The organism is Bacillus aerius (assembly GCF_029894105.1).
GTDB classification, from domain to species: domain Bacteria; phylum Bacillota; class Bacilli; order Bacillales; family Bacillaceae; genus Bacillus; species Bacillus altitudinis.
In genome coordinates this window covers 974,625-1,205,310 of record NZ_JARYHO010000001.1, presented here as the reverse complement: position 1 = coordinate 1,205,310, position 230,686 = coordinate 974,625, and the positions used below count along the sequence as shown (strand labels likewise).

Below are 230,686 nucleotides of genomic sequence, written 5' to 3'. Positions count from 1 at the left end.
AATTAAATAGAATACAGTTCCAAAAAACATACCGTTTAACAAGCTGATAACCAACATCTTACTTATTAAGACTACATAATAAGACGCCGCTGTCCCTGGAAACACAGCCATATTGAAAAGACTAATCATAAACGTTAAAGCAAAAAATATTGTGGAGACCCTTTGAAACATTTTTGATTTGAACATAGCCATTTTCATCACTCCTATGTATGATTTAAAAGAAATTTTCTCCTTATGTGTACAATATATTTCATGATCAATACGACATTCATTACACATTTCATGATGCAAATGGATCTATATCATAGCTGTTCCAAAAATGCCAATATGAGTATTCAATCAGCTCCATAGATAAAAAAAGCCCTTCACAGGGGATTTTTTAATTTAAGCAGAAAAACCAACCCTTGCCGTATAACCTCTCCTAGCTTCATCATGACTTGTTGTCACTTCAGATGTAAAATAACCAACAACACTTATGACACTGATCATCACGAACACTACCGATAAAGTTCTAAATTTCATATAGACAGTCCCTCTGCTTTACTTGAACTTGAAAATAAAGAATTTTTTCACAAAACAGCATCACCTTGTCTTTATCTACCATTTTATGATAACATTTTGCGGCATCTTTTGCTAAGTCTTCAAGGTCAGGATACATGGATTTCCTCTCTAACCATTCTGAAATTTTTTCTAGTTGTTCAAAATTAGGGTCTAAAATTCGATTGAAATGCTCGTACCCCTGCTCTTGAAATGCTCGGATCGAGTCATTAAAGTGAACAATATTATCAAGCATCGATTTGATTTCTTCTTTATACGCCTCGACATCAAGTACATTAAATCTTTGAATATGATAATACCATTCATTGATAAGCCGACATGAGATGAAAGTACTTTCTCCATCAGCCCTTTTCCCTATAATGACATATTTTATGAATTTTTTCGACACCAAAAACAAACTGCAAAAAACCCCTTGCAAAGGGGCTAAACCATAAAAAGTAGTGTCTATTATCTTTATTCATACACAAGAACCCAGTATTCCGCCCCTGGTTCTCCTTCTTCTACCACTGCCTTCCATCCTCTTTTTTGATAGAACGACAAAGCCTTGTGATTTTCAGAAACACATTTGAGGGTGACCGGTGTTCCCAGTACTTCTACAGCATGTTTAAGTAAAAGATCTCCAGCCCCTTGACCAGCTCCATCTGGATGGACAAACAAAAGATGAATAAAACGATCTGGTACGTAAAGTGAGATGAAACCAAGGATTTTATTGTTTTTCTCGACTAAAAAGATTTGTTCCTCTTTCGTATCCTGATCAAAATCATGCTGGTGTATTTCTTCCGTATGGAGCCAGTGAAAACTTTGCCGGCGGGATTCGAAATAAATGTCTCTTAATTGAGGATAGTCGATCGTGTTTGCTTCGCGAATAAGGATGAAAATCCCTCCAGTTTCAAGCATCTTTTATAATAATTCGCTGGTGCCAGCTGAATAGCAAATTATGAGCTGGATACCTCTTCACGTTTTTTTCCTAACTTCATAGATAACTGAACACCAATCATCAGCATCACGATGGCGAGCATTGCGAAAATAGCAGCTTGAAAATGTCCGCTGATATCGAAAATCAAACCGATTAAAAATGGACCAAATCCTCCCATGATGTACCCGCCCATCTGTGACATCGCTGACCATGTACCGGCTTCTTCTGGCGTACGCGTTTCAATAATAGGCAACATAAGCGCCAAAGGAAATAATCCACCTGCTCCAATCCCTAGAAAAATAACAGCTGGCAGGATCGGCATTGGCAATAGAAGGAATATGAGGCCAATCAGCTCTGACAAACTGCATAAGATCAGAAATAATTTCGGCTTTCCTAGACGATTGACGATGTTTGGAACGAGTAATGCCACCGGAATCTGAATGAGTGTAAATATCGTAAGCAGCATGGCGGCATACTGCGGACTATTCCCAAAATCAAGCGCAATGGGTGAAATCCACGCTGTTAACGAATAGAACATGCTTGACATAAAGCCAAAGAACAAAGTAAATTGAATGGCTTTTTTGTTTCGTAGTGGTAATCTCAGCGGCACGTCTGCATGATCCGCTTGTTGGTTTTTACGAGCTAGACCGAGCCATAAAATCAGTGCAATCACGCCTAAAACCGCCCAGCAGGCTAACGCAAATGGAAGGTTATGCTCACTGCGAAGGTAAATCGGAATGGTCAAGCCCGAAGCAAGTGCAGCTCCAACTGTCATCGATATAGAGTACACACTGACAATCCCAGGACTTTTCGGGAAATACTTTTTAATAAAACTAGACAACAATGGTCCGGCAAAACTAATTCCAACTCCTCCTGCAAAAGCAGTCATGAGAAGGATGGTAACCGTTTGACTTGTACCACGCAGTCCAGTCGCAATTGTGATAAGAAAAATCGAGAAAAAAAGAGTTCTCTCTAATCCAAACCGGCGGCTTAGTTTCGTTGCTACAGGGGCAAACACTCCCATGCACAAGACCGGCAAAGTGGTTAAAAGACTTGCCGTGAGTGCACTAACGCCAAGGTCTGATTGAATCATGCTCATCATAGAAGCTACGGATGTAATGATTGGGCGCAAGTTTAATGCAGCTAAAAATAAAGCGGCTAAATAAAATACTTTTTTCATCAATACTCTTCTTCCTCTCTCATCTTGTTGAGGTTACTATGAGTATAAATCCGCTTCATTCATTGATCAATACAATAATTCGTATTATGATGATAGGAAAATACTATCATTTATGAAAGGAAGGCATATGGATACTCGTCACATTACCTATTTTATGGCTGTATTCGATCATTTGCATTTCACAAAGGCTGCAGAGCAGCTAGGTATATCACAGCCTACATTAAGCCAACAGATTCAACTGCTTGAGGCTGAAGTTGGGATGCCGCTTTTTGACCGAATCGGTAAAAAAGTAGTTGCAACTGAAGCTGGTACGCTTCTTTATCAATATGGCATGAAAATGCTTCAGGCTGAACGAGATGCCAAAAATGCTATGAAAGAACTGTTATCTGAACAGCGGGGCACTGTTCGGCTTGCCGTCCTCCCCTCTGATCTTGACTTTCAGCTTGTTCCGCTTTTTGTAGAATTTAAAACGCTGTATCCAGAGATCAACCTAAAGGCTTTTTCGACCATCTTTGTTCGTGACGAGGTGCTCTCACATAAAGTCGATATCGGAATTGGGCTGCGCGGGCCTGCGGATAAACGCCTGATTCAAATTCCACTTGGCGATGAGCCCTACGAATTGTTTGTTCATTCAGACAGTGAACTGGCAAAAAGGCGTGAAGTGACGCTAAAAGAGCTGACAAAACATGCACTGGTCATGTATCCAAAAGGCTATCTAGGAAGAGATTTGGTCGATGACGTATGTAAAGAACACGGTTTTGAATTGGACACGGTCATGGATGTTGGGTCTGCCACTTCATTATTGCAGCTGGTTGAAGCCGGTATCGGCGCCACCATCCAGCCAAGAGGGCTGTTAAAGCAACATTCAGCATGGCCTAATATTGTCTCTATCCCTATTTCTGCTCCTGCTCCTGTTCGGCATCTTGAATTAACGTATTATGCCGATCGATTTGTGACCAAAGCGCAAAAACAGCTATCTGAATGGCTAATAGACTTTTTTAAATCAAGAACAAACTAAAAAGTGAGGGTAACACATGAAGAATGCAAACAGCATATTTACAAGAACAAACCGGGTTGTGATTCGTCAGTTTGATCAGCAGGATATTGAAGCATTTTATCAATACCGATCAAATCCCTCTATTGCCACATTTCAATCCTGGGAAAACTACACGCACGAAGACGCTGAATCATTTGTACAACACCAAATGACGCAACAACCTAATCAACCAGGGACGTGGTTTCAATATGCGATTGCCTTATCTGAATCCAATCAGCTGATAGGAGATTGCGCCATTCATACACTCGGCAGCGAGCCTAGAATCGTTGAAATAGGATTTACACTCGCGCCTGAATTTCAAGGAAAGGGCTATATTCATGAAGCCTTGAATTCAATGATCGAATATATTTTCACTACACTGAACAAGCATAAAATCATTGCCTTTACAGATGTACGAAACGAAAAATCTATTCGAGTGCTGGAACGTTTAGACATGAGACGCGAAGGACATTTGCTACAAAATTATATGTCAAAAGGACATTGGGTCGATGAGTATCAATATGCGATTCTTCAATCCGAGTGGGCCGCGAAGCGTCATTAATCATTTATTTCCTATTCAAAATCCCTAAATAGGCGCTCCACGGTCCTACATCGGTTCGATATCGTTCCGCCATGACCCGAACAATTTGGGAGATATGGGTGAAATCATGGACAACCCACGCAGAAAGTAATTCGCTCACTTGCACGACGCCGAATTCTGGATGGACGCCCTTTTTCTCTAGATCAAGACTTGAATGTGTCATACGCTGAATGTATGCCACATTCTCCATCCGCACATGATGAAACTCCGCTAGTGCTTGTTCTATCTGTCTTTCAGTTTGATTCAAATGGGCGTAGCGGTCAAATGCAGGAAATGGGGTATTCTCTCCATCAGCAAGAATGACATTTAATCGGGGAATCCAGTTGAATTTCTCTGCTTCAATCAAGTGTTCAATGACTTCAACAGGATTCCACGTTCCCTCCCCTTCACGACTGTGAAGCCAATCCTTCGATAAACCTGACAAAAGACTTTCTAATGTACGAGGAGTTCGACTCAACATATCTAAAGCTTCATTCAAATTGAAATTCATATGGCTGCTCCTTTATCAATTTTTCTTGATTCTAATGTTTTTTAATTAGATTGCAACTCATACCTCAAAACAGATAAAGAAGAAAATAAAAGGTGCTTTTGATCAACCTTCTATATACAAATAGAACTTTTCTATAACACTCACCATCCTTTCTTTTTTTATAATAGAAAAAAATGAAATGTGGTGATAGTGATGTCTACAACGATTGGGATTATGGGCGGTATGGGCCCTTTAGCGACGATTGATCTGATGAAAAAAATCATCTCTCATACACCAGCTATTAAAGATCAAGATCATCTCCATGTAATTGCTGATAATTATCCGCAAATCCCTGATAGAACCAATGCCATATTTGGGAAAGGCGAAGATCCTACAGAATATATGATTGCATCAGCTAAAAGATTAGAACGCGCAGGAGCGGACTTTATTCTGATTGCATGCAATACCGCTCACTTCTTTTTAGAAAACGTACAACAATCCACTCATATCCCTATCATGAATATGCCATTAGAAACCGCAAAGCACCTGAACAAACATCACTATACGTCTGTGGGCTTACTATGTACTGATGGCACATTAAAAACCCAGCTCTATCAAAAGGCTTGTGCCCATCACAAGATTGATGTCATGACTCCTAGTGAAAATCTTCAGAAAAACGTGATGAATGGGATTTATGCCGTGAAAGCAGGGAAATTGAGTAAAGGCGAAAGTGAACTGGCGTTAGCTGCAGAAATTTTAATCAATCAAGGAGCAGAAGCCATCATTGCCGGCTGTACAGAAATTCCTTTAGTTCTAAGGTCAACCAAAGCTGTGAAAGTGATTGATCCTACTGTCATTTTGGCGAAAGAAGCTGTAAAATTAGTGTATGAGCTTGAAAAGCTAAACATTTAAAGAACGTCATATAAGGGGATAACATGAATATTGAGAATATAGAAGCGTTTATTTATGTATGCCAGCTAGGCAGTATCAATAAAGCTGCAGAAGCACTGTATTTAACCCAGCCTTCTGTTTCGGCACGTATTCAATCGTTAGAAAAAGAATTAGATCTGAAATTATTTGATAGACAGAGAAATAAATTATCTCTGACGGAAAAAGGTGAACAGTTTTACCCTCATGCCAAAAAGATTCTCCATTCTTATCAAGAAGCAAAGCATAGTCTCAAACAAACGATGATCCCTTATGAATTGACGATTGGATGCGCATCCTCTATTTCCAATAATCTATTGCCTAACATATTGCCCACCCTAAAAGAAAAATACGAAAACCTGAAATTGAAAATTGTAACAGGACATTCAAAGGATGTTGTCCAAAAAGTGATTAACAACCAAGTAGACTTTGGCATTGTCAGGACTGAAACACATCCTCAAATTGAATCAATCCCGATTTTCAGCGATCCAATCGGGCTGTTCGTCCCAACTCATCACCCGCTCGCCAGCCATGGCAACATCAATATGAAAGAACTAGAAGAACAACCTTTTATTTTCTTTGACTATGGGTCATTTGATTGGTTGATGCTCCACCGATTATTTCAAAAAAACAACATCACACCGAACATTTCCATTGAGGTTGATCATATGGAAACTGCAAAAAATTTGGTACTGCAAGGAATGGGACTATCGTTTCTTCCTCATCATTGTGTTAGAAATGAAGTAAAACAAGGAACATTAAAACAAATTTCAATCGATCCATCTATCGATTTCAACATCAATATCGAGTTCATTTATAAAAAAGGAAAATCCAAATCCGTTTTCATTGATCAACTCAAACAGTTTTTTCATGAATTAGATTAAAAAAAGCCCTTTTTGGGGGCTTTTTTGGATTCGTTCTGATTGATCAGCTTTCGTTTGCCAACATGTATGCGGCAGATTCATGCATATCTTTCAATCCTGATCTCTGTGCGTACTCGGCCACAGTGATCGCACTTGTCGTCAGAAGTTCTATTATATGTTCATCCATTCCTGACCAAGTTCTCCCGCCTGCTTTTTCATACGCATGGATAAGTTTCGTTAATCCTTCTTTCCCAAACAGAAGTTGATGCGACAAAAAGTCGGCAGATACATCACCAATCCCCACTTCAGACCAATCAATCACACCGGTAACACATTGATTTTCATCAATCAGAATGTGGCCAGGATGTAAATCTCCATGCTTCACTCCCACAAAAGGCGGCCATAAAGAATCTTTAGCTAGCCATTCTTGCCAACGCTCCCATAAACCGCTGTTAATGGTGTATTGCGATTTGACACGTTCCATTCGCTGTTTCATTGATCCTCTTAATTCATGTGCACTGATCATCTCCACCACACCGATCGTTTTAAAAGGCTGTTGATCTAAGGAATGTACATTCGCTAAAACTCTTCCTAATGATTCATAATAAGCTTGCGGTACATTCGTTTGGTCAAAACTCCACACATAAGATTGCTGTTCCACATCAATACTAGCTGCCGGTACCCCCTCTAATTGTTTATAAGCAATCAGATTTTCTGTAAAGATAGACCACTTAGGAACCTGAAAGTGAACCTGATTACTAATGTAATCTAATGTCTTTTTTTCTTGTAAGGTATGTTTCATTGATTCAGGTCTGCGAGGCATTCTTAATATCCATTGATCACCATGTAAATCTTCGACGTGAGCGACACGGAAATCCACACCTGATTCATTTATTTTGATGGTATTCTCTAAAATCTCTAATCCGTGATGTTTGACTAACTGCTTTAATTCCAGTCTGTTCATATCCATTCCTCCAATTGCTCATTTAGTCATGATCAATAGGCACCAAGAATATCATCACAAAACCCACAAACAGGCTACTTTATGTGGTCAGAGTAAACAAAGCTAGACATATGCCTTTCTTTGCATCATAAAAAACATACAAAAAAAAGACAGATCGATTAGCTGCCTCTTTTCTAGTGAAATTGCATACTTTCCCGCTGAAGATCATTAAAAATGTGCAGACTACCCCGTTTACTCCGTTTGATGAAAACAGAGCCTTTGAACATATGAAATTACTGATTGTTCAAAGTTTTCTGGCGTAATCTTCCTGAATGCATCATCTTTAACCATCCTCCTCTTTATCATATAAATTTACTATACTTTATTTAAATATGACTTTCAATAAGATGACAAAAAGATGGATTTAAAATCATCAAACATCCTTTAAATTACATAAAATGAAATAATTTTATTTTTCTGTGTTATGATGGTTATTGATTCTTCTGTCTAATATAATTTATTAAACTCAAAAACCCGATGTACTATGAATTTTGAGTGTATGAGGGACAATGAGAACAAATCAAATGTAGCTAAGTCATTTTTAAAAGGAGAATGGATATGACTCATTTAGAATTCGCATTCGGCTTGCTTCCAGTAAGTATTTTGATCGCTTCATTAATCGTCACATTGTTTGTACAAAAGGTTTATTTCATGCCAGTTGTGAGCTTTATCATTTTGCTCATTCTGACATTTACACTTTTTAATGTCTCTTTCTTTGGCTGGGCTGTTGTTTACACTTTAGGCTCATTCATTGCTTCATATATAGCATTATTCATTATGAAAATTTTAAATAAAAAGAAATCATAAACTACATTCGAAAAGCCCTGGAAAGGGCTTTTCATCTTTCACTATCGTTCTTTCACTGGATGAATGTCCCCTCCCAAAAAGGCGATATTAGGATCTCCACTATTTTCTAGAAATTCTGCAATTTCTTGCAGCTCTTGATTGATACAGTCATTCCTTGGCATATCTGGGTTTAACAGAAGGTTGGAGTGAATAGCAGTAGCTGTTTCATACAAGACATGTTGATCTTTTATCTGTTTGATGCACTGTTTCATGCGCATGAAGAACCATGCGATCTCTTCAATGTCTTCCATCGGATAATGCGCTATTTTGAAGAGATTCTGCTGACAAAGGTCTCCTCTCTCAAAAATGTGTTCAAGCTCTTCTTTACTGATATATAAATCCGAAGCTTCCTCCCCAATCTCTATTACTTCAACCATAGCGTCGTCAGCTGTATATAACCGCTCAACAAATTCATCGAAACTATCTGCCAGCTTAAAATCTACTTCCAGCTCTAAATCGAAATAGTGAATAGGAGGATGTTCTTTCGTTTCTCGGTAATCCATTGCGATCCATGTATCTTCTTCTCCGCTGATGAAAATAAGTCCCTCGGGCAGCTCCAATTCATCACTTAACTGAGCGCTATTCATAATTCCATCATCTTTGGCGATTCCTCTTAGATGGTCGAATTGAACATGATCCTCTGCCCATGAATTCGGCCGTTCGGTTGGAAAAGCATTACGAACTGTAAAACCACCATTCCATTCTAAAATGAGTTTTTTGTATGTATCAGGTAAAGTGACACCAAGCGTTCCCTCTGCTTCACGAATTTGTTCCTCATCTATCTTTTCTAACGTAAAAGGACTCTCTTCTTCTTTCTCCCAGAATGATTTCAAAGTGGATGCCTCCTCGTATCTATCTGAGATAAGTATAACATTGGCCAACTGTTCATTTGCTCATTCTACTTCATAAAAAAACAGACTCTTAAAGTCTGTTTTAATCTTGTCTATGCGTTTTCAGAAGTTGTATTTCGATCAATCATAGTCGTGTTTCGATATGGTTTTTGTTCCTCCATTGTTGTATTCCGAATTGATTTCGTTTCAATGATTTTTAAAGTTTCTGCTGTTGAAACACTTAACAATACAATGGATACAATGATTAGTAATTTTTTAATAATCATACAGACACTCTCCTTTTTGAATATCATTTTGAGCCTTAAGAGCCTTTCTGTAATATTCGGCAGCTTTTTCAAAGTCCCCTTTTTTTTCATAAAATAACCCGACACTTTGAGCAAATGCTTCCACATAGACATGTAGTTTCTTTTCTTCAAAAATATCAAACACTTCTTTCAAAGCTTGTTCATTAGTATCCATATAAATAGCTTTTAATGCTTTAAATAACAAGACACTTAGCGAATCATTTACCTTTAAGGAATATATAAGTCCATCTTCAACGAGCAGATCCGCTTCATCAGTTTGATTAGACTTGTACAGCGACCAACACAAACTAAATAGAGTGATTGGCTTTATGTCACTTTTTTCCGAAGAAATAACATCTAACACTTCTTTATAATGCTTTATTGCCTCTGTATACTTTGATTGCCTATCATATGTATTGCCAATATTTAATAATGTTTTTGCTACTAAACGTTGATCGTTTGCGCCCACAGCAATTGAATAAGCAGTCTTTAAATGTTGCAACGACTTTTCATATCTCATGAAATCATCATAATTTCCTGCAATGACAATTAGACTTTGAATTTGGCGAACTTTATACTGCTCATGTTCTTTATAAATATCTAGCGCCTTTATGATGTGATGCATAGACACATGCGTTTGCTTCATAATATAGTAGGCCTCAGCCACCTTGAAGTGAAACTCCGCTTGCTCAATATCATCGACAACCAGTGCAAGCTGCCTTTCAGCGATCTTGTAATATTGAATAGCCTGTACATATTCTTTCTTACTAAATTCATGCATTCCTCTAAAAAAAGCATTGTAATATTGCAACATACCCGAAAGTTGATGATTAGAATTCTCAATTTTATCAACCAAATCAGAAACAGAAGGCGATCGTTTTTCTGATGGTTTGATATAATCAAGCATAAGCTGGTGACGAAAGCACATCAATTGATAATAAATGAGTAAATCCTGATCTTCTTCCATCCGTTCAATTTCATGTTCTACCTCAGCTTTCAAAATCTCTGCATCTGGTACACTGAATTGCCGAATCATTTTATACCATTCATTGATTTTCACACCTACATGTGAAGAAAGAACTTTCTCCATCCCTTCCCCCCCTTCCACTGAACTCCCTTATATGACATTTATTATCACATACAAGAATTTACAAAGCACCGAAAAGAAACCGCAAAAAGAACAAATATAGCCTTAGTAAACCTTTGGAACATTTTCATTCTCATCACAAAACAAAAAGGCAGACTCATTTCAGTCTGCCTTCATCTTCTAGATTTTCATGAGAACACCTTTTGTCTTCAGATAATTGGCATTGAATCATTTAACCACTCTTCACAATGTTCAATAAGCCTCCTCATATATTCCACATATTGACCGACATGATAGCCATCACAAACAGCATGATGGACTTGAATGGCGACTGGCAAGATGATTTTTCTTTCTTCCACCTTAAATTTGCCTAACGTAAATATCGGCAGTAAATAAGCTTCATCTGTAGATACATTAAGGTTAAAAGAAGTAAAATCAATCCACGGCAGACTTGAAATATTGAACATGTTTTCTGGCATATGAGGTTTCGGAAATAGGCTGCTGCTTTTGCTGTAAGTGTCCATGTCCGCTACACAGCTTTTATAAAACCGACCAAAGTTTTCGTCATAAGGCGTCCAAATACTTGAAAATGTCTTTGTTTCTTTATTTAAAATCGTATAACTAGGATGGAGAATCTCCCAGTAACCAAGTGCATCGTTCACTTGATCCATCCGAAATTCCGGTATTTTTTGCACAGCTCTTGCTAACAAATAAATTTGCACAGGATATACTTTTAGCCTTTTTTCTTTTAATATTGCATACAATTTCGTGATGTCTAGATCGATCACCAGACTATATGTGCATCGGGTTACCGTCATATAATGATGAAAGTGCTCTTTTCTCGGATAATTTTCATCTATTTGTTTAAACATTTTTTATCTCCTCCTGAATGTAATTGCTTGTATTCAGGAGGAAGCTTTATCTGTTTTTACCACCACAATCATCCTTTCAACCGGTAGGTTATGTTTCTGTCTACCACTACTCTAAGTTATAACGTTTTCATTTTCATTCAATGGCTACCATAAGCAAAGCCTTCAGCAATTCTTCTTAAGTGATCTTGACTAACGTGAACTTTTCTAGTGCTCTATATCTTTCTCAGCTTACAAAGAAGATATAAAAACCCAGTAATTATTAACGATATACTGTATTCACTTCTATCTTTTCTGTAGAAGCTATTTATCCTCCTCTTCTTCTTTAATATTCCCCTCTGGTATTTCTTCGTTTTTAAGAACAAAAAAGATATTCCTTTTTTATATTCTGCGAATGATTTAAATTCTTTGTTAGTCATGTCTTTTCGTAATTAATATGTATATTGTATCATTCTATCCTATAACAAATAACCTATTCACTTCATTTATTTACAAATGATAACATTATTTAGAGAAGGAAGAATATTTCTAACAACTAAAACAATTATTGAATTATTAATTACGTTGAAAGATTAATCTATAAAATATTCCAAAGTAGGAGCTTATTATGGAAAAATCAAGTACTTCCAAAGGGTTAATATTATCAATGGTTGCAGGAATTTCTGTTTTTATATTCTCACCTTTTGCAGAAGCAAATGCATCTAAAGCTTTTGAGAAAGAACAGTTCTATTCTTATTCATTTGTAAAATCTTCTTTTGATCAAGCAAAAGAGCCTACAATAGATGAGATAACACAGTATTGGAGTTTAAATGACGTAGAAACAGAAAAGTTCAAAAAAGCAATTAAAGGAGCTCAATCAAAAACAAATTTAGAAGCTATTACACACGGTAAATTCACATGGGCTATAAAAGCAATAAAAGAAGCTTATGACCAATTACCTACAAAACTGAAAGTAATGATAGGCGGTGTTACAGGGTTAGAAACAATTCTAATAACTATTGAGCATTATACAGGCACTCTTGAACATGGTATTTATTTAGGTACTCTTAAAGTTACTAGAAGTGAAAATGCAGCATGGTGGTTTGCTAAAACCATCATGTTGTTCGTTTTTTAAAATGAACTAAAACACAATGCTGAAACAATAAGGAGGTGCTTGGTTAATGACACAGGAAAATAAAGCATCCAAAAGTTTGTTAATTACTTTACCCATCGCTATTATAGCTGTTGTCTTGATTTTAGGGAAAATTGATACACCTGTAACAAATATTTTATTTTATGTAGTAGCTTTCGGTGTAATGGGTTTAACTGTTTCAAGCTTAGTAAAAGACTACAAAAAAAAGAAAGATTGATTCTGTGCAGAGAGCCACTTTATGTAGCTCCCTGTTTAAGAAAAACAGGTCAACGAACCACCACCTATAAAAAATTTTATTGTTAAATGGTGCACCTGTAAAAGTAGTGAGTGAAAGACTAGGATACAAAAGTATAAAAGTAACGCTTCAAACATATGCTCATGTACTACCTTCAACAAGCCAACAGATAGCTGATATATTTTCAGTGTGGTTTTTATTTTGGTAATGTTACCTTTTTCTTTTTGGTTTTAAAAATACAAAAGCCACTCTCGATTAACTCGAGAGTGGCTCTGTATCAACGACTTTTCATATGCTTCCGACTGGGCTCGAACCAGCGACCTCTCCCCTGTCAAGGTGAATGACCTCATCCGAAGCAAACAGACCTTCCCTGAAAAAGACTGATTTAATAAGGTTCTATGATGTGCGTTTCTGAATAATACTGAAAGGGTTCGTCCCCAATCCGTCCCCATAAAAAAACAGACCATGCAGGGTCTGTTTTAATTTTGCCTATACGTTTTGAGAAGTTGTGTTTCGATCGATCATAGTAGTGTTTCGATCGATTTTTTGTATCGATGTCGTGTTTCGATCAGTTGCAATACTGTTCATTCCTGCAGCTACAACCACCGTAAGAGCAATCATCATAAAACCCTTCTTAAAACTCATACAAACAATCCCCTCTCTGAATTTTGAGTTGTGTTTCTAATACCTTTTGATAAGCAGCTGTTGCTTCTTCAAATTGACCTTGTTTCCCATACTCATCTGCATACACTATATAGCATGCCTCAGCGTAAGCGAAAAGCTGTTTCTGTTCTAGATACTGAAACACTTCGGCCAGCTGCTCCTCATTTATATTATTAACATAAACCGCTTCTAAGAAGTTAAATAGATTTTCATAAAGCTTATTAGGGGCTTCCTTAAGTATATTAGTTCCTTGTTTTAAAGATGCTTCTCCTTCTTTAAGTCTTCCTGCTTTAAATTGCGTACAGCTAATCGCAAAATACAATTTTGTAAGAAGCTCAGAATCATCATCTGCCTTTAGAATAGCCTTCTCAAAATAATTGATTGCTTCATCCCATTGACCGTCTCTATCAAACGTATGGCCAATATTCAAAAATGCTTTAGTTAGGATTTTTTGATCTCCAATTTCCTCTGCTATTTTAATTGCATTCTTTAGATGAGGAATTGATTTATCATGTCGAGCCAAATCATCATAATTTCCTGCTATGACAAATAAACATTGAATTTTTCTTACTTTATACAGATCATATTGATCGTAGATTTCCAGAGCTTTTAAAATATGATGCATCGAAACGTGGGTTTGTTTCATAATATAGTAAGCTTCAGCCACCTTGAAATGAAATTCAGCTTGTTCAATTTCATCTATAACTAGCGTAAGTTGTTTCTCTGCCATTTTATAGTATTGGATGGCCTGTACATATTCTTTTATACTGAACTCGTACATCCCACGAAAAAAAGCGTTGTAATACTGCAGCATGCCGGACAATTTATGATTGGAGTTTTCTATTTTATCAACTAAGTCTGCAATGGATAAAGAGCGTTGATCAGAGGGTTTAATATAATCAAGCATAAGCTGATGACGAAAGCACATCAATTGATAGTAAATCAGTAAATCCTGGTCTTCTTCCATTCGTTCAATTTCTTGTTCTACCTCAGCTTTCAAAATCTCTGCATCTGGAACACTAAATTGACGAATCATTTTATACCATTCATTTATTTTCACACCAACATGTGAAGAAAGAACCTTCTCCATCCCCTTACTCCCCTTCCACAAGATTGCCTTATATTACATTTATTATGACATACAGAAATTTACAAGACACCGAAAAGAAACCGCAAAAAGAACCATTGTACATCAATAAACCTTTGGCACATGTCTTTATCATCACAAAACAAAAAGGCAGACTCATTTCAGTATGCCTTCATCTTCTAGATTTCCATGAGAATACCTTTTGTCTTCAGGTAATTTGCATTGAATCTAGCCTTTTTTCTTTTAATATTGCATACAATTTTGTGATGTCTAGATCGATCACCAGACTATATGAGCATCGGGTTACCGTCATATAATGATGAAAGTGCTCTTTTCTCGGATAATTTTCATCTATTTGTTTAAACATTTTTTATCTCCTCCTGAATGTAATTGCTTGTATTCAGGAGGAAGCTTTATCTGTTTTTACCACCACAATCATCCTTTCAAAAGATATATCATGTTTCTGTCTATTCAAAGACTACCATGAGCTTTGCTTACGTTAAAGCCTGCAACAACTCTTCGTAAGTCATCTTGCCCAACGTGAATTTTTCTAGTGCTATATATGTATTCTCCGCTGAGGTATTCATTCTATTATGACAGTCTTTCACTAGCTCATGTTCATTTGGTAATGGTTCATGTATATGTTCTGTTTTTCGAAATGCTTCATAGTATCTTATCCCAAATATTCTCTGGGACATCGCATTGATGTGAATTCCGTCCGGATTAGGTATAAGGCCTTTCGCAGTAACATAATAACAATTTTCATGATGATTTGCATATTTTTGTAGTACCTCATTGATCAGTTGATATTCCACACATCCTGAGCCAAATGCTGTCTTTCCTAAGAAATCGCCCAAACCACCTATCACAAGCGGAATGTTAGGTACAGATAATTCAGTTCTTAGCTCATGAAATAATCTTCGTATTTTTTCATCGTATTCTTTGTATTTCCCATCTTGGCTGTCACTTTCTCCTTGATGCCATAATATCCCGGCCAATTCGCTATCTTCCTTTGCAAATGTAGCTTCATTTATTGCATGACGAAATAATGCCCCATCTCGTGACCACTCATCAATGGAACTGCCACCTTCGGCACATGGAATAAGACCAATCTTCTCTCTCTCATGCTCTTTACACCAAGCCTCCGCAAAAGAAGCCGCTAGTCCTACGCCAGCTACCGGTCTATCAAAATGGATGGGCTCAGTCATCATTTGCCATCTACCATTTCGCAACATCATGATTCTTTCATTATAAATTGGTGGCACTTCATGCTTAAAGCCTCGACCCGCCATATTAGATTGTCCAATTAGTAAAAATGACTTCATATTTTTCTCCCCCTCTCTTTATTTTTCATATTTTTGTTGAAAGAACAGTAAACAGCAATTACTTAGGGTAAGATCCTGATGCATCTATCAATCAGGTGGATCGGCTATGATCAATCCACTTAAACCATTTTAACAAGAAGAAATCTCTTGTCCATGTTGTCATATGGGCTTACGTTAAACTTGTGAAAAAAACATATTCATGTATAATACAATTGATGTATCATACATGAATTTTAGGAGGGTGACCTTTTTGAAAAGAGAAGATGCCTTAAAACTAAGATCAGATATTAAGAAAATGATTATAATAACTGGGGTTTTTGAATCTCAAAATTTGCCCAATGGACCATTTGAAAAACCTCTACCAACCTCTCAAATGATGGCGTTAGAGGAAATAGAGATGGAAAAATTAACTGTTTGGCAACTATCCAATAAACTTAGATTAGAGACTTCAACTGTAAGTAGATTGGTAGATAAGTTAGTAAAAAAGGGACTTGTTTATCGTGAAGTAAATGAAAAAAACAGAAGAGAACTTTTTCTGCACCTCACAGAAAAAGGCCACATTACTGTTAATCGCTTAAGAGAACAATCCCTTGCATTTTATCAACGTATCCTCAATAATTTATCAGAATCAGAACAAAAAATAGTTGTGGATGGTTTTAAATTATTTATTGATTCTATTTCTAAGTCTTTTGATTAGATTGAGGTAAATCATACCCTTTGGAGGATAAAATGAGTTTGGATTTTGAACGTCCTATTATTGAACTAAAAGAAAAATTTGATGAATTAAAGAAAATGATAGAAGAACATAATGTAGATTTATCATCAGAAATCCATGTATTAGAAAAACGTTTAAATAAAATGCAAGATGAAATTTATTTTAATCTTACACCTTTTCAACGAGTTCAAATTGCAAGGCTATGTAACCGGCCCACGACATTGGATTATATACCATTATTGTTTACAAACTTTTTCGAACTTCATGGTGATCGATTATATGGTGATGATCAAGCAATGATAGGTGGTATTGCAAAATTTAAAGGCATGCCCGTTACGGTTATTGGTCATCAAAGAGGGAGAAGTACAAAGGAAAATATAGAAAGAAATTTTGGAATGGCACATCCAGAAGGATATAGAAAAGCGCTAAGACTGATGAAACAAGCTGATAAATTTAATCGCCCTATTATTACATTTATTGATACAATTGGCGCCTATCCAGGCAAAGGGTCTGAAGAACGTGGAATTTCTGAAGCGATAGCTCGAAATCTATTGGAAATGGCTACACTTAAAGTGCCAATTGTTTGTATTGTAATTGGAGAGGCATCAAGTGGTGGAGCTCTTGGTATTAGTGTCGGTAACCATATCCATATGTTAGAGTATTCATGGTACTCGGTCATTTCGCCAGAAGGAGCAGCATCTATCCTATGGAAGGACGCTAAGTATGCTCCAGAAGCTGCTGAACATATGAAAATTTCAGCAATAGATTTAAAACATTTAGGAATTATTGATGAAATCATTCCTGAAATTAGAGGTGGAGCACAAAATGATATAAAATCACAAGCAAAATTGATTGAATCTGCAATTAAATCATCTCTTAAAAAATTGATACGATTATCCTCGGAAGAGCTTATACAACAGCGATATGAAAAGTATAGACAAATAGAGAATTATAAATGAAAATACTTAAAACCGTATTACATTTCTGAGGATTCTTACTAAAAAGTTCTAAATATTTTGTAAGTAACCTCTTAAACTTGATATGCTGATACTATTAAAAGTGTGTGATCGGTATGGAAAAGGGATTTTTTGATTCTAAAAATACTGAGAAACAATCTGGTGGATAAAATTCGTCCCCAATTCGCCCCCAATCAAAAGAAACAGAACAAACATTTGTTACCGACAATCAAAAAACCCTTGCTAGGCAAGGGTTTCAACGATGATTCCGACTGGGCTCAAACCAGCGACCTCTATCCTGTCAAGGTAGATATATGGCATACTGTGAGTATCACCAATATCCTCTGGTGTTCCTTAGTATTTTTTAAAAACCGAAAAAAATGTTACCTTTTTATACACCTGTTTTAAACTTTATCACCATTAATATATTTCACTAACATAGCTGCTGCGTACATAAAGAATGCAGCGATTAAACCATTCACCATACTTCCAAAAACTACAATCAAAATCTGTCCTGCGTAATCTGTCCATGTCTTATCTGGAAATACAGCAATGTTCCATATACTTATGAGCATATAGAATCCAGTCGCAATGATAAAAGTCCAAACAATTAATTTTGATTTGAGCATTTATTGACAATCCCCCATAATCCATTTTCTTCTATGATAACATGAGTTAATAATTAATCTTCAATCAATTCATCGTGATCCATATTCTTAGCTTCATCTAACTCACGTTCTAATCGCTTCTTATCTTGTTATCCTTTCAAAACGTATATGAGCAATATACAGAGTTGGTTTCTTCATAAGTCGAAAAGCTTTCTACTTTCAAATATCCTTCAAAGCCCAAAGCAGCTTTAACTATATTTTTACTCTTAAACAACATATCTCTTTGAATATCATTATCTTTCATGTTTGAAATATCGTCTATAAACATTGTGTGTAATTCAAATCTATTATTCTCATATTCAAATCTAAGAACCTTCACTTTTAATCCTCCTAATTAATTTTCCTTAATTATACAGGGGATTTAGATTGAATGGAAAGAATATCATAGTTTTAAACGACTGAACGCAAATATGCGTTTTGACATAAGCTGATGTCATTTTAAATGACGGTAGGTATTTATGAGATCCCCACTGTAGGTTAAAACTACTCCCTTTGTAATACTGCACTACTGTGTCAAGTGTCCCGAACAGTTTCTCAACCCTCAAGTTTGAGTTTTGATACTTGTGGCTTGTCCTGCATCGTCAGAAACGATACACCCATCCTTCGTACAGCACTTAATGGCAGCTTTCGCCTTTCAGATACATGTGCAAATAGTGAAGCACAGTGGTATCCTATCCTCATTTATCGCAGCGGCTGAGTCACTACCCTTTTAAGTTTAAAGTGTTAGCACATTCCACGACAGTCTTATCCTTAAAAATGGCATCACTAAAGACAACACCTTGATCTAGGAGTATAGACTAATTCTATTTAGTTAGGTGAGGTAAACTTTACTTGCCTTGTAAAATGCACGACCTATTGAATATAAACTAAATTAAGTTAGAATGGGCTGGTATCACGGGCGTGTACCAACCCATCAGATTAGATAGTGCGCCAACACTTTTCTAATCAGCTAGAAATGACGATCATGAGCAGTAGGAATAGCCCTAATGTGCTCATGATTGTTACAAATAGTAACTCATCTATTAACCTTACATCTAAAAAGAAATTGAATACAATATTATTGAATTCATTGATGATGTAAAGAATGAATTCAAATAAATAAAAAATTAGATAGACAAGTAGCCACTTACATTGATGTGTAGATGGTTTTTTCATGCGTAAATATGCCCTTTTCAAGATGTAAGAAATTAGTAACATATTGAATTAAACAAAGACAAACAGCATGTGATTTAAAATTCATTTATTCTAATTTATGTAAAATTAATTCCTTTCTGTGATATCCTCACTATTGAAAAATGATTAGAAAGGAAGTATTCCAATGAAAAAGTTTTTTGTTAAGATGTTGCTAGTTCTCATATCAGCAGCAGTTTTCATTCCCACAACAGCTACATATGCAGCAGAAAAGATCGAACAGAAAGAAAATTTGGCAGTAACTTTCAATCCTACTGAGCTACAAAAACAACTTGCTTTAAGAGATGTACCATTAGAAAAACAAGAAGCCTTGCTTCAAGCATTTAAAGCTATTGAGAATGCTAACAATGATCCACTTGCTACTACAAATGGCCCTAAAGGTGCGGCTATTAAGGCAGCAATAAAAGTAATTATAGGCTTAGTGAATAACGACTGGGCAAAATGGGTTTTACAGCAACGTTTTGGAAAAGAAGCTGTAAATGGTACTGTCAAAAATGCAAACAAGATCATTAAAGAATTAGAAAAAATTATTGATACTCCAAAAAATGCAGCAAGTAGGGCTCGAAAAGTTGTTTCTGCAGAGCTTAAAAAACATATAGACTCAGGTGTAGCTGATACAATCGGACTTGTTGTTGAATACATTGTTCTCACTGCTGATTTACTCATACTTTAGATAAAAGGATGGTACATATATATGTCACAAAATCAATTCATTCAGTTTCAAAAATCAAATGATTTAGACGATGAAGACGTTCAATTCCTCATTACTCTCTCAGGAGCATTTTGCACCTGTGAAGAAGAAAACAAAAAGGCATATGATATAACAAGGACAGCGTTCATTAGACACTTTGGTGAAGAATTAAACCTTTCAGATATTGAAGGAAATACTAGAGAAGAATATGAAGAGATTATCAATCAATTTCTAAGCAAGAAGGATAAAAAAATCAATGTGGACGAGCTTTTACAATCTTTTTATGATGCAGATATGATGGATGGATTAAAAAAGAAATTCAATTAATGGCCTTGGTTTGAAGGTCTTTTTTATTGCCATCAATTACATATAGGCACCTCTCTTTAGAAATACTTGTGCTCGTTTACGTGGGTTGTCCGGCTTTGTTTTGTGTGTTAGTTCTTCACGTAGAACCGAGTTCATGATGGTGCTTACTTCCTCATCTGACTTAAATTCTGCCAGCTCTTCAATCCACATGACACCGATTGGAAAGTCAGCGTCTTTGATTGATTTGAGCTTGTCAGGATCGTCAGCACCAGCAAAGTAAATCTTGTTCCCTCTTGGCTTGTATATGATTTCTAACCTAGAAGGAACAAACTTGAATAGATGAGAGACACCCAGCGTTACCGTTGCTTGCTTTATCTGTGCAAAAACTGATTTAACAAGCGTATTCTGTACTTTTCTCAAGACCAGAGCGGAAACAGGGTATTCAATGATGTCTGTTACTACCCCAACACCCACACTAAACGATTTACCAGAAGCACGGCCGCCCTTCATAACATAATGAAGATGTTCTTTTGCTCTTCTATATCTCCAAAACTCATGAAATGCCGGTGCCAGCACTTCCGATATTTTAATCATGGTCATCGATATCACCTATATCATCAACAATACGAACGCCAACATTTCCCACCATATCAACTTTATCTGTCCACATAGAATGACGCTTCCCTAACAGCTCAGCTGCTTTTACTCGATCCTTTAGATAAGGGTCTTTATCTTCTAATTGCTGTGCGCCTTCGCCTAAGCCAACAGGTATTTGCTCTGTTTTCTCTCCACGCATGACAGCAGTTAGAAACTCAAGAATCTCGTCCTGTGAAGCTATCCTTTCAGCATCCTTTTCATCCAACCGCTCTTTTATATAGGATTTAATGTCAGGTTTAGTCAGGTTCTCTTGACCGATTGATTTAGCGGTCTTAGAGCTGTACCCTGCTTTCCTAGCGGCTTCTGTAGCATTTCCTAGTTCGATGTAGTAGTCAGCAAAGCGGTTCTGTTTTTCTGTCAGTTTCATCGCATATCACCTTACCCCCTTTAATTTATTCACTCTAAACTGCCGCCGCACTCTACCTTTAAGCCGATGCTTGGTGTAAAGAATTATCGGAAGCAGTTTACAGGGAACAAAAAACACCCCGAAGGGTGCTTAAATTAGTTTGTAAAGTTCTTTAATTGATTTAGCATAGTTGAATTCATGAGCTTCATTACAATCTTTTGAATCAAATTCAATCTTTTCACCGTTTTCAAAAGTAAAAGTCAAATTAGCTTCTCTTCTTCCACTAAAAGTAAGATTTTTTTTAACAATCCTACTCTTATAGAAATCCAAAGCGAATCGTTCCTCTTTTTGTTTGGCAATGAGTAAACCCGATTCTAAGAAGAAATAATGTTCGGCACTATTGATATCGAAGGGGTTTTTAGAATAAATAAATTTAATTTCATCTTCCTCGATAAACTCATAAACTCCTTTAGCCATAATCTCATAATAGTCATAATTTGTGTCTGTTATGAAATTTTGAAAATGATTTTTAAAAATCTCAACATATTCCATTTTTTCACCTCCCACCTTTATATCGGCAGAAAGTAAGTATATGGAACTATTCGCGAAATTTGTCGAACGAAAGCCCCTTCATAAATAGGTGGAAGCGTAAGACAAAAAAAAGCACCTTAAAGGTGCTTCAGCGTGTAGACAAAGTCTACACGCTCAGGCTGTCGAGAAAATCTCGACAGCTTTATTTTTTCCCTTAAATTTTCCACTACCCCATTTTATAATAGAGAAAAGCATACTAAAGGAAGGTGTTTTTCTCATGTTCCACACTAGAAATTCTTCTCAGCACGAAGCCGAATTTGTATTACTAGATCAACTGGTCGAAGAGGATCACCTGCTTCGTAAAATTGATCAGTACATTGATTTTTCATTTATCGTAGATAAAGTAAGACCGTATTATAGCGAGAATAAAGGTCGTCCTTCTCTTGATCCACTTATTTTGTTCAAAATGATGTTTATCGGATACCTGTACGGTATCCGTTCTGAAAGACAACTTGAAAAAGAAATTTACTATAACATGGCGTATAGATGGTTTTTAGGTTTGAACATCAATGACCCCGTTCCTCATCACTCGACCATTAGCTGGAATCGTCGTACTCGATTCAAAGATACAACGATTTTTCAAGACATTTTCGACGAGATTGTGCTTCAAGCTATCAATCATGATATGGTAGGAGGCCGCGTTCTTTTTACTGATTCAACTTATCTTAAAGCCAATGCCAATAAACATAAATATATGAGAAAAACGATTGAACAAGATACCCAGAACTATATAAATGATTTAGAAGAAGCGATCCAAGAAGATCGGGTGGCACACGGAAAAAAGCCCTTAAAGGTAAAAGAGGAGGTGAAAACGGAAAAAGACATTCGTCAAAGTACGACTGATCCTGAAAGTGGCTATCTTTATCGTGAAAACAAACCGGAAGGCTTTTTCTACCTAGACCACCGTACAACGGATATGAAGTACAATATCATCACGGATGCCCACATCACGCCCGGTAATGTCCATGATTCTGTTCCGTATCTTGATCGGTTGGATCACCAAATCGCACGATTTGGTTTTCAAGTAGAAGCTGTTGCCCTTGATTCTGGTTATTTGACGACCCCAATCTGTAAAGGTTTATCTGATCGCCGTATTTTTGGTGTCATCGCACATAGACGTTTTCATCCAACAAGAGGACTATTCGAGAAGTGGAAATTCAAGTATGACTCTGAACACGATCAATACATATGCCCGAATGGTGAAAAGCTTTTATATACCACGACTGATCGAAAAGGTTATAGGTTCTACAAATCAGATCCTAAAAAATGCACATCGTGTCCTTTCCTTGAAAACTGCACAAGATCTAAAAATCATCAAAAAGTCATCTCAAGACATGTGTGGGAGGAACATAAAGAAAAGATCAGGCAAAATCGTCTGTCTGCCGCTGGAAAAGAGCTATATAAAAAAAGAAAAGAAAAAATAGAGCGAAGCTTTGCAGATTCAAAACAACTGCATGGGCTTCGCTACTGCCGGTTGAGGGGAAAACAAAATGTGAGTGAGCAAGTTCTTCTCACAGCTGCCTGTCAGAACATGAAGAAGATTGCCACACATCTAGCGAAGCTAGGTTAGGTGTGTGGGAGGCCTTTTTCATTCAATCTCATCCATCATCATTACGATGAAAATAAAAAAGATTGTAGAAAAACATGAGTTTCTCTACAATCTGAGCGTGTAGACAAAGTCTACACGCTTTTTTGTATAATAAGGGCAATAACACATTTCTGTGGGGGATGAACATGTTATCGAAACGTGAAGAAGAAAGAAGAAATCAATTAGAAGTCGTGGCCTTAGATGAATTAGTGCCTGAAGATCATCTTGTACGAAAAATTGATCAAGCGATCGATTTTGATTTTGTTTATGATCTTGTCAAAGATCATTATAGTTCTGATAACGGTAGACCAAGTGTGGATCCCGTTGTTCTTATTAAAATGGTTTTGATCCAATATCTATTTGGCATTCGTTCTATGCGTCAAACCATTAAAGAAATTGAAACCAATGTTGCTTATCGTTGGTTTATTGGGTATGGGTTTTCAGAGAAAATTCCGCACTTTTCTACCTTCGGTAAGAACTACGTGAGACGCTTTCATGATACAGATTTATTCGAACAAATTTTTTATCGAATCTTAAGAGAAGCGATGAAAAAAGGTCTCGTTGATCCATCTATCGCTTTCATTGACTCAACTCATGTAAAAGCGAACGCCAATAAGAAAAAACTTGAAAAGAAAATTGTTCGAGTAGAAACGAGAAGTTATCAAAATCAGCTTCATGAGGAGATCAATGTTGATCGTGAGGAACATGGAAAAAAGCCGTTACCCCTACAGAATAAAGAAGAGAAAAAAGAAATCAAGGTCAGTACAACTGACCCAGAGAGTGGCTACTATGTAAAGGATGAACGTGAAAAGTTATTTGCTTATTCATTTCATACGGCTTGTGATTCAAAAGGATTTATTTTAGGAACACTGGTCACTGGTGGAAATGTTCATGATAGTCGTATGTTAGATTCACTCGTATCAAAGGTGACAAAGAAAGTCGGAAAACCCAATGTAGTCGCAGTGGATGCTGGATATAAAACACCTTATATCGCCAAGTTTTTAATGGATCAAGAGATAAGACCTGTCATGCCTTACACTCGCCCGAAAACAAAAGCTGGTTACTTGAAAAAGAATGAATACGTATATGACGCACATGTTGATTGTTACATTTGCTCAAACGGGCAAATTCTTTCTTATCGTACAACGACTAGAGAGGGATATAAGCAATATGCGTCCGATTCAGAGGTATGTAAATCCTGCTCGTTTCTAGATAACTGTACACAAAGTCAAAATCACACCAAACAGATTCACCGACATATTTGGCAGGACTACCTAGACGAAGCAGACCATCTGAGACTCACTGAAATGAATAAGAACATCTATGCAAAACGGAAAGAAACGATTGAACGCGTTTTTGCGGATGCAAAAGAAAAGCATGGAATGCGATGGACGAAACTTCGAGGATTGAAAAAAGTTTCGATGCAGGCGATGCTTACTTTCGCTGCCATGAATCTTAAGAAATTAGCAAACTGGACATGGAAAGAGCCATGTCCAGCGTAAAGCGACTGATCAATTTTATCAAAATAAGTGAAAACCCCACTTTTACTTGAAGTAAAGGTGGGGTTTGTCTACGCTCTGAAGCACCTTAAAGGTGCTTTTCAGGTATTATTTTTTAGATTCGGATTGCTCCTGTAAAACTTTAAATGCTTCAGATAACAATTCACCATAATTATGTACTTCATTAGATTTTGTCTTCGGAGTTGGGAATGCTATTACTGACATATAAATTCTCCCCTCTAAATTTCATTTCCAATCGTATTAACTTTACTAAGGTTCAGTTTAGCCAACTTCTCACTAATTTCCTGTTTTTCCTTCGTAAGCTCATTGGAATGTATTCTCTCTGCCCACATTTTATACAGACTAACTGTATTACTAAAGTTATGTTCTATATCCTTTCTGAGGTAGCAATAAACATCGTAATTATGATCTATAAATTCGCAAAAGATATGAGAAAGTGGATTAAATGCCAATTCTTCATCAGCTAGACCACTCATCATAGCTGCACTAAAAAACTCTAACTGATTAGCAAGATTACCTACACCTGCATCAAACTTACATTCCAAACTTACAGCATCTAAGATTTCCGAAGCCAAAAATTCTTTTTTATGGTTTATTTTAGTAAGTTTTATAGGTTTGCCTTTCAGTGTTGAAGAATACTTGTTTTCTAACGGTATAAAAGAGGTTGCAAACCAGTTAAGATACTCTATACTTTTTTCAATTGAGGCTCGCTTATTTTTAATTCTCATATCTTTCTTCATTAGATTTAATTGTTTAATTGCAATAAAAATCCCAGCTGCTAACCCAATACTAGCAATATAATAAAGCATTGTAATGACTTCTTTTACGATTGGATATACATTCATACTATGCTCCTTTCTAAGAAAATTCAAGCAAATTGAATCAACTTTTTTTAGTATAATATACTAAATATCGACAGTAAATAACATATTTTAATAATAGGTATACAAAAATAATGAAGATAAATAAAAAAGCACCCCGCAGGATGCTAAAATTTCAACTTTCTTTCGAGGCCTTTAAAACTCCAAGAATAGCAATAGCTTTATCATAGCCATCTTCTTTTAAGTCTTTAGCGTCTTCTTTTAACCTGTCAATTAAATATATGCTTTCGAGGTTTTGTTCAGCATAAATCACACTTTTAGCGGCCCAAGTTTCTAAATCTACACCTTTAAGAAACATTATCCCAGTTCTTTCATGTTTAACCGCTGCGCCTATGACCTTTTCGCCTTCTTCAATCAATTGATCAAGATTCATTACATTCACCTCCCACCTTTATATATCGGCAGAAAGTAAGTATATGGAACTATTCGCAGAATTTGTCGAACGAAATCACTTTTCATCCTTTTCTTTTCTTGCCTTTACTTGCTCAAATGTTTTTAACATGTAACCTGTAACAATTCTATTCTTTCTGTCTTGATTTAATAGTATTAGTACAATTAGAACCGATATAGTCACCAACAAAAATCCTAATATTTTAATTACATTAACATTAAATACAGCCGTAAGATATGCAACGAATAAAGGAATCACTGCCATTAAGTTTCTTCTAACAGGATCTAAACTGTTATCCAAATGATAAAATCTAGCAATTGCAAAATCTATGGAATCCATATCTAGGCTACGAAGTAAAGACAAGTTCTTCTGATAATGCTCCTTCGTATTACCATGTATGAATATCTTTTTAAAATAAGAAACTAAATCTTTCTCTGGATATGTGTAAATCACATCTTCTAATTCCTTTAATTGTTCGTTCTTTTGTTCGTTCTTTTGTTTATTATTAGTTGTGTTTTTCTTCTTTTTACTCAATTTCCTTCACTCCTCAATATTATTATCGGATAAGATTGATAAAGTTGAGTCTACGAAATTTGTCGAACGAATCCCAAGCTCGCAAGAGCAAGTGAAAATATATTAATTTGTATTGACGCGGGAAATTATGCCTCCCAGTCCTGCCTTCCATTTTACACTACGGATTTTTCGTCTTTCAACAAGTGCACAAAGTGGCAATATTGGCATAATTGGTCGATGATATTATCTTTCATCTGACGGACCTTTTCACGAGACAGTCCCAAGTGAAGTCCAATGGCTCGATAACTCATACCTTCCATCATGCAATCATATACAACTCTGTTCTTTTCTCCTTCGATTTTGCTTGCTGCTGCCTCTATTGCATATACACGTTCTTCAAACTTACAAAGTCTCTTAAACAATCTTTCTTCCCTCATATCCATGTCACGTAATTCAGCTTGGCTCTTTCCTTTGCTCCCTTTCGGTAAGGTTGCCTCGATGCCATATTGAGCAACACCCCAGCTTCGCATAGTAATGTCAGTGCCATATAAAACACGCTGGAGCCGCTGAACCTCTTTCGCCATCCAGTGATAATTGTGAATGAGTCCTTCGATCTCCTTTTAATTCATGGTGCCACTCCTTTCTAAGAAATAAAAAACGGGCACCAACCAGCACCCTTAAAAGGTGTTGATCAGTGTCCGCAGGCTCTCCGTCTTGGACTTATTAAAAATGGAATGTACAATATTCAAGTGCTTTTGGACAATACACTTCAATTGGTTTAGTTATTTTAATTCCACTAAATGGTTTCCATAATAATCTATATTCTTGCTGATACTCATATTTTGATTCTTTAATAGTAGCTGGATTTTCATACCTGAAGTTATTCTGAGTATAAATTTTTTCTCTATTTACAACATATTCGCATTGCTCGGCAGATACAAAACCAATCTTTCTTTTCTTTAATTTTTTATTCAACTCTTCTATAAATTTCGGGAAATTTCTGATCACCATTACGGCCCCGCCAAACTCTTTTCTAATTTCTTCTCTATACTCTAATGCAACGCAATAATTATAAAAGTTGTTATCAAAATTTTGTGTTAAAAAAGTACCACCCGTTATCTGAAGTTTTTCGTTTGGATCTCCTTTAGTAAAAAAATTATTCATGTAATGATCTAAATCACTTTCATTTCCATCACCTAATATGTGGTTATTAATTTCAACACTGATATTAAGCTTACCTTCATCGTCATCACCAATGGCATTCCCATATTTATCAGTTGAATAATTACCAAGAAAATTAATAAAAATTTTCTTATCATCTTGAATTTTTTTTAAATACTTAGGCTCCATAAATTTATAAACCATATTGGGGACTAAAATTTGTTGTTTCATATATTTCTCCCTTTTTTACTTAATATTACATTAAATTCTTTATTTCAACATCTTTTTCACTTCAAAAGCTGGCGTATAGATGTAGCCCTTAACACCTGTCCAATTGGTGTTTTTGTATATCGTCATTTTGATACGGTGTGTGCCAACTGTATGGTTGACGATGTAAAACTCTTTTGCAGGCGTGGCGGTCTTAAACGATCCAACGAGACTAAACCGTTGATCTTTCCATTTGCCGCTCACCTTCTTTTGTAACGTGAAGCGGTAGTATACTGTCTCATTTCCCGTTTTACGTGCCGTGACATCAATACTTTTGGCTCTCGGCGTGTATGAATTGGCATCCGTCGACACGCTGACTGTATGCCCTCCAATTGTTTTATATTCGCTTGTTACTGCCGCAACAGACGGCGCATAAAGCACCGCCGCAATAATAATAGTTAGTGTGATTAGTAGTTTTTTCATTTCACAACTCCCAATATTTATTCCCATATAAGTTAAATAAATTTTCATATGGTTTATTTTTGAATATATAGTATTATTAAACTTCCAAGACTATTATCCCAAATGAAAAGGAGCATCAATCATGCAAATCAGAAAAGTAATTGCAAGTTCAGTTCTATCACTCGCTTTGCTATTTTCTTCATCTGCTTTTTTTACTGCACAAGCAGACGCTGCTACTCCTAACGAAACATGGAAGCATTGTACTTCTGAAATATTCGGTCCATACTCTTCAAGAAATGCAATACCAGCAATTTATAACGACGGCACCTATAATTGGTATCTAAAAGGTGCGCAAACTTACTCAGGTATTTGGTATGGCGCATATGAGCGTTGCTGGTACTCGACATTGACGTGAATATTACTTTTAAAAGAGGGAAAAATCCCTCTTTTTTATTTATAGCAAGCTGCCATCAATGATCAGCACCATTTCTTCTTCACTTGTTAAATGCTCAAGCACTTCTTTGACCGGGATCACATTGTTGTCCTCTCCATTTACTCAGCTGTATATGATTGTTGCATATGCTTCTGTAACTTCGGTTATTTCTTCTGATAATCCGCCATCATCATCAGCGACAACATCAGTATAGATTGTCATAGCATTTTCATCGTTTTTCGCTTTGATCAGTGCGTAATACGGCTCGTTTACCTCATAAAACTTCATTTCCTCGTCTTTACTATTAACCTGTTCTTCCAGCAACTGAATGGCCGTTTCAAGGTATGTCGCAAAATCAATTGCTTCTTCCTGCGCATGTCGCAACCATCCTTTTAAGTCGTGGGATGAGGTTTCAACCTCAACCCCGTACTTTTGCAGGCCTTTTTCCTGCTGGCGATGTAGTTTTTCAATCACTTTTGTAATGATCAGGTTGTTTTTCGTTCATTGTGTTTCCTCCAATAGATCAGAATTTTGATAGATGTTCCCGATGACTTCGATCCCTTTAAAACTTGCATCAATTCTCGAATACCCTTGATCTTCTCCTGTTTCAAACACAAATGACGCAAGAGAATTTTCATATCTAACTGTTGCTATTATCTCTTGTCCATTGTAGGCTGAGATGATTTTTACGAAATCCCCCTCATAAATCTCAACGCCGTTACAATCCTTCAATCCTGTGAACTGCATCACTTTATAACGTGCTAACCCGAGTATGTCGTTAAAACTGTCAAATTCATCTGGAACCATATAAATACCTGATTGGACATTGTAGAACATTCGTTGTATCCTTCCTGAGAACCCTATGAAAGGACTAAAACCACCAAAAATCGAAAAAAAGAGATGGGATTTTTTGATTCAGAAGAAGCTGCTTTGTGCATTTCTAAACTATATGAATTAGAGCCTATTTGGTGGAGAATGTATTTTTTAACAACGTTAATTGCCGGTACAAGAAGAGGTGAGGGTCTGGCTTTAGAATGGAAAGACGTTGATTGGGATAAAGGAGGATTGAATATAAGCCGCAGTTTGTCCAAGACTAAAAATGGAGAAGCATATATAAAAGCCACTAAAAACAAAAAAAGTCGTTTCGTTTCAATGCCTGAATGGTATATGGAAGATTTACAGAAATATTATTTGTGGTGGAGGAAAGAAAAGATGAAAGTTGGTGAAGAATGGGAAGGCGGTACATTTGAATTTTTATTCCACAACGGCAGCGGAAAACCATTTTACTATACAACTCCAACCGCTCGATGGGATAAGTTTAGAAAAAAAGCTGAGATAAAAGAAATAAGACTTCATGATCTAAGGCATACAATGGTTACTCTTCTTATTGAAGCTGGTGCTCAAATGAAAGCCATCCAAAAAAGAAGTGGTCATGAAAGCCTTAAAGTTCTTTCTGACACATATAGTCATGTAACAGAAAAAGTTGATAAAGATACAGCTGATAAATTCGATGTGTTTAAAACAGCTCGTAGCGAAACCGCAAATTAATTTAAATATTAATAGACCATTTGATCAATTTCATAACTTTTTTTGAAAGAATGGCCCCACAAGTCGAAATCTTTGTTTTATGTGGAAAGATAAAAACAAAAAAACCCTTGCTAGGCAAGGGTTTCAACGATGATTCCGACTGGGCTCGAACCAGCGACCTCTACCCTGTCAAGGTAGCGCTCTCCCAGCTGAGCTACGGAATCGGGTTATGTATCAGTTCTGGGCTTTCTGTTACTGACAGTCTCTATTATATAACCATCATGATCAGTCGTCAATGGTTTTGTTCAAAAAAGGCAAAAAGCCGGTATCTGCACCGGCTTTTCACTAACTTTTATGATTGGTTCACAAGGACGGGCTTTAGTTGATCTAGTGCTTGTTTGAAGTCCCTTTTGAGGTCTTCTCCGTTTTCTACGCCCACACTTAATCGAAGTAAACCATCCGTGATGCCTCTTTTTTCTCTTTCTTCTTTTGGCATAGCGGCATGGGACATTTTGGCCGGATAGGAAAGAATGGATTCGACTGCTCCGAGGCTGACGGCGAATACAGGTAATGTGACGCCATCGACCAATTCTTTGACAGCCGCTTGGTTTTCTAGTTCAAATGAAAGAACAGCACCTGCACCGCTCGCCTGTTTCCGCTGAATGTCTGCCCCTGGGTGATCATCTAATCCTGGGTAATATACTTTTTTGACCGCAGGATGTTCTTTGAGGAATGAAGCTAGTTCTAATGCGGTTTGACTGGCTTTTTCTAATCTGACTTGAAGGGTCTTTAATCCCCTAAGCACAAGCCAGCAATCCTGTACGCCAAGTACCGCGCCGAAGGAGTTTTGCAGCGAATAAAGTTCATCTCCTAGCTTCTCATCTTTCACCACGGCTAAGCCTGACAGTACATCACTGTGGCCGCTTAAAAATTTCGTTGCGCTGTGCAGCACAACATCAACACCAAGGTCCAGCGGACGTTGAAGCGCAGGTGTTAAAAACGTATTATCTAAGAAAGTCAGACAGTCATGTTCTTTCGCAATCTGTACGACACCTTCAATATCCGTAATACCGAGTGTAGGGTTTGACGGTGTTTCCATGTAAATGACTTTTGTATTTGATTGAATGCCTTGTTTCACTTCATTCAAATTGGTCATGTCCACAAAGGTATGCTCAATCCCAAATCTTGAAAGCACTTGGGTGATCATTCGGAAAGTCCCGCCGTACACATCTCTTGTGACAAGGACATGATCTCCTTTTGATAATAGAAGAAAAGCAGTTGAAATGGCTGCCATACCTGACGCAAAGGCAAGCCCTCTCGTTCCTCCTTCTAGCGCTGCAATGGTATCCTCCAATGCCTGACGTGTAGGGGTGCCTGATCTGGAGTAGTCATATTGACCAAAGTCATCGAAGCTACTTTGGTGAAACGTCGATGCATGTTGAATCGGTACACTGACTGCACCTGTTGAGCGGTCTGTTTTAAACGCATTATGAACGAGTTGTGTTTCGAGTGTCCAATCATGTGTGGTCATTTCGTGTGTACCTCCTCTTTCACATTTGATAGTGCCTGTTTCAGGTCTGCTTTTAGATCCTCCACATGCTCAATCCCGACTGAGAAACGGAGCAATTTGTTACAAACACCGTTTGCGATGCGAATCTCTTCTGGGATGTCCATATGGGTTTGCGTTGCAGGATACGTAATGAAGCTTTCGACTCCGCCAAGGCTTTCAGCAAAACAAATCGTTTTCAGCTGCTTCAAAAATGGATTGACCCAGTCCTCTTTGGCTACTCGGAATGACAGCATGCCTCCCTTTCCTGGGTAAAGGACATCTTGAATTTCAGGCTGCTGCTTTAGAAAATCAGCTAATTCCTTCGCATTTGCTTCGTGCTGACGCATTCTCAGCGCCAATGTTTTCATTCCTCTCATTAAAAGCCATGAGTCAAATGGAGATAAAACCGCCCCAATGGCGTTTTGATGCTGGAACATGTCTTCCGATAGCTTCTCTCCTTTTGTGACGACAAGTCCGGCAAGAACATCGTTATGTCCGCCTAAATATTTGGTGGCACTATGAATGACAATGTCCGCTCCAAGTGTAATCGGTTTTTGCAAGACGGGCGTATAAAAGGTGTTATCCACAATGACCAATGCACCGTGTTCTTTTGCGATTTTCGCAACCTTTTGAATATCCGCTTCCTGCATGAGTGGGTTTGTTGGCGTTTCAATAAAGACGGCTTTTGTATTTGGCGTCATTTTAGAGCGTAAACAGTCTTCATCTGAAAAATCATCATAAACAAAGCGCAGTCCGTACTTTTTCCATTCGTTTTCAAATAGACGGTATGTACCGCCATATAAATCTGATGAAACAATGAGTTCATCCCCGCTCTCAAACAGCGCCATGATCGTTTGGATGGCAGCCATTCCCGAACTGAAGGCAAAACCGGCCGTTCCTTCTTCGAGTGAAGCAATCGCATCTTCTACAAGCTGCCTTGTTGGGTTTTTCGTCCGAATATAATCAAATCCTGTTGATTCCCCAATGCCTCTATGTCTGTAAGCTGTTGAAAGATAAACGGGAGGACTGACAGTACCAGTCACCTCTTCGCTATGGTTTCCAATTTGCGCTAACTTCGTTTCCACATGTTCTGTCATTTGACACCATCCTAAGTAAAAATCTAATTTCAAAACAGAAAAACCCCTTCTTCATAAGAAGAAGGGGTTTAATCGCTTCCTCTTATCTTCCAAGCAAAAAAGCTGCTTGCTGGATTTAGCACCTTGGTACATCACATGAAGTGATGCATACCGGTTGCTGAGGTTTCAAAGGGCCAGTCCCTCCACCTCTCACGATAAGAATGTGTTGTCTGTCTGTTCTAATTCTTAATACTGTAACGCATTAAACCTCATTTTTCAAGGGGAAATGTAACGATTAATTAAAATTTTCTGTATTTTGTAGCAGATTGGATGTCAGCCAATTTGATTGCATGTTAGCATATAGGAACAACGCTGTTTTTCGTGTTACAATGAATGGAAACGTTTCACTTATGATGAATTTGGTTAGCTGGAGGAATGGATTATGGTGAAGAAAACAGGCATCATTCAAGAAGAAACCTTACAGTCAAAAGAACTTGGGGCAGATATGACCATTTTGATTTATTTGCCAGTCAATTACTCCCCCCTTTATACATATCATGTCATCATTGCACAAGATGGTCATGATTATTTCCGTCTAGGTAAAATAGGCAGACAAGCGGAAGAATTAATGCAAAACAAAGAAATGGAACGCTCGATTATCATTGGTGTCCCATATGAAAATGTTACTGAAAGACGAAATACGTATCATCCAGACGGACCAAAGTTCGAGGCGTATAAACGCTTTTTGGCAAATGAACTAGTTCCGTATATTGATGAACACTATCCAACGTATCAAGTTGGATCAGGTCGTACATTTATTGGTGATTCATTAGGTGCTACGATCTCACTTATGACAGCCATTGATTATCCTTCGTTATTTGGCGGACTGATTTTGCAGTCTCCTTACGTGGATGAGTCGGTTCTGCAAGCAGTCAAACAGTCATCATCCCTTGCTCATTATGCCATTATCCATCAAATCGGGTTAGAAGAAACAGCTGTGAAAACGACAGATGGGCAAGTGCTAGACTTTATTCAGCCGAACGAAGAATTAAAGGTCCTTTTGGAGAAGTCCGGTGCGGATTATTTATTTGAGACATTCGAAGGCGATCATAAATGGACGTTTTGGCAGCCGCTCATTTCACCTTCGTTAAAAAGAATGCTCCCATATTCGTTAATCAACTGAATTTTGTTATAATAAAAAATAATAAATACTTTCTTAATCAGGAGGGAACATGATGAAATACGGAGTTGTTTTATTTCCATCAAAAAAATTGCAAGACATTGCGAACTCTTATCGGAAACGTTATGATCCGAACTATGCACTCATACCACCTCATTTAACATTAAGAACACCTTTTGAATTAACGGATCTAGAAGCAGCTGAGGTCGTCTCCACCTTGCGAGAGTACGCAAAAAATGCTTCTCCTATTACGTTACGTATTAAAAAATTCAGTTCATTCGCTCCTGTAAACAACGTGATTTATATGAAAGTAGAACCGAACGAAGAATTAATGACTCTCAATGAGAAGTTGTACACTGATCCGCTTGCTGGTACACCTGAATATGCATTTGTTCCGCATGTGACAGTGGCTCAAAAGTTATCAGACGATGAGCATTCAGACGTTCTAGGCACATTGAAGCTGAGAAAAATTGACCACGAGGAAACGGTTGACCGCTTCCACCTTTTATATCAATTAGAGAACGGTTCTTGGACCGTTTATGAAACATTTATCTTAGGAGAAGAGGGTTAAAGACATTTGAATACAGTCATCGTAAAAGAACAAACACAACGAGAAGATGCTTATTATGTTCGAAAAGAAGTTTTCGTAAAAGAACAAGAAGTCCCGTTAGAGATCGAAATTGATGAACTTGAGGACGAAGCCATTCATTTTGTCATTTATAATGATGACAACAAACCACAAGCTGCTGCTAGACTGCGCATAATTGAAGGTCATAAGGCAAAGCTTGAACGAATTTGTGTATTAAAAGAGGCGCGCTCTTTCGGTCTTGGCCACCAGCTTTTAGAAGCACTTGAGTCTGAAGCGATGGCAAACGGAGCGAAAGAAGCTGTCATGCATGCACAAAGTCCAAGCTCTTCCTTTCTACGAAAAGAAAGGCTACAAAGCCATTTCAGAACCGTTTGAAGAAGCAGGGATTACACATGTCAAAATGACAAAAACACTCTCCGTTTAACGAAAATAAAAAACCAGGGCATCATGGATGCTCTGGCTTTTTATTGATTCCATCTCGTTCGCTCAGGAAGAAAGCGCAGTCATTTAGACGTAAGTATTGATATGAACGCCCTTACCTTCTTCCATAAACATATCTCGTACAAAACGTTCCCGCTTTTTTTGCTGTACTTTCGTTTCCGCTTCTGTCACTAAGTCCTCTTTTTTCTCCAGCTCTCTGTATACCTTGTCATGAAAGGTGCGGGTGACCTTCGTCACTTTCGCATAGTCTTCTTTATCCTGAGGAGCAGGACGATTGATATATTGAAAATACAGATCCGGCTGAATCGGGGCTATATATCCCATCAAGAACGCCTCCTTTGCTTCTCTTCTACTCTACTATTCCCTAATTATGACTGTTTGAAACACGCCTCATTTGATATGATTAGATGTGTTTCTTTTTAAGATTGATTGACTATTGGAGGACTAGCTTTGAAATGCGCACGACGACATGATCGAACGATCTCATTACATACATATTCGAGAGAACACTATCAATTCCTCCATGATGAGGGGAAAAAAGGGCATTTATCTTGCCCATATTGCGGACAATCCGTCTTTTTTAGATTAAATATACATGAAGCACCTGCCTTTATCCATAAGCAAATATCTCAGCAAGAGATTTGCGAAAAAAGAGAACAACAAGAGGAAAAGAAACCGGCTGAACGAGAGGAACATGCATCCTACAAAGAACTTGGCGGCTTTCGCTTTCCAACCGGCAAACAGATCATCTCACAAACAGAAGAACCGGATGACTGGCAGGAACCAAGATCCATTCAATTTGGCGAAACCTTTCATTTAGAAAAGAATGAAGAAGTGCATACCATTGACCTCTTTCCACACATCACCTTTAGCGCACCGCAGCTTCAAGCTGTCACACACAAAGACGGTCCGATGCTTGTGCTGGCTGGCGCCGGCAGCGGGAAAACAAGGGTACTGACAGCAAGAGCTGCTTATCTGATGTCGCACCATCAAATCCCTGCTCACCATATCCTGCTCGTGACCTTCACCACAAAAGCAAGCAGTGAAATGAAAGAAAGACTGCGTATGCAGTATCAGCTTCATCCATCACAGGCGAGCCAAGTTGTGACAGGCACATTCCACAGTCTATTTTATAAAATGCTGCTTCACGATGATCGGGGCAAATGGAATGGACAGCATTTGATTAAATTCGACTGGCAAAAAGAGCAGTATATTCGCAAAGCGATCATGCATGAAGGACTTGATGAAAAAGACTATCCAACCGATCAAGTGCTGCAATCAATCGGCTATTGGAAAAATGCTTTTTTACCAGACGAACTTCCTGAGCTGAAAGATGAAAAGGAAAAGCAAATGTGGACAATCTATCAGTCATACGAACAGCAAAAGCGTGAAAATCAGCAATTTGACTTTGATGACATGGCGATTGCCTGCTTACACATGCTGACTAAGCAGCCTGAATTGCTCAAACAATATCAAGAACGATTCAAGTATATTTTAGTAGATGAATTTCAAGATATTAATCCCGTACAATATCAATTAATCCAGCTTTTAGCTGGAGAATCCGAGCAGCTATTTTGTGTAGGCGATGATGATCAAGCCATCTATGCATTTAGAGGAAGCAATCCTGCTTTTATTCTTGACTTCAAACAGGATTATCCTTCGGCCGAGATCGTCCATTTACATGCAAATTACCGCTCTCATCATACGATTGTCGCAAGTGCAGACGCCATTATTAAGAAGAACCAGCATCGTTACGAGAAAACGTTAAAAGCCGTTCGCGTGGAGAAAATTCCGCCGACTCTTTTTTATCCATATGACGAGGAAGAGGAAGCGACCATGATCGTAGCAGATATTCAGGAGAAAATTAAAAACGGTGCAAAACCGAATGACTTTTGCGTGCTGTTTAGAACGAATACAGGAGGCCGTGCGATTTATGAACGTCTTCATCAATCGGCGATTCCGTATCAAACCGATGCTGGCGTAAAAGCCTTTTATAGCAGAAGAATTGTTCGGGTGCTGCTCGCTTTTCTTTCGCTAAGTCAGGATGCAGATGATGTCGCCGCAATGAAGCAGCTGCTGCCCGTTTTCTTTTTAAAGCAGCAAACACTGAATACCCTGAAGGCGCTGACCATTACGGAAGATTGTTCTATGGTAGAGGCACTTGGAAAGCTAACAGACATTCAGCCGTTTCAGCGCAAAAAACTGCAATCGATCGTTCCCCTGTTTCGAACGTTAAAATCGTTAAAGCCATCTGAAGCTGTAGCGTTTATTGAACAAAGGATGGGACTTGGTGATTTTTTAAAAAAACGCGTGAATGATACGAATGTGCTTGAAAAAGGAACAGATGATGTACGAGATGTGAAAACAGCGGCGAAACGTTTTGAAACAATTGAAGCCTTCCTCGCTCATGCCGAACATATGAAATCTGCTGAAAAGGAAAAATCAGATGAACCAGGCGTTCAGCTCATGACGATCCACCGTGCGAAGGGACTAGAATTCCAAACAGTGTACATCACGAGCGTGGTTGATGGGGCGCTCCCTCATGACTTTGCACTTGATGAGCTGAGAAGCGGTGATGAAGAAGCCATTGAAGAGGAGCGGCGCTTATTATACGTTGCCATGACGAGAGCAGAACAATCCCTTTATCTATCCGTTCCATCATATAGAAGAGGAAAAACTGCTCACCGCTCCCGCTTTTTGTACCCTCTTTTAAAGAAAAATCGTGAATTATTCACACAAAAACAACAGGCCCCCCTTTAAATGGAGAGCCTGTTGTTTATTTTTTGTTGTTCATCATTTTAGCGATTGTATTAAAATCAAGCTTTTCTTTTCCACTTGTAATCGATTGAACGATTTTGTCTTCCATTTCTTTAGGTACACGTTTGTTTGCAAGCTGCGCCACTTTTTTAATGACACCTCGAACGGTATTCTCATCTTTAAAGTTCGCGTTTTGCAAAGAACCTGCAAGCTTAAAGACATCATTCATATTTACACCTGTTTTATTTTCCACACTTTTAAAGAACTTATTATCCATTCCTTTGCCTCCTCTTTGTGGAGTAATCACCTTACTATATGAAAATAGGCGAGATATGTGCCTATCCTGCTGCCTTGTTAGCAAAGAGAAAGGAAAGCAAAAGGCTTCCCTATTGCTTCCCTCACCTTCTTACTGTTTAGTTAAAGAAAGAAGCACCAACGATGATTAGAAGGATGAAAAGCACGACGACAAGAACAAAAGTTGAACCATAACCGCCGCCGTAGCCGCCACCATAACCTCCGCAATAACCGCCACCGTAACCGTAACAACTCATATTTAAGCACCTCCTCTTCTCCCTTACAAAATATGAAAAATACATGAAATGGTTTGGACGATCACATAAAAAAGTGCGGAATTTTTATTTCTGCTGTTTAAAGACGTAATCTGCCTCTCCATGACGGATCATGAATGCTTCTGTTTCTTTCGCAAAAGTATCCATTTTCTCGCCAAATACTTTTAAGTGCTCTTCAAGATCCTTCGCTTTTTTCGCTAGATCCATTTCAGCTTTTTCGTGCGCTTGCTCTTTCCCATCATGGGGTTTAGTGAACAAGGAACCGATTAATTGTTCGAATGCATCCATTCTGGTCACCCCTTCTCTCTTACATATGCATCACCCAAAAAAAGGGCAACAAAAAAACCGGATAAATCCGGCTTTTGTTTTTCCCTATTGAGGTTTCTTTTTCTTCCCGCAGCCGCAGCCCGTCTTCTTGATTTTCTTCGTATATACAGATTGTTGATTTGACTGCGCTGGATACCCTTGAAGCATATGTGACGGTGTTTCAGTTGGTTTCATCGCAACCCTTCCTTTCCTATTCCATGTTAGTATATGCATTTTCTTTAAGCGTGTCTGATCAGAATGCCTGTTTATTTCACAAGCTTCGACACGACTGCTTCAATCAAGCCTGCTGCTGCGGCAATCGCTAATAGTAAATTAAGCCACATGCTGATGACAGGAAAAAATATGTATATCAGTAGTAAAGCAGCAGTGCACCACATACCCGTACACCAATAACAGCTTAACAGCTCTCCTATCCAAGATCGCAGTCCCTTCCCCTTAATGACGATATAGGTCTCGACTTCACCTTGTTCGTTTACCTCTTCTTGCTCTTCATGAAATAGACGGCGAAAGGGGGCTGTAATCGTATCAAACACGATCAATCTCGTCAGCCTAAAGGATGCGAGGGCAAATATAGCAAATGACAAAGCGCCGCTCATGGAACCTCCACCTCCTTCATTCTTCTTTTTCCGTCCTTTCTTTATATATGCAAAAAGAAAGACCACCATGATGAATCGGGTGCAAATAAAATTGGGTTGTACTTTTTCATGCTTTCCGATTCCACCTTGAGCCTCTGCTGCATTAAATAATGTATAGATAAGAAAGGAGTGAAAGTATTGTCTATTGAAGAAAGTGCTGATTTATTATACACACAACTGTTGAACGAATTAATCAGCAATTATGATGATTTCATCGAGATCAAGGATTCCGAAAATGTCACGATTCATAAAACAGATGTAACAGCCGCACTCTCCCTTCAAGCGACCGTAACGACAATCATTACTCTTTTAATTCAAATTCTTGTACCAGATGATGAATTGGCTGCAGACATCACAGAACAGCTTTTAGCTGCACAACAAGTGACAGTTCAAAAGAAAACAGTGATTCAAATCATCAATTGTTATAACGTCACGATTACATTATCTGATGCATCCATTATGAACTCCGTACAAATTCTCACTCAAACACTGAATGTACTTTTAGTTGAAGCCGGCATTCTTTGACCCTTTCTTTTTCTAACATCACGTATGAAAGAGGTGAAATAATCGTGGCTGAAGAGAACGAAAAAAAGGAGTTTCAAATCAACACTGATGTTGATCCATTAACAAGCCTTCTTGTGAGTGATATTTTAAACAAAAATAATGTCACAGATGATCAGAAAGCAAACCTTTCAGAAGATCAAAGAAAGATGATTTTGAAGCTGGTTCAGGATTTACAAAAGAAAGCAGATGATTTCGTACAGCAGCAGCAAGAGAAAAAGCGTCAGGCAGAGGCAGCAAAACATGCAGAAGAGGTCGAGCCTGAACCACAAGTGCGCCCTAAACGAAATTCACTTCGAGAACGTATCCAGCAACGTCGTCAAGCGCAGCAAAATAACGATTAAATAAAAATGGGTTGCCTGCTAGGATAAATGCCCGAGACAAAACCAATCATTCCAGCATTTAATAAAGTAAACGGAAGGAGGAAAAGAAATGGATTCTAAACCATACTCTTGGGTCGCTCTAGATCGCAACTGTACACACCACGGCGATTACCATCATAACTACGAAAGAAAAGCAGTTTGTGACGGCCACTATTATGATGATGAAGATGTTTTACAAGACTTTGATCAAGTGAGTGTGACAAAGCAGACATCTGAGGAAGTCATTATCGTTAGAGATTCTTGTGACATTAACGTCTCTTCTGTTGATGCACAGGTTGCAGCATCTATCCAAGCAGCTGTTCAAACAGCGATCATCACCATTACAAACATCTCAATCGCTGATGGTGACCTAGCTGACCGCGTCACGCAAGATCTATTGCAAGCAGCTAGCCACAAACAAACAAATCGCCAGAAACTTGTCATCGAAAACTCTAGAAACGTTACAGTCTCTACAATCGATGCAGACATCTCTATTGCCATCCAAACGCTTACACAGACACTTGTTGCGACGATCGTTGCAATTGGTATCCTCTAATGTACAAAAGCAGAGCGAAAAGCTCTGCTTTTCCTTTTTCTAAAAATACAACAAAGATAAATAGTCATTTACCCACACCAACTAGAGGGCGCATACATATGTTGTTAAGGACTAAAGTCAAATACCTTGTTAAAGGAGCTGAAATCCATGAGCTGCGGAAAACACCATGGCCGACATGATGAAAACTGTGTATGCGATGCGGTTGATAAGATTTTAGCAGAGCAGGAAGCTGTAGAAGATAAATGTCCTACGAGCTGCTACAGTAATTTATTAAGCCCGACAGTTTCTGGAAAAGATACGATTCCGTTTTTACTTTTTGATAAAAAGGGCGGATTGTTCTCTACTTTCGGAAACATTGGAGGATTTGTTGACGATTGCCAATGCTTCGAATCCATTTTCTTCCGGGTTGAAAAATTGCATGACTGCTGTGCCACATTATCTGTATTAAGACCTGTTGATGTACACGGACATACGCTAAGCGTTTGTCACCCTTGCGATCCTGACTTCTTTGGTTTAGAAAAAGCGGACTTTTGTATCGAAGTTGATTTGAACTGTTTCTGCGCGATCCAATGTTTAAATCCAGAACTTGTCGACAGAGTCATGCCAACAAAAGATAAAAAGCATCATCACCACGGCTAAACCAATCGCCCGCTCATCTAACTTGTCATAAGTCAAAGCATCCCCTTCCTCACGAATGACAACCAATCATGCGGAGCAGTCAGCAAAAGGCGGCCGCTTCCGCATTGATTGACATTAGATGCATCAACCGGCGAGACACGTAATAAAGCTTATAGATGATGATGACAGTGCTCAAACACTCAAACAAATTTCCTTGTATAGGAGGGTTGAATATGAGCCGCAAACATTCATGGAACTGTGTAGCAGAGGCTGTTGAAAACATAAACGACTTACAAAATGCCGTCGAAGAGGATTGCCCAACCAGCTGTTACAGCAATCTCCTTTCTCCATCACATTCATTAGGTGACACTGTCCCGTTTGTTCTATTTACCTCAAAATCAAAACCATTCGTCGCATTCGGAAACGTCGGAGAAGTAGATGCTGGCCCTTGCTTCAGCACTGCATTTTTCAGAGTCGAACACATCTCTGATCACTGCGCAACACTCAGCTTGCTTATTGCATTTGACAAAGATCGTCATATTTTAGATTTTACAGATAAAGATTCCGTATGTGATGTGTTCCGTTTAGAAAAATCAAAATATTGCATTGAAGTAGACCTTGACTGCTTCTGCGCAATCGAGTGCTTAAATCCAAGACTCATCAACCGTAGCTGCTAACAAAAAAAGTCCCGTTATGGGACTTTTTTTATGTTCATTAAAAACCAAGTGGATGAATAGAAGAAATATCACCAATCGCTAATTCCACTGGGTTACCACCGCCTGCCGTGCGGATGACGACCATATTGTCTTTTCTCTCCATGATGATTCCTCTGTATGTTTTTCCATCGGCTTCAATGAGGCAAAGCGCTCTCGGCATATTATGCGGCAGACTTGTAAGAAAATCGACTTTCTCCTCGATATTCATTTGGCTTAACGGCTTCTTCACTCGTTTTCTTCTTGGTTCTTCTTTTGTTTCATGTAATACGCCTTCTGGCTGTTTTTCTTGTTCTTGTACTGGCTCTCGATTTTGTGAATTATCTTTTTCTTGATTGATCTCCCGCTCTTGCTGTAGCGCAGGCGGCTCTTCTTTTTTCTGCTTTACTTCCTGTGATACAGGTTCTTGCACGCTCTCTTCGATTGCATGCTCTTTGTCGCTTTTTTTGGTTTCTGAAGGTTTTTCTGACTTCTTGCGCTTTCTCACAATATTTTGCATGGCCGGCGCTGATTCATCATAGCTCGGCTGAACAATATACATAAGCGGCTTTTGATTCTCATCACCTTTATTTGACATACTAATCCCTCCCGAATGATTCATTCCTTATATATATGAGAGGACACCCCAAATCAGAAGAAAAATAAAAAACAGCATACCAGTGATTGGTATGCTGCAAATCAATTATTCGTTTAGCGGGCAATGATATGGAAGCCAGAATCAACATGAAGATTCTCACCTGTCATGCCGCGGGATAAATCACTGAATAAGAATAGTGCTGTATCGCCAACTTCTTCAGGAGTCGTTGTACGGCGAAGCGGTGCACGCTCTTCAATATCCTTCAAGATTGTATTAAAGCCGCTGATTCCTTTTGCAGATAACGTACGAATTGGACCAGCAGAAATGCTGTTCACACGGATGCCTTCCGCTCCAAGGTCAGCTGCTAAGTATTTCACACTTGCTTCAAGGGCTGCTTTTGCTACACCCATGACATTGTAGTTAGAGACAACGCGCTCTCCGCCTAGGTAAGTAAGTGTGACAATGCTTCCGCCTTCTGTCATGAGCGGACGTGCTGCTTTTGCTACAGCTGTTAGTGAATAGGCACTAATGTTGTGCGCTAAAAGGAAACCTTCACGGTTCGTGTTCAAATATTCACCAACAAGCTCTTCTTTGTTTGCAAATGCAATCGCATGTGCAACACCATGGATGACTTGTACTTTTTCTTTAATCGTTGCAAAACATTTTTCGATTTCTTCATCACTTGTCACATCACAAGGAAGAATAATGGAATCATCACGCTCTAGCGTGCTTGCTAGTTCTTTTACTGATTCTGCCAGACGATCTCCAACATAAGTAAAAATCAAACGAGCTCCTGCTTCGTGAAGTGAACGAGCGATCCCCCAAGCAATGCTTCGTTTATTGGCAACACCCATCACCACAATATTACGGCCTTCTAAAGAAAAGTTCATATGTATTAAAGCCTCCTATTTTTTCAAGACATAGTATTAGTACCTGATCATAATCTTATCACATATCATGAGATATTGACAATTTCCGTTGAAAGAAAGTTTTTATTTCAGAAAAAAGACCGTCCTCACAAGTGAAGACAGTCTTCTTTTTATGCTTTGACTCTGTTTTGCTGATAAGCAAAGTGGTTAGTCGGTCCGTGCCCAGCGCCAATATTCAGAGGAAATTTGATCGCCTCATGGACAAAGGTTTCTGCCGTTTCAAAGGCTTCCTTCATGGAACGACCTTTTGCTATTTCTGCCGTTAATGCCGCTGCAAATGTACAGCCTGTTCCGTGTGTATGTGGTGTATCAATATGTTCATTCGTGAGTTCAAAAAAGCTTTTTCCATCGTACAAAAGGTCTGTAATGAGGCCGCCTGAAGGACTATGACCTCCTTTAATCACAACATAGGACGTGCCAAGCTCATAAAGTCGTTCTGCTGCTCTATGACGATCGTCTTTTGTCTGAATGCGCATGCCTGTCAGCACTTCTGCCTCAGGGAGATTCGGTGTGACTGCATAACTGACAGGTAGTAACTGTGTTTTCATAGCAGAGACCGCATCTTCATTTAATAAAGAAGCGCCTCCTTTGGCAATCATGACTGGATCGACAATTAGTTTCAAGTCATATTGCTTCGTCTTTTCAGCAACGACACTGATCATGTCGGCACTCCACAGCATCCCTGTTTTAGCGGCATCTGGCAACAAGTCTTCTGCTACTGCATCAATTTGACTTTCGAGCGCCTCGATAGACAGTGGATAAATACCGTGAACACCAAGTGTGTTTTGCGCTGTAATGGCCGTAATGGCGGACATTCCGTACACACCAAGCTCCTGAAAGGTTTTCAAGTCTGCTTGAATACCTGCTCCACCACCAGAATCAGTACCTGCGATGGTTAATGCTTTTTTAATCGTCATGTCATCTCACCCTCTCATTAGCCAATCCATTGATGATAAATCGTTCTCGCTTTCGCAATATCATTTGTCCCATGGACAAGCGCTCTGCCATCTTTGAATAAAACAAGCTTGTACTCATCCTTCTGACACGAAAGCAAATAAGGATTTTCCAGCACATCCATTCCTGCTTTCTTTAGCTGACGGGCTACTTCATGCAGCGCCGGGGGTGCCCCTAGTGCACTGCGAATTTGTACGGTATTTCGTCCACATAATACATCTGCTTTTGCTCTTTGATCATATGAGAGAAATGGGTATGTCTTAAGACCGCAGCTTGGACATTGTTTCTTTTTTAAAGACGTAACGGATCGAATATCAGATCGCTCGTTTGTCCATAAATCAAACGATCTTAATACCGGCGTGATGTGGTGTCCTGTTAAAAGCTTCAGTGCATCCGCCACTTGATAGGCCGCAACCTGCTGCACAACTGGACTAATAATGCCTGCTGTATCACATGTCATGCCTTGTGCAGGTAAATGCTCAAGCAGGCAGTGTAAACATGGTGTTTCACCAGGAATCACTGTGAATTGAATACCGTAGCTTGCTACACAGGCTCCGTAAAGGAACGGAATTTGATGTTTGACGGCCGCATCGTTCGCAATCATTCTCACCTCAAAATTATCCGCTGCATCCACGATGATGGATGCCCCGCTGACGTACTCATCATTATTTTGAGCGGTCACGTCAATGACGATTCCTCTCACATGAACGTCACTGTTCACCTGCTTGAGCCTTTTCTCAGCAGCCACAGCCTTTGGCAGCCGATCAAGAACATCTTGTTCTGTGTATAGCTGCTGACGCTGCAGGTTGCTCCATTCAATATAATCTCTATCCAAAATGGTGACAGATCCTACGCCGGCACGGACGAGCATTTCAGCACTCGCTGTTCCAAGTGCCCCAGCCCCAATAATGACGGCCTTTGAGGCATGTAGCCGTTTTTGTCCTTCTGTTCCAATCGGCCTAAAAAGCTCTTGGCGTGAATAACGTGTGCTCAAAATGCTGGCATTCCTTCCTGCGGACTGCTGGCTGTTCCATAGTTTTTGAGTGGAATACGGCCTGCCTCGAAACCGAGTCTTCCAGATTCAATCGCCAGCTTCATCGCTTTAGCCATTTTCACAGGGTCCTTTGCGCCAGACACGGCTGTATTCAGTAATACAGCATCAGCGCCCAATTCCATCGCATAAGCAGCATCCTTCGGAGAACCTACACCCGCATCAATAATAACTGGCACCTTTGCCTGTTCGATAATAAACGATAGATTCAGAGGGTTGAGCAATCCTTGACCTGATCCAATTGGAGAAGCACCTGGCATAATGGCATGAACACCAAGTTCTTCTAATTTCCTTGCCAGCACCACATCATCTGATGTATATGGCAGCACGATAAAACCTTCTTCTAATAGCATTTCAGATGCTTTTAACGTTTCGACTGGATCTGGCAGAAGAGACCTTGAGCAGCCAATGACTTCTACTTTGATCATGTCACACAGTCCAGAAGCCTTCGCTAAGCGAGCAATACGAACTGCCTCTTCTGCTGTACTTGCACCAGCTGTATTCGGAAGCAGCGTATATTTAGATAAATCCAGCTGTTCCAAAAAATTAGGCTGAGTTGCTTCGAAAATGTTCATTCTTCGCACAGCAAAGGTCAAAATTTCAGCTTCTGATACGTTGACCGCCTCTTTTTGAACTTCAAATGATGGATACTTTCCTGTCCCTAGTAATAGTCTTGATGTAAATGTTTTTCCGCCAATGCGCAGCATGTTGTCATCCTCCTCCTACAAAGTGAACGATTTCAATCGTGTCATTTGGTTGAATTTTTACCTGTTGAAAGGCTTCTTTATCTATAATTTCTTGGTTCTTTTCAACGATCACCACTCGGTTTTCAAGTTGATACGCTGATAGCAGATCAAAAATCGTGCCATTTTCCTTATCGAAATCAACCATTCTTCCATTCAATTGAATTTTCATACGAACAATGCCTCCTTTCGCCCAATACGAAACGCATGAAGCCATTCCTTGTGAACAGACTCGCCCGCTATTAAGCCGCGAATGATTTCCCCCGTAATTGGCGCAAGTAAAATGCCATTTCGGTAATGTCCCGTTGCAAAAAGAATACGCTCGTCTTCTGGATGTTTTCCGATATAGGGGTGCCGGTCGCTTGTCGCTGGCCGTAGACCTGCCCAGCATTGATCAATCGGCATCTCTCGAATAGAAGGCATGAGCTGAGATGCTTTGTGAATAACTGCTTCAATACCGCCAAGTGTCGGAACGGCCTGCCAGTCATTCGGTATCATCGTTGCACCAATCACTAGCTTACCGCTATCCCTTTGAACGATATAACAATGATCATGATAGATGGTGTGTGCAAGCGCTGGACCGTTATTCCAAACAGACACGCATTCTCCTTTTACAGGATAGAGAGAGTGTGATAACCCCAGTTCTTCTAAAAAACGGCCTGACCATACACCACTTGCTACAGTCAGATGATCACATGTGAAGATGCCTTTAGCTGTACTGACTGTCAAAGTTTCTTTTCCCCTCTTCACATCGATAACGGGGGTAAACTCCTTCACATCCGCTCCGTGCCGAACAGCCGCCTGCCAAAAAGCCCTGCACACCGCATATGGCTCGACATGGACATCATCTGCTATCAATCCTGCTCCTACGATGTCATCTGCAATTTGAGGCATACGTTCTTTTACGCCGCTTGCTTCAAGCCATTCAAATGTGGGCAAATGCTGCATCCGGCAAAGCGCTCGTTTTTCTTGTTCTGTAAAAGCCACCTTCATAATCCCGCCCACTGATGTCTGAATATCAATGCCCGATTCATGCTGAAGGTCGACCGTTAATTTTTCATATAAAGCCTGACTTTGTCTGCCTACTTGAAAGAAAATATCCTCATCACCTTCTCCTTCAGCATGTGCACCCAGCATGCCAGCAGCCGCACTCGTCGTTTGCTTCCCGATCTCATTTGCCTCAAATAAGACAATCTGCTTTCCTGCTTTTGCAAGGTGATAAGCGATCGACATCCCTATGATTCCACCACCAATGATTGCAACATCATAATGCTTGTTCATAAGGATTCTCCTTTCGCTTTTTAGAAAATGTTTGCGCCATTTTGCGCGGCTGAGGATGAGCAAAAATTCCCGACATGACGGCTATTCCCTTTAAATCAACATGCATCAATTCTGGCAGTCGTTCTGGTGTGATTCCACCAATGACAACGACTGGAATGGACAGCTCAGAAGTCATTTCCTCCACAACCTTTATGCCTCTCGCCTGAAGTCCGGGTTTGCATGCGGTATCATACACATGCCCAAACATGACATACTCTGCCCCGTTCTTCTCTGCTGCTTTGGCTTCTTCTATCGAATGAACCGATACCCCCGCATGGAGATGAGGAAATTTTTGTCTTAATTCCTTTGGCGAAAAGCTGTGTCCTGGAAGATGAACCTGGTGAATATTGGTCAGCAGCGCAACGTCAACTCGGTCATTTATAATCAGCTTTTCTTTCGGAACACCTTCTGCTAGGAGTTGTTTCACGAGGTGAACCAGCTCACCTGCTGCCTTCGATCGTTCACGAATATGAATAAAGTCTACTTCAGACGCAATGTCTTTTATTTGCTTGATGAGCTCCCTGACAGGAAGCGTATCATTTGTCACTGCATGGAGTTCCATTTGCACCAACCCCATCTAAGCATGCTGTCTGCCACATTTCTTTTTCATACGCCATCTCCCAGAAATGGTATTCGTAATAGCTCGAAATCACGAAATTTTCTTTCATATTAGCCCGCACATGTTCTGGCGCTTTTTCTGCAAGTTCATCAAAACGGTTCACCTGTTCAAAAACAAGCTCTTTAAACCAATCCCCGCCATATGTCAAAATCCATTCTTGATAAATCGGATGGTCAGGCGTTGTTTGTTTCAGTTTTTCTCCTACCTCATAATAAAGCCAGTAGCACGGCAATAATGCGGCTAAAATTTCTTCAAAACGACCGCTTTTCACAGATCGGTACATATGCGAGGTATATGCATAAGCAGTTGGAGAAGGTTTAAAGTTTGCCAGCGCTTCATCAGAGATCTGGAGCAGTTCTGTGAACTTTCTATGCAGTGATAGCTCTGCTTCATACGTACCCTGCGCATGATATGCCATTCTGCCTGTCGTATGTAAGTCCTCACTAATAGCGGCTCCATACGATTGTACTTTTGCAAAATGAGTTAAATAGTACGAATCCTGCATCACATAATAAGTGAAACGATCGAGTGAAAGTGTGCCATCACCAATCCCTTTCACAAAAGGGTGTGTAAAGCTCCCATTCCACCATCTAGCTGCTGCTTCTTTACATTCGTTCGAAAATGTCATGTTCCTCTCCTCCTGTTTTTCCATATAAAAAAACCACTTTCCGCGTGGAAAGTGGTTTGGAATTTGTAAAAAGCATAGTCAAACACCGCACCACTTCCCTACGCAGGTATGAACCTGTTCAGGTAATGAGGGTCTAAAAGTCTACACTTTTATCTCAGCCCTTTTAAAGGACTCCCCTAGTGGATCAAACATATATTGTTGTACCTCTATCTTAATCAGGATTTGTTCATCGGTCAAGGGTTCATTGCAACTCTAATTGGGCTCTAAGTCCTGCCACATACTCCCGGGAGCCAGACACAAGCACGCGGTCACCGCTTCTAAGCGTCGTATCCCCATGCGGTACTAAGCTGTCAATTCCTCTAAAAATACGGACAAACACCAAATCGCCGGTAAAAGGAAATTCCCTCAGCATGACATTATGATACCGATGATTGTTCATTTGAATTTGATACAAAGAAGAATCCTCATTTGTTAACAAGCGAATCGCATCAGGTGCTTCAATCAATGCCCTCAGCACCGTTTTAGATGATAAGAAGTTAGAAAAGGTATCGATCCCTGCTTCCTTTAAAGTCAGCTCGGCTTCCGCTTTGTTAACACTTGCAATGACTTGTTTAGACCCTTCTTCTTTTGCAAATAAAGCAATTTCCTTATTTTTCGTTTCACTGCCTGTAGCCACAACGAGTACATCCTCTTGACCGATGCCAGCCTGCCTGAGCGTATCATCGTCATATTGTTCAATCGCTTCAACTTCAAAGATGGAGTCAGCAAGCAAGGCTTCTTTATTTTCCTGAAAGACGTGTAAAATACGGATGTCATATTCATCCTGATGCAAATCAAGCGTCACAGGTAACGTCAGCTGATTCGCTCCAATAAACGTCACACGCTTTTTATGATTGGTTTCACGTTCTTGTTTAAATAACGCCTTAAACCAAACAGGCGTTAAAACACTCGTGAGCACAGCGACTAGAATAAGGGCTCCTGACATTTTATGATCAATGACACCAAGCCGCTCACCAATCGTTGCAGCAGCAATAACTAGGGATAACGTCGAGGTTAATAAAAAACCAGAACCGATGACTTTTTTCATGTCATACCATTTTTTTAAATAAAGAATCGGAACGAGTTTACTAAGCAATAATGCGATAAACAGTAGCGGAATCATGATCATGATGGTTGGATCTTTAAAGAGTGACCATATATTCAGGTCCACACCGACCATCACAAAAAAGATCGGAATTAAAAATCCATAGCCAAACGAGTCCAGCTGCTGTACGAGCTCTTTATTAGGCGAAAGAAGAGACACAAGCACACCTGCTAAAAAAGCCCCAAGAATATTTTCAGCACCGAGTGATTCAGATAAGGCAACTAAGACTATAATGAGAGTAAAGATGGCTCTTGTCCCAATTTGCACCGTTCCTTTTGACATGGACTGAAAAATGGACTTTGTCTTAAATACCCGGCCAAATAAATAAAGAAGAATACCTGCCGCAAATAATAATAAGAGCAACCACATGTTCCCTGTTCCATCGCCATAAATGGAGGAAAACACAGCAAGTAAAATCATTGTCACCAAATCAGCAATGACGGCTACAAGCAAAATGATTTGACCAATATTCGTCTGCATCAACTTTTCCTCTTTTAAGGTAGGAACTACCACACCCAATGAGATGGTGGAAATAATAAGCGTCATTAAAAAGGCATTTTGAATAAATCCTGCAAGGACAAACGCATAAGACAGGATAAAGGACATACAAAATACGCCAACAAAAATAATGGTCGCTGTTTTAAATGTATTCGGTTCTTTTAAACCATTTGGCAGTTCTCGCGCTTTCTTCTTTGATTCAAAAGAAGAAAAATCTATTTCAAGTCCACTTAAAAACATAAGAAAAATAAAACCTAGCATGGATAACGTATCTAGCCATGCGTCGTGTTCAACAACTAGTTGAAGACCGCTTTTTCCAATGATGAGCCCCATGATGATTTCAGCGACAACGACCGGGATGGTCAGCTTAAATCGGTGCAATAAAATGGGGGTGAAAAAGGCTACAATAATAACGACAACGAGTGATGAAACAGATGTATGCTCCATTGGCTAAAGCCTCCTAACATTCATGTTTAATTTTTAAGTTTTACGTTAAAGCATTGATTCTAACAATTGCCCAAATGAAATGAAAGCCATTCGTTATATTTTCTAAAATTCAAACTTCTTTATATCCGATAAATGGATGAAAAAATCAGGAGGAACCTTTATGAAATTCGATATCATCGGCGATATCCACGGCTGCTACGAAGAGCTGCTTACCCTCATACACAAACTAGGATACGAACTCAAACATGGACTACCTGTCCACCCTGATAAGAGAACACTGGCCCTTGTTGGTGATTTAACAGACCGCGGCCCTCGATCAGTTGCCGTCATGCAATTTGTCATACACGCCTATTCTAAGGGCGCAATCCGCTATGTGCCTGGCAACCATTGTTTTAAGCTGTATCGCTATTTGAAAGGAAATCCCGTAAAATTACTGCATGGCATTGAAACAACGGTGAACGAAATCAAAAACCTGCCGCATGATGAACAAACCATTTTATCACGTGAATTTAAACATTTATTTGAAAAGGCACCGCTTTATGATGTACTGATTCCGAATGAACTGATCATTGCACACGCAGCGATGAAGGAAAAGGATATTGGCAAAAAACCGAACAAACAGATGAGGTCTTATCTATTATTTGGAGCAGTCACCGGAGAAACATGGCCAGACGGTCGACCTGTCAGGAAGGACTGGGCAAAGGAATATCACGGAAAACCATGGATTGTGTACGGGCATACACCCGTAAAAGAACCAAGATTCATCGGTAGAACGGTTAACATTGATACAGGCTGCGTCTTTGGCCACAAGCTCTCTGCCCTTAGATATCCAGAGCTTGAGACAGTATCTGTTCCTTCATCTATGCCATATGACGATTCAAGATTTCAGCATTTCACGCAATAAAAAACCCGGTCCACCATGACAGGTGTCCGGGTTTACTTGTTTACTGAAGCAATAATGTCATATCATCCGGTAAAGGAGCCGAAAAGGTCATGGACTCCCCTGTTATCGGATGCGGAAAAACAAGGGTTTCACTATGAAGTGCCTGCCTGCCTATTCTCTCGCTTGTTCCACCATATAGTGTATCTCCAACAAGCGGATGACCAAGGAATTGCATGTGAACACGAATTTGATGAGTTCTTCCCGTTTCAAGGGTAAGGGACACATCAGACATATCTAAATGAGTATGTACCGCCCGCACCGTATAATGTGTTACGGCTTCCTGACCAGATTCATCCACCATTCGTTCAATAATGCTGTCCCCTTTTCGAGCAATTTTTGCTTTAATTGTTCCTTCCTTTTGCGTGATCATGCCATGTGTAATGGCTCTATACGTTCGCTTGACTTCCCCTTTTTTCTGCGCCTTTGATAAAAGGCTGTGTGCAAAGCGATGTTTAGCGACTAACATGACACCAGAAGTATCACGATCAAGACGGTTCACCAAGTGGACAGTCAGCCGAACGGACTGCTCAGCATAATGGTGAAGCACCCCATTTGCAATACTATACTCAGGGTGCTCTCGAGAAGGAATCGATGGGATATACGGCTTTTTATTCAGCACAAGCACGTGCTCGTCCTCAAATAAAATATCAAGCGGAATGGCCGCAGGTTTTAGCCCTTCACTCACTTTTTCCTCGGGAAATAAAATGGTGAGCCTGTCTCCCTCGCGCAGCTCATATCTCACGGTCACATGCTCTCCATTAATCAGAAGGTCACCGCCATCAAATTTAATATCTGTCAGCATTCGTTTTGAAATGCCAAGATCGATTAAGTAGTCCTTCAGCAGCCTGCCTTCTTCTTTGGCTGATATGGTTTTGTTTATCTTAAAGTATTCCAGCGAGAACAACCTCTTTCTTATTCTCCTTTGCCGATAAAGGAATCTTGCACCCTTTTCCAAAACGGAAATGGTCTAAATCGGGCAAACCGGACATTCTCGTCTGCCACTCGGCATTGAATGGATTTCACATCTTTATGCAGCAGCGACAAATGATCTATCGTCACCTGAAAATCCACATCATTAATCGGTTTGATCACACACGTATGGTGGTCGGGCAAAATGAGCGGCGAACCGACCGTTCTAAACACTCTGTTGTTGATTGAAGCCATTTCTGCCAGCTGGATCGCCCTAATGGATGGGTGAATAATAGCCCCGCCAAGTGCCTTATTATAGGCTGTACTGCCAGATGGTGTAGACAAACAAAGGCCGTCTCCTCTGAATGTTTCAAAAAGCTGACCCCTAATCTCAACATCTGCCACAAGTGTACCTTCCATACTTTTAATCGTACATTCATTCATTGCTAAATATTTTTCTTCCCTGCCCCCATCGTTGTACCTGACGATGACTTCAAGAATCGGATATTCCACAATATGATAAGGCGTTTTGGCAATGGCTAACACAAGCTTTTCAATTTCACTCGGGACCCAGTCCGCATAAAAACCAAGATGGCCTGTATGTACGCCGACAAAAGCGGTTTCGTTCAGACGGTTGCTATACCGGTGAAAAGCGTATAAAAGGGTTCCGTCTCCGCCAACTGTAATGACGAGATCGGGTTCCTCTTCATTTAATTCCATTCCAAAATCCAATAAGTAGGTCTGTATTTTATTTTTAAGTGTGTCAGATACAGAATTCCCTTTCGAAGAAACTGCAAATTTCATGAATTCTTCTCCTTTTCCACCTTGCTGCGACGAGAAAGCAGCATCATATTTGATCAAGCTTAGGCTCAGCTATCGTTTTTCTTTTTCCGGGAAAATGCCACTTGCGCTTCTTGAATTTCCCCTCTGATTTCAGACATCTCATCATCAAGAAGAGATGCTGCCTCAGAAGCTCTTTGAAGGCGCTGCTTGACCTTCTCCGGGATATTCCCGCTATATTTATAATTCAGAGAATGCTCGATGGTCGCCCAAAAGTTCATGGCTAATGTACGGATTTGGATTTCGACGAGGAGCTGCTTCTCTCCATTGATCGTTTGCAGCGGATATAACACAACAAGGTGGTACGAGCGGTATCCGCTTTCTTTATGTTCTGCAATATAGTCGCGTTTATCTACAACCACGAAATCTTTTCGTGACTGGAGCATTTTCTTGACGACTTGTATATCTTCTACAAATTGGCACATAATGCGAAGCCCTGCAATATCCTGCATCGTTTCAATCTCATGCATCGGGATGTTTTTGCGCTTTGCCTTTTCCAATATGCTGGCAACGGGTTTCACTCGGCCAGTGACAAATTCTACTGGTGAATGGTCATCCTCAAATTCATACAGTTTTCGGATGCCTTTTAGTTTCACTTTTAATTCTTCGACTGCTTGCTTATATGGTGCGAGGAATTGATCCCATTGTTTTTTGTCCATGAAACTTCCCCCAATTCCAAATACCTAATTATTTCAGAGGAATGTGCTCTTCACTTTCTCTTCCATATCTCCGTAATTGGCATTGTCTTTAATATTGTCGATTAAATAGTTTAATTCCTGATGAAGTTGAATGAGTTCTAGCGTTTGCTCTTCCGCCGCCAAATAGACAGGGATTTCACGATTCATTGCTTCTTTTAATGGAGCCCATGTATGTTCTCCTAAAATAAGATACGTAAAAGACTCCTCAGTCTCAAGTATGTAAACGAACGCAAAGTGATCAGAATCAACAAGCATTTGTCCTGATGCTTTTGCTTTTTGAATTTGCTCATCTGACTGGACCGTCAAGATCAGCCTGTCTTCTTTTAAAGTTGCTTCTGTGATTTCAATTCTGTTTTGCATCATGATCTCCTTTACAACAAAGTACAGCTTTATTTTATCATATCAAGTTCAATATTGATAAACCGAACTTTTTGAGAAAATTTGATTTCTCCATTTCGTTGTTCATTTTGCCTCATTTAGCATCTATATACGTCTCTTTTTAAGGAATAAATAAGAAAAAAAGAAGCTTTTCATGTACAATAATCATATTTCCTCTAAATGAAAGGTTGATGTCAAAATGGCACAGGAAATTGAGATAGAACTAAAACAATTATTAATGAAAGAAGAATTTGAACAGATAAAAGAATATTTTCAATTAAAGGACGAGGACTTCCACACTCAAACCAACTATTATTTTGATACACCTCAATTTGATATAAAATCCAAATTCGCTGCATTACGAATGAGAGAAAAAGGCGGGCAGTGGGTTCTTACATTAAAGGAACCTCATGAGATCGGGCTTTTAGAAACTCACCAAACGATCGATCCTCCAGCGAGTCTTGAACATTTCCAACTGCCAGAAGGTGAAGTGGCAGACAGATTAGTACACCTTCACATTCAAAAGGATCAAATCGTGTATTTTGGTTCACTGGAAACGTCAAGAGCAGAAAAAATGATCAAAGAAGGCTTAATTGTTTTGGATCACAGCCGATATTTAACAGTAGAGGACTATGAACTTGAATTTGAAGTGAGCGATTTAGACATTGGACAAGCCGCTTTTACAGCATTGCTTCAGCAATTTCAGATCCCACCAAGACACACGAAAAACAAAGTCGTACGTTTTTATGAAGAAAAAATGAAAACAAAAGAATAGATGAATTCCTTGAAGGAGGAACATGATGAACGTCAATCAACTTCAATCCTTTATGCAGCTTCAAGCACTCAAAACGTTACAATCTGATAATGGACAAACACAACTCACAGCTGGACAAGAATCAAGCGCTGAGACTTCATTCCAGTCGCTGTTGCAAGATTTTTTAGGCGGATCAGAATTATCTCGTCTCCCGCTTTCCATTTCTGCTTTCATGGGATCGGACCCATCAACGTCTCCGAACACGCAATATGCACGCATGAATCCATATTTATCTGCGATAGCTGGCAGTGAACAGCTTCAATCTCAGTCTCTTTATGTAAATGACAGCCAATTGAATACCGCAAATGGTATTGGAAACGTCTTAAATAACAGCTACACACCGCCGCTTCAAAAAGCTGTTTCAGGCTCTTCATCAAAAGAGATTAATCAGATCGTCTCACAAATGGCTCAAAAGCACGGAGTTCCAGAAAAGCTGATCCACGCAGTGATCAAGCAAGAATCCGGTTATCGCACGAATGCTGTCAGCCATGCTGGTGCACTTGGACTGATGCAGCTTATGCCGTCTACTGCTAAATCACTTGGCGTGAACAATGCCTTTGATGCAGCCCAAAACATTGAAGGCGGAACGAAGTATTTAAAACAAATGCTGCAAAAATATAATGGAAATGTCTCACTTGCCTTAGCCGCTTATAACGCAGGCTCAGGGAATGTAGATAAGTACGGAGGCATTCCTCCATTTAAAGAAACACAAAATTATGTAAAGAAAATCACAGCTCAATATTTCGCCTAAACCGAAGAGAATAACCTCTTCGGTTTTTTGTATGTCGCTTTTCACCCTTTTTTGACTGAATGTGTTATGATATGGTCAATTGAACACGGACCCTGTCTCCCTCACTATTCCCAAAGGACCAAAGCGGTTTGTTTGTGGAATTGAGTAGAGGTTGTTAAAATAAGTATACAAGAATAGAAACAACAAAATAGAACAAACTGAATATCACTTTTGAAATACATGAAATTCGCAATAGGGTGAGCCATCCTATTAGCTACGAGTTAAAGGAGTAGTCAACATGGTACAATCGTTTAACGCACCTTACGAAGCGGTTGGAGAGGAACTTCTATCGCAACTTGTTGATACTTTTTATGAAAATGTAAAGTGTCATCCTTTGCTTCATCCTATTTTCCCGGATGACTTAAAAGAAACAGCAAGAAAACAAAAACAGTTCTTAACTCAATATTTAGGCGGACCGCCGCTTTATACTGAGGAGCATGGTCACCCAATGCTACGGGCGAGACATCTCCCTTTTCCGATTACTGAGGAGCGAGCGGACGCATGGCTTGAATGCATGGAGGATGCAATGGATCAAGTAGGACTAACCGGCGATATTCGTGACTTTTTATTTGAGCGACTGTCTTTGACGGCTCGTCACATGGTCAACCAAATACCTGAAAAGGACGGACGATCTTGAGCTGCAATCCGCATGAGCAATATTTCTCACATTGTCACGGACATCCTCAAAAGCCGATTGAAATCTATGTATTCATTGATCCTCTCAGCCCGGACTGCTGGTTATTAGAGCCATCAATTAAAAAGTTGAAAATGAAATATGGCCGTTTCTTCACTTTACGAACGGTTACAAGTTCTAGTATTAATGCTTTGAACCGGAAACGAAAAAAACATTTACTAACCGAAGCGTGGGGGAAATTTGCCACGAAAACTCAGACCAAAAAAGAACAAATGCTGTCTGAACAAATTGTGACATCACCTTATCTCGCCTCTCTTGCATTAAAAGCAGCTGAACTTCAGGGCAGAAAATGCGGAATGAAATTTTTACGACTCATTCAAGAATCGCTTTTTTGCCATCAGCAGGACGTCACCAGTGAACAAGTATTGCTAGAAAATGCAAAAACGGCTGGACTGGACATTGAAGAGTTCCAGCGAGATATCCATTCTCAAAGTGCTGTCAAAGCACTCCAATGTGATATGAAAATCGCAGCTGAAATGGATGTGTCTGAGCTTCCCACTTTCGCCTTTTTTAATACGATAAATGGCGAAGAAGGATTAAAGATTTCAGGTGCATATTCTTATGATATTTACGAGGAAATTCTCTTTGAAATGATTGGCGAAAAACCAACACCTTCAGAACGACCGCCAATTGAATGGTTTATCGCTTACTTTCAATTTGCATCAGCAAAAGAAATTGCCGTTGTATATGACCTGACCCTTGAAGAAGTTGAACGCGAGATGAAAAAGCTCGCATTTGCTAAAAAGGTAGAACGTGTACAAGTACATCAAGAAATGTTTTGGCGTTATACAGAAGGAGACAATCATTCAGATCTTGATGTCTACCGCTGTGAGAATGAACATGGGTGCTGACCCATGTTTTTTTCTTCACATCCAAAAGAACACTTGTTCTATTGATAAGTACGAAGAAACCGCGCCGGGATAAGCGCGGTTTCACTATGTCTTAACGACAACAAAGGGGATGGGAGAAATTTTTCACGGTCAAACAAAGGGGTAATGTTTGTATGTGATTAATTTCACATCTGTAGTATATCAAATTTTGTCGACTTATGACAACCGATATACTATATGTTCATATTTTTGTCACAAAACATAAGAGGACTGTCACTTTCATATAGTGAAAGTAACAAAAAAATGGGGGGATCTGCATGCGCAGCACAACCATTGGACTTGTTGCCATTGGCTTATGTTTCTGTTTAAATATATTAGGCTTAATGAAGATGCTGCCTCTTTACCTGACGTCTCCACTCCTATTCGCTTCCATTCTCTTTACACTCTATCGAATGAATCACCGAAAAACCTTCAAAGGATTTAAAACGTAATCATTGAATGTACAAACCTCGTTCATATAGACGAGGTCTAGCGTGTAGGCAAACCCTCGCATTCGGTGTCAGTCCTGCAAAGGATTTCTATCACGCTAAAAAGAAGTCAAAGGGCTAAAATCAAGTTCATTTTAGCCCTTTGTCAACAATCTGGTCTTTTTTATTTCAAGAAAAAACTCCTGCCAAAAGGTGAGTTTGCACTCACACATCTGACAGAAGTCTTCTCGTTACTCACCAGTCTTTGAGATGAGCTCTTCCATTTCCTTTAATTTTTCTTCAAACAATTGACATGCTGCCTCAATTGGCTCTTTCGATGCCATATCTACACCAGCTTTTTTCAGCACGTTGATTGGATAGTCAGAGCTTCCTGCTTTAAGGAAGTCTGTATAGCGCTCCACCGCAGGTTTCCCTTCTTCTAAAATTTGTTTACTTAATGCCTGAGCCGCACTATAGCCTGTCGCATATTGATACACATAATAGTTGTAATAGAAATGCGGAATTCGCGTCCATTCTAATCCGATTTCCTTATCCACAACCATACCGTCGCCAAAATACTTCTTATTCAGGTCGTAATACAGGTTCGTCATAAACTCTGGCGTTAATGCCTCCCCTTCTTGCGCTTTCACATGAATCAGGTGCTCGAACTCTGCAAACATCGTTTGTCTGAATACCGTCCCTCTAAATCCTTCTAACAAGTGATTGAGCACATACAAGCGCTGCTTTTTGTCCTCTAAATGATTGAGTAAGTATTCACCTAGTAATGCTTCATTTGTTGTAGAAGCTACTTCCGCTACAAAAATGCTGTAGTTTCCGTACGGATATGGCTGATGCTTTCTTGTATAGTAGCTATGAACAGAGTGACCAAATTCATGAGCCAGTGTAAATAAATTATCAATATTATTTTGCCAGTTCATTAAGATATAAGGATTCGTACCATAGCTTCCAGAAGAATACGCGCCGCTTCGTTTCCCTTTATTCTCATAAACGTCTACCCAGCGATTTTCGAGTCCCTCTTTTAATACCGAAACATATTCTTCTCCTAATGGCGCTAACCCTTTCAGCATATAATCCTTTGCTTCATCATATGTCAGCTTCATGCCAGCATCTTTTACTAATGGTGTATACAAGTCATAATTGTGCACTTCATCAAGCTTTAATACCTTTTTACGCAATTCAATGTAGCGGTGTAATAACGGTAAATATTGATGAACTGTATTAATTAGATTGTCATACACTTCTTCAGGAATACTGTTGCGTGATAACGCTGCTTCTCTTGCAGATTTGTAATGACGTACTTTCGCATAAAAATTATCCTTTTTAATCGAGCCGCTGAGTGTAGACGCCAAAGTATTCTTATATTGATCATACGTTTTATAAACGGCTTTAAAAGCATTCTTTCTCACTTCACGATCATCACTGTTTAAAAAGGTAATGAAGTTGCCATGAGTAATTTTCTTTTCTTCTCCATTTTCATCCTTAACAGAAGGGAACGAAATATCTGCATTATTAAACATACTAAACGTAGTGGATGATGTTGATAAAGGTTCAGAGGCTTCAGCTAATAAAGCTTCTTGCTCCTCACTTAAAATATGCGGACGCTCTTTGTTAATTTCTTCGAGAGCGTGAGAATAAAGTTTTAATTCTTCTTTTTCCAAAATAAATTGCTGCAGCTTATCTTCTTGAATAGATAAAATTTCCGGAACAATATAGGCAGATGTACTAGACAGCTGTGTAAATAAATTGGATGCTTTATCATTTAAAGCCTGAAATGATGAATTTGTTGTATCTTCATCGTATTTCATGTGCGCATATGTATAAAGCTTGCCAAGTTTTTCAGAAAGTTGATCCTGAAATGTTAGGGCTTCATACAAGACATCAGCAGAATGGGCCAGCTTGCCTTTAAATTGGGCGAGCTTCGGAATTTCTTTTTTTACAGCTTCGAATTCCTTATTCCAAGAATCGACACTTTCAAAAATATCTTCAAGGCGCCATTTGTTTTCTTCTTTTACTTCGCTTCTGTCTGGTAAATGATTGTTGTTATTTTGTGAAGTCATATGAATCCCCCTTGCATGAGTTGTGTTGAACCAACCTTTCGGAAAGTGAAAGAAATTGGTGTTGTATTTATCTTCTTTGTTTTGAACTATATTTGTCAAATCATATGCAGAAATAAATACCAAACAAACTAAAAAAATGAGAAAAAAGCGTTTCTTTCTATTCAATAGCAGCACCACCTTTTTCTTATCATGATCAAAGTGGGCATGAAACATGCTAATGAAATAAGAAAGCATCTCGTTTTATCGCTTCATCTGCTGTTCGTATAGGTTTTTGATTCGACGTTACTTGATAATTACCCTCTTTCGTCATGTATAAAAACCCTAGATTCACAAGCGCCCGTACATATGAAATGATCACCCCTTTGATTTCTTCTATTGTGACATTGGTATATCGGAGCTTCACTTCTTTATTCTGGACACATCGCTTAATTTCTTTTAAAAGTAGATGAATGGTCACTTGTTCTTTTCCCTTTCTAACCATCCAATCATAAAGACATCCTTGCCACACATAAACAGGGCTTGAAAAGATATATGCTTCTGTCAGGGGGATAAATAATTCTGTCGGTAGAAATGGCCATGCTGTTTGATGATGCTCATAAAAAATGGTTCTTAAACGCTTGCTTTCATTTGCTAAAATGCGGGGTGGCCGCTCCCTAAATTGCCGAATACACTTGAGCCACTCTTTATACAATTGATGATTGCTCGAGGAAACAGATAAGAGTGCTGGTAGTTGGCGATAAGCTGAAGGCGGTCTAACGGTCATTGAGGCACATATTTTCGTTGGCTGAAACACGAGAAGTTGATCCAGGTGGATGAATCTATTTTGGATCGGACAATAAAAAATGAGTCTCCTATTCTTTGACTGCCTTAAAATTCCCCAATGAATGGAGGAGAATGAAAAGAGTTGGCCAGCCATTCGTTTTAAACGATTCGCCCCTATGATCCATATAGGATAGAGCCCCGCAGCATGGAGACCTTCCGTTCGTTTATGTAGCTCTTTCCACGAAATATTTGCACATTGAAATTCGATGGCATAGCTTTTATTTTCTATAGCAACGGTCACATCAGGGCGCTGCTGAATGTTTGAAACATATTTCTCTAGTAACGGCTCATATCCAAGCTGCGTGAGCCAATCCTTAAGAGCCATTTTCCCTGCCTGATGATAAGCTGTTTCACCGGTGGACGCTAATGGACATGCCGAGAGCTGTTTATGTGCAAAATGATGGACACGATGCTCACCTAGCTTTAATAGAACCTCCTGCCTACATTCAGGACAGTAAAATTTGCACGTAGCTCTTACATGCTCTAGCCGCCTTTTAGTCAGATGTTGTGTGATGCGAACCAGCTTGCCATTCTCCATGATCGCTGCATTCATATATTTCGCCCCTTGCTCTTTGATGACCGTATTATAGCTTTTTCTCTCACAAGAAAGCGAATATGGAAAATGAACTTTTACCGTGTCAAAACACGATTTCAACCTGCTTTCCCTTAGTAAAATCAAAAATCCCCCTTTTAGAAAAGGGGGAAATACAATTTTTATAAAAGTGGTGATAATAATCTTGCTGTTGATTCAAACAGCCTCACCCGCAAAGGTCTCTTCGCAAATTCTTCTGGAACAATTTCATGTGACTGCTCTAAATCACCTAAGAAGTCGTTGACCAGCTTCTCTGTGCTTTTTGTTTTATAGAGGAAAGCATTCACTTCAAAGTTCAGATGAAAACTTCTCATATCCATATTTGCTGTACCAATTGATGCTAGCTCACTATCCACAATGATAAACTTGCTATGCATAAAGCCTTGATCATATTCGTATACCTTCGCACCTGCTTCTAAAAGTTCGGGGAAGTATGAACGGGACGCATGAAATACGATGCGTTTATCTGGATTTTTCGGCGCAATGATTCGCACATCGACTCCGCTCAACGCAGCAATTTTCAGTGCGGACAAAATATCATCATCAGGTACAAAATAAGGTGAAGCAATCCAAATTGATTTTTTGGCGGAGATAATCATGGAGAAAAAAAGATTTTTAATGACTTCCCACTGTTTATCAGGACCACCCGCAATCATTTGTACGCCTTCTGCTCGACTCTCCATATGGCTGAAATCTTTAAAATAATCCACACCCGAGCATCTTTCATTGGTCATGTAATACCAATCCTGCATAAAAATCTGCTGCAAATCACGAACGGCCTCACCTTTAATCATCAGGTGTGTATCACGCCAAAATCCATATTGTCTGCTTCTACCCATATATTCGTCCCCAATGTTAAGTCCGCCGACAAATCCTACTTCTCCATCAATCACCACAATTTTCCGGTGATTTCGGAAATTGATTTTATTATTTAATAAGGGCAGTCTCACTGGTAAAAACGGAACGATCTGCACGCCAGCCTTTTCTAAGTCAGCAATATATTGACGGGAGAGTTTTAGGCTGCCTACATCATCATATAAAAAGCGGACAATCACACCATTTTTTGCTTTCTCGATTAAAATGTCCTTTAATTCTTGTCCCAGATCATCATGACGGAGAATATAATATTCTAGATGAATGTGATGTGTTGCTTTTTTGATCTCTTCAAAAATATGAGAGAACGTTTCTTCTCCATTGGTCAGAACTTTAGAGGATGTGCGATACGTAATAGGGGTATGTCCAAGTCTGTGGGCCAGCTTAAATAAGAGCTGCTGATGGTCACCCATATGAGTCATTTTTTCAATTGCTTCTCTGTGGATACGTTCATCTTCCTGGACAAGTTGTTCATCCAGTACCGCTTTCTTTTCAAAAAGTCTGCGCTTTTTAATATTGCGTCCAAAGAAAATATAAAACAAAAACCCGAAAAGCGGAAAGCTCCCAAGCAGAACAAGCCACGTAATCGTTTGAGAGGGGTTTCTGTTTTCTAAGAAAATGACAAACCCGATGAAGATAATCGATAAAGTGAATAGAACACTGACGGAACTTAATACACTTACCGCTAGATCACCGGCAAAAATTTGGATAATCAAATAAGCACCTATCGTAATGATAAGAAAAAATAGAACTTTGACTACATTTCTCATTTCATTTTCTCCTTGCCGATCACTTTATTTACTTTTTCATTCAGATAAAAAAGTCGATTCCTCTATAGAAATCGACTTTTGGTTGTTACGAGAAGTGCTGTTGAATCGTTTCAAGCGCATTCTCTTTGACAATCAGCTGACCGTATTCTTGCAGTCTGTAGATGCTGACCACTGATTCATGAGCATATTCAAGCAGAATACTAAGCTTATTCTCCACCTGCTCATCTGACAAATCCTCGTGGAAGTCAACATATAGATAATAACGGTTTTCAAACGAATATAAACTTGTCGTAAAATCCTGCATATTTAATTGAGAAAGTGCAATCAAATCTTCAAAGTCATCCATTTTCAATACGAACTGAAGTTGAAGTTTTTTGTCCTTCTCATTATGATCTTCTTGATCTTGCTCTTCTTTATGAAAATCATCAAGCAGAGCATCTAAACTTTCTTCATCTGTTTGATCTTTTTTATCTTCTGGAATCGGCAATTCGAGCTTTTGTCCATCTTTAGAAAGTTGGGCTTTTGTCACGACAATTTCAAGACCTTTATCAAGTGCCTGTACTTGAATCCAAAGTGGTCCCTCTACTGCAAATTCTTCTTCTTCGTGCACTTCGTCCATCACTTCCCAGAACAGCTCTTCACTGCGCTCACGATTATACCAAATCTCTTCACGGTCAAAACCGCGATCTTCAATATCACCGTAGGAAATATAAAATTTGACTGTATGTTCATTTATTCTTTCGATTTCCATTTTGCCAACCTTCCCTTCTATATAAGATGTTGAAGGGACATACAAGCTCCCAATTAATAGTACTTTACTACACTTTACCCGTTCCGTCTACATGTTAACCATTTAAAGAAATGAGGTATTGCTGTGTACTGTCTATTTTATGATAAAACATGAATAAAAGAAATAAAAACGCATTTTTTGCAGAGAAAACTTGCAGAAACATATATTTGAATTGTCCTCATATATTGGTTGTACGAGCTATTTTAGTGAAATGAGGTGAACTGGATGGAAACAGAGTGGATCGTATCCTTACTAATGATTATTGGCATAGACCTCATATTAGGTGGAGATAATGCATTAATCATTGCGATGGCCAGTCGAAGCTTATCAAATGAAAAACGAAACAAAGCCATATGGATCGGCACACTTTTGGCAGTGCTGATGAGAATCACCATGACTGGTGCTGCCGTTTATTTATTGACCATCCCCTATTTGCAATTTATCGGCGGTCTCTTTCTCCTTTATATAGGATACAATTTGTTAATTGAACAAAAGAAAGAATCCATTCGGATTAAAAGCAGCGGCTCCCTTTGGCGTGCTGTTCAGACCATCGTGATTGCAGATCTTTTTATGTCACTTGATAATGTGATTGCTGTTGCAGGGGCAGCTAAAGGGAACATGGTGCTCACTGCCTTTGGCTTAATGATTTCAGTTCCGATTATTATTTGGGGGAGTAAGCTGATTCATGCAGCACTAACCAAGTTTCCGATTCTTTTATACGGAGGGAGTGCCCTTTTAGCTTTTACTGGCGGAGAAATGATTGTCCGTGATGTAAAACTGAATGAATTTATGGCGCAGCATACAACACTTGAATTGTTGCTTCCTTTTTTAACCGTCGCAACCGTTATTTTAGCCAGTCTCTTTTACGAACAAACGGCTGAAAATAAATAAAAAAAGCTGCCAAATGATCGGCAGCTTTTCGTGTTGTCTATTAGTTAGCAAGTCGCTGAGCTTCTCGAAGTTGGAATGTACGAACCGTTCTAGGAAGGAAACGTCTAATTTCATCTTCGTTGTACCCAACTTGCAGTCTTTTTTCATCCAAAATAATTGGACGTCTTAGAAGACCAGGGTGCTCATTGATTAGTTTATACAATTGTTGAAGCGGCATTGTCTCAACATTTACATTTAGTTTTTGGAATACTTTAGAACGTGTTGAGATAATTTCATCTGTACCATCTTCCGTCATACGAAGAATCTCTTTGATTTCATCGATTGAAAGAGGCTCAGAAAAGATATTTCTCTCTTGGTATGGAATATTGTGCTCTTCTAACCACGCTCTTGCTTTTCTACATGATGTACAGCTTGGTGATGTGTATAATGTTACCATAAATCTTCACTCCTCAATTTGTAGAATGAATATTGATCTGTATTCTTAAATTAAAATTGTTCTAAATAAGTAATCTTTATAGTGATTATACTATAAAAAAGTAAGTGTGAACAGATTTTCTTGCAATTTTTGTGACAAAAACTAGACAATTTCATTCTTTTTGTGCTGATGTTTGAAGTCTGAACATTCTCATTTAGTCGAGATGATCGAAAATATTTTTTTGTTTTCTATTTTCAATGAGTTTCAGCACATCATCAACATCCTCATACGATTGTCCATACCATTCTTCGTCTTTATACGTATGGATTCTTTCGTACGTCTTTCTCATGGCCTCCATCATTTCTTCCTCATTATCTGTACGAGGCGACCAATAAAGAATTTCCATGCGGTTCACTTCATTCGTTGCAAGTGACCTGCGTTTATAACCAATTGATTCAGCATGCTTGAAGTGCTCTCTCTGATAAAACTTTAGGCGTTTTGCAGTATCTGCATCATCTTCATCTACAGGCTCGACCTCAAGCAAGATCGGTTTTCTTTTTTCCTTCAGCTTATGAATGAGCTTTGAGCCGAGGCCTTCACCTCTTGCATCCTTGGAAACAAATAAATAATCAATAAAGATGAAAGAATCAAATTCAGCGTACATCATCACATGATGAGGCCCTTCTTCTTTATGATAAATATCACTTCTTTCCTTTAATAAAGCTTCCATATGCTCTTTTGACTTCATTTCTTCTATCGGGAAGTATTCACTGAGCTTTTCATACCAATTCATGGATCCGCTCCTTATGATGTAGTTAAGAACCACTTCCTTATCTATTCCCGATTTCCTGCTATTTAAACGCCTGTACTAGTAAGACGCAGCAATGCCATTGGTGGTTTCACTTTTTTTCAAGAGAAAGCAAAAAAGTTTTATATCGAACGATTCATGAGCATTTGAAAGCAAGCAAACAAAAGAAGTGTCATGGCGATCTGAAACATGATGAAATAAAGGTACTTCATACGCCGGACTTCTTCCTTCTGTTCATTCGTGCGCCGATACACAGCAAATTCAACCGAAAACGAAATGATGCAAATGAGCACCATAAACGAAAGAAACCATTGTCCTCCGTTTGGTTTCTCCAAAAAAGACGTTGAAAAAAGCATGAATACGATCATAAAATGAAACCATGAATAGCGAAAAGCCTTCCATTTAGACATCTTATTTCCTCCTAGGCTCTCTCTTTAAAAATCACCATAATTTTCATTAAATATAGAGGTTTGTTAAAGTTTTTTGTTGATATTTAAGAACAACAAAAGCCTTATTTATTTAATTCTTTGGTCAGAATGTCGATGGCTTCTTTAACTTCTTCAACATTTTTTTTGGTATTCATTTCATTTCTAGCATGAAGTAATACTGGTCGGACTGATTCAACTGAACGTCCGAAGTTATACATCCATTCATATCTCGGAACCATCCAAGTATGAAAATGATGGGTTGTATCTTCGTTGTAAAAATAGTACACATGCTCAATCCCTAAAGCGGTTCTTTGTGCTTTTCTTATCCTTGCTAAAACGTCTATGTAATCTAATCTTTCGGACTGGGTTAAATCATCTAAACACTTGATGTGTCTTTTTGAAGCTAAAATGATTAATCCTCTAATTGGATAAGCAACATCTTGATGGGCGTGAAAGTGCTCTGTTTCAATAACCACGCCACCTTCTGGTTTAACTAATCCATTCGTTAATGCACAACTAAGACACTTCACTTCAACCGTTTCTCCATTTGATAAGGTGATTTTTTTCAATTCTCTTCCCCCAACGAAATAGTCTACAACTCAAAATCCACAACTTAAGCGTATCATATTTTCCCTTATTTTGAATTAAACTCCTTATTAATAGTGCTTCTATAATTGTGAGTTTATTTCGTTGATGAGTGGCACTTTCTAAGATGTGAAACCAAATAAAAAGAAGCACTGACTAGCAGTGCTTCTTCTCTGTTCTTATTGTTTTGCTTTGATCTCTTTGAATTCTTCCTCAGTACAGCTGACAAAGTGACCCGGCTTAACTTCACGAAATTCCGTATTTGTTCCTTTATGAACAGATGGATTGTATTTAATCCGTTTGCGGTTACGCTCATAATCAGGATCTGGAAGCGGAATCGCAGATAGTAATGATTTTGTATATGGATGAAGCGGGTTTTCATATAATTCATTCGCTGGTGCCAGCTCAACCAATTTCCCAAAATACATCACGCCGATACGATCGCTGATATATTTCACCATGGAAAGGTCATGGGCAATGAATAAATACGTTAAGCCCTTTTCTTCTTGCAGTTCTTTCATTAAGTTGACGACCTGCGCTTGGATCGACACATCTAGTGCAGAGATTGGCTCATCGGCAATGATGAAATCCGGCTCAACAGCTAACGCACGAGCAATCCCAATACGCTGCCTTTGACCGCCTGAGAATTCATGCGGGTATCTATTCGCATGCTCTTTATTCAAGCCAACAGTTTCAAGCAATTGATACACACGGTCTTTACGTGCTTGCTTTGTTTTCGCAAGACCATGAATGTCAATCCCTTCTGCAATGATATCAAGCACTGTCATTCTAGGGTTAAGTGAAGCATATGGGTCTTGGAAAATCATCTGCATTTGACGGTTAAATTCAAGCATTTTTTGTCTTGATTTCTTTCCGTGTACGCTTTCTCCTTTATAGAGAACTTCACCATCTGTCGCATCATAAAGTCTTATGATTGAACGGCCAGTTGTCGACTTTCCACATCCAGATTCACCTACAAGTCCAAGTGTTTCACCTTTATAAATATCAAATGAGACACCATCAACTGCTTTTACAGTCCCTCTTGCTGTATGGAAATGCTGCTTTAAATTTTTAATTTCTAACAGTTTTTCTGCCATGCTATTCACCCTCTTTTACTAATACAGGTTTTTCGTAGCTACCTTCTAGTTCACGCATTCTCGCCTTTACGGAAGCAGGCGGTTCAACTTTAGGGGCATTCGGATGAAGTAGCCATGATTTCACATAATGCGTATCTGATACTTTGAACATTGGTGGTTCTTGTTCAAAGTCAATTTTCATTGCATAATCGCTCCGGAGTGCAAATGCATCTCCTTTCGGCGGGTTTGTTAAATCTGGTGGTGTTCCTGGAATCGCCGTTAGTTTCCCTTCAGCTCCTCCATCAGTGTCTAGGCTTGGCATAGATGCTAAAAGTCCCCATGTATATGGATGTTTCGGATTGTAGAAAATTTCATCAACAGTCCCTGTCTCCACAATCTGTCCAGCATACATAACGGCTACACGATCAGCAACATTGGCCACAACACCTAAATCATGGGTAATAAAGATAATAGATGTTTCGACTTTTTGCTGAATTTCTTTCATTAATTCTAAGATTTGTGCCTGAATGGTTACATCAAGTGCAGTCGTTGGCTCATCAGCAATCAATAGCTTTGGATCGGCTGCAAGTGCCATCGCGATGACAACCCTTTGTCTCATCCCGCCACTAAATTCATGCGGATATTGTTTGATTCTTTTTTCAGGCATTGGAATCCCAACAAGCTCTAAAAGTTCAATGGCTCTTTTTTCAGCCGCTTCTTTTGAGATTTGTTCATGCTTGAAAAGTACTTCTGTAATTTGTTTCCCGACCTTCATGGTTGGGTTCAAAGAAGTCATCGGATCTTGGAAGATCATCGAAATGTCTTTTCCTCGAATGGTTTGCATTTGTTTTTCCGTTTTCTTGACAATATCCTGCCCATCAAATAAAATCTCTCCGCGCTTGAAATAACCTGGCGGCATCGGGATTAATCTCATGATGGCCTGGGATGTTACACTTTTACCAGAACCAGATTCACCTACAATAGCAAGTGTCTCGCCTTTATTTAAGTGGAAGTTCACACCACGAATGGCTTGAACCTCTCCACCATATGTTTTAAATGAGATTGCAAGATCTTTCACCTCTAGAATACGTTCACGTTCCATCCTAATCACTCCTTATTTACGCAACTTCGGATCTAAAGCGTCTCTTAGTCCGTCTCCAACCACGTTAAAACCAAACATTGTAATACAGATAAATGCGGCTGGGAACCATAATCTCCATGGATAATACGTCATGGCCGGAATTCCATCAGAAGCCATTGTTCCCCAGCTAGCTAATGGAGCCGGTACACCAAGCCCTAGATAGCTTAAGAATGCTTCTGTGAAAATAGCAGAAGGAATCGTTAATGTCATTGTGACAAGAATGGGTCCCATTGAGTTTGGAATCAAGTGTTTAAATAAAAGTCTAGATGTTTTTGCACCTAATGTTTGTGCTGCAAGAACGTATTCTTGGCTCTTTAATTGTAAAACTTGTCCCCTAACGATACGTGCCATGTTAATCCAGCCTACGACTGTCATAGCAAGGATAATCGTTAATAATCCTTTTGGCAGAACCACCATCATTAAAATAACCATTAATAGTGTTGGAATTGCCCATAAAACGTCTGCGATACGCATCATGACTTCATCTGTACGGCCGCCTTTGAATGCAGCAATACTTCCCCAGATGATCCCGATGATCACGTCAAGAACTGCTGCAGCAAGACCGATGAAGATCGAAATTCTTGCCCCTACCCATGTACGAACAAACATGTCTCGGCCAAGATCATCTGTACCAAACCAATGCTCTTTTGATGGCGGTTGATCTGCATTAAGCAAATCTGTCGTTGAATAATCATATTTCGAGAACACTGGAACGAAAATGGCCAGAATCACAATAATGAAAATGATTGCAAGTCCAACCATTGCAAGTTTATTTGCACGGAAGCGAAGCATGGCATCCTTCCATAAAGATAGACTAGGTTTAGAAATTTTTTCAGATTCTGCTGCGTCAGCTGTCGCAGGCACAAATAAATCTTTTCTCATCTCTTCCATGTGTTAGACCCCTTTCTTCGCCTTCGTCAGTTTAATTCTAGGATCAATAATACCGTAGAGGACGTCAACAACTAGAATACTGACTAATAGAATAATACTGTAGAAGACTGTGACACCCATGATGACGGTGTAATCACGGTTTGTAATGCTTGTAACAAAGTGAGAGCCAAGACCAGGAATACCAAAAATCTTCTCCACGACAAAACTACCTGTCAACACTGAAGCTGCCATTGGTCCCATGTATGTGATAACAGGTAACAATGCGTTTCGAATGGCGTGTTTGATCGTCACAGCTGATTTTGTTAATCCTTTTGCTCTAGCCGTTCTAATGTAGTCACTATTTAATACTTCAAGCATACTTGACCGTGCAAGTCTAGCGATAAATGCCATTGGCATGAAGGAAAGTGCAATAGAAGGTAGTACGGTGCTTGCCCAAGACTCCCATCCTGCAACTGGGAAGATCGCTAAAAAGCTTGCCTCAGATGCAAATACATATTGTAATAGCGCCGCTAAGATGAAACTTGGAACTGAGATTCCAAAGATCGTTAAAATGGCAATCGTATAGTCTTGCCACTTGTTATGATAGAGCGCTGCAAGGACCCCAAACAATACACCAAATGCTAATGCGAGGAGAATTGCCTCAATTCCGAGGGTAAAGGAAACGGGGAATCCAGAACTGATTAAATCATTAACAGTTTGTCCTTTATATTTAAATGAGGGACCAAAATCTAATTTTGCAACTGAACCTAGGTAGCTCACGTATTGAACAAATAAGGGTTTGTCCAACCCGTAGTGCTCGTTTAGGTTTGCTTCAATTTCAGCAGGAAGTTTCTTCTCTCCAGAGAATGGACCACCAGGTGCTGCCTGCATGAGAAAGAAAGTTGCAGTTACAATAACAAACAGTGTGATTAAAATATATATTAATCGCTTACCGATATATTTAAGCAACGGAATTGCACCTCCATGATTTTACAACAATTTCTCTAATCAGCAAGAAAGGTATATGGAGAGACATCCTCCATATACCTTAAGATCCTTGCCGTAGATCTCTTACACTATAACTCTTACTTTTCGAAATGTGCCCATTTGTATTGAACATCACCAAGTCCAGATACAACCACACCTTTAAGTTTTGGATCTTGTACCCAAAGTTGAGTGTAGAAGTAAATAGGCGCTACAGGCATATCGTCGATGATGATTTTTTCTGCTTTTTTCAGCATTTCTTCACGCTTTGTTTTGTCTGTTTCTTTTGCAGAATCATTCAATAATTGTTTGTACTCTTTGCTTTCCCATCCAGTGTTATTGTTTCCACCGTCTTTATCTTTGTAAAGCTCAAGGAAGTTCACTGGATCGTTGAAGTCACCTAACCAGCCCATACGTCCGATTTGGTAGTCTCCACTGTGGATTTTATCGATGTATACGTTCCACTCAGAGTTATCAAGTTCAACGTTCACACCTAAATCTTTTTTCCACATTTCTTGAATTGCTTGTGCAATCTTTTGGTGGCCTTCATCTGTGTTGTAAGACAATTTCAATGTTGGAAGATCAGAAACTGACTTATAACCTAATTCTTTCGCACCTTTTTCAAGAAGTTCTTTAGCAGTCGCTACATCATGATCTTTGAAGTAACCAGTTTTGTTATCCGTGAATCCTTCCATTGTTGGAGGAACGATTGCCATCGCTGGAACTTGTTCACCTTGCGTAATTTTGTCAACGATTGCTTGACGGTTGATTGAGTAAGCAAGGGCTTTACGGATGTTCGCATTGTTTAAAGGTTTTACTTTTGTATTGAATTTGTAGTTATAGATACCAGCGATCGTTTGAATTTCAAGACCGCCTTCTTTTTTCAACGTTTTTAAAGACTCAGTTGGAAGGCTTCCAGTTGGAGAACCAGCCCAGTCAAGTTCGCCTTTTTTGAACATGCTAAGTTCAGTGTTTGTATCTTTGATCATAGACATGTTAATCTTTTTCAATTTCACAGTGTCTTTATCCCAGTATTCATTGTTCTTTTCAAGTGTGATAGAACCGCCGTGTTTCCATTTAGAAAGAACGAATGGTCCATTAGATACGTAGTTTTCACCAGCATTTGTGTACCAGTTTTTATTCTTTTCAGCCACTTTTTTGTTGACTGGCATATACGTATAGAATGCAGTTAGTTCAGTAAAGAACGGTGTTGGGTTCTCTAGCTCAACTACAAGCGTTTTGTCGTCTTTTGCTTTAATGCCAACATCAGAAACTTTTGCTTCCCCTTTGTTAGCAGCTTCAGCACCTTTAATATAATAAAGCTGGTAAGCATATTGAGATTCATTTTTAGGATCTAATGCCCATTTCCAAGCATATTCGAAGTCTTGTGCTGTGACAGGGTCACCATTAGACCATTTTGCATCACGAAGTGTGAATGTGTAAGTTTTACCATCATCACTTGTTTTGATATCAGAAGCCATTGCGTTTTCTGGCTTACCTTCAGCGTTAATTCTTGTTAATCCCTCAAAAGTCTGACGGATGACACTTCCTGAAGTTGAATCATTTGCCAATCCCGGATGTAGAGAAAAAGGCTCAGTGGAGATATTCACATTTAATGTTGTTTTAGCCTCTCCAGAACTGCTCGTGCTGTCGCCTGATTTGTTTCCGCTGAAACCACAAGCGCTTAATACAAGTGTGAAAATAAGCATTAAAGTAACAACAGACCAACGCTTTTTCAACTGTATTCCCCCTTATAATATGTTTTTAGTTCAAAGGTCTCGATAGAAGATGAGATTCAGATTTAAGAAATAGCGTAAAAAAGTCCCTGAATAGCTTACTTTCTATTTCTTTTGTTTTTTCTGAATTTTCACTATGTAAAGAGCCTAGCACAAACGTGTGAACAAATTCATTATAATGAATAGAATAATTTATTGCAATATCAATTTCACATATTTTTAAAAAACGTAAATGGGGATAAAGATTGATTTTTATAAACTAAAGTCTCAATCACTTCAACAAATTAAAGCGTAAATTGATTAAAATAATTTGACAAATTCAGCAGGAATAATGTTTTATACATATAATTAATCATCCTTTTTTAAAAAATTCTGACAGATAGTTACTATTTTATCTAAAATTTTAAGTGTCAAACGACATGATGAGAAGGTCACAAATAGGCTTCGTGACTTTTTCATGGTCATCCTTTATAATAGATAGACATACTGTTGCGATGAAAAAGAAGAGTACATATATTCACCATTTACAGAGAGTCTGCGGTCGGTGCAAGCAGATAATGGCATGTATGGAATGGGCTTTGGAGCAGCTAACCGAACACTTGACAGAGTCAGTAGGCTTAGACGGAGCAGTCTCCGATATCAACGTCTTGAGTGATTTCGTATTGAAATAACAAGGGTGGTACCACGGTTCATTCGTCCCTTTTCTGTTGAAAAGTGATGGGTGGGCCTTTTTATATTGAAGAAAAGAGGTTTTAGTATGACAAAAAAGACGATTTTCTCAGGCATACAGCCTAGCGGTTCTGTGACATTGGGGAACTACATTGGAGCGATGAAGCAATTTGTCGATCTTCAGCATGATTACAACGGCTACTTTTGTGTGGTCGATCAGCATGCCATTACGGTCAGTCAGGATCGTTTAGCCCTTCGACAAAATATTAGAAGCTTAGCCGCTCTTTATTTGGCAGTGGGACTTGATCCAGAGAAGGCAACATTGTTTATCCAATCAGAGGTACCTGCCCACGCCCAGGCAGGATGGATGCTGCAATGTGTCGCTTATATTGGGGAATTAGAAAGAATGACTCAATTTAAGGACAAATCTGCTGGTAAGGAAGCAGTCGTTTCAGGACTATTAACGTATCCGCCATTAATGGCTGGCGATATTTTATTATACGGTACAGACTTAGTTCCTGTAGGAGAAGATCAAAAGCAGCATCTTGAATTAACGAGAACACTTGCTGAACGCTTTAACCGAAAGTATAACGACATCTTTACTGTACCTGAAGTCAAAATTCCAAAAGAAGGCGCTCGGATTATGTCTTTAACAGACCCAACGAAAAAGATGAGCAAATCTGATCCGAACCAAAAATCTTTCATTACCTTATTAGATGAGCCAAAACAGCTTGAAAAGAAAATCAAAAGTGCTGTGACTGATTCAGAAGGCATCGTCAAATATGACAAAGAAAACAAACCTGGAATTGCCAACTTGCTGACGATTTATTCTGTATTAGGGAACGTATCGATTGCAGAGCTTGAACAAAAATACGAAGGCAAAGGTTATGGTGAATTTAAGGGAGATCTTGCGAACGTGGTCGTGGATGCTTTAAGACCGATTCAAGATCGCTATTATGAACTCATTGAGTCAGATGAGCTTGATCGCATTTTAGATGAGGGTGCTGAAAAGGCAAACCGTGCGGCAAACAAAATGCTGAAAAAAATGGAGAATGCAATGGGTCTTGGCCGGAAACGAAAATAAAACAAGCTTGCAGCATATTCAGCTGCAAGCTTTTTCTAATTCACTTTTGATTCGTTTTCCATTTCCCAAAGTTTTTCAAAAAATGGCTGTCCTTTAATCATTTTTTCACAAAAGGCTAAATGGTTTTCTGACCATCCATCAATGGTTTCGTTATAAAGCATGTTCCAAATTTCCTCGAAAGACATTCGTTTGATCTGGTTGTACATGCGCGGATTCCATTCTGTATACCAATAGGCAATTTCTGCTCGGTTTTGAAGCCCCTTTAGTTGATCTAGCGCCATAAACATCAGCTGCTTCAGCTGTCTTTCTTTTCTCGTTAATCCGCTGATATGCTGCGGTGGTAATGATAGGATGTGATATTCTTTCGTCGATTCAAGGCTGTCCGTCGTGAATTCATACTCCTCTGCCTTCACATCTTTCACCATTTCATACACCAATTGCTCCTGTCTTGGAATCAATCGGCTCTTTCTCACAGGGATGGAATAACCAATCGTATCCACAGCGATGATTCTAATCCCGTCCGTGACCACAAAGCAATACTCTAATTTACGGCGTTCATGATTTTTTCGAATATATGATTTCTCAAATACAGATTCTAGCAGCGTCTTTGGCAGCTCTGATAGATCATTCTCTATGTAATCAAACAAAGGACTCTGCACCTTGAGTAAAGGTACTTGATCTAACAGCTCCACGCTGTCCTCCTTGCGCCACTCATGAAAATGGCACACATTATAGCCATTCTCTTCCCCTTCAAACCAATTCACCCATACGTCATGAAGAAATAACATAACCAATCCCTCACTTTTTAAAAACTGTTGTCCACAGTATGGGCAAGGGATAGAGATATTATTCCAACTTTATTAAAACTTCTCCCTGACGGAAGGACGGCTTTATTTCCTGGGAAAAGGAGAACGTCTCGCAGAGTCCTTTCACGATTTTCTATAAGAAGAACCTTATTTTAGCTTTTTAGGATCAAGGGCATCTCTCAGTCCATCACCTAAGAAGTTAAAGCATAAAACGGTAAGTAGAATCAGTAAACCTGGGAACAGTGGATACCACCATGCTTGCACCATTATGGAGAAATTTTGTGCATCTTGAAGCATGTTTCCCCAGCTCGCCGTTGGAGGCTGGATGCCGAACCCTAGATAGCTAAGTGTCGACTCAGCTAAAATCACAGAACCAACTTTCAATGTAGCAGACACAATGATAGGGCCGATACAGTTCGGTAAAATATGCGAAAAGATGATGACATGGTTTTTCGTTCCGATCGTTCTTGCTGCGAGTACGAATTCTCTGGTGCGAAGTGACAAGAATTCACTGCGGATCAGCCTGGCAGTTGTTGTCCAGCCAGTCAGCGCAAAGATTAAAATCAATTTATCAATACCCGGTTTAAAAATTGTCACTAGCGTGATCAAGAGAAAAATATCTGGAATAGACAATACGACATCCACCATTCTCATGAGCACAGAATCAACAAAGCCTTTAAAGTATCCCGCTACCGCCCCAATGACGGTACCAATGGTGATGGCTCCGACTACTGAGACAAAGCCAACTAATAGAGACACCCTCGCTCCGTATAGCACCCTTGAAAAAATATCTCGACCAAACTTGTCGGTTCCCATAAAATGCTCTGCACTTGGAGGCTGTAGCCGTTTCAATAAGTCTTGCTGTTCCGGTGCGTAAGGTGCGATCACCGGAGCGAAAATAGCGGAAAAGATAATGACCAATAAAATAGCGGAGCCGGCAACCGCCAATTTATTTTTGAAAAATTTCTCGCAAAATAAACGAAGCATCGTCTCTGGTTTTGGCGGAAGGCCTTCTTTTAATTTGAGATCAACTGGAGGTGTTCCCATATTAGGTTGTGCCAATTGTGCTTCAGCTCCCTTCTAATATTCAATACGCGGATCAACGATCGCATAGAGAATATCCGCTATTAAGTTTCCAACGACCACGAGCACAGCAGAGATAACAGTCATCGCCATAATGACGGGATAATCTCTTGAAAAAGCAGAATCGATAAACAGTTTCCCAAGCCCTGGCCATGTGAAGATTTGTTCCACCACGACTGCGCCGCCAATAAAGGATGGAATCATGAGTCCAAAGATCGTAATAACAGGCATCAGACCGTTTCTCAATCCATGTTTGAAGATGACTTTGTTCTCTCTAAAACCTTTCGCTCGCGCCGTGCGAATGTAATCCTGCCGCATCACATCGAGCATACTTGACCTTGTATAACGTGTAAGGCCGGCCATATCAGCCGTTGCTAAAACAAAGGCCGGTAAAATAATATGATGAAGCCGGTCAAATAGATTAAAATCTGCATTTAAGGTAGAGACACCCCCGGTTGGAAACCATCCTAAATTCACCGATAACACCATAATCAGGATCAAACCAAACCAGAAATTCGGAATAGCCAGTCCGATAAATGATGTAACCGTAATACCATAGTCAAGTTTTGTATACGGACGTTTTGCTGAAAGAACACCAAATGGGATGGCAATGATCAGGGCAACTAATGTAGAAAAGATCATGAGGATGAGGGTATTTGGCAGCCGGGCAAAAATCAAATCCGACACGGGCGTTCCTTTTTTTACAATGGATGTGCCAAAGTCACCTTGAAGCATATTACCGAGCCATTTCATATATTGTACATATTCAGGATCGTTCAAGCCGTACTTATCAATAAAGGCTTCCCGGTCTGCGGCACTAATGGTCGGGTCCATCATGAGTGACATCGGATCGCCTGGTGCTGCTTTCATAATCACAAAGGACAAAATCGTAATACCAAACAAAATCGGGATAGAAAGAAGTGTCCTTCTAATGATATATGTAACCATGTGCACAACTCCTTTTTCATCGAATGGCCATACTATGATGAAAAAAGGGGAGATCCCTCCCCTTCTTCACTAGCAGACTACTGTTCAATCCACCATTTTTCAATTTTGTAATATTCATCTTTCGGGTGGTAAGAGTAGCCTTGTAGATTAGATGGCATCGCGCGATGTGAGTTGGCATAATAAAGGAACGTATACGGCTGATCTTCTGCAATCAGCTCATAAATTTTTTCATACGCCTTTGAATACTCTTTTCGATCACTCAAGTTTTTGGCATCAACTAGCAGTTTATCGACTTCTTCATTTTTATACCAAATGTTATTTAAGCCTTTTTCAGACTGACTCGAATGGAAAATGCTGTATTGGTCAGGGAATGTCGCTAAGCTCCAGCCGAGTAATAACGCATCATAATCCCATTTTGGCGGGGTTGTTTGCTCGATTAATGCACTAAATTCTACAATTTGCGGTTTTGCTTCAATGCCAATTTCTTTGAGCTGCTGCTGGACAACGACAGCAATATCTTCACGGACTTTGTTTCCTTGGTTCGTCTTCAAGACGAAGGAGAACTTCTTACCGTCCTTATCAAGATAACCATCTCCATCTGTATCCTCCCAGCCTTCTTCTTTCAGCATCTTTTTCGCTTTTTCTTGATCAAATTCAAATACTGGGACATTTTCATTTTTAGGGTAGTTCCATGACAGCGGGCTTTCTGGGATGTTGGCTACTTTCCCGTCTCCATTTAACACTTGATCGACAATCGTTTGACGATCAATGGCATGGGTAAGAGCTTGACGGACTTTTTTACTTTTGAACAGTTCGTTTTTCTGATTCCAGCCAATATATGAATAATTTAGCCCTAGATCAGATTCAATTTTGATGTTACTAACTTTTTCAGCTGTTTGCAGTTCTGCTCCAGGCACTGCAAAGAAATCAATATCACCTGCGGATAGCTGAGCCATGGCTGCATTTTGATCAGGAATCGTTTTAATGGTGACTGTATCAAGGTATGGCCGTCCATCCCAATAGTCATCAAATGCTTCGAGTTTGACATAGTCTCCTTCTTTCCACTCGGCAAATTTAAATGGGCCAGAGCCGATTGGATTTTTTCGGTTAAATTCATTTTCGCCAAGATCCTTTATAGGGACATCACCTAAAATATGCTTTGGTAAAATGCCATAGCTTCCTAGCGTGACATTATAAAAATATGGATCTTTTTTATTCAGCTTAAATTCGACCGAATAGTCCCCTGTTTTTTTGACAGACTCTAATACTTCAAAGCCTGATCCACGCTCACCATTGTAATCCTTATTGATCGGAATGCTGTATGTAAACACAACATCATCAGCAGTCAGTTCTTCTCCATCATGAAACTTCACGCCTTTTCTAATGGTCACATCAAACTGTTTGCCGTCATCGGATTCTTTAATATCTTCTGCCAACGCCAGCTGTGGGTTTAACTTTCCATCTGTTTGCAGTAAAAAGCTATAGATTCTTTCTTCAATATCAGAACTTGCCACGTCTGTTGAGTAAAGTGAGTTAAATAATGTAGGCTCTGCAATCGAACCAATGACAAGATCGCCGCCTTGTACAGGTTTACCTGTGGATTTCTTTTCACTGTCTCCAGACGTTTTATTTCCACCAGAACAAGCAGCAAGGATCAATGTAAAGATCAGCAGCAAACTGACCAAAATGGACTTTCTCTTTCTATCTTTCATAGACAATTCCCCCTATCTTTTTTAAAAAATGATGACAGAAGCCCGTTTTATCCCCCCTCTCAAAGATGAGATCATACAAGCGTGATCAAGCGTCGTAGAGGTGGCAGGCCACAAAGTGGTTCGTTTTTAATTCTTGAAATTGTGGTACTTTTTCTTTACAGACTTCTTTCGCATGCGGGCATCTTGTATGAAACACACAGCCTTTTGGCGGATTTGCAGGGCTTGGTAAATCCCCTTGCAGCATAATCCGTTCCCTTTTCACCTGACCTTTTTTACGGGTGACTGGAACGGAAGATAAAAGCGCCTGTGTATACGGATGAAGCGGATCATCGTACAGGCTATGTTTATCCGCCAGTTCCATCATTTTCCCAAGATACATGACGCCCACTCGATCACTAATGTGGCGGACCACACTGAGATCGTGAGAGATAAAGAGATAGGTGAGGTCAAACTCTTCTTGAAGCTCTTCCATCAAATTGATGACCTGCGCCTGAATGGAGACGTCAAGCGCTGAAACAGGCTCATCTGCTATGATCATTTCAGGATTCATAGCAAGTGCACGAGCGATACCGATCCGCTGCCTTTGTCCGCCGGAGAATTCGTGCGGGTATCGATTCGCAAAACTTGGGTGAAGGCCGACTTTGGATAAAAGCTGTTCTACTTTTTCATTTCTTTCTTTTAAGGAATATAAGTGATGTGTTTTGTAGGGTTCTTTGATGATACTTCGAAGTGTTTTTCTAGGGTTGAGTGATGCAAAGGGATCTTGAAAAACCATTTGGATGTTTTTCCTTGTTGATTGTCTTAGTTTTGATTCAGATACATGAGAGATATCTTGCCCTTTAAATAGAATTTGTCCTTCTGTTGGTTCATATAAACGAATCATCGTCCGTCCTAATGTGGATTTACCGCATCCAGACTCTCCAACGATGCCTAACGTTTCGCCTTTATAAATGTTTAAGTCGATGCCGTCAACCGCTTTGACTGCTCCTACTTTCTTTTGCAGCACCCCAGCTTTAATCGGAAAGTGTTTTCGTATATTTTTTAATTCCAGGATGGTTTCTTTCTCAGATCGATCTGTCATGTATGGTTGATTTTCAGCAAGTGTCATGTTTGGCTTGCCTCCTCATATAAGAAACACCTGACGCTTCTACCATTTTCAAAGGTTGTCAGTTTGGGCAATTCACCTATGCAGCGTTCCATTACTTTCGGGCATCTAGGCGCAAAACGGCATCCTGCCGGAAGCTGATCTGGCGCAGGGACATTTCCTTTTATCGCCGTTAATGGCTGAATGTCTCCGTCAATGACCGGAATGGATTCAAGCAGTCCTTCTGTGTATGGGTGAAGCGGCTGATCAAACAACTCTTCAACGGTTCCATTTTCAACAACCTGTCCGCAGTACATGACAATGACGCGGTCTGCTACTTCCGACACAACACCTAAATCATGCGTAATGAGAAGTATAGATGTACCAAAGGTCGAACATAAATCTTTCATTAAGGTCAGCACCTGGGCTTGTATGGTCACATCGAGAGCAGTAGTCGGCTCATCCGCAATGAGGAGCTTCGGATCACAGCTTAGCGCAATGGCGATCATGACTCGTTGACGCATACCGCCGGATAAACGGTGCGGGTAATCTTTGATGATTTGTTCTGGCCTGGAAAAGCCTACAAGCTTTAGCAAATCAATCGCTTTTTTGGTCGCTTCTTTTTTTGAAAGTTTTTTGTGGTAAATGAGGATTTCTGTAATTTGTTCCCCGATGGTTAAGACGGGATTAAGTGAGGTCATGGGTTCCTGAAAGATCATGGATACATCATTACCGCGAATATTGCACAATTCCTTTTCACTATATGTAACAAGGTCTTTTCCATCAAGCTTAATGGAACCATCCATAACCTTCCCACCAGTCCCATTAATCAGACCCATGATGGATAAAGACGTAATACTTTTACCAGACCCAGACTCACCGACTAATGCGACTGTTTCCCCTTTTTTGATACTAAAATCAACGCCATCAACAGCAGGTATTGGTTCCTTTTTTCGAAAAAAATAGGTTTTTAAGTTTTGCACTTCAAGCAGTGTGCTCATGCATTCGCCCCTTTCTCCATAGATTAAATGAACCGGATCAAAAAATTCTGTCTTTTTAGAATAAAAAGAATTATCAAAATTTATATTTGTATATTATTACATCACCATGACGAAATCAAGAATTATTTAGTAAAATTGTAATATGTCACTTTTTTTGTGAATGTTTGTATTTATGATTCTATCGCCTTTAAAAACGTTTCCGCTGGCTCCGCAATCATAGACTCCTCGCTGATTCGGTGCTCATCGAAATACTTTTTCACGATATAAAATCCAGTGGCATAGCCAAGCATTTTGGGGTAGTTCCCCTTTCCATAAAGGAGATTCTGTATCAGCCTTTCGTCGTCCTGCACTTTCTGATAAAGGTGACTGGATACCCATTTCTTGTACATGCGCTGCAGTTGCGATTCGTCATATAAAGTCGTCCACTTTGCTGTATAGCTTTCTCCATATCTATGATACACAGCATATTCAGCGAGCCCCTCCATCATGATTGTATCAAGGAATGTAAAATCTTTTTCTTCTTTCGTGAGAAAATGCAACCTGCATACATGGTGATATTCATGCGTCAGCAACGTACCGATTCGCTCCTTCGGTGTATGCGGGGATAAAAAAAGAAAGATTTTGTCATCAAATGCCATGCCTGATTGAAAGTAAAATTGTTCTCTGATCTCTTTGCTGCTCTCATTAACAGGCAAAATAAAGACGGGGACATCAGGACCTCCCCACTTTTTTTGCAGCGCTTTGTATTCTTTCATCACAAGCTTGAAATACCCTTTTTCTTTGAGCTTGTCGATCATTTCCTGGCAGGCGTTCCATGATCGCACCATTCCGTGATGTTGTAAATGGGCGAGAATAGATGATCCTTCTTTTTTCTCCGCTCCTTTAAAATAAGGGACAAAACGTGCCGCCAGCTCCTGAAATGATGATGATTGTTGGATGAGATATTGTGTATTGATCAGACCCATACCGCTGAACACCTCCATTTTCATCATATGCAAAAAGGCGGCGATCTGTTTATAGATCGCCGCCTTCTTAAGACATATTACGCTTCGTATTTTTTGAAGATAATTGTCGCATTGTGCCCGCCAAAACCAAGTGAGTTGCTCAACGCAACTTGTACTTCTTTTGAACGTGCTTCATTTGCTACATAATCAAGATCACATTCTTCATCTGGTGTTTCAAGGTTAATCGTTGGCGGAATGACACTGTCTTTAATCGCCAGAACAGAGAAAATCGCTTCTACTCCGCCTGCTGCGCCAAGTAAATGACCTGTCATTGATTTTGTCGAACTGATCGCAAGCTGATTCGCATGCTCTCCGAACACTTCTTTAATCGCCATTGTTTCAAACTTATCATTATACGGTGTGCTTGTTCCGTGGGCATTGATATAATCAATTTCTTCCACTGTTAAACCTGCATCACGAATTGCTTCTTTCATTGCACGTACACCGCCTTCTCCGTTTGGAGCAGGTGCTGTGATATGGTATGCATCTCCAGTTGAACCGTAGCCAACGATTTCTGCATAAATGGTCGCACCACGTTTTAACGCATGCTCTAATTCTTCAAGAACAACAATTCCCGCTCCCTCACCCATCACAAATCCGTCACGGTTTTTATCAAATGGACGACTTGCTGTATCTGGATCAGGATTTGTCGAAAGGGCTTTGTTTGCACAGAAACCAGCAAACGACATTTTCGTTAATGGTGCTTCTGTTCCACCTGTAATCATCGCATCTGCATCTCCGCGCTGAATGACTTTAAAGGCATCACCAATGGAGTTTGTTCCTGTCGCACATGCTGTCACTGTACAAGAGTTAACCCCTTTTGCGCCAAGTGCAATCGAAATTTGACCTGTCGCCATATCTGGAATCATCATTGGAACGAAGAACGGGCTTACGCGTCTTGCTCCTTTATTTGAATACACTTCGAATTGCTCTTCGAATGTTTCAAGTCCGCCAATACCAGATCCAACCCATACCCCAACACGAGGTGCGTTTTCATCTGTAATTTCAAGGCGTGAATCTTCTAAAGCCTTTTGAGCAGCAACGACTGCATATTGTGTGAAGCGTGCCATCTTTCTCGCTTCTTTTTTCTCCATGTAATCTTCGATGTTAAAATCTTTTAGTTCTGCTGCTACTTTTGCTGTATATTCACTTGAATCAACACGTGTGATCGGGCCAACACCTGATACACCTGCTACAGCATTTTTCCATGTTGTCTCTACATCGTTGCCAAGAGGTGTCAAAGCACCTAATCCTGTAACAACTACTCGTTTCTTATCCATTAATTTGTGCACCCCACTCTTTTATCGGCCCCATCGCATAGCGATTGCGCCCCACGTTAATCCGCCACCAAAACCAACCATTACAATCACATCACCGTCATGAATTTTTCCGGCTTCGATTTCTTCACATAGTGAAATTGGAATGGATGCTGCTGATGTGTTTCCATATTTATGGACTGTTTTCGACATTTTTTCAACTGGCAGCTCTAAGCGTTCGCGTGCCGCTTCCATAATGCGAATGTTTGCTTGATGCGGAATCAAGAAGTCTACGTCTTCTTTTGATAGTCCAGCTTTTTCAATCACGTTAACACTTGACTCGCCCATTTGTCTCACAGCAAATTTAAATACTTCTCTTCCATTCATGATTGTATGATCTTTTTCATCTAAGTACAAGTGCTTCCCGCCTCTTCCATCGGCTCCAAGCTCAAATGATAGAATTCCCTTGCCTTCGCTGACTGTTCCTAGTACAGCAGCACCTGCTCCATCTCCAAACAAAACAGCTGTGTTGCGGTCATCCCAGTCGGTAATGCGAGAAAGCTTTTCTACACCAACGACAAGCACGTGTTTATAAGTGCCAGATTCGATAAATTGTTTTCCAGTAACAAGCCCATACATAAAGCCAGCGCAGGCAGCGCTAATATCCATTGCACATGCTTTATGTGCACCGAGCTGCTCTTGAATCATACAAGCGACTGTCGGAAATGCTTGATCTGGCGTAACTGTCGCTACAAGAATCATATCAATATCTTCTGCAGCCACATCTGCGTCAGCTAATGCTTTTTTTGCAGCAGCAAGTGCCATATGAGATGTATTGACATCATCAGATGCAATTCTTCTTTCTTCTATACCTGTTCTAGTACGAATCCACTCGTCAGAAGTTTCAACCATTTTTTCTAAATCACGATTTGTTAATACTTTTTCAGGTATATAGCGGCCAAGGCCAATAATTCCAGCATTCATTGAATAAGACTCCTTTTACTCATACGAGCATGTGATATTGTGATCTTATATTAGTATCTGGTACTAATTTTACCTTATTTTTTTCTCCTTGGCAATACAAACGTCTAACCTTTCCTCTCACTTTTTTCATAGATTAATGATATACCAATAGTAGAAAGGAACATGTGATATGGCGCAAAAGGATATTTTCTCAGCAATGATGTTTGGTCAGCCGCTTGAAAAGGAGAAAAGCAAGACAGAAAAAAAGGAGGAGCGTGCAGAGACTTCTTCAAGTGATGACTCCATTGACTACATGCATGTCATGAATCAAATTGGAAACATTATGAACTCCATCGATGAGCTGAAGCCTGTGTTTAAAGATGTCGGCCCTATGATTAGTGCCTTCAAGAAAAAATTATCATAAAAAAAAAGCCACTATTCTGTGGCTTTTTCTGATGCTGCATCTGCTTTTCCAAGCTCATATGCCTCTTGCATGACAGATGTAAACAATGAGAGAAGCGGCTGAAGTGCTTGTGGATCAAGCTGAATCCCTGCTTTATCTAATTCTTCTTTTGCTTGTGGAAAATACTTCATCGCAATTTGTAAAAACTCCATCGATTTTTCGTGTTGCATGTTCAACGTCCTCACTTTTCATTTGGCAATTTGCCTGTTTTTTTGTAATTCGCAATATCCTTCTCAATGTCTTTCACAAAAGCGCGGTCTATGGTTGAGCTAAATTTCCCCATTTCGATCACTCCTTCTTTAAAGTCAAAGGAGTACTCACCTTGTTCGTTTAGCTTGCCTTCATTAAACTTCTTCGCAATGATACTGTACGCTTTATCGACATGCTGTACAGTGCTAGTTAACACCGTATGGCTTCCAAGGTTGGATTGATCAGTGACATATCCGATCGCAGATAAATTGTCGGTTTTGATTTGTTCAATGACAGGGATATTATAACCATCACCTGCTGGATACACAACATCTACACCTTGTTTTTTCAATTTTTGATAGAGGTTCACCGCTTTGTCAGCATCATCCCAGTTTTCGACAAATTCCGCTAGGACTTGCACATGTTCGTCCTGATATTTTGCACCTTTGATAAAACCGTCTACTTCACTTTGCCAATCATATGTAGCCAGAATACCAATCTTTTTTGTTTTGGACATATGTGCTGCTGTCATGCCTCCGAAAAAGCCCATTGCTTCTCCTTTAAACGTGACGTTTGTGACATTATCAGCTTGAGGCTTGCCTCCATTGACCGTGATAAATTGTGTTTTCGGATAATCTTCACTGATCAAGTTGAAAATTTCGCTGTATTCATTGCCATGGCCAATAATTAAATTGACTCCTTTTTTATGAAATTCTTCAATGGCATCAACGATTTTCTCCTTGTCGACCATCCCTTCCTTATAATAAACATCTACACCAAATGTTGATTGGATATTTAATAAGCCTTTATAACCTTTCGTTCCCCAAACTTGATCATTAATCGTATCGGGGACGAGTAAACCCACCTTCTCAATATGTCCTTTTAACGGCGCCTGCGAGCAGGCAGATAGCATAAGAAGAAGGAACGAAAAGATCATGACAAGCCGCTGGTACTTCATGCCATGTTCAACTCCCTTTGCAACACGCAGGCATGAACCTGTATGTTAAATATAGGTTTATTTTATACTGAAAAAAGATAAGATGGAAGATCATTCTTGCTTTTTGTCGAAAAATGTTGAGTTTTGTCTTTTCCATTCTGCTATGATTTCTTCTGCTTGTTTGTCACCTGTTTGTCTTTCTACCTTCAATTGATGGATCATTTCCTGCCTTTGATCAGTCCGTGCCCACTTTAAAAGCTCCTTTGCGACATCTTCTACAAAAAATGCGTGATCGTCCTTTATTCGTCTCTCTTCATGGAGTGTCCACGGACCAAACATGCGTGGAAGGATAACAGCCGAAACGCTTTGTTCATGCGAATGGCTTTCGGGTTCTTCGTAAAACAAGCGGTATATGCCATGCTTCGCTTCGAGGTCTGTCTCTCTGTTCATTGAATCATCTGATTGAAAAAAGATCAGGTCATATGCCTCTTTCCTATCTTGACGATCAATGACACGGACAAGGTCATTACGGCCGAGCCACATCATCCGCTCTTCTAATAACATTTTTTGCTCCTCTGACTGCTCCTTAGGATATGTGATATCCACTTGTATGCCCTCTTTCATCATATATTCACAAAGTGTCAGTCCAAAAAATTCATCTGCACCTATGATCAGTCCTGTTTCCATGTTCATGTCCCCTTTTTTAGCATATCGAATAAAAAGAAGAGCCCTTTCCATGAAGGGCTGTTATCATCCTATTCATTACAATTCTCTTTCATGCGATTTATAAAACTTGTGAATGGACTGAAAGATTCTTCTTGGATGATCAAACATATGCAAGGTAAGGTCCATCTGACAATGGTCTGGATTCATCATATGTTGATCAATAAAAGGCTTTGCATGTAGTTCATAGGCATACGGTGCGCCGTTTAGTCTCTGCCATATATGAATCGGTACATGAGCTGAATGAACGGGGCAAGAAGGAAGTGGATACGTTTCTGCTTCCTTTGCAGAGCACCCATAGCTCTGTGCGAGTTCTTTCATGAACTGTTTGTAGAAGAATTTGTGTTCCTTTTCTCTTTCTCTTTGTGCTTGCAGGTGTAAACATGGATTCATCACGGCTATAGACCTTAGCACTTCTGGCATTTCTTCGGCAAGACTCATGGCGACAAGTGCGCCCATTCCCTCTGCCAGCACATGAATTTCCCGGTTTAATATTTCTTGTTTTAATGTGTGATGAACAAGCTGTTTCGCACTAAAAACAGCATCTTCACATCCCCAGTGATTCCCATGAAGATGACTATTAAACAATGTATATCCTTCATCCTTTAAAGCAGTTAATAGCTGGTTTCTTCCGTAATGCTGAAGCCAGAATGATGTATTTTCCTGCACAAAGTGATTTCGGTCACCGAGGATTAGAATGCCAAAGCCATTTGGTTTTTGAGGAAGGTGAATGACGTTCCACTGGGAACCAAGCTGGAAAAAACGTTCGCTTACACCCATATGGCCAGCCTCCTTTCAGTGATTCTGCTTTCTATGATATGAACAACAACTCTTGTAGGAATAAGGAAATCCCCTAAGACAGAAGAATTCTTTTTATTTTTATAGTAGAAGGTCTCAAAATGGTCACATAAAGGCGGAAAACAGTCTTTTCTCTGAACTCGTATCTATGGTATGATAGTCAATAGATTGTTACATAAAGGACGGTGGAATAATGCATTACATTATCACCCTCATTTGGACTTTTCTGCTGACACATATGGCTGGTTACATCGTTTCATCTATGAATGGAGCTGCTTATGATTTTACGTTAACTTCCATTCTTGCCATAGTGTTTACGGTTATTTTATTCATCTTTGCTGAAGTAAGTCCAATGAAAGAAACAGAAAGTTCAACAGAACATTCTTAATATTGCTGGAAAAGAGCTAATGATTTGAGGTTAGCTCTTTTTCTTTTTTTCAGAATGATGACCAGAAGTTGAGAGCGCACACTAAAACCCCCTGCCGTCAATTACAGGGGGTTTTTAAGTTACACCTCAACCGTTTCGGACTTCTGTTTGTCTGCTGACAAATGGCTTTTCGCTAGCCCTGTGAACAGGAAGATCGCGATGCCTGATAAAATCTCAAGCACACCACCCCCCGCAATGACAGGTCCTGCTCCAAAGCGTTCTGCCAGGACGCCCGATATGACGGCTGCAAGCGGGAGAAAGACATTTGATGACGCATTGATCACGGCATATACTTGCGGCTGATCTTCTTGGTCAACAGACGTTTGAATAATGACCATCTCTGGGACATTGATCGCACTGACGGCTGCACCAAAAATAAAGGAAGCTAGAAGAACGACTGGAAGCCATGTACTCATTCCAGTGATAAAGAATGCAGCACCTTCAATCATGCCTGCGACAATAAAGAACAAGCCGAATCTTTTGATTTTCACCTTCGCCAGTGCAAAGCCCATCATAAACGCACCGACTGCAGCGACACCTCTTAAAATGGAATACACCATTGAATCACTTTGCAGCGCTTCTGCTACATATACAGCGGATAATGCCTGCCACGGAGCTGCGGCGACATTCATTAAAATACAATAAAGGGTCAGTGCAAATAAAATATGATGATTTTTAACGACTAGAAAGCCTCTTTTTAAGTTATACAGATATGTATTCTTTGCTTGTTTAATGTCTGCTGCTTTTTCTGCATCTGACTTTTGGAGTTTAACGCCAATAATGAACAAGCCCGATATGATAAATAAAGCAGTGGTGATTAGGAGCGTATCTGCAGGGCCAATTAATTTGACCAAAAGACCAGCGACCATCACCGCAGCAAGTGCGACAATTTCAAAAGATGATTGCAGGATCGCATTTGCTTTTTGAATGAGATGCTTTGGAACAATCTGCGGCAGGATGGCCACAGAAGCCGGGTTATATGCTGCACCTGTTGCCGATTGAATAACCATTAATGAGATCAATAACCATAGAGGCAATATGTGCGAAAAATGCAGTAGTGGAATAATGAGTACAATGGTTGCTCGAATGACATCTGAAGCAAACATCCATTTAGATAAATGATGTCTTTTCATAAGAGGTCCTAGTATTGGGGCCAACAATGATGAAGGAAGAACTGTCACTGCTAGAAGAAGTCCGGTACCGAGCGCTCCATCCCCTCTTAAAATCAATAACCAAAGAACGGATGTAAAAGCAAAACTTTCTCCTGTATTTTTTATGAGTCTTGATATGAACAATGAGGTGAAGCGTTTATTCCAAACACTTTCACTGAGATTCATCTTTTCCATCACACAAATCCTTTCAACCTTATACTATTCTTACATATTTTACCTTAATCTTTCTTTTTTTCATACTATTTATTTGAAAATTGGAACTTAATTGTTTTTTATTATAAAGAAAAAAGAGGCATGACACATGCCTCTAAAGACTTATTCATATGGACTCTTAGTCAATTGCTTACGGCTTTCTTTGGTAAGTCCAAACGCGGTTATGGTTCGAGTTATCCGGAAAGACGTCTCCTGCTTTAAGCTTTATCTTTAAAGGATCTTTCACCATACTACCGGTCTCACCGATTTCGATATAAACACCATTATTAGGTGCCTTATTACCAGATTTAAACTGATGCTGTTGACCCATTTCCATCCTCCTTTCTCGATTGATGTTATTATGTCCCGTCCATTGCCTCTCCAATCCAATATGTAAAAAGTCCCTGCTCAGTCGAGACAGGGACACTTGTGATTTATTTAGGTTGTTGATACATGAGTTCTTTGATTAACGCTTTTTGCACATGCAGACGATTTTCTGCTTGCTGGAATACTTTAGAGTGTGGTCCATCAATGATATCAGCCGTCACTTCTTCTCCGCGGTGTGCCGGCAGACAATGAAGGAAGATATAATCTGCTGTTGCATGTTGCATGAGTTCCTCATTGACTTGATATTCTTTAAATTCTGCTAGACGTTTCTCTGTTTCAGCTTCCTGTCCCATGCTTGTAAATACGTCTGAATAAATGACATCTGCATCCTGAACAGCAGCTACTGGATCTGTTGTGACGATGACTTCTGCGCCTGATTGTTTTGCAAACGCCCGGGCAGTGTCTGTCACCCCTTGAAGAGGTTCATAGCCTTTTGGTGATGCAACGGCAATGTCACAGCCTAACTGCGCGCAGCCGACCATTAAGGAATGAGCCACATTATTCCCATCACCGATGTACGCCACTTTCACACCTTTTAGTGTGCCTTTTGCTTCTTTAATCGTCAGTAAATCAGCCAGTGCCTGACATGGATGAGAGTAGTCCGTTAGTCCGTTGATCACTGGAATAGAGGCGTATTTTGCAAGTTCTTCTACCTTCTCATGTTCAAAGGTTCGAATCATAATGCCATCTACATACCCAGACAGCACCTGCGCTGTATCACCAATCGTTTCTCCTCTGCCAATTTGCAGATCATTTGAGCTGAGGAAGAGCGCATGTCCGCCTAGCTGCGTCATGCCCGCTTCAAACGAGACACGGGTTCTAGTTGAAGATTTTTCAAAGATCATCGCTAATGTTTTTCCTTTGAATAAATCTTGATATGGATGTTGTTTCATTTCTTCTGCTTTTTCAATTAAGTACGCAATGTCATTGATCGAAAAGTCTTTTAACGATAAAAAGTCTTTTCCATATAATGCCGGTTGCACGTCGACTTGGCTCATGCCGTCACTTCCTTTTTATATAATTCGTGGAGAGATACTGGTGATACATCTCCATCTTTTCCTTGCAGGAACGCTTGCGCCGTTTCATATTCGGTTAGAACTTGAACACCATGTGTGAGTGCTTTTACACGCTGTTCTTTTGCCTCTTCATCATCACCTAAATGAATGTGAAGCGATTTATCGTCTTGTTGCAGCCACGATTCAAAGCTGCCAGTCCAGACGTCAAAGCCTGCTCGTTTTGCTTCATCTACGAATAATTCACTGCCTTGTATAAAGAGGCTTCCTTTCTGTTTCCAGATCGGTGCAAACACTTTTTTCAAGGCGCTTTCGACGTTCTTTCCTACACACATTCCTTCACCCGTCGCCTTCATTTCAGGTGTGAGCTTTAAATCGATATCTTGAATGGCATGTGAGGAGAAGACTGGGAATTTAACAGCTGTGCCCCCCTTATTCTTCGTTGCCGGTTTCAATTCTTCAAGCGTTGCACCAGCTAACAGCTGAGTCGCCATTGGAATCATGTCAACACCCATGACTTTACTTACAACTGGAACAGTCCGGCTTGCCCGAGGATTCACCTCTAATACGAGCGCCTGATTCCCTTTTATCACAAATTGAATATTCATAATGCCTTTAAAAGCTAATTTCTTTGCGATTTGTTCAGAAGCGTTATACACCTGTTGTTTGATGTCTTCACTAATAGAGACACTTGGTAAGATGGCAAAGCTGTCACCTGAGTGTACGCCCGCTTTTTCAATATGCTCAACAATTGTTGGAATGAATGTCGTTTGTCCGTCTGAAATGAGATCCACTTCCACTTCTTTTCCAGTGACATACTCATCAATTAAGATCGGATAAGGTAAATGATCTGGCTGATCAAGTAGTTCTGCCAATTGAGCTTCTGTATGAACAACGATCATGCCCATTCCACCAATGACATATGATGGACGAATAAGAACAGGGTACCCGATGCTTGCAGCATGCTCCAGTGCTTCTTCTTTTGAATGTGCTGTATCTCCTTTTGCATGAGGAAGATTCAGTTCATCAAGAAGCTGATAGAATAAATCGCGATCTTCTAATGCATCTAGTGTGTCAAAGGACGTGCCTAACAAGGTAACGCCGGCTTTTTCTAAACCTTCCGCCACATTGATTGCTGTCTGCCCGCCAAATTGAACGATGACAAAATCAATTTGCTCCGCTTCAACTACGTTTAAAATATGTTCTAACGTGATCGGCTCAAAGTATAAACGATCTGCAATCTCATAATCGGTACTAACCGTTTCTGGATTATTGTTCATCATGATGGTTTCAAATCCAAGCTTTTGTAAAGTAAGAACGCCATGAACGGCACTATAATCAAACTCGACCCCTTGCCCAATTCGAATCGGACCAGAGCCAATGATGAGTGCACGCTGCTTTGTTTTCTCTTGATGCTCTCCATCACTTTTGCCAAAGTACGTAGAATAGAAGTAATTCGTTTTTGCATCGAATTCAGCCGCACATGTATCGACAATTTTAAATGAAGCGGCAATGCCATACTCTTGACGAAGCTGTCTGATATCTTGTTCACTGCGATCCGTCAGAGAAGCGATTGTTTCATCAAGGAAACCTTTTTCTTTCACCTTTCTTAAGGTGTCTTTGGATAGCGTCCCCTGATGATTCTTCAATTCTTGTTCGAGTGTGATCATATTCTTGAAGACATGTAAGAAAAACAGATCAATCTTCGTCGTTTCATGAATCGTTTCAACGGTTTCTTGTCTGGAAAGAAGCTCCATGACAGCGAAGAAACGGCGATCGTCCGGTGTTTTGATTAATTCAAACAACTGTTCAGTCGAATGTTCTTTCAGTTCAGGCAAGTGGAAGCCCTTTGTTTTGATTTCAAGTGATGCGACGGCTTTTTGAATGGCAGATTCTAAATTACGGTCAATCGCCATGACTTCACCAGTCGCCTTCATTTTTGTGCCTAATTTCCGGTCTGCCTGTTTAAATTTATCGAACGGCCAACGCGGGAATTTCACCACGACATAATCGAGTGCCGGCTCAAAGCTAGCATACGTTGTTCCTGTAAGCGGATTTTTCAATTCATCTAGTGTATAACCGACCGCAAGTTTTGCCGCCATTTTGGCAATCGGATAGCCTGTTGCTTTCGATGCAAGAGCAGAAGACCGGCTGACCCGAGGGTTGACCTCAATGACAAAATATTCTTTGCTAAGTGGATCAAGAGCGAACTGGATATTACAGCCCCCAACGACATCAAGCGCTGAAATAATTTTTAAGCTTGCTGAGCGGAGCATTTGATAATCCTGATCCGTTAATGTCTGTGACGGTGCAACGACAATCGAGTCGCCTGTATGCACACCAACTGGATCGATATTTTCCATGTTACATACAGTGATACACGTATTTTGACGATCTCTCATGACCTCATACTCGACTTCTTTAAAGCCAGCAATGCTTTTTTCAACTAAGCACTGATGAATCGGACTCGCTAGAAGAGCACCTTCAATCAGCGGTTTAAAAGCCTCTTCAGTTAAAGCGATGCCTCCCCCTTTACCACCAAGTGTATAGGCTGGTCGAAGAATGACAGGAAAGCCCACTTCTTTTGCAAATTGAAGGGCGTCTTTCGCATTATCCACAATTTCACTTTCTGGTACAGGTTCATTCAAATGCTTCATGAGAGCACGGAATTTCTCACGATCTTCACCGTTTTCAATTGTTTCAACTGACGTTCCGAGCAGTTTTACCCCATGCTTTTTCAGCACACCGGCTTTTTCCAACTCGACAGCAAGGTTTAAAGCCGTCTGTCCTCCAAGATTGGCTAAAAGACCATCTGGTTTCTCTTTTTCAATGATTCTTGTCACTGAATCAACTGAAAGCGGTTCAAAATAAATTTCATCAGCAAATGACTCGTCTGTCATAATGGTTGCTGGGTTGTTATTCACTAAGATGACGTTGTAGCCTTCTTCTTTTAAGGCCATACAACCTTGTGTTCCTGAGTAATCAAATTCTGCTGCCTGACCAATGATGATTGGACCAGACCCGATGACTAGAATGGTTTGTATGCTTTGATCTTTAGGCATGTGCGACTTCTCTCCTTGCTTGTTTCACTTTCTCAATAAAATCATCGAATACCCATTCACTTTCTGCAGGGCCTGGATGTGCTTCTGGATGAAATTGAACGGACATAATCAGCTTCTCTTTATGAATGAATCCTTCAACAGATCCGTCATTCACGTGGAGGAATTTGACGTCCACTTCTTTGTCATTCATGCTTTTTTCATTGACCACATAGCTATGATTTTGGCTTGTCATAAAGACACGTTTTGATTCTGTATCTTGTACAGGATGATTCGCCCCGCGGTGGCCAAAAGGAAGCTTATACGTATCCCCGCCAAGCGCAAGAGCAATTAATTGATGACCTAAGCAAATGCCTAGTGTCGGGAAGGTCATCATGATGTCATGAATGGTTTTTAAATATGGCTTCATTGTTTTTGGATCTCCAGGTCCATTTGACAAAAGGATCGCATCTGGCTTGATATCAAATACCTTTTCCATTTGTTTGTACGGAATCACTGTGACTTTACAGCCGCGCGCTTCGAGTGAATCCGCAATTGATTTTTTAAAGCCAAAATCAATGAGTGCTACATGATCCTCGCCGCTGCCTTGTGTGTATACTTCATCTTCTGTGACCTGCTCAACCACATTGTCTTGCTTCATTGCAGGTGGCGTTTCATTTTCGTCTAAACTAAGCACTGCATTCATCGTTCCATTTGCTCGAATGTTCTGCACGACAGCGCGAGTATCTGTATGTGTAAGAAGCGGAATGTTCCACTTCTGTAAATAATCTTTTAAGCTTACGGCTGCAAGGTGATGAGAAAAATGGTCAGCTGCCTCATAGACAACGACCGCTTTCACTTGTGGTTTTTTGCTCTCAAAGTCTTCATGATTGATGCCGTAATTTCCGATGAGCGGATATGTGAAGACAATGATTTGTCCTTTATAAGAAGGATCTGTGAGCACCTCCTGATAACCTGTCATCCCTGTAAAAAAGACCACTTCACCTGTCATGCCAGCTTCTCCTGTCAGATCTCCTTCAAAAGAGGCTCCATCTTCTAAATTTAAATAACCTTTCATGCTTGTGTCACCCCATATTGAATAATTAATAATATAAATGCATGTTTATGCGTTCTGGTGTAAAAAAATTTAGACCGTTACTGCTTCATTTGCTAACACTTGAATGATTGCTTCAATGGCTTGATCCAATTCAACTTTTTTGACATTCAGCGGAGGTAATAAACGAATGACATTCGGACCAGCTGGAAGCACCAGCAAACCTTGCTCTCGAAGGGCTGTGATGTAATCACCTACTGGCTGATGACACTCAATTCCTGCCATTAATCCTTTGCCACGTACTTCTTTCACGATGTTCAGCTGCTTGACTTCTTGCAGTCTCTTTAAAAGGTACGCACCCTTTTCTTTCACTTCTGAAAGAAAGTCTTCTTTGAATATTACATCAAGGGTTGCGTTCACAGCTGACATAGCGAGCATATTGCCACCAAATGTTGTGCCATGAGAGCCTGGAGAAAATGCATCCCCTAAAGCTTTTTTCCCTATCACTGCACCGACTGGAAATCCATTTCCTAAACCTTTTGCGGCTGAAATAATATCAGGATCAAGTCCCGATTGCTCATAGGCAAATGCTGTCCCTGTTCGCCCAATACCTGTTTGGATTTCATCTACAATCAGCAGTGCTTGATGTTTTTTGCAAAACGTTTGAACGGCTTCTAGAAATTCAGCTGTAGCTGGATTCACTCCACCTTCACCTTGCACCACTTCCAGCATGACCGCTGCGACATCATCGATTTCACACGCTGTGATCGCTTCAGGGTCATTAAACGGTACATAATGAAAGCCTTCCAGCATCGGTCCAAAACCAGTTTTGATTTTATCTTGACCTGTGGCAGCCATACCAGCATACGTGCGCCCATGGAAAGAGTGCAAAAACGTCACAATATTTGTTTTACCTGTTGCTTTTCGGGCCAATTTAATAGCCCCTTCATTCGCTTCAGCCCCGCTGTTGCAGAAAAATACGAGATCTCCTGAACTGTTGGCTGCCAGCTTTTCCGCTGCTTTTTCTTGCAGTCCATTTTCAAATAGATTTGATACGTGCCAGACCTCGTCAAGCTGCTTCTTGATGGCTTGATTGACCTTTGGATGATTGTGACCTAAATTCGTGACCGCAATGCCTTGTATAAAGTCTAAATATTTTTTCCCAGTTGTATCAACTGCCCAAGAACCTTCTGCCTCTTTAATTTCAACATTCCACCGTCCGTACGTTTGAAAGAGATGACTCACAGGACCGCCTCCTTTTGTTTTACAATTCGAGTTCCTTTAAAGGTATCTCCTGTAAAAATACTGCCTTTTCCATTCACAATCATGACTTCATCCACATCTCCTGATAAAGCACTTAGCGCAGATTGCACTTTTGGAATCATTCCCCCGGAAATAATACCTTCATCGATGAGCTTGAGAGCTTCTTGTTCGGTGACAACGTCTAACAGCTCACCATTTTTTAAAATTCCTTCCACATCTGTGACAAACATGAGCTTATCAGCTTTCATAGCTCCTGCGACTGCTGATGCTGCAAGATCAGCATTTACATTTAACGTTTGGCATTCTTCGGTCATAGATAGCGGCGCAATGACGGGAATGAATTGTTTCTCCATTAGTGCTTCTGCCATCTCTGGATTGACTTCTTTGATTTCGCCAACGTACCCATATACATCTTGATCGAGAAAATCGGCGACAAGCATCTGTCCATCTTTACCAGATACACCGACAGATGATATATCATGCTTTGCCAACTCTGAAACAAAGTATTTATTCACCGTTCCTGAAAGGACCATTTCGGCTACCTCTAACACCGGCTTTGTTGTTTTGCGCTGTCCATCTACAAATTCCGTTTTCACTTCTAATTTTTGCAGCATGCTCGTGATTTCAGGACCCCCGCCATGTACGATAGCCAGTTTAAATCCAGCAGCTTGAAGTGAGCGGACATTTTCATAAAAGGTATCGGAAAGTTCTCGAATGACACTGCCTCCACACTTGAACACGATCGTTTTATCCATGTCTATCTCCTTCATTATGTGCGATAGCTCGCGTTAATTTTCACATAATCATAGGTAAGGTCACAGCCCCATGCTGCCGCTTCACCATTTCCTTCATTCATTTGAATGAAAATCGTAATCTCATCCTGCTCTAGATACGCTTTTGCTTCCTCTTCTGAGAAAGACTGAGGTTCATTATGTTTAAACAGACATTGCCCGCCTAAGTAAACTTCCACCTCTTCTGGCGTGACAGAAGCTGCGCTATGACCGATTGCTCCGACAATCCGTCCCCAGTTGGCGTCCGTACCGTATACGGCTGTTTTCACAAGACTTGAACCTACGATTTTTTTTGCAATAATACCCGCTTCTAAGTTGTTTTTTGCACCAACAACTTTCGCTTCGATTAATTTGGTTGCACCTTCTCCGTCTCTTGCAATCTCTTTTGCTAGATCTTCACAGGCTAGTTTTAATCCTTCTTTAAACAATGGCCATTCTGGATGTTCTTCATTCAGTGCCTGGTTTTCTGCCATTCCATTTGCCATCACAAGCACCATATCGTTAGTTGATGTTTCTCCATCGACGGTAATTTGATTAAACGTCACATCTGTAATGTCACGAAGAGCATTTTGCAAAGCTTCTTGTTCGACATTTGCATCGGTTGTGACAAACCCGAGCATTGTTGCCATGTTCGGATGAATCATACCAGAGCCTTTTGCTGCACCAGAAATGAGAATCTCTTTCCCGTCTATCGTCAAGGAGTATGTCGTATTTTTAATGACTGTATCTGTTGTTAAAATCGCTTCTTCAAAGTGGCCATTTCCTGCTTTTGCTTCTTTTAGCTGAGCGATGCCTGTTTTGATTTTATCCATATCCAGACACTCTCCAATGACACCAGTAGAAGATACAGCAATGTAATCAGGCTCTGTGCCTAACATGTCTGCACAGGCTGCCTGCATGTCGTATGCATCTTTTAATCCCTGCTCACCTGTACATGCGTTGGCGATGGCACTATTGACAATGACACCTTTTAGTTTGCCCGTCTTTTTTAAGCTTTTTTGTGTGACTTGAAGAGGCGCAGCTTGAAAGTGACTTTGAGTGTATACCGCTGCACTCGCTGCTGGTACTTCACTGATGATCAAGCCAAGGTCTTTTTTTGAATAGCGTAATCCTATATGAATCCCCTTTGCTTCAAAACCTTTTGGTGATGATACGTCCCCGTCAATTTTGACAATACTTTTTTCATTCAATTCGATCATGTTTGTTGTCTCCCCTGTTCTTATGGATAGAGAGGTGTCATTGTGAGGCCCGCCTCTTCATGTAAGCCTTTGATGATGTTGAAGTTTTGAACCGCTTGGCCGGCTGCACCTTTCATGAGATTATCTATGACAGATACAATCGTCAGTCTACCTGTTCGCTCATCTAAATGAAAACCAATGTCACAGAAGTTACTGCCGTATACTTCTTTTGTTTGCGGATATATCCCGTGATCTCTCACTCTTACAAAATAGGAATCTTCATAAAAATCCTTCATCCGTTTCATTAATTCTTCTTTTGTGACATCTGATTTCAATTGTGTATACATCGTCGCCATAATCCCTCTTGTCATCGGGACAAGGTGTGTTGAAAATGTGATGTTCGCCGTTTGCGGGTTCCATTCTCTAAGTACTTGTTCTATTTCAGGTGTGTGCTGATGTTCATTCACCTTATAAATTTTAAAGTTATCGTTCAGCTCTGAAAAATGTGTGCCAAGTGAGGCTGATCGTCCTGCACCGGACACCCCGGTTTTTGCATCTATTATGATCATAGATTCATCGATTAAATTCTGTTTCATCAGCGGTGCTAAACCTAGAAGAACTGCAGTAGGAAAGCAGCCGGGGTTTGCAATGACTTCCGCTTGCTTAATGGTTTCACGATTCAATTCAGATAATCCGTATACAGCTTGTTGAACCGATGCTTCATCCGCTGCCCTTCGTTTATACCACGCTTCATAAACAGTTCCATCTTGAATGCGCAAGTCACCTGATAAATCAATAATTGGCACCCCTTGATTCATGAGCTTCGGTGTGAGTTCACTTGAAACGCCTGCTGGTGTCGCTAAAAACACAGCATCTGTTTCTTGCACAATGGCAGCCGGATCAATGGCTTTTAATGTTTGGTCAGTAATCGTTGTCAGATGCGGATAAGATTGACTGTATAATTGCCCATCACCACTTGATGAATACAATATACATTCCTCCACATGTGGATGCTGCTTAAAGATACGAACTAATTCCGCACCACCGTACCCTGTAGCACCTATAATACCTATTTTCAACGTCAATACACCCTCTTGATCTTTGTGAAATTATTTAACATTATAACATGTATAAAAATTAATTCAATTGTATATTTAATATTTGTTTTCATTTTTTTTCATAAAAAAATCCACATATCTTCGTGAGACATGCGGATTTTATCTATTGTTCTTCATATTGAGGACCAGAAGCGCACTGCATAAATATAATAGGGAACTTGCATAAAAAATCAAATGAATGGTGAAGAAATCAGCAAAAAGGACGCCAAGCATAATGGCGATGGATGAAAAAAGCGCTGTCCAAAAATGATAGTGCCCAACTTCTTTCATTCGCTTTTTCTCATTTGTGAGTTCGGTGACGAGTAGTTTCTCTCCGTGCTTCTGAACACCACCTAGCACACCTAAGGCAAGCTGAATCATATAAACTTGCTCTACTTCTGTGATATGTGGAAAAAGTAGAAGAAGAAACGCCATACCAAACGAATGAATGATTAAAAAGAGACGCCTGTCGGTCGTTTCAGGAAGTTTTCCTAATAATAAATGAATGAACGCACCGCTCAAACCAAACAGACCATAAGCAAGACCAAATTGAGAATAGCTCGACCCAACATTTTTAATAAAAAGAATATAAAAAGGGAAAATGAGACTACTGGCGAAAAACAGTAGACTTTGTGAATAAACGAACCATTTCATTGCTTTAGCATTCATTGTGTATTGTACCTTTCATAAAAGTAGTTGATAAATCTGCCATCTGGATCTGCTTGCTTTTTCTTTTGAAAGAATAGATCGGTTTTTGGATACGCTTGTTTCATTTGTGCTTTCGTTTGATACGGCATGTATGGTAAGTAATAGCTTCCATGGTGCCGCAAGGTGATATCTGTCATTTGCCGGATGACCCGCTCTGCTTCTGCCTTCTCTTCTTTCTCAAAACCATAATTCACTAACAAAACAAGTGCAAACATATCTTCTTTCGCATATGAGAGATCCGCTTTTTCATTTTTTTGTACGTAGCGGATCGTGATGTTCATTAAATTCAATTCTTCCTGTTGTAAAAAGCTTCTCATGTCATCGATATACGCACGAAAACGATCAACTGGAACAAAGTATTCTTGAAGCACATCGGTATCTGACTCATTTTCATATTCTAAAAAAGCAGAATCAGACCGCATCACGTTATTTCTTGTGATCAGCTGGTCATTTTGACTTTGAAAATACTTTTTTTGCAAGTTCCATAGCAAATCTTTCCCCATATCAAATCTTCTCGAAAGGCCGAGCATAAATTTTAAAGGGATGACGAGCTGATCTTCTTTGAGCTCGCGGTATGGATCGATCTGTTGATCAGAAATAAGCGAATAATTCGTCACATACATCTCTTTCAAAAAATTTGTTTTCGCTGTAGAGATTCTTGCGAGATGCATGCGCACTTCTTTATTGTTCTTTACATGCTTTTGAAAATAATCAGTGTATTCATCGAAGTGTAGAGAGGTTGTCTCCATTTTATATAATTCATCCTTTGTTAAGGACAGCTCAACATCTAAAATGACACCGAATAAGCCGTATCCTCCAATCACGGCAGTAAATAAATCATCGCTAGGCTTTACTGTGATGATCTCTCCATCTGCTTTTAACAGTGTGAAAGAGCGCACAGTGTCAATGAGTGAGCCGTAGCGAATGTCACGTCCATGTGCATTTGCACTTAACGAGCCACCAATCGTAAAGATGTTTTGAGATTGCATCACCTTTACTGCAAGACCATATGGGTTCACATATTTTTGAATATCATCCCATGTGGCGCCGCTCTGGACCCGAATGGTCTTCTTTTTTTCATTAAATGACACGATTCGGCGAAATTTCGTCATGTCTAGTACAATGCCATTTTCATAATACGTGTGGCCGCCCATACTATGCTGCTTTCCGGCGATTGAAATGGGCAGATTCTTCTCTTTTACTTCTTCTAATACTTCTTTTAAAGATTCTATTTCTTTTCCTTGCACGACTTTTTTTATTTTGACCGGCATAAGGTGACTTACATCTGTAAACGCATCAAGTCCTTGTCTTTTGTGTACTTGACCTTCACGTATAGAGACTGATGCAAAAAAGGCAGCGCCATATCCCATCAAAAGAACGATCCATATCCACTTTCGTTTCATTATAGGTACTCCGTTCTATAAAATTACATCCATTATATCAAGCCATACTCCTCCTCTACCTTAATTTTTCATAAAAAAACCTGGTACGAGTTCAACTCATACCAGGCATTTTTCGTATTTACTTATTGAATACCAAGCGCAATTTTAGCGTATCTTGACATTTTGTCACGTGTCCAAGGTGGATTCCATACGATGTGAACTTCTGTTTCTTTCACTTCAGGCAAGTCACTTAATGCTTTTTTCACTTCATCGACGATAACTGGTGCTAGGGGACACCCCATTGATGTTAAAGTCATTGTGATATCCGCTTTTCCATTCTCATCAAGATCGACATCATAGACAAGTCCAAGGTTGACGATGTCTACGTTTAACTCAGGGTCAATCACCTGTTCTAGGGCGCCTAAAATATTTTCTTTCAATGCTTCATCCATGATATCCACTCCTTTTTCAACTAGTATAACGTACTTTTCCTTTTGGCTAAACGTTTGTGCTTTTCAGGTGTGTCACAAACCAGTCAATGGTTTCAAACATCGCTTGTCTTGAGACCTTATGGCCAGCCTGTCCATCTGTGATAAAACGAATCAGGTGCGGATCTTCTTTATATTGGGTTTCTGCTAACTCGTCATAAAGAGCTTTTGCATGTCTGTAAGGGACAACTGGATCGTTTTCTGCATGCCAGAATAACAGCGGTCTTTTGTTTAATCGATCTGTTTGCAGCGTTAAATCATAAGGGCGCAGCGCGTCTAATTGCTGATGAACCTCTTCATCTGTAATCTCTTTCATCAACCCTTTGTGCCGCATGTCCATAATTTGTGCTTGTAGGAATGTCGTATATTTCGGACTGCCCATCAAGCTGACTGCCGCTTTAATCCAATCATGTTTTGCGAGTGCACCAAAGGTCGTGATGCCTCCCATGGAAGTACCTGCAACACCTATTAGATCGGCTTCAATCAATTGTTTTTCTTGAAAATATGTTTTTAAGATATCGATTTCACGGATTTCGTTCAGGACGATTTCCCAAAACTTTGATGCCAGTTCCTCTAAGCTGAGGTTTTCTGATCTTACACCATGATAAGCACAGTCAGGCAAAATGACTCTCATGCCTTTTTCCGCCAAATGAAAGGCGAAGTGTAAGTTGTGCTCGCGTGCACTTGTAAATCCATGAATAAAAAATACAAGCGGCATCGGTTTATCTTTATTTTCAGCTTTTACGATATGTAAAAATGGAATATCGTGCGTCTTTTGCTCATCAATGGTGATCACAGCCTATGAATCCTCCTTTATCATTCCCGTCTTTGTTTATTTTAACATGTAGACAACGAAGATGTGATAAAGATACACTATAGGTGGAGGCACCCGCACCAGCTGCCTCCTATTACTTACAGATCAAAGGAGATTTTATGGAGACTAAACCTTATCTAATCGCACTTGACCTGGATGGCACGTTATTAAAAGACGATAAAACGATTTCTGCACACACACTTGATGTCATTCAAAAAGTGAAAGACAGCGGGCATCATGTCTGTATTTCAACTGGCCGGCCATTTCGTTCCAGCTCTCCTTATTATCAGCAATTGCAGCTCGATTCACCGATTGTGAACTTTAATGGAGCGTTTGTCCATCATCCTCTTGATGAAAAATGGGGCAGATTTCACACATCACTTGATCTTCAAGTCGTGAAACAGCTTGTGGATATTAGTGAGGAATATAAAGTACACAATGTGTTAGCTGAAGTGCTAGACGATTTGTATTTCCATTATCATGATGAAAAGCTCATTGATATATTTAATATGAATGCAAACAAAGTGACCGTCGGAGACCTTCGGAACAATCTTGGAGAGAATGTCACAAGCGTCTTAATTCACGCAAAAGAAGAAGACGTCGGAGCGATTCGGAGCTATTTGACAGATGTTCATGCAGAAGTGATTGACCACAGACGCTGGGCTGCTCCGTGGCATGTCATTGAAATCATTAAAACAGGTATGAATAAAGCCGTTGGACTGCAAAAGATCAGTGATTATTACGGTGTACCTCAGGAGCGGATTGTGGCATTCGGAGATGAAGACAATGATTTAGAGATGCTTGAATTTGCTGGATGCGGGGTTGCAATGGGCAACGGGATTGATGCAGTGAAACGCGTCTCTAATGAAGTGACAGATACGAATGAACAAGATGGGATTGCAAAATTCCTAACGAATTACTTCTCGCTTTAATTTTTCCATTCATACATAGCAGGTCGAAGCGGGCATACTACCGTTAGACAGGTTGTCCTGTCAGCTTGTGTAAAGGGGCGGATTCCGAATGGGTAAAAGAAGCAAATCGAAACGCTTTATACAACAAGGTAAAGATTCAGTCAGTCTGCATGACGCACGTTTTCCGTATCGTTCCACACTTGAAGAAGCTGCGGAGGACAGGGGAAATATGAAGACTGATGCTTCTGGAGGTTCATTGTGAGAAACGAACTTTTTGATCAAGCCAAATCATTTACTGAAGAAGCCCTTACTTCTTCATTTCCATCTGGTTTAGAGCGTCAACAAGCAGTTCAGCGAGCTAAAAACGCCGTATCATCTGCATTTGCTAATTCGACAGATGCAGAAAGAAACCAGCTGCATACGTTCCAAGACCTGCTTGATGATCTTTAACGAAAAAAGCTGTCCGCTTTGTGGACAGCTTTTCTTATGCTTATTTCACTTGGAACGTTTTCTTCTCAGTGATTTGCTTTAGCCCTTCTGCTTTTCCTTTAAATGTGACGACCGCTTCATACGTTCCCGGCTCCACACCGTTTGACCACGTATCTTGGAAGTCATATGTTTCATCTGCTTTCAGCACAAAGGATTGGATGGCTTGTGTGAACATACGGTCTTTCGAGTAACGGTATTTTTCATTTCCGTCTTCATCGTACACACTCAATTCGAATTTTTGGCTTGTGTTAAACGTGAATTCAATATCTCGATCTGATTCATTTTTTAGTGACATATGAAATTGAACCGAAGAACCTTTTTGGACGGGGTCTACTGTGAGTACAACGGTTTTTTCTCCCATTTGACCGGATACCTCCTTGTCTGGTTCATCCTTTTTTTGTTGTCCACAAGCTGTTAAAACCAATAGAACGAGAAAAAGCACTAACCCTTTTTTCATCTTCTACCCACCTTTTAATCTCGTCTGAAAAATCCAAGAATATTGGTTGTTTGAACAATATTTGTAAAGGCTTTTGGATCGACTTCCTTTATAATTTGTTCAAGTTCATACAGCTCATACCTTGTAATGACAATGACCATCATTTCTTTTTGTTCATTGGTAAATGCCCCTTTTGCCGGAACAGTCGTAATCCCTCTGACCATTTTTCCATAAATGGCTTCTTTGATTTCATCTGCTTTCTTTGTCACAATCATGGCAGTCAGCTTTTCATGTCTCGTATGGATAGCATCAATTACCCTAGTCGTCACATATAATGTGACAAGGGTATATAAAGCTTTCTCCCAACCTTGTAACAATCCTGCTGTAAAAATGATAATTCCGTTTAAAATGAAGAAATACGTGCCCACTGGTTTGTCTTTCCATTTCGCTAAAATCATCGCAATAATGTCAAGGCCGCCTGTAGATGCCCCATATTTCAGTGTAATCCCAATGCCAAGTGCAGAAATGACTCCGCCAAATACAGCATTTAATAAAATATCTTCAGAAACACTTGTCTCTGGTAAAATGCCGAGGAAAATCGTTGTCAGTGCCACACTAATAATGCTATACAAAGTAAAGGAACGACCAACCTTCATCCAGCCTAAAATGCCGACCGGAATGTTTAAAATAAATAATAGGATCCCTGTTGATAAATAAAACGGTGCATATTGATCGATTAAACTAGATAATAGCTGGGCAACCCCTGTAAAACCACTTGCATATACGTCAGCAGGGATTAAAAATAAATTCAGCCCAATCGCATTGAGTAAGGCACCAATGACGACGACGATGAATTTTTTTGCTTCTCCAATGAACATGTTGTCATTCCTCCACTTACCATTCTCTCTATGGTTTTCCCTAAAATTTAGAATTTGAACACGAAAAAATGATTTTCTATGATATAGTTAGGCTAAAAAGATGTAAAATATGGTTGATTTTTTTAGAAAGAAGGGATTTTGATGACTGTTCATATCATAGCAGACAGTGCTGCTGATCTGCCTCTTTCTTATTATGATGAACAAAACATGACACTCATTCCGCTTCGTGTATTACTCGGCGAGCAGGAATTTGAGGATTTGATCACCATTGAACCAAAACAAGTATTTGATGCGATGAGACAAGGCGCAAGTCCAAAAACATCACAAGCTTCACCGAACCGGATCAAAGAAGCCTTTGTTTCTGCGGCCCAAACCCATACATCGGCTATTTATGTTGCCTTTTCATCAGAGCTTTCAGGTACATACCAAACCGCTGTGATGATGGCAAACGAAGTGAAGGAAGAATACCCTGATTTCGATTTACGAATCATTGATTCTAAATGTGCTTCACTTGGTTATGGACTAGCTGTCAAACACGCTCAATCACTTGCCATTGACGGAAATACAATACAAGAAATTGAAACGTCTGTAAAGCATTTTTGTGAATCTTTACAACATATTTTTACTGTAGACGATTTATCGTATTTAGCAAGAGGCGGAAGAATCAGTAAAGCGTCCGCATTTGTTGGCGGATTGTTAAGTATTAAACCCATTTTACACGTTAAGGATGGAAAACTGATACCCCTTGAAAAAATTCGTGGCCGTAAAAAATTGTTGAAACGCATTATCGAGCTGATGAAAGAACGCGGATCTGACTGGTCTAGTCAAACTGTTGGCATTAGTCATGGAGATGACCCTGCACTTGCAGAAGAAATGAGACAATTAATCGAAGCCGAATTTCATCCAAAAGAAATCGACATCCAGGTCATCGGCGCGGCTGTTGGGTCCCACTCAGGCCCTAGCACACTTGCCATCTTCTTTACAGGCAGCCCATCATAAAAAGCACCCTTCCCTGAAACATCACGGGAAGGGTGCTTTTCTTATGATAGCTTAAATCGGTGAACGGTTTCGTTTAACCTTGCTGTCATACTCATCAGTTCTTCTACTTGTTTGTTCATTTGATGGAAAGATTGCAGCTGTTCGTTTGCCGAGGCAGAAATTTCTTCGCTGCCCGCTGCCGTTTCTTCTACAACGGCACTAATATTTTCAATCGAGTGCAGCACTTGTCCGCCAAGCTCTGTTGATTGAATAATTTGGTCATTTAAGACCGCCATTTCTTGCTTAATATGTTGTGCTTTTGTTTCTATATCTTCAAAGGAGTGTGAGGTTTTGTCCATTGCATCTTGCTGCTGAAGTGATAGCTTGACCCCTTCTTGTACAGTTTGGCTAATGGATTGAATGCCTTTTTCAATATGACTCACCATGTCAAAAATTTGTCTTGTTGCACGAGACGATTCATCTGCCAGCTTACGAATTTCGTCCGCTACGACGGCAAACCCTTTGCCAGCTTCTCCTGCTCTTGCCGCTTCAATCGCCGCATTGAGTGAGAGGAGGTTTGTCTGGTCCGCAATATCAGAAACCGTTTTGGCCATTGCGGAGATTCCGCTTGCGTATTGAGTGAATTCTCCTGCTGACTCTTCAATTTGTCTCGTCGCACGTGTATTTTTTTCAATGGCTGCTTTTGTTTCTGTTAACGTGTGCTTTCCGCTTTCCACCGCTTCAATGGCATCCTCTGTACTACGGATGACTGTATGTGATCTTTCGGAATTCTTACGGCCATGTGAATCCATTTTCTCAATCAAACTAACGCCATGCTGAAGGTCTTCTGAAATCGCTTGTGAACCATTCGCCATTTCGTCTGTCGATACAGACACTTGATTGGCCGATTCCATAAGCTTTTTGTTTTCATCATCTAGCTGAATCGAGAATGATTCCACTTGGCTTGAGACATGGCTGATTTCTTGAATCAAGCTAACCAGCTGATCCGTCATTTGATTGAACGACTCATTTAAGCCACCGATTTCATCTTTCCGCTTGATGTTCATCCGCTCCACAGCGAGGTTTCCTTCGGCAATCTGTTTTGCCCGGTAAGAAAGGGATTTGATTGGTGTCACAATGGATCTCGTTAAACCAATATTTAAAAAGACGGCGATAACAATCAGCGTGAGGGCTGCGGCAGATGCGCTTGTGATGATCCTTTGCACATTGTCTGCCGCCTCCTCTAAATGATATTCATACGCTTCTTGTGCTCTTTTATTCATCGTATGCACGTCGTTTAAAACACCGTCAATTCTGGCAGCCACTCGTCTGGCATCAGAGGCATTTTTTTCACCAATGGCATTGTTTGCTTCTTGCGTCCATGTGTCAAACTTTGAATTTAACCGTGTTAGGGCTTCTTTGTTCATATTTCCTGCGTTTTTGTTTAACGTTTGCAGCTGTTTTTTCGCTGTCGATATATCGCTTTGAACGACCTCTAGCTGTTCATCTGAAAGGGTCATGGAATAATTGGTCATGGCTTGTTCGACACTTTCAAAGCTGGCCTTCGTTTTTTGTACGTTTAGTAAGGTTTGAACTTCTGTTTCGCTTGATGACTGAATCTTTGTCATGCTCACAATAATAAAGGCAATTACGCCAACCGCTAAAAGAAGTGAAATGAGTGAGTTGAGCAAAATTTTGATGCGTAAGCTCATGATGCTGCCCCCTCTTCTTTCAGAAGTGTCTGCTTCAGTCCATTTAATTTTTTGGTCAATTTCTCAGCATCTTTGAGCACCCGGATTCTTGCCATATCGATTCCGTCATTACTTAAGTCATAGACGATATGCCCGCTTTTGATTTTGCTGCTTTTAACGAGCTGTTCGCTGAATTGATAGACGACTTCATCTACTTTTTTGACCATAGACGAAATAACGGCTTTTTCAGCTGTATAATACTGATCGCTGTCCACGCCAATTGCATATTTGCCTTGCGTTTGCGCTTCTTTTAATACACCAACACCCGTATAACCGGCTGCAGCATATAAAACATCTGCTTTCTTTTTGATCATGTCTTTCGCTATTTTACTGCCTTTACCTGCATCACTAAATGTGCCAGCATACGTGGATACGACCTTGATTTTCGGATTCACAGATTTTGCGCCTTTTTGATAGCCTTGTTCAAATCGGTGGATCACCTCTGCATCGACTCCGCCCACAAAACCAATGACATCACTTTTTGTTGTCATGGCAGCAAGTGCTCCCGCTAGATAGCTGCCCTGCTCTTCTTTAAAAGTCACTGATGTGACATTTTTCAGTTCAGACACAGCATCAATGAGTAAAAATTGCTTTTTCGGATATTTTTTCGCTACCTTTTCTAAGTCTTCTTGCATACTGAAACCTACACCGATGATCAGGTCATTTCCATCTTTCACAAGCTCGGTCAGCCCTTTTTCATATGTATCGGTTTCTGCAATTTCTCTATAATCGAATTCAATGCCAAGCTCATCACGTGCTTTTTCTAATCCTTTAAATGATGAATCGTTAAATGATTGATCACCAAGACCATCATCCGTCAGCATGACACCAATATGCTTCGCATTTGATATCGGTGGTCCTCCCTGCTGATTGCTGCATGAGGCGAGTACCATGATCATCGCTGCCATCAGAAGTAATGAAATCTTCACTTTCATCCAAAAACACACTCCTTTTATCATCCTTACCCCTTATTTATCGGATTTGAGAGGCATTGTTTCAATGATAAAGTGAAGGATTTTCAGCTTTTTTCATGACTTTTTTCACTGAAAAAAACCATTATTTAAGATAAAAATAAAAAAAGCGAGCAAATGCTCACTTTTTCTCGTATGTCCATCCTTCTTTTTGGTAAACAAGATCATTTTTCATCAGATGACCTAATGCTCGTTTGAAGGCTGCTTTGCTCATTTGAAATCTTTCCCGGATATCTTCTGGATCACTTTTATCCCCGTAAGGCATTGCACCGTTTCTCGTTCTCATATAAGTTAAAATTTCTTCTGCATCGACAGATAATGCATCCTGTTTTCTAGGCAGCAGAGAAACGTTCACGGTTCCGTCCTCTTTCACTGCAATGACGCGTCCTGTCACGGTCGATCCTAATCTAGGCTCTTCCTTTCGTTCCGTGCGGTGGATAAACCCACGCACGCCTGTATCTGTCAGCATAAAAGAACCTGTCGCAATTAAGCGATAAATCGTTCCCGTAATTTCTTTGTTCATTAACGTTTCTGGCGCCTCAGTAAATAATTCACTGATCACATCTTCAGTGGCTGGTTTTGCGAACATTCTCCCGTAACTTGTCACTTTGAGCATACAGTATAGTTTGTCGCCTTTTTTCGGCCACGCTTCCTCAAAAGGCGGGAGGTGTTCAGTTGCAACAAGTGCATCCTTTGACAAACCTATATCGACAAAAGCACCCATATCTTCTACAACGTCTACGACTTCTACCCAGTCGTATGTATGTGCATTGATTTTAGGAATTTTCATCGTCGCTGCCAGTCTTTCCTCATGATCTACATATAAGTAGACCTCTACTTCATCACGATCTCCAATATCCTCTGTCATCTCACTGCGATGTAGAAGAACAGAATCTTCGCCATCTGTTAAAAAGTAGCCGTATTCCATCTCGTTATCTATTTGCAAGGTCAGTTGCTCACCTGGTCTCATGTTCTCTTCCTTCCTATCTGCCCTTAAAAGAGCGTTCGTTCATCTTTTGATTCACTTTATTCTACTATACTTCTGTCATCATGAACATCTCTAGTTCTGTTAGCTAAAGTGGACAAACTGTACTTGAATTATACCGCATGCATCTGAACTCTCCTCGATAAAGTTTCTTCTTCCCCTATGGGCATGATAAAATAGACGCAATATCTATAGTTGGAGGTCATATGTGATGGCAAAAGAAAGTTCATTTGATATTGTATCGAAGGTGGAGCTGCCAGAAGTGCAAAACGCCATTCAAGCAGCACTGAAAGAAATTAAAAACCGTTATGATTTTAAAGGAAGTAAAAGTGATATTTCACTAGAAAAAGAAGAACTCGTTCTCATTTCTGATGATGACTTCAAGCTGGAGCAGCTAAAGGATGTCCTTGTGACAAAACTGATTAAACGAAACGTACCGACTAAAAACATTGACTACGGAAAAACAGAACATGCCCTAGGTGGAACCGTTCGCCAGCGTGCAAAGCTGATTAGCGGGATTGATAAGGACAATGCCAAAAAGATCAATGCCTTGATTAAACAATCTGGTTTAAAAGTAAAGTCGCAATTTCAAGATGACCAAGTGCGTGTGACAGGAAAAAATAAAGATGATTTACAAGAAGTGATGGCGCTCATGCGCAAGGCAGATTTACCGATTGACGTCCAATTTATAAATTTTCGATAAATTTCAAATTTTCCATTGATTATTTCCGATTTTTTCGATACAGTTGATGGAAGTTCAATTCATTGACATGTTCATATCGCTTTCTTATCAAGAGAGGCAGAGGGACTGGCCCTGTGAAGCCTCAGCAACCGGTGTAGTAGAAATCTATTTTCTATGACCAAGGTGCTAAATCCAGCAAGCAACTGCTTGGAAGATAAGGAGAAGAATTTCAATACAGCCAAAAAGTCTTCTTCTTATCAGAAGGCTTTTTTTGTTACATAGAAATAAGGAGGAAACCAATGGGCCTATTACAAGACTTACAAAATCGCGTACTGATTGCTGATGGAGCAATGGGAACACTTTTATACTCTTATGGCATTGACCGCTGCTTTGAAGAATTAAATTTATCAAAAGAAGATGAAGTCAAAAGAGTGCACGAGGCATATGTGCAAGCTGGAGCGGACATTATTCAAACGAACACATACGGCGCGAATTATATTAAACTATCCCGCTATGGCTTAGAGGAAGAAACAAAACGCATTAACACAAAAGCTGTACAAATTGCCAAAGCAGCCGCTGGCTCAGCTTATGTCCTTGGAACGATCGGCGGCATTCGAACATTTAACAAAAATGCCTACTCTTTAGACGAGATTAAACGGAGCTTTAGAGAACAGCTCTATATCCTTTTAAATGAAGAACCTGATGGATTACTGCTTGAAACATATTACGATATTGAAGAAGCAAAAGCCGTTCTTGAGATTGCTCGCAAAGAAACTGCGCTTCCGATTGTCATGAACGTCTCCATGCATGAGCAAGGTGTATTACAGGACGGTACACCGCTAAAAGACGGTTTATCTGAATTATCCTCACTTGGCGCTGATGTCGTCGGCATTAACTGCCGATTAGGCCCTTATCATATGATTCAGGCACTTGAAGGCGTTCCACTTTTGCAAAATTCGCATTTATCTGTCTATCCAAACAGCAGTCTCCCCTCCCTTGAAGAAGGCAGACTCGTCTATGATACAGATAATGATTATTTCCGAAAAAGTGCACTTGAGTTTAGAAATCAAGGCGCACGAATCATTGGAGGCTGCTGCGGAACAACCCCTCAGCATATTAGCGCCATGGCTGAGGCGGTCAAAGATTTAGCACCTATCACCGAAAAAGAAGTGAAAGTATTAAAAGAAGAAATCATTTCCATCCAAGATCAACGAACAGAACCAGGTCTTGACGAGCTTGCTGTGAAAAAACGTTCGATTATCGTCGAGCTGGACCCGCCGAAGAAGCTGAACTTTGAAAAATTCCTCGTCGCAGCGAACGAATTAAAAAGTGCGGGCATTGATGCCCTCACACTGGCCGATAACTCTCTAGCTACCCCGCGTATTAGCAATGTGGCATGCGGCGCTTTATTAAAACAGCAGCTTGATATGCGTTCACTTGTCCATATCACATGTCGTGATCGCAATTTGATTGGACTCCAATCCCACTTAATGGGGCTGGACACGCTTGGACTAACCGATATTTTAGCCATCACAGGCGATCCGTCTAAAATTGGAGACTTCCCAGGTGCGACATCTGTGTATGATTTAACCTCCTTTGATTTGATCCGTCTGATCAAACAATTTAACGAGGGACTATCTTTCTCCGGGAAGCCGCTCGGGAAAAAGACTAATTTTTCTGTGGCTGGTGCGTTTAATCCAAATGTCCGTCATATTGATAAAGCGGTCAAACGCCTTGAGAAGAAAATTGAATACGGTGCCGATTATTTTATTTCACAACCTGTTTACTCTGAGGAACAGCTTGTGAAGATTCATGAAGAAAGCCGACATTTGGATAAACCGATTTACATCGGTATTATGCCGCTAACAAGCAGCCGAAATGCTGAGTTTATTCATCATGAAATTCCCGGCATTAAATTGTCTGACTCGATTCGTGAGATTATGGCCAAGGCAGGCGAAGATAAAGAAAAGCAGCGGACAGAAGGGTTAGCGATTGCCCGCTCTTTATTAGATACAGCCTGCGAATTGTTTAATGGTATCTATTTAATTACCCCTTTCCTTCGATCAGATTTAACAGCAGAACTGACAACTTACATCCATCAGAAAGAAAAGGAGCCAAACATCCATGCCAACTATCACTGAACAGCTCAAAAAACGCATCCTCGTCCTTGACGGTGCAATGGGCACAATGATTCAAAACGCCGATCTCACAGCAGAGGATTTCGGCGGAGAAGAGTATGAGGGCTGTAACGAATATTTGAACGTCACAGCCCCTCATATTATCTCCACGATTCACCGGCAATATCTTGAAGCAAGTGCAGATTTAATCGAAACAAATACATTCGGCGCGACGAAGCTCGTTCTCGATGAATATGGACTTGGCCATCTCGCCTATGAATTGAACGTAAAAGCAGCTCAGTTGGCAAAGCGTGAAGCAGACCGTTTGTCGACACCAGACTGGCCCCGCTTTGTTGTAGGCGCAATGGGGCCCACTACAAAAACATTATCCGTAACAGGCGGCACAACGTTTGAAGAGCTCGTTGCAAATTATGAAGAACAAGCCCGCGCCCTGATTGATGGGAAATGTGATGCTCTTCTTTTAGAAACAAGTCAAGACATGCTGAATGTCAAAGCTGGATTTAAAGGCATTCAAGAAGCCTTTCACGCAACCGGTATTGAGCTACCACTGATGGTGTCAGGGACGATTGAACCAATGGGCACCACCCTTGCCGGTCAAGATATTGAAGCCTTTTATATATCACTTGAGCATATGAAACCAATCAGCGTCGGTTTAAACTGTGCAACTGGTCCAGAATTTATGACAGACCATATCCGTACACTCTCCTCCATCTCAAAGTCGGCTGTCAGCTGCTATCCAAACGCTGGTCTCCCTGATGAAGAAGGGCAATATCACGAATCCCCTGCTTCGCTTGCTAAAAAAATTGCCGCTTTTGCAAAAGAAGGCTGGTTAAATATCGTCGGTGGCTGCTGCGGTACAACGCCTGCACATATTCAGGCATTGTCAGATGAAGTACGTTCGCTTCAGCCCCGCAGCATGTCGCATGAGTCATCACCGCATACCGTATCAGGCATCGAGCCCCTCATTTATGAAGAAGCGATGCGCCCCCTCTTTGTTGGTGAGCGCACAAATGTCATTGGTTCACGCAAATTCAAACGGCTCATCGCAGAACAAAAGTTTGAAGAGGCAGCAGAAATTGCTCGTGCTCAAGTGAAAAATGGCGCTCACGTCATTGATGTGTGTCTAGCAGACCCTGATCGTGATGAGATAGCAGACATGGAAGGCTTTTTAAAAGAAGCCATGAAAAAAGTGAAAGCTCCTTTTGTCATTGATTCAACCGATAAACATGTCATCGAAAAAGCACTCATGTATTCTCAAGGAAAAGCCATTATTAATTCTATTAATTTAGAGGATGGAGAAGAGCGCTTTGAAGAGATTCTTCCGCTTGTCAAGCTATATGGCGGCGCACTTGTTGTTGGAACAATCGATGAGACAGGGATGGCCGTCACAGCAGATCGAAAACTTGAGATTGCCGTAAGATCCCATGACCTGCTCACGAAAAAATATGGAATCCCTGCGAGTGATATCATTTTTGACCCTCTTGTCTTTCCAGTAGGTACTGGAGACGAACAGTATATTGGTGCTGCTGAAGAGACGATTAAAGGCATTGAGCGAATCAAAGCAGCACTGCCTGAATGTCTCACCATTTTAGGCATTAGTAACGTGTCTTTCGGACTCCCGCCAGTTGGCAGAGAAATATTGAATGCCGTTTATTTGTATCACTGCGTAAAAGCAGGGCTTGATTATGCGATCGTGAATACTGAAAAGCTTGAACGCTTCGCTTCAATTCCAAAGGAAGAAATCAAGCTGGCTGAAACTTTACTTTATGAAACAAATGATCAAACCCTTGCTGAGTTCACCCAATTTTATCGCGGGAAAAAGAAAACAGAGAAGAAACCAAAGATCTCCTTATCACTTGATGAAAGGCTGGCACTCTATGTCGTCGAAGGGACGAAAGAAGGCCTGATTGATGATTTGGCCCTTGCTTTGGAGAAATTTGAATCACCTCTTCATGTCATCAATGGACCATTAATGCAGGGAATGTCAGAGGTTGGGCGCCTTTTTAATCAAAACGAATTGATTGTAGCTGAAGTCCTCCAATCCGCTGAGGTCATGAAAGCATCTGTTTCATACCTTGAGCAATTTATGGAGAAAAAGGACGCAAGCGGCAAAGGGAAGATTCTCCTCGCCACCGTCAAAGGCGATGTCCATGATATAGGGAAAAACCTGGTCGACATCATTTTGAGCAATAATGGCTTTCACGTCGTCGATCTCGGAATCAAAGTAACCCCACAAACATTGATTGAAGCGGTGCAAAAAGAAAAGCCAGATATGATTGGATTATCAGGTTTACTTGTCAAATCAGCACAGCAAATGGTCTTGACCGCTCAAGATTTACAAAAAGCAAACATTTCTGTTCCCATTTTGGTGGGCGGCGCGGCGCTTTCACGGAAGTTTACGAAGATGAAAATTTCGCCTCAATATGATGGCCCCGTCCTTTACGCCAAAGATGCAATGGACGGACTGTCTTTAGCGAATGAATTAAGAGCGAACCCTCTTCAATTTCAAACAAAACCTTTAGAGGATCAAGAAACACTCCATAAGGAAAAAGAAACAACGCAGCCAAAAGCCGTGATTGAATTACTAGAAAAACGCGCGACACTTCCTGAGGCAGCCATTTTCACGCCAGAAAATACGAAACGCCATTATGTACGGGATATTGATTTGCACCACATTATGCCCTATGTCAATGAGCAGATGCTGATCGGCCATCACCTCGGTTTAAAAGGAAAGGTCAAAAAGCTCTTGGCTGAACAGCATCCAAAAGCATTAGAATTAAAACAGCTGATCACAGATCTTCTTCAAGAAGGCAGAGAGAAAAACTGGTTTGCACCTGCATTCGTCTATCAATTCTTCCCTGCCAATTCAAATGGGAATGACCTGCATATCTATGATCCAGAAGCGCCTGACCGCGTCATTGAGACATTCCAATTTCCAAGACAGGAAAAACTTCCGTACCGGTCTATTTCTGATTATGTGCGGAAAAGCGGAGAGAACGAGAAAGATTATATCGCCTTATTTGCAGTGACGGCTGGTGCCCGCATACGAGAGGTTGCGCAGCAATTTAAACAAGAGGGTGACTATTTGAAAATGCATGCGGTCCAAGCTTTAGCACTTGAGCTTGCAGAAGGATTGGCTGAACGAACGCACCAAGTAATTCGTGATAAATGGGGATTCCCAGACCCAGTCGATTTCACGATGGAGAAACGGTTCCAAGCCAAATATCAAGGTCAGCGCTATTCCTTTGGCTATCCAGCGTGCCCTAATCTAGAAGACCAAGAAAAACTATTCCACCTGCTGCAGCCAGAAAAAATCGGGATTCATCTCACAGAAGGGTTTATGATGGAGCCCGAAGCATCCGTTTCAGCCATTGTCGTTTCTCATCCTGAAGCTCGATATTTTAACGTTCACTAAAAAAACCTCCTGAATTGGAGGTTCTTTTTATAAATAAAAATGGAATAAATATGAAATATTACGTTTATTTACCGATATTATAAATGAAAGTCATTTACTTAAAAGGAGATGTTTGTCATGTTCAAAAAGAAGATCGGGGTTTTATTGCTTACAGGCCTCTTTATCGCTAGCCCTCTTTTCCAATCACCTGCTCAAGCAAGTGAAACTTCTACGAAACAAACAACATATTATACAGAAGAATTGGAGCATTTGTATCCAGATAGTGATTATGCAAACAATGATACGATGGAAAAAGCTCAATTCTTACAGCACTCTCTTCATCTAAACAAGACCTATTTATATCACGAAGGCAGTATCTCTTCTATGAATGACATTGATTTTTACCGGTTCACCAGCTCTAAATTTGATGGAGCAGATGGCCGCTTTTCTATCAAACTCGTCAATGTGAAAGCTGGAAATGATTTCGATCTTTACCTTTACAATCAGAGCGGGTCACTCGTGTCTTCCTCTGTGCGGACAAACAACCAAAATGAAATCATCCATATGCCGAAAATTGCCGCAAGCACTGACTACTATTTAGCCGTCAAACCAAAGCAATTATTAAATGAAGAGGACAACATGTATCGTATTGTCTTTGATAAAAGTATTGAAAAAGGCACAACCAAACGATATGGATCACCTGCCACATTGAATAGTTTCAATGAAGCCGGATCTCCCAATTCTTCTTTTGATTTAAGCAGCTTGCCGCAGGATGCCGTTGTCACTGGCCTGTCATTAGAAGCTGAAAAAGGCAGTACAAATGCATATAATTATGTATTCACCGTCTCTTCCTTAAAAGGCGGAACAGTGAACGTACCTTGGAACGGTCAAAAAGTTGACATCTCTTCTTATAAAACAAGTCAAGTGCCAGCAAAAGACCGCTTTTTTGTTTCTTTTAATGCAACCGAGGTTCCTCAATTGATCGGTGGACGGTTAATCAAAGTAGGCGTTGTCTCAATTAAAAACTTACAGCTCACCTTTGAATATGAATACAACCGTGACCTCAATTATTAAACTATACAAAAGGAAAAGGGAGCACCGAAGCGCAGGACTGACACCAAATGCGAGGGTTTGTCTACACGCTGAAGGAAAAGGTATCCCCTTTTCCTTTTTCTTATGCGTTCTTATGGTACGATACATATAGAGAAATCAGCTAAGAAGGAGTTGCGTGTATTGGCAAACGTTATACAACGAACTTTAACCCTTGATGACATACCAGACCTTGTCGCATTGTCAAAAGAGGTCGACTGGCCTGATTACAATGCGGAAGAGCTCACATCTCTTTTAACAAATGGACATTTTACCGGTTTTACAACAACTGACGGACAAGTCATTTCATGCGCTGGACTTTTTCAGTATGACAGAGTGGCATCAATTGGGGCGGTCATTGTATCTGAGACACATCGAGGCCTCGGTCTTGCCCGTCAAATGATTGACACACTGCTTCGTCATAGTGATCCAAGTATCCCTGTCGTTTTAACAGCTACTGTACAAGGACAGCCAGTTTATGAAAAAATCGGCTTTCAGACAGCCGGTTATATTCATACATACAAAGCACAAAAAACAAATCCTAGTGCGCTTCACCCGTCACATCAGATTCATCTTTTTCCCGCTGATCAAACGCACCTCCCGTCTATTGAAAGGCTGGATGAAAAAGGCGCAGGGACCAATCGATCAAACTTCTTAATAAAGCGAATGGAGCGAGCAACATTTAAACTGATCGCAAAGGATGAACACCACGAAATCACCGGCTTCGCATTTGGTGTGGAAACACCAGCTAATCTGATGATTGGCCCGCTTGCAGCAAACGATGAACAAACGGCGCTATCACTCATTCAATCACTTCTCACGTCTTATTCTGGCGCCTTTCGTTTAGATATGCATGAAGAAACAGCTGAACGCCTGCATACATCACTTGTAGAAGCAGGATTTACGAAAACAAACGTCGCACATTTTATGATGATTCGCGGGAACGAAAAGCAGAATGATCCGGCGCTTCTCTATTTCCTGGCCTCACAAGCATTTTCTTAAAAAATCAAAAAGCTGTAGACAGATGTTGTCTACAGCTTTTCTTTTTTATTTTTCGCCTACGGATGAGAGAACTTGAGCGAGTGCATTTGTGACCTTGCCATGCTCTGATGCATGCGGCCGGTCATCTCCATCTCCATAGCCATAATCAATCATGCGATTACGGTTTAAGCAAAGCTTTGTCAGCTGAGGCTGGAATAGATCAAATAAAGCAAAACGATTTTTTAGCTGTGGAAATTGCTTTTGATACTGCTGAATTTCTTCTGCAAGCAAGCGCCAAAGCGTCGTTTCATCTAACAGATTGTGATTGTCTAACACGTTTGACACGTAACGAAGATTGCAAATAAACAGGCCTGTAAAAATAAATTGTACAAGACCCTCAGGCGGCTCACTACGCAGCACTTCCTTTAGATCTTCTTCTAATGAAGCCAATTCAGGTAGCGGTTGATCACTAATGTTCACATCATCAACAAAATCTTTGATCGCCAAACGATGCGGCTTGTGATCTTTTAATACAAGAATTGTATTTTGTCCGTGCGGTGAAAACACCGTGCCATATTGATACATAAAGTGCAGAAGCGGCGGCATGACAACGTGGAAGAATGACGCCATCCATTCTTTTGCTGACAGACCCGATTTTTCAATGAGCTGCTTCAGATAAGGCTCGCCTTCATGATCTTCATACGTCAGTGCCGCCAACGTAACAGGGCTCTCCCCTTCATCTAAATACGTATAAATGCTTTCTCTAAAAATGACCCCAAGCATTTCAAGGTATTGATACGGCGCACCAGGTAGCTTGCTGTAATAAGGATGATCAACATTGATACTCGCATTCTCACCTGGTAAAATCACGCGGCATACATCGGATAAAAAGGCGTCTTGATCGGCGATTCCTTTAATATGTGCTGTAATACGAGGAGCAATCACCGTCCGTTCTGATGGGAGCCCCCGGTACACTAGCGTATTTAAAATACTCATTGGCAGTTTAATATGATGCTTGCCTTTATTTGAGATGTTTGTAAAGGTTCTGATCGATTGCTGTGGAATATATTGATCCAGCCCTTCTCCTAAATACACAATACGGCGCATGGCTAAATCTTCAGGGAAATGCTGGATGATCATATGCGTCCACTGCCATTTATGAACAGGCATCATATAATAATCAGCCGCATTCAGCCCTTCATCCTTTAACACACGTTGGAATTGACGAATCGTGACTTCGTCTAATTCTTTGGCAATGATGTGCTCATAGTTCTCATGATCGACCGCATGGAAAGTCGCAAGTTCTCGGTGAACAGCAATCCAAGACAGCTGCACACATTCCTGCCTTTCAGGTGCATAGGCTAAGTAATCATCGTAGCTGAACCCAATACGCCCTTTGTTATAGACGATCCACGGATGACCAGTCATCTCGCCTTCAATCCATGCATAATCTGTATCTGTTAGCTCATCTGCACGAAGTGCTTTTTTCGACAGCAAATGAACATCCGCTAACAAGGTATGGTGAAGCTCTTTGATCAGATGACCAGTTGTTTCAGAAGACATTGGGATGATTGGCTGAATGTCTAGTAAAAACACAATGGCACTAACATCCTTTGTCCATGTTCCGTCTTGACAGCACTCGATCGATTCAGCAATCGTATCAAAACTATCAAACAAACGAGGTTTTGCGAGATAACGATATTTCTTCTGTTCGTGAATGATTAATTCATATTGAGTGATGCCATCCTGATGATTTAGCTGAACGGGATGAAGCATATCCTCATACATATATTCGGACAGCATTTTTGCCACCATTCGCTGGTTTGCTTTTTTCCAAGCAGCAGGATTGACCGCTTTTTTCAATTCATCTTGTACACTCATCGGTTCATCCTCCTTACCCTTTGATTTCTTCAAATGTATTTGCGTGTTTATGTGTACCGAATGTCTGGAAAACATGCTTTTGATAAAGTGGATACACAGGTCGACGAGCCAGTTCATTGATAATGACACTGTTTCGGTACGCCCCTAGCCCTAAATCTGGTGCGCCTACTCCATGTGTATGAAGCTCTGCATTTTGTACAAAAATATCATTCTCACCTAATGTGTTTGTTTTCAATCGATATTCACGTTCAACCTGGAAGCGTCCTTGATGATCCCACTGAATATGATGGGAAATCGGATCAATAAATGGCGGTAATACAGATTGATAGCCCGTTGCCAAGACGACAATGTCTGTCTCATGCGTAAAGGATTCCTCTTTGACCCATTGATTGCATGAAAGCGATAAGCCGTCCCTCGTTTCCTCAATCAAATTGACTTCCGTCATCGCCTGCAGCACGGTGTTCAGCTGCTCTCCGCAAGCAGAACGTTCATAAAGCAAGTGATAAATATCTCGGATCATCGCTGAGCTGATGCCTTTATACAGCAAATCTTGCTGCTTTAATAACGCATCTTTTTTAGGCTGAGGAAGCTCATAAAAGAAATCAATATAGTCTGGAGAGAAATACTCAAGACCCAAATTTGAATATTCCATTGGGAAAAACCCTTTAGAGCGTGTAAACCAATGAATATCCTTCGCCTCATCGTCTGATAAAATGTCATAGAATACTTCTGCTGCACTTTGACCAGAACCGATGACCGTCACGGATTTTCCTTTAAAACAGCCTTCTTTCTTTCGTTTCAAGTAATCAGCAGAATGAAACACCCGATCCCCTAAAGCTGGCTGAAGAGATGCTGGTACCGCAGGCTGTGTACCGATACCTAAAACAAGATGCTTACTTTCAAACACCTCTACCGTTTGATCTTTCACATGACGGACATGCACTTCATATCGTTTTTCTCCAGCTTTTTCAACGATGGAGACAGATTCGACATTCATGCCAAATCGGCAAGAATCTAATTGATCCGCGACCCAGCGGCAATAATGGCTATATTCCTTGCGCGGGATATGGAAGTCTTCTAGAAAGTAAAATGAATACAAACGGTTTTGTTCCTGCAAATAGTTGAGAAAGCTATATTTACTTTTCACATCTGCCATACTGACAAGATCCGCTAAAAAGGGGACTTGAAGTGTTGTCCCTTCAATGAGCATACCTGGATGCCAGTGGAACGCTTCACTTCTTTCAAAAAACAAAGCGTCAATTTCGTCTACTTCTTCAGATAATGCAGCAAGCCCTAGGTTAAATGGCCCAATGCCAATCCCAATGACATCCACTACATTATTTTGCTTGTTGAACCGCGTCATGGTTATACTTCCTTTCAAATCGATCTCGATGACAAAACATCAAAAGACCTGTTTTATCTGGTAAAGTGACTGGTTTCACACGTTCGAATCCACACTTTTCAAAGACATGAATCATTTTTTCGTTCCGAATATCTGGCTCAGCCACGATTTTTTCTGTTCGTTTGTTCTGCTCAAACTGAAATGCTGTCATGGCTTGAAGCAGCGAAGCCGCAAATCCTTTCCCTACATAATCTGGCTCTCCAATTAACAGGTGAATGCCTTGATCATGCGGAGAAGGCTCATAGTACGATTCAATGATATCCCCTTTCACATTGTATGCTTCAAAATAGCTCATCGGCGTGCCATCAATGGTTCCTAAATAAAGGGTTTGATGCGGATCATGAATGGCCTGATAAAAGTGCTTTTCAAAAGCAGGAAATGGAATATTCAAATGCCAAAATGGGTGGACATACTCTTCTTGCATCCACTTGTGGACAAGCTGGACGTCCCGTTCATATTCAGCGCGAATGAACCCAATTCGATGCCTCATCCAATCAGCGCCTCCTTATGTAAAAAGAGCGGATTCAACACAGACGTGTACCTGGATTGAGTTTCTAAAGAACCCGTCAGCTCATCCATATCTTCAAACCGCGTGAGTAAGTTCGCTTTTGAAGGCAGCTCCTGTGACCGGAGAAGACTGTTCGTCAGCTCAGATGCACCATATGTCTCTTCATGCGCAAGCAGTGTGTCTCTAATCAGGGCTAATAAATCTTCTTCTTTTGCAAGCCCCTCTGTACCAAAACCATTCACAAGACCAAACAAATGATTAAAGAAGAAATAGTAACGCAGTCTCTCAACCGCTACATCGTCTGCACAAATGGTTTCACTTCTGACGCTTAAGTTTTGAACAAGCTTCGCAAGCTGATCCTTTTTCGATTCGCTATAATAGTAGCCTTGGTTGTCACGATAATAGAATGTGTGCGGATATCCATTCTTTAGCTGTACGACAGCATTTTGCTGATGGGCTTCAAGGGCAAGTCCATACATTTCAAACAGCCAAAGCATCGGCTCTAACGCAATCGATAAATATTGTGTGAACCAATCACGACTGACATCTTCTGTTGATCTGCCTTCAGCGTCTGCTAATTCATGGATAATGCCTGAAAGCCTTGATTTTCCTCCGTATGCATGATCCTGACATAGTCCTGCAATTAAGCTTGCCCCTTTTTCATGATGCAAAAATGGATTTTGACGAATGACGACTTCAAAGCCAGATTCCGCCTCATCCCCTTGAATAGATAGATACGCAGGATCTTCAATCACACGGAATCCAGAGAATTTGTCATATAAAGAAACGCCTAATTCTGTTTTTAAGATACGAGACATCTCAACTCCACGATCAAGTTCCTTTTGTTTGTTAACGCGTAAAGAGTTTGTGATCTTTACAGGGACAGAGAATTTAAGCATGTACGCAGAGTCTTTTTGATAGACCGTTCTAAAGGAAGATGTCGCTGTGTATTCAGATCCTAGCGGCCCTAAATACGTCAGCATCCCGTCCTCTATATAACGCTTGACGAACGCTTTCTCCATGACCACTTGGACTTGTAGCGGATGAATCGGAATCAGGACATATTCACCGCCTTCTGTTAACGTCGTCAGTCTCTCTTTTTCTTCTGGCATCTGGCGCATGAGCTCCTCAAACATGAGATTTGCCGCAGATTGTGAAATAGAAGAATCCTGAAGCACAATCGACGGATGTGCTTTAAAGTAATGAAGCTGGAAAGAGCCTTTCAACTCAGGAGAATAAATAGCTTCCTCCTCTTCTGTCATTCCTTGTCTGCTTTTTGGTGTAGGATGCGTTAAATGCCCAAGAAGAAGTGACTGCTCCGCTTCAATATATTCAAAATCAGCTGAAGAAAGAGCCGCTCGATCACTTTCTCTCTCTCTAATGAATCGTTCAATATTCCGGCAGCTTAAAATGATGCGAAGCATGAACTCATCCTCTGCATCTGTGCGGCCATATTCAATGAGAAGTTCCTTTGAACATAAAGCAACAAGTGTGGTGTAATCGATGATCGTTCCCTGTTGCTCACTGCCTTGCGGGCGAAAGCGAACGGGAAAATCAAATAGATGACGGCCTACAGGCGAAAAATATCGAATCGGAATGACAAGCTCAAGATCTTGTTTTGCTAATGCTGCTACAAATACAAGTGAGCCGTCTGCTTTTGTCTCTTTCTTTGCAGATCGATCAATTCCTGTTTCACGTAAAAAACAGTTTAAAAAGCTTTGCATAGTTGCATTTTCAGCCATTTGTTTATATTGACTCAACGTAGTACCCTCCCGGATTGAATATGAGCGATCCCGATATCAACAATGTCAGAAAGGATTTCCTCAATATGTGTAATAGTCGTTCTCGGATTTAACAAAGTGAATTTTAAGCAAGTTTGACCATCGGCTACTGTTTTTGCTACGACAGCCGTTCCTGTTTGGAAAAGTGTGCGATGAATGATTTTATTGATGTCCTCTGCTTGTTGATCATCTATAAAACGAAACACGACTGCATTGATTTCTGGATCAGGATTGATCACCTCAAGATGCTCATTTTTCTCAATCAACGTAGCCACATCTTTCGCAAAATGGATGGTATGGTCAATGATACTTGCAAACCCTTCTTCTCCAATCATACGCAGAGAGAGAAGGAGTTTTAGCGCATCAAACCGGCGCGTCGTCTGAACAGATTTATTCACGAGATGCAGAATGCCTTCCAGTTCATCTTCCTTTGGATTGAGATAATCTGCGTGGTAATCAATCAAACCAAAATGTCTTTTATCCTTTAGTAAAAATGCCCCGCAGGAGATCGGCTGATAAAATTGCTTATGAAAGTCAATCGTGATCGAATCAGCCAGCTCGATGCCATCTAATTTTCCTTGGAAGGTTTTGCTTAATACAAGCGCTCCTCCATAGGCAGCATCTGCATGAATCCACAAACCGAAAGGCTTCACCATGTCATATATGTCACGTACAGGATCAATACTGCCAAAATCAGTTGTCCCGCAAGTCGCCACGACTGCAAATGGAAGCAAATCCTGCTCTTTAAGCTCCATAAGCTTCTTCTGCAAATCATGCAGGTCCATTCGGTGATGTTCGTCCGTCTCAACTAACACAACAGCCTGTTCACCTAAACCTAGCTGAGATGCTGATTTTTTCACAGTGAAGTGGGCATTCTTGGAGCAAAGAATCCGCATACGGTTTGCCTCGCTCGGCAACCCTTTCTGCTGTACATTCCATTGCCAAGTGTTTTCACAAAATGCATCTCTTGCTAAAAGCAGTCCCATATAGTTAGATTGGGTTCCACCGCTCGTAAAGGTCCCATCTGCTCGTTCTCCATAAGAAAACTTTTCACATAACCACTTGAGGATTTCCTCCTCAACCAAAGATGCAATGCCGCTTTGATCAAAGGAATCCATTGATTGGTTAAAGGAACTTACGATCACCTCTGCTGCCAGAGCAGGGATTAGAGGTGGGCAATGCAAATGTGCCAGGCATTTAGGATGTGACACATCAACTAAATGCGGTAAAAGGTAATTTTTTATATCTTGAAAAACAGACTCAATGGATTCACCAGCCGGTTGAATCTGGAATAACGATTCGACATGAGCCGCTAATTTCCCAGGCAATATTCCGCTATACGGTCCTCTGCTTGTTTGCCACTCTGCCAGTAAGCTGTCGATGGATGTGTAGAGAGCCGCTTGGAAGGACTCCCTCCCAAGCTGGCTTTGTTGAATAAATAATGAATCGACAGACGGTTTAGTTGACTGCATCGTAAACTGCCTCTTTAAAAATCGTGATGACTTTTTCAAGCTGTTCTTCTGTCATGATCAAAGGTGGTAAGAATCGAATCACACTTCCAAAACGGCCTCCTGTCTCCACAATTAAGCCTTTATCAAAACAATTCTTTTGAATGAGACTGGCTAGCGCTGGGTTTGCTGGATAACTGCCGTCCACATCCTGTTTCTCATCTGGATTCACAACTTCAACACCAATCATTAATCCTCTTCCTCGCACATCACCGAGAGCAGGCACTTGTTTTTGAATGTCTTTTAGATTGGCCTGCATACGCTGACCAAGCGCTTCTACATGATCAAGCAGATTGGTTTCTTTTATAAATTTAAGCGTAGCAGTTCCAGCTGCCATCGCCATTTGATTTCCTCTAAACGTGCCAATGTGCGCACCTGGATTCCATTGATCTAAGTCTTTGTCATAAATCACAACGGATAGCGGAAGGCTTCCCCCAATTGCTTTTGATAACACAATGACATCTGGCACAATACCAGCATGTTCAAAGGCAAACATCTTACCAGTTCGGCCGATGCCTGATTGAACCTCATCAATAATAAGTGGAATTCCTTTTTCTTTTGTGATTCGTCTCATTTCTTGTATCCATTCAATTGATGCCGGGATGGAGCCGCCCTCCCCTTGCACCGCTTCAAAGATCATGCCTGCTGGCGGGAGAATTCCACTCTCAGGGTCATTTAATACACGCTCAATATAAGAGCTGGAAATGCGATGTGAGTCTTTACCGCCAATTCCAAATGGGCAGCGGTATTCATATGGATAAGGCAGGAAGTGAACATCTGGCATTAACCCTTGTACTTTTTCCTTTGGCGATAAGTTGCCGCTTAATGACATCGTGCCATGTGTAGCACCATGATATGCTCCGTGGAATGATAGAATGGAACGATTTCCCGTCGCTGTCTTGACTAATTTAATTGCTGCTTCTATAGCATCACCACCAGTTGGTCCACAAAATTGAATTTTTGCTCTTTTTGCAAACTCCTCTGGCAAGTGAGAAAAAATCTCATTCACAAATTCTTCTTTAATCTCTGAAGTGATGTCCAGCGTATGCAACGGTCTTTTTTCATGAAGCATACGTTCAATAGCATCTATAACAACCGGGTGATTGTGACCAAGGGCAAGGGTTCCTGCACCTGCTAGGCAGTCATAAAATTCTCTACCATCTGCATCTGTCACGATCATACCTTCGGCTTTTTGCATGGCTAATGGGAACCGTCTCGGGTAAGACCTTGCATTAGATTCTCTTTGACTTTGTTGCTCTAAAAATTGCTGATTTTTAGAAACGGTTTTGATGGACATAATAAAACACTCCTCCAATTGATAAAGATTATCATTTTCATTTACTAGCCTAGAGGATGTAAGATACGAAAGTCAATTGTATTCAAAAAGATGATTCTAAAAGCATATGAATGCTATATTCTCTTTTTAACGAGTAATTTCTTGTATTTTTTACAAACATCTACAGCCATAAGGGCGATGTAACGTTTGAGTATGAAAAATATTGAAAAAAATTACAAAACAATTCTCCTAGTTCTTTTGCTCTATGCGTTGTAGCTCCCTTGTTTGATACAGGACGGCCGAATGAAATGAATGTAGTAAAACAAAAAATGAACGTTATTTTATCTTGATATAAATGGTTATGATGGTATAATTTCTCTGAAACGAAAGGGAATCGAGGGAGATCTGATGATTTTAACGAAGCATGACCTTCACCACTACTTGGCACAAGATCAGAAAGCACTTGCCATCAATCGAAAAAGGCCAAAGTGGCTTGGGGATGATATTTGGAAATATCAAAGATATTTACGAAAATATGAGTACTATACGAATAGCGGTGCTACGTTACGCAAATGGTTTTATCGTTACTTACATAAAAAGAAAGGCATGCAGCTTGGCTTTGATATCCCAATTGGTGTATTTGGACCTGGGCTCAGAATCAACCATACTGGGCTGTTGATTGTGAACAAGCATGCCAAAATCGGCGCGTTTTGTGATATTCATCAAGGCGTGAATATCGGTCAAAACCATCATGAAAAAGATGTGCCCGTCATCGGAGATCATGTATGGATCGGCCCTGGCGCTAAACTGTTTGGAAATATTTATATTGCGAATCATATTTCCATCGGAGCAAATGCAGTAGTGAATCGCTCCTTTCATGAAGAGCGGATTGTCATTGCAGGTGTCCCTGCTCAAAAAATAAAAGAAAAAAGCCCTTCTTTATGAAGGACTTACTTGATCAAAGCAGTGAGCCACATGAGATAAAATAAGATGGATAAACATGAGGATCATCCTGCCCGCGCCCCATCACCATTTATCCTATGATGCTTTGGCACAATCAAACCATCAATCGGTAGCAACTTGAAGTGAAACAAATCACCACAGCCGTACTCTCTAATTTGCGTTAGAGTACCCGAAGACCAGCATGAGAAAGTACAAGACAAAGACGAGGATGGCAATCGCATAGATGAGAATGGACACAATCAGTACTGTCCAGCCCAACCCTTTTCTTCCTGTTTGAATGAGATATATTCCAAGTGTGAAGAGCCCGAGTAAAAGGCCTAAGATGGCCCATAACCATTTATTTTTCCCGTGTTTTGGTGCATCAACGAATAGGTAGATTGCGACTAAGATGGATACAAACCAACCTGTAATCCATTTCACATTCATCCGCCACCCTTCTTTTTCAATTTATTTAATCTTACTATACTTTTTTCCTAATCTTAAAAACAACTATTCAAATGAATGATTCGGAAGGCTTTGCCATTCTTCTCTCAGCATTCCATACCGCATCGAATCATAATACTCCCCTTGATAGTAACGAACCTTACGCAGTCTTCCCTCAAGGATAAACCCGCATTTCTCTGCGCAACGCATCATGCGTTCATTTCCAGACCAGGTGGTCAGACCGATGCGCGGGATATCAATGTGTGAAAAGAGTTCATCGATCCATAGACGCAATGCCTTTGTTCCAACGCCCCCATTCCAAAAACGTGAGTCATAAATAAGAATCCCACACTCCAGCCAACGTGTGCGCTCATTCTCCCAATAATAAGAAACTGTGCCCTTTAATTCACCTCCGACATCAATGCCAAATAGTTTTGGCAGGACAGAATCATCCTGTAAATAGCGTTTTTTAAATGCAGTAAGCGATATGTCATGTTCAATAAAATACGGTGCATTCCACTTTCGATAGGCCTGGTCTGGTGCTTTAAACCTTAAATGCCATACCACTTCTAAATCGGTTTCGTCTAATGGACGTATGCTCACAATCTCTTCTTTTTTTCCTTTCATCTGTTCACGTTCCTTTACTTTGTCGTTCTTTTAGCAAGATGACGATACTCGATAGGCGTCATGCCTTCATTTTGCCGAAACAGCTTTGAAAAATAAGTAGGGTCATCAATGCCTACATGTTCTGCAATGAGAGCTATTTTTTCATTCGTTGAAGCAAGCAGGCTTTTGGCTTTTTCAATTTTGAGTCGATTGATGTACTGGCTCGGCGTCAGTCCGTACACGGTCTGCATGCACCTTGTCATGTAATCAGGATGATAATGAAGAATCTCTGCCAGCTTCTCCATCTGTAATTTTTGCGTAAAATGACGTTCAAGATAGTGAACCACTTCTGAAGCGACAGTCTCCTTTGCACTTGGAATATGAAATGCTTCTTTTTGTAAATGAATGAGCATTTCCTCAAATTGAAGCTGCTTTTTGAGCTGAAGTTCAGACGCATCATCATTTAAAGCGCGCATCGCTGAAAGATGCTTCTGTAGCACGCTTCCCCCTTTCACTTTTCCTTTTCGGGGCAGACGAAATTCATAGCTTGCTGCTTTTTCAAAAGTGGCTTGATTTTGCTTCATGTCAAACCAGTGTTCTCTCGGCCGATCTGTAAACTCAAATGAATCGATTGAAAAATGCAGCCACTCATAAAGTGTTTCTTCTTTGCATGGCAGATGTCCACCATGGGCAAGTCCCGGTGATAAGATGATATATTCTCCCTCTTTTACATGATGAGGCACCTCGTCTTCTGTGATCCACAGTTCACCTTTTGTGACATAAAGAAGATCAAATACGGTGAAAATTCTGGAGATATGTCGTTCTCCTCGATGGAAAACACCTTTGCCTGAAGCAATATAGACTGGAAATGGTGGTACAGTAAATGTAATAAACGGACCCATATTCATCCCCTTATGAAGTCGGATTTCTCCAATAAGTTTCGGTTTCATCTCTTCTTATTATAGTCGATGCAAGGTACACTATAAATCGGATTTATACGAAAGAAGGCGATGTGATGAAACCACAAGCACTGACAATACAAAAGGTTCAAGCCAAAAGTGAAAAATCCCACCCTTCATTATTTGCATTAACTTGGCCTATTTTTATCGAAATCTCTTTATATATGCTGATGGGGAGCGCAGATACACTGATGCTCAGCCAGTATTCTGACAATAGTGTTGCCGCAGTAGGGGTAAGCAATCAGCTATTAAATCTATTGATTGTGATGTTCAGCTTCATTACGACTGGGACGACGATTGTCATTGCGCAGCTTTTAGGAGCGAGCCGCAAGCAGGAAGCGACCCAAGTTGCCTATGTATCACTAGGCACCAACTTCCTCATTAGCTTTGTGATCAGTCTTCTTATGTTTGTGTTAGCTGTGCCCATCCTGCATATGATGGGCTTATCAAGCGAGCTCATGCCAGATGCAACCGTCTTTTTACAGATTGTCGGCCTGCTTTCTTTTATTCAGGCGCTCATTATGACCTATAGTGCTATTTTAAAAAGCTATGGATTCACGAGAGATACGATGTATGTCACCATCGGTATGAACTTGTTAAATGTTGCTGGTAATTATTTGGTCATCTTCGGACCATTTGGCTTCCCTGTATTAGGTGTCATGGGTGTCGCTCTTTCCACATCATTTGCACGGTTGATCGGTCTTACAGCCATGATTCTCATTGTTCGACACCGCATTGGATTGCAGTTTTCATTCAAGCGAATGTTTTACATCCAGCGAACGCATTTAAAAAAACTGCTAAAAATCGGCATTCCTTCTGCTGGAGAACAACTTTCTTATAATGGCTCTCAAATGATTATTACACTGTTTATCACATTTATGGGCACGCAAGCACTAGCAGCAAAAGTCTATACCCAGAATTTGATGATGTTCATTATGTTATTTGGTGCCGCCATTAGCCAAGGAACACAAATCTTAATCGGGCGCCTGATCGGGGCGAAAGAATTTGATGCGGCCTATCGAAGATGCATGAAAAGCTTATACTGGGCCATTGCCATCTCGCTTCTTTCTTCTACTGCTTTATCTTTATCATCGACGCATTTACTTACTTTTTTCACTAGCAACAGTGAGATCATTCAAATCGCGAGCCTCCTCCTCATATTGACGATTATTTTAGAGCCTGGACGTTCTTTTAATATGGTCATCATCAACTCCTTGCGGGCAGCTGGTGACGCGAAGTTTCCAGTCTATATGGCGATGATTTCAATGTGGGGCATCGGCATTCCGATCGCTTATTTATTAGGCATTCAACTTGAGATGGGCCTGATCGGGGTTTGGATTTCTTTTATCGTGGATGAATGGGTAAGAGGCATCTTTATGTATAGGCGGTGGCGTTCAAGGGTGTGGACGGAGTATCGGTTTACTTCCACATAAAAAGGACTGCGGGTGCAGTCCTTTCAGATTGTTGACAAAGGGCTAAAACGAACTTTATTTTACCCCTTTGTCTTCTTTTCATTACGTAATATCTTCTAAAATAAGTGCTTTTTCTTGTGTTGAAATATATGACCGCTTCGTAAAGACGCGGTATTCGTTTTCTCTAGTTTTATCTAGAATAGCCTTATAAAAGTGAGCAGCTGCTTTCACTGGTATCCTTGAATAAAGTGGGAATTCATGGAGATGGTCAAAAAATTCCTCATAGTACGCCTCTGCCTCAAAAGCAATATATTCCCATACGTGCTGGAAGGCTTGATTGACGATCCCTTCTTGTAATTCTTGCTCTATATACCCAAATTGATCCATGACTTGTTTTGGCAAATAAATACGATTCCTTTCCGCCTTATCCTCACCAATGTCTCGAAGTATATTGGTCAACTGCATGCCAATCCCAAGGGAAATCGCTGCTTCTTTTAGCTGTTCTTTTTTACGCGGTGCAATGATCGGAAGCAGCATTAATCCAACTGTACTTGCGACATGATAGGAATAGATGAGCAGTTCATCTAACGTTTCATATCGATGCTGCTCTAAATCCATCTCCTGTCCTCGCAGCAGGTCACGGAATGGGGCTTCATCCATACGAAACTGTTGAAATGTATACTCCAGCGCCACCCACATTGGATCATCACGATCTACTTCTCCTAGCAAGAAACGATCAAATGCCTCCTGAAAAGACGTCAGTTCTTCCTTTGGTGAAGGAGACTCATCTACAATATCATCCGCTCTCCTACAAAAGGAATAAACAGCCCAAACAGCCTGTCTTTTCTTTTTAGGCAGCATGGAAAAGGCACGATAAAACGTTTTTGAATGGGTTTGAATGGTCTCTTCACATATTTTCAATGCTGTTTGCACGTCAACCACTTAGCTTCACTTCCTTTCTGTTGTTCAGCTCTTTAAGCAGTACAGAAGCCATGAGCTTTGCACTTTGCATCACGATCGGTACCCCGCCGCCGGGATGGATGGAAGCACCTACCGCATATAGATTGTCTACATCTGCAACCTTTACTTGCGGGCGAAACACACCTGATTGAAACAAATTAGGAGCGAGTCCAAAGCTGCCGCCTTCAAACAATCCTTCTCGCATTGAATCATTCGGTGTTCTCACCTTTTGCCAGACAACCGCCTCTCGCAGCTGTGGAAAGCCTCTTTTCTCAAGACGCTCCACCATTTTATCCACAAAGTCTGTCTCTTGTTCCCAGTTGATGTGATCTCCTGATGGAACAGGAATGAGCATATATAGGACACTGCTGCCTTCTGGGGCAAGGGATGGATCGATGGTCGATGGATTAAATGTATAAAATGATGGATCTTGAGGTATCGTTTTCGTTTGGAACACCTCTCTCATATGCTGATCAAAGTGTTCTCCCATGAAAAATTGATGAACAGGTGCTTCATCGTATACTTTGTTTAACCCTAGATACACCATCACGCAGCCGGAGGATGGAACGTATTTACGCCGGTCTTGTTCACCTAAACCAAGCTGTTTTAACGCCGCTGGATAATCTCCGTTCATCACAAATGCATCAGCTGCTATGTGCTCATCATTTATTTTTGCCTTGACCACACGTTTCCCCTCAAACTCAAATTGTGCGACTTCTTCACTTTTTCTTATGTGTACACCCGTCTTTAAGAGCTGTCTCTCCAATATATCTACTAAACTCGCATATCCGCCTTTTAAATAGTAAATTCCGTGTGCGTGCTCACTATATGAAACAAGCGAATAAATGGCGGATGCTTCATACGGATTTCCTCCGACATAGAGGGTTTGAAGTGCATATGCATCTCGGAGGCGCTCATCTGAAAAATATTTTTTGAGAGAACTTTGAACGGTTCGATATGCTTTTAATTTCATTAAAATCTTCATGTTCGCTTTTGTAAAAAAGGTTCGTTTTTCATGAAATGATTTTTCTAGAAAAGCTTTCTGCCCTTCTTGAAATCGATCCGTCATTTCTTGCATAAATGTTAAATATCCCTGTTCTTCCTTTGGAAATACACGTTTGATTTCTTCTAGTTGTCGCAGTGTATCAGAGTATTTCGTATAGGAGGTTCCATCTTGATAGTGGATCGTATACAGCGGATCGAGCTGCAAGAGATCAAGAGATGTTTCATCAATGCCTACGTCATGTAAAATGCCTTTTAACATATCAGGAAGTAGGACAATGGTCGGACCTTCATCTACTTTATATCCTTTCTCACGTACAAAAGCAAGTCTCCCGCCGAGCCGTTCATTTTTTTCAACAAGGGTGACATCATGTCCAGCTTTTTTTAAATAGAGGGCTGAGATCATTCCGCCAATACCGCCGCCAGCAATCAATATATGTTTTTTCATGAGGCGCTCCCCTTTTCTTGATGTGGCACTCTTTTGTGCGTATGTTTCTCTTTTGACAGAATCGCATTTGTCGTAATACGCGCTGATTCTAAAATGGTTGGCAATCCGCTGCCTGGGTGGGTTCCTCCACCAACGAGCCAGCAGTGTTTCAACTCATCAAATTCATTATGCGGCCTGAGTACCATCATCTGCGTCAACTGGTGACCAAGATTAAATGTAGCTCCTTCATACACGTACAGCTCTTCTTCCCAGTGCTTCGGCGTGATCATCCGCTCGACTTCAATATGCTGCCTGATATTCTTAAAGCCTGTTTTCCGCTCCAGCGTATCCAGCACAAGCTCTCTAAATTCTTCTTGATACACTTCCCAGTCAATACCGCTTTGATTATTGGCAACAGGTGCTAACACATAAAGAGCGGACTTGCCTTTTGGCGCAAGCGAATCATCTGTCACACTTGCATTTTGAATATAAATGGACGGATCATCCGGCAGCTCAAAGGTTTTCGTAATTTCTTTGACGAACTTCGCATAGTCATCGGAAAAAACGATGGTATGATGCGGCTCATCATATATCGTATCTAAACCTAGGTACAGCATAAAGGTGGAGCATGAGAATATTTTCTTTTTCAGTTTCTTCTCGCTATATTTCTTTAAAAGACCCGGCTCTACAAGCTTTGTCATCACGTGTGCAAAATCACCATTTACGACCACCTCATCTGCCTGTATTTCTTCACCAGTTTCTAAGCGAATGCCCTTCACTTTCCTGCCTTCCGTCAGCAACTTGCCAACTCCAGTTGATAGATGAAGGGTAGCCCCAGATTCAACAGCTGCCTTTGCCATCGCTTCTGACAGCTGATTCACTCCGCCTTTCGGATGATAAACGCCTGTGTCATGCTCCATAAAGGAAAGAATTGAGAACGCTCCTGGGCATTCCCAAGGTGACATCCCTAAATATTTTGATTGGAATGTAAAGGCATATTTCACTGATTCATTTGAGAAATAATCCGACAGCACATCATATAAGCTTTTATTTAATGAGAGCTGAGGAAGTGCTTTGATGACTTTTGGTCGCAAGTAATGATGGAAACGATCCATTTTACTTTGTAGAATCGGCGTTAGGCGGTCCATTTTTCGTTTTGTATCATTCATAAAACGTACATACCCCTCGCCCTCACCAGGTGCAAAGGCTTCTAGCCGTTTGTACATTTCGTCTCGATCTCGAATCATATCAAGCTTCTCATCTTGAAAGATTAATCTATACATTTCTTTTAATTCAATCACATCTATATAATCATAGAGATTTTTACCGGCAAAGGTGAATAGTTCCTCTGCAATATGAATCATACTGAGAAAAGTAGGACCTGTATCAAACGTGAAATCACCAAGTTGAAACTTAGAGTTACGTCCGCCAACAAAGGACTGTTTTTCATATATATGAACATCATGTCCTTTGCTTTGCAACATCATAGCTGCTGCAAGTCCCCCTGGTCCTGCTCCGATCACAATGATTTTCATTATCCTTTTTCCTCCAAATTAATTCACTTTAAGTTAATTATACAAATTGAAGCGGTTAGATCAACTTTTGATGTGCTCTAAAAGTCTCATGTTATGTATCAAAAAAGCCGACTTCCTTTCAACAAGTGCAAGAAAGCCGACCCTTTGTTATGCTTCTATATCAATTCGATATGTTTCAAACCAATGATGAATCTGTGCCAAATGAGCAATGAGCTGTGGGCCTTTCATTAACTGACCATACCAAGGAACCTGGAAAGAAGCCCCTTCTGTTTCAATCAGCTGTTTTAATTGATGTGGATCTAAAAATTCATGAAGCACAGAATCCTTTTGCGCGAGACAATCTGTTAACATCTCTTTTACCGCCTGAGTATAAGCAGGATGATGTGTTTTCGGATAAGGGCTCTTCTTGCGATAAAGCACTTCATTCGGTAAAATTCCCTCTAATGCTTTTCTCAAAACCCCTTTTTCCCGATTTCCATACATTTTCATTTCCCAAGGAATATTCCATACATACTCAACAAGACGATGATCTGCGAATGGAACACGTACCTCAAGGCTCGCCCCCATGCTCATACGATCTTTTCGATCCAGCAGTGTTGTCATAAACCAAATCATATTTAAGTAAAAAAGTTCTCTTCGGGCTTTATCTACTCCAGTTTCCCCATCTAAAAGAGGGGTTTCTGCCACGGTTTCTTCATATTTGCTTTGCGCATATTCCTTCAGTGATAATTTCTTTTGCCATGAGTCTTGAAGAAGCTGAATGCGTGCTTCCGTTGATCTCATCCACGGAAATCCATTGGTTTCGCTTGCCATGTGAAACCATGGGTAACCTCCAAAAATCTCATCTGCACATTCACCTGATAAACCGACAACAAAATCCTTTTTTATTTCTCGACAGAACCATAGTAAGGAAGAATCAATATCTGCCATCCCCGGCAAATCTCGCACTTCAACCGCTTCTTTCAAATAAGAAGCCAGCTCTTTTTGCCCGATGATACAGCTGTGATGATTCGTTTGAAACGCTTTGGTCATTCGATCAATCCACGGGCCGTCAGCATTCGGCTGAAATTGACTTGCTTCAAAGAATTGATCATTTCCGTCGTAATCAACGGAATACGTATGCAGCGGGGCTTTCCCTATTTTCTCAAAGTGCTTGGCGGCAATGGCCGTAATGGCACTAGAATCCACACCGCCCGATAAAAACGTACATACAGGCACATCTGAGACAAGCTGTCTTGTAACAGCATCCGTAAAGAGTTCCTTCACGTGCTGAGCGGTGTCATCAAGCGAATCTGTATGCTGCTTGCTTTTGACATTCCAGTACCTCCACACACGCAAACCATCTTTTGAGAAGGTTAAGGCATGAGCAGGTCTCAACTCTTTCACCCCTTTAAATACGCCTTGCCCTGGTGTTCTAGACGGCCCTAAACCAAAGATTTCTGATAACCCTTCATGATCCACTTTGGCTTTCATTTCAGGATGAGCTAGAAGTGCTTTGATTTCTGAGCCAAACAAAAAGGAATGATGACGTTCTGTATAGAAAAATGGCTTGACACCGAGCCGGTCTCTCGCTGCAAATAATAATTCACGCTCACTATCCCAAATGACAAATGCAAAAATTCCATTAAAATGGGTCACACACTCTTCCTTCCATTCTGTATAGGCGTGAAGAAGAACCTCTGTATCAGAATGCCCAAGAAAGCGGTGCCCCCTTTTGAATAATTCTTTTCGTATATCCTCCGTGTTATAGAGTTCTCCATTGTATACCACCGTATAATCATGGTGTTGATGGGTATATGTCATCGGCTGCTTTCCACCTTCAACATCGACAACGGCTAACCGTTTATGGCCGAAAAGAACGTGCTCACTTTTCCACGTATTTGTATCATCCGGCCCTCGTTTAGATAATGTATCTGTCATTTGATTGATTACATGATCCTGTTGGATGAGCTGCTTTTTAAAGTCTGCCCAGCCTGTTATTCCACACATCATCATCAGCTCCCATCCGTTTTTCATCAAGTGTTCTCATTTAGCCTTTCTTAGTTTATGCATCGGCTCCTTGATAGTTGATTTGTCCTTTTTTCCCCCTGTGTATAGGACAAGCTTCATTTGGTAAGAAAAGAAAGAGGAAAGGAGGTTTTGCGAATGGAGAACCGAATGACATATCTTCAGCAAAACCACCCAAAATGGTGTAACGGGTACTTACTGATGGAAAACGGTCATTGTCTGATTGAAGACGAAGAAGGAGACATCATGCTACCTGAAAGCCTTCAAAGTTCTATGATCTGTTTGAAAGAAAAGGATCGATGGACAAAAGGAGAATTGCTCGGGTCTGTCGTTCTTTGTGAGAATGGGAAGTTGATGGAGGTAAAAGGCGGTGAACGCATTCAATATACAGCGTCTCTTTCTAAAGGGTGGCTTGATTTGCTCATGTTCGTACCGGAAAGCGTCTTTTATCAGATCATTGACTATGTAGAACAGCTTGGCTTTTCCGTCTATGATTGTGTCTTCTCTTCCTTCCATCCTTCTCATCGCGTGTCTTTTTTTCAGTTTTCAGGAGACATGCAATCACTTGCCCTTCAATGCCACCATCATTCGGGTACAAATCAAGTTCAATTGGAATGGACGACGTCTGACGGTCACCGGCTGATGTCTCAGTTTGATCTCACATAAAAAGGGCACTGCTTTTGATAAGCAATGCCCTTTTTATCTTAAAAGATATGGAAACCGATCGGCAGACGTAAGCCGAGAAGAATGGTCACAATAGCAACCACAATAAAACCAATGAATACACCCGTCACCGATTTTCCTTTTTTCTTGCGTACAAGGACCATTTCCATGAAACCAATCACAAGAATACCAAGTATCATTTTTCCAACATACTCGCCCCCGTAACCCGGGATTTTCATTCCTGTGCGAACATACAGCTCTACACCCGTTGCAATAATAATCAAGTAAAATAGGCGTACGATCATATGCACAATTTTAGCGCCTTTATCGTTTTTACCTGCTAATGCAAAGGCAACGAAAAATAAAATAATACCTAGCACCCACGCTGTAATATGTAAATGTGTTCCCATTTGTGATTTCCCCCTTTATCAGAACAATTACCTTCTCATCGTACCACGAAATAAGTCGAACACAAAGCGACAATCCTGTGTCAACACGCCTTTATTTGACGCGATTTGATAACGTCCCAATTGGTTCAATTGTTACTTCAACCTGATCGCCTGAGGCTAAAAATTTTGGCGGTTCAAAACCTTTGCCGACTCCAGAAGGTGTACCTGTTGCAATGATGTCTCCCGCTTCCAGCGGCATCCCTTTTGAAAGAGTTGACACAATGTCTTCAATTGGGAAGATCATTAATTCCGTACTGGCAGACTGACGAACCTCTCCGTTTACCTTTGTTTCCACATGGAGTGCTCCATGATCCTCGATCACTGACTTGTGAACGATATAAGGTCCCATTGGACAAGTTGTATCTAAGCTTTTTCCGATGAAAAATTGTTTGTGTTTTTTCTGCAAATCTCTTGCCGTTATATCATTTAAAATGGTGTAACCGAAAATGTAATCGTGGACCTCTTCAGGAGCAATATTCTTTCCTGTTTTGCCAATGACAATGGCAAGCTCCCCTTCGTAATCCAATTCACTTGTCACATCTTCATGGAGAAGAATGTCCGCTTCATGCCCTACAACAGAGGTAGGCGCCTTTGTAAAGATCATCACGTCTTTAGGAATATCTGCCGCACTTCCCATTTCCATGACGTGATCTTGATAGTTTTTCCCAACACACATGATGTTTTTCGTTGGTTTTGGAATCGGTGCATGGAGTGTCACGTCCGAAAGCGGATAGACATAAGAGCCGCGGTCTTCTTCTTTTTTCTCCGCCCAATCAAGAAGCTGTTTGACGTGTTCGACAAACTTGTCCCCCATGTTGATGCATTCAAATAAAGAGTTTGGCAATGTTTCTAGCTCAAATAGTTTTGCTTCTGCCTTTTTGACATCCATCACCCATTCATCATCAATAACGACCCCGATAAACAATCTGTTATGTATCTCACCTGTAAAAAACTTCATGTCTTCCCCTCACAATCTTCATTTCAATACATTATGATGTCTCATTTTTATTTCTCTACGAAATAAAAAAAACCCTTTTTTATCATACTCTCTTTTAAAAAGGGTTTCAAAAATGAAGACCTGACATTTAGCGGTAGCGTCGATACTCCCACATATTCCCTTGATCCCATTTACGATCAACATTTCCTTGATGGCGGGAATGATGTTTTTTCTTTCCGCATCTTCGGCAAGAGTGACTCCGTTTATGGTGATGAGAACGTTTAGATCGATGGCTGCGGTGTGATTTGCGGCAGCTTTTCTTATGATGTGATCTGTGTTTGCTGCGGCATGATTTTTTTGGTTTACTCTTTTTACTGCGGTATGACTTTTTGCTTTTGCATGATTTCTTGCTTCTATACGACTTTTTGCTTTTGCATGATTTCTTGCTTCTATACGACTTTTTGCTTTTGCATGGTTTCTCGCTCTTTACACTTTTCTTTGAGCAGCGACTTTTTTTAGAGCGATAGCTTTTTTTAGAACGATAGCTTTTATGGCTTTTTTTGCTGCGATGTGACTTACGGCAGCCTCCTCCACCAAAGAACCAGTGACGGCGATTTGAATGACGAGAACGAGATGATTTGTGCGAATATCCCGATTCTGGTTCACGATCTAAGTGTTGATCACGCCCCTCACTTCGAAGTGAATCAACTGCATGTTCAATATGCGAATGATCAAATGTGCTCACGAACAATTCCCCTCCAAACTGTGCTCTGACAAAACAAACAGACAAAGCTGTTTATCTTCTCTGCTTTATGTTACGAGACTCGGTAGACAAGTGTTCTTGGCGAATGCCTCTTTCTTAGAAAACTCCATGAATACCTATCAGCAGGTACAGGACATTCCTTCATTTTCATATAGTGGAGGAGATATAGGAGGGTGATGAACGCATGGACACAGAACCTTTAAAACAACTGGATATCTGGATTCATCCAAAAGATCTCATGGAATTAAAAAAGGACATATGGAACGATGAACCCGTCGAGGCCATTCTGAAAACCGGCCAAACCAAGTCACATATTTATGCCTCATACCGAGGATCACACATCCGAAAGCTCAAGAAAAAATCCTATCAAATTGAATATCGAAAACCAAAGCAAAGACAGGGCGAATCCCTTTTTCACTTAAATGCAGAGTACAATGATCCTTCTTTCATTCGCAACAGGCTGTCTTTTTATTTCTTTGAACAAATGGGTGTGTTCAGCCCGACCGCTTCTCATGTGTTTCTTACTATTAATGGAAGAAAAGAAGGCATTTATTTAAAAATAGAATCTGTAGATGAGCTGTTCCTCCAAAAACGACAGCTGCATGGAGGCGGCATTTATTATGCTGTAGATGATGACGCCAATTTCTCTCTTTTAAGTTCATTTGATAAAAAGCCAAAAAAACATCTTCTTCTCGGTTATGAGAAAAAAACGGGAACTCCTGAACACGACAAGCAGCTGAGTGAATTTATTTACTTTTTGAACACCGCAAGGGACGACACGTTTGCAAATAAGATTGAGCAGTACCTTGATGTAACACAATATTTCCGCTGGCTCATTGGTGTCGTGTGTACCCAAAATTTTGATGGCTTTGTTCATAACTATGCGCTTTATGTGAATGATCAAGGAAGGTTTCAAGTAATGCCTTGGGATTATGATGCGACTTGGGGTCGTGATATTCACGGAGAAGAAATGGCGTTTGATTATATTCCAGTCAGCGGTTTCAATACATTAACCGCTAGATTGCTAGACATCCCTGCATTTAAAAGAGACTATTATGCCCTTTTCCAGCACGTACTAGATACACATTTTTTAGAAAAACGGCTTCTCCCCATCATTGAGTCATGGCATGCTTCGATTGAGCAGCGAATTGGAGATGATCCATATACGAAAAACCGACAAGACATGCTGCGTTCAGAGCGAGAATTAATCCGACAGTATATCAACAAAAGACGACGTTATTTACAAACTGAGATTAAAAAAGAGACATCGCGCCTGTAAAGACACTTTCGAATTTTGTCACTTTAGTTCTCATATTGACGAAAGAGCTTTTTTTATAGAAAAATAGGGTATACTAACCATATCCTTCTATTTGATAAAAAATGTGAGAGTTGGCGTCCGTTATGATCAATTATGAAATTGAACAAAAAAGATTACATTTGATTGAGACCGCAAAAAAATTCGGAATGAATGCCGAAGAAACCATCAGGTGCAGTCAAGAGCTTGACACACTCTTAAATAAAGGCATCAAAACCACCTCTAAAGAATGCTCGAATAAAGGGTAAACCATACACTTCATTCCTCTCATCAAAGTTCTTCAAAAAGACAATCACATATTAAAAGACCCATCATAAGCTATGGTGAAACGCCCAAAAACGAAGTTCCCTATTTTTCTAAAGGATGTGCACCGCTATGCCGGCTATTGTTGGAGCCTTTAAAGTAAATGCCGTCGGAACGAGCGGAGTCGTTCATGTTGGAGACTGCATCACCATTTCTCCAAATAGTCAGGTTAAAACGTTTGCTGGCGCAGGCAGTTTTAACACTGGTGATCAATTACGCATTAGCAACTATAAAAGTGTGACAAATACGTATGATAGTGATGTCATTGATCAACCGCTTGTTGGTAACTTGTAAGGAGTGAGAATCCGTTGAACTTCTATATTAATCAAGCGATACAAATTAATTACTTACGTGTGGAGTCTGTGAGTAACTCATCCGTTCTGCAAATCGGCAGTGCTGGATCAATCAAAGCACTCTCCAATCTGTATAACACTGGTAGCTACGTAGAAGCAGCACCTGCCGCAGCAGGCACACAAGGAATTGAAGAGTCTCAAGGCGCAAGCACGGCACCTTTTGTACCGCTTCAGTCACCAACAACATAAGTTCATCTGCAATCCCCGGAGGTGTATGCATATGTATGACTATCAAAACAGCGCTTCACAAATGTATGGCATCATTCAAAAGCAAACACAGCAAATCATGATGCTTGAAAAAAGGCTTAACGAGCTTCAGCAGGAAATGCAAATGATCAAAGATAAACCGACAACAACGATTGAACGGATTGATTATCAATTTGATCAACTGAAAATCGAGCGGCTGGAAGGCACATTAAATATCGGCCTCAATCCATCTGATCCAAATAGTGTTCAAAATTTTGAAGTGGGCCAAACAACAACCCCGGGAATTGGAATGATGCAGCAAGAAATGGCTGATCAATTTTTCAATCAAACACGCCAGCTTGTCGATGCATTCTTAAATGAAGAAGCACCGCAGCTTCTTGAAGAACTAGAGCAGCGATACGAAGGCTCGCTTGATGAAAGCAACAAGCACCATATCATTGAGGACATTCGAAAACAAATAGACAGCAGAATCAAATATTATGCCGGACAGCTGCCACAAAGGGAAGATATGACCCCGCTTCAACGTTCCGAGCAAATTGCTGAATACGTGAAACATGATGTCAAACGGGCAATCGAGCACTTTTTAGCCCATATTCCAAATGAAACGAAAGGAGAGGAAAACGGATGAATTTCACAGTCGTCAACCGCAACATCGAAACTGGAAGCATTAAAGTAGTTGGGGTATCGTCCTCCTCCCTATTTATTATCGGGGACACGGACCATGTACAACTGTCATCGATTTTCGATACACCGCCAGAATCATTAATTATTGGCCCGTTTGTTCCTCTAGCCCCTCGATAATGATTAAGCGCACATCTCAAGTGAAGTTCTCGAAGGTGAATTCTGTCGGGATTTCAAGTGTTGTTCAAATTGGTGATACACAGGAGCTCTGCCCGAACGTGAAGGTGCTAGCTGTCCAGCGAACGATTAGTTTATTTTATGGAAATGAAGCTGAAAACCTAGATGCAAAAGAATTTGAAGTGTATTATGAGCCGATCCCATTGATGCTGCCAGAACGAGCGGTTAGAACGGCCTTTTATCATGAAAAGCCTCTCATTAAAGTGTCGTCCATTCATGTAGAAGGGGTCTCTTCCTCCTCTATCTATCAAATTGGCTCTACGTGCGGAATAAATGCCGTTGCGCGAGTGAAGCATATTCGAGAGTTATTTAGCAACAATGACGAACATCCGCCAAACTCACAATTGGACCTACCTGCGCATATGATGGTGATATGACTTCGAATAAAGGATGTCGATTATGCCAGCAATTGTCGGACCCATTTACATTAACTCGATTTCTGGGGGCGTCGTAAACGTCGGTGACTCATTTTATCTTTCGCCTAAAAGTTCTTCAAAATCTGCTTTAGGCTCTGGAGCGGGGAATACCGGAGATTTCTTGATTTTAAATAATGGCATTAGCGCCACCAACTATGTGGATCCTGACTTAAATGATCAGAATATGGTAGGCAATGCATAAAGCGGCTCCTCTACACTCATTTCATTTAGAGGAGCGCTTTTTTATGCTTATTTCTTTCTGCGTTGTCTTGATTTCTTTGTCTTGACCAGCTTGCTTGCCGGCTGCTTTCGAATCCATTTGATGTACGGAACAAGCTTTTCATCTTGTCTTAGGGCATCCAGCGTATTCAAACGTGCGGCAAGCTCCTGGTTTGTATAAAGAGCATGTACCTGTTTATGGCAAGGGATACACAGGAAGGCAGTCGGTAGAAAGGCCCCTCCTTCTTCTCTTGGCGTTAAGTGATGTTCTGTAAGGACGACCTCTTGTCTTCCGCACAGCTCACATAATCCAATCGTTTGCTTTGCCATCCTGAGATCACCTCACTTTACATTAATTCCATCGAGACTGTTGTTCCTTTCCCGCTTGGATCTGCTGGGTGGACAATCAGTTTCTTTGGCAGTCTCATCTTTAATTCTTCCACATGGCTGATCACACCAACAGCTAAATTTTGAGATTGTAGCTTCTCTAATGCTGTAATCACCGTATCTAACAAGTCTTGATCGAGTGTACCAAATCCTTCATCTAAGAAGAAGAATTGCAGCGGGAACTCACCTCTCAGCTGAATTTGTGCAGACAGAGCAAGGGCAAGTGCTAAAGACGTCAGGAAAGTTTCTCCCCCAGACAAGCTGGATACCGGACGTCTGACACCTCCATTGGCATCATCCCGCATCACAAAACCGCCCTCTGAATCGACTTCAATGGCATACCTTTGTCTTGTCAAAATCCCAAGACGATGAGAAGCATCACGGCTGACACTTTCTAGCTGTTCTTCTGCTAGGAACTCAACAAATGTATTCCCTTTAAACACCGTTTGAAGCTTATCCAGCCGGTCAATTTCTTGCTGCAGTTCTTCAAGGCGTTCATGAATGCTTGCAAAGCGCTGATGGTTTGCTTCAATCACTCGCAGATGCTCCTGTGCAGATCCACTCAGCGCTGTCGCTTCTTCAAGTGCTTTTTCCGCCGCTTCTTTTTTTAGTTGAATGTCTGTCCACTCGTCTTCATCCAGCGACTCACCTTTTAACAGTTCAGAAATTCGCTTTAAGTTTGCTGCACATTGCTTTCTTTTATCCTCAAATTCTTCAATTTCCTGTTTGACTGTAAGACGTACAGATCGATCCATTAAAGCAGGTGCTATGTCCTGAGGATGATCAAAAGGAGTAGATGCTGTTTCTTTTTGCCACGCTTTCTCAGCTTCTTGTTTTCGCCGCTTCGCCTCTTGGAGCTGACGTTCACTGCTTGAGAAATGGCTTTGCGCCTCACTAAATAATTGCTGTGCATGCTTAAATTGCTCGTACGATTGCTGTTCTTTTTCATTTAGATGAGCAATAGATTGTTGAACTTCGTCTAGTTCATCAGAAAGAGAAGCCGCTTTTAAAGGATATCGCTGTAAATCTGTTTCATATTGATCGATCAGGTGTTGCTGGCTTCCCAGCTGATGCGCCAACTTATCGAGTTCCTTCTCTAGATCGTATATGGCTGTTTGCAGATGCTCTTTTACCTGCTGTTTTTCCTCTAGAAAAGAAATACTCTTCTCAATACGCTCTTGATAACCTTCCGCTTGTTGATCCTTTTCGTCAATTTGTTGCTGCATTTCCTGCACTTGGTTGATTGTCAAGTGAGGAAAGGTCTGTTCAAATTGCGTCAGTTGTTCGGAAAGCTCAGATCGAAGCTCCTTGATCAGCATGTCTAGTTCTTGTATGCGCTGCTGCTCAAATGTCAGTTGGTCTTTTACTTTGCTCATTTCTGCCGCTTGATCATAAGTGACGTCCATTAAACGAGCTCGTTTGCTTTCGATTGCTTGAATATCTTGTTTTACGCCTTTCCATTCTTGAATCAGCTGGTGCAAAGACTGCGGATTCTGTACTGCTTCTACTGCTGCAGCTACTTCCGAATCGGGGGCTTTTTGAGATAAAAAGGAGAACTGTTTAACTAATTGATTGGCATGCGTTTCAAGCAGCTGCTTTGCAGCAAACATGTCTCTAGCATATTCCTCTGCCTGCTTGAGCTCTTTATCTATTTTTACAATCCATTCATCAATTTGGGCAACCGTTTCTTCATGGTCATTGTCTATCACAGCCTTTGGATCATGATGAATCGATCCACAAACAGGACATGGTTCACCGTCTACTAGCTCTGCCGCTAATTCTTTTCTTAATTCTGCCGATCTGACAACATCACGCTGTTTTAATTTTTCTTGTTTTTTATCCTGCTCTTTATGCCTCCATTCTGTAAGACCTCGTTCAAATTCACATACATAAAAATACAATTGCTCTATCGCTTGAAACGATTGATTTATTTTTTCATGATGATCTTTTTGCTGTTTTTGAAGCTTTTCATACGATTGTGTCGCCTGTGCTGAACGCTGTCTTAGCTCCTCAATCTTTTGTTCTTCCTTTTGAATGCTCACATTCATTCTTTGAACATTTTCACTGAAACGAAGTGCGTCTTGTACAAGTTTCCGCTCTTTGACAGAGACTTGTAATTGTTCCAGCTCATGCTTCAACTGTGTTTGTTTCGCAAGCGCACGCTCTAATAAAGATTGCACGTTTTCGGCTTCCGCTTTTTTTTGAGTCAATTGCTGCGCTTTTTCATTGTTTTGCTGCTCTAGTAAGGTCTTTTCCTGAAGAGCTGTTTCTTTTTTTCGTTCAATTTCTTTTAATTGAATAAGCTGCTCTTTCTTTTGAAGAAGCTCTGGCTCATTTTCCATTTTCTTTTGCCGCGTTTGCTCATACTCCTGCGTCATTTGATCATAGATCGTTCGTTGATGAAGTAAATGTTTTTCTGCTTCCTGCTTCTCTTTTGATGCTTGAGAGAGCTGCTTTTCAGCCTTTGTTAATGCATCCGCATAAGGCTTTAATGTCTCTGCCTGCTCTGCAATGTGAAGTTGATTCTTTTTCTCTTCCATCGTGGATGCCAGCAGATTGAGGTTGTTTTGTTCCTTCTCGTACGCTTCTTGTTCCTTTTGATACTGCCAGATGGCTTGCGCTTTTGTAAAAGCAGTGAACGCTTCGTCCCGCGTTTGTTTTTTCTCATGAAAAATAGCTTGCGCCTGCGCAGCTGCTTCTTTAGCTTTCGCTAATGCCTCTGGCCCAGCTTCTCCTAATCCAGTCAATTCAGCCAGCAGTTCGTTTTTCTGTCCGTAGTGATTTTGAGCCTTTGCGCGTAAACGTTTGACGAGCTGATCACCATATTTCTCTAAATTAAACAAACGCTGCAGCATTTGGCGTCTGTCGGCTCCTTTCAATGAAAGGAATTCCGCAAACTTTCCTTGGGGTAAAACTACCGCTCTCGTAAAATCGTCAATGGTTAAACCAAGTAATTCTTCTATTTTACGATTGACCTCACTTGCTTTATCTGCAAGAACTGTCTGCGTATCACCAATTTCAATCAATCGGCATAACGTCGTTCTAACCTTCATTTCATCTGCCCGTTTAAAGGCACGTTCCACTTTATAAGAAATATGGTGTTCCCTTTGCAAAGCGAACGTAAAGGAGACAGACAGCTTTTCTTCAGCTTGGTTCAAAATACCATGCGTATTATTGAGTGCACGTTCGACCTTGCCATAGAGTGCGAGTGTCATGGCATCTAATATGGACGATTTTCCGCTTCCAGTCGGTCCAAAAATACCAAACACACCTGCATCACATAAGGAGCTAAAGTCAATGGTTTGCTCTTCTCTGAAGCTATGAAGTCCTTTAATGGTTAACGTGATCGGCTTCAATTCGCTTCCTCCTCTTGCATGTCATTGGCAAGCTCTAAAAATAGCTTGACGGTCTTTTCATCAGGTAGACCTCCACCTGTCTGACGCTCATAAAATTTCACGAACCGCTCTTCAATCGAGAGCTTTTCCACTTGTTTTTGTTCTTCTTTTTGCTGTAATTCTTTAAACTTTGGCCTAATATGGACAAATCCACTATGCTGTTTTCTAAGCTGATGAATTTGTTCGATCGACAGCTGATCTGTTAAGTGAATCTCTAAATCAATCCAGGCTTGAAGATCCCGCTTTTCATCCAGCCAACTGTGTACTTGGCTCAGCCCTTCAGTCGCCTTCCACTTCATAAGTGGTTTACCGCTTGATAAAAACACTTCTTTCCAGCTTGCTGTTTCGTTCGGTTTTGCATCCACAATGGTGACTGATTTGGCGTAGCCTGCTTCAGAAAAGCTGTATGCAAGTGGAGATCCAGAATAGCGGGCAATCGTTTTGGCACGTTTAATAGTTTGGGGGCGATGCAAGTGCCCCAATGCGACATAACAAGCCGCCTCAGGCAGACTTTCGGCCGCAACGGTATATGCGCCTCCCACTTCAATCGGCCTTTCCGAATCCGTTTGACTGCCACCTGCCACATAAATATGACTTGTTGCGATATTGACCGTATCCGCCTGAAATTGGTTGCTTAAATGTTGAAACATTTGTTGTATTTTTAAATTGTACTGATCACGAAGCAGTTTCTCTTCAAATGTTTCAGCCAGCACCTCGTTTAGCCTTGCTTCAGACGGGTAAGCGAGTGCTGCAATAGATAGACGTTCACTTGCAGAAGAAACATCGACATGAATTAAATCATTTGTCGGATATCCAATTAAATGAATCCCCTGCTCATTCGTTAAAGGAGATGCGGCTGATAAACGGTCTGGGTTATCATGGTTGCCAGAGATCACAACCACCTGACGCTTTCCTTTATCAGATAATGCAGACAAACTTTCATAAAAAAGCTGTTCTGCGCGAGCAGGAGGGTTCACTGTATCAAAGGCATCGCCTGCCATCACAATGACATCAATGTGTTCATCCTTGACGATTTGATTTAATTCATCTAAAAACTCCGCTTGCTCCTCAAGCCGGCTTCGGCCTTCAAGGGTTTTCCCTAGATGCCAATCCGCTGTATGCAGAATCCTCATGTGATTCACCTCTCATTCATTCCACCTATAAAGAAATTTCTAGATTTCCATCAAAGAAATAAAGGATTTTCTCCTCTAATGTTCTGTTTGTTAAACGTTCTACCGCTGCTGTATACAACGATATTTGCGTTTCATAGCGTTTTTTTAACATCGCTTCAGCTTCCTCTAATCCACCTGAGAATCTGCCAGTCACTCGATCTGTTTTATAATCAAGTAAATAGAGCTTGCCATCTGCTTCAAATAAACAATCAATCATTCCTTGAATGAGCACAGGTTCACCTTCTGCATCAATATGGCTGTATACCTCTTTAACCGGTAAAACCATACTAAACGATACTTCTCGTTTCACCCAGTCCGCTTTCCGCAGTTTTTGACCAATAGCAGTAGAAAAGAAGGCCACAATTCCTTCTCGATTGATGGACTGGATTTGTTCATCTGTTAGTAAGTCTTTCTCTTTTAAAGAATGGAGCAGCTCTTCTACACGAGATTCATCATATGGTTCATTTGAAGGAAGAGGGATATGCTGCATGACTGTATGCATGGCCGTCCCTTGTTCTGCGGCTGTGAGTGTTTTTTTCTTCATAAAAACCGGTCGTTCGTACAGTGTCGCATGAGCTTTTCGAATGGAAGAAGGCACACTGTATTCATCCTGTATTTCTTTCATTCTTTTGATCTCGGAAACTGACTGCTTTGTCCCTACTTGGGAGGCCGCTAAATATGGATAACGCCATGAAAGTCTTTCTTTTACTTCCTCCTCGTAATCGCCATATCCTTGAACAGGCATACCTTCCATTAATGCTTGTACCACTTCGTCTTGTTTTTGTTTTTCAAGTGACATGTCTTCTTGTAGAAGATCGGACGCTTGATGAAAAGTGATAGAAAATGATGATGGATGCGAGAGAACGACTTCTCTCGATTCTTCTAAAAGAGAAGACATCGCTTGATGACGGATAAGAGCAGGGCCAATAAAATCTAAGTATGTTCTCGCTTGATATCGTTCAAAATCAGGGAGGAGCCAGTCGTCTCCGTTTGCGGCATTTTGCCACTTGCTTAAAGCTTTCACTTGATTTTTGACAGAGCCGACTAAAAATAATTTTTCCTTCGCCCTTGTGAGCGCCACATATAGAACCCTCAGTTCTTCAGATAATAACTCTTTTCTCATCTTTTTTTTCATCGCGATCAGCGGTAATGTTGCATAACTAATTCTCAGCTCAGGATGAATATATTTGCTGCCAAATCCTAATTCTTTATCGAGCAAATAGGACTGGTTTAAATCCATCATGTTAAAGTTTCTGCCAAGTCCTGCAGTAAATACAACAGGGAATTCGAGTCCTTTACTGCTATGAATGGTCATCATGCGGACAACATCCTCTGTTTCACTGAACGTTTTTGCCGCTCCAAGATCATCTCCACGCTCTTGCATTCTTTCAATAAATCGAAGAAATCGAAACAGCCCTCTAAATGCAGCCTTTTCATACTGTTTCGCTCGATCATATAAAGCCCGAAGGTTTGCCTGTCTTTGCTTACCTCCTGGCATCCCGCCGACATAATCTAGATATTGTGTATCTCGGTACACTTCCCAAATCAGTTCTGCTACCGAATGCTGAATCGAAAAATCACGCCATTTGCGTAATTGAAGGAAGAATCGCTCCAGCTTTCTGCATGTCGGATGATCAGAGTGTGTCACACTCATAAATGCCTTCACAGCGTCATAATAAGTGCCTTTTTTATCACTTGTTCTAATCAGTGCCATCTCATTTTCGTCTAAATGAACAAGAGGTGACCTTAAAACAGCAGCGAGCGGAATATCTTGATATGGATTATCAATCACTTTTAACAAAGAAAGAATGACAGATACCTCTGTCGCTTCAAAATAGCCTGAGGAAAGATTCGCATAAACAGGGATTCCCTGCTTCTTCAACTCTTCCATCATTTGCGGAGCCCACGGCATTGAGCGAAGCAAGATCACAATGTCTCGATACTGCAAGTTGCGGGTCAGCTGCTGTTTTGCATCGTACACTTGAAAAGGCTGTTCTACCAATTCTTTTATTTTCTTTGCAATCACTCTCGCCTCAAATTGTACCGTCTCTAGCTCTTCTCGTTCTTCATCGCTTTCTGTGTCGTGCTGATCTAAATGAACAAGAAGCATTTCTGTCGTCGTATCTTCGCTTTGCGGATAACTCGCTCCAAGCTTTAATTCAGCTTGTTCGTCATATTCAATTTCTCCAACTGTTTCTCCCATCAGCTGTTTGAACAGAAAGTTGGTACTGTCTAATACATCGGCCCGGCTGCGGAAGTTTTTATTTAGATCAATTCTTTTACCTGTTTCTTTGTTATCTGCTTTAAATTGTTTATATTTATTTAAAAAGAGCATCGGCTCTGCAAGTCTAAAGCGATAAATGGACTGCTTCACATCACCAACCATAAAGCGGTTGCCTTCTGCAGGATGTTTCCCTTTAGACACGAGCTTTAAAATCGTTTCTTGGACAAGATTTGTATCCTGGTATTCATCCACGAGTACTTCTTCAAATTGCTTTTGATAGTATTTAGCCGCTTCTGTTTCAATGAGATTTCCTTCTGCGTCCTGCTTCGCTAAAATGCGCAAACAATAATGTTCTAGATCCGAAAAGTCTACGATTGATTTTTCTTGTTTTGCTCTTTCGAAACGCTCTCCATATTGAATCACAAGCTCTACAAGTGTTTCTACAACTGGCTTCATTTCAGCCAAGCTTTTTAAATGCTGATCGGGACTGCGCATAAAGTATTCATCTTTTAGCTTTTCTAATTGTTTTTTGGCTTGATTGCGTGCATCTGTTGCTTTTTCTAACAGAGCTGGGTCATAGTCATCCCCTTTGCAAGTCTTTAACCTTTTAAAATTGATGTTTGGCAGAAGCTTATAAAGTGTCTCAAAATCATCTTGATGCCTTATTAATTCATTTACTTGCTCTAAATCATCTATAAAATTCTCTGCTCTCGGTGCTGGACCGCCCGGCTCTTTTGATAAAGCGAGCGCTTGTTCCAGCAGTTCCTGGCAGCTTCTTAAAACGAGAGAAAGGTCCTCTTTGATATATGGATAAAAGGGTAATTCTTCTACCTTTGTCTGTGTATCCACATCATAAAGAGAAAGGAATGCCCGCATCCACTGTTCTGGCGCTGGATGTGATCTAGAAAACTCATAAATTCTTTTGACAAGCCATTGAAGATCTAAATCATGCCGATCAGATGTGTAACGATCAACGAGTTCAAAGAATGACGGCTTTCCAGCCTTATACTCATCCTCAAACACTTCATCTAACACTTCATCTCCTAGTAATTCTCCTTCTGTTTGATCAGCCAAACGAAAACCTGGATCAAGGTCAATCTCATAATAAAAGGTACGGAGAACTTGCAAACAAAAGGAGTGCAAGGTAGAAATATTGGCACGATTCATAAGTGACAGCTGTCTCCGCATATGAAGGGAACCAGGGTTTTTAGATAGTTCTTTTTCAAGTGCTTCAGTGATCCGGTGCTTCATTTCTGCTGCTGAAGCATTGGTAAAAGTCACTACGAGCAGCCTGTCCACATCAACTGGCTGCTCCGGCCGAGTCATTTTTCGAATCAGCCGTTCAACCAAGACCGCTGTTTTCCCTGACCCTGCCGCCGCAGCAACAAGAATATCTTGTCCTTCTGAAACGATGGCGTTCCATTGGTCATCTGTCCAAGTACTGTTATTCGGTTTTGGTATTTGCATACTGATCCCCTTCTTTTTTGATCCGGTCTAACATGACATCATCCTTCTCAGAGGTGAGCACCCTAAATTCATTATCTTCTATTGATTCATCAAATTGGCAAATAGGCTTAAAGGAGCAAAAGCGGCAAGGGGTTTGATCCTTTAATTTATATGGGTTTATCTCTACCTCACCGCTTGTAATTCTTTCTCCTGCCTCTTCAAAGGTTCGCCGAACGTGTTTTGTGAGAATGTGAAAATGATCTTCACTTAATACCGCAGAGTCAGATCGGAAAGAACCATCCTTTTTCAAACCAGCTTGGATGACTTGTGATCTTCCTGATTCGAGTGTTTGATCCATCAACTTCACTGCTTCCACATCTTCGAGCAATAGACCCTTCATTTTAAATTTCTTCAATATTTCCTGCTCAATTGCATCCTCTGCGAGCGGAATAGGGGCTTGAATCAGCGGGTCATGAATATGGAAGTATAAAATTCCTGCCGGTGTCGCTTCCATGCCAAGCCATTCTTTAGAATACGTAATGGTTAGGTCTAAATAAGTGAGCATTTGCAAGGCTAAACCGTAGTAAACTTCTGCTAGATCAAGCCCCTTCTCACTGGACTTATAGTCGACAATTCTTAATAGAAGTCCTTTTGACCCTTCTGCTTTATCCACTCGGTCAATCCTTCCAACAAGCTCCATCGTGCAGCCATTTTTTAATTGAAAAGTAAACGGCGGAAGAGGTCCTTGACCTCCAAAACCTAACTCAAGTCCAACCGGAGAGAATCCGCTCACTTTTGCATGTTCGCTTAATATAGAAGACACCCTGATGAGGATTTTTTGAAGCTTTTCTTTTATATAAGCATGCCGATTAGAGCTTAATAAAATTTCTTTTTGCAGACGTGGAGCCAGCTGTTCAATTGCATGCCTTGAGTAGGTCACACAATCTTCCTTCGTTAAGTTTTTCCAATCCTTTTTTTGTTCAACAAGCGTATCTGAAATCAGTTTTAAAGCCGAGTGAAAGAGCTGGCCGATATCAGGTGCTTCTAATTTGTAAAATTGTCGGTCTTTTAGTTTTAGCCCGTGGGAAGCAAAATGAGAAAATGCACATGCATTGAATTTCTCCATTCTTGAAACACTGCCCTGAATATGGTCACCGTAAAGTTCTTTTGTGACATTCGGCTTTAAACGCTTCGCTCTATTTGTAAAGAACAAGCTGGACATGATTTTTTTTGATACGTCGCGGTTGGACGAGGTCATCAAATGATTATATACACTCCACCATACGCCGCTGATCGGATATTGATTGAGCCATTGTTGCAGCTGCGAAACGGTATAGGATAACGAGACATGCTCGTTTGTTACAAATTTTAATTGCTCCTGATCATCCAACTGCTCTGGATCTAACACATAGAGGGCTTGCTGATGGTTTGGCATCAGTTCCTCACAATACTTGATGAGGGTCGAAGGTAAAAGAGACCGCCCTTCCGTATCTGAAGTTGAATAGGATAAATACAGGTAGTGCGATGGACTGGACAGCGCTTGATATATCAAAAATTGTTCATCCAGCAGCCGTTCCTTCCCTGTCTCTGCCAGCTCTGCTCCTGCCCGTTTTAACCATTCCCGGTCGTCTTCAGACAATACACTTTCATCAGAGGGCCGTGCAGGTATAACTCCATCATTTACTCCAATAACAAACGTACACTTTACTTGATACATTCTGGATAAATCCATACTTCCGATAAACACTTGATCAAGTGAAGGGGGAATCAAAGCGAACTTGAGAGAGGACAGTCCTGTATCTATCATCTGTTGAAATAATGGAAATGAGAGCTCCTCCTCGCCCAGCATTTCAACAAATTCATCCATCAATTGAACGACAGCATCCCACACTTGCCCATGCTGCATCGCTTCAGCTAACCTGCCTGCTTCTTCTGCCTCAAGCCTTGCCTTTTCAAGCTTTTCTGGCACTTGGGCTTCTTCTAGAAAGACATACACTGCCTCCACCATGTCTCTTAGCTTTTGCGCTTTTTTCAATCTTTTTTGCAATTGAAAGAGAGGCGGAACAATCCATTCTTTTACATCATTCAGCATTTGCTCCATTTCTATTTCTTGATCGGTTTGTCCAAAATCTTCATCTAGTGATTGGAAGCGACGATAATGAAATCGTGAACCATTCGTCCAGCGTTCACCTTTTACACCGTAAGCAATACAATAGTTTTCAAGCTGATCCGCCTGTTCTCTTGCCTTGTTTTTAGCGAGTTCAAGCGGAAATAAGAACTCCGTTTTCACACAGCGAAACACCGCCTCATACCGCCAGTTCCCTTTTATGACATCGAGGCTCGAACGAATGAACTCAATGAGCGGATGATACTGCATCGATTCATTTCCATCAATAAAGAAAGGAATATCGTAATCTCGAAACACCTCTTTTAACGTATCTTTATAGTCGTCTACATGTCTTGCAACAATTGAGATGTCTCGTAACCTAAGACCTTCACCTCTTACTAAATCAAGAATATCTCTCGCTACTCCCTCAATTTCAGCTCGTTTATTTGCACTTTTCGATACGGTAAGGTGAGGCGTTTCTTCTTGATACGGCTGCAAAGGTCTCTGTTCATATTGATTTTCTAAATAAGCTAGATCTGGGGTATGAAGATGCCGCTTATTTCTCTCCAAAATGTTCTCAGAAATAGCCGCTCCGCACTCTTTGGCCAGCTGATAAAGCTGGGAATATGTCTTACCTGTCATGCGAAATAAATCAAGTTCATTTGGCTGCGTGTCATGATAGGAACGATCCACTGTGAATGCAGCTGTTATTTTTTCGGCATGTAGCAAAAGCTGTTCAATGACAAGAAGCTGCTGGGGGGTAAACTGATAAAAACCATCTATATAAATGTGTGCCCCTCTCAATTCTTCTGATAAAGGAATTTGCTGAGCCAGAAGTGTCAAGTAATCCTCTGAGTGCACATACTCATCTTGCAGATGCTGCTCCATCTGCTGATAAAGAACATGAAGATCATGCAATTTTTCCGCCGCACGTCTTTCTTCTGTATACTCTGAATGCATGCTGGATGCCGAGATTTTTTCAATATCCTCCGGCATCATACAGTACCTTTTGAATTCAGCCATCGTCTTTTCTATTTGCTCAACAAATCCCGGTTTATCACTCGCCTTTTTGAATACCTTAAACTTGTCTTTCTGTTCTTCTATTACTTTTCTTAAGAGCATTTGAATCCCTGTGCTTGTGACAAATTGACGGTTCGCACCGCCAGTCTGCTGTAATATAGACCAGGCAAGCCGAGTAAAACTAAAGACTTTGGCCCTGATCATTCCACCAGCTTCAGACGTTTTTGCAAGCTCATATTCCATTAAAAATGTCATTTGATCCGGGACTAAAAAAATGATTGGCGGACCCAGCGGATCAAGCCGAAGTTGTTCTTTGATTTCTTCTAGAATTGCAGTCGTTTTTCCACTCCCCGATCTGCCTGCTAAAAACTGAATCTCCACGTTCCACAACACCTTTCTTATGTACTCATATTCTAGCGAAAATAAAGGTAAATAGCTATTTTCCTATCACCTGCCCTTTCTCCTCCGATTGAAAAGAAAATAGGCACCTTTCCCGACTCTTTTCATATCATAAACCATCATGATCTAAAAGGAGGCTGGCAATATCATGTATTACGGTTATTATGACTACTCGCCATATGACATGCGCCAAAACACAAGGATCATTGCAGACCTTGAAAGGCCATCAATGGCGAATATTCTGCGATCCAATGCTATGAAAAACTTGCACAAAAAGCAAAAAATCCTGAAGCGAAAAAAATCATTCAAGAAATACGTCAGGATGAAGTCAGACATTATCAGCTATTTACAAAGCTATACTATTCTTTGACTGGTAAAAACCACAAACCAAGCATAACAGAGCCTTGTCCAGACCAATTTAGGGAAGGTCTCTTATTTGCCTTTAAAGACGAACAAAAAACAGTCGATTTTTACTTAACGGTATCAGACTATGTCCGTGATCAAGGAACAAAGGAATTAATGAAGCGTATTGCTCAAGATGAACAGCAGCATGCTGTCTGGTTTCTATATCTTTTAACGCACCATGTTTCTTAGTTACCCCTATTTTAATAGGAGATCGTATGTTCCGTCAAAAAATGAAATTGCTTTTTTGCTCATTCAATATGTGAAATAAAGGGCTGTCATCATCAAAACGCCTCTTCGCTTTTCCTTTTTTAATGATAAAACGACCTTTTGACCATAAAAAAACTCCTCTGCTACAAATCGCAGAAGGAGTTTTTTGTTATTTAATGAAATTTTGCTTCATTACTTTGTTGCTGTTGTTTTAACAATCCATCAATCGATAGCATCTTGCTGCCACTAAGTGTCAAGTAAAGCGCCATGACCATTAAAGAAAGTTCAAATTCATAACCGCCCACAAATCCTCTTGCAAAACCAACTGTGATAATGGCTACAGCCATAATTGGCACAAATAAAGCTGCGAAAAGACGTGTGCCTAAACCTAGAATCAGGGCAATTCCACCAACCAGTTCAATTGTTTTGACAATATAGGCCATAAATTCTGGGACACCAATTTGACCAAAAAATGCAGCAGTACCTCCTAGTCCACCTTGATATGCTTGAAGCCCATGTAAAAAGAAAATAATGCCTAAGATGACGCGTACAAAAAGTGTTCCTATTTCTTGATTTGTTTTCATATAGTGATTTCCTCCCATTTTTACACTACATCATGTAATGTTCATTCGTAAAAAAAATTAGTAATTTAAGTTGAGCATAATCATTAAGACCAACATGAGGATGGTTGATGTCACAATTGGGATAAGTGGTACATTGAACGGTATGTTGTATGTTGGGTTTAAGATTTTTTGGATTCTTAAATTCAATGCTCGGTCTCCAAAGGACACGGCAAATTTCGTTTGTTTTTGAAACTGGGTTCTATTTTTAATGAGTTTCAAAAGGGCTTGCCCTACTCCAAGCTCAGTCCCTGTCTGCTGAATGGCATAGTCATCTGCAATGACTTCACGAAAAACGGAGTAACTTTGTCTCATATGCTTTAACACAGGAATGTACCAAATCACTTTTGTGAGCATAGAGAAAGCGAAAGTCTTTAAAGGATCGTAGCTGTATTTGTGATGTAATTCGTGATAGACAACAGCATCGATTTCCCCTTCATCCAGCATGTCTATAAGCGCTGTTGAGAGATACACCTTTGGCCGAAGCATCCCCATTGCGAAAGCAAGCGGTTCATGGCAATGAAACACAATGATCTCATTTCTATAATTGTCTGATCGACTTTGCGTTGAATGTTGATCGACTGCCATCATCATATTTCTTTTGAAATGAAGATACTTTCTGACCTGCTTCGTCATATAGAAAACGGCAAAACCAAGCGTATACAAGACAAACGCATCCAGAAAATACTTTAAAGGAGTGAATCCATAAAATTCGAGAACAGATTGACACACATGGATCAGGTTATATGCTTGATTCCAGCCAAAAAAGCTTGAGAGTACATAATAGCCCATCTGGTAAAAGATCACTAAGCCAATCAATATACCGCCTAAAAACAGCAGACTCGACTTCATTTTAATCATGTCGTTTCTCCTCTTTTTTGGATGCAAGCCTTGCTTCGAGTACCTTCAGTAATTCAGGATCAGCACTTTCAATTGCGTCCACCATATGATTGACTGCAAGGGGGCCGAAATCATCCATCAGTCCTTGAGTAATCCATTTCGTTTGCTCATTTAGAAATTCTTCTTTTGTTAAAACAGGGTTATAGATAGATGAACGCCCTTTTGTTTTCTTTTCCACAATTCCTTTTTCGGTTAATCGATTGAGTACCGTCATGACCGTGTTGAAATTAATTGGCTTCTCATCTGACAGCTTCTGCTGTACCTCTTTAATCGGCATATCCTCACCTTGATAAAGGATCTCCATAATCCTTCCTTCTAAAGGACCGAAAAAGCGGTTCAATCCCTTTTCGTTATATTTAAAAGAAGGAATTTTCATGTCATCACCTCACACTAAGCATTGTAGTGTAATTGAAAATGATAGTCAACAGATAACAAAAATAGGGTAAAATCGTTGCATATTGTATTTGTTTTTGGCGAAAATTATATGTCATTTATATCAAAAACAATATTTTTTCTAACAGAGTTAAACATAAGTTAATCTTATGAAAATACTAAAAAAATTCGTATTTTATTTATAGAGACTTTTGTATTATAGTGAAGATAACAACATTTCACTTACTGAACAAATATACAGGAAGAAGGTTTATACGTGATGAAGCAAGGAAACAGCCTTCGAACCGATCTCATTTTGATTGCGGTAAGCGGTTTAGGTGGATTCCTTTTGTCTCTAACAGGGATGTCTATCGGCTGGATGATTGGCACATTAATGACAGCTGCATTTATTGCCCTGCGCCGTCCCGCCCTGTTTCAGCGTAAAGGAAAGAATACCTTACGTATTCACAGCAGATGGCTACTCCTTGGTCAATTCATTCTCGGAATCGAACTAGGACAAAAAATGAACATGAAAGTCCTTCACATTTTCGCTGAAAATTGGCTTCCAGTGAGTTTCATGCTCGTTTTTTCTATTTTATTAGCCATGCTCTCCGGGTTTGTCTTATGGAAGCTGAGTAAAACAGATATGCTGACCAGCTTTGTCGGCACTGCCCCCGGCGGTCTTTCCGCTATGCCGGGCATCGCCCAAGAGGTTGGAGCAAATACAGCTGTAGTGAGTCTCGTACAAACGATACGTGTGTTAATGGTCGTACTGACCATTCCATTTACGGTATTTTATTTAAATACAAAAAGCCAATCAGATGTGGTAGTCGCCCAAGGCAGCGCCTTCTCATCAGGCGTTTTCACAATATCAAACATTTCTTGGACTGCTGCACTCATTTTAGGGGCATGGCTGATGTCACGCCTAGCCGTGCGTCTTCACTTTCCCGCCCCTTGGCTGATCGGCAGTATGTTAGGTGTGGCGGCTCTCCAAGTAGGGGCAGGCGCCTTGACAGGTCATGATTTGATTCCTTACTGGCCAGCCCAAGCGAACATTGCGTCACAAGTATTTCTAGGGGCAACCATCGGGTCAAAAATGAATAAACAAATGTTTGTCGGGCTAAAAAATACCTTGATTGTGGCCGTCGTCAGCTCAGCCGGATTGATTGCTGCGACCGTTCTCAGTTCAATTGCCATTGCAGAAATAACAGGTATTTCTGTCATTACGGCCATTCTTGCTTTTTCGCCTGGCGGTATTGCAGAAATGGCCACAACAGCTGTTACACTTCATGAGGATTCCACATTTGTTGTGGCTGTACAAGTCGTCAGAATTATTTTGGTCATCGCCATGCTGCCACCGTTTTTTCGTTTCTTACATCATGTCTGGGCAAAAAGACAGACTGATTATAAAGCCGCTAAATAAAAAGAGCCGCTTTGCATAAGCAGAGCGGCTTTCAGATGGTCTGACAACGGGCTAAAATGATGTTGATTTTAGTCCGTTGTCTTCTTTTCAGCGTGATAGAAAACCTTTGCAGTCTAGGAAGGTCGAGCACCAGAGCGGAGCGAATTTGACATTCGTGAGCACTGGAGCGCAGACATGACAACGAATGCGAGGGTTTGTCTACACGCTGAGCCGCTTTGCATAAGCAGAGCGGCTCTTTTTTATTCATCATGATTCCTTTTTACACCGACTACTTGATCCTTTGAGATCGTTCCAAAATGCCGGCTGTCAAAGCTATGTATTCGATTATCTCCGATCACGAAGTAATGATTGTTTTGTATGTTCTGACGACCGGTGATGGCTTTCAGCTGAAAATCACCTGTTAGGACGTTGCCCATTTTATGTTTTTTCTGCTCTTTTAAATACGGCTCTTTCCACTTTACACCATCAACAAACAGTTGATCATCTTCATATTTGATTGTTTCTCCTGGAAGTCCAATGACCCGTTTGATCAAGATTTGATTTTTAGGGCCATGAAATAACACATAGTCAAACCGGCTAATTTTCGTGAGTTTTGGCGAGAACTTGTTAATTAATAATTCTGTTCCATCTGTAAATGTCGGGTCCATACTAACCCCTTCTACTTTGTACGTGACAAACATGAAATTCTTTACTTGGAACAACAAGACGATGCATGTAATAATCATGAACCATAGCAATGGCTTCTTTTTCATTAAGAGCCTCCTTTGTCCTCACGCTGACTCATCCGAATATTCAACCTATTTTCTACTCTCTTTCCAACATACCATAATAAAGCAATGACTAGAACCGCAAAAACACTTCTTAACGGATTCTTTACTAAAGCTGAAATGTCATAGCCGATAAAACTAATAATAAAGAGCATGACACACTTCCCTGATAAAGCGGCTAATGAGAACTGCCAGACGCTGATTCTTGATAGACCTGCTACGACATTAACGGCAGCAGACGGTGTAAAAGGAAAGCAGAGTAAAATAAACAACGGACCAAATCCCCGCTTTTCAACCCAAAGCATTAGCTTTTGAATAGAAGGGTGTCTGCTAATAAAGTTCAACATCCTCATCTGTCCAAATTTTCTGATCAGTAAAAAGACAAGGATAGACCCTGCACTTGCACCAATCCAGGTCAATAAAAAGCCTTCCCATAGCCCAAAAGCATTTGCATTGGCCACCGCAAATGCCACGAGAGGTAAAAACGGTAGAAATGCTTCTATTAAAGGGAGTAATATAGCCACAATGGGTCCAAAAGCCTTGTAGCTTTGAAAAAATGATGTGATATTTTCATGAGTAAATATAGAAAGAAATAATGGCAACTTGTTTGACTCCTTCAAGGTTTGTCTATCTTTCATTTTACATGGAAAACATAAAAATATACAAATGAATCCCTCTCAGCACCCCTTGAGATTTTTTAACTCATCCGATATAATAAATAAGAACAAGTGTTCTATAAATAAAGAAAGCAGGCATGGACATGACGAGATTATCAAGCGTACAGCTTCAGATGATGGAACAGGCCATCTTTCTTCCAATGGTCATCTCCATCCTCAATCGTGATTTGACGTACCTTAAAAAACATCAAACATTCAAACTAAATGAACCATATATTCAGCTAGTCACTTCTTCATTAAAAGAAGCACAAAAAGCCCTTTATCAACTGAAACAACAGTTACGTAAAGAAAAAATGAACGTACAGCAAATTGAACACGATGAAGGATTTACGACATATTTATTTCTGATAAATGGCTATGAAGAAAAGCATAAATATTTTAATCCCCGTATACGTCATCGTGTAGAGGAAATGCTCACCCATTATTTCCTCCATTCAGGAAAATAATATGGTTATATTTTACATTTACAGAAGGAACTCTTCAGTTTTTGGCGAATTGATTGTTATACCAAAAATTAGGAGGTCCCAACTCATGTTCAAAAAAATAACAGCACTCACCTTAGCAGCAGGATTACTTGTGCCAAGCACAGTGTCAGCATTAGAACCACTGCAAACAGGAAAACAAGCCCCAGCAGCATCTGCACAAATAACAAGTGTAGCCTATACAACGGTTTCTATCGTTGGAAAACGAGTGAAGTTTGAAGTGAAAGCACTCGAAAATCCTTTTAACATGAATTACTATAATCGAATTGCTTGGACGAGTACGGACGAAGAGCCAAGTGTATTCAATGACAATATTCTATCGGTCATTGTCGCAAAAAAAACCGGACAGGCTTATCAAGTCTTTTCATACGAAGCGCTCATTTCGGTAAAGGACAAGATTGAATCAGGTCAAAAGGTGTATGGCTGGGCGCTTGCTTTAAATGGTGTATGGTACCCAACGATGCCTGCAACCCTCTATTATTAAAAAAAGCCTGCCACAGTGGCAGGCTCCAGATTGTTGACAAAGGGCTAAAATGAACTTTATTTTAGCCCTTTGTCTTCTTTTCAGCGTGATAGAAAACCTTTGCAGTCTAGAAAGGACGAGTACTGGCGCGGAGCGAATTTCACATTCGTGAGCACCAGCACGCAGGACTGACAAAGAATGCGAGGGTTTGTCTACACGCTGAAGCCTGTCACAGCGGCAGGCTCTTTCTCCATTATGACAATTCGAGCTGTTTTCTCAGCTCTTGTCTCACTTCTTCTAATCCTGGTCCATCTAACTCAAAGTAATACACATTCCCAGGCTGGTAATCGTGTCCTTTTAACTGAATGGTATCCACTGATTTTAATGAACTCAGTAAAGGGAATAGACCGATCAACTGCTTCATGGATAAATTGGTGGAGACGTTATCCCCAAGTGTATCAATGATGTTGTCATAAGACGGTATGGAAGAAATGGATTTGGATTTTTCAAAGATGGCTTGAAGTGCTTCCATTTGGCGCTTTCCGCGCATGAGATCACTATCTGCCTTTCTCGTTCTCACAAACGCTAATGCTTCTTCACCACTGAGCGTATGCGTGCCTGTTTCCACATGAACTTTTCCTTTTGAATCCTTTTCCATTTGTTTTGCAATGCCTTCATCTTCAATCGTTACGTCAATTCCATTTAGCTCATCGACAATGTCTTGAAACGCCTTAAAGTTTCCTGCAATTACATAGTCTACCGGGATGTTTAACAAATTCTCTACCGTTTTGACTGATAAATCTGCACTCCCAAACGCATGGGCGTGAGCAATTTTATCATATCCTCTCCCCGGTATATCAACATAAGAATCACGAGGAATACTTAGGAGCTTGATCGTTTTGTCTGTTCGATTCACCGTCGCCAGTAAGACCGCATCACTTCTTGCTTCGTCTACCGTTTCACCTGGACGGCTGTCAATCCCTAAGAGCAGTACCGAAAAGCTATCCTTTCCTGGATCAAAAGCTTTCACACGCTTTTGCGAGGTCTCTCCTCTTTCTAAAGATACTTGCGCTTTATTCGACGCTTTTGAAATTTTATAGTATGCGTATCCTGTGACAGATACTGCCATGATCATGACAAATGCCATGATAAACAGCACGACTTTCACCCAAGGTCTTAGCCTTCTTTTTGATCTTGTTTTCTCCTTCATCCTTTCCGAACCCTCACTCTATCTTAGTCTCACAATGTAGGTTCCACTATAACATATTTTGATGAAAGTTGCCTGCACGCAACATATTTTTATGTATCCACAATAAAAAAGCTGCTCAAAATGAGCAGCTTTTCATCCATTACTTTTGTTCAATTCCTTTTTTCACTTCATCAATCATCGCATTCAATGATTCAAGGCCGCCGCCTGCTAAATACCACATGTCAGAGTTTAAATACACCACATGATTGTTTTTAACCGCTTTGACTGATTTCACATAATCATTTTCAACAAGCTGTTTCGCAGACGTTTCTTCTCCAATCGCCGCGCCGCGATCCACGACAAATAAGTAATCTGGATTCGTTTTGACCATATACTCATACGAAATGCTTTGTCCATGTTTATCAGATGGCTCTAGCTTTTGATCTGCTGGTGTGATCCCAAATACATCATGGATCAGACCATATCTTGACTTAGGACCAAATGCCGTCATTTTGCTGTCGTTCGCCATGATGACGAGTCCATTTTTCTTTAACTCTTTGGCTTGTTTCTTTAATGAAGCCACTTTTTGGTCAATGGCAGAAAGTTCTTTTTTCACTTGGGCTTCTTTATCGAAAATCTTTCCTAATGTTTCAGCATTCTTTTTAAATGAATCCATATAGTTTGCGTTATCTACATCCATATAAATCGTCGGAGCAATTTTAGAAAATTCATCAAATGCATCTGCTTGACGGTGCTGAATAATGATCAAGTCAGGCTTCATCTCTGCAATTTTCTCAAAGTTTGGTTCTTTTAACCCGCCGACATTTTCATATTTGTCACTTTCATATTTAGATAAATAGTGAGGAATCACTTGTTTTGGTAAGGCTGTCACGTTGACACCAAGCTTATCAAGTGTATCGAGACTTCCCATATCAAAGACGACGACTTTTTTCGGGTTTTTCTTGACGTTCACACCGTCTTTATTCAACATATCCTTTACTGTTACGGTTTCCTCATTCGTTCCCTCTGTTTTTCCTTGGTTACCACAGGCAGCAAGGACAGCAATCGCTGTTAGTACTGTTATCATCCAAATCCATTTTTTCATGATTGATCACCTCTTCATTTTTTTAAGAAAAATATAAGCAAATACGCTCACCACGAATGACTTCGATCGGTATGCGCATGTCATAAATGTGTTCAAGTGCTTCTGTTTGAATCACTTCATCAACGCTTCCTTCTTTGATCACCTGACCTTCTTTTAAGGCGACGATGTGATCTGAATAGACAGATGCAAAGTTAATATCATGGAGAACAACAACAATCGTTTTTCCAAGATCTTTCACGAGCTGCTGAAACAGCTTCATCATTTCAACTGAATGGTTCATATCTAAATTATTTAAAGGCTCATCTAAGAAAATATAATCCGTATCCTGAGCCAGCACCATGGCAATAAAGGCTCTCTGCCTTTGTCCGCCGCTTAGTTCATCTAAATATTGATGCTGGATTTCGACGAGTCTCATGTATTGAAGAGACACATCAATCATGTTCTCATCTTCTTTTGTCAAGCGGCCTTGAGAGTAAGGAAAGCGGCCAAAGCTGACAAGCTCACGAACGGTCAGACGCACACTCATGTGGTTCGACTGCTTCAAGATGCTCATTTTTTTCGCAAGCTCCTGAGGAGAGTAAGCACGATAAGGTTTGTCCTCTAAATAAGCTTCCCCAGTATCAGGTTGAATCAGGCGGCTCATGATGGACAAAAGCGTACTTTTGCCTGCGCCATTTGGACCAATGAGAGAGGTCAGCTGTCCTTTTTTTACACTGACAGTTGTTTCGTGAAGCACTGTTTTTCCGTTATATGTCTTACTGACTCCCTTCATCACGACCATGAACGACTCTCCTTTAAAAGTAGATAAATAAAATACAGTCCGCCGACTAAATCAATCAGCACACTAAGCGGTGTTTGAAACGTAAATACCTTTTCCACAAGAAATTCCCCGCCTACAAGCGCAATGACACTAATGAAAAACGAACCTAATAGCAAGTACGTGTGCCGATATGTACGAAACAGCTCTCTTGCCACATTTACGACGAGTAAGCCAAGAAACGTAATCGGGCCGACGAGGGCCGTCGCAATAGAAACAAGGACGGCAATGACGATCAGCATCTTTTTTGTGATCCCGTCATAGTCAATCCCAAGATTCACAGCCTGTTCCTTTCCTAACGACATGACATCTAATTTCGCGCGAAAGGTCCAAATATAAAGACAAAGCACCGCAAATAAAAGAGAAGCGAAGAGTAAAATATCTGTGTTCATGTGATTAAAGCTGGCAAAAGACTTGTCCTGTACGACTTGGTATTCATTCGGGTCAATGAGCATTTCCATAAAGGAAGAAAGACTTTTGAACAATGTTCCAAACACAATCCCGACAAGCAGGAGTAAGAAAATATGCTTGTTTTTGCGTTTGAACATGACCGTATAGAGAAGCACAGAAAAAAGAATCATTAATCCAACGCAGAGAAAGAAATTCAGGTTCTTATTCGCGATCATCAAGTTGGTCGATCCAAAAAGATAAATAATCGCCGTTTGCAAAAACAAGTAAAGCGCGTCTAACCCTAAAATGCTTGGGGTTAAGATTCGGTTATTGGTCAATGTTTGAAACACAACAGAAGAAAAGGCAATCGCGCCTCCTGTCAAAGTCATGGCAAGCACCTTTTTTAAACGGCTCGGCACTGTGTACTCCCAGTACCCCATTTGAAAGGTGACGAAGATGACAACGAATACGGCTGCAATGGCTGCAATGAGAAATAATGTTCGTTTCTTATGCATAGCGCTTCCTCCTTAATAACATGTACAGGAAGATCGCACTTCCAATGATGCCAACCATAAGCCCGACAGATATTTCATATGGATAAATGATCACCCGTCCGAGTACATCACATATGAGCACAAAAATGGCCCCTAATAAAGCCGTATGCGGAAGGCTCTTTTTCAAGTGATCCCCTCGGTAGATCGATACAATATTCGGAATGATTAAGCCGAGGAATGGCAGCATGCCAACAGTCAAAATCGTTACAGACGTAATCATCGAAACAATCACCAAACCAACTGCCATGACACGTTTATACGTTAAACCTAAATTGACGGCAAAGCTCTCACCCATACCAGCCACTGTAAAGCGGTCAGCATATAAATACGCGATGATCAATAGAGGAACACTCACATAGAGCAGTTCATAACGCCCCTGAACAATAAGAGAAAAATCTCCTTGCAGCCATGCGGATACGTTTTGGATCAAATCATATTTATAGGCTATAAACGTGGAAATTGAACTAACAATTCCGCCAAACATTAAGCCGACTAACGGTACGTAGATCGTATCGTTCACCTTAATATGGCGTAAAATTTTTAAGAATAATAGATTGCCAGCTAACGTAAATAAAAACGCAATCGCCATTTTCATCAGCGGGCTTGCCTGTGTAAAAACAAGCATGGCGGTTAAAATACCCAGCTTGGCCCAATCCATTGTTCCTGCAGTCGTTGGAGAGACAAATTTATTTCTCGTCATGCTTTGCATGATAAAACCGCATAAGCTCAGGCTCATGCCAGCAAGCACAATACTCATCAGCCGCGGGATGCGACTTGAAAATAAGGTGTTCATTTGTTCATCTGATAGATGAAACAACTGTAAAAGAGACAGGTCCTGTACCCCGACAAACAGCGACGCACATGCCAAACACACAAACAACAAACTTAATTGGTACAACTTCATACAGGGTTCACACTTTCTATCAAGCTCTCTGCCACAAATGATTATCATTATCAATTAAGCGACAGTTCATATATTATCATATTTAGTGAAATATTCAATAGTAGAATGAGGGTGAAAACCGCATAAAAAAACAGCTTTTGGAATCAGCTGCTTTTTACGCTTCAATATTCAATTGAAACTGCCCCTGCAGTTCCTCTTCAGCCTCTTGAAATAACTGCCGCAAATTCTCTGCATAATCACCAAGCTCGTCTTTGCTTGCTTGATAATGAATCCACGTGAGCTCTAAAGGCAAGCTCACTTCTCCTGTTAAACAGTCCCAAAGGGCATCCAGATTTTTGCCGTAATGATCAGGAAGTTGTAACACTGTTTTTAGTTGATCATGAAGCTCCTCTTGTGATCTGCACATCGCACCATTTAGCTGTACTTTTTTCATTTTCCTCCCCCTCTTCTGTCTTTATTTTAAACGAATTGGAGAGGAAAGAGAAAGAATCCATTTCACTTTTGCCTCTCTCTGAAACTTAAACTAAGTAAGATCAGGCAGGCAGCCAGCACGAACATGAAAAAGAGCGTTAACACTGTCTGAGTACCGTACATATCAGCAAAGAGACCAACGAACACACTTGGTATGCCAAGACCTAGATACGCAAACAAGTAATATCCAGCAACGGCTCTAGCCGCTTCCTTCTTCCCTTTCTCAACAATCAGCTGGAGACCTCCTAAGTAAGTAAATCCATAGCAAGCTGTGCCCGCTAAAAGAGTTCCAGCAAGGACAAGGAATATGGACCCGCTATTAGCACCGAATAACAGCAGGCCATATCCACACGGAAGACAAATAAAACCGATACGAAGCGCTGCACTGCTATTCATCTTTCGGACAAAAGGCTGCATCAGAACACCTGCCATATTAATAAAAAACAGCGCTGGGCCTACCCACAATTCATAGCCATTTAATTTAAGCTGTGCTGGCAAAATCGAAATGACAAGACCGCACACAGACCATGCGATAGCAATGGCTATGTTCGCAGGCATTGTCCCTTTTGGAAACCTCGGCATGTTCATTAGCGGTTTACTTGCCTCCCCTTGTACAGGCGGCACCAAAAAGAATACAGCAACAATCGTCAACATAATCAAGACCAACACAATCCAATAGCTAAGAGGCGTCAGTGACACTTGCTCAAAAGAAAGAATCGCTGTAAAAAGAGCACCTCCCCCAAATCCAATTGAACTGCATAATGCGATAAACGTTGGGATCCAGCCCGATTTCTCTGGATATAAAGCAATCAAGTAGGCAGTACATGTGCCAACACTTAACCCAAGTCCCACTCCTTGCAGCAGCCGGGCGACAAAGAGCATTTGTATGGTCGGATGCACGATCATGAGCAGGGTGGCACATAATGAAAAGCAAAGTGCGATCAATAAAATCGGTTTTCGTCCTGCCCGGTCAGACATGCCGCCAAGTAACAATAATACTGGAATCAGTCCGAAAACATACGCAGCAAACACAAGGGCTGTTGACGCCTTTCCGTATCCTGCCTGCTCTGCATATTCCGTATAAAGAGGGACTTGCAGGTTCACTGCTGTTGTAATCATAAAAAGGCTAAATAAAACGAACACAAACGGAATCATAGATAGCTGTGCTGTTTCTTCTTTTGATGCAGGAATCATGGGACTCTCTCCTCTGTGTAAATGATATGAACCAGTGTACACATCATTTGGATTTCTTCCCACATCCAAAAATGAAGCTATTGACCAGTCCATAATTCCATGTCATCATCATGATGACATGACAAAGGAAAGAAGGTGCATTGTGTACATTCACTTAGACCGTTCCAGCTCTACCCCGCTCTGGCAGCAAATCGTCAATGGCATCATTCAAAAAATTCATACAAACACACTGAATCCTGATGATCAGTTGACTCCGTCAAGAGTATTAGCACAAGAGCTCAACGTATCTCGATCCACCGTACAGCTTGCCTATGATGAACTGCTGGCAAGAGGCTATGTCAGCACCTCTAGAAGAGGCGGAACAAAGGTCATTTCAAGTGATCACAATGCTGCTTCTCCCCCACATCAAAACGAACCGCCTTTTGCACTTCCGACAAGACCTCACTTTGACGAGGCTGAGAAACAAATGGATCACTGGCTCTCGGCCAATCAATTTCATGACACACTTGAGATTGATTTCCGCCATCAAGAACCAGCCATCGACGACCATTTTCAAAACATATGGAAACGCTCGCTTCTAAAAGCATTACAGCGCTTAAATATGAAAGATTGGGGTTATTCTTCTCCGCATGGATTATGGGAAGTACGTTCAGAAATTCGCCAATACTTATCAGTTGAACGCGGCATTGATATAGAAGAAGACCAAATGGTGTTAACAGGGGGCACACAACAAGCCATTGACTTAATTTCACAAGTCATGCTCAAAAAAGGAGATACAGTCGCTGTTGAAGATCCTGGTTTTCCTGGAGCTAGGTTGTCCTTTTTACATCGCGAAATGACTATTTACCCCGCACCAGTCGATGAAGAAGGAATGATGGTGAATACATTGCCAGAACGTACAAAGCTGATCGCTGTAACGCCCTCTCATCAGCGGCCAACCGGTGTCTGTATGAGCGTCAATAGAAGACGGGAGCTGCTGCAGTTTGCTGCGAAGGCTCAATCTTACATATTAGAAGATGATTTTGATGGGGATTATCGTTATCATGGCGGTCCGCTTCCTTCTTTATTTTCAGAAGCACCCGATCATGTGATCTATATTGTCAGTTTTTCCAAGGTACTTGCTCCAGGCATCCGCCTTGCTGCCATCATCGGCTCCAAAGCAGTCATCAAAGAAATCGCTGCACTGCAATCACTTATTCAAAGACAGCTGCCGATCATGGAGCAAATCACTCTTGCCTCTTTTTTCAGAGAAGGAGAGTTTACGCGATATGTCAGGCGGATGAGACAGGTGTATAAAAAACGGCAGGCAGCGATGATGGATGCTCTTTTGACACATCACTTTGACAAACACTTCCGTTTATATGGAACCGATACAGGCCTTCACGTCTTTTTGGAAGGAACATCAGACTTTGATGAACAAGGCACGATTGAGGCCGCAAAAGCGGCAGGTGTCGGCATTTATCCATTAAGCCCCTATTGTTATGAAAGCAAAAGGAAAGGGTTGCTGCTTGGTTTTGCCTGTACGGATGAAACCATGATTCAAGAAGGTGTACGCCGATTAAAGCAAACACTGCACATCTAAAAAAGCCTGGAAGTCTCTCTTCCAGGCTTTTCATTGTGATTGCTGAACGTTTCCCACTTCTTCAATGAAAGAGGCTGTCTCTTGCAATCCATCTTGAAAATGTTGAGTAGCTGACATAAACAGCTTTTCTTGATCAGGACGCTTTAACAGCTGCTCTACCTTGCTAATTCCTTTTTCAAATGAAGCAAGACCTGTCTTTAATTGTTTGTCTGCCTTTTGATACACAGCTGGCACTTCTTGATGAGTAAGCCCTTTTTGAATGACACGGTCGAATGCTTTCGTCGCTTTTGTCAATTTTTCATTTACTTGAATTTTTCCATGTCCATCCGAAATAAATTGATCGGTCATGTTTTCATATGCTTCATTTAACTCATCCATATAACGCTGAACCCATTGTTCATACGCAGCTTCTTTTGTGTTTTGTTTTGAAGGCGGCTGACCTGCTTGATTGCAGGCCGTGAGTAGTGTCACTGTCACGGTAAATAGCAGCATCAAATGCCATCGTTTTTTCATACAGGGCCCCCATTTCTCTTTCCCATTTGTTCATATCGGTCAAATATGATCAACTTTTACCTCATACGAACACCTTGTAAGAAATGACTTATTTTTATTGTAACAGACCGCATGTATCACTTCTGCGATTTATGCGGAAATGAATGAAAATCCTTCTAATGGTTCACATTTCCCTGCCATTTCATGATGATACAGTCAATAGACGACGAGAAAAGCACATTTGGTTTCAATCTATTTCATTTTCGCCATTTTTTCTCAAATAAAAAAGACCCCTTTCGGCGCCTTTTCCTTAGATGTATGGATTTCAAATGATGATCTTTCTTAGAATGGAAGCTGCCTTATATTCTGCTATGCATGCGGCAACACCCTCTATGATCCTACCCATTTATTGCAGCTTTCCTTTACAAGCAATCTCCAGCTCTTCTACCACCTTGCCATCTTGAATGAGGTATGCTTTTTCATGAAGATTCACAGCAGGACAGATGTGATTCGGAATCATTTGCACCTTCTCACCGATCTGTACACTTTGACGAAAGCCTTCATGATAGATAATGGCATGCTCGTCAAATACGCTTGAAACAAATACATCATCATATTCTTTCACTTTGCCTAAGCCCTCTGTTTTGGTCAGCCCTTTTGTACGCGTTTGTGCCGTCAGCCCCTTGGCCCCTACATCTGTAATCACCCGGCGCTCTGTCGGTTTACTAATGACCGTCGTCAGCACAGATGCAGCACAATGTGAATATGTGCCGATTACATTGGACTGGGAAGCATCCATCAAGATGTATGTGCCTGGCCGTATTTCAGTGACTCCTTTTGGAATATCAAATTGAAATAAAAATGGCGGTGTTGATCCAATACTGACGACCTCTAGCGGCATACCAGCTTCTTCTGCAATCTGTGCAAAACGGAGTGTTCGATTAACAGCCTCCTTGTATAATGTCCGGCAATGTGCTTTACTTTCCGCTTGATACGTATGACCATCATGAGAAAAAATCCCCTTTAAATGAACGGCATCACTTGTTTGAATCGCCTCTAATATGTGGCAGAAATCACGTTCTTCAATGACACCAGACCTTCCCTCTCCAACCTCTATCTCAATTAAAACCTCCGCTTTTTTCTCTGATTCACAAAAGACTTGCTCAATCTGCTTCACATGCTCAACACAATCTATACCGAATGAAATCTGTATCGACTCTGCCAGTTTACGAATCCGCTTGAGTTTAATCTCACCTACAATTTGATTGGCGATAAAAATATCCTTGAGCCCATGGGCTGCCATGACTTCAGCCTCTCCTACTTTCGCTACCGTAATGCCAGATGCACCTTTCTCTTCCTGCAGCTTGGCAAGTGCAGGCGTTTTATGAGTTTTCGTATGAGGGCGCAATTTGACCTGCTGACGGTCTGCATATTGCTGCATCGCCGCTACATTCTCCATCATCACCCGTTTATCAATAAGTAGTGCCGGCGTATCCAGTTCTTCATACATCATCCCCATGACCCCTTTCGTTATATAAAAAATTATATGATATAGATAAATTATATATTTTTTTATACGATAATCAATGGTTTTTTCTGCAAAAAAATGATGGCGATGAGTAAACAGTCCAGCGGCTGTCTGCCGCTGGTCTCTCACTAATAACGATTACGAAGTTCTCTTAAGATAAAATCATACACAAGGTTGAGCTGCTGTTCCTTTGGATACAGCATAAATTCTTGTTTCTTAGGAAGACCTCCATCAAGTCGATCTTGAAATTTCGTTCGGAGATACGCTGTTCGGTGTACCTGACTCTCAAATGACTTATATGAGACATCTAGTTTGACCGATTGCTCATTTGTAAAAGTAACAACCGTGTCTCCGAGGGATGATTCCTGAAAGATATGAATGTATTTGTGGGAGATCCATCCGCATTGAGGGCGGTTGGATGAATAGGTTGGGAAGAAATACAGATGATTGGATGAGTCAATCACGATGGGAGGCTTGTGTGATATACCTGTTACTTCATATGTTCCCGCTTTTCTGCCTGCATAGCTTGAGCCAAAGAACCTGCAACTACGTTCTATAATTTGCAGCGGCTTTAATTCAACGTAAAAGCTTGTCTCTCTTTCGATCACTTTTGAATATACTCGTTTTCCTTCTTCAACCGGAAGGACCGCCATTGTTGTTTGATTAATGACGTATGAATCTAATGGTGTTTCACTAATTCCTGACACTTCATTTCCTCCTGTGTTAATTTTTGGTTATTTTAGATACTATTAATCTATCACCAACGTATAAGAAACGACAGGATTTTTTCAATATTTATTTAAAATTATCTTTTTATCATGTTATTTAGTACATTCGATCTATCTAAAAGCCATTTTTAAAGATATATCGCATCTTGTCGACTGGACAAGGGGTGTCGATATGGCTCAAAAATAAATTGTCTAAAAATTATAAATTCTTGTTGATTTTTTCTCCGCCAATCCATATACTATAAAAAAGGCATCGGGGGGATTCTTTATGAAAGAGAAAAAAACGTATGCTGAGCTCATGAAGTCCCGCAACACCCAAAAAACCGAAGAGAATGGCGTTACTATTTTAGACATTTATATTCAAATGGTTTTAGATGAGGCGCTTTATAAACAGCGCTTAACCTTCCTTAGAGAAGAGATTGACAAGGCGCTAGATCAGCGTGATGAAAAGCGTTTTAATGACCTGTCAGCTCAATATGCAGAACATTGCTTACATCAATCATGATGATTTTACTTGCGGCAGAGAGACAGAAACTTGTCTCTTTACCGCAAGTTTTTTGTTTTTATCCATTTAATATGGTTCCGCCATTCACATGAATCATTTGTCCATTCATATAAGAAGAGTCTTCGCTCGCTAAAAATAAATAACTCGGTGCTAACTCTACTGGCTCACCAGGCCGCTCCATTGGGACATCACCACCAAATTCAGACACTTCCTTTTCCGTAAAAGTGGATGGAATCAGCGGTGTCCAAATCGGTCCAGGCGCTACCCCATTTACCCGAATCCCTTGTTTGATAAGAGATAGAGATAATGATCTTGTAAACGTTACAACCGCCCCTTTTGTCGATGAATAATCAATTAAGGTTTCATGACCTTTATAAGCAGTGACCGATGCTGTATTAATAATACTGCTTCCTTTTTTTAAATGAGGGAGCACCGCTTTTGTTAAATAGAACATGGCAAATATATTCGTTTGAAATGTCCGAAGAAGCTGGTGAGAGGTAATCTGTTCAATGCTTTTTTGCGGATGCTGTTCACCTGCGTTGTTGACCAAAATATCAATCGAACCGAAAGCATCTTTTGTTTGTTTGACGACCTCGTGCGAAAAAGCTTCATCGCCTAGATCACCTGATATTAAAATGACGCGACCTCCCATCTTTTCAATATAGTCCTTCGTTTCTTCCGCATCACGATGTTCATTCAAATAAACAATCGCTACATTGGCTCCTTCTTTCGCAAATAAGATAGATACTGCTCTTCCAATCCCGCTGTCTCCACCTGTGACAATCGCCGTTTTCCCTGTCAGCTTTTTGCCTTGCACCTCTCGATCAAAGATAGGTCTAGGGTTCATTTTATATTCAATTCCTGGACGTTCGTTCTGATGCTGAGGCGGTAACGTTTTCTTTGGCTGTTTTGTTGACACGTCAGTCCACTCCTTCCTTTTTATCTCGTTTATTTTTATGTGTTGCTCATTTTTTTATGTATTTCGCTCTTGTTTTCACTAAAATGTATGATTTTCAGCATCGTGGAAAAATTATACACAATAAGTGACTGGAGGCGACAACATGGAACAAGAATATAAAGGATCGGAACAAGCAAAGTCGTTATGGCTAGCTGATAGTGAGAAGCCCTCTTTTCCTACTGTCAGCGAAGACCTTACAGCAGATGTCATCATTGTCGGTGCCGGTATTACCGGTATCGCTACTGCATTTGAAATGACAGAACGCGGACTGGATGTCATCATCATAGATGCTGATCAAGTATTGCAAGGAACCACTGGACATACGACAGCGAAAATTACCTCCCAGCATGATGTGTACTATCATGAGCTGATTCAGCATATTGGTATGCCGAAAGCCCGTTTATATGTAGAAGCAAATGAAAAAGCAAAGGAGCTCATCCAAGCACGTGTGAAAGAGTATGACATTGATTGTCAGCTTGAGGTAAAAGATGCTTACCTTTATACAACAGAAGAAAACGGCGTCAAAAAGTTAAAGAAGGAATTAGATGCGTACAAACAGCTCGGTATCGATCGCGAATGGAAAACAGCGCTCCCGTTTGATGCTGGCATCAAGGTAGCCCTCGCCATGACGCAGCAGGCACAATTTCATCCTCTTCATTATCTTCATGCACTGATCGATCAGCTCATTGACCGAGGCGTGCGCATATTTGAACAGACAACGGCAGTCGATGTAAAAGAAGGAAAACACCCTGCTGTCATCACAAAAAGTGGTCATCATCTGATGGGGCGCTCTATCATTTCATGCTCACACTTTCCTTTTTACGATGGCAAAGGACTGTATTTCACGCGAATCCATCCTGAGCAATCTTATGTCGTCGCAGCCAAAACAAAAAAACCGCTTCCAGACGGCATGTACTTAGGAATTGATCAGCCTGCCCATTCATTAAGAACGGCGAAATTCCATGGAGAAGATGTCGTGCTCATCGGTGGACAAGGCCATAAAACCGGACAAGGCGGAGATGAATCCGCACACTATGAAGCACTAGAAAAGTTTGGAGAAGCCACCCTTGGCATAACGGAAGTCCTTTACCGCTGGTCCACGCATGATATGGTCACAATGGATCAAATCCCATACATTGGCCGCCTGACATCACATCATTCGAATATTTTTGTGGCAACAGGCTTTAGAAAATGGGGCATGACCACAAGCCACGTAGCAGCGACACTGATCGGAGATTTGATCGAAGGAAAATCGAATCCTTACGAATCCATCTTTACTCCATCAAGACTCGTGTCAGACGCATTCGTAAAAGACTTTATCAAAGAAAACACCAATGTTGCAGCGAAGCTAATCAGCGGTAAATTAAAACGAGCTGATCAAACAATTGATGATTTAAAACCGGGTGAAGGCGGGATTGTGTCTTATGAGCATAAAAAATGTGGCGCATTTAAGTCAGAGGACGGCGATATCTTTCTTGTCGATACAACCTGTACTCATTTAGGCTGTGAAGTCGCGTGGAATAATAGTGACCGCACGTGGGACTGTCCTTGTCACGGGTCTCGTTTCTCCATTACGGGAGAAGTAGTAGAAGGTCCGGCGAAAAAACCACTAAAAAGGTCATATAAAGAACAGTAAAATTTCACTGTTTTCCCTTTAAAAAAACCAAAATTATCCGATAAAAAACATAAAGTCTGATATTTTTGATGATCATGGGGGGACAAACACATTGTTATTTAAAAAAGAGAGTAAAAAGAAAAACACTGCTTTTTTCACACAGCAGGATGATGGGATAAAACGAATCAATTTTCCGGAGAATACGGACATTGCCAAACAAATTAAAATGATTGATTTGACGCAGCAAGACCTTTTTATCTTGAAACAGCTGAATCCAATCGTTCAAGATGAAATTGAACATATCGTCGATAAATTTTATAAAAACCTAGAAGTCGAGTCTTCCTTGATGCACATCATTCAAGATAACAGCTCAGTCGAGCGTCTAAAGAAAACACTACGCATTCATATTAGTGAAATGTTTGCCGGTGTGATTGACGAATCTTATGTGGCCAAAAGAATTAAAATTGCACAAGTTCATTTAAGAATTGGACTTCAACCTAAATGGTATATGGCAGCCTTCCAAGACCTATTGCTATCCATAATGGATTTATTTGCCCAGCATATCCAAGATTTCAAAGAATATCAGACGGCAGTGAAAGCGACGACGAAAATTTTAAATCTAGAGCAGCAGCTTGTCCTAGATACGTTCCAAAATGAATACTCTAAAGTTCGTGATGAAGCAGAACTACAGCAAAAAGAGCTTCATACAAAAATTACAGAAACATCTAATTCACTTGCTTCTCTCTTCTCAAACACAACAAATGCAGTGGACAAACTTGTATCAAAATCTGATGAGATGGCGGATATGTCACAGGCTGGCACAAAGATTTCAGCACAAGTTGAAGAGAAATCAATTGGCGGTAAAAAAGAGTTAGAAATTCAGCAGACGCAAATGAACCAAATTGACGGCAGTATGACAAAGATTGAAACAGAAATTAAACGCTTAGAAGAAATTGCGAAACAAATTGAACAAATTTTTGGGATCGTCACAGGTATTGCGGAGCAAACGAATTTACTATCTTTAAACGCTTCAATCGAATCAGCTCGAGCAGGTGAACATGGCAAAGGCTTTGCTGTCGTTGCAAATGAGGTTCGCAAATTATCAGAGGATACAAAGAAAACGGTTTCAACTGTATCTGAGCTCGTCAACAACACAAATTCACAAATCGCCATTGTGTCACAGCATATTGCTGATGTGAATTTACTTGTGACAGACAGTAAAGAAAAAATGACCCAAATCAACTCGCTATTCGATGATATCGTCAGCAGCATGAACTTAAGCAAAAACCAAAACGGAAAAATTGAAATAGATTTGCAAACATTCCTAAACGAATTGAAAGAAGTCAAACAAACTGTGTCCCAAGTGGCAAGTTCGGTCGAGTCCTTAACGAGTCTGACAAATCACTGATCCAGTCATTCTTCTTCTGTTTTAGTATAATAGAAGAAAAGATAGAAAAGGCGGGATTTGATTGACAGCAATTTGCCTAGTCAGACACGGTGAAACCGATTGGAATGCAGCGAAACGAATTCAAGGACGAACAGATATCCCTTTAAATGACACTGGTAAATGGCAAGCGGAACAAACCGGTCTTTACTTAAAAGATGCCCACTGGGATGTTGTCATTTCCAGTCCGCTATCAAGGGCAAAAGAAACAGCTCATTTGATTTTACAGCATGTACATGCACCGCTCGTGATCATGGACGATTTTATTGAACGTGACTATGGCGACGCTGAAGGCATGTCATTTGAGGAACGTCAGAAACTGTTTCCGAATAAACAGTATCCAAATATGGAACCATTATCGGCACTTCAAGATCGAATGCTAGAAGGTATTGAAAAAGTGAGAGCAACCTACCCAGATCAACGGGTACTAATCGTAGCACACGGTGCTGCCATCCATGCCTTACTCACCTCACTAGCTGACGAACATATGGGTATTAAGGATACAAGACTTGAGAATGCCTGCTTAAATTATGTGAAATGGACAGATGGTGAATGGAAGGTGAACGATTACAACGTGGTCAGCCATTTAACACAATCTGCCCCTTCTTAAAGAACCTGTTTTCATAGCAGGTTCTTTTTCATGTCAAAAACAATGATAAAATAATATTTTTTTATATCGAAATTCGAAATAGATGATAGCCTTTTCTACCTATTTTATGGCATTTCGGGTATCGAATGTTTATCCTCAAATGGATCATGAGAAAAAAAGCACGATTCCTTTTTAATAGAAAACCGTTGGAAATATAAAATAAACATATTTTACCATCATTTCCAAGCGACTTAATTCCCTATTTTTCGCTAGGACTTCCACAAAAATTCGGGTCTACTCTTATTTGCTTATCTCTATTAAACTGAAAATACAGAATAATCAAACGGATCATTCTTATAGACTACGGATGATTATTCTGAAATAAGAAAAAAGGGATGTGGAATGTGCGTGAAAAAGAAAAATGTGATGACAAGTGTTTTATTGGCTGTCCCTCTTCTGTTTTCAGCAGGGTTTGGAGGCTCGATGGCAAATGCCGAGACTGCCTCAAAGTCAGAAAGCGAAAAAAGCTATATCGTTGGCTTTAAAGCTTCTGCCACCACAAACAGCTCTAAGAAACAAGCAGTGACACAAAATGGTGGGAAATTAGAAAAACAATACCGCCTCATTAATGCTGCACAAGTGAAGATGTCCGAACAAGCCGCAAAAAAACTTGAACACGACCCTAGCATTGCTTATGTAGAAGAAGACCACAAAGCAGAAGCATATGCCCAAACCGTCCCTTATGGTATCCCTCAAATCAAAGCTCCAGCCGTACACGCTCAAGGTTATAAAGGTGCTAACGTCAAAGTAGCTGTCCTTGATACTGGAATCCACGCCGCACACCCTGACTTAAATGTTGCAGGCGGTGCTAGCTTCGTCCCTTCAGAGCCAAATGCCACACAAGACTTTCAATCACACGGAACTCACGTAGCCGGAACCATTGCTGCCCTTGATAACACGATTGGTGTTCTTGGGGTTGCGCCAAGCGCCTCCTTGTATGCCGTTAAAGTGTTAGATCGAAACGGAGATGGACAATACAGCTGGATTATCAGCGGTATTGAATGGGCTGTTGCCAATAACATGGATGTCATCAATATGAGCTTAGGCGGACCAAACGGCTCCACAGCGCTTAAAAATGCTGTAGACACAGCGAATAACCGCGGAGTAGTTGTCGTTGCCGCAGCAGGGAATTCAGGTTCAATTGGCTCTACTAGCACCGTAGGCTATCCTGCAAAATACGACTCTACAATTGCTGTTGCCAACGTGAACAGCAACAATGTCAGAAACTCGTCTTCTAGCGCAGGTCCTGAATTAGATGTTTCTGCACCTGGTACATCGATTTTAAGTACAGTACCAAGCAGTGGATATACGTCTTATACGGGAACATCAATGGCATCTCCTCATGTAGCAGGAGCAGCAGCGCTTATCCTTTCTAAGTATCCGAATCTATCAACGTCTCAGGTTCGTCAGCGCTTAGAAAATACGGCAACACCGCTTGGTAATTCGTTCTATTATGGAAAAGGATTAATTAACGTTCAAGCGGCTTCTAACTAAAATAAGTGTGACAAAAAAATCCGGCGAACTGAGCCGGATTTTTTATTTATTTCTTTTTCGATGTTTCCTCTTTTTTTGCGGCTTTTTCCATATCGATGATTCTCTCCATCATCGTCGGGTGTCCATAGCGGAATATTTTCACTAAAAGTGGCGGATTGACTTGGGAAAGCCCTGATTTTGCAAGCTTTTGAAATGACGTCACCCCCGCCTCTCCATCTTTCGTCAAGTTCACGGCGTATTCATCAGCTGCACGTTCTTGATGCCTTGACACAGCATTTGTAAAAGGAGAAGCAACAAATGACAGCATAGATACAATGATCAACAGAAGCGGAAGAGCAGCAACGTCATGTGGTGCCTTCAGACGAAATGAAGAAGCGCCTTTTTGGTAAAGGTAAAAATAAAAACGGTCAATGGCAAAAAATCCAACCAGAGACAGCACTAAATATCCTGCTAAACCGATATACACATGCTTCATCACGTAATGTCCCATCTCATGCGCCATGATAAATAAGATTTCACGGTCTTTCAGCTTTTGAAGTGTCGTATCCCACAAAACAATACGCTTATTTTCACCAATTCCTGTGACGTAAGCATTCATCGTGTTTGTTTTCTCTGACATGTTGACTTCATATACATGATCTGCTGGAATGTGTGCTTTCTCTGCAAGAGTTAATATCTTTTCCTCAAGCGCTTGATCCTTCAATGGGTAAAAATCATTGTAGAGTGGATCAATAACGACCGGCTGTATAAAGAAGAGAAATAGTGTAACTGGAACGGTGAAACACCAAGCATACAGCCACCAATACTTCCTTTTCTTTTGAATGAGCCAAAAGAACACAATGGCGCATAGAACAAGCAGTGGATATTGAATCCAAAAATCAAGCGTTTGGTCTTTTAGCCAACTTGCCGTGCTTTGTGCTGAAACACCGTAGTTCAAGGACAACTGATAGCTCACCCACTTGACCGGCAATGTGATCAGCATCGTCAAAAGTGACAGCACAAACACATACACAAGTTTGCTCACAAGGTGAAAACGAGCTGCTGCCAAGCTCCAATCTGCTAATTTCCTTGAAAACCCTGAAATGAGCAAAAGGAAAAAGACATACCAATCTAAAGGAATTGTCATAAAGTACAACAGGTTACGAATGTTCGAGTAATTTCCACTGATCAAAAGCTCATGGCTTGTCATAAATGTATGCGGGTCTGCACTTGTCCCTTTCACACTGTCAGGGACAGATGAATCCCCCATTAGAAATAAGTAAGAATAAATAAAAAGACCGTACAATATGTATGCTACCGTTGCAAGAGCTACCCATTTGCGTACTTGCACTGGTCAGCCTCCTTTCCATTTCTCTCTCTATTGTAATCACGCACGTTTTTGTTTAGAACCTGTCTCATGTGGCTCCATCATAGCATGCCCTATCTGAAAAAGCTTGAGTGAAAAAAATGATTATGCTGTTCAAAAATCGGAGAAACTAACCATAAAAAAGTGAGTTGGAGGTTCATCATGAAGAAAATCCTTGCAGGAATTGTGATCTTTGGGCTTTTACTGATTACCTTCTTTTATGTGTTCAGCCGGACAAGTGACATCTTCGATGAAAATCGAGCAGAGAAATTATTGCTTTCACCGACGAACCAGTCCATTTCTTATGAAATAGATGATAAAGATACAACTGAGGATCTAATTGAACAATTAAACAAAGGGAAACAAACAAGCAGCCATCTCAAAAAGAATGTAAAGAAGCCAGATTATATCGCCAAGGTCATGTTCGGACGGACAAATGGCACTTCTTTTCAGCTATGGACCAACCGCTCTCAAGTTGTTTTTTTAGTAGACGGCACCTATTATGAATTAAATCAAAAACAGTCAAATTCCTTTCGAAAACAGGTACAAGAAGCGATTCAAAAAGGAGACTCTTCATAAGAGACTCCCTAGATTGTTGACAAAGAATGCGAGGGTTTGTCTACACGCTGAGGAGCCTCCTCATAAGAAGAGACTCTTTTTTTATTTACTTGTTTCTGCTTGGTACTTATCCTTTAGCGCTCTTCTTAAAATTTTACCAGTCGTGTTTTTTGGAATATCATCAATGAAATGGATCGTTTGGGGCTGCTTATATTTCGCCAAATAGCGTGAACAATGTGTGATGATGTCTTCTTGATTGATGTGAGCATGTTTCTTAGGGGAAATGTAACAGACAACAGCCTCTCCTGTGTTTGGATCTGGCACACCGATGACAACGGCTTCTGCTACAGCTTCATGTTGATAAAGCACTTCTTCTACTTCTCTTGGATAGACATTATACCCGCCAACGAGAATCATGTCCTTTTTTCGATCGACGATATAAATATATCCGTCTTCATCTCTTCTCGCCAAATCTCCTGTGTACAGCCAGCCATCTTTCAGTGCTGCTTCTGTGTCTTCTGGCATTTGATAATAGCCTTTCATAATGTTTGGCCCTTTTGCAATCAATTCTCCGACTTCGTTTGGTCCAACTTCCTCTCCAAGTTCATTCACGATCTTATTTTTCACATTCATAATATCAGTTCCGACTGAACCTGGTTTTCTTTTTCCATCAAGGGGATTGAATGCCGTCACTGGGGAAGCCTCTGACAATCCATAGCCCTCTAACACCGTGACACCGAATTTTTCTTCAAAACCGTGAAGTAAAGCAACAGGCATGGACGCACCCCCTGATATACAAATCCTCACCGACTTCATCGCTTCCTCATAACCGTCCTGGCGGTATAAATAGTTATACATGGTTGGAACACCAACAAATAGCGTTGGTTTTTCTTTCTCCATCATTCGTAAAAGCTCTGATGGGCTGAAATGCGGCAGGACATAGATGGTCGCTCCATGAATCAAAGGGGCATTCATACAGACGGTCAAACAAAACACATGGAACATCGGCAAAGCAGCAATCACCTTGTCCTTCTCATCAATTGACAGGTACTCCGCAATGTCTCTTGCATTTGAATATAGGTTAACATGAGTGAGCATTGCCCCTTTTGGTTTTCCTGTTGTGCCAGATGTAAATAAAATAACGGCCGTATCGTCAGGTTGTATGGAAGGATGCTCAGTTTCCGGCGCATCTCCAGACACAAGCTTTCCGAAGAAAACAAGACGATCAGATACTTCTTTTAAACTTGACCTGCACGCAGATTCATTTTGTGCACAAATAATGACTCGTTCAATAGCTGGAAGCTGTTCATACACCTGCTCGTATATCGGCAGAAGCTGATCCGGTGCAACAATCCCTTTTACATCACCAGTGACCAGCATATAGCCGATTTCACTTGGCGTATATGTTGGATTGACAGGTACAACAACAAGTCCTGCCTTTAATGCACCAAAAAATGAAATCACAAAATGCGGTGAATTTCCTAAAATCAGCGCGATATGATCTCCCGCTTGAAACCCTTCGCTCACTAAACCATCTGCAAAACGTTCGATACTTGTCATCAGTTCTTGATAGGTCCACTTGTTCCCTTCAAAGATCAGTGCGACGTTCTCTCCCTTGGTCATCGCAGTCTGCTCAAGATTTTTGATCAAATCCATTCTCCCACCCCTTATACTCCATCAATGAATGAATAGCCATTCATTTTATGACCAAACATTCCTCCTTTCTATTATAATAGACAATCGAAAAAATTCACAAGATCAAATGTAAACCACTTTCATCTCTTTCATTAGAAAAAGCACCGCTATCTCTAGCCGTGCTTGTCCTTGCTTAATAAATCAAATCCAGAAAATCTTCTTTTGATACGTTACCAAAATAATGGCGCATATCCATGTCTTCTAATACATCACTAATGGTTTTGCGATCATATTGCTGCCCAATGAGTCGTTTCTCAATATCAGCAATATCCCCTACACCGAAGAAGTCACCAAAAATTTTGCAGTCTTGAATGATGCCTTTTTTCACTTCTAATCGAAGATCAATCGATCCAGCTGGAAAACGCTTAGAGTGCTGCAAGTTAAACTTAGGTGAACGGCCGTAGTTCCATTCCCATTTTTGGTATCGATCACGAGAAATCTCATGAATCTTCTCCCAATCCTTTTCTGTCAGCTGATACTCAGGCACGTCTCCGTTCGTGTCAAAAATATAGCTTAAAAGAATTTTTCTAAATTCTTCTGTTGTCATCTTTTGATCCATCAGTTCACTAATATTCGCAACCCTGCTTCTAATGGATTTGATACCTTTTGATTCGATCTTTTCTTTCTTCACATTTAATGCCGAGACAACATGTTCGATTTCTGAATCAAATAATAGGGTGCCATGACTGAAGATACGTCCTCGTGTAGCAAATTGAGCATTCCCCGAAATTTTACGCCCATCTGCCATGATGTCATTTCTGCCGCTTAATTCCGCTTTGACGCCAAGCTTTTCAAGCGCTTTGATGACTGGCTCGGTGAATTTTTTAAAGTTATGAAAGCTGTCCCCATCGTCTTTTGTAATAAAACTGAAGTTCAAGTTTCCTTTGTCATGGTAAACTGCACCACCGCCAGATAACCGGCGAACGACTTTGATGCCATTGTCTTCCACATATTTTGTATTGATTTCTTCTATTGTATTTTGGTTCTTTCCAATAATAATGGATGGCTGGTTGATGTAAAACAGCAAATACGTTTCTTCTGGATCTAAATATTTTAAGCAATACTCTTCAATTGCTAAATTAATCATTGGGTCATAATGTTGCTCGTTATCGATAAACAGCATCTCTATCTTCCTTCCTTGTTCCATCTAAGCCCTGATTGGGCAAGCTGTATATTGCCAGTATATAACGCCTGTGCTTCATTGACTAGGTCTTTATGCCGACCGAAATGAGGCAGATGGGTGATGATGAGCTCTCCAACATTTGCTTCACTTGCCAGCTTCCCTACTTCAGTGCTGTTCATATGTCCTGCACCCGATCCGTCTTGTCCAGCGTAAAAGTTGCTTTCGGCAATAAGTAAGTCTGCATCCTTGCTAAAAGGGATAAATGCATCTTGATAGCTGGAATCAGCTGTATACACCACCACAGCCTCATTTGCTTGAATTCTCATCGCATAGCATTCTGCCGGATGAACCGTTTTCAAAAAATCAATTTGAAATGGTCCAATTTGAATGCCCTCTTCCGGGTGATAAGGTTTTGTCTTTGTATGTACATCATCAGAGAGCCGCTGAAATGCTGCTTGATCCCCGGTATGTCCGTAGATCGTCAGCGGACCACTGCTTTTTCCTAAATGATAACCCACTAGCTTCGCATATTGGAGAGGTCCGATATCTGCAACATGATCGTGATGATAATGAGAAAGGAGTACAGCATCTAGTTCTTCTATATCAATGTATTGCTGAAGCTTTGACAGAACTCCGCTCCCGCAGTCGACAAGCAGACGAAAATCATCTGATTCAAAAAGATAACCTGATGTGGCTTCACCAGCTGCTGGAAACCCTCCGTAGCAGCCAATTACGGTTAATTTCATCGTCATATTTCCCTCCTTTTCAAACATTCCCCTTCTTACAATATACCCATTTTTCATGAAAAATGCATTCTTCTTGCCTATTGTTACAAAACAGATTGACAAATATTAATCTGTTATAATACAATGATAGCAATAAAACGTATTGGAGGATGACAAATGCTAGGAAAAATCACTGAGTTTTTTAGAAATTTGCCTTCAAAAAAATGCACAAAATGTGGAAATGATTTAATGGAACAGCACGAGTGTTACGGTAATGAATGTGAGGAATGCTCACAAGTAAGTTATCTTAAATAAGGAAATAAATAGAACAAAAAAGCACTTTTTTCCTCCATCGTCAGTTGGAGTCAAAAGTGCTTTTTATTTTTTCTGAAAAATAGGTAAAAAGGTAAAACCCTTGGTACAGAAGGGTTTTTTAGTATTTTCATATGATGACTTTTAGTTCGGAAGGCACTTTTTATTGACTCAAAACAACGAAGGGGGTTCGAAGTGTCCATTTTTTCAAATAATTTTGTATTTTCTTAATATAATTTAATCGTGGACGAACCTCTTTAATTTTAGTTATACTTTAATTCATATATTAAAACTTAATATAATGGGAATATTCCTTTAATGAATATGTTAGGGAGGAAATCTATGAAAAAATTAAAATTTGGATTAGCTACTCAAATCCTAATCGGTCTTATTCTCGGTGTCGTGGTTGGTGCGATCTTTTTCGGTAACCCTGGTGTTGAGACATATTTAAAACCAATTGGAGACTTCTTCTTACGACTCATTAAGATGATTGTCATTCCGATTGTCGTATCTAGCTTAATTTTAGGTGTTGCAGGTGCGGGTGATGGTAAAAAAGTAGGGAAGCTTGGTTTTAGAACCATTCTTTATTTTGAAATTATCACAACGTTTGCGATCATCCTTGGTCTTGTGCTTGCGAACTTTGTTCAACCAGGTGCAGGCGTTGACTTTGGACATACAGAAAAACAGGATATTAGCCAGTATGTTGAAACGGAAAAAGAACAAAGCAGTAAATCAGTTGCTGATACGTTCCTTCATATCGTTCCGACGAACTTCTTCCAATCATTGGCGGAAGGTGATTTACTTGCGATTATTTTCTTCACTGTATTATTCGCACTTGGCGTTTCAGCGATTGGTGAACGCGGCAAACCAGTGCTCGCCTTCTTTGAAGGTGTGTCACATGCGATGTTCCATGTCGTCAATGTTGTGATGAAAGCTGCACCATTTGGTGTATTCGCGCTCATTGGTGTGACAGTATCAAAATTTGGTCTTGAATCTCTCGTTTCATTAGGTAAGCTCGTAGGTCTTGTTTATTTTGCGCTCGCTCTCTTCCTTATCGTTGTATTCGGAATTATTGGAAAGATGATTGGCGTCAATATTTTCAGATTTCTTGCTTACATGAAAGACGAAATGCTTCTCGCCTTTAGTACATCCAGCTCTGAAACAGTTTTACCGAGAGTCATGGATAAAATGGAGCGCATCGGGTGTCCAAAAGGAATTGTTTCTTTTGTTATCCCAATTGGTTATACGTTTAATCTGGACGGCTCCGTCTTGTATCAAGCCATTGCGGCGCTTTTCTTAGCGCAGGTATATGGCATTGACCTCACGATCGTACAGCAGCTCACACTAATCCTTGTATTGATGGTGACATCAAAAGGAATGGCTGCCGTTCCTGGTACATCCTTTGTTGTATTACTTGCAACACTTGGAACGATCGGTGTTCCTGCTGAAGGTCTAGCCTTTATTGCAGGTGTTGATCGTATCATGGATATGGCAAGAACCGTTGTCAACTTAACTGGTAATGCACTTGCAGCTGTCGTGATGTCTAAATGGGAAGGACAATATGACCCTGAAAAAGGACACCGCGTGATGACTGGACAAGATGTACCTGAGCCAACACAACTTTCAAGCTAATCAAAAAGAACCCCGCGATCGGGGTTCTTTTTTTATACTGTGATTAATTTGCTTTGAACATAGTGGTACAGTAGATTGGCTGTATGAATCAATGAGTCTTCATGGGTTCTTTCAAAGGCATGCGAAGAGTCAATACCAGGTCCAATCAGTCCATGAATGATATCATGCCCTGCTCGAATCGCTGCTGACGCATCTGAACCATAATAAGGGTATATATCAAGGCGGTAATCGATCTTATTTGCCTCAGCTAATGCTGCTAAATGTTTGCGCAGACCATAGTGATAAGGACCGCTAGAATCCTTCACACATATTGACACACTGTATTCATCGGTTGATTGACCGTCACCGATGGCTCCCATATCAACAGCCAAATATTCCACCGTTTCTTCCGGGATATTCGAGTTCCCACCGTATCCGATTTCTTCATTATTTGAAATTAAGAAATGTGTCGTATGCGGCAATGTGATGTTCTCTGTTTGAATGCGGTGAATCAATCTCAGCAACAACGCCACACTTGCCTTATCATCAAGGTGTCTTGATTTAATAAAACCTGAAGATGTCACTTCCACTCTAGGATCAAATGAGATAAAGTCTCCTACTTGAATGCCGAGTGCTTGCACATCGTCTGCATTTTTCACTTTCTCATCTAAGCGAATCTCCATATTTTCTTGATTTCGCTTCGCTTTTCCAGCATCCTCATATACGTGAACGGACGTTTGATGCATCAGAATGGTACCTGTGTATGTACGGCCTGTTACTGTTTCAATTTCACAATACTCGCCTTCTATCGAGTTATATTGAAAGCCTCCAATGAGTGCAAGACGCAGCCGGCCATTTGATTTAATTTCTTTGACCATCGCACCGAGCGTATCGACATGTGCTGTCAGCATGCGGTGTTCCTTGTCATCTGTTCCTTTTAGGGTGGCAATTAATCCGCCTTTTCGATTTCGCTTCGTTTCAATATTTAAATCTTGTAAAAAACGTTCGACAAAGCCAATCACTTTCTCAGTATTTCCTGATGGACTTGGGATCGACACAAGCTTTTGAATAAGCTGAATCGTTTCATTTACTTCCGTTGTCATTCGGCATATCCTCCTTCATCTAAAAGAAATTCTTTCCAAGCATGCCTTTTTTCAGCATCCTTCTTAAAATATATCGCTTCGGGTTCCTGATGTCTAATTTCTAATCAAAAAAACCTTTCTCATAAGGGACTGACCCCCTAAGATGAGACAAATAAAAAACACCTTCAAGTTTGAAAACAGATCGTTGTGATCCGAAATAAAACATGGAGGTGTTTTTTCTATGGGGACAAGAGTGAGTTATCCGGTTGAAGTCAAACAGAAGGCTGTGGAAATGAGATTGGCAGGCGTACCTATGAAAGAGATCATGCAGGAATTGAATATCAAGAATAAGACGCAGGTTCAGACATGGGTGAGATGGCATAAAGCTGGGGATACACACCGGTTCGAACAACCTGTTGGAAAACAATATTCCTATGGAAAGGGCCCCGAGTACTCTTCCGAATTAGAGAGACTGCGGGCAGAAAATCGCTATTTGAGTCAACAGAATGAAGTTTTAAAAAAGTACAACGAATTGGAAAGGAAGTTGATAAGGAAACGTCAATCAAACTGGTAGAAGAATTGTGCAAAACGATGACGGTACAGGACATCTGTGTCCATTTAGGCATCTTACGTACTTCGTATTATAGATGGAAAAAGGATTTGACTCAGACTCATTCTAAAAGACAACTAGAGAAACAGGTCGGCACGTTGTGCCGAAAGCACAAATATCGATATGGTTATCGGAAAATCACAGCCATACTAAAAATGAGAATGCGTATTAACCATAAAACTGTTCAACGTATCATGCAGAAAAACCAGTGGCAATGCCGGGTTAAAATGAAAAAGCGTAAGAAGAGTGGGCAGCCTTATGCCGTAGCCGGTAATATACTGGATCGGAATTTTCAGTCTGATCGCCCTCTTGAAAAACTAGTCACGGACATCACGTATTTGCCTTATGGACAGAAACAATTGTACCTTTCCAGTATATTGGATTTATATAATGGAGAAGTGATTGCTTTTACGATTGGTGATAAGCAGGACACAGACTTTATCTTAAACACACTTAATCAGCTCCCAGCACTGCCTGAGAATTGCGTGTTACATAGCGATCAAGGTTCTGTGTATACATCTTACGAGTATCAGAAAGCTGTTCATATAAAAGGCATTACCATGAGCATGTCCCGTAAAGGGACACCCGCTGATAATGCCTCCATCGAATCGTTTCATTCCTCACTAAAGTCTGAAACGTTCTATCTTAACAGGATTGATCGCACTACGACCACCATCGTAGAACGCACTGTCAAAGAATACATTTATTATTATAACAACATTCGTATTCAAACGAAACTAAACAACCAATCACCGATAAACTATCGGCAATTGGCTGTATAAAGGTGTTTTGATCCCTGTCTCAAAAACGGGGGTCAGTCCCTAAAAGAGAAAGGTTTTTTTGATTAAGCTTCTTCTTGTTTCATTTTTCTTATGTTCCAAGCAAAGTATGCTGTTGTTGCAGCCATCATGATGATGGCTACTGTTCCAAGAATCGCTGCTTGGTGCCATAAATAACTGTTATCACCGCTTGCAATGATCGTTCTAAATCCGTTGATGGTATACGTCATTGGAAGCAGACTGTGAATAACTTGGAAGAATTTTGGTACAAGCTCAAGCGGGAATGTACCCGCACTTGCTGCAAGTTGAAGAACCAAGATAATGACGGCAATAAAGCGTCCTGGGTTCCCCATCGTCGTCGCAAGAAGCTGAATGATCGCTAGGAATGTCAGACTGACGATGATCGCAAAGAGATAGAAGCGCCAGAGGCTTTCCACTTCAAGTCCAAGTCCAAAGATGAGCATGGAGCTTGCAATCACTGCCTGCAAGATACCGACTAAGAGAAGCACACTATATTTGCTGACAAACCATTCAAACGCATTTCTAGGGCGTCCTGCAGGATCTTTCATTGGGAATACAACAGTCAGCATAAGAGCTCCAACAAAGAGTCCCATTGATAAAATATATGGTGTGAGCCCTGTTCCATAGTTATCAATTTTTTTCGCTGTATCATTCTCTGTTTTGACTGGGCTTGCAATCATATTGTAATTGTCCTGCCCCGCATCAATGTCTCCTGTTTCATCTGCAGCGCTTTTTAGCTTATCAGAAAGCTTTCCAGTTCCACTTTTTAAGTCACCTAATCCTTTATCAAGGGATTTTGACCCTTCAGCCAGTTTAGATGAGTTGCTTTGGATACTCGCTGATCCACTTTCTAGTTTATTCAATGCTGCACTAAGCTGGCTTGAACCATTTGCCAGTTTATCCGCACCACTTTTCGCTGTATCAAGCTTTCCATTTGCTGTTTGCAGGCCATCTTGTAATTTCCCTTGGCCCGTTTGAAGCTTCAGTGCACCTTGATACAATTTATTCGTACCGGATGTCATTTGATCAATCGCATTTTGTATGGCGACTGTCGATGTATACAGCTGTTCTGTTTTCTCTGGCAGCTGCTTGACTTGCTGTAGCTGTGCTTTTGCAGATGCAACCGCAGACTGAACTTCACTTGCGTCAGGCAGTTCCTGCAGCGCCGCTAAGCTTTGCTCAAGCCCAGACAAATCAGGCAGTTCAATTTTAGGAAGACTGTCTAGCTGATCCATTGCCGCCTTTTTCTCTTCATCTGTCATCGAGCTGTTTTGAATAATACTTTTTACTTTTGCATCTCGATTAGATAATGCTTCTTTTAAAGAAGCAAGTTTGGTACTAAACGTTTTTGCATCTTCTTTCACCTGATCAATCTTAGGCGCCATCTTTTCAAGATTCGCTAATTCAGGTGAAGACAATACTTTCTCCACAGCAGCGATTTTTTCTGAAAATGACTGTGCTTTATTGTTCAGCTGCTCAATGCCTGCTGTGAATTGCGGCATTTTAGAAGAAAGCTGCTCATGTCCTTCACGGCTTGTGTTTAACCCTTCAGTCAATGTATCAATGCCTGTGCCAAGCTCACCAAATTTCTGATCAATCGTTTGATAGCCTGTTAAGAGCTGACCAAGACCGCTATCAAGAGATTGAATTCCAGTGTTCAGTTCACCCATTTTTCCTGCAAACTGATGAACACCTTCGCTATACGTTAACGTTCCTTCTGCCAATTTCGCCAGATTGTCTTTTAACTTTTGGCTACCGTCTTTTGCGCTTTTTGTTCCGTCATCAATTTCCTTCGCTCCATCGCTTGCTTGATCTAATCCTTTTGCAATCGTTTTGAAGTTATCAAAGATGACCTCTGCATAATTTTCTGTGACTTCCTTTGAAACCGAATCTTTTAATTTGATAATGGCGTTATTCGCAATTTGAGACGCAGCATAGTTTGCGCCTGGATTCGTATAATATTTCAGATTCGATTTTTTCGGATGTTTGTCTAGTACTGTACTCGCATTTTTCGAGAAATCTTTCGGAATCTCGACGACGAGATAATAGTCTTCGTTATTTAACCCTTTGATGGCCTTTTCTTCACTATCAACAAAATGCCATTTAAAACTATCGTTTTTCTTCAATTCCTTCACTAAATCATCGCCCACTTGAAGGGTTTTGCCGTCATAATGACTGCCTTCATCCAAGTTAACAACCGCTACAGGTAATTGATCAACTGTACCATATGGATCCCAGTAAGCTTTTAAAAATACACCACTATAAATCAGTGGAATAAATAAGACAGCTAAAATCGGGATCAGTAGTTTTTTGCTCGTCACAATGTCTTTCCATTGATTCCGAATTAAATTCATTGCTGTTTTCCTCCCATTGATGAATGACTAAATTAAGAATTCGGTCATTTGAACTCAAAAAAAATTATGTTGTTGCAGACAGTCCTTTTAGTACATAAAGCTCGAGCGATTCAGCGACCTCTTCTTTTGTTAAAGGCTCATATCGCTTTTCCCAGTCAAAAATAAGTGCAATATATAGTTTCACCATCACAAATGCCGTCAATTCAGGATCACAGGGCTTAATGTCGCCTTTTTCAATCGCTTCTTTTACTTTTGTTTTAATATAGCGAATGATCATCTGCTCCATTTTTTCAATCATTTCTTTCACTGCTGATGTGCCAAGCTCCGCATTTTCCTGAAAGATTTTAATTGTAAGCTGGTGGTTTTTTCGAAATTCTAATATTGCAAAGAGTGCTAAATGAAGGTTTTCTGAGAAACTATTCTTCTCATCTATTGCTTCATCTGCAATTTTCCTCATCTCCATTAACAGTGATGTGAAAATTTCATCGAACAGCTCTTCTTTGTTTTTGAAAAAAGTATAAATCGTTCCTTTTCCGACGTTGGCAAGCTTTGCTACAAGGTCCATTGTCGTGGCTTTATACCCGAACTGGGTAAATGCCTTTGTTGCTCCATCTAAAATCATTTGTCTCCTATCAACACTCATGATCTCACTCCCAAAATGACTATTTGAACGTTTCGGTCATTAAGTACAGAAAGTAATATACCACATCCTTTTCCTCAGATGCAACAACTTTGTTCAATTTTATTATTCACCACTCTTTTCTAAACATACGAACATGAAAAACTCCCTTTCCATGACAGAAAAGGGAGTTTGTTTTTTATGAAAATAGATAAGATACAGCTTCTGAGATGGCAGCTTTTCCTTGATCAATACAATCAGGAATCCCAACACCTTCAAATGCAGCACCCGTGATATAAATACCAGGATATGATTGCATAAACGTTTCTCGCATCGTCGAAATCTGTTTTTGATGACCCACATGATATTGCGGCATGCTTGTTTTCCAGCGAGTCACTGTCGTCAGCTCTGGATCTGCTTTAATATCCATGATTTTCTTCAAATCCTCCAGCACGATGCTCACGATTTGATGATCAGACTGTTCGACAATTGATTCATCGCCAGCTTTCCCAACGTATGCACGGAGCAATGTTTTTCCTTTAGGTGCAGTGTGAGGCCATTTCTTATTTGTCCACGTACATGCTGTAATGGAGAAATCACTATTTCTTGAGATGACAAAACCAGTACCATCATATTCATTGTGAACATCCTCTTCTTTAAATCCGAGTGCAACTGTTGCAACAGAAGTCGATGTCATGTCATGCAAGTACTCAAGCCCTGCTTCTTTTGGAAACATGGAATAGATCGATTGGTGAGGAGTTGTCACAATGGCAGAATCTGCAAAAAGCGTTTGACCGCTGTCTAATTGAACGCCATAGCCTCCCTCTGCTTTTTCGATCTGGGTCACTTTTGTCCCTTTGTAAATCTTCGTCAGCTTGAGTTTACTTTCGACCGCTTCAACAAGTGCTTGCAGCCCTTGATTGATTGTCTGGAACTGTCCTTGCTTTTTCGCTGTCACTTGTTGCGCTTTTGCATGCTGCTGTGATTTTTTCATCCCAAGAATCAAACTGCGATGCTTCTGTTCTGTTTGATAGAACTGCGGGAAGGTAGACATTAAGCTCAGGCGATCAATGTCACCAGCATAAATGCCTGATAGTAGCGGTTCAATTAAATTCTCCACCACTTCATCACCCACACGTCTTCTAAAAAATTCCCCCAGAGACTGATCTTCTGTCTGTTTGCTTTTTGGCAATACGAAATCCATCGCTGCACGTGCTTTTCCGGCAACTGAAAAAAGCCCAGTTGTAATGAAAGGACTGATTTGAGTTGGAATGCCCATGACAGCCCCCTTTGGCATCGGATGAAGGGTTTCATTGACTAATACATACGCTTGCCCTGTTTCATTATTGACGAGCTGATCAGATAGGCCAACATCTTTTGCCAGCTGGGGTCCACTAACCTTTCTTTCTAAAAATGAATCGGGTCCACGTTCAATGATATAACCGTCTTTATATAATGTTTGAATTTTTCCACCTAGCCTAGGACTCGCTTCAATAAGAGATATTTGGATAGGAAGGCCTTTTTCTTCAATTTCCTTTTCCAAATAGAAGGCGGCGGCCAAACCCGTGATGCCACCGCCAATGATGACAAGGTGTTTTTGATTGTCATGCATAGGATCGCCTTCTTTTATATGATTACTTGCTTTCATTAAGCTTCTTTAATACGACTGCTGCCAGTGCATCAATAAATGCTGGTTTCGCATTTGGCATTTCTGGACGATAGTAAGCTGCACCAATTTCATCCGTGACGACTTTACATTCATAATCATTGTCGTATAACACTTCAAGGTGATCAGCGACAAAACCAACAGGCACGTATACAAATGTTTTATAGCCTTTTTGCTCAAATAGGTCACGCGTGAGATCCTGCACGTCTGGTCCAAGCCACGGATCAGGCGTATTGCCCTCACTTTGCCAGCCAATTTCATAATGTTCAATTCCTGCACCTTCAGCAATCATTTTTGCAGATTGTGCAAGCTGATCAGGGTATGGGTCCCCTGCTGCAATAATTTTTTCAGGAAGACTGTGTGCAGACACAATCAGCACTGCTGAATCTCTTTCTTCCTGACTCATGGATGCATACGTTTCTTTCACTTGTTTCACCCAATAGTCCACAAACTTCGGCTCATCGTACCAGCTTTCAACAGAAGTAATGTTCAGATGGCCAAGCTTTTCTGCTTCATCTTGTGCACGTTTGTTATACGATTTCACACTAAATGTGGAGAAGTGCGGTGCAAGGACAATACTCACCGCTTCTGTGATGCCATCTCGGTGCATGTCAGCGACCGCATCTTCAATGAAAGGCTCGATGTGTTTTAACCCAATGTATACATGAAATTCAATCTCGTCTTGGATCTCATTCAAATGTTCACACAAACCATTTGCCTGCTGTTCTGTAATTTTGGATAAAGGAGAAATGCCGCCAATTGCCTTGTAGCGGTCCTTTAAATCTTGCAGCATCTCCGGCTCTGGCTTTCTGCCTCTACGGATATGTGTATAGTAACGTTCAATGTCTTCTTCTTTATATGGGGTGCCATATGCCATGACAAGTAGCCCCATTTTCTTTTTCTCCACAACCAACACTCCTTCAGATCATTTGAAATCATTTAGATGGATGTCTTTTTATGTTTAGCTGAATAATCGTGAATAAAATCTGTCAGCTTCTTTAACGTGTCTGGTGAGACATCAGGAAATACCCCGTGACCTAAGTTAAAGATGAATTGATCTGATTTCATCCCTTGATCTAAAATCGCTGCTGCTCTTTCTTCAATCACTTCCCAAGGAGAAAGTAAAATCGTTGGATCAAGGTTTCCTTGTAACGTTTTTGTTAAGCCTTCTTTTCGCGCTTCGTCTATACTCATACGCCAATCCAGTCCAACGACATCAAGCGGCAAGTCATGCCAATCTTTGGCCAGATGGCTCGCACCGACACCATACATAATCATTGGTACGTTTTCAGACTTCAGCTCTGTGAAAATACGCTGCATGACAGGCTTAATGAAGGTCCGGTAATCTGCTGCATTTAAAGCGCCAACCCAAGAGTCGAAGATTTGAAATGCTCGGACGCCTGCTTTTACCTGAGCGCGTATGTATGTGATCGTCATATCGGCTAATTTATTCATCAAAAGCATCCATGTCTCTGGCTCACTGTACATGAGCGCCTTTGTTTTATGATAATTTTTAGATGGACCGCCTTCGATCATATAGCTTGCCATCGTAAAAGGTGCACCTGCGAAACCAATCAGCGGAACATTCAACTGCTCCTCTGTTAACAGTTTGATCGTATCAAGCACATACGGCAGGTCTTCTTCAGGATGAAGCTCTCCAAGACGCTGGATATCTGCCTTTGTCCGAATAGGCGAGTCAATCACTGGTCCAATTCCATTTTTAATTTCAACATCCACTCCAATAGCTGGAAGCGGAGTCATAATATCTTTATATAAAATAGCGGCATCTACACCATATTGTTCTACAGGAAGTCTTGTTACGTAAGCACATAGCTCTGGCTGATGCGTAATTTCAAATAGCCCGTATTTTTCTTTAAGGGCACGATATTCAGGCTGCGAGCGTCCTGCCTGTCTCATATACCAAACCGGTACATGATCTGTTTTTTCCCCTTTGCACGCCTTTAAGAACGTGTCATTAAAAGCCTTCGTTTTTCCCATTACCTTTCATTCCACCTTTCGCCTCACACTCTCTTTGTATAAGGCTCAAACACTGCTTTTACTATACCGCTTTTTCAAGGCTCGGTATACTAAAGCGGCTCAATGTTCAAAAAATCGCCGAATATTAACGTCCAAAAGCCTCTGGCTTGATATAAGCACTGCCTTCGCCTTCTTCTTGTGTTTGAGTATTGTATGGAACAACCTTATACTGCGCATCTGAAAACACATTTGCATACGGCATTGTGTAGCTGTTTGTTCCTGTTACAGAATCGATCAGGGTCTCGCTTCCATTCCTCTTTTCATAAATACGATATTCAACGCGTTTGTCTTCCTGTTCATCCCATGACAGCTCCAATGTAAAGAGCCCTTTGATTTTAAATGCATAACGTGCTTCAAAGCCTGACAGTCCTTCTAAATGGATTGGCGATTGAAGTTCTTTAATTCCCTCTGGTTTTTGGAATGTTTCATTGGTTATTTGGGCTGTCGTTAAAATATCTTTCATTAACTGCACTGGATACTGACTGCCGCCAGTTAAATAATGACTGTTATCCGTTTTGTCATATCCCATCCAAATTGCCCCTGTTGTACTAGGCGTGTAGCCAGCAAACCAAGCATCTTTCGTTGCACCTTTGACACCGGAATACGTAGTTGTACCTGTTTTACCAGCCAAATCTCCAGCGTATGATCCGCTCTGAGCGGTTCCGCCTTTGACGACCTGTTGAAGCATTCTTGTCATATTCCAAGCATTTTGTACGCTAAACACTCGTTCTTCTTTGTTTCGATTTTTTTCAACGGTTTCTCCATCATCATTCGTGATTTTCTGAATGAAGAACGGCTTTTTATAGACGCCTTCATTTGCAAATGTATGAAATGCTCCAGCTATCTGCAATGGAGAAACCCCTTTTTCTAGACCACCAAGCGCTATGGCAAGTCCTTTATCCGAAATATCCATCCCCATTTTCTCAAGATAGGATTTAGACGTATCGATGCCAAGCTGGCTTAACGTCCATACGGCAGCTGTATTTTTACTTTTCATGAGAGCCTCTACCATCGTGACCCTGCCCTCGTACTGTCCATCGTAGTTCTTTGGAGAATAGCCGTCATAGCTTTTTTCCTTGTCCTCAAGCAGTGAATACGGTCTGAATTTTTTCTCCTGCATCGCTGGACCATATACTGCGATCGGCTTAAAGACAGAACCAGGCTGTCTAACAGCTGTGACTCTGTTATAGCCTCTTGCCTGATATTCTCGTCCGCCTATTGCTGCTTTTACACCACCAGATGCGTTGTCAATAAACACAGCGCTGCCTTCAGGTGACCCGCTTTTTCCCGGGAAATAACGATTGTTTTTCATCGCATCATAGGCAACTTTTTGCAAATTCATATCGATTGGTACCGTAATGGTATAGCCGCCTTGAAGCAATTGTTCATGCGAAATCGAATACTGTGATTCTGCTTCTTTAATCATGAGATCTACATAACTGTCCACCCAAGGGGTTTCTGATTTCTTTTTTAAATGAATACCAAGTGTTCTTCCTTTTGCTTCAACTGTTTCTGTAGAAGACAAATATCCTTGTTCATTCATTAAATTCAGGATGGTATCCCGTCTTTGTTTATTTTTATCTGGGTGTAGAACAGGGGAATACGTTGAAGGTGCCTTTGGCATGGCAGCAAGTGTAGCTCCTTCACTGACAGTGAGATCTTTTACATCTTTACTAAAATAGTAATTGGCCGCTGCTTGGATCCCATAGACGCCATGACCAAAGTAAAGCTGATTCAAATACATTTCAAGCAGCTTGTCCTTTGAATAATCTCTTTCTAAATTGATCGCAATAATGACTTCTTTTGTTTTTCGAAGAAACGTTTTATCATTTGTGAGAAAGATATTTTTGGCGAGCTGCTGGGTGATGGTACTGCCGCCTTCTACCTTTCCACCTGCTAATATATCTCGATAAACCGCCCTTGAAATCGATTGTGCATCAATTCCGTGGTGCTCATAAAAGCGCTTGTCCTCTACAGCAACAAAAGCTTTCGCCACTTTATCTGGGACCTCTTTTAATGACACAGGGTCCCGATTTTCTGAATACATGCTTGTGAGTTCTTTTCCATTCTGATCAATGATTTTCGAGGAAGCGTGAAAAACGAGCTTCTTCTCATCTATGACATAATGTCCTAAAAATAAAATGGTCAGATAGCCAATAAATGAAAGCACGATTGTACTTCCTGCAATGACTAATGGAATGATTATCTTCTTTTTCTTCAAATTAGGTCACCTCATTCCTTTATACGGATAGTATGGGATGTATTGCTTCATAATATGTTTTATGGATTGACTACCAAAGAATTATATATCATTCTTTTGTTATACTATCAAGCAGGAGGCGGTTTAGATGAATTTCTATATTACATATGGAACAGCAGACTTTTTGCAAAAAATCGCAAAAAAACATCATCTTGAAAATCTGCTTTATACGGTCGGTAAGGAACAAGCGGCTCTTTTTCATGAAACGGAGGGTGAGACAGTATTTAAAGCACCCCATTCCTATGATGTGATTTATACAAAAGGTGAGCTCGTCCAATCTGGCTTTGTCACGCTGAATCATATCCCTGTAAAGCTCGAAAGCAGAGCACTTTTTGAATCCACCTTTCAGAAAAAAACAAACATGTCAGAGCACCAGCGCGGCTTTCAAGCGCTTCGTGTGTTAAGACCAAAAAAGGATGAAGAAGTGTACTTAATTTTGACCCTTTGGGAATCTGAAGACTTATTTCAAGACTTTCAAGAGTCAGAAGCATTCTTTCAGCCGCACGAGGATACTGGCTCCATCTTCTCCCGTCCTGCCTATCTGACATCCTATCATGCCGTCATAGACCATTAAAGAAGTGCTGCTTTTCGCACTTCTTTTTTTCATAAAAAAAAGCCCTTCTGCTGGGCTTTCAACGCTTATCTCTAAGCTCGTACCGATGAATGATTGGCTGAAGTACATAAAAATTCAGCAAGATCCATCCTAATAAGATTGGCCATTTGAGCATAGGTGAAGCACCTTTCATCTGAATAAGTAGTACCAACAGTGGAATCAAACAAATCATCAAAAAGCTCATCTTCGAAACGAACGTTTCTTTGATTTGATGCCGGCAGCTTGGACAAAGCATCATTCTCGTATGCGATAAATGAAATTTTTCGACGAAAGAAAATGCTTTTGAACAATTTGGACAGCTTCCCAATGCCACTCCCCCTTTTTCAAGCTTCATACTTAACCTTCGACTTTTATGTAAAATGACCTTTTCTGTCATTCTCGACATCCTCTTCTGTTGAAAGATTCTAACAATTACCATACAATCAGTAAAAGAGCCTAAAGGAGGTTTTCGGATCAATGACAGTATCCACTTTACACAAAAGGATTAATGAACGTCTTGATGAACATTATGAGGAAATGGTTGAAATTAGACGCCATCTCCATATGAATCCAGAACTTTCTTTTCAGGAAGAGGAAACCGCTGCTTACATCGCTCAATATTATGACAGATTACATATCCCAACACGCACACATGTAGGCGGACATGGTGTACTCGCTTTTATTGAAGGAGCTTCCCCTGGACCGACCATTGCACTGAGAGCTGATTTTGATGCACTTCCCATTCATGATGAAAAGGATGTACCTTACCGTTCAACAAAACCTGGCGTCATGCACGCATGCGGTCACGATGGCCACACAGCAACACTTCTCGTCTTAGCGAAGATCTTACATGAGCACCGAGATCAATTAAAAGGAAAAATCGTCCTCATTCATCAACACGCTGAAGAATATGCCCCCGGCGGTGCGAAACCAATGATTGAAGATGGCTGTTTAGACGGTGTTGACGTCATTTTCGGCACCCACCTTTGGTCCTCAGAGCCATGCGGCACTGTTCTTTATAAAAGCGGGAACTTTATGGCATCCGCCGATCGTTTCTCTATTCAAGTGCAAGGGAAAGGCGGACATGGCGCACAGCCGCACCTGACGAAAGATGCCGTACTCATCGGTTCACAAATTGTAGCCAATCTTCAGCAGGTCGTGGCCCGTAAAGTCAACCCGATTGATTCTGCGGTGGTATCTGTAGGGGGATTTGTCGCTGAAAATGCCTTTAACGTCATTGCAGATTCTGCCGTGCTAACAGGTACTGCACGTTCCTTTGAAGAGAGTGCACGCCATATCATTGAACGTGAAATTGAACAGGTGGTGAAAGGTGTCTGCCACATGCACGATGCCTCTTATACTTATGAATATGTAAGAGGCTATCCTGCAGTCAAAAATCACCCTGCACCAACTGAATATATAGCAGAAATAGCCAAACAGACAGAAGGAGTCACAGAAGTAAAAGAAGCCGAAACCCAAATGGGCGGAGAAGACTTTGCTTACTACCTTCAGCATGTTCCTGGTACTTTCTTCTACACAGGCGCTATGCCAGAAAACAGCCAAGATGTGTATCCACATCACCATCCGAAATTTGATATTAACGAAAACGCAATGCCTGTCGCAGCAAAGGTACTCGCTCATGCCGTCCTTTCCTACGATGAATAAAAAAAAGCCGCTGCCACCAGCGGCTTTTCTATTTCGATTCTTTCAACACTCTCAAGTGAAACACATGGCGTGCGACTTCACCAAGCTGTCCTGTCAGCTGATGATTTGCCACCCCACCAACAGCGGCACCGACCACAGGCATTAATTGAAACAGCTTCACAAGGTCAATATAATCTCGATATTCCTGCTGAAAGCTATACCAATCCATTTCTTCCCGGGTTGTTTCCCATTCTTCAATGAGTTTCATCATTTTTTGGCGGTGTGCACTGCTTGAAAAGGCGAGTTGAAAAATACAAAGCAAAAAGAGCCTTTCCTCTTTTTGAGACAAATCAAATCCATATATACAAGCAAGCTCATATAGACATTTCATTTTAATACTCAAAAGGAGAGGGAAATCCGCCATTCCGAGAAACAATCCACCCGCACCTGTGCCAATTCCTTCAATCGCAGCGGCCTTTTGATAATATGTCACCTTTTCCTTTGCCAGCTCATTTCGCTCTACAATAGACAATTGTTCATCAATGACTGTAAATGAAGTAAAATGGCTTCCTGATACGGTGGATTCAACCATTGTTTTCACCGCACTTGTGATGACTTGATGAAATCGAGCAGGGATTCGGCGATTCACTTGCTGCTGAACACCTTTTGAAAACCGCTCGATCTTGGATGGTTTTCTTAAAAAACGCATTTGAAAAAAAATGGCCTCTTCATACAGTTCCCGTTCAGCTGCATTCATCCCAGTTCCCTCCTTGGTGACATCATACGCTCGCTGTAAAAAACAAATCTCCGCTTATCTCATCTTTTTTAATCTGCTTTGTACGTAAGGCTTGAATAGGACAAGCACAAATACCAATGAAATGAGAAGAGCAAGTCCGCTTCCCTTCCATCCACCTGCTGGGAAAACGGCGGAGCTCAGTACAATTGACTGGATGATGAGTACATTTCGTACGAGAATAAAAAAGCTTCGATCTTTTTCTTGCTGAGACACAGGATAAAGTGCCTGTAACGACAGATGAGCAAAGTGCTTTGTTAACGGGACAAGCTGTACACCTGTGATAAAGACTGTAAACAAGACAAGTAATGCCCCCACCCAGCCTGCTGCACCTGTATACAAGAGGATGAGCACAAACACGACCGTTAACCTAAACACAAGACCAAAATAGTCATTTGAACGTAAAAACGCCCTCACATACATATAAGAAAAAGCTTTACGCTGTTCATAAGGGACAAACTGCAAGACCCAGTCCATATACGCCCTTCTTTTCACTTGTTTCTTCAAATGAGGGACATCCGTAAATAAGTTTGCCAAGCGGTAAAAACGCTGTTTTCGTTTTAACTCATCAGAAATATGCAATTCCCATTGAAAGGGCTGTTTTTTTACTGCATTTGTTAGATAAATGAGATAGACAGCATATAAAAGATAAAAAACAATGGCAATGGCATAAGCTGCTTGTAAAACGGTATACATTAACATTGTATTGAGCAGAAAACGAATCACTGCATCAATCCATCTGACATGTTTCCCTTGAAAATAAGTGATTCTCCACTGAATCGCTGTATTCAGACCTTTTATTAAGATCATTTGCGCCAAAATGAGCACATATAGCATCAGATCGCCTGAGGAGACAGCCGAATATAGCGGAAGTGCAATAATGGATACGGCAATCAAAGGAAATAACTGAGAAATGAAGCTAAAGTTAAACGCTCGTTTTAAATAAGGGTCCATCTTAGCTTCCAAAGGAAGCATAAACACAAGATCTGCCTCTTTGATCAACGTTCGCACGTAAGAACTAGTCAGTACCAATGAGAAAACAACTGCCATGACCCAATAGGATGGGAAGTGAGTTGGAATATGCTTCAGCCAATTACTGTACCAGCTCGCCCCGCCTGCAAGGAAAAAAATGAGCACAATCACAAGATGATCGTTGAACATATATTTTAAATATTTTCTTGTTTCTTGTACGTGTTCTTCTAATCGAGATTTCCAAATGGTTTGCGTTGTTTTACTCATAGCTTTCTTCCTTTGTTAATTCCAAATAAAGATCATCGAGTGTCGCATCTCTCATGTTGAACTGTTCTCTTAGTTCTGTCAGTGTTCCTTTCGCTCTAATTTCCCCTTCATGCAAAATAATAAAGGAATCACAATAACGTTCCGCTGTGGCTAAAATATGCGTTGACATCAGAACACTTGCGCCATTTTGCTTCGCCGCATTCATACGTTCTAATAGTGCGTTGATCGCAAGCGGATCAAGCCCTAAAAACGGCTCATCGATAATATACAACTCTGGCTCCACAAGAAACGCACACATAATCATTACCTTCTGCTTCATCCCTTTAGAAAAATGAGCAGGGAACCATTTCAATCGCTTCTCCATTCGGAATTCCTTCAGCAAAGACGGCAGACGTTCTTCTAATTGTTCTTTTGAAAGGCCGTAAGCCATCGCTGTCAGCTCTAAATGCTCTTTTAACGTTAATTCTTCATATAAGACAGGTGTCTCTGGAATAAACGTAAATTGTGAACGATACGCCTCTTGATCTTCTTGAAGGGTTCGTCCGTTTAGCTCAATGACCCCTTTATGAGGTTTCATTAATCCAATAATATGACGAATGGTTGTACTTTTTCCCGCCCCGTTTAAGCCAATGAGACCAACGATTTGGTTTCTTTCTAATTCAAATGAAATATTTTTCAGAACGGGATTCTTTGTATATCCACCCGTTACATCTTTTACAGTTAGAAGGGACATCAGTTCGTTCCTTTCTTTCTTTTTTCCTTTATAGTACCAAAAACGAAAGACAATTTGAAATGTTTACCTATAGACAACTCATGAATAAAACATCGGCATACTGGTCATCATAATGCATGTAGAAGAAATGAACTTGATGACCAATACGTAAATGAGGTGTTTGTTAAAGGCAATAACCGCATGACAAATTGGTTTTTCATCTAAAAACCTTAGCTTCTGTTTTGCTTCACTGATTCTTGATTTTTGTGTCCTATACAAATATGTATACGACGAACCAAAACGTCAAATGAGGTGTTTACGGCAGAAATAGCAGGCATATGAATTCTTTATTTCAGTAAATAGAGAATTCAAAAGGCATATCAAATGAAAGCATCAGCATTTCTTCTGCAGGAGCAGGATGAGCGACCAAAGGAGTTCGCTTGTCCTGTTTTCTTTTTTGCTTCTTTTTGTGATACGATAAAGGAAAAATAATGAGGAGTGACATGGCGTGAGCGACTGCATTTTTTGCAAGATCATTGATGGAGACATTCCATGTGCAAAAGTATATGAAGACGAGCATGTATTGGCTTTTCTTGATATCAGCCAAGTAACAAAAGGACATACCCTTGTAATCCCGAAAATACATAAAGAAAACATTTATGACATGACACCAGAAGTGTCTAATCATTACTTCCAAGCGATTCCAAAAATCGCTAGAGCCATCAAACAGGAATTTGAACCAATTGGTTTAAACCTTCTAAACAACAACGGTGAAAAAGCCGGACAATCTGTGTTCCATTACCATATGCACATCATTCCACGTTATGGCAAAGGCGACGGCTTTGGTGCCGTATGGAAATCTCACCAAGATCAATATACATCAGAGGATTTAAAAGACATTTCTTCTGCCATCCGTACGCGCCTTACCTCATCTTAATTGATGAGGTTTTTCTTTTTTTCACTTCTTTCCTGTGCTTATCCTCTGAATCGTAAGATATTTAGGACGATTCAAATTTTTTGTCCAAATGCTTCAAATTTGTGATAGGATGGTTTTATCTTTTGATCCATTAACGCGAGAAATAGGGAGAGATTGTGATGAAGCGAACGACGAATTTTAATGCTGGTCCGGCGGCGCTGCCGCTAGAAGTTCTTCAAAAAGCACAGGAAGAACTTGTTGATTTTAAACAAACCGGGATGTCTGTGATGGAACTTTCTCATCGCAGCGGTGAGTATGAAGAAGTCCACAATAAAGCGAAAGCACTCTTGGTAGAATTGATGGACATTCCAGAAGATTATGAGGTCCTCTTTTTACAAGGCGGGGCAAGTCTTCAATTTGCAATGATTCCGATGAACTTCTTACATGAAGGCGAAACGGCTCATTTCATCCAAACAGGTGCTTGGTCAGAGAAAGCCTTGTCAGAAGCAAATGGGTTTGGTGAAACATCAGTGTTTGCCTCAAGTGAAGACGACAACTATTCGTATATTCCAGATGTGGATGCTTCCGTTTTAAATGACGGAGCTTACTTGCACATCACATCGAACAATACCATTTTCGGTACTCAGTGGAAAACGTTCCCGAACACGTCACTCCCGCTTATTGCCGACATGTCCAGTGATATTCTCAGCAAAAAAATAGACGTGTCTTCATTTGATTTGATTTATGCCGGGGCACAAAAAAATCTAGGGCCTTCTGGCATCACGATTGTGATCGCGCGCAAACGTTTATTAGAGAAAGAAAAAAGCGGCACACCTAAAATTTTAAAATATTCAACACATGCCAAAGCCAATTCTCTTTATCACACACCACCGACTTTTGCGATTTATATGCTATCCCTTGTCCTGGAGCATGTGAAACAGGCGGGCGGTGTAGAAGCAGCAGAAAAACGCAATGAACAAAAAGCAGCGCTTCTGTATGATACGATTGATCAAAGCGGCGGTTTTTACAAAGGGCATGCACGTGCTGACAGCCGTTCACATATGAATGTCACGTTTACCCTTCGTGATGATGCACTCACTGCATCCTTTGTGGAGAAAGCAAAACAAGAGCAAATGGTTGGACTCGCCGGCCACCGTTCTGTTGGCGGATGCAGAGCCTCGATTTACAACGCCGTCTCTATAGAAGACTGCCAAAAGCTTGCGGACTTTATGAAAAAGTTCCAGCAAGAAAATGAGTAAAAAGGCTTTTCTATCGTGAAATAAATTTGTTATAATAACGAGAAATATAAAGTCATGACTCTTGCAATAAATGATCAGCCATATTATTGGAGAGTTCTAAGAGCTTAGCAGAGGAGAGCATAGAAATGAAAACAAAAGAATTAGTGATTATGTCATTGCTTGCAGCAATGGGAGCTGTTTTGCATACGATTTTCCCGCCCATCTTTTTCGGAATGAAACCTGATATGATGCTGGTCATGATGTTTTTAAGCATCATCCTTTTTCCGAAGGTACAGCATGTCGTTGTGATCGCCCTAGTCACTGGGGTCATTTCCGCTTTGACAACAGGTTTTCCAGGCGGACAAATTCCAAATATGATTGATAAACCGGTGACAGCCTTTATCTTCTTAGCCCTGTTCTTATCTTGCCAGAAGATCAAGAGCAAAGTCGTTCTGACCGCTGTACTCACCGCTGTTGGGACCGTCGTATCGGGCGTGATTTTCCTATCTGCCGCTTTACTGATTACTGGACTGCCGGCTGCGTTACCAGCACTTCTTGTAGGTGTTGTCCTGCCAGCAACTGTGATCAATACGATAGCTATGGTATTTGTCTTCCCGATTGCTCAGTCGATATTAAAGCGCGCAAGAATGATTGAAGTCGCTTAACGAATAACTGAACCTCTTCATTGGATGAAGAGGTTTTTTTCATGCTTCTATAAAAGAAAAAGGGTAAGCAGCAAAATGGAGAGCGAAATCCCTGCACCTGCCGCACACACAATTGCTTTTTGTCTTAATACATGTTTTGGCGGATAAGACCCTGCATACCCAAGCTGCCTTACATAATGAATAGAACCACCTGCGAAAATCACACACATACACGTAAAAACGAACAGAAAGACAGACAACCTTCTCCCCTCCCTTTTCTTCAAAAGTATGCTAAAATAAAGCAAGCTATGTATGGAAGTTCAATGAAGCTGATCGTCAGCTCAGAGAGAACATGCGAATGTGTAAAATTTGACTAGAGGTGATTGGAATGGCTAGTGGACGTTCTTTATTAACAGGATTATTTGTAGGCGGTCTCCTCGGAGGTGCGGCAGTGCTCCTGACGACTCCCTCTTCTGGCAGAGATGTACGCGGAAAGATGAAAGACTGCTATGACAAATTCGAAGATACGCTGACAAGATTAAAAAGAGATGGACAAGCTTTAAAAGAGCAGATTGTTGAAACCGCAAAAGAAAGTGCTGAGGTCATTAAAGAAGTCGGAACTGAATTGCAAACATCCATTCAGCAATGGCGCGAGGAAATCAAACCTCATCAGCAGGACTTACAAAAGGAAATTCAGGAAATTGAGGAAAAGCTCAAACAACTGGAGAAAACCTTACAAAACTAATATACTCACAAAAAAATATTCGTTTACAAAAGTGTGCGGGGTGCGTATCCCGCACTTTTTTTGTTGAAAAAAGGTTATTTTGTCAATGTTTTTCATGACTTTTAAAAATTCTTGAATTTTCAGCTTTATTAATCTTTATTTTATTGGCATAATAGAATTACAAGAAAAAGAGAAGTAGGTGAAATGGATGAATCATTCGGAACAGCCTTTCGATGTAAAAGAAGCACTTTTATTCAGTCAAAGAATGGCCCAATTGAGCAAAGCTCTTTGGAAATCCATTGAAAAGGACTGGCAGCAGTGGATCAAACCGTATAACCTAAATATCAATGAACATCATATTTTGTGGATTGCGTATCAATTAAAAGGAGCTTCAATATCAGAAATTGCAAAGTTTGGCGTCATGCATGTATCAACGGCGTTTAACTTCTCTAAAAAATTAGAGGAAAGAGGATTTTTAAAATTTTCTAAAAAGTTAAACGATAAACGCAATACGTATATTGAACTAACGCCAAAAGGCGAAGAGACATTCCATAAACTACTCGAAGATTACGACCCGGCCCGAACTGGTATTGTCAAAGGCGCACAGCCGCTTCATGACATTTACGGAAAGTTCCCTGAAATTTTAGAAATGATGTGTATTATCCGAAACATTTATGGTGAGGATTTCATGGAGATTTTTGAGAAATCGTTTTCAAACATTGAGAAGGACTTTTTGAATGAACGTGGGAAAGTCACGAAAAAGCCTGAAGAACTTGAAGACTCCGCGGAGGAAAAAGCGGCTAAAGCAAATCAAATTGTTTAATGATCTTTATAAATTCATTCATTAACGGCTGAAACAGCCCTTGATCATGCAAAGCAAAAATCGTCTCATGAACATCCAGCTTTTCAATTAACTGTCCCGCAAACAGCGCAAGGAGATCGTCGAACATGACGTAGCCTTGTGCTTTTTGCTTGTCCATTTCATCTGAGAGCTCAGCACAAATACGCTCAATGTCCTTTGCCTCTTCTTTCGATACACGCTGCCGGATCAATAGCGCATAATATGGATAACAGCTCATATCTGTCGCCGTCAGTAACAGTTCCATATAATATTCGAGCTGGCTCATTCGTTCCTCAATACTCATGTACGTTCCCTCTTTCTCTTAGTCACTCTATTTTAGCCGAAATTACTCATTGACGAAAGAGACGAACCTCCCTCTTATGTCTTTTTTTCTTGAAAAACCCAAAGTTTCCTCTCTTTATTCCATATGAATGTAACAATTTATTTTTTTTCTTGAAAACCATTGATTTTTATCCTCAGGAAGAGTAAATTATCTTGAGATATTCAATTAGTTTTTTTGAGATTGGAAGGATGAAAAATGAATTGTTGGAAGACCATTAATCTTGAAAAGGATTATGGTTATACGAGAATGATGATTTCAGCCATATGTCTGACTGTATTTTTTTTCATTATGGCATTTTTATGTTTTCAACTGACTCATCCTGAAACGAGACTCAGCAGTCACAATGCACCGCTTTTTATCGTGCTTTTACTTGCGACATTGCTTGTCCACCGCGTGGTTCACTTGATCCCAGTCATGAAACATAAGAAAAAAATGACGTTATTTAAACGAAATTGCTGGCAGCGCGTGCCTAAGAGAGTGATGCTTTTCTCACTGCTCAGCCCGTTTTGTGTCATCTCACCTGTTTACTTTGTTTTAGGAATGGCATTTCCAATGTACGCACACTATTTTATCATGATCGCAAGTATTCATGCAGGCTATTGTTTGCCTGACTTTTTATTTGCTTGGAAACTGCTAAAAGCGCCAAAATCATGCATCATTGATCAAGCCCAAGACGAGTTTGATATTTTAGTTGACCCAACTTCCTCATCATGAGGTTTTTAAAGCCAACTTCTATCTTTTTCATAAAAAATTTGGTAATGTAGTATGGGAATAGCATAGAGAGGGGGGATCTCCGATAGTTTTATTTTACTTCATCGTCTTTGCCGCGTTTATTGTGTATTCAATAAACAGGCTTACTAATACATTATGCCTTGTCAGAGAGATTCCTGAAGAACGGCAAGATAAGGTGTTTCGCTTTATCAATGTATCGATACTGATCTTACTGATCTCATCATTTGTTGAAATTACCATATCTATTTAAGATCAAAGCAAAAGCTGCCTGTTTGATGGCAGCTTTTTGTGTATGATGATCTATTAGCAAATCCAAGATGCACCGATAATGATCAATAAGATGAATAACACGACGACTAGTGCAAAACCGCCAGCAAAGACTTCTCCTCCCATGTGAAAACACCTCCTGCCAGTTCTTCCTCTGTTCTAAGCTCAGTGTATGCAGAAAATTTTAAAACGTTTAGGCACTTGTCATCGTTTTAAAAAAGAACCGCCCGCACGCATGGCAGGACGGCTCCTTTCTGTCACAGCGATTTAATTAATAAAGATATGCTGCACCAACGATGATCAGCAAAATGAATAGCACGACCAATAAAGCAAACCCATTAGAATATCCTGCTCCCATATAATTCAGCCTCCTTTTTGTGATCAATATATGTGTATGTTGGTCGCAAAAATTTGACTAGACGAATGCCCTCCCATTTGCATTTCTTTTTACAGCATGTCACAATATGTTATGATACAAGCAATGATAAATAAATTGGAAAGATTAGGAGTGTTTTTTGAATGAAAAAAATGGCTTTAGCAGCTGTAACAGCAGTAAGTGTTTTAACTCTTGGCGCATGCAGTAGCGGTGACAAAGAAGTGATCGCAACAACAAAATCAGGAGATGTCACAAAAGAAGAGCTTTACACAACACTTAAGAAACAAGCAGGTGGAGATGCTTTAAACCTACTTGTTCAACAAAAGGTTCTTGCTGACAAATACAAAGTATCAGATAAAGAAATTGATAAGAAATTGGAAGAATATAAAAAGACACTTGGTGAAGATCGTTTAAAACAACTTCAAGATGAATTCGGAAAAGATTACATCAAAGATCAAGTAAAATATGAGCTGCTGACTCAAAAGGCTGCCAAAGCTAACATCAAAATCACTGACAAAGAAGTAAAAGCGTATTACGATGACCTAAAAGGGAAAATCCGTGCAAGCCACATTTTAGTTGCTGACAAGAAAACAGCAGATGAAGTAGAAAAGAAATTAGATAAAGGCGAAAAATGGGATGACCTTGTATCTGAATATTCAACTGACACTGCTTCAGCAGCACAAGGCGGCGATGTAGGCTGGTTCGCAAAAGATGGCCAAATGGATGAGAACTTCAGTAAAGCTGCCTTCAAACTAAAAGTAAATGAAATCAGCAAACCAGTAAAATCTCAATTTGGTTACCATATCATTAAAAAGACCGAAGAACGCGGTAAATACGATGACATGAAAGCAGACTTGAAAAAAGAACTGCTTGATCAAAAACAAGCAGATAACAATGAAATTCAAACGATCTTAAACAAATTGGTGAAAGATGCTGATGTGAAAGTAAAAGATAAAGAACTTGAAAATACATTCAAAGAAAAATCTGAGCAAACCACACAACAAACAACAAACCAATAATGAACGCAAAACAACCCCTCTACATGACTTTGTAGAGGGGTTGTTTGTATTCTTATTGGTTATGCAATCGAATGGTCCTCATGCTTCGCCGTTTCCTGGGATCGTTTCATTTGCTGTCCTTGACGTCTACGCTCTCTCTCCTGCTCCATTCGTTCGATAAAGATTTCTCCCTCTTTTTCAATAAAGGATTGATCAATCTCTTGCTCCTCTTTGGCTGTCGTCATTAATTTATAGGCACAAAAGATAATACCAATGATACATGCATATACCCACCATGGAAAAAATAACATTGTCTTCGCCTCCTTTTTCAGGACTAATCTCTCTTCCTTTGTGTTACATGCTTATGCGAAAAGAAGACAAGTTATGAAAAAAAACGCCCGCATCAAACGGGCGTTTTATCATGATGATTCATTGTAAAAGGTTGGTTTATAAAACGAACGATTCTCTAGTGCAAAAATACGCTCTGTATATTCTCCTGGCTTCACATGCTCAAGCGCACGATCCATCATGTTCATTTTTGCATCTAAATTATCTATATAGTGGAGAATTTCGGCTTCCTTCACCATTGGTGGTTTAGGACTGCCCCACTCCCCTTTTCCATGATGACTCAGCACTAAATGCTGCAGAATCAGAATTTCCTCAGAATCAATGCCAAGCTCCTCTGCGGCTTTCGCAATTTCTGTCACCATAATAGAAATGTGGCCAATTAAGTTCCCTTCTACTGTATATGTGGTGGAGACAGGACCCGAAAGCTCTTTGACTTTCCCTAAATCATGTAGAATGATCCCTGAATATAAAAGATCTCGATCTAGTGATGGGTATAGATCAACAATGGCTTTCGCTAAATGAAGCATCGATACCACATGATAGGCAAGACCCGAAACAAACTCGTGATGGTTTTTCGTAGCTGCTGGGTAATCAGCGAATTCCTGTCCATATTTCTTCAGCAAATGTCTTGTGACACGCTGAATATTAGGGTTTTTCATATCAAAAATATATTGCATGATGGTATCCATCATATCGTGCTTTGGAATAGGAGCTGTTTCTAGAAAATCATCAATGCGGATTTGCTCGTTTTCAGCAACAGGACGTATATTCCTAAGCTTCAGCTGATTCCTTCCGCGATAATGATGAATATCACCTACTACCTTCACAATGGTTTGCGCAGCATATGTGAGTTCATCATTCTGCTTTGCATCCCATAGCTTCGCCTCAATATCTCCACTTTGATCTTGAAGAATTAACGTTAAAAATGGTTTGCCATTACTCGCAATCCCTTTAGTAGATGATTTAATTAATAAATGCAGGTCAACTTGTTCGCCGACGTCATAGGTCATGATCCCTTTAGCCATTCAATAAATGCTCCTTCCATGTTTCTGCTCATATAAGTATAACATAAGTCATAATTTGTCAATCATTCCACTGCTAAGCTCGTAATCTGCCCGTCTTCCGCTGCTTGTTTCATATAATGATGACAAGTGAAATAAAACAGCTGTGTTTCAAAACGAGTGAGTTCACTCATCAGCTCCAGCACCCTGTCTAGACGGACATGATCAAAGTGAACGAAACTGTCATCCATCATAAATGGGAGCTGACAATCTTGCTGGTGGGACAAAGCAAGTGCAAAACGAATCGAGAGATAAATTTGCTCACATGTTGCTTGTGAAAGCTCCTCCGGGCGGAATAGGCGTCCATCCCTCCGTTTCACAATCAGCCGGTCATCTTCGGCAGAAAATAAAATCACTTCATATCGATCATTCGTTAACGGCTGAATAAATCGGGAAGCTGTTTGGAGGAGTGCTGGTAGCCTCGTTTCTTTATGTTCATTGAGTTTCTCTCGAATGACGGAACGAACGAGCTGAATAGCCGCCCATTTTTTCGCTAGATGCTTTGCCTGCTCCTGCTCTACAGCAAGCTGATGAGTCAAATCAGACACTGTACCTGATGCTTCTATTTGGCGTATTTCTACTGCTAATTCTGCCAAGCGTTTTTTCATATTCGTCACATTCTCTTGCATGTCATTCAGATGTCTTTTTGCTTGTGCACACTGCTCCTCAAGGGTGCGTAAACCTTTACGGACAATGACCTCTTCCTCATCTATATAACCGCTTTTGTGTAGCTCTTGGTTCAGCTGCTGCAAATTGTACAGCCGCTCCCGGTATTCTTTGGATAGATGAGATAGGACATGATAATCTTCTTTTGACGCTGCTCCTACTTTTCGAAAAAGCTCGTCCGTTTGTTTTTCATAATATTGAACTTCTCCTTCTAATGTTGTCAGCTGCTGCTCTACATGTTGAATGGATACGTGCAATGTCTGACGTTCTTTTTCTCTTTTTTCCTCATCTTTCAATATCTCTTGAAAGGCTGAGATATTCTCTTGAATGGTCCCTTCTTTTCTTTGAAGGAGACTCATGAGCGCTGAAACTCTTTGCTCGTAGGTCGATTGCTGCTGTGTGAGCATCTCTATTTCCTTGTTAAGCGCCTCATATGCCGCTGTATTCGCTTTTAATTGTTTCAAGATATGGAAAGCTTCCACAAGGAATGAGAGCTCTGAGGACAAACCCAGCTGCCTTCTCATATCTTCTACTTGCTGCTGTACAGGTTCCAGTTCCCGCTCCCAGTCTTCATATTGCTGTATCATTCTTTCGTATAAAAGCTCCTTTTGCTTCACTAGCGTTTCAGCTGAAGCTGTTTGAACTTGAAAGGAATGATAGGCGTTACTGTCGTTTGCTTCCTTCATCTGAGTCTGTTTAAGCACTGGATAAATAGCGATCAAGACAAAAACGGAAAATCCTGCAAACAGTAACGTCACCCAGCTCTCTGCTAAAACGAATAAGACCGTGAGAATGACAGCACATAGCACGAACATCAGCGGGAATAACCACACTCTGGAATGGTTCTGTTTCACTGTAGCCCTTGTGCCCCTGACATCTTCTGCATCTTGCTGTTTAACGGGCTGTTCCTTTAATCCTTTTAGAGCGGTTTCCGCTTCTTCCAGCTCATGTCTTGCATGATCAAACCGGTCATCGAGCTGCGTTTTCCTATCCATTAAACGAACGTATTGGCTCACAGCCTCTTTTAATTCCCACTCAAAGTCAAGTGAATCATCCAGCTGGTCAAGCTTGATTGGACGCTGCCACTTCAGCTTCGCTGATGCTTCTTCTATTTTTTGTTTCAAAGAATTCTGCTCTGTTTTCCCTTCTGCTAAGCGTTTCTTCACAAGTTCAGCATCCGATGATTCAGCTATGACTCGCTTCATCTCCAATACCGTATCCTTGTCATAGAGTGGCTGAACTTGCGTGAGCGACGTTTGCAAATGATCTAATTTTTGTTTCAGTGCCGTCACTTGCGCCTTTTTTGGGTGAAGGTGTGATTCTAATTTATCAAGTTCATGCGCGGTTTCCGGTCTAAACCGTTTGACTCGTTCAGGATAACTAGCCAAATCTTTTTTTAACTCTATCTTGTTTTCTATCATAGGATAAAGTCGAATATGTTCAGTCAAAAGCTGAATCTCTTCTTCAGTCTGTCTCATTTCATGCTGAAGCATTTCTACCTTCTCGGTTAATTCAGCTTGTTCTTTTTTCTTTTCGGTATAACGACTTTCTACCAATTTGGCCTGTTTTAACTTACCTGACAGCTCTTTTACATGATCAAGCTGCTGATTTAATTCAGGCTTACGTCCATTCGGTTTAAAAAGCTGCTCCTGCTGTTTTAGCAGCCTGCTGTCCATTTTGGATGCCGCATCTGAGCCAAACAAACTTGAAAAGAGTAGAAATTCCCCTATTTGATCTTGATTTAATGCTTGTACATTTTGCAGACCAAACACGTCAAAAGAATAGATCGATTGGTATAATCTGCGATCTGTTCCCTTTAACATCGCATGTAGAAACGCTTCATCTTTCACTTCACCATTTGGCAGCAACACCTGAGCTTGGCCGCCATGATCAGATGTTCTTTCAATATGAATCACACCTAATTCCTCATCTAAACATGTAAGAGACCCGCCATAAAATGAGCCATGCTTTGGCTTATACATATGGCTTTTGGAAAAACCAAATAACATCGATTCAATAAACGCCTTCAATGTCGTTTTCCCCGATTCATTCAGGCCATAAACTAACTGAAAACCGTCATCAGAAAAGTGGAAGGTTTGATTGGAAAATTTCCCGAAATTCGCAATATGGAGTGAACGTATTTTCATCATGCCTCTCCTTCTCTCATAAATGCTTCAGCTGTTCTGCCAGCAGCCTTTGTGCCTCTTCTTTAATATCGATCTCGTCCTCTTTTGTAAAAGCTCTTCCTGCCTTTCTATAGGTTGGATGACGCTTGATCGGTGAAAGCAGCTCATCATACGCATCAAACTCGGCAATTTCTGCTGTTAGTTCTGTCAAAAAAGAATCTTCTGGATAGACGGCATCTTCATGTGTCCGGCAGTCAATCGATATCACCCAAACGAACAAGTCTTCATCTTCCTCCTGTTCATGAAGAACAGCCATCAGCTCCTCAAGCACTTCAAGCTGCGTGAGCTCCATATAAACAGGAGCATCGCCAGTTAGTTCGATTTTCACAAAATGAGGAACACCTCTCTCTTTCAGTCCACTCATCTTTTTGTCCACAAGTATCACAAGATCGGTCATATGAGCGGTATGTGTGATATCTATTGTCAATGTCTCAAAGATGACATCTGAACAGCTCATAAACTCCGCTCTTTGAGCATCTTCAGATAGGTAAACGACATAACAGCCTTTCTCTCCTGTTTCTTTTATATGTCTTCCTTGCACGTTTCCAGGATAGATCACCATTGGGTCTTCATGCAGAAGAGCCCGCTTATGAATATGTCCAAGCGCCCAATAATCAAAATCCCGCGCTAGAAGCTGCTGTAGCTGAAATGGTGCATACGCATCATGCCCTTCTTGACCTGCTAATGTGCCGTGAAGCATTGCAATATGATAGGGGGCATCTGTTGTTTTTTCATAATAAGGTGTCATATTTTCATGGACAGCTCGCTCTTTGTAGCTGAACCCGTAAATACTTGCCACAAGCTGACCTTCTCTATAAAAGGCTTGCTCACTTGGCGTACTGCTCAAAAAAACGTGAACATTCTCTGGCCACTCAATTGATGTCCATTCACCACCTAAATGATCATGATTACCATAAATAATAAACACTTCAATCCCGTGTGATTGTAGCTTAAGAAACTGATTTCTTAAAAAAAGCTGTGCTTTTAGGCTGCGATTCGATTCGTCAAATATATCTCCGCTCAGCAGCATAAAGTCTACTTCTCGATCAATCGCAAGTTCAAACATGTTCTTGGCACTTTGAAATGTACTTTCTTTCAACCTCTTAAAAATTCGGTTCGGTATATTGGACATTCCCGCAAACGGACTATCTAAATGAAGATCTGCGGCATGAATAAAAGTGAGCTTCGTCAAACGTCTATCTCCTTGTACGTTACTGTAGTTGTCCATATTTTATCACGCCGTTTTTACGAATGCACGTTCTATCGCTCTCATTCTAAAAAACACATTTTTAGGGGTGAAAAAAGAGGTTTTAACTTCCTCCTTGTATAATTCATTAAAAAACAAGAAGAAAGGGAAGATCAAAGATGGAGAAAACCTACTATTTGACTGTATTTGATTCGTCAGGTGAAACCTTATTAAACGAAAAAATCACCACAGATAGTGATGAAAAAGCAAAAGAATTAGGACGTCATCGTTTAATCGAACAACAATACACAAAGCATTCTCACCGGCTCGTAAATGATGCAGGTAAACTTCTTTTATTTGAACGTTAAAAAAGCCGGCATCCGCCGGCCATTCATTCTTCTATTTAATGAAACACAGGACGTCTTTTTTCCAAAAACGCTTGAACACCCTCCTGATGATCATTGCTTTGTCTCAGTCTAGCTTGTGCAGCACGCTCTTTTTGAAGAACGGCTAACAGCTGTGATTCTGACTGCTGAAAATAAATCATCTTTGTTTCAACAAAGGCTTGAAGCGGCATATTTAAAAATGGCTTGACACACGCTTTTTGATACGTATCCACCTCATCTTGAAACACGCCGTCTGCAAGGCGAAGCTTGAGCGCTTCTTCAGCCGGCAGCTTTTGTCCGCTCCAAATCAATTGTTTAGCGGTTTGTTCACTAACTCTTTTGGTGAGGAAAAAATGCCCTCCGCCATCTGGGATTAACCCGATTCCATTAAAGTTCATGGCAAGTTTAGCATCTTGATGCATAAACAAATAGTCACAGCTAAGGGCAAAGCTAAAAGCAAGACCAGCCGCTGCCCCGTGGACAAGTGCAATCGTCACTTTTTTCATACTGGCTAAAGAAAGTGTAATTCCCTCGATCAAATCCATCACGCGATGAAAATCTTCTTCACGATCTTGCTTTAGCATCATGCCAATATCTCCGCCTGCTGAAAACCCTTTGCCCATCCCCTTAAGAACAACAATTTTCGCACTGCTCTCACTCGCTGTATCACACGCTTCCTTCAATTCAGCAAACATGTCAACATGAAACGAATTATACGCTTCAGGTCTATTGAAAACGATTTCAAAAATATCCCCGTCTACCTGACAATTGATATATGTCATCATCCATTCCCCCTCTTTCTTTTCAAACTCATGACTTACTTCAATTTCCATCAAGCAATTCCTTTTCCTCTACATAAAAAATTTCAAGATCAACTGATACTAAAATAAGCATAATTGTTGAAACGAGAAATATATTTTTATATAGTAAAATAAGAAATAAAACATCATATGAAAGGGGGAGAATGATTGATAAGAAGTTCCATATGTATATTGATTAGCTGCATCGTCATGTTTTCTCCCTTTTCAAATGTCGTTTTTGCTTCACAAGCAGAAGCGAGCACACCGAGCCTGATTTCTCCATCGATTTATGATGAAGAAATCAACGCTGTGAAGACACCTCCATTTTCAAAAAAACATGCATCATCTCTTCTGTTAAAACAGAGGTTATCAATGGGCGCTTCAAAAGCTTTTCTTGTAAAGCTTGCACCAGCCACAGCGTTATCTATTGATTTATGTTTTTTAGAAATGAAGTGTGCAATCCCCATTATGTACCAATCAAATTACCTCGACTGATTCATTTTATTTCATCCGTACTCACTATATGAAAAACAAAACCTATCATATTCGGAGGGATAAAATGAACATTAAAGAAAATGATCTTCCTGGGATTGGAAAGAAATTTGAAATTGAAACGAGAAATAGAGAAAAGATGACGATTGTGATTCATGATGATGGCAGACGGGAGATTTATCGTTTCGACGATGAAGATCCAGATGAAGTACTGTCCACCATTTCTCTCGATGATGCTGAAGCCCGGCAAATTGCTGCCATTATTGGCGGTATGGTGTATAAGCCGCAAGCACTTGAAACGATTGAAATGGCGTTCAATGATTTGATCATTGAATGGTTTAAGGTAGAAAAAGACGCAAAAGCGGTTGGACATACACTCGGCGATTTAGATGTGAGACAAAATTATGAAGTCACCGTCATTGCGATCATTAAACATACAAATGAAAAATTACTCAACCCCGGTGCCGATTCGATTATTCAAGCAAATGATACGATGGTCATTTCAGGCGAAAGAAAACACTTGAAGCGATTGATACGTGATTTTCTTTCTAGAGGGGGAGAGTGATGAATGGATCATTTAGTCTTTGAAGTTGGAACGGCGCTTATTCTCATCGCCATTGCCAGCTTAATCGCCAATAAAATTAAATTTTCTATCATTCCTTTTCTCATTGTCCTCGGGATGATTGTTGGTCCGCATGCACCAACCATCGGGATCATTGATTTGAAGTTTATCGAGAGCACCGAGATTATTTCGTTTTTTGGTAGAATGGGTGTCCTGTTCCTTCTATTCTATCTGGGGCTTGAGTTCTCTGTCGGCAAACTCATAAAATCGGGTAAATCCATTGCAGTCGGCGGATCTATTTATATTTTGATCAACTTTAGCTTAGGATTGCTTTATGGGTTTATCACAGGCTTTGGATTCCTTGAAGTTCTCATTATGGCAGGCGTTATCACCATTTCATCCAGCGCCATTGTCGCCAAAGTCCTTGTCGATTTAAAACGGACAGCGAACCCTGAAACAGAGTTAATTCTTGGGATTATTATGTTTGAGGATATTTTTCTCGCCGTTTATTTATCTGTCGTATCAGGTCTTGTCCTTGGAGATGCCACGTCCGTTGGCGGTGCCTTATTATCTATTTTAATCGCTTTTGGTTACATGATGATTTTCTTTATCATCGCGCGTAAGATGCCAAAACTATTAAACAAACTATTCGATATCCGTTCAAATGAAGTATTTATCATCGTCATTTTTGCCGCTTTGTTCTTCGTGGCTGGTTTTTCAGAGACGATTCATGTCGCAGAGGCCATTGGCGCTCTCTTACTCGGTCTTGTGTTCTCAGAAACAGAGCACTCAGACCGCATTGAACATCTCGTTGTTCCTTTTAGAGATTTCTTTGGCGCCATGTTCTTCTTCAGCTTTGGACTAAGTATTGATCCATTTACATTAGGAGATGCCTTCTGGCTTGCGATCGGTGCTGTCATTCTCACCTTGATCGGGAACTTCACCGCCGGGATGTTTGCTGGAAGAAGAGCCGGTTTCTCTCATAAAGCCTCTTCTAATATTGGATTAACCATCGTATCAAGAGGAGAGTTTTCCATCATTGTAGCCGAACTTGGGATTGCAGGCGGGCTTGCCGCTACATTGAAGCCATTTGCTGCATTATATGTATTAATCCTTGCGATTTTAGGACCGCTAGTGACGAAAGAATCAAAGCGTATCTATCAAATCCTAAACAAAATCTTCAAATGGAAAACTGAAAAACCGAAAGTAAAAAGAGAAACAACCATTTAATTGAAAAGGGCCCAGTGCTGGGGCCCTTTTTTTATTTTATATCTATTCAAATTGCTGAAATGCTGTTTCTTGCTTCACTTGTTCTTTCGTATCCCCGCGAATGGTTCGGATGACTTTCTGATTGCGGTAGATCGATAGTTTTAAATTGGTCGCCGCTGTTCCATGAGAGTGATCGAGGTTCGTGAATGTAAAGAAATGATGAGACCGTTTGTCTTTAAACACAAGCCTGAAGTCGTCTGTCACTTTAAAATGCTCATCGCTTTCCCATTCAATCAATGGTTCATATACGCTAAACCATTCCGGAATATTAGGCGTATATCCTGTAGCCAACACAACATGATCGGCTGTGATTTTCTTTTCTTTCTTCAGCTGCCATTGTTTCAAATGCAGCTCTACCTGCTGCTCATCCTCCATATGTATCGCTTCAAGCTCAGTCATTGGCTGAATGAGTACAGAAGGCTCTTCACCTGAAACGGAGCGATGGTACAATTCCTGATAAATACGAGAAAGCGTCGATGCATCTATGCCATTCCTTAATCCTGCCAGTCTAGGCAATGTGTTCATCCGTTCTTCATAAGGAAGGGAATGAAAATATTCAACATACTTAGGTGTAAATAGCTCCTGACCAAGCTCCGCTGTCTCTAGTTCTCTAAATTCACTTGAACGTGTAAACCATGAAAGCTGCTGTCCTTTCTTCTGATGCTGAAGCAGGTCTAAGAAAATTTCAGCTGCACTCTGACCTGAACCAATCACCGCCACCGTTTCAGCTTCATGAAGTTCTTTTTGTTGATCTACATAACGACTGCTATGGGTCACATGCGGCAACGCAGCTTCTGGCACATCGACAGGGACCATCGGCTTGCTTCCCGTTCCAAGGACGACATGCTTTGCACGATATTCAGAAAGCGCACCATCTTTCAACCGCCGAACTTTTACAAGATACCCGTCTTCACAGTCGGTCACTTCTTCCACCTTCATCCCGAACTGACAGCTATCTAATTCACCTGCAACCCATGATAAATACTCATTGAATTCTCTCCGGGGGATATCAAATTGTTCAAATGTATAAAATCGGTGAAGCCTGTTTGATTCATGTAAATAATTTAAAAATGTATACTTGCTCCTTGGATTAGCCATTGTCACAAGGTCCGCTAGAAAGGAAACTTGTAAGTCCGTTCCTTTGATGAGCATACCAGGATGCCAAGCAAATTCGGTTTCCTGTTCAAAAAAACAGCATGTCACATCTTCATACTCCTCTAATAAAGCGGCCAATCCTAAATTTGCTGGCCCAATCCCAATTCCGATCACATCCATCATATGTACACCTGCTTTACCTTTTTACCCCCTATATACCCTTTTACAAATGAAAAAAACACTGCGTCACCGCAGTGTTTACATGTGAGAAACAAATAATGACTCAAGAAACTGAATCTTCTCTTCCGTATAGTGCTCATAACGATCATTATAAGACTTTGGATCTTTTGGATTGGCATACTGCGTAATTTTTCCGGTTCGCGGATCAATGAATTTACTCGCAGCGCCGCATCCAATGCCAATGATCGTCTGCACCTCTTCCATAATGATAATATTATACAAACTTTCCTGCCCATCTAACGAATACCCGACATTTTCGAGATTCCCCAAAATGTTTTTTTGTCTGTATAAATAGTACGGATGATAATCATGTGCCTTTGTCCAAGCAACCGCTTCATCCATCATACGTGTGATCTCTTCTCGGTCTGCCACTTGATACTTTTCCTTATTGCGGGTCATTTCAGACGCTCTCTTAAAGGAAAGGGTATGCACCGTTAAAGATTCAGGCTTCAGTTCTTCTGTTTGCTGCAAGGAATGTTGGAATTCCTTTAGCCCTTCTCCTGGCAGCCCAATGATTAAGTCCATGTTAATATTATTCATGCCATACTGCCTTGATAAATGATACTTTTCAATCGTTTCTTCCACACTATGGTGCCGGCCAATCGCTTTCAATGTTTCATTCTCATATGATTGCGGATTGATACTAATCCGGTCAATATGATAACGGTTGAGCACCTCCAGCTTATCAGGTGAAATCGTATCAGGTCTTCCCGCTTCTACAGTGACTTCCCGAATATGTTTCACATCTGGAAAAGAGCGATACATCTCCTCATACAGCAAATCCATTTCTTCTGCTGTAATACTCGTTGGAGTACCTCCGCCAAAATAAACAGTCGTCACTTTAATCCCATGTTCCTTTAACCATTCGCCCATTTTTTGCATCTCATAATGCAGCCCAAAAAGAAACGTTCCTACTCTTCCAGCTTGTCCTTGAATGGCATAAGCAGGGAACGTGCAATAAGCACATTTTGTTGGACAGAAAGGAATACCGATATAAATACTCACTTCCTCCTGCAGATCGTACAGATCTGGAATGGCTTTGATTTGACGATCAACAATTTCCTGCATCAAATTGATCTTTTCATCATGAATCAAGTAATCGCGCTTTAACGCTGCATGTGCTTCTTCCTTTGTCATGCCTTCTCTTAGCATCTTATGAAGTAATTTCGTAGGACGTATCCCCGTAAGAATCCCCCATTTTTGCGTCATTCCTGTATATTCCTGAAGCAGATGTAAATAAACAGACAGCACAGTGTTTTTGATTTGCTTCCAGCGCTCTTTATCGTTCAAGCCCTCCGGCATCTCTCTTGTAAAACAACTCGTCATATCTGATCCAGCAATATGGCCAGAAGCCTCCACCATACCGCCAGTTTCTTTCCAATCAAACACCATGACCAGGCCATCGTTCGCTTCCCCTGAATCAAACAGCACTTCACTATCTTCCTCGAATAAATTGGCTATATTGACAAGCGGTCGATGAAATCGTTCATCAGACAGCCCTTTAACTAAAATTCGCATCGTATCACCTTTATCTTCAAACTTGTTTCATTTTACAAAATTCATCTAGGAAAAGCAATGAAGAGAACAGATGAAGGCCCTGCCATTTCTTAATAGACAGGGCCTTCACTATATTATCGTTTAATATCAAATTGATGTAAAAAACCTTCCCTTTGCTGCATTCTAAAGTATTCTTTGATCATATAAGCAACACCCTGTTCATCATGAGAACGTGTCACCCAATCGGCTTTACGTTTGACCGAATGAGGTGCATTCCCCATCGCAACGCCTAAGCCAGCTAACTCAAGCATCGGGATGTCGTCTGTCCCGTGACCGATCACGACCGTATCTTCTAATGTAAAACCTAGTGCTGAGGTTAAAAGAGAAAGTCCTGCTTCTTTCGATACCCCTTTGCATACAATGTTCATTTTCTCATCACTGATCTTAATCAGATCAACAGATGGGAATGCTTGTTGAATGGTTGTGTGGATTTCAGGCTGAAGTGCTGCCGTCGAATACACTTCAATGACAGGTGTGCTAACCGGTTCATCCATGAGCATATCACTTAATGATTCAACAAATTGAACGGGATAGAAAATTGGATCAGACGGATGAATCAACGTTTTTCCCATCAGTTGAGACTGTGTTTTTTTCCGATTGCCGATTGAGAATTTTTCATGTAACAAGCGAACATTACAATTAAAGCTTTCAAGGATCTGCACAAGATTAAATGTTTTCTCTTCCGTTAATTTCTTCACATGGAGCGGCTCATCAAGCTTATCAGCGATAAATGCACCACTATGCGTTACAAGAGTTGAAGTTGGTATTTTCAACGCCTTGGCAATTTTTTGTGCAGATCGAAAATGACGGTTGGTGACAATCGTCACGTAAACCCCTTTTTTCTTAACATATTCCACAGCTTCTTTTGTAGCGGAATGAATTTTCCCATTGGAACGAAGCAACGTTCCATCTATATTGAGTGCAAGTAGCTTTTTTGACACTGAGGCATCCCCCTTCTTGATGACTGTACTTACGATGAGGATATGCCCTAGCTTGGCGCTTTAGAACATGCAGTTGAAGCAGCCCTTGTTTTATGCCTCAATCGCAAATAAAAAAAGCCTACCCCTAGGCTTTTTTTTATGTATGGTTTGGATGCGTAACAATGGCGTGATGAAGCTCCCCATGATCCCCTCATCTTTCACACACCAAAGCATTGCTTATATCATATCCCCTTATGCTTTGCTTTTCTCCCAGAAGCGCTTCTCTCTCTTTTGGCTCATCGCCGTAAATCCAAAGTGGAACGCACCCAATTCATCACGATAGCGCTTTTTGAAAGCACTTTCAATAAGTATTATCGCAGAATTTACGAGCTTCGACAACCCCTTTTTTAAAGATATACAAGCGGCGATATGAATGAAAAAAAGGGCGATTATGATCGCCCTCAGGCTGTCGAGAAAATCTCGACAGCTTTATTTTTTTCCTTAAAATTTACATCTCCTCATTTTATAATAGAGAAAAGCCCACTAAAGGAAGGTGTTTTTCTCATGTTCCACACTAGAAATTCTTCTCAGCACGAAGCTGAATTTGTATTGCTAGATCAACTGGTCGAAGAGGATCACCTGCTTCGTAAAATTGATCAGTACATTGATTTTTCATTTATCGTAGATAAAGTAAGACCGTATTATAGCGAGAATAAAGGTCGTCCTTCTCTTGATCCACTTATTTTGTTCAAAATGATGTTTATCGGATACCTGTACGGTATCCGTTCTGAAAGACAACTTGAAAAAGAAATTTACTATAACATGGCGTATAGATGGTTTTTAGGTTTGAACATCAATGACCCCGTTCCTCATCACTCGACCATTAGCTGGAATCGTCGTACTCGATTCAAAGATACAACGATTTTTCAAGACATTTTCGACGAGATTGTGCTTCAAGCTATCAATCATGATATGGTAGGAGGCCGCGTTCTTTTTACTGATTCAACTCATCTTAAAGCCAATGCCAATAAACATAAATATATGAGAAAAACGATTGAACAAGATACCCAGAACTATATAAATGATTTAGAAGAAGCGATCCAAGAAGATCGGGTGGCACACGGAAAAAAGCCCTTAAAGGTAAAAGAGGAGGTGAAAACGGAAAAAGACATTCGTCAAAGTACGACTGATCCTGAAAGTGGCTATCTTTATCGTGAAAACAAACCGGAAGGCTTTTTCTACCTAGACCACCGTACAACGGATATGAAGTACAATATCATCACGGATGCCCACATCACGCCCGGTAATGTCCATGATTCTGTTCCGTATCTTGATCGGTTGGATCACCAAATCGCACGATTTGGTTTTCAAGTAGAAGCTGTTGCCCTTGATTCTGGTTATTTGACGACCCCAATCTGTAAAGGTTTATCAGATCGCCGTATTTTTGGTGTCATCGCACATAGACGCTTTCATCCAACAAGAGGTTTATTTGAGAAGTGGAAATTCAAGTATGACTCTGAACATGATCATTACATATGCCCAAATGGTGAGAAGCTATTATATACAACAACTGATCGAAAGGGTTATCGATTCTACAAATCAGATCCTAAAAAATGTGCATCGTGTTCTTTCCTTGAAAGATGCACAAGGTCGAAAAATCATCAAAAAGTCATCTCAAGACACATATGGGAAGAACATAAAGAAAAGATCAGACAAAATCGTCTATCTGTCTCTGGAAAAGAGCTATATAAAAAAAGAAAAGAAAAAATAGAGCGAAGCTTTGCAGATTCAAAACAACTGCACGGGCTTCGCTACTGCCGGTTGAGGGGAAAACAAAATGTGAGTGAGCAAGTTCTTCTCACAGCTGCCTGTCAGAACATGAAGAAGATTGCCACACATCTAGCGAAGCTAGGTTAGGTGTGTGGGAGGCCTTTTTCATTCAATCTCATCCATCATCATTACGATGAAAATAAAAAAGATTGTAGAAAAACATGAGTTTCTCTACAATCTGAGGGCGATTATGATCGCCCTTTCAATTAATTTTCTTCAGTATTTCCATAAAGCTCTTCAAGAGGCTTCATGATAATTTTATTTAATTCACCGATGAGAACACTTACGCGTTGTTCTGCTTCCATCAACTGAGAGATTTTATCGTGCTGCTGCACAAGTGCAACCGTTTTTTGCGCTTGCTCTACTTCTTCTTGTGTAATCTCTTGACCAGTCATTTGTTTTTGTTGAAGGTTTACTTGAATGTCACGGAAGTTCTCAAACATTCTTTTAGAGGATTCATCCCCGTTTACCTCATCATAAAGATTTCTTAACGCTGAATATTCTTCGCTATGACGCAGTGCTTTTTCAAGGTCATATGCAACATCATAAAGATTTACAGACATGTTATGTCTCCTTTCTATCCGTTATCACCGATATGGATCGGCGGACACCACTCCACTATAACAAACTATGGCTTTCGTTTCACATATATACAATAAATTCATCGAAATTTCTCGATCTTGCCTTAGAATAAGGTGACAAAAATCGCTTGGACAGCACCGATCAATCCACCTAAAAGACCGCCTAAAAATGTGATCATCTTCAGCTCCTTATTAGATATGCTGATCACAAGCTCTTCCATTTTTTCAAGCGGGAAACGTTCAATTTGTTCACGAATAATTTCTTCAAATTGGAGCTTTGCGAGCAGTCCCTCAAGCGCATTAGATGCGGCTTCAACCCCTTTATCAATGAGAGATGGAGCAAATTTGGTCTTAAGATCATCCGCTACTGCACTGATGTAAACTCCTACTGGTCTATCTAACAGCACCTTTGTAGAAAAATGTGAAAGCAATTGCTTTTTCACACTAAATAGAAGCTCTTTCACATTCCATTTTTCATCAAGCTCATGTAAAGAAACTTGCTTTACCTTGTCCCATTCTTGAACAAGTAAATCTGATAAAAACCTTTTTGTCTCTGCATTCTTTAAGAACTTCATCATTTCAGGATGCACGCGATCAATTAAGCTTGAATTCCCTAAAAACATTTGGACCATACTGCCAAGCATTCCTCGTTCTTTTAAGAAATCATCTATCATATGACCGAGTCTTGCTTTTCCCTCATCACTTTCAAAATAATGAATGCCTCTCTTTAAAATATAACCTGCGGCATCTGGAATTTTTGATGCAAGCTTATTTTCTACATCCTGTGGCAACAGCTCAGACAACGTTTGCTGATCATACTTTTCAAGCAGTGAGTGGAGCTTATGATCAGTCCACTGATGAAGCCATGCGTCAGCTTTAACGTCAGCCTGTGAAAAACCGTATTTTTCTAACATGGAGAAAACCGTCATTTCCATATCAGCACCTTTATCAATATATCGGTGCACTGTCCATAATATCTCTTGCTTTGCCTCTGATGATTCAAATCGTTTTTTAATGCCCTCTGGCGTTAGTAAATGCTCCATCACCATGACGCCAACCTGCTTGGCTACTTCATCTCTTCTTTTAGGAATGAGACCCGGTGTAAATGGGAGCTGTTTCCCAAATAAATAATATGGCTTATACGGACGAAAAAGCATTTTAATCGCGAGATGGTTTGTTGCTGCACCTATCACTGCACCTATCACAATCATAAAAATAAACGTTGTGAATATATCCAAAGTCGTCATCTACCTTTCAAACAACACCTGAAGTTTATTGTTTTTATCTATACGTATTATAGTTGTTGTCAAGAGTCCAAGCAAATGAAGCATTCAATGTGACATATGAGACAACGATCTGTCGTAATGATATAGGAACGCCAAGTTTATGTAAAATCAACAAAAAGTGTTTTTCAGATGTTAAAAAAAGAATTTGAAAAGTAGGTGTTGTTTCATGACGTCAACGCTCGGCATTGTCACTCTTTCTCCGAAGCATGAAGAAGCATTCACACATCAGCTTGCCAAAGCAGCCTCTTCTTTTGATTTAGAAGTTGTTCGTTTTTCACCTCTAGATTTAAAGCCTGCTTCAAATGTCATTCACGGTCAAAAATTTAAGACTGGCAAAGGATTTGAAGCGTCAGAATTTCAGATTCCTGAATTGATTTATGATCGTTGTCTTTATCAGCATGACGCACAATCTAAAAAAGCAAAACCTATCATGAATTGGTTAAAAAAGTATCCAAAAACCGTTTTTTTGAATACTGGAATTTCAAATAAAATGCGACTATTCGAGCAGCTCCGTCTCCTCCCTTCTTTACAACCATACTTACCTGTCTGCTCTCTATTGACAGAGCCTTCAGACCTTCTCAACTTGGTCAGAAAGGGCGGATATTGTAAAATACAGCCGCTTTCTCAACAGCACGCAGCACCCTCTTGCTTCATTTCTTTAAGAGACAAATCACTCATTACTGTGCAGCTAAACGCTAAGCAAATCATCAACTTTTCACATTCAGCAGAGGTTGAACGCTGGTGCAAAAAGTATATCGGCCGATCTTTCCTTCAATTTTTTAACACGAATGATCAAAAAGACGTTATATTCAATGAAATTAGGATTTTTCTTATAAAAAATTCACAAAATCAATGGAATAGCATGGGGATTCATACAAAACCATCAGTAGAAAACAGCCTTTTAAGCAATACACAAAATTCCATTCATGTGGTAGCCTTTGATCACTATTTAAACTCATTAAAGCCACACATCAAGGAGCTGTTGTTAGATGATATTGCCTCCATTCAATCATCTCTTCCAGCGTTTATAGACAAAACTTTCTCACCGTGTATTGAATTCGCTATAGACTTGCTTCATACAAATGAAGGCAGACTTTTCATCTCAAATGTAAGATCAAAGCCAGGACGATCCTCTTTTTTAAAAGCTTACCCTGAGAGGGAGAATCAATTGATTCAGACCATACTTGAACATGCCAAATCGATGATGGCTGAAGAAAAGGAGGCTCCTTATGAAGAGAAAACGCTACATCATCGCTCCTCATTCAGCAAGTGAAAAAACAGTATATCTCCCTGCTCAGTTTAAAGAGCAGGAGGCAATTTTATCTATTGCTTTAGGTTCTTGTTTAGTAGATGATTTCACCATTTCCTATCATCATCAATCACAAAGGATTTTATTATCAGAAGACCTTTATCGCGCTTTACTCATTCCATACAAAACGAAAGCTGATGTCATATTAGTTCAACATACACTCTATATAGGACCTCTCATCGGCATTTTCACTGCAGGTTTCGAACAAAATACAGCACCTTTAGGCGCAAGATCTTCCTATTTTATGAAATTGCTGCAATCTTGCAGGCAGCATGCTGGTTTTGCATATCTTTTTGGTACTCATTCTATCGATTGGGATAAAGGAATAGTAGAAGGTTTGCTTTACCAAGAGGAGCGCTGGGTAAAAAAGCAGATCCCTCTCCCATCCGTTGTTTATGACCGGCTGCCTAATAGAAAGGCTGCTCAGTCGGCATTCATTCAAGAAACAAAACGAAAACTCACTCAAGACTACGATATCCCTTGGTTCAATCCTTATTTTTTTAATAAATGGGACATTCATGAGCAGCTATTAACAGATGAAAAAACAAGCTCTTTCTTACCACATTCTATACGATTAGATCCTGTTGATGCTTTAATTAAAATAGAAACACTCCTTTATCTGCATCATGTCATTTATTTAAAACCAACAAACGGCAGTCACGGAGACGGGATTTATCAGTTAAAGAAGACGGAAAACGGGGTCACTGTCTGCTCAAATAAAGGGAAATCCACTTCATATCATTCCGTAGACCATTTCGTGAAAAAACTGCGGGAAGATTGTGCAATTCAAGACTTGATTGCACAACAAGGCATTGAGCTTCTTCAAATAGACAATCAACCACTGGATTTTAGAATTCATACGAACAAAAATAAGTATGGTCATTGGACTGTTACAGCCGCTGCTGGAAAAGTTTCAGGAGATCACACTGTCACAACCCATCAACTGCATGGTGGTTCAGTAAAAACACTATATGATATCTTTCCTGATGCAGAGAAACGTTTGAAGGTTTTGCAAGAGCTCTCTGATACTGCCCTCGCTCTTAGTCGTGTGATAGATGAAAAAATGCCTGGTCTGATTGGGGAAATTGGTTTTGACTTAGGTATTGATCACTTAGGTGCTATCTGGATGTTTGAAGCCAATTCTCGTCCAGGCCGCGAGATTTTTCTGCATGCACCATTGAAAAACTCAGAATGGCTGATTGGGAAAAGAATCGTTGAATACGCATCTTACCTAACACAAATGGCTCTTACTCCTATAGACCATGCAAACGCCTACTGATGTTTTCTTTTCATGTCTCTGAAATCTGTGCTTTCCCTATGCTCTTTTCATCAGATGAGATACAATAAAACCAAGTTCAAGGTTGTTTCCGTATTGTCGTGTGTATTTATTGTTTCATCAATAAAAGCAAGGAGGCAATGATGATATGATTTCTCATTTTCAATGGAAACCTCTCTTTAAAAAAGCGCAATTACCTGGCTGGAAAATATCCTTTTTTCATAATGGTTCACACTATGAAGGCATTTATCACAAAACGGGTGATATTGAATGGGGCTCTCAGCTTCCGCCTCATGAAGTTGAACCAACCTTAAAAGAAGAAATCCACGAATTAATGCTATTCCATGTGTATGA

Annotated in this window: 241 protein-coding genes, 1 tRNA gene, 3 pseudogenes, 3 riboswitches and 1 other annotated feature (1 of these 249 running past the window's edge); of the genes and pseudogenes, 86 read left to right on the top strand and 159 right to left on the bottom strand. The window is 40.5% G+C overall.

Going from position 1 to position 230,686, the window contains the following annotated elements; translation table 11 throughout:
- Positions 1 to 511: 511 nt before the first annotated feature.
- The 3 genes from M2353_RS06185 to M2353_RS06175 all read right to left on the bottom strand — a co-directional run bounded on the left by M2353_RS06185 (position 512) and on the right by M2353_RS06175 (position 2,654).
- On the bottom strand, positions 512 to 946 hold the full coding sequence (locus tag M2353_RS06185) for a response regulator aspartate phosphatase (protein ID WP_284725139.1): 435 nt from the start codon (positions 944 to 946) through the stop codon (positions 512 to 514).
- A 65-nt stretch (positions 947 to 1,011) separates the two neighbouring features.
- Positions 1,012 to 1,431: a GNAT family N-acetyltransferase gene (locus M2353_RS06180; protein WP_284725991.1), complete on the bottom strand. Its 420-nt coding sequence runs from the start codon at positions 1,429 to 1,431 to the stop codon at positions 1,012 to 1,014.
- 62 nt (positions 1,432 to 1,493) lie between these two features.
- Complete coding sequence (locus tag M2353_RS06175) at positions 1,494 to 2,654, bottom strand: MFS transporter (protein WP_284725138.1); 1,161 nt, start codon at positions 2,652 to 2,654, stop codon at positions 1,494 to 1,496.
- A 112-nt stretch (positions 2,655 to 2,766) separates the two neighbouring features.
- Between M2353_RS06175 and M2353_RS06170 the strand changes: the two genes are divergently transcribed.
- The gene (locus M2353_RS06170) at positions 2,767 to 3,672 is read left to right on the top strand and encodes a LysR family transcriptional regulator (RefSeq protein ID WP_342394136.1); all 906 of its coding nucleotides are present in this window, start codon (positions 2,767 to 2,769) and stop codon (positions 3,670 to 3,672) included.
- A 16-nt stretch (positions 3,673 to 3,688) separates the two neighbouring features.
- Positions 3,689 to 4,252, top strand: coding sequence for a GNAT family N-acetyltransferase (locus tag M2353_RS06165; RefSeq protein WP_035700391.1), 564 nt, complete (start codon positions 3,689 to 3,691; stop codon positions 4,250 to 4,252).
- A gap of 4 nt (positions 4,253 to 4,256) precedes the next feature.
- Here the strand turns inward: M2353_RS06165 and M2353_RS06160 are convergent, their stop codons facing one another.
- The gene (locus M2353_RS06160) at positions 4,257 to 4,781 is read right to left on the bottom strand and encodes a DinB family protein (RefSeq protein WP_284725137.1); all 525 of its coding nucleotides are present in this window, start codon (positions 4,779 to 4,781) and stop codon (positions 4,257 to 4,259) included.
- Between the two features lie 192 nt (positions 4,782 to 4,973).
- Here M2353_RS06160 and cuyB point away from each other — a divergent pair, with 192 nt between their 5' ends.
- Complete coding sequence (gene cuyB, locus M2353_RS06155) at positions 4,974 to 5,672, top strand: cysteate racemase (RefSeq protein ID WP_041507435.1); 699 nt, start codon at positions 4,974 to 4,976, stop codon at positions 5,670 to 5,672.
- Between the two features lie 23 nt (positions 5,673 to 5,695).
- On the top strand, positions 5,696 to 6,571 hold the full coding sequence (locus tag M2353_RS06150; RefSeq protein WP_284725136.1) for a LysR family transcriptional regulator: 876 nt from the start codon (positions 5,696 to 5,698) through the stop codon (positions 6,569 to 6,571).
- 43 nt (positions 6,572 to 6,614) lie between these two features.
- On the opposite strand, the gene M2353_RS06145 is transcribed toward M2353_RS06150, so the two are convergent.
- A complete protein-coding gene (locus tag M2353_RS06145) occupies positions 6,615 to 7,514 on the bottom strand; it encodes a macrolide 2'-phosphotransferase (RefSeq protein ID WP_284725135.1) in 900 nt (299 codons plus the stop codon).
- 597 nt (positions 7,515 to 8,111) lie between these two features.
- On the opposite strand from M2353_RS06145, the gene M2353_RS06140 reads away from it, so the two are divergent.
- Complete coding sequence (locus M2353_RS06140) at positions 8,112 to 8,360, top strand: DUF2651 family protein (RefSeq protein WP_047945576.1); 249 nt, start codon at positions 8,112 to 8,114, stop codon at positions 8,358 to 8,360.
- Between the two features lie 41 nt (positions 8,361 to 8,401).
- Here the strand turns inward: M2353_RS06140 and M2353_RS06135 are convergent, their stop codons facing one another.
- From M2353_RS06135 to catA, 4 genes are all read right to left on the bottom strand, one after another.
- Complete coding sequence (locus M2353_RS06135) at positions 8,402 to 9,232, bottom strand: SMI1/KNR4 family protein (RefSeq protein WP_284725134.1); 831 nt, start codon at positions 9,230 to 9,232, stop codon at positions 8,402 to 8,404.
- Positions 9,233 to 9,342: 110 nt separating this feature from the next.
- Positions 9,343 to 9,516 carry a RapH phosphatase inhibitor gene (locus tag M2353_RS06130; RefSeq protein WP_284725133.1) on the bottom strand — a complete coding sequence of 58 codons (174 nt, stop codon included), beginning with the start codon at positions 9,514 to 9,516 and terminating at the stop codon, positions 9,343 to 9,345.
- Positions 9,506 to 10,624 carry a response regulator aspartate phosphatase gene (locus M2353_RS06125; RefSeq protein ID WP_284725132.1) on the bottom strand — a complete coding sequence of 373 codons (1,119 nt, stop codon included), beginning with the start codon at positions 10,622 to 10,624 and terminating at the stop codon, positions 9,506 to 9,508. The genes M2353_RS06130 and M2353_RS06125 overlap by 11 nt, the downstream gene beginning before the upstream one ends.
- 206 nt (positions 10,625 to 10,830) lie before the next feature.
- A complete protein-coding gene (gene catA / locus M2353_RS06120) occupies positions 10,831 to 11,493 on the bottom strand; it encodes a type A chloramphenicol O-acetyltransferase (RefSeq protein ID WP_284725131.1) in 663 nt (220 codons plus the stop codon).
- Between the two features lie 604 nt (positions 11,494 to 12,097).
- Here catA and M2353_RS06115 point away from each other — a divergent pair.
- A complete protein-coding gene (locus tag M2353_RS06115) occupies positions 12,098 to 12,604 on the top strand; it encodes a hypothetical protein (RefSeq protein ID WP_284725130.1) in 507 nt (168 codons plus the stop codon).
- Between the two features lie 46 nt (positions 12,605 to 12,650).
- A complete protein-coding gene (locus M2353_RS06110) occupies positions 12,651 to 12,839 on the top strand; it encodes a hypothetical protein (RefSeq protein ID WP_045035248.1) in 189 nt (62 codons plus the stop codon).
- Between the two features lie 507 nt (positions 12,840 to 13,346).
- Here the strand turns inward: M2353_RS06110 and M2353_RS06105 are convergent.
- The 4 genes and pseudogenes from M2353_RS06105 to M2353_RS06090 form a co-directional block, all read right to left on the bottom strand.
- The gene (locus M2353_RS06105) at positions 13,347 to 13,502 is read right to left on the bottom strand and encodes a RapH phosphatase inhibitor (RefSeq protein WP_152668721.1); all 156 of its coding nucleotides are present in this window, start codon (positions 13,500 to 13,502) and stop codon (positions 13,347 to 13,349) included.
- Positions 13,492 to 14,610, bottom strand: coding sequence for a response regulator aspartate phosphatase (locus M2353_RS06100; protein WP_047945569.1), 1,119 nt, complete (start codon positions 14,608 to 14,610; stop codon positions 13,492 to 13,494). Before M2353_RS06100 ends, M2353_RS06105 begins: the two co-directional genes overlap by 11 nt.
- A 226-nt stretch (positions 14,611 to 14,836) precedes the next feature.
- A pseudogene (locus M2353_RS06095) lies at positions 14,837 to 14,974 on the bottom strand (CatA-like O-acetyltransferase); the annotation flags it as partial.
- A 127-nt stretch (positions 14,975 to 15,101) separates the two neighbouring features.
- Positions 15,102 to 15,932 (bottom strand): sialate O-acetylesterase, encoded by an 831-nt coding sequence (locus tag M2353_RS06090; RefSeq protein WP_284725129.1) that lies wholly within the window; start codon positions 15,930 to 15,932, stop codon positions 15,102 to 15,104.
- Positions 15,933 to 16,182: 250 nt separating this feature from the next.
- Between M2353_RS06090 and M2353_RS06085 the strand changes: the two genes are divergently transcribed.
- Positions 16,183 to 16,629, top strand: coding sequence for a MarR family winged helix-turn-helix transcriptional regulator (locus tag M2353_RS06085; RefSeq protein ID WP_284725128.1), 447 nt, complete (start codon positions 16,183 to 16,185; stop codon positions 16,627 to 16,629).
- A 32-nt stretch (positions 16,630 to 16,661) separates the two neighbouring features.
- Complete coding sequence (locus M2353_RS06080) at positions 16,662 to 17,606, top strand: acetyl-CoA carboxylase carboxyltransferase subunit alpha (RefSeq protein ID WP_284725127.1); 945 nt, start codon at positions 16,662 to 16,664, stop codon at positions 17,604 to 17,606.
- 401 nt (positions 17,607 to 18,007) lie between these two features.
- Here the strand turns inward: M2353_RS06080 and M2353_RS06075 are convergent, their stop codons facing one another.
- Entirely contained in the window at positions 18,008 to 18,232 is a 225-nt protein-coding gene (locus M2353_RS06075; protein ID WP_284725126.1) for a hypothetical protein, read from the bottom strand.
- Positions 18,233 to 18,368: 136 nt separating this feature from the next.
- Complete coding sequence (locus tag M2353_RS06070; RefSeq protein WP_056704928.1) at positions 18,369 to 18,590, bottom strand: hypothetical protein; 222 nt, start codon at positions 18,588 to 18,590, stop codon at positions 18,369 to 18,371.
- 999 nt (positions 18,591 to 19,589) lie between these two features.
- Between M2353_RS06070 and M2353_RS06065 the strand changes: the two genes are divergently transcribed.
- Together M2353_RS06065 and M2353_RS06060 are read left to right on the top strand one after the other, a co-directional pair.
- Complete coding sequence (locus M2353_RS06065) at positions 19,590 to 20,135, top strand: hypothetical protein (RefSeq protein WP_284725125.1); 546 nt, start codon at positions 19,590 to 19,592, stop codon at positions 20,133 to 20,135.
- 21 nt (positions 20,136 to 20,156) lie between these two features.
- Positions 20,157 to 20,480, top strand: coding sequence for a hypothetical protein (locus tag M2353_RS06060; protein ID WP_284725124.1), 324 nt, complete (start codon positions 20,157 to 20,159; stop codon positions 20,478 to 20,480).
- Positions 20,481 to 20,516: 36 nt separating this feature from the next.
- Here the strand turns inward: M2353_RS06060 and M2353_RS06055 are convergent, their stop codons facing one another.
- From M2353_RS06055 to M2353_RS06045, 3 genes are all read right to left on the bottom strand, one after another.
- Positions 20,517 to 21,053: a phage terminase large subunit gene (locus tag M2353_RS06055; RefSeq protein ID WP_284725123.1), complete on the bottom strand. Its 537-nt coding sequence runs from the start codon at positions 21,051 to 21,053 to the stop codon at positions 20,517 to 20,519.
- Positions 21,046 to 21,483: a terminase small subunit gene (locus M2353_RS06050; protein ID WP_284725122.1), complete on the bottom strand. Its 438-nt coding sequence runs from the start codon at positions 21,481 to 21,483 to the stop codon at positions 21,046 to 21,048. The genes M2353_RS06055 and M2353_RS06050 overlap by 8 nt, the downstream gene beginning before the upstream one ends.
- 129 nt (positions 21,484 to 21,612) lie before the next feature.
- Positions 21,613 to 22,014: a hypothetical protein gene (locus M2353_RS06045; protein ID WP_181891814.1), complete on the bottom strand. Its 402-nt coding sequence runs from the start codon at positions 22,012 to 22,014 to the stop codon at positions 21,613 to 21,615.
- A 256-nt stretch (positions 22,015 to 22,270) separates the two neighbouring features.
- Between M2353_RS06045 and M2353_RS06040 the strand changes: the two genes are divergently transcribed.
- Both M2353_RS06040 and M2353_RS06035 read left to right on the top strand, forming a co-directional pair.
- On the top strand, positions 22,271 to 23,623 hold the full coding sequence (locus M2353_RS06040) for an IS1182 family transposase (RefSeq protein ID WP_284725121.1): 1,353 nt from the start codon (positions 22,271 to 22,273) through the stop codon (positions 23,621 to 23,623).
- A 164-nt stretch (positions 23,624 to 23,787) separates the two neighbouring features.
- Positions 23,788 to 25,143 (top strand): IS1182 family transposase, encoded by a 1,356-nt coding sequence (locus M2353_RS06035; RefSeq protein WP_284725120.1) that lies wholly within the window; start codon positions 23,788 to 23,790, stop codon positions 25,141 to 25,143.
- Between the two features lie 236 nt (positions 25,144 to 25,379).
- Here the strand turns inward: M2353_RS06035 and M2353_RS06030 are convergent, their stop codons facing one another.
- The 6 genes from M2353_RS06030 to M2353_RS06005 all read right to left on the bottom strand — a co-directional run bounded on the left by M2353_RS06030 (position 25,380) and on the right by M2353_RS06005 (position 28,797).
- Positions 25,380 to 26,006, bottom strand: coding sequence for a hypothetical protein (locus M2353_RS06030; protein ID WP_181891815.1), 627 nt, complete (start codon positions 26,004 to 26,006; stop codon positions 25,380 to 25,382).
- A 151-nt stretch (positions 26,007 to 26,157) separates the two neighbouring features.
- Positions 26,158 to 26,415: a hypothetical protein gene (locus tag M2353_RS06025; protein WP_284725119.1), complete on the bottom strand. Its 258-nt coding sequence runs from the start codon at positions 26,413 to 26,415 to the stop codon at positions 26,158 to 26,160.
- A 75-nt stretch (positions 26,416 to 26,490) separates the two neighbouring features.
- The gene (locus M2353_RS06020) at positions 26,491 to 26,967 is read right to left on the bottom strand and encodes a hypothetical protein (RefSeq protein ID WP_284725118.1); all 477 of its coding nucleotides are present in this window, start codon (positions 26,965 to 26,967) and stop codon (positions 26,491 to 26,493) included.
- 152 nt (positions 26,968 to 27,119) lie between these two features.
- On the bottom strand, positions 27,120 to 27,530 hold the full coding sequence (locus M2353_RS06015) for a sigma-70 family RNA polymerase sigma factor (protein WP_284725117.1): 411 nt from the start codon (positions 27,528 to 27,530) through the stop codon (positions 27,120 to 27,122).
- A gap of 139 nt (positions 27,531 to 27,669) precedes the next feature.
- Complete coding sequence (locus tag M2353_RS06010) at positions 27,670 to 28,338, bottom strand: hypothetical protein (protein WP_284725116.1); 669 nt, start codon at positions 28,336 to 28,338, stop codon at positions 27,670 to 27,672.
- 39 nt (positions 28,339 to 28,377) lie between these two features.
- Positions 28,378 to 28,797 carry a hypothetical protein gene (locus tag M2353_RS06005; RefSeq protein WP_138278406.1) on the bottom strand — a complete coding sequence of 140 codons (420 nt, stop codon included), beginning with the start codon at positions 28,795 to 28,797 and terminating at the stop codon, positions 28,378 to 28,380.
- Positions 28,798 to 28,918: 121 nt separating this feature from the next.
- On the opposite strand from M2353_RS06005, the gene M2353_RS06000 reads away from it, so the two are divergent.
- On the top strand, positions 28,919 to 29,191 hold the full coding sequence (locus M2353_RS06000; RefSeq protein ID WP_041092020.1) for a hypothetical protein: 273 nt from the start codon (positions 28,919 to 28,921) through the stop codon (positions 29,189 to 29,191).
- Positions 29,192 to 29,332: 141 nt separating this feature from the next.
- Here the strand turns inward: M2353_RS06000 and M2353_RS05995 are convergent, their stop codons facing one another.
- Both M2353_RS05995 and M2353_RS05990 read right to left on the bottom strand, forming a co-directional pair.
- Complete coding sequence (locus M2353_RS05995; RefSeq protein ID WP_284725115.1) at positions 29,333 to 29,683, bottom strand: hypothetical protein; 351 nt, start codon at positions 29,681 to 29,683, stop codon at positions 29,333 to 29,335.
- A 27-nt stretch (positions 29,684 to 29,710) separates the two neighbouring features.
- Positions 29,711 to 30,046, bottom strand: coding sequence for a YopX family protein (locus tag M2353_RS05990; RefSeq protein WP_284725114.1), 336 nt, complete (start codon positions 30,044 to 30,046; stop codon positions 29,711 to 29,713).
- A 63-nt stretch (positions 30,047 to 30,109) separates the two neighbouring features.
- Here M2353_RS05990 and M2353_RS05985 point away from each other — a divergent pair, with 63 nt between their 5' ends.
- Positions 30,110 to 30,757 (top strand): site-specific integrase, encoded by a 648-nt coding sequence (locus M2353_RS05985; protein ID WP_159159549.1) that lies wholly within the window; start codon positions 30,110 to 30,112, stop codon positions 30,755 to 30,757.
- A 130-nt stretch (positions 30,758 to 30,887) separates the two neighbouring features.
- On the opposite strand, the gene M2353_RS05980 is transcribed toward M2353_RS05985, so the two are convergent.
- From M2353_RS05980 to M2353_RS05970, 3 genes are all read right to left on the bottom strand, one after another.
- Positions 30,888 to 30,960 (bottom strand) — tRNA-Val (locus tag M2353_RS05980).
- 128 nt (positions 30,961 to 31,088) lie between these two features.
- Positions 31,089 to 32,267, bottom strand: a complete 1,179-nt coding sequence (gene metC, locus M2353_RS05975) for a cystathionine beta-lyase (RefSeq protein ID WP_017367031.1) — start codon at positions 32,265 to 32,267, stop codon at positions 31,089 to 31,091.
- A complete protein-coding gene (locus M2353_RS05970; protein ID WP_284725113.1) occupies positions 32,264 to 33,382 on the bottom strand; it encodes a methionine biosynthesis PLP-dependent protein in 1,119 nt (372 codons plus the stop codon). The genes metC and M2353_RS05970 overlap by 4 nt, the downstream gene beginning before the upstream one ends.
- Before the next feature lie 79 nt (positions 33,383 to 33,461).
- A riboswitch (SAM riboswitch) is annotated at positions 33,462 to 33,583 on the bottom strand.
- Positions 33,584 to 33,803: 220 nt separating this feature from the next.
- Between M2353_RS05970 and M2353_RS05965 the strand changes: the two genes are divergently transcribed.
- The 3 genes and pseudogenes from M2353_RS05965 (at position 33,804) to M2353_RS05955 (ending at position 35,554) form a co-directional block, all read left to right on the top strand.
- Positions 33,804 to 34,544 (top strand): esterase family protein, encoded by a 741-nt coding sequence (locus M2353_RS05965; RefSeq protein WP_019743058.1) that lies wholly within the window; start codon positions 33,804 to 33,806, stop codon positions 34,542 to 34,544.
- 52 nt (positions 34,545 to 34,596) lie between these two features.
- Positions 34,597 to 35,112 carry a YjcG family protein gene (locus M2353_RS05960; protein WP_024720139.1) on the top strand — a complete coding sequence of 172 codons (516 nt, stop codon included), beginning with the start codon at positions 34,597 to 34,599 and terminating at the stop codon, positions 35,110 to 35,112.
- A gap of 6 nt (positions 35,113 to 35,118) precedes the next feature.
- A pseudogene (locus M2353_RS05955) lies at positions 35,119 to 35,554 on the top strand (GNAT family N-acetyltransferase).
- Positions 35,555 to 35,637: 83 nt separating this feature from the next.
- On the opposite strand, the gene M2353_RS05950 reads toward M2353_RS05955, so the two are convergent.
- A complete protein-coding gene (locus tag M2353_RS05950; RefSeq protein ID WP_008348414.1) occupies positions 35,638 to 35,895 on the bottom strand; it encodes a hypothetical protein in 258 nt (85 codons plus the stop codon).
- 126 nt (positions 35,896 to 36,021) lie between these two features.
- Here M2353_RS05950 and M2353_RS05945 point away from each other — a divergent pair, with 126 nt between their 5' ends.
- The gene (locus M2353_RS05945) at positions 36,022 to 38,331 is read left to right on the top strand and encodes an ATP-dependent helicase (RefSeq protein ID WP_284725112.1); all 2,310 of its coding nucleotides are present in this window, start codon (positions 36,022 to 36,024) and stop codon (positions 38,329 to 38,331) included.
- Between the two features lie 16 nt (positions 38,332 to 38,347).
- On the opposite strand, the gene spoVIF is transcribed toward M2353_RS05945, so the two are convergent.
- The 5 genes from spoVIF to M2353_RS05920 all read right to left on the bottom strand — a co-directional run bounded on the left by spoVIF (position 38,348) and on the right by M2353_RS05920 (position 39,820).
- Positions 38,348 to 38,605, bottom strand: a complete 258-nt coding sequence (gene spoVIF, locus M2353_RS05940; RefSeq protein WP_008348417.1) for a sporulation-specific transcription regulator SpoVIF — start codon at positions 38,603 to 38,605, stop codon at positions 38,348 to 38,350.
- Between the two features lie 136 nt (positions 38,606 to 38,741).
- Entirely contained in the window at positions 38,742 to 38,879 is a 138-nt protein-coding gene (locus M2353_RS05935) for a YjcZ family sporulation protein (protein WP_008348419.1), read from the bottom strand.
- A gap of 84 nt (positions 38,880 to 38,963) precedes the next feature.
- The gene (locus M2353_RS05930) at positions 38,964 to 39,185 is read right to left on the bottom strand and encodes a hypothetical protein (protein ID WP_284725111.1); all 222 of its coding nucleotides are present in this window, start codon (positions 39,183 to 39,185) and stop codon (positions 38,964 to 38,966) included.
- Between the two features lie 84 nt (positions 39,186 to 39,269).
- Positions 39,270 to 39,398: a hypothetical protein gene (locus tag M2353_RS05925; RefSeq protein ID WP_008348422.1), complete on the bottom strand. Its 129-nt coding sequence runs from the start codon at positions 39,396 to 39,398 to the stop codon at positions 39,270 to 39,272.
- Positions 39,399 to 39,469: 71 nt separating this feature from the next.
- Positions 39,470 to 39,820 carry a DUF1360 domain-containing protein gene (locus M2353_RS05920; RefSeq protein WP_035700339.1) on the bottom strand — a complete coding sequence of 117 codons (351 nt, stop codon included), beginning with the start codon at positions 39,818 to 39,820 and terminating at the stop codon, positions 39,470 to 39,472.
- 177 nt (positions 39,821 to 39,997) lie between these two features.
- On the opposite strand from M2353_RS05920, the gene M2353_RS05915 reads away from it, so the two are divergent.
- From M2353_RS05915 to M2353_RS05895, 5 genes are all read left to right on the top strand, one after another.
- Positions 39,998 to 40,384: a spore coat protein gene (locus tag M2353_RS05915; RefSeq protein WP_007498962.1), complete on the top strand. Its 387-nt coding sequence runs from the start codon at positions 39,998 to 40,000 to the stop codon at positions 40,382 to 40,384.
- Between the two features lie 44 nt (positions 40,385 to 40,428).
- On the top strand, positions 40,429 to 40,764 hold the full coding sequence (locus M2353_RS05910) for a hypothetical protein (RefSeq protein WP_024720135.1): 336 nt from the start codon (positions 40,429 to 40,431) through the stop codon (positions 40,762 to 40,764).
- Positions 40,765 to 40,852: 88 nt separating this feature from the next.
- Positions 40,853 to 41,338, top strand: coding sequence for a spore coat protein (locus M2353_RS05905; protein ID WP_008348431.1), 486 nt, complete (start codon positions 40,853 to 40,855; stop codon positions 41,336 to 41,338).
- Positions 41,339 to 41,485: 147 nt separating this feature from the next.
- Positions 41,486 to 41,977, top strand: coding sequence for a CotY/CotZ family spore coat protein (locus M2353_RS05900; protein ID WP_008348432.1), 492 nt, complete (start codon positions 41,486 to 41,488; stop codon positions 41,975 to 41,977).
- 212 nt (positions 41,978 to 42,189) lie between these two features.
- Positions 42,190 to 42,633, top strand: coding sequence for a CotY/CotZ family spore coat protein (locus tag M2353_RS05895; RefSeq protein WP_008348434.1), 444 nt, complete (start codon positions 42,190 to 42,192; stop codon positions 42,631 to 42,633).
- Between the two features lie 37 nt (positions 42,634 to 42,670).
- On the opposite strand, the gene M2353_RS05890 is transcribed toward M2353_RS05895, so the two are convergent.
- The 10 genes from M2353_RS05890 to M2353_RS05845 form a co-directional block, all read right to left on the bottom strand.
- On the bottom strand, positions 42,671 to 43,246 hold the full coding sequence (locus M2353_RS05890; RefSeq protein WP_284725110.1) for a CotO family spore coat protein: 576 nt from the start codon (positions 43,244 to 43,246) through the stop codon (positions 42,671 to 42,673).
- A 113-nt stretch (positions 43,247 to 43,359) separates the two neighbouring features.
- Positions 43,360 to 44,136 (bottom strand): enoyl-ACP reductase FabI, encoded by a 777-nt coding sequence (fabI, locus tag M2353_RS05885; RefSeq protein ID WP_003211867.1) that lies wholly within the window; start codon positions 44,134 to 44,136, stop codon positions 43,360 to 43,362.
- A 149-nt stretch (positions 44,137 to 44,285) separates the two neighbouring features.
- Positions 44,286 to 45,092, bottom strand: coding sequence for a bifunctional hydroxymethylpyrimidine kinase/phosphomethylpyrimidine kinase (thiD, locus tag M2353_RS05880; RefSeq protein WP_284725109.1), 807 nt, complete (start codon positions 45,090 to 45,092; stop codon positions 44,286 to 44,288).
- 17 nt (positions 45,093 to 45,109) lie between these two features.
- On the bottom strand, positions 45,110 to 46,123 hold the full coding sequence (locus M2353_RS05875; protein ID WP_284725108.1) for a thiazole biosynthesis adenylyltransferase ThiF: 1,014 nt from the start codon (positions 46,121 to 46,123) through the stop codon (positions 45,110 to 45,112).
- The gene (locus M2353_RS05870) at positions 46,120 to 46,887 is read right to left on the bottom strand and encodes a thiazole synthase (protein WP_284725107.1); all 768 of its coding nucleotides are present in this window, start codon (positions 46,885 to 46,887) and stop codon (positions 46,120 to 46,122) included. The genes M2353_RS05875 and M2353_RS05870 overlap by 4 nt, the downstream gene beginning before the upstream one ends.
- Before the next feature lie 4 nt (positions 46,888 to 46,891).
- Positions 46,892 to 47,095 (bottom strand): sulfur carrier protein ThiS, encoded by a 204-nt coding sequence (gene thiS / locus M2353_RS05865; protein ID WP_017367025.1) that lies wholly within the window; start codon positions 47,093 to 47,095, stop codon positions 46,892 to 46,894.
- Positions 47,092 to 48,204 carry a glycine oxidase ThiO gene (gene thiO / locus M2353_RS05860; RefSeq protein ID WP_284725106.1) on the bottom strand — a complete coding sequence of 371 codons (1,113 nt, stop codon included), beginning with the start codon at positions 48,202 to 48,204 and terminating at the stop codon, positions 47,092 to 47,094. The genes thiS and thiO overlap by 4 nt, the downstream gene beginning before the upstream one ends.
- A complete protein-coding gene (gene tenI / locus M2353_RS05855) occupies positions 48,188 to 48,805 on the bottom strand; it encodes a thiazole tautomerase TenI (RefSeq protein ID WP_284725105.1) in 618 nt (205 codons plus the stop codon). The genes thiO and tenI overlap by 17 nt, the downstream gene beginning before the upstream one ends.
- On the bottom strand, positions 48,780 to 49,490 hold the full coding sequence (gene tenA / locus M2353_RS05850; RefSeq protein ID WP_017367022.1) for a thiaminase II: 711 nt from the start codon (positions 49,488 to 49,490) through the stop codon (positions 48,780 to 48,782). Before tenA ends, tenI begins: the two co-directional genes overlap by 26 nt.
- A gap of 78 nt (positions 49,491 to 49,568) precedes the next feature.
- A riboswitch (TPP riboswitch) is annotated at positions 49,569 to 49,678 on the bottom strand.
- 53 nt (positions 49,679 to 49,731) lie between these two features.
- On the bottom strand, positions 49,732 to 51,579 hold the full coding sequence (locus M2353_RS05845; RefSeq protein WP_007498989.1) for a monovalent cation:proton antiporter family protein: 1,848 nt from the start codon (positions 51,577 to 51,579) through the stop codon (positions 49,732 to 49,734).
- A gap of 160 nt (positions 51,580 to 51,739) precedes the next feature.
- On the opposite strand from M2353_RS05845, the gene prpE reads away from it, so the two are divergent.
- Positions 51,740 to 52,483: a bis(5'-nucleosyl)-tetraphosphatase PrpE gene (gene prpE, locus M2353_RS05840; RefSeq protein ID WP_017359667.1), complete on the top strand. Its 744-nt coding sequence runs from the start codon at positions 51,740 to 51,742 to the stop codon at positions 52,481 to 52,483.
- A 40-nt stretch (positions 52,484 to 52,523) separates the two neighbouring features.
- Here the strand turns inward: prpE and M2353_RS05835 are convergent, their stop codons facing one another.
- The 4 genes from M2353_RS05835 to M2353_RS05820 all read right to left on the bottom strand — a co-directional run bounded on the left by M2353_RS05835 (position 52,524) and on the right by M2353_RS05820 (position 55,329).
- Complete coding sequence (locus tag M2353_RS05835) at positions 52,524 to 53,417, bottom strand: RluA family pseudouridine synthase (protein ID WP_284725990.1); 894 nt, start codon at positions 53,415 to 53,417, stop codon at positions 52,524 to 52,526.
- A gap of 17 nt (positions 53,418 to 53,434) precedes the next feature.
- Positions 53,435 to 54,235, bottom strand: coding sequence for an NAD kinase (locus M2353_RS05830; RefSeq protein WP_008355343.1), 801 nt, complete (start codon positions 54,233 to 54,235; stop codon positions 53,435 to 53,437).
- Between the two features lie 65 nt (positions 54,236 to 54,300).
- Positions 54,301 to 54,930 carry a GTP diphosphokinase gene (gene yjbM / locus M2353_RS05825; RefSeq protein WP_008348457.1) on the bottom strand — a complete coding sequence of 210 codons (630 nt, stop codon included), beginning with the start codon at positions 54,928 to 54,930 and terminating at the stop codon, positions 54,301 to 54,303.
- A gap of 33 nt (positions 54,931 to 54,963) precedes the next feature.
- The gene (locus M2353_RS05820) at positions 54,964 to 55,329 is read right to left on the bottom strand and encodes a UPF0738 family protein (RefSeq protein WP_008348459.1); all 366 of its coding nucleotides are present in this window, start codon (positions 55,327 to 55,329) and stop codon (positions 54,964 to 54,966) included.
- A 217-nt stretch (positions 55,330 to 55,546) separates the two neighbouring features.
- On the opposite strand from M2353_RS05820, the gene M2353_RS05815 reads away from it, so the two are divergent.
- The 5 genes from M2353_RS05815 to M2353_RS05795 all read left to right on the top strand — a co-directional run bounded on the left by M2353_RS05815 (position 55,547) and on the right by M2353_RS05795 (position 58,966).
- Positions 55,547 to 56,122: a CYTH domain-containing protein gene (locus tag M2353_RS05815; protein ID WP_284725104.1), complete on the top strand. Its 576-nt coding sequence runs from the start codon at positions 55,547 to 55,549 to the stop codon at positions 56,120 to 56,122.
- A 25-nt stretch (positions 56,123 to 56,147) separates the two neighbouring features.
- Complete coding sequence (locus M2353_RS05810; RefSeq protein WP_284725103.1) at positions 56,148 to 56,912, top strand: lytic transglycosylase domain-containing protein; 765 nt, start codon at positions 56,148 to 56,150, stop codon at positions 56,910 to 56,912.
- 277 nt (positions 56,913 to 57,189) lie between these two features.
- Complete coding sequence (locus M2353_RS05805) at positions 57,190 to 57,588, top strand: globin domain-containing protein (RefSeq protein ID WP_007499001.1); 399 nt, start codon at positions 57,190 to 57,192, stop codon at positions 57,586 to 57,588.
- The gene (locus tag M2353_RS05800) at positions 57,585 to 58,496 is read left to right on the top strand and encodes a ClpXP adapter SpxH family protein (protein ID WP_007499002.1); all 912 of its coding nucleotides are present in this window, start codon (positions 57,585 to 57,587) and stop codon (positions 58,494 to 58,496) included. Before M2353_RS05805 ends, M2353_RS05800 begins: the two co-directional genes overlap by 4 nt.
- A gap of 296 nt (positions 58,497 to 58,792) precedes the next feature.
- Positions 58,793 to 58,966 carry a hypothetical protein gene (locus tag M2353_RS05795; protein WP_041092061.1) on the top strand — a complete coding sequence of 58 codons (174 nt, stop codon included), beginning with the start codon at positions 58,793 to 58,795 and terminating at the stop codon, positions 58,964 to 58,966.
- 227 nt (positions 58,967 to 59,193) lie between these two features.
- Here M2353_RS05795 and pepF read toward each other — a convergent pair whose 3' ends face one another.
- From pepF to mecA, 4 genes are all read right to left on the bottom strand, one after another.
- Positions 59,194 to 61,020 carry an oligoendopeptidase F gene (gene pepF / locus M2353_RS05790; protein WP_342394135.1) on the bottom strand — a complete coding sequence of 609 codons (1,827 nt, stop codon included), beginning with the start codon at positions 61,018 to 61,020 and terminating at the stop codon, positions 59,194 to 59,196.
- Between the two features lie 214 nt (positions 61,021 to 61,234).
- Positions 61,235 to 62,395 (bottom strand): competence protein CoiA, encoded by a 1,161-nt coding sequence (locus tag M2353_RS05785; protein ID WP_284725101.1) that lies wholly within the window; start codon positions 62,393 to 62,395, stop codon positions 61,235 to 61,237.
- Positions 62,396 to 62,556: 161 nt separating this feature from the next.
- Entirely contained in the window at positions 62,557 to 64,077 is a 1,521-nt protein-coding gene (gene cls / locus M2353_RS05780) for a cardiolipin synthase (RefSeq protein ID WP_024720122.1), read from the bottom strand.
- Positions 64,078 to 64,162: 85 nt separating this feature from the next.
- Positions 64,163 to 64,828 (bottom strand): adaptor protein MecA, encoded by a 666-nt coding sequence (gene mecA / locus M2353_RS05775; RefSeq protein WP_008348474.1) that lies wholly within the window; start codon positions 64,826 to 64,828, stop codon positions 64,163 to 64,165.
- A 264-nt stretch (positions 64,829 to 65,092) separates the two neighbouring features.
- On the opposite strand from mecA, the gene M2353_RS05770 reads away from it, so the two are divergent.
- A complete protein-coding gene (locus M2353_RS05770; RefSeq protein ID WP_007499010.1) occupies positions 65,093 to 65,758 on the top strand; it encodes a TerC family protein in 666 nt (221 codons plus the stop codon).
- Between the two features lie 40 nt (positions 65,759 to 65,798).
- Here the strand turns inward: M2353_RS05770 and spxA are convergent, their stop codons facing one another.
- The 9 genes from spxA to M2353_RS05725 form a co-directional block, all read right to left on the bottom strand.
- Entirely contained in the window at positions 65,799 to 66,194 is a 396-nt protein-coding gene (spxA, locus tag M2353_RS05765) for a transcriptional regulator SpxA (RefSeq protein ID WP_003211421.1), read from the bottom strand.
- Between the two features lie 193 nt (positions 66,195 to 66,387).
- Positions 66,388 to 66,966, bottom strand: a complete 579-nt coding sequence (locus M2353_RS05760) for a GNAT family N-acetyltransferase (RefSeq protein WP_144678922.1) — start codon at positions 66,964 to 66,966, stop codon at positions 66,388 to 66,390.
- Positions 66,967 to 67,103: 137 nt separating this feature from the next.
- A complete protein-coding gene (locus M2353_RS05755; protein ID WP_284725100.1) occupies positions 67,104 to 67,391 on the bottom strand; it encodes a hypothetical protein in 288 nt (95 codons plus the stop codon).
- 101 nt (positions 67,392 to 67,492) lie between these two features.
- Positions 67,493 to 67,978, bottom strand: coding sequence for an HIT family protein (locus tag M2353_RS05750; protein WP_268362248.1), 486 nt, complete (start codon positions 67,976 to 67,978; stop codon positions 67,493 to 67,495).
- Positions 67,979 to 68,173: 195 nt separating this feature from the next.
- Entirely contained in the window at positions 68,174 to 69,091 is a 918-nt protein-coding gene (locus tag M2353_RS05745) for an ABC transporter ATP-binding protein (RefSeq protein WP_284725099.1), read from the bottom strand.
- A 1-nt stretch (position 69,092) separates the two neighbouring features.
- Entirely contained in the window at positions 69,093 to 70,172 is a 1,080-nt protein-coding gene (locus M2353_RS05740) for an ABC transporter ATP-binding protein (protein WP_007499018.1), read from the bottom strand.
- A 12-nt stretch (positions 70,173 to 70,184) separates the two neighbouring features.
- On the bottom strand, positions 70,185 to 71,102 hold the full coding sequence (locus tag M2353_RS05735; RefSeq protein ID WP_017360167.1) for an ABC transporter permease: 918 nt from the start codon (positions 71,100 to 71,102) through the stop codon (positions 70,185 to 70,187).
- 3 nt (positions 71,103 to 71,105) lie between these two features.
- A complete protein-coding gene (locus M2353_RS05730) occupies positions 71,106 to 72,050 on the bottom strand; it encodes an ABC transporter permease (protein WP_007499022.1) in 945 nt (314 codons plus the stop codon).
- Between the two features lie 116 nt (positions 72,051 to 72,166).
- Positions 72,167 to 73,804 (bottom strand): peptide ABC transporter substrate-binding protein, encoded by a 1,638-nt coding sequence (locus tag M2353_RS05725; RefSeq protein WP_284725098.1) that lies wholly within the window; start codon positions 73,802 to 73,804, stop codon positions 72,167 to 72,169.
- Between the two features lie 482 nt (positions 73,805 to 74,286).
- Positions 74,287 to 74,505 (top strand) — a binding site (T-box leader).
- Between the two features lie 53 nt (positions 74,506 to 74,558).
- Here M2353_RS05725 and trpS point away from each other — a divergent pair.
- Positions 74,559 to 75,554 carry a tryptophan--tRNA ligase gene (gene trpS / locus M2353_RS05720; RefSeq protein WP_268356302.1) on the top strand — a complete coding sequence of 332 codons (996 nt, stop codon included), beginning with the start codon at positions 74,559 to 74,561 and terminating at the stop codon, positions 75,552 to 75,554.
- Positions 75,555 to 75,589: 35 nt separating this feature from the next.
- Here trpS and M2353_RS05715 read toward each other — a convergent pair whose 3' ends face one another.
- The 9 genes from M2353_RS05715 to M2353_RS05675 form a co-directional block, all read right to left on the bottom strand.
- On the bottom strand, positions 75,590 to 76,342 hold the full coding sequence (locus M2353_RS05715; RefSeq protein WP_008348490.1) for a YjbA family protein: 753 nt from the start codon (positions 76,340 to 76,342) through the stop codon (positions 75,590 to 75,592).
- A gap of 165 nt (positions 76,343 to 76,507) precedes the next feature.
- A complete protein-coding gene (gene opp4C / locus M2353_RS05710) occupies positions 76,508 to 77,407 on the bottom strand; it encodes an oligopeptide ABC transporter permease (RefSeq protein ID WP_008348491.1) in 900 nt (299 codons plus the stop codon).
- A gap of 33 nt (positions 77,408 to 77,440) precedes the next feature.
- Complete coding sequence (locus tag M2353_RS05705; protein WP_284725097.1) at positions 77,441 to 78,391, bottom strand: ABC transporter permease; 951 nt, start codon at positions 78,389 to 78,391, stop codon at positions 77,441 to 77,443.
- 77 nt (positions 78,392 to 78,468) lie between these two features.
- Complete coding sequence (locus M2353_RS05700; RefSeq protein WP_025207149.1) at positions 78,469 to 80,103, bottom strand: peptide-binding protein; 1,635 nt, start codon at positions 80,101 to 80,103, stop codon at positions 78,469 to 78,471.
- Positions 80,104 to 80,188: 85 nt separating this feature from the next.
- A complete protein-coding gene (locus tag M2353_RS05695) occupies positions 80,189 to 81,184 on the bottom strand; it encodes an ABC transporter ATP-binding protein (protein ID WP_029575386.1) in 996 nt (331 codons plus the stop codon).
- Between the two features lie 23 nt (positions 81,185 to 81,207).
- A complete protein-coding gene (locus tag M2353_RS05690) occupies positions 81,208 to 82,188 on the bottom strand; it encodes an ABC transporter ATP-binding protein (RefSeq protein ID WP_178930030.1) in 981 nt (326 codons plus the stop codon).
- Between the two features lie 170 nt (positions 82,189 to 82,358).
- Positions 82,359 to 83,153 carry a DUF2268 domain-containing putative Zn-dependent protease gene (locus tag M2353_RS05685; RefSeq protein ID WP_056407963.1) on the bottom strand — a complete coding sequence of 265 codons (795 nt, stop codon included), beginning with the start codon at positions 83,151 to 83,153 and terminating at the stop codon, positions 82,359 to 82,361.
- Positions 83,154 to 83,230: 77 nt separating this feature from the next.
- The gene (fabF, locus tag M2353_RS05680; RefSeq protein WP_008348501.1) at positions 83,231 to 84,472 is read right to left on the bottom strand and encodes a beta-ketoacyl-ACP synthase II; all 1,242 of its coding nucleotides are present in this window, start codon (positions 84,470 to 84,472) and stop codon (positions 83,231 to 83,233) included.
- 21 nt (positions 84,473 to 84,493) lie between these two features.
- A complete protein-coding gene (locus M2353_RS05675; protein ID WP_024720058.1) occupies positions 84,494 to 85,432 on the bottom strand; it encodes a beta-ketoacyl-ACP synthase III in 939 nt (312 codons plus the stop codon).
- A 169-nt stretch (positions 85,433 to 85,601) separates the two neighbouring features.
- Here M2353_RS05675 and M2353_RS05670 point away from each other — a divergent pair, with 169 nt between their 5' ends.
- Positions 85,602 to 85,835, top strand: a complete 234-nt coding sequence (locus tag M2353_RS05670) for a hypothetical protein (protein ID WP_008348506.1) — start codon at positions 85,602 to 85,604, stop codon at positions 85,833 to 85,835.
- An 11-nt stretch (positions 85,836 to 85,846) separates the two neighbouring features.
- Here the strand turns inward: M2353_RS05670 and M2353_RS05665 are convergent, their stop codons facing one another.
- From M2353_RS05665 to M2353_RS05650, 4 genes are all read right to left on the bottom strand, one after another.
- Positions 85,847 to 86,044 carry a ComZ family protein gene (locus M2353_RS05665; RefSeq protein WP_008348507.1) on the bottom strand — a complete coding sequence of 66 codons (198 nt, stop codon included), beginning with the start codon at positions 86,042 to 86,044 and terminating at the stop codon, positions 85,847 to 85,849.
- Positions 86,045 to 86,055: 11 nt separating this feature from the next.
- Positions 86,056 to 87,021: a BMP family ABC transporter substrate-binding protein gene (locus M2353_RS05660; protein ID WP_017360174.1), complete on the bottom strand. Its 966-nt coding sequence runs from the start codon at positions 87,019 to 87,021 to the stop codon at positions 86,056 to 86,058.
- A 90-nt stretch (positions 87,022 to 87,111) separates the two neighbouring features.
- Positions 87,112 to 87,687: a nad binding enzyme gene (locus M2353_RS05655; protein ID WP_144666830.1), complete on the bottom strand. Its 576-nt coding sequence runs from the start codon at positions 87,685 to 87,687 to the stop codon at positions 87,112 to 87,114.
- Between the two features lie 75 nt (positions 87,688 to 87,762).
- Positions 87,763 to 88,503 carry a hypothetical protein gene (locus M2353_RS05650; RefSeq protein WP_284725096.1) on the bottom strand — a complete coding sequence of 247 codons (741 nt, stop codon included), beginning with the start codon at positions 88,501 to 88,503 and terminating at the stop codon, positions 87,763 to 87,765.
- Between the two features lie 211 nt (positions 88,504 to 88,714).
- On the opposite strand from M2353_RS05650, the gene M2353_RS05645 reads away from it, so the two are divergent.
- Positions 88,715 to 88,909: a YjzD family protein gene (locus M2353_RS05645; protein WP_024720055.1), complete on the top strand. Its 195-nt coding sequence runs from the start codon at positions 88,715 to 88,717 to the stop codon at positions 88,907 to 88,909.
- A gap of 119 nt (positions 88,910 to 89,028) precedes the next feature.
- On the opposite strand, the gene M2353_RS05640 is transcribed toward M2353_RS05645, so the two are convergent.
- The 13 genes from M2353_RS05640 to M2353_RS05580 all read right to left on the bottom strand — a co-directional run bounded on the left by M2353_RS05640 (position 89,029) and on the right by M2353_RS05580 (position 103,507).
- Positions 89,029 to 90,294 carry an MFS transporter gene (locus M2353_RS05640; RefSeq protein WP_007499050.1) on the bottom strand — a complete coding sequence of 422 codons (1,266 nt, stop codon included), beginning with the start codon at positions 90,292 to 90,294 and terminating at the stop codon, positions 89,029 to 89,031.
- A gap of 169 nt (positions 90,295 to 90,463) precedes the next feature.
- Positions 90,464 to 90,643, bottom strand: a complete 180-nt coding sequence (locus M2353_RS05635; protein ID WP_008348517.1) for a YjzC family protein — start codon at positions 90,641 to 90,643, stop codon at positions 90,464 to 90,466.
- Between the two features lie 103 nt (positions 90,644 to 90,746).
- Positions 90,747 to 91,697, bottom strand: coding sequence for an ornithine carbamoyltransferase (gene argF, locus M2353_RS05630; RefSeq protein WP_284725095.1), 951 nt, complete (start codon positions 91,695 to 91,697; stop codon positions 90,747 to 90,749).
- Positions 91,694 to 94,774: a carbamoyl-phosphate synthase (glutamine-hydrolyzing) large subunit gene (locus M2353_RS05625; RefSeq protein ID WP_056407968.1), complete on the bottom strand. Its 3,081-nt coding sequence runs from the start codon at positions 94,772 to 94,774 to the stop codon at positions 91,694 to 91,696. The genes argF and M2353_RS05625 overlap by 4 nt, the downstream gene beginning before the upstream one ends.
- A complete protein-coding gene (locus M2353_RS05620) occupies positions 94,767 to 95,828 on the bottom strand; it encodes a carbamoyl phosphate synthase small subunit (protein WP_017367005.1) in 1,062 nt (353 codons plus the stop codon). Before M2353_RS05620 ends, M2353_RS05625 begins: the two co-directional genes overlap by 8 nt.
- A gap of 69 nt (positions 95,829 to 95,897) precedes the next feature.
- Positions 95,898 to 97,049, bottom strand: a complete 1,152-nt coding sequence (locus tag M2353_RS05615) for an acetylornithine transaminase (RefSeq protein WP_008348527.1) — start codon at positions 97,047 to 97,049, stop codon at positions 95,898 to 95,900.
- On the bottom strand, positions 97,046 to 97,822 hold the full coding sequence (argB, locus tag M2353_RS05610) for an acetylglutamate kinase (RefSeq protein ID WP_017360181.1): 777 nt from the start codon (positions 97,820 to 97,822) through the stop codon (positions 97,046 to 97,048). The genes M2353_RS05615 and argB overlap by 4 nt, the downstream gene beginning before the upstream one ends.
- 14 nt (positions 97,823 to 97,836) lie before the next feature.
- Entirely contained in the window at positions 97,837 to 99,057 is a 1,221-nt protein-coding gene (gene argJ, locus M2353_RS05605; RefSeq protein ID WP_007499060.1) for a bifunctional ornithine acetyltransferase/N-acetylglutamate synthase, read from the bottom strand.
- A 20-nt stretch (positions 99,058 to 99,077) separates the two neighbouring features.
- Positions 99,078 to 100,115 (bottom strand): N-acetyl-gamma-glutamyl-phosphate reductase, encoded by a 1,038-nt coding sequence (argC, locus tag M2353_RS05600; RefSeq protein ID WP_026050072.1) that lies wholly within the window; start codon positions 100,113 to 100,115, stop codon positions 99,078 to 99,080.
- 138 nt (positions 100,116 to 100,253) lie between these two features.
- Positions 100,254 to 100,802: an MFS transporter gene (locus M2353_RS05595; protein ID WP_284725094.1), complete on the bottom strand. Its 549-nt coding sequence runs from the start codon at positions 100,800 to 100,802 to the stop codon at positions 100,254 to 100,256.
- Complete coding sequence (locus M2353_RS05590; RefSeq protein ID WP_284725093.1) at positions 100,799 to 102,244, bottom strand: FAD-binding protein; 1,446 nt, start codon at positions 102,242 to 102,244, stop codon at positions 100,799 to 100,801. The genes M2353_RS05595 and M2353_RS05590 overlap by 4 nt, the downstream gene beginning before the upstream one ends.
- Before the next feature lie 122 nt (positions 102,245 to 102,366).
- The gene (locus M2353_RS05585; RefSeq protein WP_003211530.1) at positions 102,367 to 102,675 is read right to left on the bottom strand and encodes a metal-sulfur cluster assembly factor; all 309 of its coding nucleotides are present in this window, start codon (positions 102,673 to 102,675) and stop codon (positions 102,367 to 102,369) included.
- A gap of 46 nt (positions 102,676 to 102,721) precedes the next feature.
- The gene (locus M2353_RS05580; protein ID WP_024720048.1) at positions 102,722 to 103,507 is read right to left on the bottom strand and encodes an alpha/beta fold hydrolase; all 786 of its coding nucleotides are present in this window, start codon (positions 103,505 to 103,507) and stop codon (positions 102,722 to 102,724) included.
- Positions 103,508 to 103,644: 137 nt separating this feature from the next.
- Here M2353_RS05580 and M2353_RS05575 point away from each other — a divergent pair, with 137 nt between their 5' ends.
- The 3 genes from M2353_RS05575 (at position 103,645) to M2353_RS05565 (ending at position 104,886) form a co-directional block, all read left to right on the top strand.
- The gene (locus M2353_RS05575; RefSeq protein WP_008348537.1) at positions 103,645 to 104,457 is read left to right on the top strand and encodes a Cof-type HAD-IIB family hydrolase; all 813 of its coding nucleotides are present in this window, start codon (positions 103,645 to 103,647) and stop codon (positions 104,455 to 104,457) included.
- Positions 104,458 to 104,545: 88 nt separating this feature from the next.
- Positions 104,546 to 104,698, top strand: coding sequence for a hypothetical protein (locus tag M2353_RS05570; protein WP_008348539.1), 153 nt, complete (start codon positions 104,546 to 104,548; stop codon positions 104,696 to 104,698).
- Positions 104,695 to 104,886 carry a DUF3813 domain-containing protein gene (locus M2353_RS05565; RefSeq protein WP_008348541.1) on the top strand — a complete coding sequence of 64 codons (192 nt, stop codon included), beginning with the start codon at positions 104,695 to 104,697 and terminating at the stop codon, positions 104,884 to 104,886. The genes M2353_RS05570 and M2353_RS05565 overlap by 4 nt, the downstream gene beginning before the upstream one ends.
- Before the next feature lie 40 nt (positions 104,887 to 104,926).
- Here the strand turns inward: M2353_RS05565 and M2353_RS05560 are convergent, their stop codons facing one another.
- Together M2353_RS05560 and M2353_RS05555 are read right to left on the bottom strand one after the other, a co-directional pair.
- Entirely contained in the window at positions 104,927 to 105,382 is a 456-nt protein-coding gene (locus tag M2353_RS05560) for a BsuPI-related putative proteinase inhibitor (protein WP_008348542.1), read from the bottom strand.
- A gap of 14 nt (positions 105,383 to 105,396) precedes the next feature.
- Positions 105,397 to 106,239 (bottom strand): YitT family protein, encoded by an 843-nt coding sequence (locus M2353_RS05555; RefSeq protein ID WP_007499067.1) that lies wholly within the window; start codon positions 106,237 to 106,239, stop codon positions 105,397 to 105,399.
- A gap of 141 nt (positions 106,240 to 106,380) precedes the next feature.
- Here M2353_RS05555 and M2353_RS05550 point away from each other — a divergent pair, with 141 nt between their 5' ends.
- A complete protein-coding gene (locus M2353_RS05550; RefSeq protein ID WP_284725092.1) occupies positions 106,381 to 107,238 on the top strand; it encodes a DegV family protein in 858 nt (285 codons plus the stop codon).
- 41 nt (positions 107,239 to 107,279) lie between these two features.
- Here M2353_RS05550 and M2353_RS05545 read toward each other — a convergent pair whose 3' ends face one another.
- The 3 genes from M2353_RS05545 to M2353_RS05535 all read right to left on the bottom strand — a co-directional run bounded on the left by M2353_RS05545 (position 107,280) and on the right by M2353_RS05535 (position 110,909).
- On the bottom strand, positions 107,280 to 108,929 hold the full coding sequence (locus M2353_RS05545) for a methyl-accepting chemotaxis protein (RefSeq protein ID WP_284725091.1): 1,650 nt from the start codon (positions 108,927 to 108,929) through the stop codon (positions 107,280 to 107,282).
- Complete coding sequence (locus tag M2353_RS05540) at positions 108,926 to 109,903, bottom strand: BMP family lipoprotein (RefSeq protein WP_025207132.1); 978 nt, start codon at positions 109,901 to 109,903, stop codon at positions 108,926 to 108,928. The genes M2353_RS05545 and M2353_RS05540 overlap by 4 nt, the downstream gene beginning before the upstream one ends.
- 157 nt (positions 109,904 to 110,060) lie before the next feature.
- A complete protein-coding gene (locus tag M2353_RS05535; protein ID WP_017360190.1) occupies positions 110,061 to 110,909 on the bottom strand; it encodes a CvfB family protein in 849 nt (282 codons plus the stop codon).
- A 226-nt stretch (positions 110,910 to 111,135) separates the two neighbouring features.
- Between M2353_RS05535 and M2353_RS05530 the strand changes: the two genes are divergently transcribed.
- From M2353_RS05530 to M2353_RS05510, 5 genes are all read left to right on the top strand, one after another.
- The gene (locus M2353_RS05530; RefSeq protein WP_024720044.1) at positions 111,136 to 111,627 is read left to right on the top strand and encodes a YajQ family cyclic di-GMP-binding protein; all 492 of its coding nucleotides are present in this window, start codon (positions 111,136 to 111,138) and stop codon (positions 111,625 to 111,627) included.
- 81 nt (positions 111,628 to 111,708) lie between these two features.
- Positions 111,709 to 111,827: riboswitch (SAM riboswitch) on the top strand.
- Between the two features lie 78 nt (positions 111,828 to 111,905).
- Positions 111,906 to 113,747 (top strand): bifunctional homocysteine S-methyltransferase/methylenetetrahydrofolate reductase, encoded by a 1,842-nt coding sequence (locus tag M2353_RS05525; protein ID WP_008348554.1) that lies wholly within the window; start codon positions 111,906 to 111,908, stop codon positions 113,745 to 113,747.
- The gene (gene metH, locus M2353_RS05520) at positions 113,731 to 117,159 is read left to right on the top strand and encodes a methionine synthase (RefSeq protein WP_268362202.1); all 3,429 of its coding nucleotides are present in this window, start codon (positions 113,731 to 113,733) and stop codon (positions 117,157 to 117,159) included. The genes M2353_RS05525 and metH overlap by 17 nt, the downstream gene beginning before the upstream one ends.
- 117 nt (positions 117,160 to 117,276) lie before the next feature.
- Positions 117,277 to 118,212, top strand: a complete 936-nt coding sequence (locus M2353_RS05515; RefSeq protein WP_039167392.1) for a hypothetical protein — start codon at positions 117,277 to 117,279, stop codon at positions 118,210 to 118,212.
- A gap of 159 nt (positions 118,213 to 118,371) precedes the next feature.
- Entirely contained in the window at positions 118,372 to 119,229 is an 858-nt protein-coding gene (locus tag M2353_RS05510; RefSeq protein WP_284725090.1) for a GNAT family N-acetyltransferase, read from the top strand.
- 45 nt (positions 119,230 to 119,274) lie between these two features.
- On the opposite strand, the gene M2353_RS05505 is transcribed toward M2353_RS05510, so the two are convergent.
- The 6 genes from M2353_RS05505 to M2353_RS05480 are packed head-to-tail and all read right to left on the bottom strand — an operon-like array spanning position 119,275 to position 127,585.
- Entirely contained in the window at positions 119,275 to 121,089 is a 1,815-nt protein-coding gene (locus M2353_RS05505; RefSeq protein WP_284725089.1) for an IucA/IucC family protein, read from the bottom strand.
- A gap of 13 nt (positions 121,090 to 121,102) precedes the next feature.
- Entirely contained in the window at positions 121,103 to 122,452 is a 1,350-nt protein-coding gene (locus M2353_RS05500; protein WP_039167398.1) for a lysine N(6)-hydroxylase/L-ornithine N(5)-oxygenase family protein, read from the bottom strand.
- Positions 122,427 to 122,981: a GNAT family N-acetyltransferase gene (locus tag M2353_RS05495; RefSeq protein WP_045034699.1), complete on the bottom strand. Its 555-nt coding sequence runs from the start codon at positions 122,979 to 122,981 to the stop codon at positions 122,427 to 122,429. Before M2353_RS05495 ends, M2353_RS05500 begins: the two co-directional genes overlap by 26 nt.
- Complete coding sequence (locus M2353_RS05490; protein ID WP_284725088.1) at positions 122,978 to 124,759, bottom strand: IucA/IucC family protein; 1,782 nt, start codon at positions 124,757 to 124,759, stop codon at positions 122,978 to 122,980. Before M2353_RS05490 ends, M2353_RS05495 begins: the two co-directional genes overlap by 4 nt.
- Positions 124,756 to 126,252, bottom strand: a complete 1,497-nt coding sequence (locus M2353_RS05485) for a pyridoxal phosphate-dependent decarboxylase family protein (protein ID WP_284725087.1) — start codon at positions 126,250 to 126,252, stop codon at positions 124,756 to 124,758. The genes M2353_RS05490 and M2353_RS05485 overlap by 4 nt, the downstream gene beginning before the upstream one ends.
- Positions 126,239 to 127,585: an aspartate aminotransferase family protein gene (locus M2353_RS05480; RefSeq protein ID WP_284725086.1), complete on the bottom strand. Its 1,347-nt coding sequence runs from the start codon at positions 127,583 to 127,585 to the stop codon at positions 126,239 to 126,241. Before M2353_RS05480 ends, M2353_RS05485 begins: the two co-directional genes overlap by 14 nt.
- A 387-nt stretch (positions 127,586 to 127,972) precedes the next feature.
- On the opposite strand from M2353_RS05480, the gene M2353_RS05475 reads away from it, so the two are divergent.
- Positions 127,973 to 128,509, top strand: coding sequence for a serine O-acetyltransferase (locus tag M2353_RS05475; protein WP_017360201.1), 537 nt, complete (start codon positions 127,973 to 127,975; stop codon positions 128,507 to 128,509).
- Positions 128,510 to 128,677: 168 nt separating this feature from the next.
- Here M2353_RS05475 and M2353_RS05470 read toward each other — a convergent pair whose 3' ends face one another.
- The 3 genes from M2353_RS05470 to M2353_RS05460 form a co-directional block, all read right to left on the bottom strand.
- Positions 128,678 to 128,953, bottom strand: coding sequence for a hypothetical protein (locus tag M2353_RS05470; protein WP_008348576.1), 276 nt, complete (start codon positions 128,951 to 128,953; stop codon positions 128,678 to 128,680).
- Positions 128,954 to 129,016: 63 nt separating this feature from the next.
- Positions 129,017 to 129,577, bottom strand: coding sequence for a GNAT family N-acetyltransferase (locus tag M2353_RS05465; protein WP_163116403.1), 561 nt, complete (start codon positions 129,575 to 129,577; stop codon positions 129,017 to 129,019).
- Between the two features lie 14 nt (positions 129,578 to 129,591).
- Positions 129,592 to 130,458 carry an AraC family transcriptional regulator gene (locus M2353_RS05460; RefSeq protein WP_100324869.1) on the bottom strand — a complete coding sequence of 289 codons (867 nt, stop codon included), beginning with the start codon at positions 130,456 to 130,458 and terminating at the stop codon, positions 129,592 to 129,594.
- Positions 130,459 to 130,571: 113 nt separating this feature from the next.
- On the opposite strand from M2353_RS05460, the gene M2353_RS05455 reads away from it, so the two are divergent.
- A complete protein-coding gene (locus tag M2353_RS05455; RefSeq protein ID WP_284725085.1) occupies positions 130,572 to 131,948 on the top strand; it encodes an MATE family efflux transporter in 1,377 nt (458 codons plus the stop codon).
- Positions 131,949 to 132,029: 81 nt separating this feature from the next.
- On the opposite strand, the gene M2353_RS05450 is transcribed toward M2353_RS05455, so the two are convergent.
- The 4 genes from M2353_RS05450 to asnB all read right to left on the bottom strand — a co-directional run bounded on the left by M2353_RS05450 (position 132,030) and on the right by asnB (position 137,840).
- On the bottom strand, positions 132,030 to 132,869 hold the full coding sequence (locus M2353_RS05450) for a phytoene/squalene synthase family protein (protein WP_284725084.1): 840 nt from the start codon (positions 132,867 to 132,869) through the stop codon (positions 132,030 to 132,032).
- Entirely contained in the window at positions 132,862 to 134,337 is a 1,476-nt protein-coding gene (locus M2353_RS05445) for a phytoene desaturase family protein (RefSeq protein ID WP_284725083.1), read from the bottom strand. The genes M2353_RS05450 and M2353_RS05445 overlap by 8 nt, the downstream gene beginning before the upstream one ends.
- On the bottom strand, positions 134,334 to 135,851 hold the full coding sequence (locus tag M2353_RS05440; protein WP_284725082.1) for a phytoene desaturase family protein: 1,518 nt from the start codon (positions 135,849 to 135,851) through the stop codon (positions 134,334 to 134,336). The genes M2353_RS05445 and M2353_RS05440 overlap by 4 nt, the downstream gene beginning before the upstream one ends.
- A 147-nt stretch (positions 135,852 to 135,998) precedes the next feature.
- Positions 135,999 to 137,840: an asparagine synthase (glutamine-hydrolyzing) gene (gene asnB / locus M2353_RS05435; RefSeq protein ID WP_024720029.1), complete on the bottom strand. Its 1,842-nt coding sequence runs from the start codon at positions 137,838 to 137,840 to the stop codon at positions 135,999 to 136,001.
- Between the two features lie 156 nt (positions 137,841 to 137,996).
- On the opposite strand from asnB, the gene M2353_RS05430 reads away from it, so the two are divergent.
- A complete protein-coding gene (locus M2353_RS05430; protein WP_255816981.1) occupies positions 137,997 to 138,524 on the top strand; it encodes a DUF2777 family protein in 528 nt (175 codons plus the stop codon).
- Positions 138,525 to 138,562: 38 nt separating this feature from the next.
- On the opposite strand, the gene M2353_RS05425 is transcribed toward M2353_RS05430, so the two are convergent.
- From M2353_RS05425 to M2353_RS20235, 3 genes are all read right to left on the bottom strand, one after another.
- Positions 138,563 to 138,931: a YisL family protein gene (locus M2353_RS05425; RefSeq protein ID WP_007499115.1), complete on the bottom strand. Its 369-nt coding sequence runs from the start codon at positions 138,929 to 138,931 to the stop codon at positions 138,563 to 138,565.
- 91 nt (positions 138,932 to 139,022) lie between these two features.
- Positions 139,023 to 139,928 carry a fumarylacetoacetate hydrolase family protein gene (locus M2353_RS05420; protein ID WP_284725081.1) on the bottom strand — a complete coding sequence of 302 codons (906 nt, stop codon included), beginning with the start codon at positions 139,926 to 139,928 and terminating at the stop codon, positions 139,023 to 139,025.
- A gap of 127 nt (positions 139,929 to 140,055) precedes the next feature.
- Entirely contained in the window at positions 140,056 to 140,652 is a 597-nt protein-coding gene (locus M2353_RS20235; RefSeq protein WP_425332867.1) for a CotG/ExsB N-terminal domain-containing protein, read from the bottom strand.
- 202 nt (positions 140,653 to 140,854) lie between these two features.
- Here M2353_RS20235 and M2353_RS05415 point away from each other — a divergent pair, with 202 nt between their 5' ends.
- The 8 genes from M2353_RS05415 to M2353_RS05380 all read left to right on the top strand — a co-directional run bounded on the left by M2353_RS05415 (position 140,855) and on the right by M2353_RS05380 (position 144,324).
- Complete coding sequence (locus M2353_RS05415; protein ID WP_277519199.1) at positions 140,855 to 141,949, top strand: CotH kinase family protein; 1,095 nt, start codon at positions 140,855 to 140,857, stop codon at positions 141,947 to 141,949.
- A gap of 122 nt (positions 141,950 to 142,071) precedes the next feature.
- Positions 142,072 to 142,233 (top strand): aspartyl-phosphate phosphatase Spo0E family protein, encoded by a 162-nt coding sequence (locus M2353_RS05410; RefSeq protein ID WP_008348605.1) that lies wholly within the window; start codon positions 142,072 to 142,074, stop codon positions 142,231 to 142,233.
- A gap of 127 nt (positions 142,234 to 142,360) precedes the next feature.
- Entirely contained in the window at positions 142,361 to 142,582 is a 222-nt protein-coding gene (locus M2353_RS05405) for a spore germination protein (protein ID WP_003211745.1), read from the top strand.
- A gap of 14 nt (positions 142,583 to 142,596) precedes the next feature.
- Positions 142,597 to 142,830, top strand: coding sequence for a spore germination protein GerPB (locus M2353_RS05400; RefSeq protein ID WP_003210877.1), 234 nt, complete (start codon positions 142,597 to 142,599; stop codon positions 142,828 to 142,830).
- 31 nt (positions 142,831 to 142,861) lie between these two features.
- Positions 142,862 to 143,476: a spore germination protein GerPC gene (locus M2353_RS05395; RefSeq protein ID WP_008348607.1), complete on the top strand. Its 615-nt coding sequence runs from the start codon at positions 142,862 to 142,864 to the stop codon at positions 143,474 to 143,476.
- Entirely contained in the window at positions 143,473 to 143,649 is a 177-nt protein-coding gene (locus M2353_RS05390) for a germination protein GerPD (protein WP_003210893.1), read from the top strand. The genes M2353_RS05395 and M2353_RS05390 overlap by 4 nt, the downstream gene beginning before the upstream one ends.
- Positions 143,649 to 144,083: a spore germination protein GerPE gene (locus M2353_RS05385; RefSeq protein ID WP_024720023.1), complete on the top strand. Its 435-nt coding sequence runs from the start codon at positions 143,649 to 143,651 to the stop codon at positions 144,081 to 144,083. The genes M2353_RS05390 and M2353_RS05385 overlap by 1 nt, the downstream gene beginning before the upstream one ends.
- 22 nt (positions 144,084 to 144,105) lie before the next feature.
- A complete protein-coding gene (locus M2353_RS05380; RefSeq protein WP_003211468.1) occupies positions 144,106 to 144,324 on the top strand; it encodes a spore germination protein in 219 nt (72 codons plus the stop codon).
- A gap of 47 nt (positions 144,325 to 144,371) precedes the next feature.
- Here M2353_RS05380 and M2353_RS05375 read toward each other — a convergent pair whose 3' ends face one another.
- From M2353_RS05375 to addB, 5 genes are read right to left on the bottom strand one after another with little or no spacing between them, the layout of a single operon-like run.
- Positions 144,372 to 144,671, bottom strand: coding sequence for a hypothetical protein (locus M2353_RS05375; RefSeq protein ID WP_017360217.1), 300 nt, complete (start codon positions 144,669 to 144,671; stop codon positions 144,372 to 144,374).
- Between the two features lie 17 nt (positions 144,672 to 144,688).
- A complete protein-coding gene (gene sbcC, locus M2353_RS05370; protein ID WP_284725080.1) occupies positions 144,689 to 148,084 on the bottom strand; it encodes an exonuclease subunit SbcC in 3,396 nt (1,131 codons plus the stop codon).
- The gene (gene sbcD, locus M2353_RS05365) at positions 148,081 to 149,256 is read right to left on the bottom strand and encodes an exonuclease subunit SbcD (protein ID WP_058337503.1); all 1,176 of its coding nucleotides are present in this window, start codon (positions 149,254 to 149,256) and stop codon (positions 148,081 to 148,083) included. The genes sbcC and sbcD overlap by 4 nt, the downstream gene beginning before the upstream one ends.
- A 25-nt stretch (positions 149,257 to 149,281) precedes the next feature.
- Complete coding sequence (gene addA, locus M2353_RS05360) at positions 149,282 to 152,986, bottom strand: helicase-exonuclease AddAB subunit AddA (protein WP_284725079.1); 3,705 nt, start codon at positions 152,984 to 152,986, stop codon at positions 149,282 to 149,284.
- Positions 152,964 to 156,473, bottom strand: a complete 3,510-nt coding sequence (gene addB / locus M2353_RS05355) for a helicase-exonuclease AddAB subunit AddB (RefSeq protein WP_284725078.1) — start codon at positions 156,471 to 156,473, stop codon at positions 152,964 to 152,966. Before addB ends, addA begins: the two co-directional genes overlap by 23 nt.
- A 166-nt stretch (positions 156,474 to 156,639) precedes the next feature.
- Between addB and M2353_RS05350 the strand changes: the two are divergent.
- A pseudogene (locus M2353_RS05350) lies at positions 156,640 to 157,085 on the top strand (ferritin-like domain-containing protein).
- Between the two features lie 191 nt (positions 157,086 to 157,276).
- On the opposite strand, the gene M2353_RS05345 reads toward M2353_RS05350, so the two are convergent.
- The 3 genes from M2353_RS05345 to M2353_RS05335 are packed head-to-tail and all read right to left on the bottom strand — an operon-like array spanning position 157,277 to position 158,999.
- Positions 157,277 to 157,687 carry a DoxX family protein gene (locus M2353_RS05345; RefSeq protein WP_008348626.1) on the bottom strand — a complete coding sequence of 137 codons (411 nt, stop codon included), beginning with the start codon at positions 157,685 to 157,687 and terminating at the stop codon, positions 157,277 to 157,279.
- 57 nt (positions 157,688 to 157,744) lie between these two features.
- The gene (locus M2353_RS05340) at positions 157,745 to 158,584 is read right to left on the bottom strand and encodes a M56 family metallopeptidase (RefSeq protein ID WP_284725077.1); all 840 of its coding nucleotides are present in this window, start codon (positions 158,582 to 158,584) and stop codon (positions 157,745 to 157,747) included.
- Positions 158,577 to 158,999: a BlaI/MecI/CopY family transcriptional regulator gene (locus tag M2353_RS05335; RefSeq protein ID WP_007499135.1), complete on the bottom strand. Its 423-nt coding sequence runs from the start codon at positions 158,997 to 158,999 to the stop codon at positions 158,577 to 158,579. The genes M2353_RS05340 and M2353_RS05335 overlap by 8 nt, the downstream gene beginning before the upstream one ends.
- Before the next feature lie 276 nt (positions 159,000 to 159,275).
- On the opposite strand from M2353_RS05335, the gene M2353_RS05330 reads away from it, so the two are divergent.
- Complete coding sequence (locus M2353_RS05330) at positions 159,276 to 160,418, top strand: AbrB family transcriptional regulator (RefSeq protein ID WP_007499137.1); 1,143 nt, start codon at positions 159,276 to 159,278, stop codon at positions 160,416 to 160,418.
- A 239-nt stretch (positions 160,419 to 160,657) separates the two neighbouring features.
- Here M2353_RS05330 and lepB read toward each other — a convergent pair whose 3' ends face one another.
- Together lepB and M2353_RS05320 are read right to left on the bottom strand one after the other, a co-directional pair.
- Positions 160,658 to 161,170 carry a signal peptidase I gene (gene lepB / locus M2353_RS05325; RefSeq protein WP_007499139.1) on the bottom strand — a complete coding sequence of 171 codons (513 nt, stop codon included), beginning with the start codon at positions 161,168 to 161,170 and terminating at the stop codon, positions 160,658 to 160,660.
- Positions 161,170 to 161,787 carry a TVP38/TMEM64 family protein gene (locus tag M2353_RS05320; protein ID WP_148944869.1) on the bottom strand — a complete coding sequence of 206 codons (618 nt, stop codon included), beginning with the start codon at positions 161,785 to 161,787 and terminating at the stop codon, positions 161,170 to 161,172. The genes lepB and M2353_RS05320 overlap by 1 nt, the downstream gene beginning before the upstream one ends.
- Positions 161,788 to 161,945: 158 nt before the next feature.
- On the opposite strand from M2353_RS05320, the gene M2353_RS05315 reads away from it, so the two are divergent.
- Both M2353_RS05315 and M2353_RS05310 read left to right on the top strand, forming a co-directional pair.
- Positions 161,946 to 162,308, top strand: a complete 363-nt coding sequence (locus tag M2353_RS05315) for a YhjD family protein (protein WP_017360224.1) — start codon at positions 161,946 to 161,948, stop codon at positions 162,306 to 162,308.
- Between the two features lie 85 nt (positions 162,309 to 162,393).
- The gene (locus M2353_RS05310; protein WP_035392499.1) at positions 162,394 to 162,828 is read left to right on the top strand and encodes a hypothetical protein; all 435 of its coding nucleotides are present in this window, start codon (positions 162,394 to 162,396) and stop codon (positions 162,826 to 162,828) included.
- A gap of 232 nt (positions 162,829 to 163,060) precedes the next feature.
- Here M2353_RS05310 and M2353_RS05305 read toward each other — a convergent pair whose 3' ends face one another.
- From M2353_RS05305 to M2353_RS05275, 7 genes are all read right to left on the bottom strand, one after another.
- Positions 163,061 to 164,017, bottom strand: a complete 957-nt coding sequence (locus M2353_RS05305) for an LCP family protein (RefSeq protein ID WP_007499147.1) — start codon at positions 164,015 to 164,017, stop codon at positions 163,061 to 163,063.
- Between the two features lie 139 nt (positions 164,018 to 164,156).
- A complete protein-coding gene (locus M2353_RS05300; protein ID WP_284725076.1) occupies positions 164,157 to 165,101 on the bottom strand; it encodes a siderophore ABC transporter substrate-binding protein in 945 nt (314 codons plus the stop codon).
- 22 nt (positions 165,102 to 165,123) lie between these two features.
- Complete coding sequence (locus M2353_RS05295; RefSeq protein ID WP_019743341.1) at positions 165,124 to 165,882, bottom strand: iron ABC transporter ATP-binding protein; 759 nt, start codon at positions 165,880 to 165,882, stop codon at positions 165,124 to 165,126.
- Positions 165,873 to 166,823 (bottom strand): iron chelate uptake ABC transporter family permease subunit, encoded by a 951-nt coding sequence (locus M2353_RS05290; protein ID WP_284725075.1) that lies wholly within the window; start codon positions 166,821 to 166,823, stop codon positions 165,873 to 165,875. The genes M2353_RS05295 and M2353_RS05290 overlap by 10 nt, the downstream gene beginning before the upstream one ends.
- Positions 166,816 to 167,766, bottom strand: coding sequence for an ABC transporter permease (locus tag M2353_RS05285; RefSeq protein ID WP_017366964.1), 951 nt, complete (start codon positions 167,764 to 167,766; stop codon positions 166,816 to 166,818). The genes M2353_RS05290 and M2353_RS05285 overlap by 8 nt, the downstream gene beginning before the upstream one ends.
- Before the next feature lie 154 nt (positions 167,767 to 167,920).
- The gene (locus tag M2353_RS05280; protein ID WP_041507495.1) at positions 167,921 to 168,199 is read right to left on the bottom strand and encodes a barstar family protein; all 279 of its coding nucleotides are present in this window, start codon (positions 168,197 to 168,199) and stop codon (positions 167,921 to 167,923) included.
- Positions 168,200 to 168,261: 62 nt separating this feature from the next.
- On the bottom strand, positions 168,262 to 169,431 hold the full coding sequence (locus M2353_RS05275; RefSeq protein WP_268362550.1) for an MFS transporter: 1,170 nt from the start codon (positions 169,429 to 169,431) through the stop codon (positions 168,262 to 168,264).
- A gap of 142 nt (positions 169,432 to 169,573) precedes the next feature.
- Here M2353_RS05275 and pdxR point away from each other — a divergent pair, with 142 nt between their 5' ends.
- Positions 169,574 to 171,013, top strand: coding sequence for a MocR-like pyridoxine biosynthesis transcription factor PdxR (pdxR, locus tag M2353_RS05270; protein WP_284725074.1), 1,440 nt, complete (start codon positions 169,574 to 169,576; stop codon positions 171,011 to 171,013).
- Between the two features lie 30 nt (positions 171,014 to 171,043).
- Here pdxR and M2353_RS05265 read toward each other — a convergent pair whose 3' ends face one another.
- From M2353_RS05265 to M2353_RS05255, 3 genes are all read right to left on the bottom strand, one after another.
- On the bottom strand, positions 171,044 to 171,526 hold the full coding sequence (locus M2353_RS05265; RefSeq protein ID WP_008348662.1) for a hypothetical protein: 483 nt from the start codon (positions 171,524 to 171,526) through the stop codon (positions 171,044 to 171,046).
- A 385-nt stretch (positions 171,527 to 171,911) separates the two neighbouring features.
- Entirely contained in the window at positions 171,912 to 173,018 is a 1,107-nt protein-coding gene (locus M2353_RS05260) for a D-TA family PLP-dependent enzyme (protein WP_284725073.1), read from the bottom strand.
- A gap of 143 nt (positions 173,019 to 173,161) precedes the next feature.
- The gene (locus M2353_RS05255) at positions 173,162 to 173,740 is read right to left on the bottom strand and encodes a competence protein ComK (protein ID WP_017366958.1); all 579 of its coding nucleotides are present in this window, start codon (positions 173,738 to 173,740) and stop codon (positions 173,162 to 173,164) included.
- A gap of 289 nt (positions 173,741 to 174,029) precedes the next feature.
- Here M2353_RS05255 and M2353_RS05250 point away from each other — a divergent pair, with 289 nt between their 5' ends.
- A complete protein-coding gene (locus M2353_RS05250; protein ID WP_008348804.1) occupies positions 174,030 to 174,266 on the top strand; it encodes an IDEAL domain-containing protein in 237 nt (78 codons plus the stop codon).
- A gap of 58 nt (positions 174,267 to 174,324) precedes the next feature.
- Here M2353_RS05250 and M2353_RS05245 read toward each other — a convergent pair whose 3' ends face one another.
- Positions 174,325 to 175,185: an SDR family oxidoreductase gene (locus M2353_RS05245; RefSeq protein WP_284725072.1), complete on the bottom strand. Its 861-nt coding sequence runs from the start codon at positions 175,183 to 175,185 to the stop codon at positions 174,325 to 174,327.
- A gap of 142 nt (positions 175,186 to 175,327) precedes the next feature.
- On the opposite strand from M2353_RS05245, the gene M2353_RS05240 reads away from it, so the two are divergent.
- The 4 genes from M2353_RS05240 to M2353_RS05225 all read left to right on the top strand — a co-directional run bounded on the left by M2353_RS05240 (position 175,328) and on the right by M2353_RS05225 (position 180,426).
- Positions 175,328 to 176,860: an FAD-dependent oxidoreductase gene (locus M2353_RS05240; protein ID WP_284725071.1), complete on the top strand. Its 1,533-nt coding sequence runs from the start codon at positions 175,328 to 175,330 to the stop codon at positions 176,858 to 176,860.
- Between the two features lie 40 nt (positions 176,861 to 176,900).
- A complete protein-coding gene (locus tag M2353_RS05235) occupies positions 176,901 to 178,247 on the top strand; it encodes a globin-coupled sensor protein (protein ID WP_411809945.1) in 1,347 nt (448 codons plus the stop codon).
- 61 nt (positions 178,248 to 178,308) lie between these two features.
- The gene (locus M2353_RS05230; protein WP_178930000.1) at positions 178,309 to 178,893 is read left to right on the top strand and encodes a histidine phosphatase family protein; all 585 of its coding nucleotides are present in this window, start codon (positions 178,309 to 178,311) and stop codon (positions 178,891 to 178,893) included.
- A gap of 387 nt (positions 178,894 to 179,280) precedes the next feature.
- Entirely contained in the window at positions 179,281 to 180,426 is a 1,146-nt protein-coding gene (locus M2353_RS05225) for a serine alkaline protease SapB (protein ID WP_045034875.1), read from the top strand.
- 46 nt (positions 180,427 to 180,472) lie between these two features.
- Here M2353_RS05225 and M2353_RS05220 read toward each other — a convergent pair whose 3' ends face one another.
- The gene (locus tag M2353_RS05220) at positions 180,473 to 181,756 is read right to left on the bottom strand and encodes a M48 family metallopeptidase (RefSeq protein ID WP_284725070.1); all 1,284 of its coding nucleotides are present in this window, start codon (positions 181,754 to 181,756) and stop codon (positions 180,473 to 180,475) included.
- 177 nt (positions 181,757 to 181,933) lie between these two features.
- Here M2353_RS05220 and M2353_RS05215 point away from each other — a divergent pair, with 177 nt between their 5' ends.
- Positions 181,934 to 182,350, top strand: coding sequence for a YhfM domain-containing protein (locus M2353_RS05215; RefSeq protein ID WP_008348821.1), 417 nt, complete (start codon positions 181,934 to 181,936; stop codon positions 182,348 to 182,350).
- Between the two features lie 81 nt (positions 182,351 to 182,431).
- On the opposite strand, the gene M2353_RS05210 is transcribed toward M2353_RS05215, so the two are convergent.
- The 3 genes from M2353_RS05210 to M2353_RS05200 all read right to left on the bottom strand — a co-directional run bounded on the left by M2353_RS05210 (position 182,432) and on the right by M2353_RS05200 (position 185,893).
- Positions 182,432 to 183,985 (bottom strand): fatty acid--CoA ligase family protein, encoded by a 1,554-nt coding sequence (locus M2353_RS05210; protein ID WP_284725069.1) that lies wholly within the window; start codon positions 183,983 to 183,985, stop codon positions 182,432 to 182,434.
- Positions 183,986 to 184,157: 172 nt separating this feature from the next.
- The gene (gene lplA, locus M2353_RS05205) at positions 184,158 to 185,147 is read right to left on the bottom strand and encodes a lipoate--protein ligase (protein ID WP_008348846.1); all 990 of its coding nucleotides are present in this window, start codon (positions 185,145 to 185,147) and stop codon (positions 184,158 to 184,160) included.
- A gap of 2 nt (positions 185,148 to 185,149) precedes the next feature.
- Positions 185,150 to 185,893 carry an MBL fold metallo-hydrolase gene (locus tag M2353_RS05200; RefSeq protein WP_284725068.1) on the bottom strand — a complete coding sequence of 248 codons (744 nt, stop codon included), beginning with the start codon at positions 185,891 to 185,893 and terminating at the stop codon, positions 185,150 to 185,152.
- A 156-nt stretch (positions 185,894 to 186,049) separates the two neighbouring features.
- On the opposite strand from M2353_RS05200, the gene yhfH reads away from it, so the two are divergent.
- Both yhfH and M2353_RS05190 read left to right on the top strand, forming a co-directional pair.
- A complete protein-coding gene (yhfH, locus tag M2353_RS05195; RefSeq protein WP_008359029.1) occupies positions 186,050 to 186,187 on the top strand; it encodes a protein YhfH in 138 nt (45 codons plus the stop codon).
- 339 nt (positions 186,188 to 186,526) lie between these two features.
- A complete protein-coding gene (locus M2353_RS05190) occupies positions 186,527 to 187,816 on the top strand; it encodes a glutamate/proton symporter GltT (protein WP_008348850.1) in 1,290 nt (429 codons plus the stop codon).
- A 32-nt stretch (positions 187,817 to 187,848) separates the two neighbouring features.
- On the opposite strand, the gene M2353_RS05185 is transcribed toward M2353_RS05190, so the two are convergent.
- A complete protein-coding gene (locus M2353_RS05185) occupies positions 187,849 to 188,898 on the bottom strand; it encodes a M42 family metallopeptidase (RefSeq protein WP_024720001.1) in 1,050 nt (349 codons plus the stop codon).
- A 220-nt stretch (positions 188,899 to 189,118) separates the two neighbouring features.
- Between M2353_RS05185 and M2353_RS05180 the strand changes: the two genes are divergently transcribed.
- Positions 189,119 to 190,269 (top strand): IS3 family transposase gene (locus M2353_RS05180; RefSeq protein ID WP_178896435.1). Its coding sequence is split into 2 segments (ribosomal slippage): positions 189,119 to 189,392 and positions 189,392 to 190,269, totalling 1,152 coding nucleotides; the frame shifts between segments, so codons are not numbered across the junction.
- Positions 190,270 to 190,331: 62 nt separating this feature from the next.
- Here M2353_RS05180 and M2353_RS05175 read toward each other — a convergent pair.
- From M2353_RS05175 to M2353_RS05150, 6 genes are all read right to left on the bottom strand, one after another.
- Positions 190,332 to 192,641, bottom strand: coding sequence for a YhgE/Pip family protein (locus M2353_RS05175; protein WP_284725067.1), 2,310 nt, complete (start codon positions 192,639 to 192,641; stop codon positions 190,332 to 190,334).
- A 64-nt stretch (positions 192,642 to 192,705) separates the two neighbouring features.
- Positions 192,706 to 193,284 carry a TetR/AcrR family transcriptional regulator gene (locus tag M2353_RS05170; RefSeq protein ID WP_007497184.1) on the bottom strand — a complete coding sequence of 193 codons (579 nt, stop codon included), beginning with the start codon at positions 193,282 to 193,284 and terminating at the stop codon, positions 192,706 to 192,708.
- 175 nt (positions 193,285 to 193,459) lie between these two features.
- Positions 193,460 to 194,872, bottom strand: a complete 1,413-nt coding sequence (gene hemY, locus M2353_RS05165) for a protoporphyrinogen oxidase (protein WP_039167644.1) — start codon at positions 194,870 to 194,872, stop codon at positions 193,460 to 193,462.
- A gap of 22 nt (positions 194,873 to 194,894) precedes the next feature.
- Complete coding sequence (gene hemH, locus M2353_RS05160; RefSeq protein WP_017366949.1) at positions 194,895 to 195,833, bottom strand: ferrochelatase; 939 nt, start codon at positions 195,831 to 195,833, stop codon at positions 194,895 to 194,897.
- A gap of 32 nt (positions 195,834 to 195,865) precedes the next feature.
- Positions 195,866 to 196,924: a uroporphyrinogen decarboxylase gene (hemE, locus tag M2353_RS05155; protein ID WP_025207037.1), complete on the bottom strand. Its 1,059-nt coding sequence runs from the start codon at positions 196,922 to 196,924 to the stop codon at positions 195,866 to 195,868.
- Between the two features lie 124 nt (positions 196,925 to 197,048).
- On the bottom strand, positions 197,049 to 199,184 hold the full coding sequence (locus M2353_RS05150; protein WP_039167554.1) for a transglycosylase domain-containing protein: 2,136 nt from the start codon (positions 199,182 to 199,184) through the stop codon (positions 197,049 to 197,051).
- 127 nt (positions 199,185 to 199,311) lie between these two features.
- On the opposite strand from M2353_RS05150, the gene M2353_RS05145 reads away from it, so the two are divergent.
- On the top strand, positions 199,312 to 199,797 hold the full coding sequence (locus M2353_RS05145) for an antibiotic biosynthesis monooxygenase family protein (RefSeq protein ID WP_284725066.1): 486 nt from the start codon (positions 199,312 to 199,314) through the stop codon (positions 199,795 to 199,797).
- 58 nt (positions 199,798 to 199,855) lie between these two features.
- Here M2353_RS05145 and M2353_RS05140 read toward each other — a convergent pair whose 3' ends face one another.
- Complete coding sequence (locus M2353_RS05140) at positions 199,856 to 200,212, bottom strand: hypothetical protein (protein ID WP_017360309.1); 357 nt, start codon at positions 200,210 to 200,212, stop codon at positions 199,856 to 199,858.
- A gap of 80 nt (positions 200,213 to 200,292) precedes the next feature.
- On the opposite strand from M2353_RS05140, the gene M2353_RS05135 reads away from it, so the two are divergent.
- Positions 200,293 to 201,480, top strand: coding sequence for a M20 family metallopeptidase (locus M2353_RS05135; RefSeq protein ID WP_284725065.1), 1,188 nt, complete (start codon positions 200,293 to 200,295; stop codon positions 201,478 to 201,480).
- 28 nt (positions 201,481 to 201,508) lie between these two features.
- Here the strand turns inward: M2353_RS05135 and M2353_RS05130 are convergent, their stop codons facing one another.
- Genes M2353_RS05130 through M2353_RS05120 form a run of 3 tightly spaced genes read right to left on the bottom strand, consistent with a single transcriptional unit; the run spans position 201,509 to position 204,224 of the window.
- A complete protein-coding gene (locus M2353_RS05130; protein ID WP_024719995.1) occupies positions 201,509 to 202,216 on the bottom strand; it encodes an EcsC family protein in 708 nt (235 codons plus the stop codon).
- Positions 202,217 to 202,270: 54 nt separating this feature from the next.
- Entirely contained in the window at positions 202,271 to 203,491 is a 1,221-nt protein-coding gene (locus tag M2353_RS05125) for an ABC transporter permease (RefSeq protein WP_284725064.1), read from the bottom strand.
- Positions 203,484 to 204,224: an ABC transporter ATP-binding protein gene (locus M2353_RS05120; RefSeq protein WP_008348877.1), complete on the bottom strand. Its 741-nt coding sequence runs from the start codon at positions 204,222 to 204,224 to the stop codon at positions 203,484 to 203,486. The genes M2353_RS05125 and M2353_RS05120 overlap by 8 nt, the downstream gene beginning before the upstream one ends.
- Before the next feature lie 487 nt (positions 204,225 to 204,711).
- Here M2353_RS05120 and M2353_RS05115 point away from each other — a divergent pair, with 487 nt between their 5' ends.
- The 3 genes from M2353_RS05115 to M2353_RS05105 all read left to right on the top strand — a co-directional run bounded on the left by M2353_RS05115 (position 204,712) and on the right by M2353_RS05105 (position 207,022).
- Positions 204,712 to 205,140, top strand: coding sequence for an HIT family protein (locus M2353_RS05115; protein ID WP_039167561.1), 429 nt, complete (start codon positions 204,712 to 204,714; stop codon positions 205,138 to 205,140).
- 158 nt (positions 205,141 to 205,298) lie between these two features.
- Positions 205,299 to 206,378, top strand: a complete 1,080-nt coding sequence (serC, locus tag M2353_RS05110) for a 3-phosphoserine/phosphohydroxythreonine transaminase (RefSeq protein WP_284725063.1) — start codon at positions 205,299 to 205,301, stop codon at positions 206,376 to 206,378.
- A gap of 125 nt (positions 206,379 to 206,503) precedes the next feature.
- On the top strand, positions 206,504 to 207,022 hold the full coding sequence (locus M2353_RS05105) for a tryptophan transporter (RefSeq protein WP_284725062.1): 519 nt from the start codon (positions 206,504 to 206,506) through the stop codon (positions 207,020 to 207,022).
- Positions 207,023 to 207,069: 47 nt separating this feature from the next.
- Here M2353_RS05105 and yhzF read toward each other — a convergent pair whose 3' ends face one another.
- Positions 207,070 to 207,261 carry a membrane protein YhzF gene (gene yhzF, locus M2353_RS05100; protein WP_008348888.1) on the bottom strand — a complete coding sequence of 64 codons (192 nt, stop codon included), beginning with the start codon at positions 207,259 to 207,261 and terminating at the stop codon, positions 207,070 to 207,072.
- A 128-nt stretch (positions 207,262 to 207,389) separates the two neighbouring features.
- Between yhzF and M2353_RS05095 the strand changes: the two genes are divergently transcribed.
- Both M2353_RS05095 and M2353_RS05090 read left to right on the top strand, forming a co-directional pair.
- Positions 207,390 to 207,746 carry a YtxH domain-containing protein gene (locus M2353_RS05095; RefSeq protein WP_284725061.1) on the top strand — a complete coding sequence of 119 codons (357 nt, stop codon included), beginning with the start codon at positions 207,390 to 207,392 and terminating at the stop codon, positions 207,744 to 207,746.
- Between the two features lie 187 nt (positions 207,747 to 207,933).
- A complete protein-coding gene (locus M2353_RS05090) occupies positions 207,934 to 208,548 on the top strand; it encodes an HTH-type transcriptional regulator Hpr (protein WP_008348891.1) in 615 nt (204 codons plus the stop codon).
- Here M2353_RS05090 and M2353_RS05085 read toward each other — a convergent pair.
- A complete protein-coding gene (locus tag M2353_RS05085) occupies positions 208,526 to 208,870 on the bottom strand; it encodes a YhaI family protein (RefSeq protein ID WP_284725060.1) in 345 nt (114 codons plus the stop codon). The two genes, M2353_RS05090 and M2353_RS05085, sit on opposite strands and share 23 nt — an antisense overlap.
- 234 nt (positions 208,871 to 209,104) lie before the next feature.
- Here M2353_RS05085 and M2353_RS05080 point away from each other — a divergent pair, with 234 nt between their 5' ends.
- Both M2353_RS05080 and M2353_RS05075 read left to right on the top strand, forming a co-directional pair.
- Positions 209,105 to 209,623 carry a DUF3267 domain-containing protein gene (locus M2353_RS05080; RefSeq protein ID WP_008348895.1) on the top strand — a complete coding sequence of 173 codons (519 nt, stop codon included), beginning with the start codon at positions 209,105 to 209,107 and terminating at the stop codon, positions 209,621 to 209,623.
- A gap of 82 nt (positions 209,624 to 209,705) precedes the next feature.
- Positions 209,706 to 209,891, top strand: coding sequence for a hypothetical protein (locus M2353_RS05075; protein ID WP_072368131.1), 186 nt, complete (start codon positions 209,706 to 209,708; stop codon positions 209,889 to 209,891).
- Between the two features lie 53 nt (positions 209,892 to 209,944).
- Here the strand turns inward: M2353_RS05075 and M2353_RS05070 are convergent, their stop codons facing one another.
- On the bottom strand, positions 209,945 to 210,034 hold the full coding sequence (locus M2353_RS05070; protein WP_017360317.1) for a YjcZ family sporulation protein: 90 nt from the start codon (positions 210,032 to 210,034) through the stop codon (positions 209,945 to 209,947).
- Between the two features lie 145 nt (positions 210,035 to 210,179).
- On the bottom strand, positions 210,180 to 210,266 hold the full coding sequence (locus M2353_RS05065; RefSeq protein WP_008361129.1) for a YjcZ family sporulation protein: 87 nt from the start codon (positions 210,264 to 210,266) through the stop codon (positions 210,180 to 210,182).
- 161 nt (positions 210,267 to 210,427) lie between these two features.
- Between M2353_RS05065 and M2353_RS05060 the strand changes: the two genes are divergently transcribed.
- Positions 210,428 to 211,303: a peptidylprolyl isomerase gene (locus M2353_RS05060; protein WP_007497153.1), complete on the top strand. Its 876-nt coding sequence runs from the start codon at positions 210,428 to 210,430 to the stop codon at positions 211,301 to 211,303.
- A gap of 59 nt (positions 211,304 to 211,362) precedes the next feature.
- On the opposite strand, the gene M2353_RS05055 is transcribed toward M2353_RS05060, so the two are convergent.
- The 4 genes from M2353_RS05055 to M2353_RS05040 form a co-directional block, all read right to left on the bottom strand.
- Positions 211,363 to 211,593 carry a sporulation YhaL family protein gene (locus M2353_RS05055; protein ID WP_017360318.1) on the bottom strand — a complete coding sequence of 77 codons (231 nt, stop codon included), beginning with the start codon at positions 211,591 to 211,593 and terminating at the stop codon, positions 211,363 to 211,365.
- A gap of 108 nt (positions 211,594 to 211,701) precedes the next feature.
- Entirely contained in the window at positions 211,702 to 212,655 is a 954-nt protein-coding gene (gene yhaM / locus M2353_RS05050; protein WP_284725059.1) for a 3'-5' exoribonuclease YhaM, read from the bottom strand.
- Positions 212,656 to 212,717: 62 nt separating this feature from the next.
- Positions 212,718 to 215,504, bottom strand: a complete 2,787-nt coding sequence (locus M2353_RS05045; protein WP_284725058.1) for an ATP-binding protein — start codon at positions 215,502 to 215,504, stop codon at positions 212,718 to 212,720.
- 16 nt (positions 215,505 to 215,520) lie between these two features.
- Positions 215,521 to 216,735 carry a metallophosphoesterase family protein gene (locus M2353_RS05040; RefSeq protein WP_284725057.1) on the bottom strand — a complete coding sequence of 405 codons (1,215 nt, stop codon included), beginning with the start codon at positions 216,733 to 216,735 and terminating at the stop codon, positions 215,521 to 215,523.
- Between the two features lie 173 nt (positions 216,736 to 216,908).
- Here M2353_RS05040 and M2353_RS05035 point away from each other — a divergent pair, with 173 nt between their 5' ends.
- Entirely contained in the window at positions 216,909 to 217,097 is a 189-nt protein-coding gene (locus tag M2353_RS05035) for a YhzD family protein (RefSeq protein WP_024719988.1), read from the top strand.
- A 35-nt stretch (positions 217,098 to 217,132) separates the two neighbouring features.
- On the opposite strand, the gene M2353_RS05030 is transcribed toward M2353_RS05035, so the two are convergent.
- Positions 217,133 to 217,948 (bottom strand): enoyl-CoA hydratase, encoded by an 816-nt coding sequence (locus tag M2353_RS05030; RefSeq protein ID WP_100325430.1) that lies wholly within the window; start codon positions 217,946 to 217,948, stop codon positions 217,133 to 217,135.
- Positions 217,949 to 218,083: 135 nt separating this feature from the next.
- Between M2353_RS05030 and M2353_RS05025 the strand changes: the two genes are divergently transcribed.
- The 3 genes from M2353_RS05025 to M2353_RS05015 all read left to right on the top strand — a co-directional run bounded on the left by M2353_RS05025 (position 218,084) and on the right by M2353_RS05015 (position 220,199).
- A complete protein-coding gene (locus M2353_RS05025) occupies positions 218,084 to 218,410 on the top strand; it encodes a potassium:proton antiporter (protein ID WP_234710318.1) in 327 nt (108 codons plus the stop codon).
- A gap of 64 nt (positions 218,411 to 218,474) precedes the next feature.
- The gene (locus M2353_RS05020; RefSeq protein WP_017366937.1) at positions 218,475 to 218,972 is read left to right on the top strand and encodes a cation:proton antiporter regulatory subunit; all 498 of its coding nucleotides are present in this window, start codon (positions 218,475 to 218,477) and stop codon (positions 218,970 to 218,972) included.
- Positions 218,973 to 218,975: 3 nt separating this feature from the next.
- Entirely contained in the window at positions 218,976 to 220,199 is a 1,224-nt protein-coding gene (locus M2353_RS05015; RefSeq protein ID WP_282833494.1) for a cation:proton antiporter, read from the top strand.
- A 42-nt stretch (positions 220,200 to 220,241) separates the two neighbouring features.
- Here M2353_RS05015 and M2353_RS05010 read toward each other — a convergent pair whose 3' ends face one another.
- The 3 genes from M2353_RS05010 to M2353_RS05000 all read right to left on the bottom strand — a co-directional run bounded on the left by M2353_RS05010 (position 220,242) and on the right by M2353_RS05000 (position 224,071).
- Positions 220,242 to 221,516, bottom strand: a complete 1,275-nt coding sequence (locus tag M2353_RS05010) for a lysine N(6)-hydroxylase/L-ornithine N(5)-oxygenase family protein (RefSeq protein WP_284725056.1) — start codon at positions 221,514 to 221,516, stop codon at positions 220,242 to 220,244.
- A 75-nt stretch (positions 221,517 to 221,591) separates the two neighbouring features.
- Entirely contained in the window at positions 221,592 to 223,091 is a 1,500-nt protein-coding gene (locus M2353_RS05005) for a coproporphyrinogen III oxidase (RefSeq protein ID WP_039167580.1), read from the bottom strand.
- A 113-nt stretch (positions 223,092 to 223,204) separates the two neighbouring features.
- Positions 223,205 to 224,071 carry a Cof-type HAD-IIB family hydrolase gene (locus M2353_RS05000; RefSeq protein WP_159159507.1) on the bottom strand — a complete coding sequence of 289 codons (867 nt, stop codon included), beginning with the start codon at positions 224,069 to 224,071 and terminating at the stop codon, positions 223,205 to 223,207.
- 543 nt (positions 224,072 to 224,614) lie between these two features.
- Between M2353_RS05000 and M2353_RS04995 the strand changes: the two genes are divergently transcribed.
- Positions 224,615 to 225,967 (top strand): IS1182 family transposase, encoded by a 1,353-nt coding sequence (locus tag M2353_RS04995; RefSeq protein ID WP_096880954.1) that lies wholly within the window; start codon positions 224,615 to 224,617, stop codon positions 225,965 to 225,967.
- A gap of 119 nt (positions 225,968 to 226,086) precedes the next feature.
- On the opposite strand, the gene M2353_RS04990 is transcribed toward M2353_RS04995, so the two are convergent.
- Together M2353_RS04990 and M2353_RS04985 are read right to left on the bottom strand one after the other, a co-directional pair.
- Entirely contained in the window at positions 226,087 to 226,443 is a 357-nt protein-coding gene (locus M2353_RS04990) for a YlbF/YmcA family competence regulator (protein ID WP_008348927.1), read from the bottom strand.
- Between the two features lie 122 nt (positions 226,444 to 226,565).
- Positions 226,566 to 227,699 (bottom strand): DUF445 domain-containing protein, encoded by a 1,134-nt coding sequence (locus M2353_RS04985; protein ID WP_284725055.1) that lies wholly within the window; start codon positions 227,697 to 227,699, stop codon positions 226,566 to 226,568.
- 214 nt (positions 227,700 to 227,913) lie between these two features.
- On the opposite strand from M2353_RS04985, the gene M2353_RS04980 reads away from it, so the two are divergent.
- The 3 genes from M2353_RS04980 to M2353_RS04970 form a co-directional block, all read left to right on the top strand.
- Positions 227,914 to 229,020, top strand: coding sequence for a YheC/YheD family protein (locus M2353_RS04980; RefSeq protein ID WP_284725054.1), 1,107 nt, complete (start codon positions 227,914 to 227,916; stop codon positions 229,018 to 229,020).
- Positions 228,977 to 230,335, top strand: a complete 1,359-nt coding sequence (locus M2353_RS04975) for a YheC/YheD family endospore coat-associated protein (RefSeq protein ID WP_284725053.1) — start codon at positions 228,977 to 228,979, stop codon at positions 230,333 to 230,335. Before M2353_RS04980 ends, M2353_RS04975 begins: the two co-directional genes overlap by 44 nt.
- A 145-nt stretch (positions 230,336 to 230,480) precedes the next feature.
- Positions 230,481 to 230,686: the 5' portion of a YheE family protein gene (locus M2353_RS04970; RefSeq protein WP_008348933.1), read on the top strand. Its footprint extends 4 nt past the window's final position; only the first 206 of its 210 coding nucleotides appear in the window; it begins with the start codon at positions 230,481 to 230,483; its stop codon lies off the right edge, out of view.

Coding starts and splice junctions, on each gene's coding strand:
- M2353_RS05410 (WP_008348605.1), top strand. CDS start 142,072: ATGATCAATTATGAAATTGAACAAAAAAGATTACATTTGATTGAGACC.
- M2353_RS05970 (WP_284725113.1), bottom strand. CDS start 33,382: ATGACAGAACATGTGGAAACGAAGTTAGCGCAAATTGGAAACCATAGC.
- M2353_RS05030 (WP_100325430.1), bottom strand. CDS start 217,948: ATGGAAATTGAAGTAAGTCATGAGTTTGAAAAGAAAGAGGGGGAATGG.
- M2353_RS06170 (WP_342394136.1), top strand. CDS start 2,767: ATGAAAGGAAGGCATATGGATACTCGTCACATTACCTATTTTATGGCT.
- M2353_RS05305 (WP_007499147.1), bottom strand. CDS start 164,017: ATGAAGGAGAAAACAAGATCAAAAAGAAGGCTAAGACCTTGGGTGAAA.
- addA (WP_284725079.1), bottom strand. CDS start 152,986: ATGCAAATACCAAAACCGAATAACAGTACTTGGACAGATGACCAATGG.
- M2353_RS05070 (WP_017360317.1), bottom strand. CDS start 210,034: ATGGGAGGAGAAGTCTTTGCTGGCGGTTTTGCACTAGTCGTCGTGTTA.
- tenA (WP_017367022.1), bottom strand. CDS start 49,490: ATGACATTTTCGAACGAATGTAAAGAAGCAGCAGCTAGATGGTGGAAT.
- M2353_RS05550 (WP_284725092.1), top strand. CDS start 106,381: ATGACTGTTCATATCATAGCAGACAGTGCTGCTGATCTGCCTCTTTCT.
- M2353_RS05715 (WP_008348490.1), bottom strand. CDS start 76,342: ATGTTATTTCTTCATGACGTATGGGTGAATTGGTTTGAAGGGGAAGAG.
- M2353_RS05055 (WP_017360318.1), bottom strand. CDS start 211,593: ATGTTATTTTTTCCATGGTGGGTATATGCATGTATCATTGGTATTATC.
- M2353_RS06050 (WP_284725122.1), bottom strand. CDS start 21,483: ATGAAACTGACAGAAAAACAGAACCGCTTTGCTGACTACTACATCGAA.
- M2353_RS06045 (WP_181891814.1), bottom strand. CDS start 22,014: ATGGAATATGTTGAGATTTTTAAAAATCATTTTCAAAATTTCATAACA.
- cls (WP_024720122.1), bottom strand. CDS start 64,077: ATGAGAAATGTAGTCAAAGTTCTATTTTTTCTTATCATTACGATAGGT.
- M2353_RS05045 (WP_284725058.1), bottom strand. CDS start 215,504: ATGAAAATACGTTCACTCCATATTGCGAATTTCGGGAAATTTTCCAAT.
- M2353_RS06000 (WP_041092020.1), top strand. CDS start 28,919: ATGCAAATCAGAAAAGTAATTGCAAGTTCAGTTCTATCACTCGCTTTG.
- serC (WP_284725063.1), top strand. CDS start 205,299: ATGAAGCGAACGACGAATTTTAATGCTGGTCCGGCGGCGCTGCCGCTA.
- M2353_RS05315 (WP_017360224.1), top strand. CDS start 161,946: ATGACGAGATTATCAAGCGTACAGCTTCAGATGATGGAACAGGCCATC.
- M2353_RS05015 (WP_282833494.1), top strand. CDS start 218,976: ATGGATCATTTAGTCTTTGAAGTTGGAACGGCGCTTATTCTCATCGCC.
- M2353_RS06150 (WP_284725136.1), top strand. CDS start 5,696: ATGAATATTGAGAATATAGAAGCGTTTATTTATGTATGCCAGCTAGGC.
- M2353_RS06010 (WP_284725116.1), bottom strand. CDS start 28,338: ATGAAACAACAAATTTTAGTCCCCAATATGGTTTATAAATTTATGGAG.
- M2353_RS05810 (WP_284725103.1), top strand. CDS start 56,148: ATGAACGTCAATCAACTTCAATCCTTTATGCAGCTTCAAGCACTCAAA.
- trpS (WP_268356302.1), top strand. CDS start 74,559: ATGACAAAAAAGACGATTTTCTCAGGCATACAGCCTAGCGGTTCTGTG.
- M2353_RS05645 (WP_024720055.1), top strand. CDS start 88,715: ATGCATTACATTATCACCCTCATTTGGACTTTTCTGCTGACACATATG.
- M2353_RS05475 (WP_017360201.1), top strand. CDS start 127,973: ATGATTTTAACGAAGCATGACCTTCACCACTACTTGGCACAAGATCAG.
- M2353_RS05905 (WP_008348431.1), top strand. CDS start 40,853: ATGGATTCTAAACCATACTCTTGGGTCGCTCTAGATCGCAACTGTACA.
- M2353_RS05090 (WP_008348891.1), top strand. CDS start 207,934: ATGAATCATTCGGAACAGCCTTTCGATGTAAAAGAAGCACTTTTATTC.
- M2353_RS06035 (WP_284725120.1), top strand. CDS start 23,788: ATGTTATCGAAACGTGAAGAAGAAAGAAGAAATCAATTAGAAGTCGTG.
- M2353_RS05405 (WP_003211745.1), top strand. CDS start 142,361: ATGCCGGCTATTGTTGGAGCCTTTAAAGTAAATGCCGTCGGAACGAGC.
- M2353_RS05870 (WP_284725107.1), bottom strand. CDS start 46,887: ATGCTGCGCATTGGCGGAAAAACATTTACATCAAGACTATTACTAGGG.
- M2353_RS05985 (WP_159159549.1), top strand. CDS start 30,110: ATGGGATTTTTTGATTCAGAAGAAGCTGCTTTGTGCATTTCTAAACTA.
- M2353_RS05335 (WP_007499135.1), bottom strand. CDS start 158,999: ATGAAAATTCCTTCTTTTAAATATAACGAAAAGGGATTGAACCGCTTT.
- M2353_RS05890 (WP_284725110.1), bottom strand. CDS start 43,246: ATGTCAAATAAAGGTGATGAGAATCAAAAGCCGCTTATGTATATTGTT.
- M2353_RS05920 (WP_035700339.1), bottom strand. CDS start 39,820: ATGAGCGGCGCTTTGTCATTTGCTATATTTGCCCTCGCATCCTTTAGG.
- M2353_RS05345 (WP_008348626.1), bottom strand. CDS start 157,687: ATGAAAACAAATCAAGAAATAGGAACACTTTTTGTACGCGTCATCTTA.
- M2353_RS06105 (WP_152668721.1), bottom strand. CDS start 13,502: ATGAGTTTTAAGAAGGGTTTTATGATGATTGCTCTTACGGTGGTTGTA.
- M2353_RS05555 (WP_007499067.1), bottom strand. CDS start 106,239: ATGTTCATTGGAGAAGCAAAAAAATTCATCGTCGTCGTCATTGGTGCC.
- M2353_RS05125 (WP_284725064.1), bottom strand. CDS start 203,491: ATGAGTAAAACAACGCAAACCATTTGGAAATCTCGATTAGAAGAACAC.
- M2353_RS05685 (WP_056407963.1), bottom strand. CDS start 83,153: ATGGGTCTGATCAATACACAATATCTCATCCAACAATCATCATCATTT.
- sbcD (WP_058337503.1), bottom strand. CDS start 149,256: ATGAGGATTCTGCATACAGCGGATTGGCATCTAGGGAAAACCCTTGAA.
- M2353_RS05300 (WP_284725076.1), bottom strand. CDS start 165,101: ATGAAAAAATGGATTTGGATGATAACAGTACTAACAGCGATTGCTGTC.
- M2353_RS05200 (WP_284725068.1), bottom strand. CDS start 185,893: ATGAAATTAACCGTAATTGGCTGCTACGGAGGGTTTCCAGCAGCTGGT.
- M2353_RS05530 (WP_024720044.1), top strand. CDS start 111,136: ATGGCAAAAGAAAGTTCATTTGATATTGTATCGAAGGTGGAGCTGCCA.
- M2353_RS05380 (WP_003211468.1), top strand. CDS start 144,106: ATGCCAGCAATTGTCGGACCCATTTACATTAACTCGATTTCTGGGGGC.
- hemY (WP_039167644.1), bottom strand. CDS start 194,872: ATGCATGACAATCAAAAACACCTTGTCATCATTGGCGGTGGCATCACG.
- M2353_RS04980 (WP_284725054.1), top strand. CDS start 227,914: ATGACGTCAACGCTCGGCATTGTCACTCTTTCTCCGAAGCATGAAGAA.
- M2353_RS06090 (WP_284725129.1), bottom strand. CDS start 15,932: ATGAAGTCATTTTTACTAATTGGACAATCTAATATGGCGGGTCGAGGC.
- M2353_RS05035 (WP_024719988.1), top strand. CDS start 216,909: ATGGAGAAAACCTACTATTTGACTGTATTTGATTCGTCAGGTGAAACC.
- M2353_RS05930 (WP_284725111.1), bottom strand. CDS start 39,185: ATGGATGCATTCGAACAATTAATCGGTTCCTTGTTCACTAAACCCCAT.
- M2353_RS05515 (WP_039167392.1), top strand. CDS start 117,277: ATGTTCAAAAAGAAGATCGGGGTTTTATTGCTTACAGGCCTCTTTATC.
- M2353_RS05590 (WP_284725093.1), bottom strand. CDS start 102,244: ATGAAACGAAAGTGGATATGGATCGTTCTTTTGATGGGATATGGCGCT.
- argF (WP_284725095.1), bottom strand. CDS start 91,697: ATGAGCCAAGTCGACGTGCAACCGGCATTATATGGAAAAGACTTTTTA.
- M2353_RS06125 (WP_284725132.1), bottom strand. CDS start 10,624: ATGGAGAAAGTTCTTTCTTCACATGTAGGTGTGAAAATCAATGAATGG.
- M2353_RS05560 (WP_008348542.1), bottom strand. CDS start 105,382: ATGAAAAAAGGGTTAGTGCTTTTTCTCGTTCTATTGGTTTTAACAGCT.
- fabF (WP_008348501.1), bottom strand. CDS start 84,472: ATGGATAAGAAACGAGTAGTTGTTACAGGATTAGGTGCTTTGACACCT.
- pepF (WP_342394135.1), bottom strand. CDS start 61,020: ATGACTTCACAAAATAACAACAATCATTTACCAGACAGAAGCGAAGTA.
- M2353_RS05625 (WP_056407968.1), bottom strand. CDS start 94,774: ATGCCTAAAGATCAAAGCATACAAACCATTCTAGTCATCGGGTCTGGT.
- M2353_RS05635 (WP_008348517.1), bottom strand. CDS start 90,643: ATGGGTCAACAGCATCAGTTTAAATCTGGTAATAAGGCACCTAATAAT.
- M2353_RS05650 (WP_284725096.1), bottom strand. CDS start 88,503: ATGGGTGTAAGCGAACGTTTTTTCCAGCTTGGTTCCCAGTGGAACGTC.
- M2353_RS05145 (WP_284725066.1), top strand. CDS start 199,312: ATGAATTTCTATATTACATATGGAACAGCAGACTTTTTGCAAAAAATC.
- M2353_RS06115 (WP_284725130.1), top strand. CDS start 12,098: ATGGAAAAATCAAGTACTTCCAAAGGGTTAATATTATCAATGGTTGCA.
- M2353_RS06025 (WP_284725119.1), bottom strand. CDS start 26,415: ATGAATCTTGATCAATTGATTGAAGAAGGCGAAAAGGTCATAGGCGCA.
- M2353_RS05445 (WP_284725083.1), bottom strand. CDS start 134,337: ATGAAAAAACATATATTGATTGCTGGCGGCGGTATTGGCGGAATGATC.
- M2353_RS05665 (WP_008348507.1), bottom strand. CDS start 86,044: ATGCAACACGAAAAATCGATGGAGTTTTTACAAATTGCGATGAAGTAT.
- M2353_RS05280 (WP_041507495.1), bottom strand. CDS start 168,199: ATGAAAAAAGTACAGCTAAATGGTGCGATGTGCAGATCACAAGAGGAG.
- M2353_RS05175 (WP_284725067.1), bottom strand. CDS start 192,641: ATGAATTTAATTCGGAATCAATGGAAAGACATTGTGACGAGCAAAAAA.
- M2353_RS05755 (WP_284725100.1), bottom strand. CDS start 67,391: ATGTCTAAATGGAAGGCTTTTCGCTATTCATGGTTTCATTTTATGATC.
- M2353_RS05830 (WP_008355343.1), bottom strand. CDS start 54,235: ATGAAATTTGCAGTTTCTTCGAAAGGGAATTCTGTATCTGACACACTT.
- M2353_RS04995 (WP_096880954.1), top strand. CDS start 224,615: ATGTTCCACACTAGAAATTCTTCTCAGCACGAAGCTGAATTTGTATTG.
- spoVIF (WP_008348417.1), bottom strand. CDS start 38,605: ATGGATAATAAGTTCTTTAAAAGTGTGGAAAATAAAACAGGTGTAAAT.
- M2353_RS05020 (WP_017366937.1), top strand. CDS start 218,475: ATGAACATTAAAGAAAATGATCTTCCTGGGATTGGAAAGAAATTTGAA.
- M2353_RS05415 (WP_277519199.1), top strand. CDS start 140,855: ATGGACACAGAACCTTTAAAACAACTGGATATCTGGATTCATCCAAAA.
- M2353_RS05785 (WP_284725101.1), bottom strand. CDS start 62,395: ATGAATGCAGCGATCATGGAGAATGGCAAGCTGGTTCGCATCACACAA.
- M2353_RS05485 (WP_284725087.1), bottom strand. CDS start 126,252: ATGCAGTCAACTAAACCGTCTGTCGATTCATTATTTATTCAACAAAGC.
- M2353_RS05190 (WP_008348850.1), top strand. CDS start 186,527: ATGAAAAAATTAAAATTTGGATTAGCTACTCAAATCCTAATCGGTCTT.
- M2353_RS05525 (WP_008348554.1), top strand. CDS start 111,906: ATGGGCCTATTACAAGACTTACAAAATCGCGTACTGATTGCTGATGGA.
- M2353_RS05545 (WP_284725091.1), bottom strand. CDS start 108,929: ATGAGCTTACGCATCAAAATTTTGCTCAACTCACTCATTTCACTTCTT.
- M2353_RS05820 (WP_008348459.1), bottom strand. CDS start 55,329: ATGCAAAACAGAATTGAAATCACAGAAGCAACTTTAAAAGAAGACAGG.
- M2353_RS05745 (WP_284725099.1), bottom strand. CDS start 69,091: ATGGCAGAAAAACTGTTAGAAATTAAAAATTTAAAGCAGCATTTCCAT.
- M2353_RS05385 (WP_024720023.1), top strand. CDS start 143,649: ATGATTAAGCGCACATCTCAAGTGAAGTTCTCGAAGGTGAATTCTGTC.
- M2353_RS05670 (WP_008348506.1), top strand. CDS start 85,602: ATGGCGCAAAAGGATATTTTCTCAGCAATGATGTTTGGTCAGCCGCTT.
- M2353_RS04990 (WP_008348927.1), bottom strand. CDS start 226,443: ATGTCTGTAAATCTTTATGATGTTGCATATGACCTTGAAAAAGCACTG.
- M2353_RS05455 (WP_284725085.1), top strand. CDS start 130,572: ATGAAACCACAAGCACTGACAATACAAAAGGTTCAAGCCAAAAGTGAA.
- M2353_RS06165 (WP_035700391.1), top strand. CDS start 3,689: ATGAAGAATGCAAACAGCATATTTACAAGAACAAACCGGGTTGTGATT.
- asnB (WP_024720029.1), bottom strand. CDS start 137,840: ATGTGTGGAATAACAGGCTGGGCAGACTTTAAAAAGCAGCTCATCCAA.
- M2353_RS05505 (WP_284725089.1), bottom strand. CDS start 121,089: ATGAGTGTACAAGATGAATTGAAAAAAGCGGTCAATCCTGCTGCTTGG.
- M2353_RS05140 (WP_017360309.1), bottom strand. CDS start 200,212: ATGACAGAAAAGGTCATTTTACATAAAAGTCGAAGGTTAAGTATGAAG.
- M2353_RS06005 (WP_138278406.1), bottom strand. CDS start 28,797: ATGAAAAAACTACTAATCACACTAACTATTATTATTGCGGCGGTGCTT.
- metC (WP_017367031.1), bottom strand. CDS start 32,267: ATGACCACACATGATTGGACACTCGAAACACAACTCGTTCATAATGCG.
- M2353_RS05480 (WP_284725086.1), bottom strand. CDS start 127,585: ATGTCCATCAAAACCGTTTCTAAAAATCAGCAATTTTTAGAGCAACAA.
- M2353_RS05215 (WP_008348821.1), top strand. CDS start 181,934: ATGAAGAAAATCCTTGCAGGAATTGTGATCTTTGGGCTTTTACTGATT.
- M2353_RS05705 (WP_284725097.1), bottom strand. CDS start 78,391: ATGGTTACATATATCATTAGAAGGACACTTCTTTCTATCCCGATTTTG.
- M2353_RS05620 (WP_017367005.1), bottom strand. CDS start 95,828: ATGAAAGGTTATTTAAATTTAGAAGATGGAGCCTCTTTTGAAGGAGAT.
- mecA (WP_008348474.1), bottom strand. CDS start 64,828: ATGGAAATCGAAAGAATAAATGAACATACAGTCAAATTTTATATTTCC.
- cuyB (WP_041507435.1), top strand. CDS start 4,974: ATGTCTACAACGATTGGGATTATGGGCGGTATGGGCCCTTTAGCGACG.
- M2353_RS06040 (WP_284725121.1), top strand. CDS start 22,271: ATGTTCCACACTAGAAATTCTTCTCAGCACGAAGCCGAATTTGTATTA.
- M2353_RS05500 (WP_039167398.1), bottom strand. CDS start 122,452: ATGACGCGGTTCAACAAGCAAAATAATGTAGTGGATGTCATTGGGATT.
- thiD (WP_284725109.1), bottom strand. CDS start 45,092: ATGACGATTAAAAAAGCATTAACCATCGCAGGTACTGATTCTGGTGGT.
- M2353_RS05130 (WP_024719995.1), bottom strand. CDS start 202,216: ATGAATGCAGCTGAACGGGAACTGTATGAAGAGGCCATTTTTTTTCAA.
- yjbM (WP_008348457.1), bottom strand. CDS start 54,930: ATGGACAAAAAACAATGGGATCAATTCCTCGCACCATATAAGCAAGCA.
- M2353_RS05640 (WP_007499050.1), bottom strand. CDS start 90,294: ATGGAAAAGATGAATCTCAGTGAAAGTGTTTGGAATAAACGCTTCACC.
- M2353_RS05135 (WP_284725065.1), top strand. CDS start 200,293: ATGACAGTATCCACTTTACACAAAAGGATTAATGAACGTCTTGATGAA.
- M2353_RS05845 (WP_007498989.1), bottom strand. CDS start 51,579: ATGGAGCATACATCTGTTTCATCACTCGTTGTCGTTATTATTGTAGCC.
- M2353_RS05585 (WP_003211530.1), bottom strand. CDS start 102,675: ATGGATGAAGCATTGAAAGAAAATATTTTAGGCGCCCTAGAACAGGTG.
- argB (WP_017360181.1), bottom strand. CDS start 97,822: ATGGATAAAACGATCGTGTTCAAGTGTGGAGGCAGTGTCATTCGAGAA.
- M2353_RS05295 (WP_019743341.1), bottom strand. CDS start 165,882: ATGGTCGTGATGAAGGGAGTCAGTAAGACATATAACGGAAAAACAGTG.
- M2353_RS05210 (WP_284725069.1), bottom strand. CDS start 183,985: ATGGATTTGATCAAAAATCTTGAGCAGACTGCGATGACCAAGGGAGAG.
- M2353_RS04975 (WP_284725053.1), top strand. CDS start 228,977: ATGAAGAGAAAACGCTACATCATCGCTCCTCATTCAGCAAGTGAAAAA.
- lepB (WP_007499139.1), bottom strand. CDS start 161,170: ATGAAAAAGAAGCCATTGCTATGGTTCATGATTATTACATGCATCGTC.
- M2353_RS05060 (WP_007497153.1), top strand. CDS start 210,428: ATGAAAAAAATGGCTTTAGCAGCTGTAACAGCAGTAAGTGTTTTAACT.
- M2353_RS05950 (WP_008348414.1), bottom strand. CDS start 35,895: ATGGGATATATAGCCCCGATTCAGCCGGATCTGTATTTTCAATATATC.
- M2353_RS06065 (WP_284725125.1), top strand. CDS start 19,590: ATGAAAAAGTTTTTTGTTAAGATGTTGCTAGTTCTCATATCAGCAGCA.
- tenI (WP_284725105.1), bottom strand. CDS start 48,805: ATGGAACTCCATGCAGTGACAAATGATACGCTTCCTGTCAGGGAGCTC.
- lplA (WP_008348846.1), bottom strand. CDS start 185,147: ATGCTGTTTATCGATAACGAGCAACATTATGACCCAATGATTAATTTA.
- catA (WP_284725131.1), bottom strand. CDS start 11,493: ATGTTTAAACAAATAGATGAAAATTATCCGAGAAAAGAGCACTTTCAT.
- M2353_RS05185 (WP_024720001.1), bottom strand. CDS start 188,898: ATGACAACGGAAGTAAATGAAACGATTCAGCTTATTCAAAAGCTTGTG.
- M2353_RS05495 (WP_045034699.1), bottom strand. CDS start 122,981: ATGAGGCATCGAATTGGGTTCATTCGCGCTGAATATGAACGGGACGTC.
- M2353_RS05310 (WP_035392499.1), top strand. CDS start 162,394: ATGTTCAAAAAAATAACAGCACTCACCTTAGCAGCAGGATTACTTGTG.
- hemE (WP_025207037.1), bottom strand. CDS start 196,924: ATGGGAAAAACGAAGGCTTTTAATGACACGTTCTTAAAGGCGTGCAAA.
- M2353_RS05265 (WP_008348662.1), bottom strand. CDS start 171,526: ATGAAAAAACGATGGCATTTGATGCTGCTATTTACCGTGACAGTGACA.
- M2353_RS05675 (WP_024720058.1), bottom strand. CDS start 85,432: ATGAATGCTGGAATTATTGGCCTTGGCCGCTATATACCTGAAAAAGTA.
- M2353_RS05430 (WP_255816981.1), top strand. CDS start 137,997: ATGGAGAACCGAATGACATATCTTCAGCAAAACCACCCAAAATGGTGT.
- M2353_RS05805 (WP_007499001.1), top strand. CDS start 57,190: ATGGTACAATCGTTTAACGCACCTTACGAAGCGGTTGGAGAGGAACTT.
- M2353_RS05655 (WP_144666830.1), bottom strand. CDS start 87,687: ATGGAAACAGGACTGATCATAGGTGCAGATGAATTTTTTGGACTGACA.
- M2353_RS05240 (WP_284725071.1), top strand. CDS start 175,328: ATGGAACAAGAATATAAAGGATCGGAACAAGCAAAGTCGTTATGGCTA.
- M2353_RS06030 (WP_181891815.1), bottom strand. CDS start 26,006: ATGAATGTATATCCAATCGTAAAAGAAGTCATTACAATGCTTTATTAT.
- yhfH (WP_008359029.1), top strand. CDS start 186,050: ATGCTAGGAAAAATCACTGAGTTTTTTAGAAATTTGCCTTCAAAAAAA.
- M2353_RS06080 (WP_284725127.1), top strand. CDS start 16,662: ATGAGTTTGGATTTTGAACGTCCTATTATTGAACTAAAAGAAAAATTT.
- metH (WP_268362202.1), top strand. CDS start 113,731: ATGCCAACTATCACTGAACAGCTCAAAAAACGCATCCTCGTCCTTGAC.
- M2353_RS06055 (WP_284725123.1), bottom strand. CDS start 21,053: ATGATTAAAATATCGGAAGTGCTGGCACCGGCATTTCATGAGTTTTGG.
- spxA (WP_003211421.1), bottom strand. CDS start 66,194: ATGGTAACATTATACACATCACCAAGCTGTACATCATGTAGAAAAGCA.
- M2353_RS05170 (WP_007497184.1), bottom strand. CDS start 193,284: ATGAGTGTTGATAGGAGACAAATGATTTTAGATGGAGCAACAAAGGCA.
- M2353_RS05290 (WP_284725075.1), bottom strand. CDS start 166,823: ATGCATAAGAAACGAACATTATTTCTCATTGCAGCCATTGCAGCCGTA.
- M2353_RS06075 (WP_284725126.1), bottom strand. CDS start 18,232: ATGCTCAAATCAAAATTAATTGTTTGGACTTTTATCATTGCGACTGGA.
- M2353_RS06160 (WP_284725137.1), bottom strand. CDS start 4,781: ATGAATTTCAATTTGAATGAAGCTTTAGATATGTTGAGTCGAACTCCT.
- M2353_RS05285 (WP_017366964.1), bottom strand. CDS start 167,766: ATGAAGTTGTACCAATTAAGTTTGTTGTTTGTGTGTTTGGCATGTGCG.
- M2353_RS05965 (WP_019743058.1), top strand. CDS start 33,804: ATGGTGAAGAAAACAGGCATCATTCAAGAAGAAACCTTACAGTCAAAA.
- M2353_RS05065 (WP_008361129.1), bottom strand. CDS start 210,266: ATGGGAGCAGGATATTCTAATGGGTTTGCTTTATTGGTCGTGCTATTC.
- M2353_RS06110 (WP_045035248.1), top strand. CDS start 12,651: ATGACACAGGAAAATAAAGCATCCAAAAGTTTGTTAATTACTTTACCC.
- M2353_RS05815 (WP_284725104.1), top strand. CDS start 55,547: ATGGCACAGGAAATTGAGATAGAACTAAAACAATTATTAATGAAAGAA.
- M2353_RS06130 (WP_284725133.1), bottom strand. CDS start 9,516: ATGATTATTAAAAAATTACTAATCATTGTATCCATTGTATTGTTAAGT.
- M2353_RS05695 (WP_029575386.1), bottom strand. CDS start 81,184: ATGACAGATCGATCTGAGAAAGAAACCATCCTGGAATTAAAAAATATA.
- M2353_RS05395 (WP_008348607.1), top strand. CDS start 142,862: ATGTATGACTATCAAAACAGCGCTTCACAAATGTATGGCATCATTCAA.
- M2353_RS05540 (WP_025207132.1), bottom strand. CDS start 109,903: ATGAAAGTGAAGATTTCATTACTTCTGATGGCAGCGATGATCATGGTA.
- yhaM (WP_284725059.1), bottom strand. CDS start 212,655: ATGGCTAAAGGGATCATGACCTATGACGTCGGCGAACAAGTTGACCTG.
- M2353_RS05010 (WP_284725056.1), bottom strand. CDS start 221,516: ATGATGGATGTGATCGGAATTGGGATTGGGCCAGCAAATTTAGGATTG.
- M2353_RS05700 (WP_025207149.1), bottom strand. CDS start 80,103: ATGAAAGATAGAAAGAGAAAGTCCATTTTGGTCAGTTTGCTGCTGATC.
- M2353_RS05275 (WP_268362550.1), bottom strand. CDS start 169,431: ATGATTCCTGCATCAAAAGAAGAAACAGCACAGCTATCTATGATTCCG.
- M2353_RS05330 (WP_007499137.1), top strand. CDS start 159,276: ATGAAGCAAGGAAACAGCCTTCGAACCGATCTCATTTTGATTGCGGTA.
- M2353_RS06100 (WP_047945569.1), bottom strand. CDS start 14,610: ATGGAGAAGGTTCTTTCTTCACATGTTGGTGTGAAAATAAATGAATGG.
- opp4C (WP_008348491.1), bottom strand. CDS start 77,407: ATGGGAACACCTCCAGTTGATCTCAAATTAAAAGAAGGCCTTCCGCCA.
- M2353_RS05575 (WP_008348537.1), top strand. CDS start 103,645: ATGGAGACTAAACCTTATCTAATCGCACTTGACCTGGATGGCACGTTA.
- M2353_RS05120 (WP_008348877.1), bottom strand. CDS start 204,224: ATGTCCCTTCTAACTGTAAAAGATGTAACGGGTGGATATACAAAGAAT.
- M2353_RS05375 (WP_017360217.1), bottom strand. CDS start 144,671: ATGGCAAAGCAAACGATTGGATTATGTGAGCTGTGCGGAAGACAAGAG.
- M2353_RS06140 (WP_047945576.1), top strand. CDS start 8,112: ATGACTCATTTAGAATTCGCATTCGGCTTGCTTCCAGTAAGTATTTTG.
- M2353_RS05105 (WP_284725062.1), top strand. CDS start 206,504: ATGAAAACAAAAGAATTAGTGATTATGTCATTGCTTGCAGCAATGGGA.
- M2353_RS05005 (WP_039167580.1), bottom strand. CDS start 223,091: ATGCGAATTTTAGTTAAAGGGCTGTCTGATGAACGATTTCATCGACCG.
- M2353_RS05595 (WP_284725094.1), bottom strand. CDS start 100,802: ATGAATGCTAAAGCAATGAAATGGTTCGTTTATTCACAAAGTCTACTG.
- argJ (WP_007499060.1), bottom strand. CDS start 99,057: ATGATCGAATTGAATGAAAAAAGTATTGTCAAAATTGACGGGGACGTA.
- M2353_RS05990 (WP_284725114.1), bottom strand. CDS start 30,046: ATGTTCTACAATGTCCAATCAGGTATTTATATGGTTCCAGATGAATTT.
- M2353_RS05250 (WP_008348804.1), top strand. CDS start 174,030: ATGAAAGAGAAAAAAACGTATGCTGAGCTCATGAAGTCCCGCAACACC.
- M2353_RS06015 (WP_284725117.1), bottom strand. CDS start 27,530: ATGGCGAAAGAGGTTCAGCGGCTCCAGCGTGTTTTATATGGCACTGAC.
- M2353_RS06060 (WP_284725124.1), top strand. CDS start 20,157: ATGTCACAAAATCAATTCATTCAGTTTCAAAAATCAAATGATTTAGAC.
- M2353_RS05570 (WP_008348539.1), top strand. CDS start 104,546: ATGGGTAAAAGAAGCAAATCGAAACGCTTTATACAACAAGGTAAAGAT.
- M2353_RS05340 (WP_284725077.1), bottom strand. CDS start 158,584: ATGATTAAAATGAAGTCGAGTCTGCTGTTTTTAGGCGGTATATTGATT.
- M2353_RS05535 (WP_017360190.1), bottom strand. CDS start 110,909: ATGAGACCAGGTGAGCAACTGACCTTGCAAATAGATAACGAGATGGAA.
- M2353_RS05690 (WP_178930030.1), bottom strand. CDS start 82,188: ATGAGCACACTGCTTGAAGTGCAAAACTTAAAAACCTATTTTTTTCGA.
- M2353_RS05080 (WP_008348895.1), top strand. CDS start 209,105: ATGAATTGTTGGAAGACCATTAATCTTGAAAAGGATTATGGTTATACG.
- M2353_RS05440 (WP_284725082.1), bottom strand. CDS start 135,851: ATGAAAATCATTGTGATCGGAGCAGGACCAGGGGGACTTGCAGCAGCT.
- M2353_RS05260 (WP_284725073.1), bottom strand. CDS start 173,018: ATGATGTATGAAGAACTGGATACGCCGGCACTACTTATTGATAAACGG.
- M2353_RS05420 (WP_284725081.1), bottom strand. CDS start 139,928: ATGAAGTTTTTTACAGGTGAGATACATAACAGATTGTTTATCGGGGTC.
- M2353_RS05770 (WP_007499010.1), top strand. CDS start 65,093: ATGGAAACAGAGTGGATCGTATCCTTACTAATGATTATTGGCATAGAC.
- M2353_RS05425 (WP_007499115.1), bottom strand. CDS start 138,931: ATGGGAACACATTTACATATTACAGCGTGGGTGCTAGGTATTATTTTA.
- M2353_RS05895 (WP_008348434.1), top strand. CDS start 42,190: ATGAGCCGCAAACATTCATGGAACTGTGTAGCAGAGGCTGTTGAAAAC.
- M2353_RS05925 (WP_008348422.1), bottom strand. CDS start 39,398: ATGAAACCAACTGAAACACCGTCACATATGCTTCAAGGGTATCCAGCG.
- M2353_RS05095 (WP_284725061.1), top strand. CDS start 207,390: ATGGCTAGTGGACGTTCTTTATTAACAGGATTATTTGTAGGCGGTCTC.
- M2353_RS05960 (WP_024720139.1), top strand. CDS start 34,597: ATGAAATACGGAGTTGTTTTATTTCCATCAAAAAAATTGCAAGACATT.
- M2353_RS05460 (WP_100324869.1), bottom strand. CDS start 130,458: ATGGGTCCGTTTATTACATTTACTGTACCACCATTTCCAGTCTATATT.
- fabI (WP_003211867.1), bottom strand. CDS start 44,136: ATGAACTTTTCTTTAGAAGGCCGTAATATTGTGGTGATGGGTGTTGCC.
- M2353_RS05795 (WP_041092061.1), top strand. CDS start 58,793: ATGCGCAGCACAACCATTGGACTTGTTGCCATTGGCTTATGTTTCTGT.
- M2353_RS05465 (WP_163116403.1), bottom strand. CDS start 129,577: ATGAAAGGAAAAAAAGAAGAGATTGTGAGCATACGTCCATTAGACGAA.
- M2353_RS05900 (WP_008348432.1), top strand. CDS start 41,486: ATGAGCTGCGGAAAACACCATGGCCGACATGATGAAAACTGTGTATGC.
- M2353_RS05760 (WP_144678922.1), bottom strand. CDS start 66,966: ATGAATTGGTATGAAAAGCTCAGTGAATACTTCCCGATAGAAGAAATG.
- thiO (WP_284725106.1), bottom strand. CDS start 48,204: ATGAACAAGCATTATGATGTTGCAATCATTGGTGGTGGAATCATAGGG.
- prpE (WP_017359667.1), top strand. CDS start 51,740: ATGAAATTCGATATCATCGGCGATATCCACGGCTGCTACGAAGAGCTG.
- M2353_RS05085 (WP_284725060.1), bottom strand. CDS start 208,870: ATGAGTATTGAGGAACGAATGAGCCAGCTCGAATATTATATGGAACTG.
- M2353_RS05935 (WP_008348419.1), bottom strand. CDS start 38,879: ATGAGTTGTTACGGTTACGGTGGCGGTTATTGCGGAGGTTATGGTGGC.
- M2353_RS05740 (WP_007499018.1), bottom strand. CDS start 70,172: ATGGAACGTGAACGTATTCTAGAGGTGAAAGATCTTGCAATCTCATTT.
- M2353_RS05390 (WP_003210893.1), top strand. CDS start 143,473: ATGAATTTCACAGTCGTCAACCGCAACATCGAAACTGGAAGCATTAAA.
- M2353_RS05470 (WP_008348576.1), bottom strand. CDS start 128,953: ATGAATGTGAAATGGATTACAGGTTGGTTTGTATCCATCTTAGTCGCA.
- M2353_RS06145 (WP_284725135.1), bottom strand. CDS start 7,514: ATGAACAGACTGGAATTAAAGCAGTTAGTCAAACATCACGGATTAGAG.
- thiS (WP_017367025.1), bottom strand. CDS start 47,095: ATGAAAATTCAATTGAATGGAAGAATGGTTGATTTCGATAAGGAAAAT.
- M2353_RS05660 (WP_017360174.1), bottom strand. CDS start 87,021: ATGAAGTACCAGCGGCTTGTCATGATCTTTTCGTTCCTTCTTCTTATG.
- M2353_RS05735 (WP_017360167.1), bottom strand. CDS start 71,102: ATGGAAGAGATGAGAAAAGATTTATTTGTGCCTGCGACAGCTGACGCA.
- M2353_RS06175 (WP_284725138.1), bottom strand. CDS start 2,654: ATGAAAAAAGTATTTTATTTAGCCGCTTTATTTTTAGCTGCATTAAAC.